The sequence below is a fragment of the Streptomyces sp. NPDC025833 genome (assembly GCF_055558055.1).
Genome location: NZ_JBVHNF010000006.1, coordinates 1 through 226,963 on the forward strand (window position 1 = coordinate 1; position 226,963 = coordinate 226,963).

207 protein-coding genes, 1 tRNA gene, 1 rRNA gene and 6 pseudogenes (1 of these 215 cut by a window edge) are annotated in these 226,963 nt (G+C 73.8%); 138 read left to right on the forward strand and 77 right to left on the reverse strand.

Features of this window, described 5'->3' with window-relative positions:
- The first annotated feature begins 99 nt into the window (after positions 1-99).
- The 3 genes and pseudogenes from rrf to ACZ4K2_RS11460 all read left to right on the forward strand — a co-directional run bounded on the left by rrf (position 100) and on the right by ACZ4K2_RS11460 (position 2,342).
- Positions 100-216 (forward strand): 5S ribosomal RNA (gene rrf, locus ACZ4K2_RS11450).
- A 113-nt stretch (positions 217-329) separates the two neighbouring features.
- Positions 330-1,139 (forward strand): annotated as a pseudogene (locus ACZ4K2_RS11455) (hypothetical protein); the annotation flags it as partial.
- Between the two features lie 396 nt (positions 1,140-1,535).
- On the forward strand, positions 1,536-2,342 hold the full coding sequence (locus ACZ4K2_RS11460) for a tetratricopeptide repeat protein (protein ID WP_467473458.1): 807 nt from the start codon (positions 1,536-1,538) through the stop codon (positions 2,340-2,342).
- A gap of 85 nt (positions 2,343-2,427) precedes the next feature.
- Here the strand turns inward: ACZ4K2_RS11460 and ACZ4K2_RS11465 are convergent, their stop codons facing one another.
- Entirely contained in the window at positions 2,428-3,711 is a 1,284-nt protein-coding gene (locus ACZ4K2_RS11465) for a DUF1015 domain-containing protein (protein ID WP_467472845.1), read from the reverse strand.
- A gap of 74 nt (positions 3,712-3,785) precedes the next feature.
- Here ACZ4K2_RS11465 and ACZ4K2_RS11470 point away from each other — a divergent pair, with 74 nt between their 5' ends.
- From ACZ4K2_RS11470 to ACZ4K2_RS11485, 4 genes are all read left to right on the forward strand, one after another.
- Positions 3,786-4,814 carry an HAD-IIA family hydrolase gene (locus tag ACZ4K2_RS11470; RefSeq protein WP_467472847.1) on the forward strand — a complete coding sequence of 343 codons (1,029 nt, stop codon included), beginning with the start codon at positions 3,786-3,788 and terminating at the stop codon, positions 4,812-4,814.
- A gap of 101 nt (positions 4,815-4,915) precedes the next feature.
- Positions 4,916-5,959, forward strand: a complete 1,044-nt coding sequence (locus ACZ4K2_RS11475; protein ID WP_467472848.1) for a FecCD family ABC transporter permease — start codon at positions 4,916-4,918, stop codon at positions 5,957-5,959.
- Positions 5,956-7,002: a FecCD family ABC transporter permease gene (locus ACZ4K2_RS11480; RefSeq protein WP_467472850.1), complete on the forward strand. Its 1,047-nt coding sequence runs from the start codon at positions 5,956-5,958 to the stop codon at positions 7,000-7,002. The genes ACZ4K2_RS11475 and ACZ4K2_RS11480 overlap by 4 nt, the downstream gene beginning before the upstream one ends.
- A gap of 35 nt (positions 7,003-7,037) precedes the next feature.
- Positions 7,038-7,850: an ABC transporter ATP-binding protein gene (locus ACZ4K2_RS11485; RefSeq protein WP_467472852.1), complete on the forward strand. Its 813-nt coding sequence runs from the start codon at positions 7,038-7,040 to the stop codon at positions 7,848-7,850.
- A gap of 162 nt (positions 7,851-8,012) precedes the next feature.
- Here the strand turns inward: ACZ4K2_RS11485 and ACZ4K2_RS11490 are convergent, their stop codons facing one another.
- The gene (locus ACZ4K2_RS11490; RefSeq protein ID WP_467472854.1) at positions 8,013-8,360 is read right to left on the reverse strand and encodes a sterol-binding protein; all 348 of its coding nucleotides are present in this window, start codon (positions 8,358-8,360) and stop codon (positions 8,013-8,015) included.
- A gap of 42 nt (positions 8,361-8,402) precedes the next feature.
- On the opposite strand from ACZ4K2_RS11490, the gene ACZ4K2_RS11495 reads away from it, so the two are divergent.
- From ACZ4K2_RS11495 to ACZ4K2_RS11515, 5 genes are all read left to right on the forward strand, one after another.
- A complete protein-coding gene (locus ACZ4K2_RS11495; protein WP_467472856.1) occupies positions 8,403-8,678 on the forward strand; it encodes a hypothetical protein in 276 nt (91 codons plus the stop codon).
- Between the two features lie 18 nt (positions 8,679-8,696).
- The gene (locus ACZ4K2_RS11500) at positions 8,697-9,512 is read left to right on the forward strand and encodes a TlyA family RNA methyltransferase (protein ID WP_467472859.1); all 816 of its coding nucleotides are present in this window, start codon (positions 8,697-8,699) and stop codon (positions 9,510-9,512) included.
- Positions 9,509-10,429 carry an NAD kinase gene (locus ACZ4K2_RS11505; RefSeq protein ID WP_467472861.1) on the forward strand — a complete coding sequence of 307 codons (921 nt, stop codon included), beginning with the start codon at positions 9,509-9,511 and terminating at the stop codon, positions 10,427-10,429. The genes ACZ4K2_RS11500 and ACZ4K2_RS11505 overlap by 4 nt, the downstream gene beginning before the upstream one ends.
- 39 nt (positions 10,430-10,468) lie before the next feature.
- The gene (gene recN / locus ACZ4K2_RS11510; RefSeq protein ID WP_467472863.1) at positions 10,469-12,223 is read left to right on the forward strand and encodes a DNA repair protein RecN; all 1,755 of its coding nucleotides are present in this window, start codon (positions 10,469-10,471) and stop codon (positions 12,221-12,223) included.
- A gap of 404 nt (positions 12,224-12,627) precedes the next feature.
- Positions 12,628-13,764 carry a glycosyltransferase family 4 protein gene (locus ACZ4K2_RS11515; RefSeq protein ID WP_467472866.1) on the forward strand — a complete coding sequence of 379 codons (1,137 nt, stop codon included), beginning with the start codon at positions 12,628-12,630 and terminating at the stop codon, positions 13,762-13,764.
- Positions 13,765-13,782: 18 nt separating this feature from the next.
- Here ACZ4K2_RS11515 and ACZ4K2_RS11520 read toward each other — a convergent pair whose 3' ends face one another.
- From ACZ4K2_RS11520 to ACZ4K2_RS11530, 3 genes are all read right to left on the reverse strand, one after another.
- Positions 13,783-15,429 carry a PucR family transcriptional regulator gene (locus tag ACZ4K2_RS11520; RefSeq protein ID WP_467472869.1) on the reverse strand — a complete coding sequence of 549 codons (1,647 nt, stop codon included), beginning with the start codon at positions 15,427-15,429 and terminating at the stop codon, positions 13,783-13,785.
- 44 nt (positions 15,430-15,473) lie between these two features.
- Positions 15,474-16,856, reverse strand: coding sequence for an FAD-binding oxidoreductase (locus tag ACZ4K2_RS11525; RefSeq protein WP_467472870.1), 1,383 nt, complete (start codon positions 16,854-16,856; stop codon positions 15,474-15,476).
- A gap of 69 nt (positions 16,857-16,925) precedes the next feature.
- Complete coding sequence (locus ACZ4K2_RS11530) at positions 16,926-18,728, reverse strand: glycoside hydrolase family 15 protein (RefSeq protein ID WP_467473460.1); 1,803 nt, start codon at positions 18,726-18,728, stop codon at positions 16,926-16,928.
- A gap of 536 nt (positions 18,729-19,264) precedes the next feature.
- Between ACZ4K2_RS11530 and ACZ4K2_RS11535 the strand changes: the two genes are divergently transcribed.
- From ACZ4K2_RS11535 to ACZ4K2_RS11585, 11 genes are all read left to right on the forward strand, one after another.
- Entirely contained in the window at positions 19,265-20,914 is a 1,650-nt protein-coding gene (locus tag ACZ4K2_RS11535) for a CTP synthase (RefSeq protein WP_467472873.1), read from the forward strand.
- 100 nt (positions 20,915-21,014) lie between these two features.
- A complete protein-coding gene (locus tag ACZ4K2_RS11540; protein WP_467472874.1) occupies positions 21,015-21,641 on the forward strand; it encodes an NUDIX domain-containing protein in 627 nt (208 codons plus the stop codon).
- A gap of 163 nt (positions 21,642-21,804) precedes the next feature.
- Positions 21,805-23,880, forward strand: a complete 2,076-nt coding sequence (locus tag ACZ4K2_RS11545; protein WP_467472876.1) for a tetratricopeptide repeat protein — start codon at positions 21,805-21,807, stop codon at positions 23,878-23,880.
- A gap of 136 nt (positions 23,881-24,016) precedes the next feature.
- Positions 24,017-25,141, forward strand: a complete 1,125-nt coding sequence (gene ald, locus ACZ4K2_RS11550; protein ID WP_467472878.1) for an alanine dehydrogenase — start codon at positions 24,017-24,019, stop codon at positions 25,139-25,141.
- Positions 25,142-25,565: 424 nt separating this feature from the next.
- Complete coding sequence (locus tag ACZ4K2_RS11555; RefSeq protein WP_467472881.1) at positions 25,566-26,699, forward strand: ParA family protein; 1,134 nt, start codon at positions 25,566-25,568, stop codon at positions 26,697-26,699.
- Positions 26,684-27,229, forward strand: coding sequence for a hypothetical protein (locus ACZ4K2_RS11560; RefSeq protein WP_467472883.1), 546 nt, complete (start codon positions 26,684-26,686; stop codon positions 27,227-27,229). Before ACZ4K2_RS11555 ends, ACZ4K2_RS11560 begins: the two co-directional genes overlap by 16 nt.
- Positions 27,230-27,691: 462 nt before the next feature.
- The gene (locus tag ACZ4K2_RS11565) at positions 27,692-29,029 is read left to right on the forward strand and encodes a segregation and condensation protein A (RefSeq protein ID WP_467472885.1); all 1,338 of its coding nucleotides are present in this window, start codon (positions 27,692-27,694) and stop codon (positions 29,027-29,029) included.
- Entirely contained in the window at positions 29,026-29,676 is a 651-nt protein-coding gene (scpB, locus tag ACZ4K2_RS11570; protein ID WP_467472887.1) for an SMC-Scp complex subunit ScpB, read from the forward strand. The genes ACZ4K2_RS11565 and scpB overlap by 4 nt, the downstream gene beginning before the upstream one ends.
- Positions 29,677-29,689: 13 nt before the next feature.
- A complete protein-coding gene (locus ACZ4K2_RS11575; RefSeq protein WP_467472890.1) occupies positions 29,690-30,751 on the forward strand; it encodes a pseudouridine synthase in 1,062 nt (353 codons plus the stop codon).
- 55 nt (positions 30,752-30,806) lie between these two features.
- A complete protein-coding gene (locus ACZ4K2_RS11580) occupies positions 30,807-31,823 on the forward strand; it encodes an ADP-ribosylglycohydrolase family protein (RefSeq protein WP_467472893.1) in 1,017 nt (338 codons plus the stop codon).
- A gap of 4 nt (positions 31,824-31,827) precedes the next feature.
- A complete protein-coding gene (locus ACZ4K2_RS11585) occupies positions 31,828-32,577 on the forward strand; it encodes a nucleotidyltransferase domain-containing protein (RefSeq protein ID WP_467472894.1) in 750 nt (249 codons plus the stop codon).
- Here the strand turns inward: ACZ4K2_RS11585 and ACZ4K2_RS11590 are convergent.
- Positions 32,560-33,246 carry a nucleotidyltransferase domain-containing protein gene (locus ACZ4K2_RS11590; protein ID WP_467472895.1) on the reverse strand — a complete coding sequence of 229 codons (687 nt, stop codon included), beginning with the start codon at positions 33,244-33,246 and terminating at the stop codon, positions 32,560-32,562. The genes ACZ4K2_RS11585 and ACZ4K2_RS11590 overlap by 18 nt on opposite strands.
- Before the next feature lie 22 nt (positions 33,247-33,268).
- Positions 33,269-33,757 carry a Rieske (2Fe-2S) protein gene (locus ACZ4K2_RS11595; RefSeq protein ID WP_467472896.1) on the reverse strand — a complete coding sequence of 163 codons (489 nt, stop codon included), beginning with the start codon at positions 33,755-33,757 and terminating at the stop codon, positions 33,269-33,271.
- Between the two features lie 146 nt (positions 33,758-33,903).
- On the opposite strand from ACZ4K2_RS11595, the pseudogene ACZ4K2_RS11600 reads away from it, so the two are divergent.
- The 5 genes and pseudogenes from ACZ4K2_RS11600 to der form a co-directional block, all read left to right on the forward strand.
- A pseudogene (locus tag ACZ4K2_RS11600) lies at positions 33,904-34,011 on the forward strand (chorismate mutase); the annotation flags it as partial.
- Between the two features lie 71 nt (positions 34,012-34,082).
- A complete protein-coding gene (locus tag ACZ4K2_RS11605; RefSeq protein WP_467472899.1) occupies positions 34,083-35,168 on the forward strand; it encodes a prephenate dehydrogenase in 1,086 nt (361 codons plus the stop codon).
- Positions 35,169-35,269: 101 nt separating this feature from the next.
- Complete coding sequence (gene cmk / locus ACZ4K2_RS11610; RefSeq protein WP_467472901.1) at positions 35,270-35,962, forward strand: (d)CMP kinase; 693 nt, start codon at positions 35,270-35,272, stop codon at positions 35,960-35,962.
- Positions 35,963-36,024: 62 nt separating this feature from the next.
- A complete protein-coding gene (locus tag ACZ4K2_RS11615) occupies positions 36,025-36,627 on the forward strand; it encodes a lysophospholipid acyltransferase family protein (RefSeq protein ID WP_467473463.1) in 603 nt (200 codons plus the stop codon).
- 61 nt (positions 36,628-36,688) lie between these two features.
- On the forward strand, positions 36,689-38,179 hold the full coding sequence (gene der / locus ACZ4K2_RS11620; RefSeq protein ID WP_467472902.1) for a ribosome biogenesis GTPase Der: 1,491 nt from the start codon (positions 36,689-36,691) through the stop codon (positions 38,177-38,179).
- Between the two features lie 86 nt (positions 38,180-38,265).
- On the opposite strand, the gene ACZ4K2_RS11625 is transcribed toward der, so the two are convergent.
- Together ACZ4K2_RS11625 and ACZ4K2_RS11630 are read right to left on the reverse strand one after the other, a co-directional pair.
- Positions 38,266-38,670, reverse strand: coding sequence for a hypothetical protein (locus tag ACZ4K2_RS11625; protein WP_467472904.1), 405 nt, complete (start codon positions 38,668-38,670; stop codon positions 38,266-38,268).
- Positions 38,671-38,726: 56 nt separating this feature from the next.
- A complete protein-coding gene (locus ACZ4K2_RS11630) occupies positions 38,727-39,518 on the reverse strand; it encodes a hypothetical protein (RefSeq protein WP_467472905.1) in 792 nt (263 codons plus the stop codon).
- 546 nt (positions 39,519-40,064) lie between these two features.
- Here ACZ4K2_RS11630 and ACZ4K2_RS11635 point away from each other — a divergent pair.
- Both ACZ4K2_RS11635 and ACZ4K2_RS11640 read left to right on the forward strand, forming a co-directional pair.
- Entirely contained in the window at positions 40,065-40,748 is a 684-nt protein-coding gene (locus ACZ4K2_RS11635; protein ID WP_467472907.1) for a transglycosylase family protein, read from the forward strand.
- Positions 40,749-41,207: 459 nt separating this feature from the next.
- Positions 41,208-41,423 carry an I78 family peptidase inhibitor gene (locus tag ACZ4K2_RS11640; protein ID WP_467472908.1) on the forward strand — a complete coding sequence of 72 codons (216 nt, stop codon included), beginning with the start codon at positions 41,208-41,210 and terminating at the stop codon, positions 41,421-41,423.
- A gap of 129 nt (positions 41,424-41,552) precedes the next feature.
- On the opposite strand, the gene ACZ4K2_RS11645 is transcribed toward ACZ4K2_RS11640, so the two are convergent.
- Together ACZ4K2_RS11645 and ACZ4K2_RS11650 are read right to left on the reverse strand one after the other, a co-directional pair.
- A complete protein-coding gene (locus tag ACZ4K2_RS11645) occupies positions 41,553-42,584 on the reverse strand; it encodes a phosphatase PAP2 family protein (protein WP_467472910.1) in 1,032 nt (343 codons plus the stop codon).
- 237 nt (positions 42,585-42,821) lie between these two features.
- Positions 42,822-44,006 (reverse strand): hypothetical protein, encoded by a 1,185-nt coding sequence (locus ACZ4K2_RS11650; protein ID WP_467472912.1) that lies wholly within the window; start codon positions 44,004-44,006, stop codon positions 42,822-42,824.
- 258 nt (positions 44,007-44,264) lie between these two features.
- Here ACZ4K2_RS11650 and ACZ4K2_RS11655 point away from each other — a divergent pair, with 258 nt between their 5' ends.
- Together ACZ4K2_RS11655 and ACZ4K2_RS11660 are read left to right on the forward strand one after the other, a co-directional pair.
- Positions 44,265-45,896, forward strand: coding sequence for an MFS transporter (locus tag ACZ4K2_RS11655; RefSeq protein ID WP_467472914.1), 1,632 nt, complete (start codon positions 44,265-44,267; stop codon positions 45,894-45,896).
- A 101-nt stretch (positions 45,897-45,997) separates the two neighbouring features.
- Positions 45,998-47,188, forward strand: coding sequence for an acyl-CoA dehydrogenase family protein (locus ACZ4K2_RS11660; protein ID WP_467472917.1), 1,191 nt, complete (start codon positions 45,998-46,000; stop codon positions 47,186-47,188).
- A 35-nt stretch (positions 47,189-47,223) separates the two neighbouring features.
- On the opposite strand, the gene ACZ4K2_RS11665 is transcribed toward ACZ4K2_RS11660, so the two are convergent.
- Entirely contained in the window at positions 47,224-47,661 is a 438-nt protein-coding gene (locus ACZ4K2_RS11665) for a cell division protein SepF (protein ID WP_467472918.1), read from the reverse strand.
- Between the two features lie 266 nt (positions 47,662-47,927).
- Between ACZ4K2_RS11665 and ACZ4K2_RS11670 the strand changes: the two genes are divergently transcribed.
- Positions 47,928-49,205, forward strand: a complete 1,278-nt coding sequence (locus ACZ4K2_RS11670; protein WP_467472920.1) for a DUF5685 family protein — start codon at positions 47,928-47,930, stop codon at positions 49,203-49,205.
- A 6-nt stretch (positions 49,206-49,211) separates the two neighbouring features.
- Here the strand turns inward: ACZ4K2_RS11670 and ACZ4K2_RS11675 are convergent, their stop codons facing one another.
- Positions 49,212-50,156 carry an ABC transporter substrate-binding protein gene (locus ACZ4K2_RS11675; RefSeq protein ID WP_467472922.1) on the reverse strand — a complete coding sequence of 315 codons (945 nt, stop codon included), beginning with the start codon at positions 50,154-50,156 and terminating at the stop codon, positions 49,212-49,214.
- Positions 50,157-50,605: 449 nt separating this feature from the next.
- Here ACZ4K2_RS11675 and ACZ4K2_RS11680 point away from each other — a divergent pair, with 449 nt between their 5' ends.
- From ACZ4K2_RS11680 to ACZ4K2_RS11720, 9 genes and pseudogenes are all read left to right on the forward strand, one after another.
- Positions 50,606-51,463: an amino acid ABC transporter permease gene (locus ACZ4K2_RS11680; RefSeq protein ID WP_467472924.1), complete on the forward strand. Its 858-nt coding sequence runs from the start codon at positions 50,606-50,608 to the stop codon at positions 51,461-51,463.
- Complete coding sequence (locus ACZ4K2_RS11685; RefSeq protein WP_467472926.1) at positions 51,460-53,220, forward strand: FAD/NAD(P)-binding protein; 1,761 nt, start codon at positions 51,460-51,462, stop codon at positions 53,218-53,220. The genes ACZ4K2_RS11680 and ACZ4K2_RS11685 overlap by 4 nt, the downstream gene beginning before the upstream one ends.
- Positions 53,217-53,978, forward strand: coding sequence for an amino acid ABC transporter ATP-binding protein (locus ACZ4K2_RS11690; RefSeq protein WP_467472927.1), 762 nt, complete (start codon positions 53,217-53,219; stop codon positions 53,976-53,978). Before ACZ4K2_RS11685 ends, ACZ4K2_RS11690 begins: the two co-directional genes overlap by 4 nt.
- A 160-nt stretch (positions 53,979-54,138) precedes the next feature.
- Positions 54,139-54,882 (forward strand): annotated as a pseudogene (locus tag ACZ4K2_RS11695) (LLM class flavin-dependent oxidoreductase); the annotation flags it as partial.
- A gap of 378 nt (positions 54,883-55,260) precedes the next feature.
- Positions 55,261-56,055: a DUF1684 domain-containing protein gene (locus ACZ4K2_RS11700; protein ID WP_467473465.1), complete on the forward strand. Its 795-nt coding sequence runs from the start codon at positions 55,261-55,263 to the stop codon at positions 56,053-56,055.
- 255 nt (positions 56,056-56,310) lie between these two features.
- Positions 56,311-57,210 carry a S1 family peptidase gene (locus tag ACZ4K2_RS11705; RefSeq protein ID WP_467472929.1) on the forward strand — a complete coding sequence of 300 codons (900 nt, stop codon included), beginning with the start codon at positions 56,311-56,313 and terminating at the stop codon, positions 57,208-57,210.
- Positions 57,211-57,574: 364 nt separating this feature from the next.
- Entirely contained in the window at positions 57,575-61,024 is a 3,450-nt protein-coding gene (locus ACZ4K2_RS11710; protein WP_467472931.1) for a DNA polymerase III subunit alpha, read from the forward strand.
- Positions 61,021-62,040: a DNA polymerase Y family protein gene (locus ACZ4K2_RS11715; protein WP_467472933.1), complete on the forward strand. Its 1,020-nt coding sequence runs from the start codon at positions 61,021-61,023 to the stop codon at positions 62,038-62,040. Before ACZ4K2_RS11710 ends, ACZ4K2_RS11715 begins: the two co-directional genes overlap by 4 nt.
- 494 nt (positions 62,041-62,534) lie before the next feature.
- Positions 62,535-63,011 carry a GNAT family N-acetyltransferase gene (locus ACZ4K2_RS11720; RefSeq protein ID WP_467472935.1) on the forward strand — a complete coding sequence of 159 codons (477 nt, stop codon included), beginning with the start codon at positions 62,535-62,537 and terminating at the stop codon, positions 63,009-63,011.
- An 11-nt stretch (positions 63,012-63,022) separates the two neighbouring features.
- Here ACZ4K2_RS11720 and ACZ4K2_RS11725 read toward each other — a convergent pair whose 3' ends face one another.
- Positions 63,023-63,157, reverse strand: coding sequence for a hypothetical protein (locus ACZ4K2_RS11725; RefSeq protein WP_467472937.1), 135 nt, complete (start codon positions 63,155-63,157; stop codon positions 63,023-63,025).
- 138 nt (positions 63,158-63,295) lie between these two features.
- On the opposite strand from ACZ4K2_RS11725, the pseudogene ACZ4K2_RS11730 reads away from it, so the two are divergent.
- Positions 63,296-63,902, forward strand: a pseudogene (locus ACZ4K2_RS11730) (class I SAM-dependent methyltransferase).
- Positions 63,903-63,922: 20 nt separating this feature from the next.
- Here ACZ4K2_RS11730 and ACZ4K2_RS11735 read toward each other — a convergent pair.
- The gene (locus ACZ4K2_RS11735; protein ID WP_467472938.1) at positions 63,923-64,459 is read right to left on the reverse strand and encodes a ribonuclease FAU-1 family protein; all 537 of its coding nucleotides are present in this window, start codon (positions 64,457-64,459) and stop codon (positions 63,923-63,925) included.
- Positions 64,440-65,369, reverse strand: a complete 930-nt coding sequence (locus ACZ4K2_RS11740; protein WP_467472940.1) for a GNAT family N-acetyltransferase — start codon at positions 65,367-65,369, stop codon at positions 64,440-64,442. The genes ACZ4K2_RS11735 and ACZ4K2_RS11740 overlap by 20 nt, the downstream gene beginning before the upstream one ends.
- Before the next feature lie 72 nt (positions 65,370-65,441).
- Here ACZ4K2_RS11740 and ACZ4K2_RS11745 point away from each other — a divergent pair, with 72 nt between their 5' ends.
- On the forward strand, positions 65,442-65,810 hold the full coding sequence (locus tag ACZ4K2_RS11745; protein ID WP_467472943.1) for a GntR family transcriptional regulator: 369 nt from the start codon (positions 65,442-65,444) through the stop codon (positions 65,808-65,810).
- 3 nt (positions 65,811-65,813) lie between these two features.
- Here the strand turns inward: ACZ4K2_RS11745 and ACZ4K2_RS11750 are convergent, their stop codons facing one another.
- Positions 65,814-66,590 (reverse strand): DUF72 domain-containing protein, encoded by a 777-nt coding sequence (locus ACZ4K2_RS11750; protein ID WP_467472944.1) that lies wholly within the window; start codon positions 66,588-66,590, stop codon positions 65,814-65,816.
- Between the two features lie 15 nt (positions 66,591-66,605).
- On the reverse strand, positions 66,606-67,700 hold the full coding sequence (locus ACZ4K2_RS11755; RefSeq protein WP_467472946.1) for a DUF5925 domain-containing protein: 1,095 nt from the start codon (positions 67,698-67,700) through the stop codon (positions 66,606-66,608).
- A 287-nt stretch (positions 67,701-67,987) separates the two neighbouring features.
- On the opposite strand from ACZ4K2_RS11755, the gene ACZ4K2_RS11760 reads away from it, so the two are divergent.
- Both ACZ4K2_RS11760 and ACZ4K2_RS11765 read left to right on the forward strand, forming a co-directional pair.
- Positions 67,988-68,794 carry an SGNH/GDSL hydrolase family protein gene (locus ACZ4K2_RS11760; RefSeq protein WP_467472948.1) on the forward strand — a complete coding sequence of 269 codons (807 nt, stop codon included), beginning with the start codon at positions 67,988-67,990 and terminating at the stop codon, positions 68,792-68,794.
- A 612-nt stretch (positions 68,795-69,406) separates the two neighbouring features.
- On the forward strand, positions 69,407-69,676 hold the full coding sequence (locus tag ACZ4K2_RS11765) for a hypothetical protein (RefSeq protein ID WP_467472950.1): 270 nt from the start codon (positions 69,407-69,409) through the stop codon (positions 69,674-69,676).
- Positions 69,677-69,739: 63 nt separating this feature from the next.
- On the opposite strand, the gene ACZ4K2_RS11770 is transcribed toward ACZ4K2_RS11765, so the two are convergent.
- The 4 genes from ACZ4K2_RS11770 to hmgA form a co-directional block, all read right to left on the reverse strand.
- Positions 69,740-70,936, reverse strand: coding sequence for a CaiB/BaiF CoA transferase family protein (locus ACZ4K2_RS11770; protein WP_467472951.1), 1,197 nt, complete (start codon positions 70,934-70,936; stop codon positions 69,740-69,742).
- A 107-nt stretch (positions 70,937-71,043) separates the two neighbouring features.
- Entirely contained in the window at positions 71,044-72,198 is a 1,155-nt protein-coding gene (locus ACZ4K2_RS11775) for a type ISP restriction/modification enzyme (protein WP_467472952.1), read from the reverse strand.
- Between the two features lie 77 nt (positions 72,199-72,275).
- Entirely contained in the window at positions 72,276-73,022 is a 747-nt protein-coding gene (locus ACZ4K2_RS11780; RefSeq protein ID WP_467472954.1) for a GntR family transcriptional regulator, read from the reverse strand.
- 46 nt (positions 73,023-73,068) lie between these two features.
- Entirely contained in the window at positions 73,069-74,379 is a 1,311-nt protein-coding gene (hmgA, locus tag ACZ4K2_RS11785) for a homogentisate 1,2-dioxygenase (protein ID WP_467472955.1), read from the reverse strand.
- 152 nt (positions 74,380-74,531) lie between these two features.
- Here hmgA and ACZ4K2_RS11790 point away from each other — a divergent pair, with 152 nt between their 5' ends.
- The 6 genes from ACZ4K2_RS11790 (at position 74,532) to ACZ4K2_RS11815 (ending at position 79,942) form a co-directional block, all read left to right on the forward strand.
- Positions 74,532-75,041, forward strand: coding sequence for a hypothetical protein (locus tag ACZ4K2_RS11790; protein WP_467472957.1), 510 nt, complete (start codon positions 74,532-74,534; stop codon positions 75,039-75,041).
- 141 nt (positions 75,042-75,182) lie between these two features.
- Entirely contained in the window at positions 75,183-75,800 is a 618-nt protein-coding gene (locus ACZ4K2_RS11795; RefSeq protein WP_467472959.1) for a TetR/AcrR family transcriptional regulator, read from the forward strand.
- Positions 75,801-75,944: 144 nt separating this feature from the next.
- The gene (locus tag ACZ4K2_RS11800) at positions 75,945-76,640 is read left to right on the forward strand and encodes a hypothetical protein (RefSeq protein WP_467472961.1); all 696 of its coding nucleotides are present in this window, start codon (positions 75,945-75,947) and stop codon (positions 76,638-76,640) included.
- Positions 76,627-77,301 carry a class F sortase gene (locus ACZ4K2_RS11805; protein WP_467472963.1) on the forward strand — a complete coding sequence of 225 codons (675 nt, stop codon included), beginning with the start codon at positions 76,627-76,629 and terminating at the stop codon, positions 77,299-77,301. The genes ACZ4K2_RS11800 and ACZ4K2_RS11805 overlap by 14 nt, the downstream gene beginning before the upstream one ends.
- 156 nt (positions 77,302-77,457) lie before the next feature.
- Positions 77,458-78,846, forward strand: coding sequence for an aldehyde dehydrogenase family protein (locus ACZ4K2_RS11810; RefSeq protein ID WP_467472965.1), 1,389 nt, complete (start codon positions 77,458-77,460; stop codon positions 78,844-78,846).
- A gap of 13 nt (positions 78,847-78,859) precedes the next feature.
- Complete coding sequence (locus ACZ4K2_RS11815) at positions 78,860-79,942, forward strand: Zn-dependent alcohol dehydrogenase (protein WP_467472967.1); 1,083 nt, start codon at positions 78,860-78,862, stop codon at positions 79,940-79,942.
- A gap of 46 nt (positions 79,943-79,988) precedes the next feature.
- Here the strand turns inward: ACZ4K2_RS11815 and ACZ4K2_RS11820 are convergent, their stop codons facing one another.
- Entirely contained in the window at positions 79,989-80,624 is a 636-nt protein-coding gene (locus ACZ4K2_RS11820; RefSeq protein ID WP_467472969.1) for a TetR/AcrR family transcriptional regulator, read from the reverse strand.
- Between the two features lie 102 nt (positions 80,625-80,726).
- On the opposite strand from ACZ4K2_RS11820, the gene ACZ4K2_RS11825 reads away from it, so the two are divergent.
- From ACZ4K2_RS11825 to ACZ4K2_RS11835, 3 genes are all read left to right on the forward strand, one after another.
- Positions 80,727-81,878 carry an acyl-CoA dehydrogenase family protein gene (locus ACZ4K2_RS11825; RefSeq protein WP_467473466.1) on the forward strand — a complete coding sequence of 384 codons (1,152 nt, stop codon included), beginning with the start codon at positions 80,727-80,729 and terminating at the stop codon, positions 81,876-81,878.
- 60 nt (positions 81,879-81,938) lie between these two features.
- Positions 81,939-82,226 (forward strand): YiaA/YiaB family inner membrane protein, encoded by a 288-nt coding sequence (locus tag ACZ4K2_RS11830; RefSeq protein WP_467472970.1) that lies wholly within the window; start codon positions 81,939-81,941, stop codon positions 82,224-82,226.
- 71 nt (positions 82,227-82,297) lie between these two features.
- A complete protein-coding gene (locus ACZ4K2_RS11835; protein ID WP_467473468.1) occupies positions 82,298-82,921 on the forward strand; it encodes a TetR/AcrR family transcriptional regulator in 624 nt (207 codons plus the stop codon).
- 16 nt (positions 82,922-82,937) lie between these two features.
- On the opposite strand, the gene ACZ4K2_RS11840 is transcribed toward ACZ4K2_RS11835, so the two are convergent.
- The gene (locus tag ACZ4K2_RS11840) at positions 82,938-83,399 is read right to left on the reverse strand and encodes a MaoC family dehydratase (protein ID WP_467472971.1); all 462 of its coding nucleotides are present in this window, start codon (positions 83,397-83,399) and stop codon (positions 82,938-82,940) included.
- A gap of 114 nt (positions 83,400-83,513) precedes the next feature.
- Here ACZ4K2_RS11840 and soxR point away from each other — a divergent pair, with 114 nt between their 5' ends.
- A complete protein-coding gene (gene soxR, locus ACZ4K2_RS11845; protein WP_467472973.1) occupies positions 83,514-83,972 on the forward strand; it encodes a redox-sensitive transcriptional activator SoxR in 459 nt (152 codons plus the stop codon).
- Between the two features lie 49 nt (positions 83,973-84,021).
- Here the strand turns inward: soxR and ACZ4K2_RS11850 are convergent, their stop codons facing one another.
- The 3 genes from ACZ4K2_RS11850 to ACZ4K2_RS11860 form a co-directional block, all read right to left on the reverse strand.
- Entirely contained in the window at positions 84,022-85,089 is a 1,068-nt protein-coding gene (locus ACZ4K2_RS11850; RefSeq protein ID WP_467472975.1) for an RNA ligase (ATP), read from the reverse strand.
- A gap of 120 nt (positions 85,090-85,209) precedes the next feature.
- A complete protein-coding gene (locus tag ACZ4K2_RS11855) occupies positions 85,210-85,926 on the reverse strand; it encodes a 3-keto-5-aminohexanoate cleavage protein (RefSeq protein WP_467472977.1) in 717 nt (238 codons plus the stop codon).
- A 128-nt stretch (positions 85,927-86,054) separates the two neighbouring features.
- Entirely contained in the window at positions 86,055-86,657 is a 603-nt protein-coding gene (locus ACZ4K2_RS11860) for a hypothetical protein (RefSeq protein ID WP_467472979.1), read from the reverse strand.
- A 208-nt stretch (positions 86,658-86,865) separates the two neighbouring features.
- Here ACZ4K2_RS11860 and ACZ4K2_RS11865 point away from each other — a divergent pair, with 208 nt between their 5' ends.
- Positions 86,866-89,655: a penicillin acylase family protein gene (locus tag ACZ4K2_RS11865; RefSeq protein WP_467472980.1), complete on the forward strand. Its 2,790-nt coding sequence runs from the start codon at positions 86,866-86,868 to the stop codon at positions 89,653-89,655.
- A gap of 19 nt (positions 89,656-89,674) precedes the next feature.
- Here the strand turns inward: ACZ4K2_RS11865 and ACZ4K2_RS11870 are convergent, their stop codons facing one another.
- On the reverse strand, positions 89,675-90,970 hold the full coding sequence (locus tag ACZ4K2_RS11870) for a serine-threonine protein kinase (RefSeq protein ID WP_467472982.1): 1,296 nt from the start codon (positions 90,968-90,970) through the stop codon (positions 89,675-89,677).
- Positions 90,971-91,053: 83 nt separating this feature from the next.
- A complete protein-coding gene (locus ACZ4K2_RS11875; protein ID WP_467472984.1) occupies positions 91,054-92,277 on the reverse strand; it encodes an exo-beta-N-acetylmuramidase NamZ family protein in 1,224 nt (407 codons plus the stop codon).
- Between the two features lie 181 nt (positions 92,278-92,458).
- Here ACZ4K2_RS11875 and ACZ4K2_RS11880 point away from each other — a divergent pair, with 181 nt between their 5' ends.
- The 3 genes from ACZ4K2_RS11880 to ACZ4K2_RS11890 are packed head-to-tail and all read left to right on the forward strand — an operon-like array spanning position 92,459 to position 95,529.
- Positions 92,459-93,232 (forward strand): SDR family oxidoreductase, encoded by a 774-nt coding sequence (locus ACZ4K2_RS11880; protein ID WP_467472987.1) that lies wholly within the window; start codon positions 92,459-92,461, stop codon positions 93,230-93,232.
- The gene (locus ACZ4K2_RS11885) at positions 93,229-94,893 is read left to right on the forward strand and encodes a class I adenylate-forming enzyme family protein (protein ID WP_467472989.1); all 1,665 of its coding nucleotides are present in this window, start codon (positions 93,229-93,231) and stop codon (positions 94,891-94,893) included. Before ACZ4K2_RS11880 ends, ACZ4K2_RS11885 begins: the two co-directional genes overlap by 4 nt.
- Positions 94,894-94,935: 42 nt before the next feature.
- On the forward strand, positions 94,936-95,529 hold the full coding sequence (locus ACZ4K2_RS11890; protein ID WP_467472990.1) for a TetR/AcrR family transcriptional regulator: 594 nt from the start codon (positions 94,936-94,938) through the stop codon (positions 95,527-95,529).
- 19 nt (positions 95,530-95,548) lie between these two features.
- On the opposite strand, the gene ACZ4K2_RS11895 is transcribed toward ACZ4K2_RS11890, so the two are convergent.
- The 10 genes from ACZ4K2_RS11895 to ACZ4K2_RS11940 all read right to left on the reverse strand — a co-directional run bounded on the left by ACZ4K2_RS11895 (position 95,549) and on the right by ACZ4K2_RS11940 (position 104,936).
- Entirely contained in the window at positions 95,549-95,755 is a 207-nt protein-coding gene (locus ACZ4K2_RS11895) for a hypothetical protein (protein ID WP_467472992.1), read from the reverse strand.
- Between the two features lie 11 nt (positions 95,756-95,766).
- The gene (locus tag ACZ4K2_RS11900) at positions 95,767-97,128 is read right to left on the reverse strand and encodes a type III PLP-dependent enzyme domain-containing protein (protein ID WP_467472994.1); all 1,362 of its coding nucleotides are present in this window, start codon (positions 97,126-97,128) and stop codon (positions 95,767-95,769) included.
- Positions 97,129-98,025: 897 nt separating this feature from the next.
- A complete protein-coding gene (locus tag ACZ4K2_RS11905; RefSeq protein WP_467472997.1) occupies positions 98,026-99,699 on the reverse strand; it encodes a PucR family transcriptional regulator in 1,674 nt (557 codons plus the stop codon).
- A 118-nt stretch (positions 99,700-99,817) separates the two neighbouring features.
- On the reverse strand, positions 99,818-101,032 hold the full coding sequence (locus tag ACZ4K2_RS11910) for an acyl-CoA dehydrogenase family protein (RefSeq protein WP_467472999.1): 1,215 nt from the start codon (positions 101,030-101,032) through the stop codon (positions 99,818-99,820).
- Between the two features lie 6 nt (positions 101,033-101,038).
- Entirely contained in the window at positions 101,039-102,061 is a 1,023-nt protein-coding gene (locus ACZ4K2_RS11915) for a phosphotransferase family protein (protein WP_467473002.1), read from the reverse strand.
- 122 nt (positions 102,062-102,183) lie between these two features.
- A complete protein-coding gene (locus ACZ4K2_RS11920) occupies positions 102,184-102,474 on the reverse strand; it encodes a hypothetical protein (RefSeq protein WP_467473004.1) in 291 nt (96 codons plus the stop codon).
- A 262-nt stretch (positions 102,475-102,736) separates the two neighbouring features.
- Positions 102,737-103,072, reverse strand: coding sequence for a DUF202 domain-containing protein (locus ACZ4K2_RS11925; protein ID WP_467473006.1), 336 nt, complete (start codon positions 103,070-103,072; stop codon positions 102,737-102,739).
- Entirely contained in the window at positions 103,060-103,452 is a 393-nt protein-coding gene (locus ACZ4K2_RS11930) for a YidH family protein (RefSeq protein ID WP_467473008.1), read from the reverse strand. The genes ACZ4K2_RS11925 and ACZ4K2_RS11930 overlap by 13 nt, the downstream gene beginning before the upstream one ends.
- Positions 103,453-103,473: 21 nt before the next feature.
- Positions 103,474-103,989, reverse strand: a complete 516-nt coding sequence (locus ACZ4K2_RS11935) for an NUDIX hydrolase (protein WP_467473010.1) — start codon at positions 103,987-103,989, stop codon at positions 103,474-103,476.
- A gap of 32 nt (positions 103,990-104,021) precedes the next feature.
- Positions 104,022-104,936 carry a DMT family transporter gene (locus ACZ4K2_RS11940; RefSeq protein WP_467473011.1) on the reverse strand — a complete coding sequence of 305 codons (915 nt, stop codon included), beginning with the start codon at positions 104,934-104,936 and terminating at the stop codon, positions 104,022-104,024.
- Between the two features lie 357 nt (positions 104,937-105,293).
- On the opposite strand from ACZ4K2_RS11940, the gene ACZ4K2_RS11945 reads away from it, so the two are divergent.
- The 3 genes from ACZ4K2_RS11945 (at position 105,294) to ACZ4K2_RS11955 (ending at position 107,833) form a co-directional block, all read left to right on the forward strand.
- Positions 105,294-106,265 (forward strand): hypothetical protein, encoded by a 972-nt coding sequence (locus ACZ4K2_RS11945; RefSeq protein WP_467473013.1) that lies wholly within the window; start codon positions 105,294-105,296, stop codon positions 106,263-106,265.
- A 136-nt stretch (positions 106,266-106,401) separates the two neighbouring features.
- Positions 106,402-107,130: a molybdopterin-dependent oxidoreductase gene (locus ACZ4K2_RS11950; RefSeq protein ID WP_467473015.1), complete on the forward strand. Its 729-nt coding sequence runs from the start codon at positions 106,402-106,404 to the stop codon at positions 107,128-107,130.
- Positions 107,114-107,833: a cytochrome b/b6 domain-containing protein gene (locus ACZ4K2_RS11955; RefSeq protein ID WP_467473016.1), complete on the forward strand. Its 720-nt coding sequence runs from the start codon at positions 107,114-107,116 to the stop codon at positions 107,831-107,833. Before ACZ4K2_RS11950 ends, ACZ4K2_RS11955 begins: the two co-directional genes overlap by 17 nt.
- Here the strand turns inward: ACZ4K2_RS11955 and ACZ4K2_RS11960 are convergent.
- Both ACZ4K2_RS11960 and ACZ4K2_RS11965 read right to left on the reverse strand, forming a co-directional pair.
- Positions 107,769-109,166, reverse strand: coding sequence for a GntP family permease (locus tag ACZ4K2_RS11960; protein WP_467473018.1), 1,398 nt, complete (start codon positions 109,164-109,166; stop codon positions 107,769-107,771). The genes ACZ4K2_RS11955 and ACZ4K2_RS11960 overlap by 65 nt on opposite strands.
- Before the next feature lie 37 nt (positions 109,167-109,203).
- A complete protein-coding gene (locus ACZ4K2_RS11965; protein WP_467473020.1) occupies positions 109,204-109,731 on the reverse strand; it encodes a gluconokinase in 528 nt (175 codons plus the stop codon).
- A gap of 140 nt (positions 109,732-109,871) precedes the next feature.
- Between ACZ4K2_RS11965 and ACZ4K2_RS11970 the strand changes: the two genes are divergently transcribed.
- Positions 109,872-110,573, forward strand: a complete 702-nt coding sequence (locus ACZ4K2_RS11970; RefSeq protein ID WP_467473022.1) for a FadR/GntR family transcriptional regulator — start codon at positions 109,872-109,874, stop codon at positions 110,571-110,573.
- A 31-nt stretch (positions 110,574-110,604) separates the two neighbouring features.
- On the opposite strand, the gene ACZ4K2_RS11975 is transcribed toward ACZ4K2_RS11970, so the two are convergent.
- The gene (locus tag ACZ4K2_RS11975) at positions 110,605-110,982 is read right to left on the reverse strand and encodes a YchJ family protein (RefSeq protein WP_467473023.1); all 378 of its coding nucleotides are present in this window, start codon (positions 110,980-110,982) and stop codon (positions 110,605-110,607) included.
- Between the two features lie 112 nt (positions 110,983-111,094).
- Between ACZ4K2_RS11975 and ACZ4K2_RS11980 the strand changes: the two genes are divergently transcribed.
- Together ACZ4K2_RS11980 and ACZ4K2_RS11985 are read left to right on the forward strand one after the other, a co-directional pair.
- On the forward strand, positions 111,095-111,409 hold the full coding sequence (locus ACZ4K2_RS11980) for a dsRBD fold-containing protein (RefSeq protein ID WP_467473025.1): 315 nt from the start codon (positions 111,095-111,097) through the stop codon (positions 111,407-111,409).
- Between the two features lie 11 nt (positions 111,410-111,420).
- Complete coding sequence (locus ACZ4K2_RS11985; protein ID WP_467473028.1) at positions 111,421-112,767, forward strand: phosphoribosyltransferase family protein; 1,347 nt, start codon at positions 111,421-111,423, stop codon at positions 112,765-112,767.
- A 13-nt stretch (positions 112,768-112,780) separates the two neighbouring features.
- Here ACZ4K2_RS11985 and ACZ4K2_RS11990 read toward each other — a convergent pair.
- Positions 112,781-112,868, reverse strand: a tRNA-Leu gene (locus ACZ4K2_RS11990).
- A gap of 216 nt (positions 112,869-113,084) precedes the next feature.
- On the opposite strand from ACZ4K2_RS11990, the gene ACZ4K2_RS11995 reads away from it, so the two are divergent.
- The 3 genes from ACZ4K2_RS11995 to ACZ4K2_RS12005 all read left to right on the forward strand — a co-directional run bounded on the left by ACZ4K2_RS11995 (position 113,085) and on the right by ACZ4K2_RS12005 (position 115,757).
- Positions 113,085-114,410 (forward strand): M20/M25/M40 family metallo-hydrolase, encoded by a 1,326-nt coding sequence (locus ACZ4K2_RS11995; RefSeq protein ID WP_467473029.1) that lies wholly within the window; start codon positions 113,085-113,087, stop codon positions 114,408-114,410.
- Positions 114,411-114,569: 159 nt separating this feature from the next.
- The gene (gene chpH, locus ACZ4K2_RS12000) at positions 114,570-114,803 is read left to right on the forward strand and encodes a chaplin ChpH (RefSeq protein WP_467473031.1); all 234 of its coding nucleotides are present in this window, start codon (positions 114,570-114,572) and stop codon (positions 114,801-114,803) included.
- A gap of 120 nt (positions 114,804-114,923) precedes the next feature.
- Complete coding sequence (locus tag ACZ4K2_RS12005; RefSeq protein ID WP_467473034.1) at positions 114,924-115,757, forward strand: chaplin family protein; 834 nt, start codon at positions 114,924-114,926, stop codon at positions 115,755-115,757.
- A gap of 129 nt (positions 115,758-115,886) precedes the next feature.
- Here the strand turns inward: ACZ4K2_RS12005 and ACZ4K2_RS12010 are convergent, their stop codons facing one another.
- Complete coding sequence (locus tag ACZ4K2_RS12010; RefSeq protein WP_014671721.1) at positions 115,887-116,075, reverse strand: DUF5703 family protein; 189 nt, start codon at positions 116,073-116,075, stop codon at positions 115,887-115,889.
- A 47-nt stretch (positions 116,076-116,122) separates the two neighbouring features.
- On the opposite strand from ACZ4K2_RS12010, the gene ACZ4K2_RS12015 reads away from it, so the two are divergent.
- A complete protein-coding gene (locus ACZ4K2_RS12015; protein ID WP_467473039.1) occupies positions 116,123-116,839 on the forward strand; it encodes a hypothetical protein in 717 nt (238 codons plus the stop codon).
- A gap of 82 nt (positions 116,840-116,921) precedes the next feature.
- Here ACZ4K2_RS12015 and ACZ4K2_RS12020 read toward each other — a convergent pair whose 3' ends face one another.
- Together ACZ4K2_RS12020 and ACZ4K2_RS12025 are read right to left on the reverse strand one after the other, a co-directional pair.
- The gene (locus ACZ4K2_RS12020) at positions 116,922-119,360 is read right to left on the reverse strand and encodes a helix-hairpin-helix domain-containing protein (protein WP_467473040.1); all 2,439 of its coding nucleotides are present in this window, start codon (positions 119,358-119,360) and stop codon (positions 116,922-116,924) included.
- Positions 119,357-120,340 carry an aldo/keto reductase gene (locus ACZ4K2_RS12025; RefSeq protein WP_467473043.1) on the reverse strand — a complete coding sequence of 328 codons (984 nt, stop codon included), beginning with the start codon at positions 120,338-120,340 and terminating at the stop codon, positions 119,357-119,359. The genes ACZ4K2_RS12020 and ACZ4K2_RS12025 overlap by 4 nt, the downstream gene beginning before the upstream one ends.
- 218 nt (positions 120,341-120,558) lie before the next feature.
- Here ACZ4K2_RS12025 and ACZ4K2_RS12030 point away from each other — a divergent pair, with 218 nt between their 5' ends.
- Positions 120,559-121,614: an LLM class F420-dependent oxidoreductase gene (locus ACZ4K2_RS12030; RefSeq protein WP_467473045.1), complete on the forward strand. Its 1,056-nt coding sequence runs from the start codon at positions 120,559-120,561 to the stop codon at positions 121,612-121,614.
- Between the two features lie 165 nt (positions 121,615-121,779).
- Here ACZ4K2_RS12030 and corA read toward each other — a convergent pair whose 3' ends face one another.
- A complete protein-coding gene (gene corA, locus ACZ4K2_RS12035) occupies positions 121,780-122,775 on the reverse strand; it encodes a magnesium/cobalt transporter CorA (protein WP_467473469.1) in 996 nt (331 codons plus the stop codon).
- A gap of 61 nt (positions 122,776-122,836) precedes the next feature.
- On the opposite strand from corA, the gene ACZ4K2_RS12040 reads away from it, so the two are divergent.
- The 4 genes from ACZ4K2_RS12040 (at position 122,837) to mshC (ending at position 126,324) form a co-directional block, all read left to right on the forward strand.
- Positions 122,837-123,523, forward strand: a complete 687-nt coding sequence (locus ACZ4K2_RS12040; protein ID WP_467473046.1) for a histidine phosphatase family protein — start codon at positions 122,837-122,839, stop codon at positions 123,521-123,523.
- Positions 123,524-123,622: 99 nt separating this feature from the next.
- On the forward strand, positions 123,623-124,213 hold the full coding sequence (locus ACZ4K2_RS12045) for a DUF3090 domain-containing protein (RefSeq protein ID WP_467473048.1): 591 nt from the start codon (positions 123,623-123,625) through the stop codon (positions 124,211-124,213).
- Complete coding sequence (locus tag ACZ4K2_RS12050) at positions 124,177-125,001, forward strand: SCO1664 family protein (RefSeq protein WP_467473049.1); 825 nt, start codon at positions 124,177-124,179, stop codon at positions 124,999-125,001. Before ACZ4K2_RS12045 ends, ACZ4K2_RS12050 begins: the two co-directional genes overlap by 37 nt.
- Positions 125,002-125,094: 93 nt before the next feature.
- Complete coding sequence (gene mshC / locus ACZ4K2_RS12055) at positions 125,095-126,324, forward strand: cysteine--1-D-myo-inosityl 2-amino-2-deoxy-alpha-D-glucopyranoside ligase (RefSeq protein ID WP_467473051.1); 1,230 nt, start codon at positions 125,095-125,097, stop codon at positions 126,322-126,324.
- Between the two features lie 126 nt (positions 126,325-126,450).
- Here mshC and ACZ4K2_RS12060 read toward each other — a convergent pair whose 3' ends face one another.
- The 5 genes from ACZ4K2_RS12060 to ACZ4K2_RS12080 all read right to left on the reverse strand — a co-directional run bounded on the left by ACZ4K2_RS12060 (position 126,451) and on the right by ACZ4K2_RS12080 (position 132,856).
- Positions 126,451-127,371, reverse strand: a complete 921-nt coding sequence (locus ACZ4K2_RS12060) for a PAC2 family protein (protein WP_467473053.1) — start codon at positions 127,369-127,371, stop codon at positions 126,451-126,453.
- Between the two features lie 287 nt (positions 127,372-127,658).
- Positions 127,659-129,275: a glycerol-3-phosphate dehydrogenase/oxidase gene (locus ACZ4K2_RS12065; RefSeq protein ID WP_467473055.1), complete on the reverse strand. Its 1,617-nt coding sequence runs from the start codon at positions 129,273-129,275 to the stop codon at positions 127,659-127,661.
- Between the two features lie 47 nt (positions 129,276-129,322).
- Positions 129,323-130,861 (reverse strand): glycerol kinase GlpK, encoded by a 1,539-nt coding sequence (gene glpK / locus ACZ4K2_RS12070; protein ID WP_467473056.1) that lies wholly within the window; start codon positions 130,859-130,861, stop codon positions 129,323-129,325.
- A gap of 82 nt (positions 130,862-130,943) precedes the next feature.
- On the reverse strand, positions 130,944-131,738 hold the full coding sequence (locus ACZ4K2_RS12075; protein ID WP_467473057.1) for an MIP/aquaporin family protein: 795 nt from the start codon (positions 131,736-131,738) through the stop codon (positions 130,944-130,946).
- 353 nt (positions 131,739-132,091) lie between these two features.
- Positions 132,092-132,856, reverse strand: coding sequence for an IclR family transcriptional regulator (locus tag ACZ4K2_RS12080; RefSeq protein ID WP_467473059.1), 765 nt, complete (start codon positions 132,854-132,856; stop codon positions 132,092-132,094).
- Between the two features lie 270 nt (positions 132,857-133,126).
- Between ACZ4K2_RS12080 and metH the strand changes: the two genes are divergently transcribed.
- The 3 genes from metH to ACZ4K2_RS12095 all read left to right on the forward strand — a co-directional run bounded on the left by metH (position 133,127) and on the right by ACZ4K2_RS12095 (position 139,495).
- Positions 133,127-136,642, forward strand: a complete 3,516-nt coding sequence (metH, locus tag ACZ4K2_RS12085; protein WP_467473061.1) for a methionine synthase — start codon at positions 133,127-133,129, stop codon at positions 136,640-136,642.
- A 112-nt stretch (positions 136,643-136,754) separates the two neighbouring features.
- Positions 136,755-137,456, forward strand: coding sequence for an HAD family hydrolase (locus ACZ4K2_RS12090; RefSeq protein ID WP_467473063.1), 702 nt, complete (start codon positions 136,755-136,757; stop codon positions 137,454-137,456).
- A gap of 434 nt (positions 137,457-137,890) precedes the next feature.
- Positions 137,891-139,495: an ABC transporter substrate-binding protein gene (locus ACZ4K2_RS12095; RefSeq protein WP_467473065.1), complete on the forward strand. Its 1,605-nt coding sequence runs from the start codon at positions 137,891-137,893 to the stop codon at positions 139,493-139,495.
- A gap of 216 nt (positions 139,496-139,711) precedes the next feature.
- Here ACZ4K2_RS12095 and ACZ4K2_RS12100 read toward each other — a convergent pair whose 3' ends face one another.
- Positions 139,712-140,383, reverse strand: coding sequence for a response regulator (locus tag ACZ4K2_RS12100; protein WP_010045368.1), 672 nt, complete (start codon positions 140,381-140,383; stop codon positions 139,712-139,714).
- A 14-nt stretch (positions 140,384-140,397) separates the two neighbouring features.
- On the reverse strand, positions 140,398-141,204 hold the full coding sequence (locus ACZ4K2_RS12105; protein ID WP_467473472.1) for a RecB family exonuclease: 807 nt from the start codon (positions 141,202-141,204) through the stop codon (positions 140,398-140,400).
- A gap of 402 nt (positions 141,205-141,606) precedes the next feature.
- On the opposite strand from ACZ4K2_RS12105, the gene ACZ4K2_RS12110 reads away from it, so the two are divergent.
- The 3 genes from ACZ4K2_RS12110 (at position 141,607) to ACZ4K2_RS12120 (ending at position 145,052) form a co-directional block, all read left to right on the forward strand.
- Positions 141,607-143,223, forward strand: coding sequence for a site-2 protease family protein (locus tag ACZ4K2_RS12110; RefSeq protein WP_467473067.1), 1,617 nt, complete (start codon positions 141,607-141,609; stop codon positions 143,221-143,223).
- 118 nt (positions 143,224-143,341) lie between these two features.
- Complete coding sequence (locus tag ACZ4K2_RS12115; protein WP_467473069.1) at positions 143,342-144,244, forward strand: tRNA (adenine-N1)-methyltransferase; 903 nt, start codon at positions 143,342-143,344, stop codon at positions 144,242-144,244.
- A 238-nt stretch (positions 144,245-144,482) separates the two neighbouring features.
- The gene (locus ACZ4K2_RS12120) at positions 144,483-145,052 is read left to right on the forward strand and encodes a hypothetical protein (RefSeq protein ID WP_467473071.1); all 570 of its coding nucleotides are present in this window, start codon (positions 144,483-144,485) and stop codon (positions 145,050-145,052) included.
- Between the two features lie 7 nt (positions 145,053-145,059).
- On the opposite strand, the gene ACZ4K2_RS12125 is transcribed toward ACZ4K2_RS12120, so the two are convergent.
- Entirely contained in the window at positions 145,060-145,362 is a 303-nt protein-coding gene (locus ACZ4K2_RS12125; RefSeq protein ID WP_467473073.1) for a ferredoxin, read from the reverse strand.
- A gap of 535 nt (positions 145,363-145,897) precedes the next feature.
- Here ACZ4K2_RS12125 and arc point away from each other — a divergent pair.
- The 6 genes from arc to prcA all read left to right on the forward strand — a co-directional run bounded on the left by arc (position 145,898) and on the right by prcA (position 152,040).
- On the forward strand, positions 145,898-147,664 hold the full coding sequence (arc, locus tag ACZ4K2_RS12130; protein ID WP_467473075.1) for a proteasome ATPase: 1,767 nt from the start codon (positions 145,898-145,900) through the stop codon (positions 147,662-147,664).
- A 232-nt stretch (positions 147,665-147,896) separates the two neighbouring features.
- The gene (gene dop, locus ACZ4K2_RS12135) at positions 147,897-149,408 is read left to right on the forward strand and encodes a depupylase/deamidase Dop (protein WP_467473078.1); all 1,512 of its coding nucleotides are present in this window, start codon (positions 147,897-147,899) and stop codon (positions 149,406-149,408) included.
- 182 nt (positions 149,409-149,590) lie between these two features.
- A complete protein-coding gene (locus ACZ4K2_RS12140; protein WP_251092695.1) occupies positions 149,591-149,809 on the forward strand; it encodes a ubiquitin-like protein Pup in 219 nt (72 codons plus the stop codon).
- 41 nt (positions 149,810-149,850) lie between these two features.
- Complete coding sequence (locus tag ACZ4K2_RS12145; protein WP_467473080.1) at positions 149,851-150,444, forward strand: endonuclease VII domain-containing protein; 594 nt, start codon at positions 149,851-149,853, stop codon at positions 150,442-150,444.
- Positions 150,396-151,241, forward strand: coding sequence for a proteasome subunit beta (gene prcB, locus ACZ4K2_RS12150; protein WP_467473082.1), 846 nt, complete (start codon positions 150,396-150,398; stop codon positions 151,239-151,241). Before ACZ4K2_RS12145 ends, prcB begins: the two co-directional genes overlap by 49 nt.
- 61 nt (positions 151,242-151,302) lie before the next feature.
- Positions 151,303-152,040 carry a proteasome subunit alpha gene (prcA, locus tag ACZ4K2_RS12155; protein ID WP_467473083.1) on the forward strand — a complete coding sequence of 246 codons (738 nt, stop codon included), beginning with the start codon at positions 151,303-151,305 and terminating at the stop codon, positions 152,038-152,040.
- Between the two features lie 55 nt (positions 152,041-152,095).
- On the opposite strand, the gene ACZ4K2_RS12160 is transcribed toward prcA, so the two are convergent.
- Positions 152,096-153,115: a LacI family DNA-binding transcriptional regulator gene (locus ACZ4K2_RS12160; protein WP_467473085.1), complete on the reverse strand. Its 1,020-nt coding sequence runs from the start codon at positions 153,113-153,115 to the stop codon at positions 152,096-152,098.
- A 136-nt stretch (positions 153,116-153,251) separates the two neighbouring features.
- Between ACZ4K2_RS12160 and ACZ4K2_RS12165 the strand changes: the two genes are divergently transcribed.
- From ACZ4K2_RS12165 to ACZ4K2_RS12215, 11 genes are all read left to right on the forward strand, one after another.
- Entirely contained in the window at positions 153,252-154,511 is a 1,260-nt protein-coding gene (locus ACZ4K2_RS12165; protein ID WP_467473087.1) for an MFS transporter, read from the forward strand.
- Positions 154,512-154,520: 9 nt separating this feature from the next.
- Positions 154,521-155,882 carry a Pup--protein ligase gene (pafA, locus tag ACZ4K2_RS12170; protein WP_225822079.1) on the forward strand — a complete coding sequence of 454 codons (1,362 nt, stop codon included), beginning with the start codon at positions 154,521-154,523 and terminating at the stop codon, positions 155,880-155,882.
- A gap of 142 nt (positions 155,883-156,024) precedes the next feature.
- Positions 156,025-157,026 carry an FKBP-type peptidyl-prolyl cis-trans isomerase gene (locus ACZ4K2_RS12175; RefSeq protein ID WP_467473090.1) on the forward strand — a complete coding sequence of 334 codons (1,002 nt, stop codon included), beginning with the start codon at positions 156,025-156,027 and terminating at the stop codon, positions 157,024-157,026.
- 81 nt (positions 157,027-157,107) lie between these two features.
- Positions 157,108-157,479 carry an FKBP-type peptidyl-prolyl cis-trans isomerase gene (locus ACZ4K2_RS12180; protein WP_467473092.1) on the forward strand — a complete coding sequence of 124 codons (372 nt, stop codon included), beginning with the start codon at positions 157,108-157,110 and terminating at the stop codon, positions 157,477-157,479.
- A gap of 136 nt (positions 157,480-157,615) precedes the next feature.
- Positions 157,616-158,593, forward strand: coding sequence for a helix-turn-helix transcriptional regulator (locus ACZ4K2_RS12185; protein ID WP_467473094.1), 978 nt, complete (start codon positions 157,616-157,618; stop codon positions 158,591-158,593).
- A 14-nt stretch (positions 158,594-158,607) separates the two neighbouring features.
- Entirely contained in the window at positions 158,608-159,630 is a 1,023-nt protein-coding gene (locus ACZ4K2_RS12190; protein WP_467473096.1) for a helix-turn-helix transcriptional regulator, read from the forward strand.
- Positions 159,631-159,727: 97 nt separating this feature from the next.
- Entirely contained in the window at positions 159,728-159,988 is a 261-nt protein-coding gene (locus ACZ4K2_RS12195; RefSeq protein WP_467473474.1) for a hypothetical protein, read from the forward strand.
- Positions 159,989-160,069: 81 nt separating this feature from the next.
- Positions 160,070-160,264, forward strand: a complete 195-nt coding sequence (locus tag ACZ4K2_RS12200) for a hypothetical protein (protein ID WP_467473097.1) — start codon at positions 160,070-160,072, stop codon at positions 160,262-160,264.
- Between the two features lie 249 nt (positions 160,265-160,513).
- Complete coding sequence (gene tatA / locus ACZ4K2_RS12205) at positions 160,514-160,792, forward strand: Sec-independent protein translocase subunit TatA (RefSeq protein WP_467473100.1); 279 nt, start codon at positions 160,514-160,516, stop codon at positions 160,790-160,792.
- 47 nt (positions 160,793-160,839) lie between these two features.
- Positions 160,840-161,784 (forward strand): twin-arginine translocase subunit TatC, encoded by a 945-nt coding sequence (gene tatC / locus ACZ4K2_RS12210; RefSeq protein ID WP_467473103.1) that lies wholly within the window; start codon positions 160,840-160,842, stop codon positions 161,782-161,784.
- 94 nt (positions 161,785-161,878) lie between these two features.
- Positions 161,879-164,731, forward strand: coding sequence for a DEAD/DEAH box helicase (locus tag ACZ4K2_RS12215; RefSeq protein WP_467473476.1), 2,853 nt, complete (start codon positions 161,879-161,881; stop codon positions 164,729-164,731).
- A gap of 157 nt (positions 164,732-164,888) precedes the next feature.
- Here the strand turns inward: ACZ4K2_RS12215 and ACZ4K2_RS12220 are convergent, their stop codons facing one another.
- The 3 genes from ACZ4K2_RS12220 to ACZ4K2_RS12230 form a co-directional block, all read right to left on the reverse strand.
- Positions 164,889-165,851, reverse strand: a complete 963-nt coding sequence (locus ACZ4K2_RS12220; RefSeq protein WP_467473105.1) for a pseudouridine synthase — start codon at positions 165,849-165,851, stop codon at positions 164,889-164,891.
- Between the two features lie 87 nt (positions 165,852-165,938).
- Entirely contained in the window at positions 165,939-166,787 is an 849-nt protein-coding gene (locus tag ACZ4K2_RS12225; RefSeq protein ID WP_467473106.1) for a siderophore-interacting protein, read from the reverse strand.
- Positions 166,788-166,911: 124 nt separating this feature from the next.
- Positions 166,912-167,832, reverse strand: a complete 921-nt coding sequence (locus tag ACZ4K2_RS12230) for a 5'-3' exonuclease (RefSeq protein WP_467473108.1) — start codon at positions 167,830-167,832, stop codon at positions 166,912-166,914.
- Between the two features lie 208 nt (positions 167,833-168,040).
- Between ACZ4K2_RS12230 and ACZ4K2_RS12235 the strand changes: the two genes are divergently transcribed.
- The 4 genes and pseudogenes from ACZ4K2_RS12235 (at position 168,041) to ACZ4K2_RS12250 (ending at position 172,615) form a co-directional block, all read left to right on the forward strand.
- Positions 168,041-169,117 (forward strand): quaternary amine ABC transporter ATP-binding protein, encoded by a 1,077-nt coding sequence (locus ACZ4K2_RS12235; RefSeq protein ID WP_467473110.1) that lies wholly within the window; start codon positions 168,041-168,043, stop codon positions 169,115-169,117.
- Positions 169,110-170,924, forward strand: a pseudogene (locus ACZ4K2_RS12240) (ABC transporter permease/substrate binding protein); the annotation flags it as partial. The gene ACZ4K2_RS12235 and the pseudogene ACZ4K2_RS12240, both read left to right, overlap by 8 nt.
- A gap of 382 nt (positions 170,925-171,306) precedes the next feature.
- Positions 171,307-171,879, forward strand: a complete 573-nt coding sequence (locus ACZ4K2_RS12245) for a helix-turn-helix domain-containing protein (RefSeq protein WP_467473111.1) — start codon at positions 171,307-171,309, stop codon at positions 171,877-171,879.
- A gap of 16 nt (positions 171,880-171,895) precedes the next feature.
- Complete coding sequence (locus ACZ4K2_RS12250) at positions 171,896-172,615, forward strand: helical backbone metal receptor (protein WP_467473113.1); 720 nt, start codon at positions 171,896-171,898, stop codon at positions 172,613-172,615.
- Here the strand turns inward: ACZ4K2_RS12250 and ACZ4K2_RS12255 are convergent.
- Positions 172,527-173,687: a TDT family transporter gene (locus tag ACZ4K2_RS12255; RefSeq protein WP_467473114.1), complete on the reverse strand. Its 1,161-nt coding sequence runs from the start codon at positions 173,685-173,687 to the stop codon at positions 172,527-172,529. The two genes, ACZ4K2_RS12250 and ACZ4K2_RS12255, sit on opposite strands and share 89 nt — an antisense overlap.
- Positions 173,688-173,757: 70 nt before the next feature.
- Here ACZ4K2_RS12255 and ACZ4K2_RS12260 point away from each other — a divergent pair, with 70 nt between their 5' ends.
- Positions 173,758-174,681: a LysR family transcriptional regulator gene (locus tag ACZ4K2_RS12260; protein ID WP_467473116.1), complete on the forward strand. Its 924-nt coding sequence runs from the start codon at positions 173,758-173,760 to the stop codon at positions 174,679-174,681.
- 212 nt (positions 174,682-174,893) lie between these two features.
- Here the strand turns inward: ACZ4K2_RS12260 and ACZ4K2_RS12265 are convergent, their stop codons facing one another.
- Together ACZ4K2_RS12265 and ACZ4K2_RS12270 are read right to left on the reverse strand one after the other, a co-directional pair.
- Entirely contained in the window at positions 174,894-175,580 is a 687-nt protein-coding gene (locus ACZ4K2_RS12265; protein WP_467473118.1) for a gamma-glutamyl-gamma-aminobutyrate hydrolase family protein, read from the reverse strand.
- Positions 175,581-175,632: 52 nt separating this feature from the next.
- Positions 175,633-176,370: a FadR/GntR family transcriptional regulator gene (locus ACZ4K2_RS12270; protein ID WP_467473120.1), complete on the reverse strand. Its 738-nt coding sequence runs from the start codon at positions 176,368-176,370 to the stop codon at positions 175,633-175,635.
- 94 nt (positions 176,371-176,464) lie between these two features.
- On the opposite strand from ACZ4K2_RS12270, the gene ACZ4K2_RS12275 reads away from it, so the two are divergent.
- Genes ACZ4K2_RS12275 through ACZ4K2_RS12285 form a run of 3 tightly spaced genes read left to right on the forward strand, consistent with a single transcriptional unit; the run spans position 176,465 to position 179,993 of the window.
- On the forward strand, positions 176,465-177,829 hold the full coding sequence (locus ACZ4K2_RS12275) for a glutamine synthetase family protein (protein WP_467473122.1): 1,365 nt from the start codon (positions 176,465-176,467) through the stop codon (positions 177,827-177,829).
- 11 nt (positions 177,830-177,840) lie between these two features.
- Positions 177,841-179,214 (forward strand): aldehyde dehydrogenase family protein, encoded by a 1,374-nt coding sequence (locus tag ACZ4K2_RS12280; protein WP_467473124.1) that lies wholly within the window; start codon positions 177,841-177,843, stop codon positions 179,212-179,214.
- Positions 179,211-179,993 carry a 3-oxoacyl-ACP reductase gene (locus ACZ4K2_RS12285; RefSeq protein WP_467473127.1) on the forward strand — a complete coding sequence of 261 codons (783 nt, stop codon included), beginning with the start codon at positions 179,211-179,213 and terminating at the stop codon, positions 179,991-179,993. Before ACZ4K2_RS12280 ends, ACZ4K2_RS12285 begins: the two co-directional genes overlap by 4 nt.
- Positions 179,994-180,009: 16 nt before the next feature.
- Here ACZ4K2_RS12285 and ACZ4K2_RS12290 read toward each other — a convergent pair whose 3' ends face one another.
- Positions 180,010-181,212: an amino acid deaminase/aldolase gene (locus ACZ4K2_RS12290; RefSeq protein WP_467473128.1), complete on the reverse strand. Its 1,203-nt coding sequence runs from the start codon at positions 181,210-181,212 to the stop codon at positions 180,010-180,012.
- 1,251 nt (positions 181,213-182,463) lie between these two features.
- Between ACZ4K2_RS12290 and ACZ4K2_RS12295 the strand changes: the two genes are divergently transcribed.
- Together ACZ4K2_RS12295 and mycP are read left to right on the forward strand one after the other, a co-directional pair.
- Positions 182,464-183,261, forward strand: coding sequence for a hypothetical protein (locus ACZ4K2_RS12295; RefSeq protein ID WP_467473130.1), 798 nt, complete (start codon positions 182,464-182,466; stop codon positions 183,259-183,261).
- Complete coding sequence (mycP, locus tag ACZ4K2_RS12300; protein WP_467473478.1) at positions 183,255-184,448, forward strand: type VII secretion-associated serine protease mycosin; 1,194 nt, start codon at positions 183,255-183,257, stop codon at positions 184,446-184,448. The genes ACZ4K2_RS12295 and mycP overlap by 7 nt, the downstream gene beginning before the upstream one ends.
- Before the next feature lie 105 nt (positions 184,449-184,553).
- On the opposite strand, the gene ACZ4K2_RS12305 is transcribed toward mycP, so the two are convergent.
- Both ACZ4K2_RS12305 and ACZ4K2_RS12310 read right to left on the reverse strand, forming a co-directional pair.
- Entirely contained in the window at positions 184,554-184,910 is a 357-nt protein-coding gene (locus ACZ4K2_RS12305) for a hypothetical protein (protein WP_467473131.1), read from the reverse strand.
- Between the two features lie 154 nt (positions 184,911-185,064).
- The gene (locus tag ACZ4K2_RS12310) at positions 185,065-185,265 is read right to left on the reverse strand and encodes a hypothetical protein (RefSeq protein ID WP_467473133.1); all 201 of its coding nucleotides are present in this window, start codon (positions 185,263-185,265) and stop codon (positions 185,065-185,067) included.
- Between the two features lie 141 nt (positions 185,266-185,406).
- Here ACZ4K2_RS12310 and ACZ4K2_RS12315 point away from each other — a divergent pair, with 141 nt between their 5' ends.
- A complete protein-coding gene (locus tag ACZ4K2_RS12315; protein ID WP_467473134.1) occupies positions 185,407-186,138 on the forward strand; it encodes an SseB family protein in 732 nt (243 codons plus the stop codon).
- Position 186,139: 1 nt separating this feature from the next.
- Here ACZ4K2_RS12315 and ACZ4K2_RS12320 read toward each other — a convergent pair whose 3' ends face one another.
- Positions 186,140-186,496 carry a DUF1844 domain-containing protein gene (locus ACZ4K2_RS12320; RefSeq protein ID WP_467473137.1) on the reverse strand — a complete coding sequence of 119 codons (357 nt, stop codon included), beginning with the start codon at positions 186,494-186,496 and terminating at the stop codon, positions 186,140-186,142.
- A 362-nt stretch (positions 186,497-186,858) separates the two neighbouring features.
- On the opposite strand from ACZ4K2_RS12320, the gene infC reads away from it, so the two are divergent.
- The 10 genes from infC to ACZ4K2_RS12370 all read left to right on the forward strand — a co-directional run bounded on the left by infC (position 186,859) and on the right by ACZ4K2_RS12370 (position 197,924).
- On the forward strand, positions 186,859-187,545 hold the full coding sequence (infC, locus tag ACZ4K2_RS12325) for a translation initiation factor IF-3 (protein WP_467473139.1): 687 nt from the start codon (positions 186,859-186,861) through the stop codon (positions 187,543-187,545).
- Between the two features lie 113 nt (positions 187,546-187,658).
- On the forward strand, positions 187,659-187,853 hold the full coding sequence (gene rpmI / locus ACZ4K2_RS12330; RefSeq protein ID WP_004933563.1) for a 50S ribosomal protein L35: 195 nt from the start codon (positions 187,659-187,661) through the stop codon (positions 187,851-187,853).
- Between the two features lie 106 nt (positions 187,854-187,959).
- Positions 187,960-188,343: a 50S ribosomal protein L20 gene (gene rplT / locus ACZ4K2_RS12335; RefSeq protein WP_006141703.1), complete on the forward strand. Its 384-nt coding sequence runs from the start codon at positions 187,960-187,962 to the stop codon at positions 188,341-188,343.
- Positions 188,344-188,548: 205 nt separating this feature from the next.
- Positions 188,549-189,409 (forward strand): TrmH family RNA methyltransferase, encoded by an 861-nt coding sequence (locus tag ACZ4K2_RS12340; protein WP_467473143.1) that lies wholly within the window; start codon positions 188,549-188,551, stop codon positions 189,407-189,409.
- Between the two features lie 50 nt (positions 189,410-189,459).
- Positions 189,460-190,593 carry a sensor histidine kinase gene (locus tag ACZ4K2_RS12345; RefSeq protein ID WP_467473144.1) on the forward strand — a complete coding sequence of 378 codons (1,134 nt, stop codon included), beginning with the start codon at positions 189,460-189,462 and terminating at the stop codon, positions 190,591-190,593.
- A 157-nt stretch (positions 190,594-190,750) separates the two neighbouring features.
- Positions 190,751-191,872, forward strand: a complete 1,122-nt coding sequence (pheS, locus tag ACZ4K2_RS12350) for a phenylalanine--tRNA ligase subunit alpha (protein ID WP_467473146.1) — start codon at positions 190,751-190,753, stop codon at positions 191,870-191,872.
- Positions 191,872-194,385: a phenylalanine--tRNA ligase subunit beta gene (gene pheT / locus ACZ4K2_RS12355; protein WP_467473147.1), complete on the forward strand. Its 2,514-nt coding sequence runs from the start codon at positions 191,872-191,874 to the stop codon at positions 194,383-194,385. The genes pheS and pheT overlap by 1 nt, the downstream gene beginning before the upstream one ends.
- A 276-nt stretch (positions 194,386-194,661) precedes the next feature.
- Entirely contained in the window at positions 194,662-195,747 is a 1,086-nt protein-coding gene (locus ACZ4K2_RS12360; RefSeq protein WP_467473149.1) for a PP2C family protein-serine/threonine phosphatase, read from the forward strand.
- Positions 195,748-195,981: 234 nt separating this feature from the next.
- Complete coding sequence (locus tag ACZ4K2_RS12365) at positions 195,982-197,322, forward strand: transcriptional regulator (RefSeq protein WP_467473151.1); 1,341 nt, start codon at positions 195,982-195,984, stop codon at positions 197,320-197,322.
- 65 nt (positions 197,323-197,387) lie between these two features.
- Positions 197,388-197,924 carry an NUDIX hydrolase gene (locus ACZ4K2_RS12370; protein WP_467473153.1) on the forward strand — a complete coding sequence of 179 codons (537 nt, stop codon included), beginning with the start codon at positions 197,388-197,390 and terminating at the stop codon, positions 197,922-197,924.
- A gap of 12 nt (positions 197,925-197,936) precedes the next feature.
- Here ACZ4K2_RS12370 and ACZ4K2_RS12375 read toward each other — a convergent pair whose 3' ends face one another.
- Positions 197,937-198,197, reverse strand: a complete 261-nt coding sequence (locus tag ACZ4K2_RS12375) for a hypothetical protein (protein WP_467473156.1) — start codon at positions 198,195-198,197, stop codon at positions 197,937-197,939.
- 192 nt (positions 198,198-198,389) lie between these two features.
- Positions 198,390-199,250 (reverse strand): 3-hydroxybutyryl-CoA dehydrogenase, encoded by an 861-nt coding sequence (locus ACZ4K2_RS12380; protein WP_467473159.1) that lies wholly within the window; start codon positions 199,248-199,250, stop codon positions 198,390-198,392.
- Between the two features lie 172 nt (positions 199,251-199,422).
- Here ACZ4K2_RS12380 and ACZ4K2_RS12385 point away from each other — a divergent pair.
- A pseudogene (locus tag ACZ4K2_RS12385) lies at positions 199,423-200,256 on the forward strand (family 10 glycosylhydrolase).
- A 3-nt stretch (positions 200,257-200,259) separates the two neighbouring features.
- Here ACZ4K2_RS12385 and ACZ4K2_RS12390 read toward each other — a convergent pair.
- Both ACZ4K2_RS12390 and ACZ4K2_RS12395 read right to left on the reverse strand, forming a co-directional pair.
- Positions 200,260-200,457 (reverse strand): DUF1918 domain-containing protein, encoded by a 198-nt coding sequence (locus ACZ4K2_RS12390; RefSeq protein WP_467473161.1) that lies wholly within the window; start codon positions 200,455-200,457, stop codon positions 200,260-200,262.
- 20 nt (positions 200,458-200,477) lie between these two features.
- Positions 200,478-201,389: a DMT family transporter gene (locus ACZ4K2_RS12395; RefSeq protein WP_467473163.1), complete on the reverse strand. Its 912-nt coding sequence runs from the start codon at positions 201,387-201,389 to the stop codon at positions 200,478-200,480.
- Between ACZ4K2_RS12395 and ACZ4K2_RS12400 the strand changes: the two genes are divergently transcribed.
- The gene (locus ACZ4K2_RS12400) at positions 201,388-202,854 is read left to right on the forward strand and encodes an aminotransferase-like domain-containing protein (protein WP_467473164.1); all 1,467 of its coding nucleotides are present in this window, start codon (positions 201,388-201,390) and stop codon (positions 202,852-202,854) included. The genes ACZ4K2_RS12395 and ACZ4K2_RS12400 overlap by 2 nt on opposite strands.
- Before the next feature lie 10 nt (positions 202,855-202,864).
- Positions 202,865-203,371: a GNAT family N-acetyltransferase gene (locus ACZ4K2_RS12405; protein WP_467473166.1), complete on the forward strand. Its 507-nt coding sequence runs from the start codon at positions 202,865-202,867 to the stop codon at positions 203,369-203,371.
- 82 nt (positions 203,372-203,453) lie between these two features.
- Here ACZ4K2_RS12405 and ACZ4K2_RS12410 read toward each other — a convergent pair whose 3' ends face one another.
- Positions 203,454-203,897, reverse strand: coding sequence for a DUF6314 family protein (locus ACZ4K2_RS12410; protein WP_467473168.1), 444 nt, complete (start codon positions 203,895-203,897; stop codon positions 203,454-203,456).
- Between the two features lie 536 nt (positions 203,898-204,433).
- Here ACZ4K2_RS12410 and ACZ4K2_RS12415 point away from each other — a divergent pair.
- Genes ACZ4K2_RS12415 through ACZ4K2_RS12450 form a run of 8 tightly spaced genes read left to right on the forward strand, consistent with a single transcriptional unit; the run spans position 204,434 to position 213,210 of the window.
- Positions 204,434-206,983: a YfhO family protein gene (locus tag ACZ4K2_RS12415; RefSeq protein ID WP_467473171.1), complete on the forward strand. Its 2,550-nt coding sequence runs from the start codon at positions 204,434-204,436 to the stop codon at positions 206,981-206,983.
- A 20-nt stretch (positions 206,984-207,003) separates the two neighbouring features.
- On the forward strand, positions 207,004-207,954 hold the full coding sequence (locus ACZ4K2_RS12420) for a glycosyltransferase family 2 protein (protein ID WP_467473173.1): 951 nt from the start codon (positions 207,004-207,006) through the stop codon (positions 207,952-207,954).
- Positions 207,954-208,334, forward strand: a complete 381-nt coding sequence (locus ACZ4K2_RS12425) for a GtrA family protein (RefSeq protein WP_467473175.1) — start codon at positions 207,954-207,956, stop codon at positions 208,332-208,334. Before ACZ4K2_RS12420 ends, ACZ4K2_RS12425 begins: the two co-directional genes overlap by 1 nt.
- A gap of 45 nt (positions 208,335-208,379) precedes the next feature.
- A complete protein-coding gene (gene argC / locus ACZ4K2_RS12430) occupies positions 208,380-209,408 on the forward strand; it encodes an N-acetyl-gamma-glutamyl-phosphate reductase (RefSeq protein ID WP_467473177.1) in 1,029 nt (342 codons plus the stop codon).
- Positions 209,405-210,556, forward strand: a complete 1,152-nt coding sequence (gene argJ / locus ACZ4K2_RS12435) for a bifunctional glutamate N-acetyltransferase/amino-acid acetyltransferase ArgJ (RefSeq protein ID WP_467473179.1) — start codon at positions 209,405-209,407, stop codon at positions 210,554-210,556. The genes argC and argJ overlap by 4 nt, the downstream gene beginning before the upstream one ends.
- Entirely contained in the window at positions 210,553-211,461 is a 909-nt protein-coding gene (gene argB / locus ACZ4K2_RS12440; RefSeq protein ID WP_467473181.1) for an acetylglutamate kinase, read from the forward strand. Before argJ ends, argB begins: the two co-directional genes overlap by 4 nt.
- Positions 211,458-212,657, forward strand: coding sequence for an acetylornithine transaminase (locus tag ACZ4K2_RS12445; protein WP_467473182.1), 1,200 nt, complete (start codon positions 211,458-211,460; stop codon positions 212,655-212,657). The genes argB and ACZ4K2_RS12445 overlap by 4 nt, the downstream gene beginning before the upstream one ends.
- A gap of 7 nt (positions 212,658-212,664) precedes the next feature.
- The gene (locus ACZ4K2_RS12450; protein ID WP_467473184.1) at positions 212,665-213,210 is read left to right on the forward strand and encodes an arginine repressor; all 546 of its coding nucleotides are present in this window, start codon (positions 212,665-212,667) and stop codon (positions 213,208-213,210) included.
- Positions 213,211-213,613: 403 nt separating this feature from the next.
- Here the strand turns inward: ACZ4K2_RS12450 and ACZ4K2_RS12455 are convergent, their stop codons facing one another.
- Both ACZ4K2_RS12455 and ACZ4K2_RS12460 read right to left on the reverse strand, forming a co-directional pair.
- A complete protein-coding gene (locus ACZ4K2_RS12455; RefSeq protein ID WP_467473185.1) occupies positions 213,614-214,321 on the reverse strand; it encodes a L,D-transpeptidase family protein in 708 nt (235 codons plus the stop codon).
- Positions 214,322-214,324: 3 nt separating this feature from the next.
- Positions 214,325-214,912: a pyridoxamine 5'-phosphate oxidase family protein gene (locus ACZ4K2_RS12460; protein WP_467473187.1), complete on the reverse strand. Its 588-nt coding sequence runs from the start codon at positions 214,910-214,912 to the stop codon at positions 214,325-214,327.
- A 152-nt stretch (positions 214,913-215,064) separates the two neighbouring features.
- Between ACZ4K2_RS12460 and ACZ4K2_RS12465 the strand changes: the two genes are divergently transcribed.
- The 5 genes from ACZ4K2_RS12465 to ACZ4K2_RS12485 all read left to right on the forward strand — a co-directional run bounded on the left by ACZ4K2_RS12465 (position 215,065) and on the right by ACZ4K2_RS12485 (position 221,131).
- Positions 215,065-216,258, forward strand: coding sequence for an argininosuccinate synthase (locus ACZ4K2_RS12465; RefSeq protein ID WP_467473189.1), 1,194 nt, complete (start codon positions 215,065-215,067; stop codon positions 216,256-216,258).
- A gap of 117 nt (positions 216,259-216,375) precedes the next feature.
- The gene (gene argH / locus ACZ4K2_RS12470; protein WP_467473190.1) at positions 216,376-217,809 is read left to right on the forward strand and encodes an argininosuccinate lyase; all 1,434 of its coding nucleotides are present in this window, start codon (positions 216,376-216,378) and stop codon (positions 217,807-217,809) included.
- A 151-nt stretch (positions 217,810-217,960) separates the two neighbouring features.
- On the forward strand, positions 217,961-218,932 hold the full coding sequence (locus ACZ4K2_RS12475; protein ID WP_467473192.1) for an aldo/keto reductase: 972 nt from the start codon (positions 217,961-217,963) through the stop codon (positions 218,930-218,932).
- Between the two features lie 83 nt (positions 218,933-219,015).
- Complete coding sequence (locus ACZ4K2_RS12480) at positions 219,016-219,564, forward strand: TetR/AcrR family transcriptional regulator (RefSeq protein WP_467473194.1); 549 nt, start codon at positions 219,016-219,018, stop codon at positions 219,562-219,564.
- 43 nt (positions 219,565-219,607) lie between these two features.
- Complete coding sequence (locus ACZ4K2_RS12485) at positions 219,608-221,131, forward strand: MFS transporter (RefSeq protein ID WP_467473196.1); 1,524 nt, start codon at positions 219,608-219,610, stop codon at positions 221,129-221,131.
- Between the two features lie 112 nt (positions 221,132-221,243).
- Here the strand turns inward: ACZ4K2_RS12485 and ACZ4K2_RS12490 are convergent, their stop codons facing one another.
- Both ACZ4K2_RS12490 and ACZ4K2_RS12495 read right to left on the reverse strand, forming a co-directional pair.
- Entirely contained in the window at positions 221,244-222,857 is a 1,614-nt protein-coding gene (locus ACZ4K2_RS12490; RefSeq protein ID WP_467473199.1) for a multicopper oxidase family protein, read from the reverse strand.
- Between the two features lie 123 nt (positions 222,858-222,980).
- Complete coding sequence (locus ACZ4K2_RS12495; protein ID WP_467473479.1) at positions 222,981-223,652, reverse strand: lysophospholipid acyltransferase family protein; 672 nt, start codon at positions 223,650-223,652, stop codon at positions 222,981-222,983.
- A gap of 343 nt (positions 223,653-223,995) precedes the next feature.
- Here ACZ4K2_RS12495 and ACZ4K2_RS12500 point away from each other — a divergent pair, with 343 nt between their 5' ends.
- The 3 genes from ACZ4K2_RS12500 to ACZ4K2_RS12510 all read left to right on the forward strand — a co-directional run bounded on the left by ACZ4K2_RS12500 (position 223,996) and on the right by ACZ4K2_RS12510 (position 226,304).
- Positions 223,996-225,162: a glycerophosphodiester phosphodiesterase gene (locus ACZ4K2_RS12500; protein WP_467473201.1), complete on the forward strand. Its 1,167-nt coding sequence runs from the start codon at positions 223,996-223,998 to the stop codon at positions 225,160-225,162.
- 92 nt (positions 225,163-225,254) lie between these two features.
- Positions 225,255-225,761 carry a sigma-70 family RNA polymerase sigma factor gene (locus ACZ4K2_RS12505; protein ID WP_467473202.1) on the forward strand — a complete coding sequence of 169 codons (507 nt, stop codon included), beginning with the start codon at positions 225,255-225,257 and terminating at the stop codon, positions 225,759-225,761.
- A 45-nt stretch (positions 225,762-225,806) separates the two neighbouring features.
- On the forward strand, positions 225,807-226,304 hold the full coding sequence (locus ACZ4K2_RS12510) for a GNAT family N-acetyltransferase (RefSeq protein ID WP_467473481.1): 498 nt from the start codon (positions 225,807-225,809) through the stop codon (positions 226,302-226,304).
- Between the two features lie 43 nt (positions 226,305-226,347).
- Here the strand turns inward: ACZ4K2_RS12510 and ACZ4K2_RS12515 are convergent, their stop codons facing one another.
- Positions 226,348-226,767, reverse strand: a complete 420-nt coding sequence (locus ACZ4K2_RS12515) for a hypothetical protein (RefSeq protein ID WP_467473204.1) — start codon at positions 226,765-226,767, stop codon at positions 226,348-226,350.
- A 1-nt stretch (position 226,768) separates the two neighbouring features.
- On the reverse strand, positions 226,769-226,963 hold the 3' portion of the coding sequence (locus ACZ4K2_RS12520; protein ID WP_467473205.1) for a hypothetical protein. The gene runs 165 nt beyond the window's last position; only the last 195 of its 360 coding nucleotides appear in the window; the start codon falls outside the window, past its right edge; its stop codon occupies positions 226,769-226,771.

Consider the following 226,963-nt stretch of genomic DNA (forward strand, 5'->3'; position numbering starts at 1 on the left):
GGGCTTGTCCTCAGTTGCTCGCGTCCACTGTGTTGGTTCTGAAACCACGAACAGCCCCACCCGTGTGCGGGTGGTGTGGCGTTCACAGTTTCATACTGTTTCGGTGGTCATAGCGTGAGGGAAACGCCCGGTTACATTTCGAACCCGGAAGCTAAGCCTCACAGCGCCGATGGTACTGCAGGGGGGACCCTGTGGGAGAGTAGGACGCCGCCGAACAATCTTTGGAGGACCCCTGGTCCCAGCGTTCAGCTGGGACCAGGGGTCCTTTCGTTTTTACAATGCTTGTAGTACCGAAGACAGGAGTCACCATGTCCACCAACTCTCCCGGAGACCGACCGGAGCGCGACCAGCGGCGACGGGACAGTGGTGACCGTGGCGACCGCGGCGGCTACCGCAGCGACCGCGGTGACCGCGGTGGTTTCCGCCGCGATGACCGTGGTGGGGACCGTCCCGCCTACCGCCGCGACGACGACCGTGGTGGTCACGGCCGGCGTGACGACCGCGGTGGCGACCGTCCGACGTACCGACGCGATGACCGTCGGGACGACCGCCGTGACGATCGGGGCGGTGACCGAGGCGGCTTCCGCCGCGACGACAGCCGTGGTGACAGCCGTGGTGGTGGCTACCGTCGTGAGGGCGACCGGGGCCCGCGTCCGTCGTACCAGCGCGACGACCGTGACCGCGGTGGCGAGCGGGGCGGTTTCCGCCGGGACGACCGGGGCGGCGACCGTCCGACGTACCGACGCGACGACCGTGACCGCGGTGGCGAGCGGGGCGGTTTCCGCCGCGACGACCGGGGCGGCGACCGCGGTGGCTTCCGCCGCGACGACCGCCGCGATGACCGTGGTGGGGACCGTCCCGCCTACCGCCGCGACGACGACCGTGGTGGTCACGGCCGGCGCGACGACCGCGGTGGCGAGCGCCCGCCGTACCGCCGTGACGACCGACGCGATGACCGTGGGGACGACCGCCGTGACGATCGGGGCGGTGACCGAGGCGGCTTCCGCCGTGACGACAGCCGTGGTGACAGCCGTGGTGGTGGCTACCGTCGTGAGGGCGACCGGGGTCCGCGTCCGTCGTACCAGCGCGACGACCGTGACCGCGGCGGCGAGCGGGGCGGTTTCCGCCGGGACGACCGGGGCGGCGACCGCCCGACGTACCGACGCGACGACCGTGACCGCGGTGGCGAGCGGGGCGGTTTCCGCCGGGACGACCGGGGCGGCGACCGTCCGACGTACCGCCGTGACGACCGACGCGATGACCGTCGGGACGACCGTGGCGGTGACCGTGGCGGTGACCGGGGCGGCTTCCGCCGGGATGACCGTCCCTCGTACCGTCGCGACGACGAGCGGGGGGACCGCGGCGAGCGCGGGGGCTTCCGCGGGCGGGACGACCGAGGGGCCCGTGGGCCCCGCCGGGACGACCGCGGCGGCCGCCCCGGTGGTTTCCGGGGCCGTGACGGACGCGACGACCGCCGGGACGGCGGTGGCCGGTTCCGTGACGAGCGGGACCGGGACCGCGAGCCGATCAAGCGGCTGCCGATCCCGGAGGACGTCACCGGCGACGAGATCGACAAGGACGTCCGGCAGGAGCTGCTGAGCCTGCCCAAGACCCTCGCCGAGGACGTCGCGAAGAACCTGGTGATGGTCGCCCGGCTCATCGACGAGGACCCCGAGGGCGCCTACGGCTACTCCAGGGTGGCCCTGCGGCTGGCGTCGCGCGTGGCGGCCGTACGCGAGGCGGCCGGCTTCGCCGCGTACGCGAACCAGAAGTACAGCGAGGCGCTCGCCGAGTTCCGGGCCGCCCGGCGGATGACCGGCAGCGTGGAGCTGTGGCCGGTGATGGCCGACTGCGAGCGCGGGCTCGGACGGCCGGAGAAGGCGCTGGACATGGCCGGCGCCCCCGAGGTGCACAAGCTGGACAAGGCCGGCCAGGTCGAGATGCGGCTCGTCGCCGCCGGCGCCCGGCGTGACATGGGCCAGCTGGACGCCGCCATCGTGACCCTCCAGAGCCCGGAGCTGGCCTCCAACTCGGTGCAGCCGTGGACCGCGCGCCTGCGCTACGCCTACGCCGACGCCCTGCTGGCCGCCGGCCGGGAGCGCGAGGCGCGGGACTGGTTCGCGAAGGCCGTGGAGGCCGACCGCGACGGCAGCACGGACGCCTCCGACCGGCTCGCCGAGCTGGACGGCGTGGAGTTCGTCGACGCCCTGTCCGAGGACGGCTCCGAAGAGACCGACGACGCCGACGAGGCCGGCAAGGGCGAAGAGACGAGCCCGGTTGCCGGGGCCGACCGCTCGGCCGAGGCCGAAGGCGCCCCCGCCGAGGACGGCGACGAGGACTGACGCCCGTCGCCCACGGCCCACGGAAGAGGGCAGGCTCCTGCGGGGCCTGCCCTTTTTCCGTGTCCGCCGTCCGGTCCCCGCCGGCTCAGATCTCCAGTGCCCGCAGCACCAGCCCGGAAGCGGGTTTCGGGCCGAACGAGGTCGACTTCCGGGGCATGGTCACGCCCTGCCGGGCGAGGTCGCGTACGACCTCCTCGCGGACGGGGTGCATCAGCACCGCCGTGGAGCCGTCGCGTTCCGCCTTCTCGACCGTCGCCGCCGTGTCGTGGATGTAGGCGATGTGGGCCGGGGAGTCCTCGGGGATGTGCCAGACGTGCTCCAGCAGCACGGCGTGCAGGACCGTGGCGTCCAGGGAGCGCCAGGCGGCCGGCCGGTCCGCCGGGACGGTCCGGGCCAGGAGGCCCGGATCGGGGCGGTCGATGAGGTGGAAGGCCCCGTCGCCGGCCAGCAGGAAGGCGTTGCCCGCAGCGGACGCGTCCGCCAGGACCGCCAGGGCGTCCGCCAGGCCCGCGTCGAGACGCCGTACCCGGAACAGGCCGGTCACCGCCGCCAGGGCGTCGGCGACCGGCAGGCCGTGCAGCAGGCGGTGGATGGCGCGCACGCGCAGCGGGTAGCGCACGGTGTCGACCAGCAGGACCAGGCCGTAGTCCCAGGGGCTGGGCGAGGGCTGTTCCGCGCGCAGCCGCCGGTAGGTGGCCCAGCGGTGGTGACCGTCGGCGATCAGGGCCTGGCGGCCGGCCAGGTCGCTCTGGACGCCGGCGACGTCGTCCGCGCCGGTGATGGACCACAGGCGGTGCCGGAAGCCGTCCTCCGTGGTCGTGGTCAGCAGGGGCGGTTTCGCCACCGTGCGTTCGACGACCTCGGCGGCGGTGCCGTCGCCCCGGTACGTCAGCAGCAGCGGCTCCAGGTTCGCGTTGGTGGCGCGCATCAGGGCGGCGCGCTCGGCGACCACGGGCGGCATGACGTCCTCGTGCGGCAGCACCACGCCCTCCGCGGGCTCCGAGACCCGCAGCGTGCCGATGATGCCGCGCTGGAGCATGTCGTCGCCGTCCTGCTGCTCGTACACGTACAGGCCGGGCTCCGGGTCGGCGGCGAGGACGCCCTCGTCCAGCCAGTGTCTGAGGGTGTCGGCGGCCTGTTCGTTGCGGGCGCTCGGGGTACCGGCCTGGGGGAGGATCAGCCGGACGATGTTGTAGGGGTCGGCCGACTCGAGGTGGTGCAGGCCGTCGGGCCGTACGACGACGTCGTAGGGAGGGGAAGTGACGGAGGCGAGGCTGCCGACCCGGTCCGGGTCGTATCGGAGGCCTCGGAACGGGATGAGTTCCAGGCCGCGGCTCTGCGTCGCCTCCGGGTGACCTGCTGTGTTCATCCCGGCATCGTACGTGTGCCGACGGCGTGCGGGATGATCGAGGGAAAGGCGAGTGAACGAGGAGCGATGTGGACATGAGCCAGGGCGTCAGGACGAGTCCCGAGGGCAGCGGGCAGCCCCTGAACGAGGCGTACGACACGGCGCTGCTCGACCTGGACGGGGTGGTGTACGCGGGCGGGAACGCGATCGCGCACGCGGTCGACTCGCTCGCGGCGGCCCGGACGGGCGGCATGCGCCTCGCGTACGTCACCAACAACGCGCTGCGGACCCCGGACGCGGTGGCGGCCCACCTGTCGGAGCTGGGCATACCGGCGGAGGCGGACGACGTCATCACCTCGGCGCAGGCCGTCGCGCGACTGGTCGCCGAACAGGTGCCGGCCGGGGCGCGGGTGCTGGTGATCGGCGGGGAGGGGCTGCGGGTGGCGCTGCGCGAGCGCGGCCTCACCCCCGTGGAGTCGGCCGACGACGACCCGGCGGCGGTCGTGCAGGGCTACGGCGGGCCCGAGCTGCCCTGGGGGCGGTTCGCCGAGGCATCGTACGCCGTGAGGCGCGGGGTGCCGTGGTTCGCGTCCAACACCGACCTGACGATCCCGAGCGGGCGGGGCATCGCGCCGGGCAACGGGGCGGCCGTCGAGGTCGTACGGATCGCGACCGGCGCCGAGCCGCAGGTCGCGGGCAAGCCGCAGCCCCCGATGCACCGGGAGACGATCATCCGGACGGGTGCGGAACGGCCCCTGGTGGTGGGGGACCGGCTGGACACGGACATCGAGGGCGCGGTCGGCGGCGGGGTCGCCTCGCTGCTGGTGCTGACCGGGGTGACCGACGGGGCGCAACTGCTGGCCGCGGCACCGCGGCACCGGCCGACGTACGTGGACGCGGACCTGCGCGGGCTGCTCACCGGGCAGCCGGACGTCACCCCCGAGGGTGACGGCTTCCGCTGCGGCGGCTGGACGGCGACCGCCGGGACCGGCCGGCTGGAGCTGGCGGGCGACGGCGAGGCGCTGGACGGCCTGCGGGCGCTGTGCGCGGCGGCCTGGACGGCGGCGGGGGAGGAGTCCTGCGCGCTGGACGGGGACAAGGCGCTGGCGCGGCTCGGGTTCTGACGCACCGGCGGACACCCCGGCGGGAAGCGCGGACCGGCGAACGCACCGGCGGACGCGGACCGGGGATCGAGAACCAGAGCAGGGTAGGCTAACCTAACCTCGTGTTGGTCGACAGTCCTCCGGAACCACGCGCGGAGACCGCTCCCGCGCCCCCAACCCGCCGGGCGGCGAGGGCCCTTGGGCTCCTGCTCTCGGTCGTGCTCCTGGCGCTCGTCGCCCTGGCGAGCATCGCGATCGGCGCGAAGGGGCTCTCGCCGGACCAGGTCTGGCACGGCCTGTTCCACGACACGGGCACCTACGGCGACGTGGTCGTGGGCGAGCGGCTCTCGCGCACGATCCTCGGTCTGCTCGTCGGCGCCGCGCTCGGCCTCTCGGGCGCGGTGCTCCAGGCCCTGACCCGCAACCCGCTGGCCGATCCCGGGCTGCTCGGCATCAACGCGGGCGCCTCCGCGGCCGTGGTGACGGCCATCACCTACTTCGGCGTCACCAGCCTCACCGGCTATGTGTGGTTCGCGTTCCTGGGCGCCTCGGCGGTCGGCGCGCTCGTGTGGTTCCTCGGCGGCAGCCGGGGCGCCACCCCGGTGCGGCTGGCGCTCGCCGGGACGGCGATCAGCGCGGCCCTGTACGGCTACCTCCAGGCCGTGATGATCACCGACGGCGCCGCCCTCGGCAAGATGCGCTTCTGGACGGTGGGTTCGCTGGTCTCGGCCGGCCACTCCACCATCATGCAGGTGCTGCCGTTCCTCGCGGTCGGCACGGTCCTCGCGCTCGCGCTGGCCCGGCCGCTGAACGCCGTGGAGATGGGCGACGACACCGCCCGCGCCCTCGGCGCGAACCTCGCCCGCACCCGGGCGCTGGCGATGCTGGCCGCCGTGGTGCTCAGCGGTGCCGCGACCGCCGCCTGCGGCCCGATCGTCTTCGTCGGCCTGATGGTCCCGCACGCCGTGCGCTCCTTCACCGGACCCGACCTGCGCTGGATCCTGCCCTACGCCACGGTCCTGGCACCCGTGCTGCTGCTCGGCGCCGACGTCATCGGCCGGGTCGTGGCCCGCCCCGCCGAACTCCAGGTCGGCATCGTCACCGCGGTCATCGGCGGGCCGGTCTTCATCTTTCTCGTACGACGGCGGAGGACGGCCCAGCTGTGAAGACCCACTCCAGGAGCCGTGCCGTACGCACCCCCGGCGGGCTCTCCGTGCGCCTGGACGTACGCGCCCTGACCGTCGTCGTCGTGCTGCTGGCCGGGACCTGCGCCGTCGGGGTGGCCCTGATCGGCACCGGCGACGCGCGGATACCGGCGGCCGACGTGCTGCGCACGCTCGCCGGGAACGGCACCGCCTACCAGGACTTCATCGTCAACGAGCTGCGGCTGCCCCGGGTCCTCGTCGGCCTGCTCGTCGGCGCCTCGCTCGGTCTCGGGGGCGCGCTGTTCCAGTCGGTCTCCCGCAACCCCCTCGGCAGCCCGGACGTGCTCGGCCTGTCGCAGGGGTCCACGGCCGGCGCCCTGGTCGTGATCGTGCTCATGTCCGGCAGCGCCACCCAGGTGACCGTGGGCGCGCTGGCCGGCGGACTGGCGACCGGACTCGCCATCTACCTCCTCGCCTGGAAGCAGGGCGTGCACGGGTACCGGCTCGTGCTGGTCGGCATCGGCGTCAACGCGGTCATGACCGCGGTCAACGGCTACCTGCTCACCAAGGCCGACCTTGTCGACGCGACCCGCGCGGTGGTGTGGATGACGGGCTCGCTGGGCGGCCGGGACTGGGAGCAGGTCTGGCCGCTGCTCGGGCTGTGCACCGTCCTGCTGCCGCTGGTCCTCGGCAACGCCCGGGGACTGCGGATGCTGGAGATGGGCGACGACGTCGCGAACGCGCTCGGCGTCCGGGTGCAGCGGGTCCGGCTGCTGCTGATGGTCTCCGCCGTCCTGCTCACCGCCGCCGCCACGGCCGCGGCGGGCCCCGTCAGCTTCGTCGCGCTCACCGCGCCCCAGCTCGCCCGCCGCCTGACCCGCTCGCCGGGCCCCAACCTGGTGCCCTCCCTGTGCATGGGCGCGGCCCTCCTGGTCACCGCCGACTGGGCCTCCCAGCGCGCCTTCGGCGCCGACCAGCTGCCCGTCGGCGTGGTCACCGGCGTCCTCGGCGGCGCCTACCTGCTGTGGCTCCTGGTCGCCGAGCGCCGGGCGGGCCGGATATGAGCGGCACGAACACGACCCCCCCTAGGAGCACCCCTGTGAACCGCCTCTCCGCCGAGGACGTCACCCTCGCCTACGACCAGCGCGTCATCGCCGAGCAGCTGTCGGTGGAGATCCCCGACAACTCCTTCACGGTGATCGTCGGGCCGAACGCCTGCGGCAAGTCGACGCTGCTGCGGGCCCTGTCGCGGATGCTGAAGCCCAGCCGGGGCCGGGTGCTGCTGGACGGGCAGGCCATCCAGTCGATGCCCGCGAAGAAGGTGGCGCGGACCCTGGGCCTGCTGCCGCAGTCGTCCGTGGCGCCCGACGGCATCACGGTCGCCGACCTCGTCGGCCGGGGCCGCTACCCGCACCAGGGCCTGCTGCGCCAGTGGTCCGCCGAGGACGAGCGGGTCGTACGGGAGTCGATGGGGCGGACCGGGGTCGCGGAGCTGGCCGAGCGCCAGGTGGACGAGCTGTCCGGCGGCCAGCGGCAGCGGGTGTGGATCGCCATGGCGCTCGCCCAGCAGACCCCGCTGCTGCTCCTGGACGAGCCGACCACCTACCTGGACATCCAGCACCAGATCGACGTCCTCGACCTGTGCGCCGAGCTGCACGAGACGCAGGGCCGCACCCTGGTCGCCGTCCTGCACGACCTCAACCACGCGGCCCGCTACGCCACCCACCTCATCGCCCTGCGCGGTGGCCGGGTGATCGCCGAGGGCGCCCCGAACGACATCGTCACGGCCGGGCTGGTCGAGGAGGTGTTCGGGCTGCGCTGCCAGGTCATCGACGACCCGGAGACGGGAACGCCGCTGGTGGTGCCGGCGGCGCGCAAGGCCCGGGCGGCGCGGGCCGCGGCGGTGTCCTGACGCGGAGGAGTACGGCGAGGGGAGTACGGCGAGGGGAGTACGGCGAGGGCGGCGGCCGTCCGGGGCGGTGACGGCGGGCACGGCCGGCCGGGCCGGTCTCGGCGCCTCAGCGGCCGGGCGCCCCGGCCGGGGCCGTGCCGGGCGCTCCCGGTCCCGGCGTGCTCACAGCAGCTTCCTGAGCCGGAACAGGTCCAGCAGGCCCGCCTCCAGCCGCACCCGGCCCGAGCCCCAGGCGGTCGCGAAGTTCAGCCCGCCGCCCACCAGGGCCAGCAGGTCGTCCCCGGCCATGGCGAGCCGGATCTGCGCCTTGGCCCGGGGCGGCCCGGAACGGGTCTCGTCGATCTCCAGCCGGCCACCGGCCATCCGGCCGGCGAAGGTGACGTCCAGGTCCGTGATGTGGCAGCTCACCGAGCGGTCCAGGGCGGCCGCCGCGCCGACGTCGCCCTCGGCGCCCCGCATGTTGTCCGAGAGCCTCCCCAGCGCGGTGCGGCACTCCTCGATCGTGGCCATCGCCGACGACGGTACCGCAGCCGTTCGGTATAGCGTCTGGGCATGAGCGAGTCCGTGTCCGGGCCCCCCGCACCAGCCGTGGCCGGCCCCCACCCCGAGCCCGACCCCGCCGCCCCGGCCCCCCTGGACGTGCCGCGCACCCCCACCGGGAACGCCGACGTCGACGCCGGGCTGGACCGGCTGGCCGATGCCGACCACCTCGCCACCGACGGGCACGTCGAGGTGTACGAGGATGTACACAGGGGGCTGCGCGACGCGCTCACCGCGCTCGACGCCCGCCCGGAACCTCCGGCGCCCCCTTCCCCGCACACCACCTGAGCAGGAGCTGAACCGAACGTGGCAGGAGTCGCACGCCGCCGTCTCGACGCGGAGCTGGTCCGCCGGAACCTCGCCCGCTCGCGCGAGCACGCCAGCCAGCTGATCGCGGCCGGCCGGGTCACCGTCGGCAAGACCGTGGCGACCAAACCGGCCACCCAGGTCGAGTCCGCGGCGGCGATCGTCGTCCAGACCGACGACAGCGATCCCGACTACGTCTCCCGGGGCGGGCACAAGCTGGCCGGCGCGCTCGCGGCGTTCGTGCCGCAGGGGCTCGTGGTCGAGGGCCGGCGGGCGCTGGACGCCGGCGCGTCCACCGGCGGCTTCACCGACGTCCTGCTGCGCGCGGGCGCCGCCCACGTCGTCGCGGTGGACGTCGGCTACGGGCAGCTCGCCTGGTCCCTCCAGAAGGACGAACGCGTCACCGTCAAGGACCGTACGAACGTACGCGAGCTGACGCTGGAGGCGATCGACGGGGAACCGGTGGACCTCGTCGTGGGCGACCTGTCCTTCATCGCGCTCGGTCTGGTGCTGCCCGCCCTGAAACGGTGCGTGACGCCGGACGCCGATCTGGTGATGATGGTCAAGCCGCAGTTCGAGGTGGGCAGGGAACGGCTCGGCAGCGGGGGAGTCGTACGGAGTCCGCAGCTGCGGGCGGAGACCGTGCGGACGGTGGCCGAGAAGGCCTGGGAGCTGGGGCTCGGAGTGCGCGGGGTCACCGCCAGTCCGCTGCCCGGGCCCTCGGGGAACGTGGAGTACTTTCTCTGGTTGCGGGCGGGGGCACCCCGGGTGGACCCGGCCGACGTCGAACGTGCAGTGGCGGAGGGGCCGCGTTGACACAGAACCAGGCACGTACGGTTTTCCTGCTCGCCCACACCGGGCGGCCGGCGGCGATCCGGAGCGCGGAACTCGTCGTCAAGGGCCTGCTGCGGCACGGCATCGGGGTGCGGGTGCTGGAGGAGGAGGCGCGCGACCTGCCCCTCCCCGACGAGGGGGTGGCCCTCGCCAAGGAGGCGACCCCGCAGTGCCTGGACGGGTGCGAGCTGCTGATCGTGCTGGGCGGTGACGGCACGCTGCTGCGCGGTGCCGAGTTCGCCCGGGCCTCCGGGGTGCCGATGCTCGGGGTCAACCTCGGGCGCGTGGGGTTCCTCGCGGAGGCCGAGCGGGACGACCTCGACCGGGTGGTGGACCGGGTGGTGGCGCGGTCCTACGAGGTCGAGGAGCGGATGACCGTCGACGTCGTCGTGCACCGCAACGGTGACGTGGTGCACACCGACTGGGCGCTGAACGAGGCGGCCGTGCAGAAGGCCGGCGCCGAGAAGCTGCTGGAAGTCGTGCTGGAGATCGACGGGCGGCCGGTGACGGGGTTCGGCTGCGACGGGGTCGTCCTGTCCACGCCCACCGGGTCCACGGCGTACGCCTTCTCCGCCGGGGGACCGGTGGTCTGGCCCGAGGTGGAGGCCCTGCTGATGGTGCCGATCAGCGCGCACGCGCTGTTCGCCAAGCCGCTGGTGACCTCGCCGGACTCGGTGCTCGCGGTGGAGGTGCTGCCGCACATCCCGCCGGGCGTGCTCTGGTGCGACGGGCGGCGGACGGTCGAGCTGCCGCCCGGCGCCCGGGTGGAGGTGCGGCGGGGCGCCGTGCCGGTGCGGCTGGCCCGATTGCACCATTCGTCGTTCACCGACCGTTTGGTGGCGAAGTTCGCGCTGCCCACCACCGGGTGGCGGGGTGCGCCGCCCCACTCCCCGGAGTGACGCGGGCGGGCCATGTGCGTTCCGCGCCCCCGACCTCGTATGGTCTGTTCCGTGTTGGAGGAGATGCGGATACGGTCACTCGGGGTCATCGACGACGCCGTCGTCGAGCTGTCGCCCGGTTTCACCGCCGTCACCGGTGAGACGGGCGCGGGCAAGACCATGGTGGTCACGAGCCTGGGGCTGCTGCTCGGTGGCCGGGCGGACCCGGCGCTCGTGCGGATCGGCGCCGAGAAGGCGGTCGTGGAGGGGCGGATCGCCGTACCCTCCGGCACCGCGGCCGTCGTGCGCGCCGAGGAGGCCGGGGCCGAGCTGGACGACGGGGCCCTCCTGATCAGCCGGACCGTCTCCGCCGAGGGCCGCTCCCGGGCGCACCTGGGTGGGCGCAGCGTGCCCGTCGGGCTGCTCGCCGAGCTGGCGGACGACCTGGTGGCCGTGCACGGGCAGACCGACCAGCAGGGGCTGCTGAAGCTGTCCCGGCAGCGGCAGGCGCTCGACCGGTACGCGGGCGACGGCGTCGCCGTGCCGCTCACCAAGTACACGGAGGCCTACCGGCGGCTGCGGGCCGTCTCCGCCGAGCTGGAGGAGATCACCACGCGCGCGCGTGAGCGGGCGCAGGAAGCCGACATGCTGCGGTACGGGCTCGACGAGATCGCCGCGGTGGAGCCCCGGGCCGGCGAGGACGCGGAGCTGTCCGAGGAGGCCGAGCGGCTGGGCCACGCCGAGGCGCTGTCGTCGGCCGCGACGGCCGCGCACGCCGCCCTCGCGGGCAACCCGGAGGACCCCGAGGGCATCGACGCGGGCACGCTCGTCGCGGGCGCCCACCGGGCGCTGGAGGCCGTGCGGGCGTACGACCCGGCGCTGTCCGCGCTGGCCGACCGGATCGGGGAGATCGGCATCCTGCTCGCCGACGTGGCCGGTGAGCTGGCCGGGTACGCCGACGACCTCGACGCCGATCCGCTGCGGCTGGCCGCCGTGGAGGAGCGCCGGGCCGCGCTGACCGCGCTGACCCGCAAGTACGGCGAGGACGTGAGCGCCGTCCTCGCCTGGGCCGAGCGGGGCGCCGCCCGCCTCACCGAGCTGGACGGCGACGACGGGCGGATCGACGAGCTGACCGCCGAGCGGGACGCGCTCCGCGCCGAGCTGGGCGGACTCGCGCAGGCGCTGACGGACGCGCGGACCGGGGCCGCCGCACGGTTCGCCGCCGCGGTGACCGCCGAGCTGGCCTCGCTGGCGATGCCCCACGCGCGCGTCTCCTTCGAGCTGCGGCAGACCGAGGACCCGGAGGGCGTCGAGGTCGGCGGGCGGACGGTCGCCTACGGCCCGTCCGGCGTGGACGAGGTCGAACTGCTGCTCGCCCCGCACCCGGGTGCCCCGCCGCGGCCCATCGCCAAGGGCGCGTCCGGCGGTGAGCTGTCCCGGGTGATGCTCGCCGTCGAGGTCGTGTTCGCGGGCACGGACCCGGTGCCGACCTACCTCTTCGACGAGGTCGACGCCGGCGTCGGCGGCAAGGCCGCGGTGGAGATCGGCCGGCGCCTGGCGAAGCTCGCCAGGACCGCGCAGGTCGTCGTGGTCACCCACCTGCCCCAGGTCGCCGCGTTCGCCGATCGCCAGCTCCTGGTGGAGAAGACCAACGACGGGTCGGTCACCCGGTCCGGCGTGAAGGTGCTGGAGGGCGAGGACCGCATCCGCGAGCTGTCCCGCATGCTGGCGGGCCAGGAGGACTCCGAGACGGCCCGCGCACACGCGGAGGAACTGCTCGCGACGGCACGGGCGGACCTCCGGCACCCCGGGTGATTCCGCCCGGAAGGGCACCCTGCGGGGGCGGCCGGACGAGCGGCCCCCGGGCGCCCTCCCGGCCCCAGGACTCGGAACTGGTCGGCCGGCTGCCCGGGCACATGGTGCGGCGGTAGGGCGCTGTCGCGCGTACGTCGCCGGCCCGGCCGGTGCGTGCCCGGGAAGGGCGTTCGGGCGTTCCCCGGCTTCTCTCACCCTTGTGGGTGACATACCTCCGCGCATCGCCGCGGCCTGCCGCACCGTGCGCCCTCCGGATTTCCCTTAACGGCCGTTCACCCTGGCATGCTTGAGGGAACACGGACCGAGCGGGAGGCGCGCGGGGCGCATCCTCCCGCCCCTGTGAGCCCGCTACCTTCTGTACGTTCCCTCGTGTCCGCCCCCGCCGAACCAGGAGCGCCGGCCCCGTGAGCCCCCTGAGCAGCAATGCACCGCTCGGCCGGCCGCCGCTGCGCACCGTGCAGGTGCTGGGCGGAGGCAACGCCGTCAGCAGTGCGCACGTGCGCTCGCTGAGCGAGGGGCTGGTGGCCCGGGGCGTAAGGGTCACGGTGTGCGCCCCCGCCGAGGCCGAACACGCCTACGACTTCACCGGGACCGGCGCCGACCACGTGCACGTGCCCCGCAGCAGCGACCCCGTCTCGGTGGCCGCGCTCCGCACCGCCTGCGCCAACGCCGACCTGGTGCACGCCCACGGGCTGCACGCCTCCTTCCGGACCGTGCTCGCGCTCGGCGGGCGCGACACCCCGCTGGTGGTCACCTGGCACGACCGGGCGCGGGCGGAGGGCCCCCGGGGGCAACTGCTGCGGCTGCTGGAACGGCGGGTGGTGCGGACGGCGGCCGTGGTCCTCGGCACCAGCCCCGACCTGGTGGACCTGGCCCGGCGCACCGGGGCGCGGGACGCCCGGCTCGCGGCCGTCGGCCTGCCGGGGCGGCGCCGGCCCGCCGGCCCGGCCGACCCCGACCGGCTGCGCGCCAAGGTCCGCGCCGAACTCGGCACCACAGGGCGCCCGTTGCTCCTCGCGGTCGGCTCCCTGGACCGGCACCGCGGCTACGACGTCCTGCTCGACGCGGCCCGCGTCTGGCGGGACCTGGACCCGGTGCCGCTGGTGGTGATCGCCGGGGAGGGACCGCTGCGGCCGTCACTGCGCCGGCGGATCGCGGACGAGGGCCTCCCGGTACGGCTGCTCGGGCGCCGCGAGGACGTGCCCGAACTGCTGGCCGCCGCCGACCTCGCCCTCCTGACGGGCGGCCGGGAATCACGGTCCGTGTTCGCCCAGGAGGCGCTGCACGCGGGCGTACCGCTGGTCGCGACCCGGGCCGGCGGCATCCCGGACCTCGTCGGCGACGCGGCCGAACTGGTGCCGTACGGCGATCCGGCGGCCCTCGCGGACACGGTCCTGCGGCTGCTCGCCGACCCGGAGCGGTGCGCGGCGCTGCGGGAGCGCGGGCCGCGGCAGGCCGCGACTTGGCCCACGGAGGACGAGACCGTCGCCCAGGTGCTCAGCGTGTACGACGAGCTGACCCGGCCCCGCCCGCTCGCCTGAGACGCCCGGACGGAACGGCTACGACACGTGCCGGCGGGCGCGCAGGGCCAGGCTCAGGGCCAGCACCGTCTGCGGGTCGTCGAGGTCGGTGCCCAGCAACTCACCGATCCGGGCGAGGCGGTTGTACAGCGTCTGGCGGTTGAGGTGCAGCTCGCGGGCGGTCTCCGCCTTGCGGCCGGCGTGCGCGAGATAGGTCTCCAGGGTCGGCAGCAGCGGCGGTTTGGAGCGCCGGTCGTGGTCGCGCAGCGGGCCGATCGCGCGGTCCACGAAGGCCGCCAGGTCCGGGTGGTCGCGCAGCCGCCACAGCAGCAGGTCGATGTCGAGGCGCCGGGCGTCGTACCAGGGCCGGTCGGTCAGGCCCTGGGCCGCCGTCGCCGTCTCCGCCGCGTGCCGCAGGCCCGCCGAGGCCGCCGCCCAGCCGCCGGCCACCCCGACCACCACCACCGGCGGCGGCGATCCCGGCCGGCGCATCCCGGCCCGGTCCACCCCCGCCCGCAGCGCCGCCGCGACCCGGTCCGCGACCGCCGCCCGCTCCGACTCCGAGCGCAGCCCCAGCAGCACCAGCACGCGGCCCTCCACCGGCCGCACCCCCAGCAGCACCGGCACGCCCACCGCGGCCAGCTCCTCGGAGACCGCCCGGGCCAGCACCGCCCAGCCCCCGCCGGGGGAGAGGGTGTCCCCGATCCGCATCACCACCGGCAGCAGCGGGCTGTCGCCGGGCTTGAAACCGAGCACCCGGGCCTGCGCCGGGGCGTCCTGCGCGGAGATGCGGCCCTCGGCGAGATCGGTGAGGAAGTCGCCGCGCCCGCGCGCCGCCAGCTCCTCCTCCTGCCGGGCCTGCATCAGCACCACGGCCAGGATGCCCGCGGCCCGCTCGGCGGCGATCCGGTGGACCGGGGCCAGCGGCGAGCGGACGGGCAGCAGCACCAGGCGGGCGCGGACCGAGCCCGCCGTGCCCGGCCCGCCGCCGGGCACGTCCACCAGCACCGAGCCGGCGGGCGGCGGCGCCTCCTTGTGCGGGCCGCGCAGCCCCTCCCACACCTGGAGCGGGTCGGCGCCCTCGGGGCCCTCCCCGGCCGCGTACAGCAGCCGGCCGCCGGCGGTCTCCAGGAACACCGGGTTGCCGCTGAAACCGGCGAGGATGCCCAGCACCTGCGGGATCCCGCCGCCGCCCAGCAGGGCCTCGGTGCAGCGCCGGTGCACCTCCTCCGCCCGTTGCAGCAGGGCGTAGTGGCCGTTGACGATCTCGGTGTGGATCTCCTCGGTCACCGTCACGAACGGCACCTCGCGGTGGAGCTGGACCAGCGGCAGCCCCGCCGTCCGGGCCGTGTCCACCAGCGCCGCGGGCAGCCGGGCGAAGCGCGGGCCCAGCTCCACCACCAGGGCCGCGATCCCGCGCTCGGCCAGGGTCCGCACGAACGCCCGCTGCTCGGCCGGGCGGGTGCCGAGGCCGTAGCCGGTGGTGAGGAGCAGCTCGCCGCCCTTGAGCAGCGAGGCGATGTTCGGGACCTCGCCCGCGTGCACCCAGCGGACGGTCCGGCCCAGCCGGTCGCCGCCGGCCAGGATCTCCGGCAGCCCGCTGCGCAGGCCGGGCAGTTCCAGCGCCCGCCGCACCGTGATGCCGGCGCCCTGGGTGTCGAGTCGGTGGTCCGTACTGCTGTCCATGCAGCGGACGCTACCTGCGCAAACGCCCGCGGGACAGCTCCGGGCTACACCGGCCGGATGTTGTGGTTGAAGCGGAACACGTTGTCGGGGTCGAAGGCGCGCTTCACCTTCTCCAGCCGCAGCAGGTTCCCCGCGCCCAGACCCGCCCGCACCCGCTCCGGGCCCTCGTCGCCGACGAGGCCGAGCTGTACGGCGCCCGTGCTCCACGGCCGGACGCCGGCGCACACCCCGCGCACCCAGGCGACCGCCCGCTCGTCGTCGGCCGGGTCCCGCCAGAGGGCGAACGGGTGCACCGCCCACGGCGCGTCCCGGAACGGCACCGGGTACCCCCGCGGGCCGGCGGCGACCGCGCCGCCCTGCGGGAGCAGCAGGCACCGGGAGCCGGCCGGCCCGGGCAGGTCCGCCGCGCCGGCGCAGAGGATTGCCACCAGCTCGTCGGGCAGACCGCGCACGTGCTCCGCCGACCCGTGGGCGCGCCGGCCGGGCGGCACGTCCAGCAGGCACTGGGCGTCGGCGTACGGCACCGGGCCGACGCGCGCCGCCTCGTGCGGCAGCGCCAGCAGCGGCCGGGCGAGGCGGCGCAGCGCGTCCTCGCCGCCCGCGTGGGTCAGCAGGGCCGCGCACACCGGCCGGCCCGCCAGGTCCGGCGGTACGAACCCCGGGGGCGGGCCGGTGAGGTGCAGCACGGCGCCGCCCAGCCGGCCGGGGGCGCCCGGGAACAGCTCGCGGAAGACCCGGACCACGTCCGGGCCGTGCCGCGCCGGGTACAGCAGCAGGGCGAGGGAGAACTCCGGCAGCGGGTGCAGCCGCAGGGTGAGCGCGGTGACCACGCCGAAGTTGCCGCCGCCGCCGTGCAGCGCCCAGAACAGCCCGGGGTCGTCGTCGGCGCTCGCGCGCACCCGCTCGGCGTCCGCGGTCACCAGCTCCGCGCCGAGGAGGTTGTCGGCGGCCAGGCCGAAGGCCCGGTCCAGCCAGCCGGTGCCGCCGCCCAGGACGACGCCGGCGACGCCTGCCGCGGACGCGCGCGCACCGGTGGTCGCGAGCCCGTACGGCCGGACGGCCCGGTCCAGGTGGCCCGTCGTGGCGCCGCCGCCGACCCGGGCCGTCCGGGCGGCCGGGTCGACCGAGACGGCGTGCATCCGGCGCAGGTCCACCACGAGCGCGCCGTCCACGAGCGCCGCGCCGGCCGCGCCGTGGCCGCCGCCGCGCACCGCGATGTGCAGGTCCAGTTCGCGGCCGAAGCGCACGGCGCGCACTACGTCGGCCGTGTGCGCGCACCGGGCGATCACCGCCGGCCGCCGGTCGATCCTCGCGTCGAAGACCGCACGGGCCTCGTCGTAGCCGGGGTCACCGGGGGCGAACACCGCGCCCGCCAGTTCCCCGCGCAGCGCGGCGAGGGCGGCGCCCGCCTTCGAGAGGGCAGCCACGGCCGGCCCCCTTCCGGGAGAAGGCGCTGTCGCCGTCCAGCCTAGGCGGGCGCGGTGGCCCGGGCGCGGTCAGCCGCCGTAGGCCCCCGAGGCGGTCAGCCGCAGCGCGGTGTCGATCAGCGGCACGTGGCTGAAGGCCTGCGGGAAGTTGCCCACCTGGCGCTGGGCGACCGGGTCCCACTCCTCGGCGAGCAGACCGAGGTCGTTGCGCAGCGCGAGGAGCTTCTCGAACAGCTTGCGGGCCTCGTCCACCCGGCCGATCATCGCCAGGTCGTCCGCCATCCAGAACGAGCAGGCCAGGAAGGCGCCCTCGTCGCCCGGCAGGCCGTCGACGCCCGCGTGGGCGCCCTCGGTGGGGTAGCGCAGGATGAACCCGTCCGAGGTGGACAGCTCGCGCTGGATCGCCTCGATGGTGCCGATCACCCGCTTGTCGTCCGGCGGGAGGAAGCCCATCTGGGGGATGAGCAGCAGCGACGCGTCCAGTTCCCGGGAGCCGTAGGACTGGGTGAAGGTGTTGCGCTCCTTGTCGTAGCCCCTCTCGCAGACGTCCCGGTGGATGTCGTCGCGCAGCTCGCGCCAGCGCTCAAGCGGGCCGTCCGCGTCCCCGGACTCGATCAGCTTGATCGTGCGGTCCACCGCGACCCAGGCCATCACCTTGGAGTGCACGAAGTGCCGGCGCGGGCCGCGCACCTCCCAGATGCCCTCGTCCGGCTCCTGCCAGTGGTCCTCCAGGTAGCGGATCAGCTTGAGCTGGAGCAGGGAGGCGTAGTCGTTGCGCGCGAGGCCCGTCATGTGGCCCAGGTGCAGGGCCTCGGTGACCTCGCCGTACACGTCCAGCTGGAGCTGGTGGGCGGCGCCGTTGCCGACGCGGACCGGGGCGGAGCCCTCGTAGCCCGGCAGCCAGTCCAGCTCGGCCTCGCCGAGTTCGCGCTCGCCCGCGATGCCGTACATGATCTGCAGGTTCTCCGGGTCGCCGGCGACCGCCCGCAGCAGCCACTCGCGCCAGGCGCGGGCCTCCTCGCGGTAGCCGGTGCGCAGCAGCGAGGACAGGGTGATCGCCGCGTCCCGCAGCCAGGTGTACCGGTAGTCCCAGTTGCGCACGCCGCCGATGTCCTCCGGCAGGGAGGTGGTGGGGGCCGCGACGATGCCGCCGGTCGGGGCGTAGGTCAGCGCCTTCAGGGTGATCAGCGAACGGACCACCGCCTCCCGGTACGGGCCGTGGTACGTACAGTGCTCGACCCACTCGCGCCAGAACTCCTCCGTGGCCTCCAGGGAGGTCTCCGGCTCCGGCAGCGGCGGCGGCTCCTTGTGCGAGGGCTGCCACGAGATGGTGAACGCGATCCGGTCACCCGGGGCGACCGTGAAGTCCGCGTAGGTGGTCAGGGACTTCCCGTAGGTCTCGGCCTCCGTGTCGAACCACACGGAGTCCGGTCCGGCGACGGCCACCGTGCGGCCCTCGTGCCGGTGCACCCACGGCACCACGCGGCCGTAGGAGAACCGCATCCGCAGGGCCGAGCGCATCGGCACCCGGCCGGTGACGCCCTCCACGATCCGGATCAGCTGCGGGGCGCCGTCACGCGGGGGCATGAAATCGGTCACGCGCACGGTGCCGCGCGGGGTGTCCCACTCCGACTCCAGGATCAGCGAGTCGCCGCGGTAGCCGCGCCGGGCGGCCGTGGGCGGCGCGGCGTCGGCGGCGTGCGCCGGGCCGAGCCGCCAGAAACCGTGTTCCTCGGTGCCCAGCAGGCCGGCGAAGACGGCATGGGAGTCGAAGCGCGGCAGGCACAGCCAGTCCACCGTGCCGTCCCGGCAGACCAGCGCCGCGGTCTGCATGTCTCCGATGAGTGCGTAGTCTTCGATGCGCCCGGCCACGTGCAACTCCAGTCGAACGGCCACGTCACCCCCACGCAGGGGGCTGTCGCTGATGCGGTCAAGGGGTTTGTTGTGCGTCGTTGAGCGGTGAAGCAAAGCAGCCCGCCGAGCCCTGAGGCAAAACGACAGTCCTTGCTCAACGAACTGCCGCGCTCTCGTTGTTCCGGGTGGTGCAGGCGGGGGTGTGCCGTCGTTCCGGCCGGGCTCGGCAGCCAACGTCCGAGCAGGATACGACGCATGTAGATGATCTGCGTCCCGCTCCGGGCAACCCATGTGGGCCGAACGAGTGAGCGTCGGGTGAGAAGCGTGTGTCCGGGTGGTGACGGAGCGGTACGAGTGGCCCGGCCGGGACCGCACGGTGCCCGGCCGGACGCGGAGCGTGCTCGGAAGCCGTCCCTCCCGAGCGCTGATACGCTGGTAGCCCGTGGACCGGTGGGCGACGAACCCCCGAACCGCAGCGACGGCACCTCCGGAAACCGCCGGACGGCCGGCCGCCCCGCATCACAGACAGCGACCACGGGAGCCCCCTCTTGGCCATGACGCCCAAATCCACGACGACCAAGCACATCTTCGTCACCGGGGGTGTCGCCTCCTCGCTCGGCAAGGGTCTGACCGCCTCCAGCCTGGGCATGCTGCTCAAGGCTCGCGGCCTGCGCGTCGTGATGCAGAAGCTGGACCCGTACCTGAACGTCGACCCCGGCACGATGAACCCCTTCCAGCACGGTGAGGTGTTCGTCACCAACGACGGCGCCGAGACCGACCTGGACATCGGCCACTACGAGCGCTTCCTCGACCGCGACCTGGACGGCACCGCCAACGTCACCACCGGCCAGGTGTACTCCACGGTGATCGCCAAGGAGCGCCGCGGCGAGTACCTGGGCGACACCGTGCAGGTCATCCCGCACATCACCAACGAGATCAAGCACCGCATCCGCCGCATGGCGACGGACGAGGTCGACGTCGTGATCACCGAGGTCGGCGGCACCGTCGGCGACATCGAGTCGCTGCCCTTCCTGGAGACCGTCCGCCAGGTCCGGCACGAGGTCGGCCGGGACAACGTCTTCGTGGTGCACATCTCGCTGCTGCCCTACATCGGCCCCTCCGGCGAGCTGAAGACCAAGCCCACCCAGCACTCGGTGGCCGCCCTGCGCAACATCGGCATCCAGCCGGACGCGATCGTGCTGCGCTGCGACCGGGAGGTCCCCACCGCGATCAAGCGGAAGATCTCCCTGATGTGCGACGTCGACGAGGCGGCCGTGGTGGCCTGCCCCGACGCCCGCTCGATCTACGACATCCCCAAGGTCGTGCACGCCGAGGGCCTCGACGCCTACGTCGTGCGCAAGCTGGACCTGCCCTTCCGGGACGTGGACTGGACGACCTGGGACGACCTGCTGGACCGCGTGCACAACCCCGACCACGAGGTCACCCTGGCCCTGGTCGGCAAGTACATCGACCTGCCCGACGCCTACCTGTCGGTCACCGAGGCGCTGCGGGCCGGCGGCTTCGCCAACAAGGCCCGGGTCAAGATCAAGTGGGTCACCTCGGACGACTGCAAGACCCCGGCCGGGGCCAAGGCGCAGCTCTCCGACGTCGACGGCATCTGCATCCCCGGCGGGTTCGGCGACCGCGGGGTGCTGGGCAAGGTCGGCGCCATCCGCTACGCCCGCGAGAACCGGATCCCGCTGCTCGGCCTGTGCCTGGGCCTGCAGTGCATCGTGATCGAGGCCGCGCGCAACCTGGCGGACATCCCCGACGCCAACTCCACCGAGTTCGACCCGGCCACGGGCCACCCGGTCATCTCCACCATGGCCGAGCAGCTGGACATCGTGGCCGGCGAGGGCGACATGGGCGGCACCATGCGCCTGGGCATGTACCCGGCCAAGCTCGCCGAGGGCTCCATCGTCCGCGAGGTCTACGACGGCAAGGAGTACGTCGAGGAGCGCCACCGGCACCGCTACGAGGTGAACAACGCCTACCGCGCGGAGCTGGAGAAGAAGGCCGGCATCGTCTTCTCGGGCACCTCGCCGGACGGCAAGCTCGTGGAGTACGTGGAGTACCCGCGCGACGTCCACCCCTACCTGGTCGCCACGCAGGCGCACCCCGAGCTGCGCTCGCGCCCGACCCGCGCCAACCCGCTCTTCGCCGGTCTGGTGAAGGCCTCCGTCGAGCGGAAGATCGCCGGCTGACCCACCGGTTGTACGGTGGCCGGGGTGCGTGCCCGCGAGGGCGGGCACCCCGGCCGCGTTTCCGGCCGGTCTCGTGTGCAGGCGCGTGGAGGGACAGGGCATGACCATCAGGGACACTCCGCAGGAGTGGGAGATCCGGGCGACGGAGACCCCCTTCACGGGCAAGAAGACCTCCGTCCGGACGGACGAGGTGGTCATGCCCGACGGTTCGGTGGTCAGCCGCGACTACCAGGTCCACCCCGGCTCGGTGGCCGTCGTCGCCCTCGACGAGGAGGACCGGGTCCTGCTGATCAACCAGTACCGCCACCCCGTGCGGCACAAGCTGTGGGAGATCCCGGCCGGGCTGCTCGACGTGCCCGGTGAGAACCCGCTGCACGCCGCCCAGCGGGAGCTGTACGAGGAGGCGCACGTCGAGGCCGAGGACTGGCGGGTGCTGACCGACGTGTACACCACCCCCGGCGGCTGCGACGAGGCCGTCCGGATCTTCCTGGCCCGGGGCCTGTCCGAGGCCGCGGGCGAGCGGTTCGCGGCGGAGGACGAGGAGTCCGACATGCAGCACGCGCGCGTGCCAGCCGAGGAACTGGTGCGCGGCGTCCTGGCCGGGGAGCTGCACAACACGTGCCTGGCCGTCGGGGTCCTCTCCCTGGTGGCGGCGCGGAGCGGGGACGGCCTGGACGCGCTGCGCCCCGCCGACGCGCCGTGGCCCGCGCGCCCCTTCCGGTCCTGATCCGGAGCCGCCCGGCCGCCGGTGTGACGATCGCCTGATCCGATCGGGCGACTTGTCCGCCGCGCTCCTCCGGAACCGTCGCGGAGCGTGAACTAGGCTCTTGATCGCCCGTACCGGAAGACACCGGCGGGCTTGCGCGTGCGGTGGGACGGGAGTGTGGCCCGTGACGGATCAGGCGGTGGACCCAGACGGCGCGGCGGCGTCCGCGCACCCGGCCGCGGAAGGCCGTTTCCTGGGCCGCACACGGGAGTTGAAGGAGCTGCGCGCCGACATCGAGCGCGCGGGCCTGGACACCCTCGCCGGCCGCAAGGCGCCCCGCGCGCGCGTGCTCCTCATCGCCGGCCGCCCCGGCTCCGGCCGGACCCGGCTCGCCGGGGAACTCGTCCGGCGGATCGCCGGCCGCTACCCGGACGGGGTGCTGCGGGCCCGGCTCAGCGAGCCCGGCGGCACCCCGGTGCCCGTGGAGCAGGTGGCCCGCGACCTGCTCGCCGCGCTGGACCTGCCCGCCCCCGCCGGCGCCGCCGAGGACGACCTCACGGCGGCCCTGCGGACGGCCCTCGCCGGCCGGCGGATGCTGCTCCTGCTGGACGACGCGGCCGGCGCCGAGCAGGTCGACGCGCTGCTCCCGGACGCCCCGGACTGCCTGGTGGTGGCCGTCTCCGGAGGGCCGCTCACCGGGATTTCGGACGTCCGCCCCTGCACGCTCGGCGGCCTCGACACCAAGTCGGCGGTGGAACTGCTCACCGGCCACACCGGTGCCGTCCGGGTCACCGTCGACCCGCGCTCCGCGGAGAGCCTGGTGGAGGCGTGCCAGGGCCATCCGGCCGCGCTGGTACTGGCCGGCGGCTGGCTCGCCGCCCGCCCCCAGACCGCAGTCTCCGACCTCGCCAAGCGCATGCACGCGCCCGCCGAGGAGGCCGCCGACGGCGCCGACTGCACCCCGCTGGTCCGGATCTTCCGGCTCGTCCACGACCAGCTGCCGGGCCCGGCCGCCCGGCTGCTGCGCCTGCTCCACCTCGCCCCGGCCGGTCTGGCCGACCCGCACACCGCCTCCGCGCTGGCCGGCTGCTCGGTCGACGCCGCCCGCACCGTCCTGGACGACCTCGTCGCCCTCGGCCTGCTGCGCGCGCTGGACTCCCCGCTGCCGCAGTACGAGGTGCCCGGCTGGCTGCACCCGCTGCTGCGCGCCGAGGCCGAGAGCCAGGAGCGTCCCGCGGAGCTCCAGCTCGCCCGGGCCCGGATGCTGGAGCGGACGGTGCGGCTGCTCCAGTCCTGCCGGGCGATCACCGAGACGGACAGCCCGCAGGCCCGGGAGAAGCTGAACGGCATGCCCCGGGCGCTGCGCTTCCCGACCCCGCGGGCGGCCGCCGACTGGCTGCGCATCCGGCGGCCGGCCCTGCTGGCCTCCGTGCGCCTCGCGGTGGCCGACGGGGAGCTGGACACCCTGGCCCGCCGGCTGATGTCGCAGCTGGTCAGGGCGCTGGCCGCGCACGTCGGCACCCAGGCCGCCGCGCCCGACCTGTACCGCGTGCACGGCCTCGTCCTCGACGTCGCCGAGCGGCGCGGGCTGCCCCGGGAGAAGGCCGCGGCCCTGCTGAACCTGGGCGATCTGGACGCGCAGACCGGCCGCACCCGGGAGGCGCTGGCCCGTTACCGGGCCGCGCTGGACGCCGGACGCCTGGCGAACGACCCGTACGCGACCGGCCGCGCGATGGAATCCGTAGGCGGTGCCCACCAGGAGCTCGGGGACCACGACCGGGCCGCCGACTGGTTCGGCCGCGCCCTGGCCGAGCGGCTGGCCCGGGGGGAGGGCCCGGAGGCCGCCCGGCTGTACGGGCGGATCGCCACCGCACACACCTACGCGGGCCGCTACGGCGAGGCGCTGCGGAACTGGCGGGCGGCCCTCGCCGGCTACCGCAGGCAGGGCGATGTGGCCGCGAGCGCGCGGTCGTTGAGTGAGATCGCACGGGTGCAGGAGTACGCGGGACGGCCCGACGAGTCGCTGCGCACCTGCCAGGAGGCCGTGGAGTGGGCGCGGCGCGCGGAGGACGCCCGGCTCCAGGCGGCGCTCCAGCTCCGGCTCGCGGACACGCTGGACCGGCTCGGGGACCCGGCGGCGGCCCGGCTGCACCGCGCCGCGGCCGAGCGCATGCTGGGTCAGGAGGCCCCGGAGGGCGAGGAATCCTCGGAGCAGGGCGTTAGCGCCTGCGAAATCCGTACTGCATCTAGCAAAGATTGATGCTTTGAAAGGCTAGACAGTCGGAACGCCTTCATTAGACTGGCTCTGCCGCACCTTCCCCGCGGTGTTTCCCGGTATGCCACCGCATGTCTGGGTACGTCTGTAATGCACCCCCATACCCTCTGAGCCAAGGACCGTGATCGACGTGAAGGTCGGCATCCCCCGCGAGGTCAAGAACAACGAGTTCCGGGTGGCCATCACCCCCGCCGGCGTGCACGAGCTGGTGCGCAACGGCCACCAGGTCGTCGTGGAGCGCGGCGCCGGCATCGGCTCCTCGATCCTGGACGCCGAGTACGTGGCCGCCGGTGCCGAGATCCTCGGCACCGCCGACGAGGTGTGGGCCGCCGCCGACCTGCTGCTGAAGGTCAAGGAGCCCGTCGCGGAGGAGTACCACCGCCTCCGCAAGGACCAGATCCTCTTCACCTACCTGCACCTGGCCGCCTCCAAGGAGTGCACCGACGCCCTCGTCGAGTCCGGCACCACGGCCATCGCCTACGAGACCGTCGAGCTGCCGAACCGCGCGCTGCCGCTGCTCGCCCCGATGTCCGAGGTCGCGGGCCGGCTGGCCCCGCAGGTCGGCGCCTACCACCTGATGCGCGCGGCCGGCGGCCGCGGCGTGCTGCCGGGCGGCGTCCCGGGCGTGACCCCGGCCAAGGCCGTGGTCATCGGCGGCGGCGTCTCCGGCTGGAACGCCACCCAGGTCGCCGTCGGCATGGGCTTCGACGTGACCCTGCTCGACCGCGACATCAACAAGCTGCGCGAGGCCGACAAGATCTTCGGCACGAAGGTCAAGGCGGTCATGTCCAACGCCTTCGAGCTGGAGAAGGCCGTCCTGGACGCCGACCTCGTCATCGGCGCCGTGCTCATCCCGGGTGCCAAGGCCCCGAAGCTGGTCACCAACGAGCTGGTCTCCCGCATGAAGCCCGGAAGTGTCCTTGTCGACATCGCGATCGACCAGGGCGGCTGCTTCGAGGACTCCCGTCCCACCACGCACGCCGAGCCGACCTTCGAGGTGCACAACTCGGTCTTCTACTGCGTCGCCAACATGCCCGGCGGCGTGCCGAACACCTCCACCAACGCCCTCACCAACGCCACGCTGCCGTACATCGTCTCCCTGGCGAACAACGGCTGGGTCGAGGCGCTGCGCCGCGACGCCGCGCTCGCCAAGGGTCTCAACACCCATGACGGCAAGGTCGTTTACAAGGAGGTCGCCGAGGCCCACGGCCTGACCCACGTCGAGCTGGACACCCTGCTCGGCTGACGTCCGGCCGACCCCTGCGACCTGGTGAACCGCTGAGTCACCGCAGGCAAAAGGCGATTCGTCAACACACGTCGTCAACAGCGCGCACCCGGCCGGACCTTGCCCGACAAGGTCCGGCCGGATGTGTGTATGGTCACTTCGCGGCTCTCGGTCAACTCGCCTCGAACGTAAGCCTTCGACCGATTCGCACACCGGTGAGACCTGCTGTGCACCGGACTTACGCCCTTGACAGCGACATGTTTCATTGCCGACACATCCTGCCGGGTCCGGCGGATTGTGTTGCTGCGGACCGCCGACACGCCATAGAGTCGCCAACCGTCGGCATGGTGCCACGCTGACCTTGTCTAGAAGTTTCCTGGTCACCAAGGAGGTAAGACGACTTGTGAATGAGTCGACATTTTCTCCCGGGGGTGGTCAACCAGGAATGCCGATCCGGGGCCAGGGTCCCGCGGGATTCGAGGCTGTCGGCTCCGTCGCTGTGCGCACCTTCGCAGCCCACCAGAGTTCCGGTCCGCACGCGGCCGGGACAGCACACCAGAGCATGGATGGCCATCACGTGAACGCCATGGCCGGCGACGGAAGTGGCGCGCCCCACAACCACTTCGCCGACTACGACGAACTGCCCGAGGGGCACTTCTACGACCCCGACGCCGAGTACGAGCCCGATCCGGAGTACGCGGCCACGCTCGCGCCCGACGCGGCCCGCCAGCGCCGTGAGCGCATCGGTCCGACCGGACGCCCGCTGCCGTACTTCCCGATCCCGGGCCCGCTGACCGACCACGGCCCCGCGAAGATCATCGCGATGTGCAACCAGAAGGGCGGCGTCGGCAAGACGACGTCGACCATCAATCTGGGTGCCGCGCTCGCGGAGTACGGCCGGCGCGTGCTGCTCGTGGACTTCGACCCGCAGGGCGCGCTGTCGGTGGGTCTCGGCGTCAACCCGATGGAGCTGGACCTCACGGTCTACAACCTGCTCATGGAGCGGGGGATGTCCGCGGACGAGGTCCTGCTGAAGACAGCGGTCCCCAACATGGACCTGCTGCCCTCCAACATCGACCTGTCGGCCGCCGAGGTCCAGCTGGTCTCGGAGGTCGCCCGCGAGTCGACGCTCCAGCGCGCGCTGAAGCCGCTGATGGACGACTACGACTACATCGTGATCGACTGCCAGCCCTCGCTCGGCCTGCTCACCGTGAACGCGCTGACCGCGGCCCACAAGGTGATCGTGCCGCTGGAGTGCGAGTTCTTCGCGCTGCGCGGTGTGGCCCTGCTGACCGAGACCATCGAGAAGGTCCAGGAGCGGCTCAACCCCGAGCTGGAACTGGACGGCATCCTCGCCACGATGTACGACTCGCGCACCGTGCACAGCCGTGAGGTGCTCGCGCGGGTCGTCGAGGCGTTCGACGACCACGTCTACCACACGGTCATCGGGCGCACGGTCCGCTTCCCGGAGACCACGGTCGCCGGCGAGCCGATCACCACGTACGCCTCCAACTCCGTCGGTGCCGCCGCCTACCGCCAGCTCGCCAGGGAGGTGCTCGCCCGGTGTCACGCCGAGTGAGTCTGCCGGGGGCCGACGAACTCTTCCGTACGACAGGGGGTATGGCGCTCCAGCCGTCGACTCCGCGGCGCGCGGCCAACGGTGAGGCCCGGGTGCCGGCTCCCGCAGGGGAGAGCGACGAGGCCGCCGCCGAGGACGCGCCGCAGTCGGTGCCCGTGCAGAGCGGTGACGGCGAGGGCGCGGAGCACGTGGCGGCGGAGGCCGACCCGGCCGACGAGGCCGAGTCCCGCAGCCGCCCGGCGCGCCGGCAGCAGGCGCAGGAGGGCCCAGCCGCCGCGCAGCCGCGCAAGCGCGGACGGGCGGCGGCCCGGCGGCCCAGCGGGCGCGAACGGCACGACGAGAAGATCACCGTGTACGTCTCGGCCGAGGAACTGATGGACCTGGAGCACGCGCGTCTCGTGCTCCGCGGCGAGCACGGGCTCGCGGTGGACCGCGGACGGATCGTCCGCGAGGCGGTGGCCGTGGTCCTGGCCGACCTGGAGTCCCGCGGGGACGCGAGCATCCTCGTACGACGGCTGCGCGGGCGGTAACGGTAGCCTGCGGGGGCCATGACCTCGAACGACGTTCCCACCCCCGGCCCAGCGCCCGGCCGCCGGCGCGCACTGGGCCGGGGCCCGGGGGAACCCGGCCCCGGCCCGCGAGAGTCGCCCGCGGCCGCCCGGGAAGCCGACCGCCCCGCCCCCGCCCCCGGGGCCGCCCCTCCGGCCCCTGCCGGGCCGGGGGCTGCCGTTACCGGGCCTGCCGACTCCGGCTCGGGCCCCGCCGCCCCTGGCTCCGCCGTCTCCGACCCCGCCGAGCCGCACCCCGCCGAGCCGCACCCCGCCGGACCCCGGCTCACCGGGCCGCGCCCCGCCGCCGCAGAGGCGTCCGAGCGGGGCCCGGGCCCGTTCGGCCCAGGGCCCGGGTCCGTCGAGCCAGTCCCCGCCCGCGCCGGGGGCCCCGGTCCCGAGCCCGCCGGGCCGGGCTTCGCCGAGCCTGAAGCCGCCGCTTCCGTGGCCGACGTGCCGGTGGAGCCCGTCGGGCCGGGCGCCTCCGCGTCCGGGCCGCACTCTGTCGGTTCCGCAACCGGCGGATCTCGGCTCGCCGGGCCGTGCCCCGCCGCCCCGGAGGCGGCCGAGCGGGGCCCGGGCCCGGTCCGCTCAGGGCCTGAGCCCGTCGAGCCGGTCCCCGTCCGCGCCGGGGCCCCCGACCCCGAAGGGCCAGGCTTTGCCGAGCCTGGGCCGCGCCCCGCCCCAGGGGCGGTCGAGGGGTCCCCGAGCCCGGTCGGCCCCGAGTCGTGGCTCCACGAGCCAGGCCCCACCCGCCTCGGCACCCCCGGACCCGAGCCCACCGCCCAGAGCCCCGCCGGGCCTGGAGCCGCGGACCTCGCCCCCGCAGCCGCAGCCCCCGGGCCCGGCGACCCCGCTCCCGCGGCCCCAGCCGTGGCCCCCGGGCCCGGCGACCCCGCCCCCGGAACGGCACCCCCCGAACCCGGCGAAGCCCCCGGTGATCCCGCCCCCCGTGGTTCCGGGGCTGCTACCGGTGGGGTTTTCAAGGTGCGGTTGGCCAACTTCGAGGGGCCCTTCGACCTGCTCCTCCAGTTGATCTCCCGGCACCGGCTGGACGTCACCGAGGTCGCGCTGTCGAAGGTGACCGACGAGTTCATGGCGTACATCCGGGCCATGGGGCCGGACTGGGACCTGGATCAGACGACCGAGTTCCTGGTGGTCGCCGCCACCCTGCTCGACCTGAAGGCGGCCCGGCTGCTGCCCGCCGCCGAGGTCGAGGACGAGGCCGACCTGGCGCTGCTGGAGGCGCGTGACCTGCTGTTCGCCCGGCTGCTCCAGTACCGCGCGTACAAGCGGATCGCGGACATCTTCAACGAGCGCCTCGACGAGGAGGCCCGCCGGTGGCCCCGTACCGTCGGCCTGGAGCCCGGCCACGCCGAGCTGCTGCCCGAGGTCGTCATCAGCATCGGCCCCGAGGGGTTCGCCCGGCTCGCGGTCAAGGCGATGCAGCCCAAACCGAAGCCGCAGGTCTACGTCGACCACATCCACGCCCCCCTGGTCAGCGTCCAGGAGCAGGCCGGCATCGTGGTGGCGCGGCTGCGGGAGCTGGGCGAGGCGAGCTTCCGGGTGCTCGTCGAGGACACCGGCGACACGCTCACCGTCGTGGCCCGCTTCCTCGCCCTGCTGGAGCTGTATCGGGAGAAGGCCGTCGCGCTGGACCAGGAGGCCGCGCTCGGCGAGCTGACCGTCCGCTGGACCGGCGCCGACGCGGGCCCGGCGCCGACGGTCACGGACGAGTTCGACCGGCCGCCGAAGGCGCCCGGGGAGGAGGAGAAGGCATGAGCGAGGACACCCCCGGGACCCCGGCCGGAGCGCCGACCGTGGCCGGCCTCGACCTCAAGCCCGCCCTGGAGGCGATGCTCATGGTCGTGGACGAGCCGGCGACCGCGGCGCACCTGGCGAGGCTGCTGGAGCGGCCGGAGCGGCAGGTCGGGGACGCGCTGCGCGAGCTGGCCGACGAGTACACCGTGCAGGGCCGCGGCTTCGAGCTGCGCTTCGTGGCCGGCGGCTGGCGCTTCTACACCCGGGGCGCCTACGCTCCGGCCGTCGAACGGCTGGTGCTGGACGGCCAGACCGCCCGGCTGACCCAGGCCGCGCTGGAGACCCTCGCGGTGGTCGCGTACCGCCAGCCGGTCAGCCGCAGCCGCGTCTCCGCCGTCCGCGGGGTCAACTGCGACGGTGTCATGCGCACCCTCCTGCAACGGGGTCTGGTGGAGGAGGCGGGCGCGGAACCCGAAACAGGTGCGATCCTGTACAGGACGACGAACTACTTCCTGGAGCGGATGGGCCTGCGCGGCCTGGACGAGCTTCCGGAACTCGCGCCCTTCCTCCCCGAGGCGGAGGCGATCGAGGCCGAGACCCAGGAGGGGGTCCCGTCGTTCGACCCGGACGCGCCCGACGCGCCCGGCGGTCAGGACGCAGACGACTAAGACGGAAACCTTGATGCGAAGCAGCGGCAGCGGCAAGAGCGGCGGGCGCGGTAACTACCGCGGTGCCGGCAACGACAGGGACCAGAAGGAGGGGCAGGGCCGGCCCCGCAAGCCCCGCCCCGAGGAGCGCCGCTACGACGTGGGCCCCGGGGCCACCCAGGACGGCCCCAAGTCCGGACGCGGCGGCGCGGCCCGCGGCGGTGCCAAGGGCGGCCCGAAGAAGCCCCGGCAGGACGGCCGTACGGCCCCCGCGCGTTCACGCGAGTACGAGACCAGGGTCGAGGAGCGCAACCGGGAGCGGTACGCGGGCAAGAAGGACGTCAAGCTCCCCAAGACCTTCCCGGGCGCCGAGCAGGAGGGCGAGCGGCTCCAGAAGGTGCTCGCGCGCGCCGGCTACGGCTCCCGCCGCGCCTGCGAGGAGCTGATCGAGCAGGCCCGGGTCGAGATCAACGGCGAGATCGTGCTGGAGCAGGGCCGCCGCGTGGACCCGGAGAAGGACGAGGTCAGGGTCGACGGCCTGACGGTCGCGACGCAGTCGTACCAGTTCTTCTCGCTCAACAAGCCCGCCGGTGTCGTCTCCACCATGGAGGACCCGGAGGGGCGGCAGTGCCTCGGTGACTACGTCACCAACCGCGAGACCCGCCTCTTCCACGTCGGCCGCCTGGACACCGAGACCGAGGGCGTCATCCTGCTCACCAACCACGGTGAGCTGGCGCACCGCCTGACGCACCCGAAGTACGGCGTGAAGAAGACGTACCTCGCGGCCATCGTGGGCCCGATCCCGCGCGACCTCGGCAAGCGCCTGAAGGACGGCATCCAGCTCGAGGACGGCTATGCGCGCGCGGACCACTTCCGCGTCGTCGAGCAGACCGGCAAGAACTACCTGGTCGAGGTGACCCTGCACGAGGGCCGCAAGCACATCGTGCGCCGCATGCTGGCCGAGGCCGGGTTCCCGGTCGAGAAGCTGGTGCGCACCGCCTTCGGCCCGATCACCCTGGGCGACCAGAAGTCGGGCTGGCTGCGCCGCCTGTCGAACACCGAGGTCGGCATGCTGATGCAGGAAGTCGACCTCTAGAACGCCTTGCCGTGATCATCGTCCCCCTTTATTGTCAGCGTGACGATAAAAGGGGATGGTGAATCGCGTGCCCATACGAGCCGCAACCGGAGCACTCCTCGGCCTCGCCCTCGGGGACGCCCTCGGCTTCCCGACGGAGTTCGACGACGTGCCGTCGATCCTCGCCAAGTGCGGGCCCTGGCGGCGGATGGAGCTGCCGGCGCCGGCCTTCGTCACCGACGACACCCAGATGACCCTCGCCCTCGGCCGCGCACTGCGCACGGCCGCCGGGCACGGCGACCTCACCCCCGGGCTGCTGGAACCGCCGCTGCGCGAGGAGTTCGTGCGCTGGTACCGGTCGCCGGAGAACAACCGCGCCCCGGGCCGCACCTGCCTGACGGCGTGCGGCCTGCTGGAGGACGGCCGCACCTGGCAGGACGCCGCCCAGGTCGGCTCCAAGGGCTGCGGCGCCAACATGCGGGTCGCCCCCCTCGGCCTCGTACCCGGACTCACCGGTGAACAGCGCTCCGGCGCCGCTCAGTTGCAGTCCGCCCTCACCCACGGCCACCCCACCGCGCTGGCCGCCTCCGACCTCACCGCGCACGCCGTCCACCTGCTCGCCCGGGGCGCCGACCCGGCCGGACTCGTCGGGCGGCTGCGCTCCTACGCGCTGGAGCGCCGCACGCACTACGACCACACCTGGCTCGGCGACCTGTGGACCCGCTCCCAGGACCCCGGCCCCGAGCACTTCATCGCACGCGGCTGGGACGAGTGCCTCGCGGTACTCGGCCGGCTCCAGGACGCCGTGCGGACCGTCTCCCCGGAGACCGACCCCTGCCTGGCCACCGGCGAGGGCTGGATCGCCGAGGAGGCCCTCGCCACCGGCCTGCTGTGCTTCCTGCTCTTCCCGGACGAGCCCGTCACCGCGCTGCGCCGGGCCGCCTGCACCGCCGGGGACTCCGACTCCATCGCCTGCCTCACCGGCGCCTTCGCCGGCGCCCGGCTGGGCGCGGACGCCTGGCCCGCCGACTGGGTGGAGCGGATCGAGCACCGAGGCGACCTGTTGGCCCTGGGAGAGCTCTGGGACGCTTGATCCCATGATCGACGACCTCGACACCGACCTCGCCCCGGTGGTCGCGGAACAGCCCGACCCCCTGCTGTTCGCCACCGTCTCGGGAGCCCACCTGTACGGCTTCCCCTCGCAGGACTCCGACGTGGACCTGCGGGGCGTCCACCTGCTCCCCGCCGCCGACCTCCTCGGGCTGCGCGAGCCGGAGGAGACCCGCTCGCGGACCTGGGTCCGGCACGGCGTCGAGCTGGACCTCGTCACCCACGACCTGCGCAAGTTCGTACGGCTGATGCTCCGCCGCAACGGCTACGTACTGGAACAGCTCCTGTCGCCCCTGGTCGTGCACACCTCCGACGCCCACCGGGAACTGGCCGCGCTGGTCCCGGGTGTCCTCACCGGCCACCACGCCCACCACTACCGCGGGTTCGCGGTGACCCAGTGGCGCATGTTCGAGAAGACCGGCGAGCTGAAGCCGCTGCTCTACACCTTCCGGGTGCTGCTCACCGGCATCCACCTCATGCGCACCGGCGAGGTCCAGGCCCACCTGCCCACCCTCCTGGAGCGGGTCGGCGGCCCCGGCTACCTGCCGGAGCTGATGGCCGCCAAGCGGGAGAAGGAGCACGGCACGGCCGTCGTCGACCACGCGCGCGTGGCGGACGACGTGGAGCGGCTGCACGTCCGGCTCGACGAGGCGCAGGCCGGCACCGCCCTGCCCGACACGGCCGGTGCCCACGAGGCCCTGCACGATCTGGTGGTCCGGCTACGACTGGAGGGCTGACTCCCGGCGCACCCGGTACAGGAAGGCGGCCACGCGCGCGTGGTCCGGCTCCGCGGGCAGCGGGCTGACCCGCAGGGCCTCCTCGGTCTCGGCCGCCAGCCGGACCATCCACGCCCGCGCCCGCGCCCACGGCACCTCGCCGCGCCGCACGGCGAGCAGGGGCTCGCGCTGCTCGCCGACGTCGATCCGCAGCTCGCCGGTGCGCAGCAGGTCCCGCGCGGACATCAGCAGCCGCAGCAGGTGCATCACGTGCTTCCAGCGCGGGGCGCCCGTGGCGCGGAGGTCGGCCTCGATCCTCCTGCGCTGGCCGAGGGCGTAACGGGTGAAGGTGGTGTGGGCGCCCCGGGACAGGAAGGCGCCGCGCAGCGACAGCAGTTCGCGGCCGGTGTCGTCCACCTGCTCCACCAGCGGTGAGTGCAGGCACTCCAGGATGTTCGGGTTGCCGCGCAGCGCCAGCTCGCAGAACCGTTCCAGCTCCCAGGAGAACCGCTCCTCGCCCGGCCCCTCCACATGCGTGGGCGGTTTCTCGAACCGCCAGTACAGCGGGGTCGGGGCGAGGAAGACCCCGCGCCGGTCGGTGTCGCTGGCGCCGGTCGCCAGGCCGAAGGCGCGGGAGCCCATGACACAGGAGTAGACGGTGTGGTCGCGCACGAGGTCCTGCGGCTGCATCCCCGGAGCGTACGCGGCCCGCTCAGTCCAGGCTGATCGAATTCCCCGTCACGGTGATCCGCTTCTCCGGGAGCGGCTTGGTGGCGGGTCCCCGGACCACCGAGCCGTCGGAGACGCGGTACTTGCTGCCGTGGCAGGGGCAGTCGATGGTGCCGTCGGCCACCCGGTTCACCAGGCAGCCCTGGTGCGTGCAGACCGCCGAGAACGCCTTGTACTCGCCCTTCGCGGGCTGGGTGACGACGACCTTCTCCGCGTCGAAGACCTTGCCGCCGCCCTCCGGGATGGCGCTGGTCGCCGCCAGCCGCCTGCCCGCCGGGGACGTCTCCGGCGCGGACCCGGAGGCCTCCGTCCCGGCGGGGGACGCCTCCATCGTGTGCGGGGACGCGTCCATCTCCTCGGGGGACGCCGCCGCCGCGCCGCCCCCCGTCTTGTCGCCGCATCCCACGCATCCCAGGGCGAGCGCGCCGGTGCCCGTGGCGAGGACGGCACGCCGTGTCGCGGGCTGGGTCATGTCAGACCTCCGTACACCATCTTGAGAAAGGGTCAAAACCGGATCTTCCGTATCGTCTCAGCGAGCGGGCGCCGTGCGCCGGTCCCGCGCGGGCTGACTACGCTGGACGGACCAAGAACAGACGCATGTCAGCGAGGAGCAGTGCCGTGGCGGTACGAGCGGTCCGGGGGGCCGGCCAACTGGAGCGGGACGGGGCCGGACACCCGGGGGAGCGGGTCGGGGCGCTGCCCACCGCCGTCCCGGAACACGGCGGACCGGCCCGGCCCGGCGCCGGGAGCGCCCCCGTCCACCCCGCCGCCGCGGCCCCGTGCAAGGACACCGCCCGGTGAGGACCGCACTCGTCATCGGAACCGGCCTGATCGGCACCTCCGCCGCGCTCGCGCTCGCCCAGCGCGGCGTCACCGTCCACCTCGACGACCACGACCCCGGGCAGGCCCGCACCGCCGCCGCACTGGGCGCGGGCACCGACACGGCGCCCGAGGGCCCGGTCGACCTGGCGATCGTGGCGGCGCCGCCCGCCCATGTGGCCCGGGTGCTCGCCGACGCGATGCGCCGGGGCGTGGCCCGCGGCTACCTGGACGTCGCCAGCGTCAAGGGCGGCCCGCGCCGCGAGCTGGAGGCGCTCGGCCTGGACCTGTCGGCCTACCTCGGCACCCACCCCATGTCCGGCCGGGAGAAGTCCGGCCCGCTGGCCGCCACCGGCGACCTCTTCGAGGGCCGCCCCTGGGTGCTCACCCCGACCCGGGACACCGACACCGAGGTGCTGAACCTCGCCCTGGAGCTGGTCTCGCACTGCCGGGCCGTCCCGGTCGTCATGGACGCCGACGCCCACGACCGCGCCGTCGCCCTGGTCTCCCACATGCCCCACCTGGTGTCCAGCATGGTCGCCGCGCGCCTGGAGCACGCCGACGAGGCCGCCGTGCGGCTGTGCGGGCAGGGCGTGCGGGACGTGACCCGGATCGCCGGCTCCGACCCGCGCATGTGGATCGACATCCTGTCCGCGAACCCGGGCCCGGTCGCCGACCTGCTCGCCGACGTCGCCACCGACCTGGAGGAGGCGGTGCGGGCCCTGCGCGCCCTGCAGTCCGCCGACGAGACCGAGCGCGACCGGGGCACCGCGGGCGTCGAGGACGTGCTGCGCCGTGGGAACGCCGGCCGGGTGCGGGTACCCGGCAAGCACGGCAGCGCCCCGCGCGCGTACGAGACCGTCGTCGTCCTCATCGACGACCAGCCCGGCCAGCTCGCCCGCATCTTCGCCGACGCCGGCCGGGCCGGGGTCAACATCGAGGACGTCCGGATCGAGCACGCCACCGGACAGCAGGCCGGTCTGGTGCAGCTCATGGTCGAGCCGCAGGCGGCCGCGGCCCTGAGGGAGGCACTGCGCGAGCGGGGCTGGGCACTGCGCCAGTGACGACGCCGGTGAGGGCGCGTCCCGGGAGCCAGTAACCTTGTCCGGGGCGCCCTCGCGTCCCGGACCCCCGCTCACCACCCTTCACCAGGAAGGTGTCCTCAGTGGAAAACGGCGCCCCGACCGCCAAGCCCGTGATCGTCGCGATCGACGGTCCCTCCGGCACGGGCAAGTCGAGCACGTCGAAGGCCGTGGCCGCGCAGCTCGGCCTGAGCTACCTGGACACCGGTGCCCAGTACCGGGCGATCACCTGGTGGATGGTGAACAACGGCATCGACCTGGACGACCCGACCGCGGTCGCCGCCGTCGCGGGCAAGCCGGAGATCATCTCCGGCACCGACCCGGCCGACCCGACGATCACCGTCGACGGCGTGGACGTGGCCGGCCCGATCCGCACCCAGGAGGTCACCTCCGCGGTCAGCGCGGTCAGCGCGGTGCCCGAGGTCCGCTCCCGGATCACCGAGCTGCAGCGCTCGCTGGCCGCCGGTGCCGACCGGGGCATCGTCGTCGAGGGCCGGGACATCGGTACGACCGTCCTGCCGGACGCCGACCTGAAGATCTTCCTCACCGCCTCGCCGGAGGCCCGCGCGGCCCGCCGCAGCGGCGAGCTGAAGGGCGCCGACGTCAACGCCACCCGCGAGGCCCTGATCAAGCGGGACGCGGCCGACTCCAGCCGGAAGACCTCGCCGCTCGCCAAGGCCGGCGACGCGGTCGAGGTGGACACCACGGAACTCACCCTCGTCCAGGTCGTCGAGTGCGTCGTCACCCTGGTCGAGGAGAAGCGGGCCGGGAAGTGACCCGTGCGCCGGTTCCCTCCGAGCGGGGTGCCGAGGTCGGCCGGCGCATCGGCGTCGGCCTGATGTTCGGGCTGTGGCGGCCGCGCGTGCTCGGCGCCTGGCGGGTGCCGGCCACCGGCCCGGTGATACTCGCCGTGAACCACTCCCACAACATCGACGGCCCGATGGTCATGGGCGTGGCGCCCCGGCCCACGCACTTCCTGATCAAGAAGGAAGCCTTCGTCGGGCCGCTGGACCCCTTCCTGACCGGCATCGGCCAGCTGAAGGTGGACCGCACCGCCGCCGACCGCACCGCGATCACCCAGGCCCTCGGCGTGCTGTCGGCCGGGGGAGTGCTGGGCATCTTCCCGGAGGGCACCCGGGGCGAGGGCGACTTCGCCTCGCTGCGCGCCGGGCTGGCCTACTTCGCGGTCCGCAGCGGGGCGCCGATCGTCCCCGTGGCCGTGCTGGGAAGCTCCGACCGGCCCGGACGGTTGATAAAGGCGCTGCCCCCGCTGCGCTCCCGCGTCGACGTGGTCTTCGGCGACCCCTTCGAGGCGGGCGACGGGAGCGGACGGCGTACGCGCGCGGCGCTGGACGAGGCGACCGAGCGCATACGCAAGCGGCTCGGCAGCCACCTGGAAAACGCCAGGCGCCTCACCGGGCACCGGGCGACACTCGAGTAGTGGACCGGCCCATGAGGGCGCTCCACCGATCACCACGAATGAACGACGAGGTACGGACTTCATGAACGACCAGACCCAGCCCGACGGCTCGGACGCGCACGAGGCGCACGGGTACGACCACGGGGCTCTCGGCGACGCCGAGTACGCGGAGTTCATGGAGCTCGCCGCGGAAGAGGGCTTCGACATCGAGGACGTCGAGGGCGCCATCGAGGCGGCGGGCCACGGCCCGCTGCCCGTGCTCGCCGTCGTCGGCCGCCCCAATGTCGGCAAGTCGACCCTGGTGAACCGGATGATCGGCCGCCGCGAGGCGGTCGTCGAGGACCGGCCCGGCGTCACCCGCGACCGCGTGACCTACGAGGCCGAGTGGGCCGGCCGCCGCTTCAAGGTCGTCGACACCGGCGGCTGGGAGCAGGACGTCCTCGGCATCGACGCCTCCGTGGCCGCGCAGGCCGAGTACGCGATCGAGGCGGCCGACGCGGTCGTCTTCGTGGTCGACGCCAAGGTCGGCGCGACCGACACCGACGAGGCGGTCGTCCGGCTGCTGCGCAAGGCCGGCAAGCCGGTCGTGCTGTGCGCCAACAAGGTCGACGGCCCGAACGGCGAGGCCGACGCGGCCTACCTGTGGAACCTCGGCCTCGGCGAGCCGCACCCGGTCTCGGCCCTGCACGGCCGCGGCACGGGCGACATGCTCGACGCCGTCCTGGAGGTCCTCCCGGACGCCCCCGAGCAGTCCTTCGGCACCGCGACCGGCGGCCCGCGCCGCATCGCCCTGATCGGCCGCCCGAACGTCGGCAAGTCCTCGCTGCTGAACAAGGTGGCCGGCGAGGAGCGCGTCGTCGTCAACGAGCTGGCGGGCACCACCCGCGACCCGGTCGACGAGATGATCGAACTCGGCGGCAAGACGTGGAAGTTCGTCGACACCGCCGGCATCCGCAAGCGCGTCCACCTCCAGCAGGGCGCCGACTACTACGCCTCCCTGCGCACGGCCGCCGCCGTGGAGAAGGCGGAGGTCGCGGTCGTCCTGATCGACTCCTCCGAGAACATCTCCGTGCAGGACCAGCGGATCATCACCATGGCGGTCGACGCGGGCCGCGCGCTGGTGATCGCCTACAACAAGTGGGACAACCTCGACGAGGAGCGCCGCTACTACCTGGAGCGGGAGATCGAGACCGAGCTGGGCCAGGTCACCTGGGCCCCGCGGGTGAACGTCTCGGCGCGCACCGGGCGGCACATGGAGAAGCTCGTCCCCGCCATCGAGACCGCCCTCGCCGGCTGGGAGACCCGCGTCCCCACCGGCCGGCTGAACGCCTTCCTCGGCGAGCTGGTCTCGGCCCACCCGCACCCGGTCCGGGGCGGCAAGCAGCCGCGCATCCTGTTCGGCACCCAGGCGGGCACCAAGCCCCCGCGGTTCGTACTGTTCGCCTCGGGCTTCATCGAGGCGGGCTACCGGCGCTTCATCGAGCGCCGGCTGCGCGAGGAGTTCGGCTTCGAGGGCACCCCGATCCACATCTCGGTGCGGGTGCGCGAGAAGCGCGGCGCGAAGAAGAAGTAACGCCGAAAGGCGCCGGGGACGGCGCCACGGATCGGAGGGCGGCTCCCGGTTTCCCGGGAGCCGCCCTCGTCCGTGCGTGCGCCCCGTCAGGCGCCGCGGCGCGGGCCCGGCGGAAGGGCGGCGGCGGGGACGTACTGCATCCCGGTGTCCGGCCCCCGGCCGAGCGTGCCGACCCGCTGCCACTGCGACTGCGACTGCTGCCGGGCGCTGTAGGCCCCCGCGCTGTAGGCGCTGTACGAGCTGCTGAACGACCCCGCGCGGTGGCCGCCGTACGTGCCGGTGCCGTCGGGGAAGTCCCCGAAGGCGCTGAACCGCAGCTCCTCCTCACCGCTGCGGTCCCCCGGCAGTGTGCGGAAGCTCTTGACCCACTCCGTGTAGAGCGCGTCGTAGATCGGTGTGGCCGACGGTCCGCCGGAGGGCTCCTGCGCCGACCTCGCGGAGGGTACGGCGGAGAAGGACGACCGGCGGGGAGGGGTGTCGTATGCGTGCACGTATGTCCAAACGACGGGGCTCGCAAAGGGATGCGGCCGACAGGGCCGCCCGGGGGTCAGGTACCGGCGAGCGGCAGGGCCGCGGCGACCAGCCGCCCGCCCGCCGCGGCCCGGTCCAGCGCGTCCCGCAGCAGGTCCTCCCGCGGCTGCCGGCCGATGGACCCGACCGGCGCCGCGAACATCAGCACCTGCTGGTGCTTGTTCGCCGCCGCCCGCCAGCCGTCCGTCACCTGGAGCGGCTGGTGCGCCTGCCACCAGGCCACCGGCTGGCCCCCGTGGCCGCCGGGCTGGAGCACCGCGTGCAACTGGCCCATGGCCAGCAGGACGGACCAGCCGTGCAGCACCGGGGGGACGGTGGTCAGCTCGGTCAGCGGCAGGAAGCCCTGTTCGACGAGGAGCGGGAGGAAGTCGTCGCCGGTCCCGAAGGTGCCCGGGCGGACGATCGGCGAGGTCGGTTCGACGACGAGCGCGGGGTGCAACTCGCCGTCGACCAGCACGAGTCCGCTGGTCACGCCCAGCACCGCCTGCTCGGGCGCGGCCCGGTGCGGTTCGCCGCCGGCCAGGTGGCCGCCGGCGGTGCCGATGGACCGGACGGCGCCCTGCAACTGCTCCTCCGTGACCTGGACGACCTGCGAGGGCAGGCAGCCGGCGTGGGCGAAGGCGAGGACCGCGGTCTCGTCGCCGACGAACAGGACGGTGCTGGTGCGTTCCTGCTCGGAGTCGCCCGGGGTGCGGCAGGAGGTGCAGTCGTAACTGCCCGGGGCGTTCTCTCCGGCGAGCAGCCGGTCGGCTTCTTCGTCGCCGATCTCGGCGCGTACGGCGTCGCTGACGTCGAGCATGCGCGGCACGGGTGGCTCCCTCGGGATGCGGTGCTGGGTCCGGCCGGGTGGCTCCCGGCCGATGAGCCCCCGGGGTCGCGGGCTCATGAAGAAGACAACGGGCGTCCTGTGGTGGTGGTCACGCCCCGGGGTGGACCGGTTCGAACCGCCCACCGCGCAGGGTCACCACGGGTGCGGTTTCCGCGACGCACCGTCAACTCGGCAGGAGCTACGGGAACTTGGGCGGGTGAGGTGGGTCACAGATCTCGCGGACGACCGGGGGAAAAATCGGTGAATGAGCCGATGTAGTGGGTGGCCTGAATTCGCCGCTACCAGCGGTAACAGGCAACTGGCCTGGAATGACACCGAGTTGGTTGATTCCGGCCGCCCGTCCTCCCTAGATTCCTCCGCCGTGTGCAACGAGCACCGCTCGGGTACGTCCGCCGGCCGGCACCAGGCAGAGCACGATCGCCGGAACCGGCCACGGTGGACGGGGGCGGGCGCGAGGAACCGCGGCCCTGCGCGGTGAGACGCGCTCCGCCCTGGGGGAGCCCGGGTTCGTGGAGAGGGAACTACATGTCCGAGTGTGCCGATACCACCCGCAAGACCGCCCGTCCCGACAGTGCCCGCAAGGGCCGCACCACGGCAGCGCTCGCCGGAGCCGCCCTGCTGGCCCCGCTGGGACTGCTGGCCGCGACCGGCAACGCCGCCGCGGCGGACAACGGAGTGTGGGACCGCATCGCCCAGTGCGAGAGCGGCGGCAACTGGCACATCAACACCGGCAACGGCTACTACGGCGGGCTCCAGTTCTCCGCCTCGACCTGGCGGGCGTACGGCGGCGCGTCCTACGCCCCGACGGCCGACCAGGCCTCCAGGAGCGCGCAGATCGCCGTCGCCACCAAGGTTCAGCAGTCCCAGGGCTGGGGCGCCTGGCCGGTCTGCTCCGGCCGGGCCGGAGCCTCGGGCGCCGCTCCGGCGGCGGACCACACCGGCTCCTCCAGTTCCTCCGGCTCCTCCGGTGCGTCGGCCCCGAGGAGCGGCGTGACGACGGAGTCCGCCCCGGAGAGGGCGCCGGAGCGCCCGGCGGCCGGCACCGGCCGCAGCGCCTCCCGCGGTGACTACACCGTCCGCGAGGGCGACACCCTGGGCACCATCGCCGCCGGCCACGGAACGAGCTGGCAGCGGATCTACACCGCCAACCGGGCCGTCATCGGCGACGACCCCGATCTGATCGTCCCGGGCCAGCGCCTCGCGCTCTGACGCGCCGGACCCGACGCGCGCCGGCAGCCGCCGTCCCCCACGGGGGGCGGCGGCTGCCCGCGTCCCCCGGCCGCCCGCGCGCCGCCCCCTGCCGGCACCCCCGTGCCACCGCGTTCGGCGGTCATGTGATGGAATTGTGAATTTCCCATGCGCCGTCAGTTGCCCGCACTGCGCGGGGGATTGCGGGGATTCGTGGGCCACGGCCGGTTCCGGTCCGGGCCGCGGCGCTTTCCGGCCCGAATTCGAAGGGGGCCGCCGGCACGCATTAATTTCGTTCGATTACCCCGGAAAGCCGCACGGAAACCCTCGTTCGTGTGACGGGTCCCGCGGCTCTCGGCCGAAGTCGTACCGGCCGAATCGGATCGGGAAGCCGTGGCGGAAGTGCGACGGGGCCCGATACGGTGCGTGCCCGGGGACGCCCGGCTTCCGTCGCGGCCGGATGCGGCCTAGCGTGGCCGCATGGCACCGATCCCCACTCCGCCCGCGGAGCCCCAGGACAGCCCGGACGGGTACGTCGGTCTCGACGCGGCGCACGCCGAGCGGCGCGCCCGCGAGCGCGGCTGGTCGACGGTACGGTCCTTGCCGCCGGGCGCGGTCATCACCATGGAGTACCGGGCCGGACGGCTGAACTTCGAGGTGCGGGACGGGCGGGTGGCCCGCTGCTGGAAGGGCTGACACCCGCTCGGACGGACCCCGCACGGCGCCCCGTACGGCGGAAGGCCCCGCTCCCCTCGTGGGGGAGCGGGGCCTCGTGCCGTGGCGCGGGGTGGGGGTGCGTACCGGCCCCCGCCGCCTCGGCTTCCGTCAGCCGCCGGTCAGGGGGCGGGCCGGCTGGGCCGTGCCGCCGCGCGGCACACGGTCGGCGTGCGGCGGGCGGCGGCTGCCCGCCGGGGTGACCGGGCGCTCCGAGCGGGCCGTGTGCGGTGCGGGCGCCAGGTGCACCAGGCCGCGCGAAGCCCGGGTCGAGGCGACGGGTTCGCGGACCGGGGCCGGGGCCGGCTGGTCCGCGGCGGTGGCGCGCCGTGTGAGCACGACCGGGGCGACCGGGACGGCGGGCCCGGGGGCGGGCCGGTCGCGACGGGCGCGCCAGCGGTCGCGCAGACCGAAGATCCATTCCTCCGTCCGGGCGATCAGCGGCTCGCACCAGGGCATGGCCAGCAGGATCAGCAGGCCCGCGGCCCAGCCCAGCAGCACGTCGCTCAGCCAGTGCGTACCGAGGTAGACGGTGGTGAGACCGACGCCGAGCGCGGTGACGGCCGAACCGGCGGAGAGCCAGCGGCGGGCCCGCGGGCCCGAGGCCAGGTAGGCCAGGATCCCCCACATGAGCACCGCGTTGGCGGTGTGGCCGCTGGGAAATATATCGCCGCCCCGGCCCATCTCGTTCGAGCCGATCACGGTGGCGTAGTGCGGGCCGAGCCGTCCCATCCCGTATTTGGCGGCCCCGACCGTGATGTTGAGCAGCAGCATCGCGGCGCCCAGGGTGAGCAGCGGCCGGATCGTGTGCTGCCGCCAGGAACGCCAGCCGAGCCAGGACGCGATCATCACCGAGGTGGGGCCGCGCTGACCCAGCACCACGTAGTAGTCGAGGAAGGCGTGGATCTGCGGCCACTGCTGGTAGGGCCGGAAGAACATGACCTGCCAGTCGAGCCGGACCAGCCAGGAGGTGGTGACCACGGCCCAGACGATCGCCACGTAGAAGGCCAGCGTCGCCGAGAACAGCACCACCCGGTGCCGGCTCATCGTCGGCACGTCGAGGTGGGCCGGCCGCTCCGGCTCACGGTCCAGTCTGGCGAACACCCGGTCCAGACGCCGGGTGAGGTTTCGTTCGGTACGCACCCAATCGACGTTACAGCGAGTGAGCTCTGTTCCCGGTCGGAACTGCTGCTTTGTGATGACGATGTGATGTGGGAAAGGTCTCAAGGGTGGCCCGAATTCCACGGATTCCGCAATCCGGTGAGAGTGTTCAGGTCAATTCCTTTGATCATGCCGGGTGTTGTTTATATCGCGCTTATGAATGCGTTAACCCGGGCCTGGCGTGGAATTCTCCGGGGCGTCATCGGCCGGACGGGTCGCTCACGGAGGACCGGAGCCGTTCAGCCAGAACGCCCCGTAGACCGCCGCCGCCCCCGCCAGACCGGCCGTGACCAGCACCGATCGGGAGGTGCGCGCCCCGGCGAGGGACCGGGCCAGGGGCAGCAGCACCGGGAAGGCCGGCAGCAGCAGCCGGGGCTTGGAGCCGAAGTAGCCCGACGCGCCCAGGGCGAGGGCGAGCACGACGCCCGTGTACACCAGCACTTCGACCGGCTGACGCTGCTGCACACAGGTGACGTACAGCCGGACGAGCAGCGCGACGCCGACGAGCAGCCCCAGTCCGGCCAGGGCGGCCGGGAACGACGTGAACCTGCCGGCCACGAAGCGGGCGAAGGCGTAGCCGCCGTCGAAGCCGTTGCGCCAGCCGGCCTGGACGTCCAGGTAGCCGAGCGGGCCCCGGCCGGTGTGCCGGCCGACCCACAGGACGTACCCGGCGGCGCCGAGCGGGGCCAGCAGCATGCCGAGCGCACGGCGGCTGCGGGGGGCGTACGGAGAGGGAAGCGCGCCCGGCGTGCGCTGAGCGCGCCGCTCTCGCCCGAACGAGACCACGCCCGCCGTCCACACCGCGGCGACCACCGCCGCCCCCACCGGCCGGGTCAGCCCCGCCAGCGCCGCCAGCGCCCCCGCGCTCACCCACCGTCCGGTCAGCACGGCGTACAGCGACCAGGCCGCCAGCGCCGTGAACAGCGACTCGCTGTACGCCATCGACTGCACGATCCCGACCGGCAGCACCGCCCACAGCAGCACGGCGCACACCCCGGCCCGGGCCCCGTGGAGCAGCTCCGCGACCGCGAAGATGCCCGCCGCCGCGGCGAGCGAGGCGGCCAGGCCGACCGCGAACCCGGCGTCCGCGTACGACAGCGGGGCGACCGCGTGCAGCAGCCGCTCCAGCCACGGCAGCAGCGGGAAGAACGCGAGGTCGGAGTGGACGTCCCCGTTCGGCAGCCGCACCTCGTGGCCGTAGCCCAGGTCGGCGACCCGGGCGTACCAGAGCGCGTCCCAGCGCGCGGTGAGCAGGGTGTGGGCGCTCTTTCCGCGCGCGGCGCTCCACCCGGCCAGCACCACCAGCCCCAGCGCGCGGACCGCCGCGTAGCCCAGGAGGGCCGGCACGGCTCGGCGCAGGAGCGGGGCGCGAGCCGGGACCACGCGCGTTTCAAGATCGGTCACGGGCTCGATTATCGGCCGGGCGGTGGAGCGGACCGGCCGCGGGGTCGCGGTCAAGGGGGGCGGACGTGGGGTACGCCACATGGGTTCCATCCTGCGTGTGAGAGGTCCGCCACGTGACCGTGCGGTGAACTCGCGTACGCTGACGAGTCACCCGCGAGGGTCCGCGCGGGCCGGGGAAACCGCTTGCCCCGGCCGTACGACGGGAGTCCCCACCCCGTCGGTCCGCCCCACGCGAGGGATCATCTGGGAGGTACGCACATGTCCGGGACGACCTCGGCCGCCCTGCGGCCGCGCCGACGGGCGGCCGGAGCCGGTGCGAACCGCTGGGTCGTCCTCGTCGTCCTCTGCGCCAGCCTGCTGCTCGTCGCCCTCGACGCGACCGTGCTCCACGTGGCGGTCCCCGCCGTCACCGAGGACCTCAGGCCCGGCGCCGTGGAACTGCTCTGGATCGTCGACGTCTACCCGCTGGTCTGCGCCTCGCTGCTCATCCTCTTCGGCACCCTCGGCGACCGGATCGGCCGCAGACGCGTCCTGCTGCTCGGCTACGGCCTGTTCGGGGTCGCCTCCGCCGTGGCGGCCTGCGCCCAGAGCGCCGGGACACTGATCCTCGCCCGCGCGCTGCTCGGCGTCGGCGGCGCGATGATCATGCCGGCCACCCTGTCGATCCTCCGCCAGGTCTTCCCCGACCGGCGCGAGCGCGCCCTCGCCATCGGCGTGTGGAGCGCGGTGGCGGCGGTCGGCGCCGCCGTCGGGCCGCTGCTCGGCGGCTTCCTGCTGGAGCACTTCTGGTGGGGTTCGGTCTTCCTGGTCAACATCCCGCTGATGCTGATCAGCCTTCCGGTGGGCCGGCTGCTGCTGCCCGAGTCGAAGGGCGACGGCAGCGGCCCCTGGGACCTGACCGGAGCGCTCATGGCGGCGGCCGGTCTCTTCGGCGTCGTCCTCGGCGTGCAGCGGATCGGCGGCGGGCAGAGCCCGGCCGGCCCCCTCACCCTGCTGCCGCTGGTGGCCGGCGCGGCCCTCCTCCACCTCTTCGTACGGCGCCAGCGGCTGCGCCGGCACCCGCTGGTGGACCTGCGGATGTTCCGCCGGCCCGCGTTCAGCACCTCGGTGGGCTGCATCGTGCTGGCCATGCTCGCGCTGGTCGGCCTGGAGCTGATCGCCGCCCAGTACCTGCAACTGGTGCTCGGTCTGTCCCCGCTGCAGACCGGCCTCAGGCTGCTGCCGCTGACGCTCGCGGCCATGGGGGCCGGACTGGCGGGCGCCCGCCTGCTGCGCCGCTTCGGGCCGCGCCGGATGGTGTGCGCCGGCTTCTGCCTGACGGCGGTGGCGGTGCTGGCCCTGACGGCGATGGGCGGCGACGACGACGCGCCACTGCTCCTGGCCGGCTTCGTGCTGCTGGGCTTCGGACTGGAGACGACGCTCTTCGGGGCGTACGAGTCGATGCTCAGCGAGGCCCCGGCCGACCGGGCCGGCGGCGCGGCGGCGATCGGCGAGACCTCCTACCAGCTCGGCGCGGGCATCGGCATCGCCCTGCTGGGCAGCGTGATGAACGCGGCCTACGCGCCGGGCCTGCGCTCGGTGCCCGGCGTCCCGCGGTCCGCGTCCCGGGCGGCGGGCCACTCGCTCGGCGAGGCGTACGAGGTCGCCGGCCGGCTCGGCGGAACCGCCGGGGCCGCGCTGCGCACGGCGGCGCGCGACTCCTTCGTGCACGGACTGCACGTGACGCTGCTGGTGAGCGCGGGCCTGCTGCTGCTGGGCGCGGTGCTGGCGCTGCGGCTGCCGGGGGTCATGCAGTGCGGCGCGGAGCCGGACGGCGGCGGGGTGGCGCTGCCGGCGCCCCGGGAGCCGGAGGCGAAGGCCGCGGCCGGGAAGCCGCGGGTCACCGCCTGATCACCTCTGGACGTGCGGGACACCGCACCGTAACGTCGCCCGGAGAGCCCTGACTAGCGCTGCTAGTTTCGCCGATGTCCCGTGTTCCGGAAGGGTGCCCCATGTCCGCGTCCGCGAAGCCGCCCCCGTTCGACGCCGCCGACCCGCTCGGCATCGACGACCTGCTGGAGCCGGAGGACCTGGCCGTCCGCGACACCGTCCGGAGCTGGGCCGCCGACCGGGTGCTGCCGTACGTCGCCGACTGGTACGAGAAGGGCGAGCTGCCCGGCATCCGCGACCTCGCGCGCGAACTGGGCTCGCTCGGCGCCCTCGGGATGTCCCTCACCGGGTACGGCTGCGCGGGCGCCACGGCCGTGCAGTACGGCCTGGCCTGCCTCGAACTGGAGGCGGCCGACTCCGGCATCCGGTCGCTGGTCTCCGTACAGGGCTCCCTCGCGATGTACGCCGTCCACCGCTTCGGCAGCGAGGAGCAGAAGCGGGAGTGGCTGCCGCGGATGGCCGCCGGCGAGGTGATCGGCTGCTTCGGGCTGACCGAGCCCGACCACGGCTCCGACCCCGCCTCCATGCGCACCCACGCCAGGCGGGACGGCGGCGACTGGGTGCTCGACGGGCGCAAGATGTGGATCACCAACGGCTCGGTCGCCGGGATGGCCGTCGTCTGGGCGCAGACCGAGGAGGGCGTCCGCGGCTTCGTGGTGCCCGCCGGCACCCCCGGCTTCTCGGCCCCGGAGATCAAGCACAAGTGGTCCCTGCGCGCCTCCGTCACCAGCGAACTCGTCATGGACGACGTACGGCTGCCCGGCACGGCCGTCCTCCCCGGGGTCACCGGGCTGCGCGGCCCGCTGGGCTGCCTGTCGCACGCCCGCTACGGCATCGTCTGGGGCGCGATGGGCGCCGCGCGCAGCAGCTTCGAGGCGGCCCTCGGCTACGCGAGGTCACGGGAGCAGTTCGGGCGGCCCATCGGCGGCTTCCAGCTCACCCAGGCCAAGCTCGCCGACATGGCCGTGGAACTGCACAAGGGCATCCTGCTCGCCCACCATCTGGGGCGGCGGATGGACGCCGGCCGGCTGCGCCCGGAGCAGATCAGCTTCGGCAAGCTCAACAACGTCCGCGAGGCCATCGAGATCTGCCGTACGGCGCGGACGATCCTCGGTGCCAACGGGATCTCCCTCGAATACCCCGTGATGCGGCACGCGACGAACCTGGAGTCGGTGCTCACCTACGAGGGCACCGTCGAGATGCACCAGCTCGTGCTGGGCAAGGCGCTCACCGGGCTCGACGCCTTCCGGTGAGCCCCGTCGGGGCAGGGCCGGTGAGCGGCCCTGCCTCAGCTCTGGTTGAAGAACCCGTCCGAGCGGTGCGCGGACGCCTCGCCGCTGATGATCTCGGTGTCGGCGGGGGTGAGCAGGAACACCCGGTTCGAGACGCGGTCGATCGAACCGCGCAGGCCGAAGATGAGCCCCGCCGCGAAGTCCACGACCCGCTTGGCGTCGCCGGGTTCCATGTTGGTGAGGTTCATGATGACCGGGACACCGTCCCGGAACAGCTCGCCGATGGCGCGGGCGTCCCGGAAGCTGTCCGGGGTGACCGTGCCGATCCGGCGGTCCTTCTCCTCGGCCGTGTCCGTGGCCACTCTGACCCGCGGGTCGGTGACCCAGGCGGTCCCGGACTCGGTCCCCTCGGAGTAGTCGTCGTCGTAGTAGCGCTCGTCATCGTTGTCGTCGACGAGGCCGAGCCATGCACTCGCCTTGCGTACCGATCCCATGGACGCCTCCTCTCACAGCTGTCCTTCTTGCTTTCCGCATCCCTATGGTCATCCATGATGCGGACGGCGCGCCAAGTGGATAGACGCCGCGCGGGGGGTTTGTGACGGTACTGGTGCACAGCGGATCCGTCGAGAGTCCTTGTGCCCCAAGGGTCGTGACTCATACGGCTGCTGACTGAGAGTGAAATATGATTGTACGCGGCGGACGGGTGACGCACGGTGCGTCCGGGTGAACGCCAACGTCGTATCACAGTACGGGGGATGCCGTGTTCGGAATCGTCAGGCCATGCTCGCACCGGCTCGGTGGGAGGCTGCGGGCCGACTGGATGGCTCACTTGTGCGGGCTCTGCCTGGCATTGCGCCGGGACCACGGTCAGCTCGCCCGGGTCGTGACGAACTACGACGGGCTGCTCGTCTCGGTCCTGACAGAGGCTCAGACCGGGGCGGTGAGCGGGGCGCGCCGCACGGCGGGGCCGTGCGCGCTGCGCGGCATGCGGACCGCGTCCGTCGCACAGGGTGAGGGCGCGCGCCTCGCCGCCGCCGTCTCGCTGGTGCTCGCCTCGGCCAAGGTCCGCGACCACGTCGCCGACCGGGACGGGCTGCTGGCCCGCAGGCCGGCCGCCGCGGCGGCGCGCCGGGTCGCCGCGAGCTGGGGCAGGGCGGGCGAGCGCGGCGGGGCGGCGGTCGGGTTCGACACCGCCGTCCTGGTCGACGCCGTCGACCGGCAGCTCGCCGTGGAGACCCTGGCCGGGCCCGGCACACCGCTCCTGACGGTCACCGAGCCGACCGAGACCGCGACCGCCGCGGCCTTCGCGCACACCGCCGTGCTGGCCGACCGGCCGGGCAACGCCGAGCCGCTCGCGGAGGCCGGGCGGCTCTTCGGGCGGCTCGCCCACCTGCTGGACGCCGTGGAGGACCGGCGAAGCGACGCCCTGTCCGGGGCCTGGAACCCGCTCACCGCCACCGGCACCCCCCTCACCGAGGCGCGCCGGCTCGCCGACGACGCCCTGCACGGCATCCGGCTCGCCCTGCGGGAGGCCGAGTTCCGCGACGGCGGGCTCGTCCACCTCCTGCTCGTGCACGAACTGCGGCGCTCGGTGGACCGGGCGTTCGGCACCGCGCCGGCGTGCTCGGCGCACCAGCCGGGCGCGCCGCAGGGGCCGTACGGCGCCGGGGTCCCGCAGGGGCCGTACGCCGGCGGCACCCCGTACGGCACCGGCGCCCCGCACGCGGGCGGCAACCCCTACGCGGGGGGCGGCCACCCCGGCGGGGACGGCGGTTTCGGCGGGGGCGGGGGCGGCTTCGGGGGACAGTTCGGACCCCCCGAGCCCGCCAAGGGCAGACGCGGTTTCTGGGCGGGCTGCGGCGTGTTCCTCACGCTGTTCTGCTCCTGCAGGATGTGCTGCGCGGAGGAGTACGAGGGCCCCTGGTCCCGGAAGAAGCGCAACGGCTGCTGCCAGTGGTGCGACTGCTGCTCCTGCCCCGGCGGCGGCTGCGGCGGCTGCGAGGGCTGTGAGTGCTGCTGCCCCTGCGACGGCTGCTGACGGTCCCTAATTCCTCAGCTCCGGCGGGCTGATACGGGACTCCTTGATCGCCGATCCGGTCGTGCCCCACTTCTGGAGAATGCGTTCGTAGGTGCCGTCGGAGAGCAGCTTGTTGACCGCCGCCCGGAACGCCGGTGCCAGATCCGTGCCCTTCTTGAACGCGAAACCGACGTCCAGGCGGTGGTATTCGTTGAGGAACTTCAGGCCCTTCTGGTGTGCCACGGCGTAGCGCAGTCCGTTGATCGTGGACATCACCACGTCACTGCGGCCCTGCTGGAGCGAGGACCACAGCGCGCTCTCCTCGCCGTACGTCTGCACCTGGTACGCCTTCTCGCCCGCGTCGGCGCAGACGTGCGTGTTCTGCTCCAGGGTGGCCTCGAACGTCGTGCCGGCGGTGGTCGCGACGTTCAGGCCGCACAGCTGCCGCAGGTCGGTGATCTTCGACAACTCACTGTCCCGGCGGGTGGCGAAGCCCTGCCCGTCGTTGACGTAGGTGACGAAGTCGATCGTCCTGCGCCGCTCGTCCGTGACCCCGAAGTTGCTCGCGCCGACGTCGTACTTGCCGCTGTCCAGGGCGGGCAGGATCGCCTCGAAGCTCGCCTTCTCCATCTTCAGGCGGACGCCGAGCACCCGGGCGACCGCCTTGGTGAAGTCCACGTCCTGGCCGGTCAGCGTGGTGCCGTCGGCGAGGTAGGTGGTGCCGGGCGGAGTACCGCCCACGCTGACCGCGACGGTGAGGCTCGTGGTGCCGGCGGGCAGCAGCCCCGCCGCGGCGGGGTCCTCGCGCACGGCCGAGACGACGTCCGCGGTGGGCACGTCGGCGTTCTTCGCCGCCGCGTTCACGGCGTCCCCGCCGCCCCCGCCGGAGCCGGATCCGCAGGAGGTCAGCAGGAGTGTGGCCGCCGTGACGGCGGTGAAGGGCAGGAGTGATCGGTAAAAGGGCGTACGCATCGTACGGAGGTCTCCAGAGGCGGAAGAAAGTGCGAAGGCGCGAGGGGAGGGGAGAGGCGCGTGTGAAGGCTGCGGAGAACAGCGGGGAACGCGAGAAGGCCCGCCGCTGGGGCGGGCACGCAGGGGGGTCAGCTCAACAGGAGGAGGACCACACGCGACCGAAGTCGATGTGGGAGCGGGTGACCAGCCACGGCTGCGGATGCATGGGGCAAGTGGAACAGGCATACGGTTCCACGTCAACCGACTTGAGACGTACGGCTCACAGTACGGACAGCCTTGACAGCGTGGGGAAACGCCCCCGTACTCTCTGTGCACGGCCCTGCTGAGGGGCTCGGCCGTGCCCGCGCCGCCAGGCGCGCCCCGTGTGAAGGCACCACCCCGTATCGACGACCGTCCCCGGCCCCGGCTCCGTCCGAACCAGGGGACCCCCACCGTCACGGAGCCCTCGCATGTCATCCGACACCCTCGCCAAGAGCCCCGCCGCGGCCGGGACCTCCGGCCCCGCGGACGTCTCGCGGATCGTCCCGCAGCGCCGCTATGGCCAGTGGGCGGCGGCCGTCGCCGTCCTCGTGCTGCTCGGCCTCGCCGTCAACTCCGTCCTGCGCAACGAGGCGTTCCAATGGGACGTCGTCGCCGACTACTTCACCTCGGACTCGGTCCTGCGCGGACTGTGGCTCACCCTGTGGCTGACCGCAGTGGTGATGGTCCTCGGCTTCGCCCTCGGCACCCTGCTCGCCGCCTTCCGGCTCTCCGCCAACCCCGTGCTGCGCGCGGTCGGCTGGGGGTACGTGTGGCTGTTCCGTTCCATACCGATCCTGGTCCAGCTCCTGCTCTGGTTCAACATCGGGGCGCTGTACCCGCAGGTGCTCGGCGTGCGGACCGTCGACCTGCTCAGCCCGGTCGCCGTCGCCGTCATCGGCCTCACCCTGCACGAGGCCGCCTACGCCGCCGAGGTCGTCCGGGGCGGCATCCTCTCCGTCGACCGGGGACAGATCGAGGCCGCCCAGGCGCTCGGCCTGAGCCGGTGGCGGCGCTGGTGGCGGATCGTGCTGCCGCAGGCCATGCGCGCCATCGTGCCGCCCGCCGGCAACATGCTGATCGGCACCCTCAAGGGCACCTCGATCGTCAGCATCATCGCCGTGAACGACCTGCTGTTCTCCACCCAGTTGGTCTACCACCGCACGTACCAGGTGATCCCGCTGCTGATGGTCGCCACCCTCTGGTACGCCGTCGTCACCTCCCTGCTCGGCGTCGGCCAGGTCTTCGTCGAGAAGCACTACGCGCGCGGCACGGGGAACGCCCGATGAGGGCGCAACTGGTGATCGTGGGAGCCGGGCCGCGGGGGACCGGTGTCCTGGAACGCCTCGCCGCCAACGCGCCCGGGCTGTACGCCGGTCCGGGCCTCGACATCCACCTGGTCGACCCCCATCCGCCGGGCGGCGGACGCATCTGGCGGCAGGAGCAGTCGCCGCTGCTGTGGATGAACTCGCACGCCGAGGACGTCACCATGTTCACCGACGAGACGGTGACCATGGCCGGCCCGGTGCGCGAGGGCCCCACCCTGCACCAGTGGGCCGGGCTGGACGGCCGCACCTTCGCGGACCGGCAGGTGCAGGGCCGCTACCTGCGCTGGGTGTACGAGCGGGCGCTGGCCGAGCTGCCCCCGAACGTCACCGTCCACCACCACCCGCGGCGCGCCCTGCGGGTCGGCGGCCCGCGCGAGGGCCGCCAGCAGGTGTGGCTGGAGGGCCGCCCGCGCCCGCTCCTCGCCGACCTGGTGATCCTCACCGTGGGCCACCTGGACGCCGAACCGGACGCCGAGCAGGCCGGGTTGGCCGCCCACGCCCGCGAGCACGGCCTGGTGCACCTGCCGCCCGACTTCACCGCCGACAGCGACCTCTCCGCGCTGGAGGCCGGCGAACCCGTCCTCGTCCGCGGCTTCGGACTGGCCTTCGTCGACCTGATGGTGCTGCTCACCGAGGGCCGCGGCGGGCGCTACGAGGACGGCCGGTACCTCCCCTCGGGGCGGGAGCCGGTGCTGTACGTCGGCTCGCGGCGCGGAGTGCCGTACCACTCGAAGATCGGCTACGACTGGACCGGCGAGCGACCGCCGCTGCCCCGCTTCCTCGGCCCCGCCGAGATCGACGGCCTGCTGGCCCGGCCCGGGGGCTTCGACTTCCGGCGCGACGTGTGGCCGCTGGCCGAGAAGGAGCTGGGCTTCGCCCACTACCACCGGCTCTTCACCGCCCACCCCGGCCGGACGGCGATGGCCTGGGCCGACTTCGAGGAGAAGTACGCGGCGGCCGACGGCCCGGCCGAGCTGCGGGCACTGGTCGCCGCGGCCGTGCCCGACCCGGCCGACCGGCTCGACCTGGCCGCGCTCGACCGCCCGCTGGACGGGGTGCGCTACGCCGGGCACGACGAACTCCAGCACGGGCTCCGGTCGTACATCGAGGCCGACCTCAGACGCCGTCACGATCCCGCGCACAGCCCCGACCTGGCCGTCTTCCTCGCGCTGCTCTCCGTCTACGGGCAGTTGACGCGGCTCGCGGAGACCGGGACCCGGTGGCACGGGTTCTTCAGCTACCTGGCGTCCGGCCCGCCCGGGCCCCGGCTGCGGCAGATGCTCGCGCTGTCCCGGGCCGGCGTCCTGCGGTTCGTCGGCGCCGACATGGCCGTCACCGCCGGGGACGGGGTGTTCCGGGCCACCAGCCCCACCGTGCCGGGCCACGCCGTCGAGGCCCGCGCGCTGGTGGAGGCCCGGCTGCCCGAGCCGACCCTCGGCCGGACCCGCGACGACCTGCTGCGCGAACTGCACGCCGACGGCGCCACCGAGACCCCCGACGGGCTGCTCCGGGTCGACCCCGGCGACGGCCGGATCCTCGACCGCGCCGGGCGGCCGCACCCGCGGCGCTTCGCCCTCGGCCCGTTCACCGACGCCCGCACCCCCGGCGCGTTCACCCGCCCGCGCACCGGCGGCCTCGCGTTCCGGCAGAACGACGCGGCCGCCCGGGCGGTGCTGTCCTTCCTGAGCGCCTCACATGTAAAGGAACCCGCGCGATGAGCGTCATGGTCGACATCCGGTCCGTGCACAAGAGCTTCGGCCCGCTCGACGTCCTCAGGGGCGTCGACCTCCAGGTGCGCGCCGGTGAGGTCACCGTCGTGCTCGGCCCCTCCGGCTCCGGCAAGTCCACGCTGCTGCGCACCGTCAACCACCTGGAGAAGGTGGACCGGGGCGAGATCAGCGTGGACGGCGCGCTGATGGGGTACCGGCGGTCCGGCGACAAGCTGTACGAGCTGCCCGAGCGCCAGGTGCTGCGGCAGCGCACCCGCATCGGCTTCGTCTTCCAGAACTTCCACCTCTTCCCGCACCTCACCGTCCTCGACAACATCGTCGAGGCGCCGGTGTCCGCGCTGAAGCGGCCCCGGGCCGAGGCCGTGGAACACGCGCACCGGCTGCTCGCCCGGGTGGGGCTCGCCGACCGGGCCGGCGCCTACCCCCGGCAACTGTCCGGCGGCCAGCAGCAGCGGGTCGCGATCGCCCGGGCGCTCGCGCTGGAACCGAAGCTGCTGCTGTTCGATGAGCCGACGTCCGCGCTCGACCCCGAGCTGGTGGGGGAGGTGCTGGACGTCATCCGGGACCTGGCCGCGCAGGGCACGACGATGATCGTCGTCACGCACGAGATCGCGTTCGCCCGGGAGATCGCCGACACCGTGGTGTTCATGGCCGACGGGCGGATCGTGGAGCAGGGGCCGCCGGAGGAGGTGCTGGGCGCGCCGCGCGAGGAGCGGACCCGGGCCTTCCTGGCGAAGGTGCTGTGAGGGGCGCGGCGGCCGCGGCCCCGGTGCGCGGCGGGTCCGGCGGCCGGGGCGCGTGGCGGTGCGGTGGGTCCGGCGGCCGGGGTGCGTGGCGGTGCGGTGGCGGCCCGCCGTGGCGGGGGAGCGGGCCGTTACGGGACACGGGAGCACGGGGGCGGCGGACATGAGCGGGCTGCTGCACCTGGCCGCCTGCCTCGACGGGCCCGGGCCCCCCGACGGCGGGGCGTACGTCGACTTGGCGCGCCTCGCCGAACGGGGAGGGCTGGACTTCGTGACGCTGGACGGCTCGTTCGCCCGGCCCGGCCCCGACGCGCTCGGTGCGCTGAGCCGGGTGGTGTCCGCCACCCGGCGGATCGGGCTGGTGCCGACGGTCGCCCCGCACATCGAGCCGGTCCGGGCGCGGGCCGCCGTGGCCGCCCTGGACCGGATCAGCCGGGGCCGGGCCGGCTGGCGCGCCGACGGGCAGGCCGGCGAGGAGGAGGAGACCGGGCCGTCCGGCCGCCGGCCGGAGGCGGGCGCGGGCGCGGCCGTGCCGTCGGCGGACGGCGCCGGGGACCGGGACGCGGACGCCGGAATCCGGGAGGCGGACGCCGGGATCCGGGAGGCGGCTGCCGGGGACCTCCCGGGCCGGGGCCGGGCGCACCGAACCGCCGCCACCGGCACCGCCCTTACCGGCGGCGGACCCGCCGGCACCGCCCTCCCGGTCCTGGACCCGCCGCCCGCGTCCCGGCCGCCGCAGGGCCGTCCGGTGCGCGTGGTCGACGCCACCGGCGCCCGCGCTCGCACGGTCGCCGCCCGGTACGCGGACGTGGCCCTGGTGCGCGCCGCCGCTCCGGCGCAGGCCGCCGACGCGCGGGACCGGCTGCGGCGGGAGGCCGGTGCGTACGGGCGGGATCCGGACGCGCTGCGGGTCCTGGTGAGCCTGCTGGTGGACCTCGGCGACGGCGAGTGCGCGGCCGAGCGCGGGCACGGCGGCGGCCCCCGCCCCACCCCGCGGGGCCCGCTGTACCGGGGCGGCCCGGTCGACCTCGCGGAGCTGGTGGCCGCCTGGCACGCCGACGGTGTCACCGACGGCTTCCACCTCGTTCCCGTCCGGCCGCGCCGCGATCTGGAACGGCTGGTCAACGGCACGGTGGCGGTGCTCCAGCACCGCGGCCGCTTCCGCACCTTCTACCCCGGCAGCACCCTGCGCGAGCACCTGGGACTCCGCCCGGCCCGCGCCCCGCTGCACCGTGACCGGGGGGACCGCACGGAACCCCGGACCTCTGGGAAAGGAACCGATGTCATGACGACGGACGCACTCGACGCGCCGGACACCTGGAAGCAGTGGCACGAGGAGCGCGTGGAGTCGGTCGCGGCGCCCTACGGCCCGCTCGCGCTGATCGGCACGCACTGGATCGAGGACCACCCGGACGGCCGGCTGCCCGGTCTTCCCGGGGTCTGGGCGGTCCGGGAGGACGGGGTGGTGCTCACCGCCGCCGCGGCCGACGGGCTGACCGTCGACGGCCGGCCCCTCTCGGGTGCGGCCGAACTCACCGCCGACACCGGCCCGGAGGCCGGGGCCCGGGTCGCGCTGGGCGCGAAGCGGCTGGTCGTCCTGGTGCGCGAGGGCGTCTGGGGGGTGCGCGTGTACGACCCCGCTTCCGCCGCCCGGCGCGCCTTCCGGGGCATCGAGGCCACCCCCCACGACCCCCGCTGGTCGGTGCCGGGGCGGTTCACCCCGTACGACGACGGCACGCGCACGGTGCGGGTCGGCAACGCGGACGGCCGTGAACGCGGGCTCGCGCTCGCCGGCGCACTCGCCTTCACCTTCGACGGGCGGGAGCTGACGCTGCGGGTCGCGCAGCAGGCCGACGGGCGGCTGTGGGCGGTGTTCGCCGACGCCACGAGCGGCGGCTCCAGCTTCCGGTTCCGCTTCCTGCACACCGCGGCGCCGGACGCCGACGGCCGCACCACGGTCGACTTCAACCGCGCCCAGCTCCCGCCGTGCGCCTTCGCCGACCACTTCCTCTGTCCCTTCCCGCCGCCCGGCAACACGCTGGACGTCCCGGTGGCGGCGGGGGAGCGCGCGCTGGCCTGAGGCGGCGTGCCCCCGGCGCCGGGAGGTCACCGGCGCCGGGAGCCGGGGCGGGCAGCCGCCCGCCCCGGCGGCACGACCGGAACGACACGACGGGCAACGGCCGAAAGTCACCCTTGTGCCGACCGGCCGGTCGCTCGAACATTCCCCCCAGTGTTTGTCAGGGGCATGCAATTTCGATTCCGGTCGGCCCCCTGGCTGCGCCTCACGGGCCCCGACCCCACGCGGGCCCCCGACTCCCCTTGGAGGGAACGACACGTGAGGATCAAGCGCACCACTCCCCGCAGCACCGCCACCAGACGGACCCGGCTGACGGCCGTGGCCACCGGCTTCCTGGCGGCAGCCGCGTTCGCCGCCCCCACCGCGCACGCCGGCGCCGCCCCCACCTTCAGCGCCTCCCAGCTCACCAGGGTGAGCGACTCCGTCCTCAAGGCCGACATCCCCGGCACGGCCTGGGCGGTGGACGGCGCGCACAGCCGCGTCGTGGTCACGGTCGACAGCACGGTGTCCCCGGCCCAGATCGCCGAGATCAGGAAGCAGGCGGGCACCGACGCGGGCGCCCTCACCGTCAAGCACACCCCCGGCAGGTTCAGCAAGCTGGTCACCGGCGGCGACGCGATCTACGGCGGCTCCTACCGCTGCTCGCTCGGCTTCAACGTGCACAGCGGCAGCACGTACTACTTCCTGACCGCCGGCCACTGCGGCGAGGTCGTCTCGACCTGGTACGGCAACTCCGCCAAGACCACGGTGCTCGGCACCAACGTCGGCTACAGCTTCCCGGGCAACGACTTCGCGCTGGTCCGCTACACCAACACCTCGGTGGCCCACCCGAGCGCGGTCGGCAGCCAGACCATCAGCAGCGCGGCCACCCCGTCCGTGGGGACGACCGTCTACCGGCGCGGGTCCACCACCGGAACGCACAGCGGCCGGGTCACCGCGCTCAACGCCACCGTCAACTACGGCAGCGGCGACGTGGTCTCCGGCCTGATCCAGACCACGGTCTGCGCCGAGGGCGGCGACAGCGGCGGCCCGCTCTACGCCGGGTCCACCGCCTACGGCCTGACCTCCGGCGGCAGCGGCGACTGCAGCTCCGGCGGCACGACCTTCTTCCAGCCGGTGACCGAGGCGCTGAGCTACTACGGCGTCACCCTGCCCTGACCGGGACGCACGACCGGTACCGCCGAGCCCCCGCACGCGCCGCCGCGTGCGGGGGCTCCGCCGTGCCGCGACCCCGCACGGAGAGTGCCGCTCGGATCGCGCGGGGTGTTCGAGCGCCCGGCCGCGAACCGCCGGACGGCCGAGGCGCGGCGCACGCCACGGGGGCGATCCCCCCAACTGCTCCGCGGGGCAAGGGCGAACCGGGCCGTGGCTGGTTTCAGGACACCGCTTCCCCTTCGAAAATCGCTGACGTGTTCGAACAGGAGTCGCTGACCGGCGCGGATGGAGTTAGAGTAATCGAACGAGCGTACGATGAACGTATCGGGAGTATGTCCTAAAAGGGGTGGAGTGGTGGAGGTGTGGCATGTCGGGTTTCGGCCATCTGCATGTCGCGTCCGGCTACTCCGCCCGCTACGGCGCCGCCCATCCCGAGCACCTCGTCCGGCGGGCGGCCGAGCGGGCCGTGACGGCGCTCGCGCTCACCGACCGTGACACGGTCACCGGGACCGTCCGGTTCGCGCGGGCCTGTGCGGGGGCCGGGGTGCGGCCGGTCTTCGGTGTCGACCTGGCGGTGGAAGCCCTCGTCCCGCCGCCGCCCGCCCAGCGCCGCCGTACGCCGGCGCGCGGCGGCGCGCACGTGAGCGAGCCGCCGCTGCGGTTCGTGCTGCTCGCGCAGGACCGGGCGGGATGGGCGCGGCTGTGCCGCATCACCTCGGCCGCCCACGCCGGGGCCGTGTCCGGCGCGGCGCCGGTGGTGCCGTGGGAGGCCCTGCGCGAACACGGCGGGCCCGGCCTGACCGTGCTGCTCGGCCCGGTCTCGGAGCCGGTGTGGGCGCTGGCGGCCGGCCGCGAGGACGTCGCGGAGCGACTGCTGGCGCCGTGGCAGGAGATCTTCGGTGGGGGAGTCCGGCTGGAGGCCGTCGCGCATAAACGTTTCGGCACCGGGCCCGGGTCCCTCCGGCTGGCCGCCCGGACGCTGGCGCTGGCCGACCGCACCGGTACGACCGCCGTCCTCTCCAACGCGGTCCGCTACGCCGACCCCGACCAGCACCGGCTCGCCGACGTCCTGGACGCCGCGCGGCTGCTGCGGCCGGTCGACCGGCGCCACCTCGACAGCGGGCAGCGCTGGCTCAAGGACGAGGGGGCGATGACGGTCCTCGCACGGATGATCGCCGAATGCGCCGGAGCGGACGCCGGGCGCGCACGCCGTCTGATGGCGGACACCGCCGCCACGGCCGCCGCATGCGCCGTCGACCCTGCGGACCTCGGGCTGGGCCGGCCGCACTTCCCGGAACCGGCGCTCTTCGGCGCCGGCCCCGGACCGCGGGGAGCCGCGCAGCTGCTGCGCCGGCGGAGCGAGGCGGGCCTGGCCCGGCGCGGCCTCGACCGCGACCGGGCGGCGGTCGACCGGCTGGACGCGGAGCTCGACGTGATCTCACGGCTGTCCTACGACTCGTACTTCCTCGCCGTCGGCCAGGTCGTGGCCGACATCCGGGCCAAGGGCATCCGGGTCGCGGCCCGCGGCTCCGGTGCCGGCTCGATGGTCTGCCACGCGCTGGACATCGCCACCGCCAACCCGCTCGACCACCGCCTGCTGTTCGAACGCTTCCTGAGCGTGCGCCGGGCCTCGCTGCCCGACATCGACATCGACGTGGAGTCCGCCCGGCGCCTGGAGTGCTACGACGCGATCTTCGAACGGTTCGGCAAGGAGCGGGTGGCGGTCACCGCGATGCCCGAGACCTACCGGGCCCGCCGGGCACTGCGCGACACCGGCCTGGCCCTCGGCATCGCGCCCGCGGACGTCGACCGGATCGCCAAGAGCTTCCCGCACCTGCGCGCCGCCGACATCACCGGCGCACTCGCCGAACTGCCCGAACTGCGCGGGCTGGCGGCCGAGGCGCACCGCTACGGCCCGCTGTGGGAACTCGCGGAAGGCCTCGACTCCCTGGTCCACGGCATGGCCATGCACCCCTGCGGCGTGGTCATCAGCGACGCCACCCTCCTGGACCGGCTGCCGGTGCAGCCCACCCCGCAGGGCGACTACCCCATGGCCATGGCCGCGAAGGAGGAGATCGAGGCGCTGGGCAACATCAAACTGGACGTCCTGGGCGTCCGGATGCAGTCCGCGATGGCCCACGCCGTCGCCGAGATCGAACGCACCACCGGTGACCGCGTCGACCTGGACGACCCGGAGCAGGTGCCGCTCGACGACGTCTTCGCGTTCAAGCTCATCCAGGACAGCCGGACCCTGGGCCTGTTCCAGCTCGAGTCGCCCGGCCAGCAGGACCTGCTGTCCCGGCTCCAGCCGCGCGACCCGCAGGACGTCATCGCCGACATCAGTCTCTTCCGCCCCGGCCCGGTCGCCGGCGGCATGCCCGAGCGGTACATCGCCGCCCGGCACGGGGGCACACCGTCCTACGCCCACCCGGACCTGGAGCCGGTGCTCGCCGACACCTACGGCGTGACCATCTGGCACGAGCAGATCATCGAGACCCTCTCGGTGCTGACCGGCTGCGACCGCGCGCTCGCCGAGATCGCCCGGCGGGCGCTCGGCGACAAGAAGCGGCTGCCCGCGATCAGGGACTGGTTCCACCGGCAGGCACGGGCCCGCGGCTACGGCGCGGCCGTCCGGGAGGAGGTCTGGAGGACCGTCGAGGCCTTCGGCGCCTACGGCTTCTGCCGTGCCCACGCGGTCGCCTTCGCCGTACCCGCCCTGCAGAGCGCCTGGCTCAAGGCGCACCACCCGGCGTTCCTGCTGGCGGGCCTCCTCGAACACGATCCCGGCATGTGGCCCAAGCGGGTCCTGGTCGCCGACGCCCGCCGGAGCGGTGTGCCGGTGCTGCCCGTCGACGTCAACCGCTCCCGGGTGAAGCACACCGTGGAGAAGACCGACGGAGACCGGTGGGGGGTGCGGCTCGCGTTGTCCGCGGTGCACGGCATCGGCGAGGAGGAATGCGCCCGGATCGAGGCGGGGCAACCGTACGGATCGCTGTCGGACCTCTGGCAGCGGGCCCGCCCCGGCCGGCCGGCCGCCGAACGCCTCGCCGGGATCGGCGCCCTGGACGGCCTGCACGACGGCCGGCTCACCCGGCGTGACCTGCTGCTCCAGATCGCCGAGCTGCACCGGCAGTCCCGCAGCCGGACCGCGGGCGCGGGCCAACTGCCCCTCGACGCGGGCGCCGTGGGCGGGACCACGCCGAGCGGCCTGCCGGAGATGACCGGGCGCGAGGCGCTGAGCGCCGAACTGGGCACCCTCGGCATCGACGTCTCCAAGCACCTGATGGAGCACCACCACCGGCTGCTGCGCGAGATCGGCGCGACCGACGCGGCCCACCTGGCCGGTGTGCGCCCGGGCCGGCAGGTGCTCGTCGCCGGTGTACGGGCCTCGACCCAGACACCGCCGATCGCCAGCGGCAAGCGGATCATCTTCGTCACCCTGGAGGACGGCTCCGGCCTGGTCGACCTGGCCTTCTTCGAGGACTCCCACCCGGCCTGCGCGCACACCGTCTTCCACAGCGGCCTGCTGCTGGTGCGCGGCACGGTCCAGGTGCGCGGCAGCCGCCGTACCGTCGTCGGCACCATGGCCTGGGACCTGGACGAGATCGCCGCCGCCCGCCGCGACAACGGCCCCGAGGCCGCCCTCGCCCTCCTCGGCGAGTCCCGCCCGCACCCGACCCCGGCCCAGCCGCGGCGCACCCTGGCCAACGGCACCACCGGCGCGCGCCTCCACCCCTACGCCGATCTCCAGCCCGCCGGCACCCGCTCGGCCGACCTGAAGAAGTTCGGCTACACCAGCCCCGGGAGCGCGGGATGACCACACGCCGGCGCTACATCGCCCACCTCCACCTGCACGCCTCGCTCACCGAGGACCAGTACGGCGACATAATCGAACTGATGTCCGGTATCACGCCGCACGTCCAGGCGGTGCCGCCCGACGCCGTCCAGCTCGACCTGACCTCGGCGCTCAGGTACTTCGGCCTCTCCCCCTACGACGTCGTGCAGCTGGCGAAGCTCAGGCTGAAGGCCCTCTACGGCGTCGACAGCAGCGCCGGGCTGGCGGGCAACCGCATGGTGGCGGCCATGGCGGCCGACGCGTCCGCGCCGGGGGAGACCACCTGCGTCCCCGCCGAACGGGCCGCCGCCTGGCTGCACCCGCGGCCGGTCACCGCCCTGCCCGGGATCGGCCGCGTCACGGCGACCACCCTCGGCCGGTACGGCCTGCACACCATCGGCCACATCGCCGACCTGCCCCCGGCGACCCTGCAACGCCTCCTCGGCGCCGGCCAGGCACGGCTGCTGTCCGAACGCGCCCACGGCCGCGACCCGCGCCCGGTCACCCCGTCCGAACCGGTGGCGCACCTCGCCGCCGACGTGGTGTTCGACCGGGACTGTCTCGACCCGGCACGACAGCACCAGGCGGTCCTGGGGCTCGCCGACCAGATCGGCGGACGCCTGCGCGGCGAGGCCCGGACCGCCGGCCGGCTCACCCTGACGGCCCGGTACGCCGACCGCAGCTCCACCACGCGCACCCGCACGCTCCCGGAACCCACCGATCACTCACCCGCCCTCGCCGCGGCGGCCCTCGGACTGCTGGCCGGCCTCGGGCTCCAGCGGGCGCGCGTCCGCTCCTTCGCGGTCCGCGCCGACGACCTGCTGCCGGCCGGCACCGCCCACCGCCAGCTCTCCCTGGACCCCGGCGACGACCGCGCCCGCGCCGCCGAAGCCGCCGCGGACCGGGCCCGCCGCCGCTTCGGCCCCGGGGCCGTGCGCCCCGCCACCCTGGCCGGTCCACCGGGCCCGGCCGTACCCGGGAGCCCGGGGCGGCCATGACGTGGCACACGGTCCCCTTCGAGCCGGCCACGAACCGCCGGAACGCCTGACTGCGGGGACCCCGGGGTCCGGACTTGCACCCGAAAGGGTTCCGCCGACCGCTTGCCGACCGGGCCGAGGCCATGGAAGAGCGGTACGCCGGGGAGCCGGCTGCGGTCGAGGGAGCAGACGCGGTATCCGTGGCTCGTCGGGCAGGGGGCGCCGTCGCCGGGGCCCGTCCGGCCTGAGCCGCCGGACGGGCCCCGCAACCCTGCACCGGCGGTGGCCGACGACCGCCGCGCACGAGGTGCCGGGGACGCCCGCGTCCGCGCGGGGTCCGCCGAACTCCCCGCGGCCTGCGCCGGGTCGGCCGCCGGCACCGCCGGATCCCGTGGGGGGTGATCCCAAACTAGCCTCGCGGAACCGGGAATTCCCCTCCCGGCGGCGGGTGGAGGAGATCCTTAGGGTTCCCTTAAGGAGGTGCTCAGACTGCCCTCAGGTACTAACGTGCGCGCATGACCGAGGACACCGACCGGACCGGAGCCCGCGCGGAGCGGATCCGGCCCGCCGGCGCGGCGGACGTGCCGGCCGTCCGCGCGGTGACGGAGGCGGCCTACCGCCCCTACGTCGCGCGCATCGGCGTCGTGCCGCAGCCCATGGAGGCCGACCACGCGGCCGACGTGGCCGCGGGGAAGGTGTACGTCACCGGGGACCCCGTCACGGGACTCGTGGTCGTCGAGGAGTTCCCCGGCCACCTCTTCCTGGACAGCATCGCCGTGCTACCCGCGGCCCACGGCACGGGCGTCGGCCGGCGGCTGCTGCGCTTCCTCGACGCACACGCCCGTGCCCGCGGCCTCGGCGAGATCAGGCTCTACACGAACGCGATGATGTGGGAGAACCGGCGGATCTACCCGAGGTACGGGTACGAGGCCGTGGAACGACGGGTGGACGGGCCGTACGACCGCGTCCACTACCGCAAGCGCCTCACCTGAGGCACCCGGCGTCAGACGTCGGGCCACCACGTCCGTGCGATGTCCTTGCGCACCTCGGGCCGTCCCGGCGGGCGTTCCTCGGCCTCCTCGCGGATCCGGCGGCTGTCCGTCCTCTTCAGGGCCTTCTGCACGGTCGTCCGGCGCATGGCTGCCTCCTTCGGTGCCTACCGGGTTCCGCGTTGCCACGGAGGTAGACGTTGTCCGGGAGAGTTCCTCATCGAGGGCGGGATGTCAGTGGCGGCGGTCACGTCCGCGCTGTCAGTGGCGTGTGTCACGCTCCGGGGATGACGAGCGGGAACACGCACGGCCTTCCGGTCGCCCCGGAAGAGGACCGGGACGCGCGGGCCGCCCGCTTCGACGACGAACCGGACCACGGCCTGCGCGACCCCGCGGTCCGCGCGGCCTGGGCGGACCGCCTCCGGGCCTGGCTGCCCGGGCCACCCGCCGACGTCCTCGACCTCGGCTGCGGAACCGGCAGCCTGTCACTCCTCGCCGCCGAGCAGGGACATCGGGTGACCGGCGTCGACCGCTCACCGGCGATGGCCGAGCGGGCCCGGGCGAAGCTCGCCGGGCACACCGCGACCGTCCTGTGCGGGGACGCCGCCGCCCCGCCGGTGGACGGCCGGCGCTTCGACGCGGTCCTGATGCGGCACGTCCTGTGGGCCCTGCCGGACCCGGCACTGGCGGGACCTGCTGCGTCCCACCGGCCGGTACGTGCTCGTCGAGGGGGTCTGGGGGACCCTCCACCCGGTCGGCGTGCCCGCCGGCCGGCTCACCGCGCTGCTGGAGCCGATGGCCCGCGACGTGCGCGTGGAGCGACTGCCGGGACACTCCCCGCTGTGGGGCGGGGAGGTCGACGACGAGCGGTACGCCGTGGTGGCCACCCTGTGACGGGCGCCGCCGGGGCGGGGTCAGGCCAGCAGCTCCGAGAAACCGCCCGCGCCGGCGGCCAGCTCCTCCAGGGCGTCGAGGGCGGCCACCGCGGCGGCCGCCGCCCCGGGGTCCGTCCGGGCGAGCCCGCTGCCGGCGAACTCGTCCTCGTCCAGCCGCCGGACGTCCCGCCCGTCCGCGGAGCGCCACAGGTCCAGGTCGAGGTCCTCCACGACCACTTCCGCGCCGGGGAGGGTCCCCCCGTCCGGGTCCGTCCGGGAGCGGACCACCGCGGGCCGCGTGACGTCGCAGTACCAGCCCTTGACGGAGCCGTCCGCGGCGCGCACCTCCTTCACCGCGTACCACCGGTCCCGCCAGAAGTACTCGGTGAACACGTCACCCGGCTCGAAGCGAACGAAGCCGAAGTCGCGCACCCCCGAGCCCGCCCACGGGGCGCGCACGGTGATCCTCGTGCCGTCGTCGTGGAGCAGCTCCGCCGGGTAACGGATCTTCGTACGGCCCGCCTTGACCTGGACGACCTCCACCCGGCCCGCCGGCTCAGCCGAGTTCGCGGACATAGCGCACCTCCGTCGCGCAGACCTCGTACCCGAGCCACTTGTTGACGGCGATCATCGGGTCGTTGCCGGTGTCGTTGCCGGTGAAAGCCTCGGCGACACCGGCCGCCCGGGCCCGGTGCAGCGAGTGTGCCTTGACGAGCTTGGCCAGTCCGCGGCCGCGGTGGGCCCGCACGGTACCGGTCATCGCGGTGGAGTAACGGCCGTCACCGTCGGTGTAGGCCATGGTGAAGGCCACCGGACGGCCGTCGACGCAGGCGGCCGTGGTCAGCTCCCGGTCCAGCAGCGGGTGCTGCCAGGTCTCCGTGAGCCAGGCGTCGTAGTCGTCGGGCGCGAACGGCACGTCCCCCGGTTCGTCCAGCATGGTCTCCGCGTCCAGTTCGAACAGCGGCCCGGGGTCGTCCGCGAAGTCCGCGGCCGTCCGCAGTTCGACGCCGGCCGGGGTGCCCGGCAGCGGCGGGAGGCCGGCGTGCGCCAGGTCGAGCCGGAGGAAGTCGGCGGAACGGCGCGGACGGTAGCCGCGCCGCTCCGCGAAGGCCCGGTTGCCCGGCGCCTCCAGGACCCACGTCAGCAGTCTGGTCGCGCCCACGGCCGCCAGGTGCTCCTCGGCGGCCTCGACCAGCAGCCGGCCCGCGCCGCGCCCGGTCCGGTCCGGGCGGACGTAGACGTTCAGGCAGCCCTGGCCCGGCTCCTTGCCGTCGGGCACCAGGTGGACCTGCGCCGTGCCGATCACCTCGCCGTCCTCCTCCGCGACGAGCGGCCGGTACCGGGCGCCGGGCCGCATGCGCGTGACGGCGCTCCGGACCGACTCCGGGGTGAACAGGATGTACGGCAGGGCGAGCCTGCGGACACGGGCGAAACCCTCGGCGTCCGCGGGGACATCGAGGCGCAGATCGCGCACGAGGACTGTCATGGAGACGCACCGTACGGGGTGGGAACGCCCCGCTGCCCCTCCTTTTCCGGCGGGTGCGGGACAATCGGCGCCGTGAGCCTGAAGATCCGCATCGACGACAGCGCGCCCCCGTACGAGCAGGTGCGGGCGCAGATCTCCGAGCAGGCGCGGTCCGGGGTGCTCCCGGCGGGGTACCGGCTGCCGACCGTGCGCGGCCTGGCCGAGTCCCTGGGGCTGGCCGTGAACACGGTGGCCAAGGCGTACCGGGCGCTGGAGGGCGACGGGGTGATCGAGACGCGCGGGCGCAACGGCACGTTCGTGGCCGCCGCCGGCCCGGCCGCGGTGCGCGAGGCGTCACTGGCCGCGCAGGCGTACGTGGAGCGGGTGCGGCGGCTGGGGCTGGGGGAGGCGGACGCGCTGGCCGCGGTGCGGGACGCCCTGCGGGCGGCCTACGGGGAGTGAGACCTACCCGCGAGCGCGTCCGGCGGGCTCCGGGGTCCGGGTCACCGTCAGGCCCGCCCGCCGCGCCGTCCGCGCGAACTCCACCGCGTCCGCCACGGCCGCGCCCCCAGGGTCGTTGTTGAAGTACGCGTACACGTCCTCGGTGCCGGACCACGTCGTGGCGACGCGGTCCGCCCAGGTCTCCAGCGAACGCCGGCCGTAGCGCGGCCACGGCCGGGCGCGGCCCTGGTGGAAGCGGACGTAACCCCAGCCCGCGGTGCGCCACAACGGCGCCACCGGGCGGGCCAGCACGTCCGCCCAGCACAGGGCCGCGCCCCGGGACTCCAGCACCCGCCGCAGCCGCGGGGTCCACCAGGAGTCGTGCCGCGGCTCCACGGCGACCCGGGTGCCGGGCGGGAAGCAGGCCAGGCAGGCGTCCAGCAGGGGCGGGTCGGCGCGCAGCGTGGGCGGCAGTTGGAGCAGGACCGGGCCGAGGCGGTCACCGAGGCCGGCCGCGTGGGTCATCAGGCGGTCCACCGGTTCCCCGGGGTCCTTCAGGCGCTTGATGTGCGTGAGGTACCGGCTGGCCTTGACCGCGACCACGAAGTCCGGCGGGACGCGCTCGCGCCAGGAGGCGAAGGTGTCGTAGGACGGCAGCCGGTAGAACGCGTTGTTGAGCTCCACCGTCGCGAACAGCCCGGTGTACTCCTCCAGCCACAGCCGCGCCGGCACCCCGGCCGGGTAGACGGGTCCCCGCCAGTCCTTGTACTGCCACCCCGACGTGCCGACATGCAGGGTCATACCCCCATGGAAGCACTACAGGTACAGTCCCGCGTCCGCTCCCTCCCGGGCCCCCGGCACCGACGTCGGCGCCGTGCCGCGGCGCAGCGCGTACAGCTCGGCCAGGGTCGCGCCCTCCCGGCCGACGCCCTCCTCGGTGCCGAGCCAGCCCACCGCCTCCTCGCGGGTCAGCGGGCCCACCTCGATGCGGGCCAGACAGCGGCCGGGGCGGACCACGGCCGGGTGCAGCCGCTCCAGGTCCTCGTTGGTGGTGACGCCCACCAGGACGTTGCGGCCCTGGCCGAGCAGGCCGTCGGTGAGGTTCAGCAGCCGGGACAGGGACTGGCCCGCCATGTGCCGGGCCTCGCCGCGGATCAGCTCGTCGCAGTCCTCCAGCAGCAGCAGGCGCCAGCGGCCCTTGCCCGCGCCGTCGTCCTCGCCGATCGCGATGTCCATCAGGTAGCCGACGTCGGAGAAGAGGCGCTCGGGGTCCAGCACGCAGTCCACCTGGCACCAGTCCCGCCAGGAGCGGGCCAGGGTGCGCAGGGCCGACGTCTTGCCGGTGCCCGGCGGGCCGTGCAGCAGGAGCAGCCGGCCCGCGATGTCGTCCGGCGTCGTCCCCATCAGGCGGTCCATGGCTTCGGCCACCGGGGCCGTGTAGTTGGGCCGGACCTCGTCCCAGGTGCCCGCCGAGATCTGCCGGGTGGTGCGGTGCGGGCCGCGCCGCGGGGAGACGTACCAGAACCCCATCGCCACGTTCTCCGGCTGCGGGTCCGGCTCGTCGGCCGCGCCGTCCGTGGCCTGGCCGAGGATCCGCTCGGCCAGTTCGGCCGTGGTCGCGGTGACCGTCACGTCCGCGCCCCGGTTCCAGCGGGAGACCAGCAGCGTCCAGCCGTCCCCCTCGGCGAGGGTCGCGCTGCGGTCGTCGTCGCGGGCGACCCGCAGCACCCGCGCGCCGTCCGGCAGCAGCGTCGCGCCCGAACGCACGCGGTCGATGTTCGCGGCGTGCGAGTACGGCTGCTCGCCCGTCGCGAACCGGCCGAGGAACAGCGCGTCGACGACGTCGGACGGCGAGTCGGAGTCGTCGACGTGGAGCCGGATCGGCAGGGCGTCGTGCGGGTTCGCGGACATGCCGCCATGATCCGGCACGGATGCCCTCCGCGCACGGTATTTCCGCCGCCTGTCCCGGGTGTTCCCCCGGCCCGCCCGCGACCGCGCCGGCCGGGGCCCGCCCCTGTCCGGCCGCGGGGGCGGGCCGACGGCCGGTCAACCGACGCGGTACGCACGCGCCCCGGCCGGACCGTGAACGTTTTGGGCTGATGTTGTCGAGAGGACGAATACTTTGGCATGGACACTTCCTGTCAACACGCGTAGCTGATACCACAGTTGCTGCAGCGATCCTGCTAAAGGGAGGCTCCATGAGACGTTCCCGACTCACCGGACTCGTCACCTCGCTCCTCCTCGCCGCCGGCCTCGGTCTCACCGGGGCCGCTTCGGCGCAGGCGTCCCCGACGGCCGCGGCCGGCGGCTACGTGGCGCTCGGTGACTCCTACTCCTCCGGTGTCGGCACCGGCAGCTACATCAGCTCCAGCGGTGACTGCAAGCGCAGCGCCAAGGCGTACCCCTACCTGTGGAACGCCGCCCACAGCCCCTCCTCCTTCGCCTTCAACGCCTGCTCGGGCGCGAAGACGGACGACGTCCTCTCGGGCCAGCTCGGCTCGCTCAACTCCGCCACCTCGCTGGTGTCCATCAGCATCGGCGGCAACGACGCCGGCTTCTCCGACGTCATGACGACCTGTGTGCTCCAGTCCGACAGCTCCTGCCTCTCGCGGATCAACACCGCGAAGGCGTACGTCTCGGGCACGCTCCCCGGCAAACTGGACGCCGTCTACAACGCGATCAGCGCCAAAGCCCCGTCCGCCCGGGTGGTCGTCATCGGCTACCCCCGCTTCTACCTGCTCGGCCAGGCGTGCCTCGGGCTCTCGGAGACCAAGCGGTCCGCCATCAACGCCGCCGCCGACCTCATGGACGCCACCATCAAGACCCGCGCCACCGCCCACAACTTCGTCTTCGGCGACGTCCGCACCACGTTCTCCGGTCACGAGATCTGCTCGTCCAACTCCTGGCTGAACAGCGTGAACTGGCTCGACATCGGCGAGTCGTACCACCCGACGGCGTCCGGCCAGTCGGGCGGCTACCTCCCGGTCTTCACCAACGCCGCCTGACCCGCGCGGGCCCGCTCCGCCGCCCCGGCCCCGGAGCGGGCCCGAGAACCCCGGGAACGACGGGGAGGCCCCGCCCGCCGAGGCCTCGGCGAGCCGGGCGCGCCCGGGAACCCGCATCGGCTCGGTCCCGGCACGTGAGATGGGCCACGTTCCGTCCGCTCCCGGCACCCGTGCGGCCGGCGGCGACGGGCGAAAGCGGCCGACGGACCGGAGTGACCGCTTCCGCCCCCGGACGGCCGCCGCCGTCACCCTCGGCGGTCCCGGCGCGCCCTCCGCCGGGCGCCCGCACCGGCCCCGGCCGGCGCGCCCCCGTGCGGGGCGGCGCTTCCGGAGCCTCCTCGCGGGCGACACGCCCTTGATCGCGGAGGGGACCGGCGGCCGGCCGGCGTCACTCCCCGTGATCGCCGGCCCGATCGGCGTGCCGGCACGTCCCGCCGGTCAGCCGATTGTCCAACTCACCCTGAAAACGGTTCGATTCGGAGAGTAGTCGAACGGGGATGGTCAACCCCCTTGCGGGGAAGGTGAATCCTGAGGCCGAGATACACGGGCGCCCCACTGGGGCGATAGGGTTACCCTGCCCGGGCCGGGTGACTCGTACGGGTGGGGAGTGACATGGAGCAGATAACAGTGCGCAGTAGGGCCAGGGTCCCTGCGATCACCTGCGGAAGCAGCGCGACCAGTTCGCGTCTCGACCGCCATCTGTCGGTACTGGCGGGTCCCGCCATACCGCAGCGGGAGACGGTCGAGGCGACCTCGCTGATGCGTGAGCTGACCGCGCGTGCCGCCGTGCACGAGCGCAGCGACCGGGGCGCGCGGGTCAGCCGCGTCTCCCTCTTCGCGCCGCTGCGGCGGCTGCGCCGCTCACTGTTCGGCGGTCACTGACCGGCTGCCGGAGCCGGGTCACCGACCGGCCACCGGCACGGCCGAGGCGCGGGACACCCGCGCTCAGGCCGCCACACCGTCCCGGCGCAGCGCTGCGATCTCGTCGTCCGTCATCCCCACGGCACGGAGCAGCGCTCCGGTGTGCTGCCCGAGCGCGGGCACGTCACCCATCCGTGCCCCGTCCCCGCCCGGCAGCGTGATGGGAGGCAGCAGCGCCCGCAGCGGCCCGGCCGGCGATCCCACCCGGCGCCACCGCTCCCGGGCCGCGAGCTGCGGATGCTCCGCCAGCTCGTGGAGGTCCCGCAGCCGGGCACAGGCGATGCCCGCCCGCTCCAGCCGGGCCAGCGCCTCCCCGGTGCCCAGCCCCCGCAGCACCCCGCCGACCAGGGCGTCGGTCCGCTCCCGGTGCGCCACCCGCGCCGCGTTGGTCGCGTACGCCGGGTCCGCGGCCAGGTCGGGGCGGCCCAGCACCTGCTCCGCCAGCCGGCGCCACTCCCGGTCGTTCTGCACCGACAGCAGCACCCGCCCGCCGTCCGCCGTCGGATAGGCGTCGTACGGCGCGATCACGGCGTGCGCCAGCCCGGTCCGGACGGGCGGCTCGCCCCCGTGCATAGTGTGGTGCAGCGGATGCCCCAGCCACTCGGCGAGCGCCTCCAGCATGGACACCTCCACCGGCCCGCCCCGCCCGGTCGTCCCGCGCCGCACGAGCGCGGCCAGCACCCCGGAGAACGCGTACATGGCCGCCGCGATGTCCGCCGCCGGGATGCCCGCCTTCACCGGCCGCTCCGGGGTCCCGGTCACGGACACCAGCCCCGCCTCGCACTGCACCAGCATGTCGTACGCCCGCTTGTCCGCGTACGGCCCCGAGCCGCCGTAGCCCGAGATGTCCACGGCGATCAGCCGCGGGTGCGCGGCGCACAGGGTGGCCGCGTCCAGGCCGAGCCGGGCCGCCGCCCCGTGCGCGAGGTTCTGCACGAACACGTCCGCGTCCGCGACCAGCCGCCGTACGACGTCCAGGCCCCGCGGGTCCTTCAGGTCCAGCGCGAGGGACTCCTTGCCGCGGTTGCACCACACGAAGTGCGAGGCGAGACCGCGGGCCGCGGTGTCGTAGCCGCGCGCGAAGTCGCCGCCGTCGATCCGCTCCACCTTGATGACCCGGGCGCCCAGGTCGGCGAGCTGCCGGGTGGCGAAGGGCGCGGACACGGCCTGCTCGACGGCGACGACGGTGATGCCCTCCAGGGGCAGGGGCTGTGCGTCCATGCCCCGGATCATGGCCCGCGGCCGGCGGGTTTGTCAGCAGCCCGGCACCGCCCGCCGGCCCGCGGACGTCCTCGCCGGCCGGCGGGGGCACTCACCGGCGAGCGGGCCTAGAGCAGGGCGAACTGCCCCTCGGGGCCCTCCTCGTGGTGGTCCAGGACCGAGGCGGGGCGGCGGGCCGGTCCGGGGACCGGCAGCACGCCCGCCGCGCGCAGGTCGGCCGCCGTGACCGCCGACGCCACCGGCAGGGCCGCCCGGGCCGGCCGCAGCTCCGCCAGCAGCGCGAGCACGGTGATCAGCTCCAGCAGTTCCGACGTCCGGGTCTGCGGCCAGCCGGCCGGCCGGATCGCGGCCAGCGTGCCCGGCTCCGCCGGGGCGGTGCGGGCCGCGAACCACGCCTCCAGCACCCGGACCCCGGCCACCTCGAAGTCCCAGGCCCCGGGGGGCACGGGGGAGATGCGGCCCTCCGCCACGTGCAGGGTCTGCGCGTCGCGGTCGTAGGCCAGGCCGGGCGGACGGCTCGGCAGGGGCGCGCGGACGTACGGCCGGCGCCCGCCCGGCAGCCTGGGGCGCTCGCCGTCGCGGCGCATCAGCCACAGGACCCGGCGGCCGAGCTCCACCCCGGACTCCCACAGCACGGGGTCGTCGGTGAGCGGCACGGTGAGGTCCGCGCGGACCGCCGCCAGGAACCAGGCCAGCACGTCGGGGGCCGCGGGACGGTGGCCCAGCCGGGCCGCCAGGTGGTCCAGCAGACCGGGGGCCAGATTGGGTTCGGTGCCGCCGGGCCGGCGGTAGAGCGGGCGGACCCGGCCGGTGCGCAGGACGGGCAGGAGCGCCGTGGCCAGCAGCGGGGTGCCGGCGTCGCCCGTCTCGACCGTGAAGACCTGGCGGGCGTCCGCCACCCGCCACAGCTCCGGGCGGGCCGTGTCGATCAGCCGGTGGTCCGGGATCAGCCACTGCTCGTCGAACGGGGCGGCCAGGACCCGCACCGGCTCGGCACAGGGGTCCTCGGCGTGCGCGAGCCGCCGGGTGCCGGTGGACTGGCCGGGCAACTGGCCGACCGCCGAGCGCAGCCCGCGGGCGCGGGTCGGCTCGAACAACGCCTCCCGGTCCGGGCCTTCGGCCGCCAGCAGGGCGTCCCAGCGGGCCCGGGGCGAGGCCGGATCGGGGGCCAGCGGCCAGGCGCGGCCCAGCCGCAGGGGGGCGACGGACCACGGCATGAGGTCCGCCAGCAGCGGAGCGTCGTCGCGCGTCACGCTGGGCATGGTACGGCAGCGCCCGCCGCCGGACGGCCCGGGGACGACCGGTGCCGGGCGCCCCGCGCGGCCGTGCCGGGGAGCCGTCAGGCGTCCAGCGTGACGGTGAACGAGAAGCGGTCCCCCCGGTAGTGGATGACCGCCACGTCCAGCACCCGGCCCGCGGAGTCGTACGTCACGCCCGTGTAGTGCAGGATCGGGCTGAGCAGCGGCACTTCGAGCAGCCGGGCCGTCTCCGGGTCGGCGAGCCGCGCCTCCACGGTGTCCGTGATCCGGCTGATGTCCGCCTTCACCACGTCCCGCAGCACCTTCGTCATCGGCCAGCGGACCAGGTCCTCCGGGTCGATGCGCTCGGCCAGGGCGGGACGCACGTGGTTGACGGCGTGGTTGGTCGGCTCGCCGGTCTTCTCGTCGCTGCGCAGGCGGTGGTACGCGGCCACCTCCGCGAGGTCCGGGAAGTGCTCGGCGAGCGCGGACGGCACCGGCACCCGGCCGTGGTCCAGCAGTTCGGTCGTCATCCCGGACTGCTGGGCCACGATCGCGTCCACCGAGCCCAGCAGCCGCACCGGGGCACCGCGCCGGGCCGCGGGCTCGATGAAGGTGCCCCGCCGCCGGTGCCGGCTGATCAGCCCCTCGTCCTCCAGCTCCTTCAGCGCCTGCCGCATGGTCAGCACGCTCACGCCGTAGTGCTCCGCCAGCCGCTCCTCGGTGGGCAGGCGCAGCGGGTCCTCGGCGGAGCGGCCCAGTATCGAGGCGCGCAGCGACTGCGACACCTGGTACCACAGCGGCAGCTTGCGGTTCAGGACGATCGAATCCGGAGCGAAGGAGGTCACGCGGCTATCCGTACCCGGCGGACGACGTCCGGCGCAACGGCTGCGGTCATCCCCGGTAGTGGCGCTCCAGCCCCTGCCACACGTCGTCGTAGCCCTGCTGGAGGTGATCGGCCCGGGCCGCCTGCGGGGTGAGGGTCACCGGCCAGCGGGTCTCGAACATGAAGGCCAGGCCGTCGTCGATCCGGTGCGGCTTCAGCTCGGCCGCGCTCGCCCGGTCGAAGGTCTCCCGGTCCGGGCCGTGCGCCGACATCATGTTGTGCAGCGAGCCGCCGCCGGGGACGAACCCTTCCGCCTTCGCGTCGTACGCGCCCTCGATCAGGCCCATGTACTCGCTCATCACGTTCCGGTGGAAGTACGGCGGGCGGAAGGTGTCCTCGCCCACCAGCCAGCGCGGCGCGAAGACCACGAAGTCCACGCCGGCCAGGCCTGGGGTGTCCGACGGGGAGGTCAGGACCGTGAAGATGGACGGGTCCGGGTGGTCGTACGAGATGGTGCCGATCACATTGAAGCGGCGCAGGTCATAGACGTACGGCACATAGTTGCCGTGCCAGGCCACCACGTCCAGGGGGCTGTGGTCGTAGGTCGCCGCCCAGAGGTTGCCGCAGAACTTGTTGACCACCTCCACTGGGCCCTCGACGTCCTCGTACGCGGCGACCGGTGCCTGGAAGTCCCGGGCGTTGGCGAGCCCGTTGGCGCCGATCGGCCCGAGGTCGGGCAGCCGGAACGGCGCCCCGTAGTTCTCGCACACATAACCCCGGGCGGACCCGTCCAGCAGCTCCACACGGAAGCGCACCCCACGCGGGATCAACGCCACCTGTGCCGGCTCCACATGCAGCCGGCCGAACTCGGTGTGCAGCAGCAGCCCGCCGCGCTCGGGCACGATCAGCAGCTCGCCGTCCGCGTCGGAGAAGACCCGCTCCATCGAGGCGTCGGCGTGGTACAGGTGCACGGCCATACCGGTGCGCTGCGTCACGTCGCCGTTGCCGCCCAGCGTCCACAGGCCGCCGAGGAAGTCGGTGCCGGCCGCCGGCTCGGGCAGCGGGTTCCAGCGCAGCCGGTTGGGGTCGGGTGCCGTCTGCGTGAACGGCCCCGTCCGCAGCGCGCCGTTGCCGGTGCGGGCGAAGGTCGGGTGCGCCGCCGAGGGGCGGATGCGGTACAGCCACGAACGCCGGTTGTGCGCCCGCGGTTCGGTGAACGCCGTACCGCTCAACTGCTCGGCGTACAGGCCGAGCGGCGCGCGCTGCGGTGAGTTGCGGCCCTCGGGCAGCGCGCCCGGCACCGCCTCCGAGGCGTGTTCGTTGCCGAAGCCGGTCAGGTACGACAGCCCCTCGGCGGTCTTCCGTGCGTCCCCGCTCATGTTCGCTCCTCGCGCTCCCGATTCCTATGCGACACCGTAGGAATGAGTGCCGGTCCGCGCAAGGGGGTTGCGGGGTCCTCCCGCGGAGGTAGGGCGGGAACCGGACTCCAGGTGGATCCGGGCCGCCGGGAAGCTGTTCTACGCTCCCGCCCATGTCATGGAGGAAGTGGATGCGGGGGCCGCTCGCCGCACTCGCGGCATGTGCCCTGCTGCCGTTCGGCGCGGTGGCCTGCACGACCGGTGAGGCGCACGGGGACACGGTCGCCCCCTCGCCCGTGGGGAAGGTCCTGGACAGCACCGACGAGGCCGGCCGCAAGCTGCGCGAGGTGTCCGGGAAGAACGCCCCCGGGGTCGCGGTCGAGGTGACCCCGGACGCGACGGCCGACGGCTGGGACGTCCGGCTGACCCTGCGCCGTTTCCGCTGCTCCGCGTCCGGCACCCGGCCGGCGGCGGCCATCGGCCGCGGGCTCGTCCACCTCTTCGTGGACGGCCGCCGGGTGGCCCGGCTGCGCACCCCCGCGTACCACCTGGCCGCGGACCGCGTACCGCGCGGCACCCACCAGGTGACCGCCCGGCTGTACGCCGACGACGGCACGGTGTGGGCCGTCCGCGGCGAACCGGTCCAGTCCACCGTCGACATCACGGTGTCCGGCACGCGCTGACGGCCGCCGTCCCGTGTCCGGAGGGGACCCCGTCCCGTGTCCGGAGGGGACCGGATACGGCCGAGGCCGCCGGGTACGTGCAGGGGGCACCCCGCTCCTTACTGCGGGGCGTGGTTCACCCGGCCCCGGCGGAAAGGCATCATGAAGCCCGTGCCCCACGCGACATCGCTCCGTCGCGCGCCCGTCCAGCGGCGCAGCGCCGAACGGCTGACCAGGATCCTGGACGCCTGCGCCGACCTCCTAGACGAGGCCGGCTACGAGGGCCTGAGCACCCGTGCGGTCGCCCAGCGCGCCGGGGTCCCGATCGGCTCCGTCTACCGGTTCTTCGGCAACAAGCGGGAGATGGCCGACGCCCTCGCCCAGCGCAACCTGGAGCGGTACGCCGAGCGGGTCACCGAGCGGCTGGCCGGAGCCCGCGAGGGGGACTGGCGGGCCGCCATGGACGCCGTCCTGGACGAGTACCTCGCCATGAAGCGCACCGCGCCCGGCTTCTCCCTCGTCGACTTCGGCAACCAGATCCCGGTGGGCTCGCGCCAGGCCCGGCCCAACACCCTGGTCGCCGACCGGCTCACCGACCTGCTCGCCGGGTACCTCGCCCGCACCCCCGACGCGGACCTGAGGCGGGCCTTCCTGGTCGCCGTGGAGAGCGCCGACACCCTCGTCCAACTGGCCTTCCGGGTCGACCCGGAGGGCGACGAGGCGATCATCGCCGAGACCCGGCTACTGCTGCGCTCCTACCTGGGGCGCCTGCTGGACTGACCGGCCCCGCGTCCCGCACTGCGCCGCACGGGTGAAATCCGGCGGCGTGCCGGGCGTCGTTGCCGGGTGTCGCGCGACCCGTGAAGCAGAGTCCAGGCGAAAGAGCGATTTGTATGAAAATCGTCTGAACCCGGAGGATTGCGCATGCCCACTCTGACACTTCCACGTGCAGTCGGCTCCCGCGCAGGCGCCACGGTCGTCCTCACCGCCCTCGCCGCGGCGGGCGCGTCATGGGTCGCGGCGCCGGGCGCGATGGCGCAGGGGGAGAACGGCGACATCAGGATCCACAACGCGCGTTCGGCCGGTGCGACGTCGCTCGTCGGCTCGGCCAAGGACGACCCGGTCGTCTGCAAGTTCTTCCTGGAGGCCGTCAACTTCGACGACCTGGGCAGCATCGCCTACACCATCACCCCCCAGCCCCCGCTGCCCACCCAGGCCACCGTGGCGGGGATCATCCAGCTCGCGGGCGGCGCCGGGCACACCGACCCGCTGGGCCTGGCGGACGGGCAGTACAAGATCAGCTGGACCGTGGGGACGCCGACCGCGGTCAAGGAGAAGGTCTTCCGCGTCAACTGCCGGGAGGGGCAGCACGAAGGCGCGCAGGGGCCGGGCGGAAAGGGCCCGGGCGGCCAGATCGAGGACCACCAGCAGGAGGGCGGCGGCTGGGGCCAGGGCGACCAACAGCCCCCCAAGGGCAGTGTGCACGCGGGCGGCGGCGGTCTCGTCGACACCGCGGCCGCGTACTCGCCGGTGGCCGCCGCGGCGGCCGTGGGCCTGGTCGCCGTCTGCGGTGCCGTGTACGTCCGGCTGATCCGCCGGCGGCCCCATGGCGCAGCGTAGGCGCCGACGCAGGCCCTGGTACCGGACCCGCGCCTACCGCCTGGCCAGGACGGCCGTGCTGGTCGTCGTCCTGACGACCACGTGGTCGAAGTGCGGGCCCGGCGGACCCGGCGGCCGGCACGCCGTGGCGGCCGCCGGGACGCACGCGGGGGAGGGGGCCGGCGCGGGCGGTACCGCGTCCGCCGGCCCGCCGCCCCGGCCGCTGCCCCGGTCCCGGCCCACCTCCTTCCGGGTGCCCTCCCTCGGGATCGCCGCCCCGGTCACCCCCCTCCGGCTGGAGGGCGACGGGCGGTTGGGGACGCCGCCCGTCGACCGGCCCCGGCTGGTCGGCTGGTACGAGGGCGGCCCCACGCCGGGCGAGGCCGGCACCGCGATCGCCGTCGGCCACCGCGACACCCGGACCGGGTCCGCCGTGTTCGCCGGGCTCGCCCAGGTCAAGCCCGGCAAGGCCGTCGAGGTCGGGCGCGCCGACGGGCGCACCGCCGTCTACTCCGTGGACCGGGTGCGGGTCTTCGACAAGGCCGGCTTCCCCGACCGGGAGGTGTACGGCCCGACCGGACGCCCGGAGCTGAGGATCATCACCTGCGGTGGCCTCTTCAGCCGGCGGACCGGTTACACCAGCAACGTGGTGGTCTTCGCCCATCTGACCGCCGCGAAATGACCGGTGGACCGGCCGGTGCGGACTCCGCGCGCGCATCGGCCGGTCCACCCGGGACGGCGTCCCGGCGCGTCCGGGGCCCGCGCACGTCTGGCGCACGAAAACTATCATCGCTAGTTTGTGTGCCGGACGACGCGGACCCGCCGGGAGGACACCAGCATGAAGGCGCACGACGGCCTGTACATCGACGGCGCCTGGCGCCCCGCCGGAAGCCGGGACGTGATCGAGGTCGTCAACCCGGCCGACGAGCGGGTCATCGGCCGGGTCCCGGCGGGCGGGGCGGCGGACGTCGACACCGCCGTCCGGGCCGCGCGCGCCGCCCTGCCCGCCTGGGCCGCCACGCCCCCGGCCGGGCGGGCCGGCCGGCTCGCCGCGCTCCGGGACGCCCTCACGGCCCGCAAGGACGAGCTCGCCGAGACGGTCACCGCCGAACTCGGCTCGCCGCCGCCGTTCTCCCAGGCCGTGCACGTGGGCATGCCGATCGCCGTCGCGGACTCCTACGCCCGCCTCGCCGCCGCCCACTCCTTCGAGGAGAAGGTCGGCAACTCCACCGTCCTGCACGAGCCGATCGGTGTGGTCGGCGCCATCACCCCCTGGAACTACCCCCTCCACCAGATCGTCGCCAAGGTCGCCCCGGCCCTCGCCGCCGGCTGCGCCGTCGTCCTCAAACCCGCCGAGGACACGCCGCTCACCGCCCGGCTCTTCGCCGAGGCGGTCCACGACGCGGGCGTCCCCGCCGGCGTGTTCAACCTGGTCACCGGCCTGGGCCCGGTCGCCGGGCAGGCACTCGCCGAGCACCCGGACGTGGACCTGGTCTCCTTCACCGGGTCCACCGCGGTCGGCCGGCGGATCGGCGCCGCGGCCGGCGCCGCCGTCAAGAAGGCGGCCCTGGAACTGGGCGGCAAGTCCGCCAACGTCATCCTGCCGAGCGCCGACCTCGCCCGGGCGGTCGGCGTCGGCGTGGCCAACGTGATGGCCAACTCCGGCCAGACGTGCAGCGCCTGGACCCGCATGCTGGTCCACCGCGACCGGTACGACGAGGCCGTCGGACTGGCCCGGACCGCCGCCGCCAGGTACGGCGACCGCATCGGACCGGTGGTCAGTGCCGCGCAGCGGGACCGGGTGCGGGGGTACATCGAGAAGGGCGTCGCCGAGGGCGCCCGGCTGGTCACCGGCGGCCCCGAAGCCCCGCGCGAACAGGGCTTCTACGTCAGCCCCACCGTCTTCGCCGACGTGACCCCCGAGATGACGATCGCCCAGGAGGAGATCTTCGGCCCGGTGCTGTCGATCCTGCGGTACGAGGACGAGGAGGACGCCCTGCGCATCGCCAACGGCACGGTGTACGGCCTCGCGGGCGCCGTCTGGGCCGCCGAGGAGGCCGAGGCGGTGGCCTTCGCGCGCCGCATGGACACCGGCCAGGTCGACATCAACGGCGGCCGGTTCAACCCCCTCGCCCCGTTCGGCGGCTACAAGCAGTCCGGCGTGGGCCGGGAACTCGGCGCGCACGGACTCGCCGAGTACCTCCAGACCAAGTCCCTCCAGTTCTGAGGAAGGCGAACCCATGGCCGTACGAGCCGCCGTCCTGCCCGCCGTCGGCGCACCCCTGGAGATCACCGGCATCGACCTCCCGGACCCGGGCCCCGGCCAGGTCCGGGTCCGCCTCGCCGCCGCCGGTGTCTGCCACTCCGACCTGTCCCTGGCCGACGGCACCATGCGGGTGCCGGTCCCGGCCGTGCTCGGCCACGAGGGGGCGGGGACCGTCGTCTCCGTCGGCGAGGGCGTCACCCACGTCTCGCCCGGCGCCCCCGTCGTCCTCAACTGGGCGCCCTCCTGCGGCACCTGCCGCGCCTGCGCGCTGGGCGAGGTGTGGCTGTGCGCCAACGCCCTGAACGGCGCCGCCGGCGTCCACGCCCGCTCGTCGGACGGCACCGACCTCCATCCCGGCCTGAACGTCGCCGCGTTCGCCGAGGAGACCGTGGTCCCCGCGTCCTGCGCGCTGCCGCTGCCCGACGGGGTGCCGCTGGTGGACGCCGCGCTGCTGGGCTGCGCGGTGCTCACCGGTTACGGCGCGGTCCACCACGCGGCGCGCGTGCGGCCCGGTGAGACGGTCGCCGTGTTCGGTGTCGGCGGGGTCGGCCTGGCCGCGCTCCAGGCGGCCCGGATCGCGGGCGCCTCCCGGATCGTCGCGGTCGACGTCACCCCCGGCAAGGAGGAGCTGGCCCGCGCGGCCGGCGCCACCGACTACGTCCTCGCCGACGGGAACACCCCCCGCGCGATCCGGGCCCTCACCGGCCGGCAGGGCGTCGACGTCTCCGTGGAGTGCGCGGGCCGCGCGGTCTCGATCCGCGCGGCCTGGGAGTCCACCCGCCGGGGGGGCCGCACGACGGTCGTCGGCATCGGCGGCAAGGACCAGCAGGTCACCTTCAACGCCCTGGAGATCTTCCACTGGGGCCGCACGCTGTCCGGCTGCGTCTACGGCAACAGCGACCCCGCCCGCGACGTGCCCGTGCTCGCCGAGCACGTCCGTGCGGGCCGCCTGGACCTGCCGGGCCTGGTCACCGAGCGCATCGGCCTGGAGGGGATCCCGGCGGCCTTCGGGAACATGCTGGCCGGCAAGGGCGGCCGGGCACTGGTGGTGTTCTGAGGACCCGGCACGCCCCGGCGGCGCTCCGGCGCCCGCCGGGGCGTGCTCACGTCCGCACCCGCTCGTACTGCTGCGCCAGCCCGTCCAGCAGCGCGCCGAGCCCCGCCTCGAAGGCACGCTCGTCGATCTTCTCCTGCTGCTCGGCGAGCAGGTGGGCCTGGCCGAGGTGCGGGTAGTCGGCCGGGTCGTAGGCGCTCGCGTCGTCCACGAAGCCGCCGGCGAACGAGCCGAGCGCCGAGCCCATGATGAAGTACCGCATCAGCGCGCCGATGGAGGTGGCCTGCGCCGGCGGCCAGCCCGCGTCGACCATGGCGCCGTAGACCGCGTCGGCCAGCCGGAGCGCGGCGGGGCGGCGGCCGGGGCCGCGGGCCAGGACCGGCACGATGTTCGGGTGCTCGCGCAGGGCGGCCCGGTAGGAGACGGCCCAGTCGTGCAGCGCGGTCCGCCAGTCCCGGCCGTCCTCGAACATCGACAGGTCGACCAGCGCGCTCACCGAGTCCGCGACCGCCTCCAGGATCTCGTCCTTGGTGCGGAAGTGGTTGTAGAGCGAGGGCCCGCTCACCCCCAGCTCGGCCGCGAGCCGGCGTGTGGAGAGGGTCGCGAGGCCCTCCCGGTCCACGAGGTCCCGGGCCGCCGCGACGATCCGGTCGGTGCTGAGGAGGGGCTTGCGCGGTCGGGCCATGGCGCACATAGTAGGGCTGCGGCTGGAAACTAGCAGTGCTAATTTAAATGTACGGTTTTCAAGATCCGTCGGCGGACCCGTTCGGTGTGAGGTGATCTCGTGGTGTACCTGGGGCTCAGCGAGGAGCAGGCGGCCGTGCGGCGGCTCGCCCGGGACTTCGTGGCACGCGAGGTCACCCCGCACGCGGTCGCCTGGGACCGCGCCGAGGAGGTCGACCGGGGGATCGTGCGCAAGCTCGGCGAGGTCGGGTTCCTCGGGCTGACCGTCGGCGAGGAGTACGGCGGTTCCGGCGGCGACCACCTCGCCTACTGCCTGGTCACCGAGGAGCTGGGGCGCGGGGACTCCTCGGTCCGCGGAATCGTCTCCGTCTCCCTCGGGCTCGTCGCCAAGACGATCGCCGCCTGGGGGAGCGAGGAGCAGAAGCGGCGCTGGCTGCCCGGCCTCACCGCCGGCGACCTCGTCGGCTGCTTCGGGCTCACCGAGCCCGGCACCGGCTCCGACGCGGGCAGCCTCACCACCCGGGCCGTGCGCGACGGCGACGACTACGTGGTCAACGGCACCAAGATGTTCATCACCAACGGGACCTGGGCGGACGTCGTCCTGCTCTTCGCCCGCTCCACCGGCGCCCCCGGCCACAAGGGCGTCTCCGCCTTCCTGGTCCCGGCGGACACCCCGGGCCTCACCCGCCGCGCCGTCCACGGCAAGCTCGGCCTGCGCGGCCAGGCCACCGCCGAGCTGGTGCTGGAGGACGTGCGCGTACCCGCCTCCGCGCTGCTCGGCGAGGAGGGCAAGGGCTTCTCCGTCGCCATGTCCGCCCTGGCCAAGGGGCGGATGTCGGTGGCCGCGGGCTGCGTCGGGATAGCCCAGGCCGCGCTGGACGCGGCCGTGCGGTACGCCGGCGAGCGCGAGCAGTTCGGCGGGCCCATCGCCCGCCACCAGCTCGTCCAGGAACTGATCAGCGACATCGCCGTCGACGTGGACGCGGCCCGGCTGCTGACCTGGCGGGTCGCCGACCTGATCGACCGCGGCGAGCCCTTCGCCGTCGAGTCCTCCAAGGCCAAGCTGTTCGCCTCCGAGGCCGCGGTCCGCGCCGCGAACAACGCCCTCCAGGTCTTCGGCGGCTACGGCTACATCGACGAGTACCCGGCCGGCAAACTCCTGCGCGACGCCCGCGTGATGACCCTCTACGAAGGCACCAGCCAGATCCAGAAGCTGCTCATCGGCCGAGCCCTGACCGGGGTCTCGGCGTTCTGAGTACGTGCCTGAGTACTCCGGCGGATGCCGTGCGGGCCGCACCCGCCGATGCTGGGGGACATGAGTGAGACACCGGTCAGACAGCAGAGCACGGCCGCCTTCTACGGCCAGTCCGTGGCCTCCTTCGCGCTGGCCCTGACGGCCACCGCCATCGGCATCCTCCGGCTGGACGCGAACGCCTGGGTCCGCGGCTTCCTGGGGATCGCCGTCCTCTACCTCGTCACCTCCGCCTTCACCCTCGCCAAGGTGATCCGCGACCGGCAGGAGGCCGGGCAGCTCGTCAGCCGGGTCGACCAGGCCCGGCTGGAGAAGCTGCTCGCCGACCACGACCCCTTCGAAAAGCTCTGAGCTGCTGCGCTAAGCGCTCGCTCACCACTCGCGGTATGGTGGTCGTCCTGACCGAGAGGGGTGAGCCGGCGATGGGTACGGCGGAGGAGACGACCGGCGGCGAACTGGAGCCGTGGGAAGAGGTCACCCCTGACGCGGCCCGGCGGCTGCTGGTCGCCGCGGTGGAGGCGTTCGCCGAGCGCGGCTACCACGCGACGACGACCCGGGACATCGCGGGCCGCGCCGGCATGAGCCCGGCGGCGCTCTACATCCACTACAAGACCAAGGAAGAACTGCTCCACCGGATCAGCCGGATCGGTCACGACAAGGCCCTGGACATCCTGCGCACCGCGGCCCGCGGCGAGGGCGGGGCGGCGCAGCGGCTGGCCGACGCGGTCAGCTCCTTCGTCCGCTGGCACGCCGGCCGGCGCACCACGGCGCGGATCGTGCAGTACGAACTCGACGCCCTCGGACCCGAGGCCCGCGCGGAGATCGTCGCGCTGCGCCGCCAGGTGGACGCCGAGGTGCGCGGGATCATCGAGGACGGCGTGGCCGCGGGCGAGTTCGACGTCCTGGACGTGCAGGGCACCACGCTCGCCGTGCTGTCGCTGTGCATCGACGTGGCCCGCTGGTTCACCATCGACGGGCCGCGCACCCCCGAGGAGGTCGGCGCCCTCTACGCCGACCTCGTGCTGCGTATGGTCGGGGCCTCGTAGGCGGCCGGGCCCGGCGCTACAGGTAGTACCGGGACACCGACTCCGCGACGCACACCGGCTTGTCGCCGCCCTCCCGCTCCACGGTGAAGACGACCGCCACCTGCACGCCGCCGGTGACATCCTCGACGCCGGAGACGCGCGCGGTGGCGCGCAGCCGGGAGCCGACGGGGACGGGAGCCGGGAAGCGGACCTTGTTCGTCCCGTAATTGACGCCCATCGTCACGCCCGCCACCCGGATGAGCTGCGGCCCGAAGAGCGGGAGCAGGGACAGGGTGAGGTAGCCGTGGGCGATGGTGGTCCCGAACGGCCCGGCGGCGGCCTTCTCCGGGTCCACGTGGATCCACTGGTGGTCCCCGGTCGCCTCGGCGAACAGGTCGATCCGCTTCTGGTCGATCTCCAGCCAGTCGGTGGGGCCCAGTTCCTCGCCCACGGCCGCCCGCAGCTCGTCGGGGGAGGTGAAGGTCCTCGGTTCTGCCATGTTCCCGGCCTCTCGCTCGCATCTCTAAGCAACTGCTTAGCATGGTCCGGTGGTGGGACGATGTCAACGGACGGCGGGCCGGACGGGCGCGGCGGTCTCTGTAGGCTCTGCGAGGTGCCCAAGATTCCCGAGACAATCCACGAGCTGACCGTCGGTCAGCTGGCCGCCCGCAGCGGGGCCGCGGTCTCCGCCCTGCACTTCTACGAGTCCAAGGGGCTGATCTCCAGTCGGCGCACCCCCGGCAACCAGCGGCGCTACACCCGCGACACCCTGCGCCGGGTCGCCTTCGTCCGCGCCGCCCAGCGAGTCGGCATACCGCTGGCCACGATCCGGGACGCCCTGGCCGAACTGCCCGAGGAGCGGACGCCGACCAGGGAGGACTGGGCCCGGCTGTCACAGAAGTGGCGCACGGAACTGGACGAGCGGATCAAGCAGCTCAACCGGTTGCGCGACCACCTGACCGACTGCATCCGGTGCGGGTGCCTGTCCCTGGAGACGTGCGTGCTGTCCAACCCGGACGACGTCGCCGGCGAACGGGCCGTCGGGTCGCGCCTGATGGTCGGGCGCTCCTGACGGCCGCCGGGGCCGGGTGCTCCCGGCGGCCGCCGGGAGCGGGCGCCGCCTACTCGAACTCCGTGCCGCCCTTGCGCGTCAGGTACGCCGGGCTCACGGCCTTGGCGATGGCCCGGCCCCCCGTCACCGGGCTGTACCGCTCCACCACGGGCCGGATCACCACACCCTCCCGCAGGTGCAGCCCGCGCCCCGACACCGTCTCCCGGCCGTCGGCGAGCCCCAGCACCCGTGCGATGTCGTACGGCCCGCGGAACAGCCGCGGTACCAGGGGCAGTTCGCCGTCCAGCACGTCGGCCGGATCCAGCCACCGGACGACCCCGTCCACCTCGGCGCAGACGTCGAACACCGCGTACCCCAGCGTGTCCCGCCGTCCGTCGGCGCCGTACGTCAGGTCCTGCACCCCCGCGCCGTACACCTCCCCGAAGACGCCGACCCGCGTGGCGCCCAGCCGCGCGCACAGCCGGGCCGCGGCCTCGGCCACCCCGTGCCCGCGCACCGCCCGCCAGTACAGGTTCCGCGGGTCCTCCCTCAGCGCGAGGGACCTGGCGCCGAAGCCCTTGGAGGAGACGAACACCCGCCCCCGGCCCGCGACGTACGTCAGCAGGCACGCCGAACCGTGCAGCTTCTCGGTCAGGACGACCGGCTCGCCCGGCGTGAAGACGTCCGGCAGGCGCCGCACGTTCTCGATGTCCACCCAGGGCAGCAGCGCGGGCGCCGCCTCCACGTCGCCGTCCATCATGGGCGGGACGGGCGGCACCCACTTGGTGATGCCCAGCCGCTCCGCGAAGTCGGTGCCCTCGGCCGCCGCCCGCGCCAGGTCGACGCCGGCGAGCGCCTTCGGCCGGCACACGATGCCCTGGGACAGCTCGCCGCGCAGCCGCACCGCCTTGACCCGGTCGGCCCCGCCGCCCGCCAGCCGCCCGGTCAGCCCCAGCTCCTCGATCAGCCCGGCCGGCAGGACGGCCTGCTCCGGGATGTAGACGGCGGCCTCACCGGTGCGGTAGGCGCCCTTGGCGACGACGGCCCGGTACAGGCCCACCTGGGCCAGCTCCAGCGCGTCGGCGTTCGGATGCGCGTGGACGGTGAGCACTTCGGCGGTGACGCGCAGCGTGGACATGGGAGTCCCCCGTTCGACGGTCCGGTCTCATCGCCCCCCACTGTCCGGACCGCAAAGCCGTGGAGCGACCGGATTACGCTCTGCTATGGGCCCCGGCGTCACCGTTGCGGGGGCCCGGCGTCACCGTGCTCCGTACCGGGCCAGGGCCTCCGTCACCAGGCGGGCGTTGGACCGGGCCGGCCGGCCGTCCGGGAGCAGCAGTGTGTCCTCCAGGCCGATCCGGGTGGCCAGGCCCAGCCGGCCCGCCAGCCGCAGCACCGGCCAGGCGCCGCCCTCCTCGCCGTGCAGCAGCACCGGACGGCCGTGCGCCGCGCCCAGGTCGGCCAGCAGCGCCCGCGCCGTCGCCCCGGCGGTCGCCGGGTCCACGTCGGTGACCTCGGCCAGCACCCGCAGCACCCGCGGTCCGAGCGGCGAGGCCGTGAACCGCCCGGCGGCCCCGGTGCCCGAGAAGACGCCCGCCTCCACGCCCACGCCCCGGGCGATCAGCTCGCCGGCGACCTCCTCGGCGCCCGGCTCGTGCCAGTTGACCGAGGCGAAGTCGGGCAGCACCGACCAGGAGCGGACCCGGGCGAGCCGGGCCGCGGGGTCGGGCTCCGCCCAGGCGCCCGTGGTCACCCCGACCGGCACCCGCACCCGGGCGCGGATCGCCTCCAGCACCGGCGCGAGCACGCGCGCGGACAGGCTGTCGTGACCGCACGGCGTCTTCGGATGGACGTGGACCGAGGTGGCGCCGGCCGCCACCGCCTCCGCCGCGCAGCGCGCCAGCTCCCCGGGGGACAGCGGCACCGCGGCGCCGTCGGCGGCCGTACGGGACCCGTTGAGACATACCTGCACCATGCCCCGATGGTGCCGGACGCCGCCGGCCGCGCCCAGGGTGCCCGCCGCTGCAGGGGCGCGGCATCCCCTGCGCAACGCGCACCGGCTCCGGCCGCCGTACGCGCCGTACCGGGCCGGTGCCGCGCCGGTCAGGCCGACATCAGCACGCGCTCGCGCCGGGCGTACTGCAGGACCCGCGGGCTGAGGACCGGCCGCGGCACCAGGATCCCGCAGTCCGCGCAGACCGGGCCGGACGAGGGCTCGTGGTCCAGGCCGTACCTCCACACCAGCCGCTCACCGTGGCACACCGGGCACGACGAACCCGGTTCCCGCTCCAGGGCGGCGATCAGCCGGCGCAGCACCACCGCGAGCGGCTCCCCTGGGTGGACCCGCGGGTCGTCGCACCAGGCGACGCCGAACCCGCCCCAGGTCAGCCGGTGCCAGTCGTCCACGCTGCCCGGCCGGCGCAGCCCGTCGTGCTTCTCCTTGCGCCGCCGCTTCGTGAAGCCGGTCTCGTAGGCGAGCCAGACGTCGCGCGCCTCCTCCAGCTCCTCCAGCGCGGCCACGAGCCGCGCCGGGTCGGGGGAGCGGTCCTCCGGGCCGAAGCCCGCCCGGGAGCACAGATGGTCCCAGGTCGCCCGGTGCCCGTAAGGGGCGAACTTCTCCAGGCACTTGCGCAGCGAGTACCGCCGTAGTGCCAGATCACATTCCGGGTCGCGGACCTGTCTCGCCAGACTCCGGAAACCTGCCATCAGCCTGCACCTCCGTCACACCTGCACCTGCACTCCGGTCACTTCGGCGTCGTCGCACGGCCGTCGCCGGATAGACGTATCGACAGGCGATTCGGCTCCATCTCTTCTCCGGTCTCCCCTTGCGGACTCCAGAAAGTGACGCATGTTCATCTTTTAACCGGGGGATACCGGCGGTAACGTTCGGCCACCCCAGTCGCTAGGAGCCGCCATGCCACGGCGAACCCCACGTACCGTCCTCGACAGACTGAGAACGTCTCGCTCTCCCTTCGGGTTCCTGAAGACAGCGTCCGTATGCATACTCGTCGCCGGTCTTCTCGCCCCCCTCACCCAGACAGCGACGGCGGCGGCCGGCGCGACGGCCGCCAACGACCACTGCGGCGGCCGGTGTTCGGACATCCTGCCGCCAGGTGAGAACGGCAACGCGACCCTCGCCCAGATCCTGCTCAACCAGGCCTTCGGCACCCAGCCGTCGCACGCCGAGGACCAGCTCGGCCCGTACGCCGGCCTGGCCACCGGCTACTCGGGCCTCACCGACGCGAAGATAAACACCTTCTTCAACGACGCGTCGTTCGGCGTCCCCGCCGACCAGGTCGCCTCCACCGAGAAACCGGCCGGCCGCGGCGACGTGAGCATCGTGCGCGACAAGAAGACCGGCGTACCGCACATCACGGGCACCACCCGGTACGGCACCGAGTTCGGCGCCGGGTACGCGGCGGCCGAGGACCGGCTCTGGCTGATGGACGTCTTCCGGCACGTGGGCCGCGGCCGGCTGACCGGCTTCGCGGGCGGCGCGCCCGCCAACCAGGGCCTGGAGCAGCAGTTCTACCGCAACGCGCCCTACACCGAGGCCGACCTCCAGGCGCAGATCGACAGCGCCGTGGCGAACAACGGCGCCCGCGGCCAGCAGGCGCTCGGCGACGTCAAGGCCTACCTCGACGGCATCAACGCCTACATCGACGCCTCCGACAGCGGCCGCTACTTCCCCGGCGAGTACGTCCTCACCGGCCACAAGGACTCCATCACCAACGCCGGCACCATCGAGCACTTCAAGGTCACCGACCTCGTGGCGCTGGCCTCCGTGATCGGCTCGCTGTTCGGCTCCGGCGGCGGCGGCGAGGTCGACAACGCCATGTCCCTGCTCGCCGCCCAGCAGAAGTACGGCGTCGAGGAGGGCACCCGGGTCTGGGAGTCGTTCCGCGAACGCAACGACCCCGAGGCCGTCCTCACCCTCCACGACGGCCGGAGCTTCCCCTACGGCGCCAAGCCCGCCGCCGCCCGCGGCGGGGCCCTGCCCGACGCCGGCTCGGTCACCGCGGAACCCCTCGTCTACGACCGCACGGGCAGCGCGGCCACCGCCGCCGCCCGCGACGGCTCCGCCGCGGCCGCCCGGGCGGTGACGGGTTCCGCCCGGCGCGGCATGTCCAACGCCCTCGTGGTCGGCGGCAAGTACACCGCCGGCGGCCATCCGATCGCCGTCTTCGGACCGCAGACCGGCTACTTCGCCCCGCAGCTCCTGCTGCTCCAGGAGATCCAGGGCCCGGGCATCAGCGCCCGCGGCGCCTCCTTCGCGGGCCTGAGCATGTACGTCGAACTCGGCCGCGGCCAGGACTACTCCTGGAGCGCCACCACCTCCGGCCAGGACATCATCGACACCTACGCGGTCGAGCTGTGCCAGGACGACTACCACTACCTGTACCGCGGCACCTGCACCGCCATGGAGAAGCTGGAGCAGAAGAACGCCTGGAAGCCGACCGTGGCCGACGGCACGGCCGCGGGCTCGTACACCATGCGCGTGTGGCGCACCGCGTACGGGCCGGTGGCCTACCGGGCGACCGTCGGCGGCAAGAAGGTCGCCTACGCCACCCTCCGCTCCTCCTACCTGCACGAGGCCGACTCGATCATCGGCTTCCAGATGCTCAACGACCCGGACTACGTCAAGGGCCCGCAGGACTTCCAGAACGCGGCCCAGCACATCAACTTCACCTTCAACTGGTTCTACGCCGACTCCGAGCACACCGCGTACTACAACAGCGGCGACAACCCGGTCCGGGCGAGCGGCGTCGACAGCGACTTCCCGGTGTGGGCGCAGCCCGCCTACGAGTGGCGGAACTGGGACCCCGCCACCAACACGGCCGACTACACCCCGGCGTCCGCCCACCCCAACTCGCTCGACCAGGACTACTACGTCTCCTGGAACAACAAGCAGGCCGAAGGGTACGCGGCCGCCTCCTGGGCGGACGGCTCCGTGCACCGCGGGAACCTGCTGGACGACCGGGTCAGGAAGCTCGTCGCGGCCGGCGGCGTGACCAGGGCGAAGCTGGTGCAGGCCATGGCCGAAGCCGGCGTCACCGACCTGCGCGCCGAGGACGTCCTGCCCAGACTGCTCAAGGTGGTCGGCTCCGCCGCGGTCACGGACCCCGCGGTCGCCGACGCGGTGAACAGGCTCCAGGCGTGGGCGACCGCGGGCGGCAGGCGCGCCGAGACCTCGGCGGGCTCGAAGACGTACGCCCACGCCGACGCGATCCGCATCCTGGACGCCTGGTGGCCGCTGCTGGTGAAGGCGGAGTTCGAACCCGGCCTGGGCAGCGACCTCTACCGGGCCTTCACCGCCAACGTGCCGATCGACGAGTCCCCGTCCGCCGGACACGGCCCGACCGGCTCGCACGCCGGCAGCGCCTTCCAGTACGGCTGGTGGAGCTATGTCGACAAGGACATCCGGGCGGTGCTCGGCGAGCCCGTGCGCGGCGGCCTGGCGCGCACCTACTGCGGCGGCGGCAGCCTCGGCTCCTGCCGCGACATCCTGGTCGCCACGCTCAAGCAGGCGGCCGGCCTGACCGCCGCCCAGGTCTACCCGGGCGACGACCAGTGCTCCGCCGGCGACCAGTGGTGCGCCGACTCCATCGCCCAGCGCGCCCTGGGCGGCATCAAGCACGGCCGGATCGGCTGGCAGAACCGGCCGACCTACCAGCAGGTCGTGGAGTTCACCTCACACCGCTGACGCCCAACCCGGCGGCGGGTCAGGCGATGCGGCCCGCCGCCAGCACCAGCCGCGCCAGTTCGGGGTGCACGATGTCGCTGTGCGCCCCGGACGGCGCGCCCCCCTGCCGGACCACGGCCGCGGCGTCCACGTTCACGCAGCCCGCCGCGGGCAGCGGACGGCTCAGGGCCGCGGCCAGGTCCAGGCGCACGGTGCCCGGCACCGCCTGCACCCCGTCGTGCCCCAGGGCGCCCCAGCGCGGACCCAGTACGGCCGCGATCTCGGCGCCCGCGCACGTCCGGTCGTCCCCGGCGAGCCGCGAGGCCAGCGGGTAGAACGTGCCGAGCGCCGCGTCGAACCGCGAATGGCAGCACACCAGGGGGCCGTCGACCCGCCCGGGCACGTCCTTGAGCACCCCGGTCCGGTCCGGGGCGTGCGGCAGCCGGTCCGCGAACGCGTGGTGCGAGAAGGCGCCCTGGAACAGGGTCACGGACTTCACCGCGCGCACCGGCCCGGGCAGCCCGCGCACCGCGAACGCCACCAGCCGGCCGCCGAAGCTGTGCCCGACCAGGTGCACCCGCACCCCGGGCGCCGCACCGGCCAGCCGTCCGAGCAGCGGCCCGAGCCCGTGCTCGCCGACCGTGCCGGCCCGCCGCTTCATCCGGTGGTACGTCACCTGCCGCAGCAGTTCCTTCGCGCCGTCCCACGGGTCCGGCAGGCTGAACCCGGCCCCGCCGCCCGCCGCGCCGAGCACGGTCAGCGCGTCGGCGAACCGCTCGCACACCGGCACCGGGTCCGCGGCCAGCAGGGCCGGATCACCGGGCTCGTCCGTGTCGCCCGGCCCCCGGTCGCCGTCCGCCAGCACCCGGGCCAGCCGGCCGAACTCGGCCGGCCCCGCGGCGCCCGCCGGCCGTTCGTCCAGCAGCCGGGCCAGCCGGTCCAGCACGTCCGCCCGGTCCGGGAAGGCCCGCAGCAGCGCGCGCCGGGTGTCCGCGTCCAGCGCCGGTCGCGGCGCCGCGGCCGCCCGCACGGCCGCGGCCCGCGCCGGGAAGTCCGGGATCGGCTCGTCGCTGAACCGCATGGACGGCCAGATCACCCCGGCGTACCCGAGCCGGGCGCCGGGGGCCAGCGCCGGGACGGGGGCGAGGAAGCGCCGGTACAGCGCGGTCGCGGTCGAGCGGTCGTTGTTCCAGCCGTGCGCGAAGACGATCAGGTCGCGGACGCCGCGCTCCGCGACCTGGGTCAGCAGCCGGTCGCGCGCGGCGCCGTCCACGTCCCCGTCCGCGTCGAAGACCAGCTCCCAGTAAGGGGCCACACCCGTTCCCGGATCCGCCATGCCGGCTCCCTCGATTCCCCGCGGCACGCTGCGCCGCGCCCGTATCGTCCTGCGGGGAGGGGGAGTTGGCCAGCCACCGCGGGCTACTTGTACAGCAGGTGCTCCCTGCGGATCCGCCGGAACGCGGCCAGCTCCTCCTGCCAGGCCCCCGTCACCTCGTCGGTGCCGGCGCCCGCGTCGATCATCGTGCGCACCCGGGTGGAACCGGTGAGCTTGTCGATCCAGCCGTCCGACCGCCAGGCGAAGCCGTCCCACGCCTTCCTCGCCGTCACCAGCAGCGCGATCCCGGTGCGCACGGGGTCGAAGGCGGCCCGGTCGGTCACGTGGATCTGCACCCCGCCGACGGTCCGGCCCTGGAACTTGGAGAACGTCGGCGCGAAGTACGCCTCCCGGAACCGCACGCCCGGCAGCCCGAGCCCGTTCACCGCGGCGGCCCAGCGGCCGTCGACGCCCTCGGCGCCGAGGAGTTCGAAGGGCCGGGTGGTACCGCGCCCCTCGGACAGGTTGGTGCCCTCGAACATGCAGGTGCCCGCGTACACCAGCGCCGTGTCCACGGTCGGCATGTTGGGGCTCGGCGGCACCCAGGGCAGCCCGGACTCCTCGTAGAACGCGTCGCGCCGCCAGCCCGACATCCGCACCGTCTCCAGCGGCACGGGCGTGTCCAGGAACTCGGCGTTGAACAGGCGGGCCAGCTCGGCGACGGTCATCCCGTGCGCCTGCGCGATGGGCTGCCTGCCGACGAAGGTGGCGAACTCCCGATGCAGCACCGGGCCCCGGGCCGCCCGGCCGGTGACCGGGTTCGGGCGGTCCAGGACGACGAAGCGCTTGCCGGCGAGCCCGGCCGCCTCCATGCAGTCGTACAGGGTCCAGATGTACGTGTAGAAGCGGGCGCCCACGTCCTGGATGTCGAAGACGACCGTGTCGACGCCGGAGGCGGTGAAGACGTCCGCGAGCGGCCGACCGCTCTTGAGGTACGTGTCGTACACCGGCAGCCCGGTCGCCGGGTCGTCGTAGCGGCCCTCGGAGCCGCCCGCCTGCGCGGTGCCGCGGAAGCCGTGCTCCGGGCCGAAGACCGCGGTCAGCCGCACCCGCGGGTCCTCGTGCATCACGTCGACGATGTGCCGGGCGTCCCTGGTGACGCCGGTGGGGTTGGTGACGATGCCGACGCGCCGGCCCGCCAGCGGCGCGTAGCCGCCGGCCACGAGTCTCTCGAAGCCGGTGCGCAGGCGCTCGGCGTGCCGGGGCGCCGCCGCCGGCAGGGCCGCGCCGCTCGCCGAGGCGAGAAGGGTCCGTCGGGACAGGTCCATGGGGTCCTCCGGTGAGTGGGCGCATGCGGACCGTTCGTGTCTCTCGCGCACGCGGGGCCGAGCCGTGCGGCGGCACCGTCCCACGCCCCTTGAGGTTGGCGCAGTCACCCTTCCTTTTACACATACCGACCGGTTAGTCTGACGCTCGCTGAGCCGAGTCGCGTCGTGGCGAAGGAGACCGGTGGTGGGAGCCGTACAGGATGCCGGAGTGGTCGTGACGGGGGCGGGCGGTGGGATCGGTGCCGCGCTCGCCCGGCGGTTCGCCGCCGAGGGCGCCCGGGTCGTGGTGAACGACCTGGACGCCGCGAAGGCCGAGGCGGTGGCCGGGGAGATCGGCGGGACCGCCGTGCCCGGCGACGCCTCCACCGTCGTCGCCGACGCCCGGGACGCGCTCGGCGGCACCGTGGACGTCTACTGCGCCAACGCGGGCGTCGCCTTCGAGGACGGCGACCTCGGCACCACCCTGGACGAGACCACCTGGGCGAGGTCCTGGGACGTCAACCTGATGGCCCACGTCCGCGCGGCCCACGCGCTGCTGCCCGGCTGGCTGGAGCGCGGCCACGGCCGGTTCGTCTCCACCGTCTCCGCCGCCGGCCTGCTCTCCATGATCGGCGCCCCCTCCTACAGCGTCACCAAGCACGGCGCCCTCGCCTTCGCCGAATGGCTGTCGCTGACCTACCGCCACCGGGGCGTCGAGGTCCACGCCATCTGCCCGCAGGGCGTCCGCACCGACATGCTGGCCGCCACCGGCACCGCGGGCGACCTGGTGCTCAGGCCGACCGCGATCGCACCGGAGGCGGTGGCCGACGCGCTGCTGAAGGGCATCGCGGAGGACCGCTTCCTGATCCTGCCGCACCCCGAGGTCGCCGGCTTCCACCAGGCACGCGCCGCCGAACCCGACCAGTGGCTCGCCCGCATGAACCACGTCCAGCAGAAGTGGGAGGCCGCCCGGTGACCGCCTCCCCCTACGCCGCCCGGCCCTGGCTCGCGCTGCTCGACGAGGCCCAGCGCGCCCCGGTCGACCCCGCCGACTCCCTCGTGCACGCCCTGCGCGACGCCGTCGCCGAGGCCCCCGACCGCACCTTCCTCGCCTACTTCGACGGCCGCCTGAGCTACCGCGAGGCCGACGAGCTGAGCGACTCCGTCGCCGCCCACCTCGCCGCGCGCGGCCTGGAGCCCGGCGACCGGGTGGCCGTCCTGCTCCAGAACTCCCCGCACTTCGTGCTGGCCGTCCTCGGCGCCTGGAAGGCGGGCGCGACCGTCGTCCCCGCCAACCCCATGTACAAGTCGGGCGAGATGACGCACGTCCTGCGGGACTCCGGCGCCGCCGCGCTGATCTGCTCCGACCGCGCCTGGGAGACGTACCTGCGGGACACGGCCGACGGCACCCCGGTGCGGATCGTCCTCACCGCCTGCGAGCGGGACTTCCAGACCCGCGACGACCCGCGCGTGCTCGCCTTCGAACGGCTGCCCGAGGCCCCGGACGCCGACGACCTGACGGCCGTCGCCCGGCAGGGCGGCCGGGCCCCCGCGGACCGGGCGCCGCGCCCGGACGGCATCGCGCTGATCAGCTACACCTCCGGCACGAGCGGCACCCCCAAGGGCGCCACCAACACGCACGCCAACATCATGCACAACGCCGTGCGCCAGGCCACCGGACTCGGCCTGCCCGAGGCGCCCGTCTACCACGCCCTCGCGCCCCTCTTCCACATCACCGGCATGGTCTGCCAGTTCGGCGCCTGCCTGACCGGCGCGGGCACCCTGGTGCTCACCTACCGCTTCGACCCCGGCGTCGTCCTCGCGGCCTTCGCCGAGCACCGCCCGCACTACACCGTCGGCCCCTCCACCGCCTACATGGCGCTCGCCGCCCACCCGGACGCCGGCCGCGAGCACTTCACCTCCTTCGTCCACATGTCCTCGGGCGGCGCCCCCGTGCCGCCCGCCCTGGTGGAGGGGTTCCGGGAGCGCTTCGGTCCGTACCTCCGCGTCGGCTACGGCCTCACCGAGTGCACCGCCCCCTGCGCCTCCGTCCCGCCCCACCTGGAGGCGCCCGTCGACCCGGCCTCCGGGACGCTGTCCGTCGGCCTGCCCGGCGCGGACACCGTCGTGCGCATCGTCGACGACCGCGGCGCGGAGGTGCCCCTCGGCCGGCAGGGCGAGATCGTCGTGCGCGGGCCGCAGGTGGTGCCCGGCTACTGGCGGCGCCCGGACGCCACCGCCGAGACCTTCCCGGACGGCGAGCTGCGCACCGGAGACATCGGCTTCATGGACGAGCAGGGCTGGCTGTACGTCGTGGACCGCAAGAAGGACATGATCAACGCGTCCGGCTTCAAGGTGTGGCCGCGCGAGGTCGAGGACGTGCTGTACACCCACCCGGCGGTCCGCGAGGCGGCCGTCGTCGGGGTGCCCGACGGGTACCGCGGCGAGACCGTCAAGGCGTACATCAGCCTGCGGCCGGGCGCCGAGGCGGACCCGGACGAACTCGCCGGGTACTGCAAGGAGAGACTGGCCGCCTACAAGTACCCGCGGCGGGTGGAGATCCTGCCCGACCTGCCCAAGACGGCGAGTGGGAAGATCCTCCGTCGGGAACTTCGTTCCCGGAGCGACGAGGGCTGACCGGCGGCGACCGGCGGCGACACGGAAAGGCAGGTGGCGGCAGTGCCCAGGACGACGGACGCGGACGGCACCCCCGTCCCGCAGCGGCTGCTGGCCGCCGCCACCCGGCTCTTCGCCGAGCGGGGCTACGACCGCACCTCCGTGCAGGAGATCGTGGAGGCGGCCGGCGTGACCAAGGGGGCGCTGTACCACTACTTCGGCTCCAAGGACGACCTGCTGCACGAGGTCTACGCGCGCGTGCTGCGCCTCCAGCAGGAGCGGCTGGACACCTTCGCCGACGCCGACGAGCCCGTGGAGCAGCGGCTGCGGGGCGCCGCCGCGGACGTCGTCGTCACGACGATCGAGAACCTCGACGACGCGATGATCTTCTTCCGCTCCATGCACCACCTGAGCCCGGAGAAGAACAAGCAGGTCCGCGCCGAGCGCCGGCGCTACCACGAACGCTTCCGCGCGCTCGTCGAGGAGGGCCAGCGCGAGGGGGTCTTCTCCACCGCGACCCCGGCCGACCTGGTCGTGGACTACCACTTCGGCTCCGTCCACCACCTGTCGACGTGGTACCGGCCCGACGGCCCCCTCACCCCCCAGCAGGTCGCCGACCACCTCGCCGACCTGCTGCTGCGTGCGCTGCGGCCGTAGGGCCCGCACCCGCGCCCCGCTAGCCGATGATCTGCTTGAAGAACAGGACGGCGGAGGCGGTGGTGCCGCCGCCCACGCTGACCGCCACCGGCCACGCACTGCCGGACAGGGTCGCGAGGACGCCGGCCCCGGCACCCGCCAGCACGGCCAGCAGGAAGACGATCGCGGCGCGCTGGGTCAGCAGCGGCCCGTCCGGTCCGGGCCGCTCCCGGTCCGTCCGGGACACCCCGGCGCTCCTCACCGCACGTCGCCGGCCCCGGCGGTCACCGGGTCCTCGGGGAGCACGCCCACGCCGTCCCGCTCCGTGAGGTGCCACGGGTCCTGCGCGGGCCGGATCAGGCTGAACCCGATCCGGCCGTCCGCGCCCGTCCGGACGCCGTACACGGCGGGCTCGGGCAGGGAGTTGTAGTGGAACGGCGTCGAGAAGTAGTAGGCACCGGTGTCCGGGACCACGATCAGATCGCCCGGCCGCAGCGGGGGCAGCGCCCGGTCCCGGGCCAGCAGGTCGCCCGCGAAGCACGCCGGGCCCGCGACGTCCTGGCGCACGGTCCCGCCCCGCCTGGCCGTGCCCTGCCCGTCGTGCGCCTCGATCCGCAGCGGCCAGGCGTCGGGACCGAACACCGTCCGGGTGGCGACCTGCACCCCCGCGTGGGTCACCGCGATCGGCCGGCCCCCCGCGCTCTTCGTGCACTCCACGTAGGCCGCCATGAAGCCGTTCTTCGCCAGGAGCGAGCGGCCGAACTCGGTGACGACCTCGTACCGCCCCTCGAAGAGCTTCGGCGCGTGCGTCCTCAACTGCTCGACGTACGTCGCGAACGTGGGCGTGACCTCGTCGTCGGCGAAGTTGACGGGCAGCCCGCCGCCGATGTCGATGCCCGGGACCCGGCCCTCGCCGAAGGCCGCCGTCACCTGGTCGGCGAAGTCCACCGCCTGGGCCACCCCGCGCGCCATCAGGTCCAGCGGGCAGCCCTGGGACCCGGTGTGCGTGTGCACCCAGGTCAGCCACGGGTGTTCGCCGAACGCCCGCAGCAGCCGCTCGCGGTTGCCGGGATCGGTCAGCGGGACACCGAACTTCGAGGTGCTGGTGGCGGTGCTCATCGCGGCGATGGCACCGCTGCCGACCTGGCAGTTCAGCCGCACCCCGATCCGCGACGCCGGGGTGCGGCCGCCGACCAGCCGGGCGATCCGCTCCAGTTCCTGGAAGTTGTCCGCGTTGACGGTCACCCCCAAGGACAGGGCCCGCTCCAGCTCCGTCCGGGTCTTGGCCGGGGCGTCGTAGACGATCCGGTCGGCCGGGAACCCGGCCGCCAGCGCCCGGGCCAGCTCGCCCGCGGTGGCGACCTCGCAGCCGAGGTCCAGCCGGCGCAGCTCCGCCAGGACGGGCACCAGGCAGTTGGCCTTCGCGGCGAACGAGTGGAGCACGCCGGGCAGTTCGGGCGCGCCGGGGAAGGCGTCGTGCAGGGACCGGGCCGTCGCCTCGACGCCGTCGAGGTCGACGAAGCCGGCCAGCAGCGACTGCTCCGGCTCCAGCAGCCGCCGGCGCACGGCCTCCTGCAGAATGCGTTCGCGCCGCGCGGCGGCGGGGGTCACAGCGGTCATGGGGCACCCTCCGGTGGGGAGACCAGGTGTTCGGGGTGGCTTCCCCGAGCACGTTCCCAGGCTGCCGGGCGCGCCCGGGCCGGTCATCGTCGGTTCGGCAAAGCCGCACGCGCCCCTACGGCGCCCAGGCCGGGCGACGGCGCACGCCGGCCGCGCCGTTGTGCCCGGCGCCGAAGACGGCACCGCGCTTTCGTGGGCGCGGACGAATCCGGGAGTCCGGGCGCGCCGGCGGAGGGGGCGCGTTCGTACGGGAAGACGAACGCGACGGGAAGCGCGGAGCGCCCCGGCGGCAGAGGCGCGCTCACCGCGCACCGGGCTCGGCCGCCCGGTTCCTGGCCCGGCCGGTCCGTCCGGGTGCCGCCAGACCGTCCCGGGTGGCGCAGGCCCGTCCTGGGCGGTGCCGGTTCCGTCCCGGGTGCTGCCGGCTGGTCCCGGGTTCTACCGCGCGGCCTCTGGTCCTACCGGCCCGTGTCGGGTCTTGCGGGTCCGTCTCGGGTTCTGCCGCACGGTCCCCGGTTCGGCTGCCCGGTTCCTGGTCCTGCCGGTCCGCCCCCGGGTGTTGTGGGCCCGGCCCGGATCCTGCCGGTCCGCCCTCGGGCTTCGCCGACCCGTCCCGGGGCACGCTGGCCGGCTCCGGGTCCTACCGACCCGCCTGTGGTCCTACCGGCCGGCCCTCCCAGGTCTCGCGGGTCCGTCGGGTCCCACCGCCCGGTCTCCGGCCGTGCCGGCCCGTCCGGGTTACGCCGGCCCACTCCCGGTCTTGCCGGTCCGTCGGGGTCTTGCCGGCCCGCCCTGTGCCTCACCGGCCTGCCCCGGGCTTCGTCGGCGCGCCCGCGGTCCCACCGCCCCGCCCCCGATCTCGTCGGCGCGCCCCGGGTCACCGCCCCGCCCCCACCCCTACCGCCCCGCCCCCGGATCGCCGCTCGCGTCGCGGAGTCGTAATTGCAGGTGGGCCAGGAGCCGGGCGTCCGGGCTGTCGAGGTCCAGTCCGGAGACGGCGGTGATCCGGCCCAGCCGGTACCGCAGGCTGTTGGGGTGCACCGACAGGCTGCGCGCGGCGGCGGAGACGTCGCCGAAGTGGTCGAGGTAGGCCCGCAGGGACTCCACGAGGCGGTTGCCGCCGTGCCCGGCGTCGAACGCGTCGAGCCGCGCGACCGAGGTCGCCGACGGCAGCTCCAGGTCGCGCAGCGCGTCGAGCACCTGGAGGACACCGATCGTGTCGGCCACGTCCGCCACCCGTGCGACCGTGCGCCCGTCCCCGGCCCGGGTGAGCGCGGTGAGCGCCTGCTCGGCGGTCCGGCGCGACTCGGCGGCCCGCGCCAGCGCCGGCACCACCTCGCCCAGCCCCGCCCGCACCGGCGTGCCCGCCGTGGCCGACAACTGCGCCGTCAGCGACGTGGCGAGCCGCGTCACCTGCTCCCGGGCCCGGTCCGGATCCCGGTCCAGCGCGGCGACCAGGACCAGCGCCCGGCCGCCCGCCGGCACCACCACGATCCGGTGGCCGAGCGCCGCGCAGTGCAGCGCCAGCAGCCCGTACAGACGCGCCGGGTCCCCGGGCGCGGCCGCGCCGGGCGAGCCGGGGCCGACGGCCACCGCGAGGACGGCGCACGGCTCCCGGGCCGGCAGGGACGCACGCTCGGCGAGCACCTCCGCGGACCCGCGGTCCGCCAGCAGCGCACGGGCCGCGTCCTCCGCGAGCCGGCCGTCCGCACCGCGCGTGCGGTGGTGCAGCAGGTGCCCGGCGGCCTCCCGGGACGCCGCGCGCAGGGCCTCCGCCGCGGCCGGGGCCAGCGGCCGGCCCCCGATCGCGGCCACCCACACCGACCCCAGCACCTCGCCGCCCGCGCGGACGGCGCACACCAGGCGCTCCGGGTTCTCGCCCTGCGCGCGCCGGTGCAGCACGTCGTCCGTGGTCCACAGGGCGTGGAAGAACCCCGCCTCCCGCATGGCGGCCACCCGCCACGGGGGGACCCGGCGCCCGAGGATGGTCAGCCGGCGCATCTCGTCGACGTTCTCCTCGGTCGAGGAGTACGCCAGCACCCGGGACTCGGTGTCCTCGATGGTCACCGAGCCGCCGACCAGCGCGGCCACCGCGTCCGCGAGCTGGTCGAGGTCGCCCAGGGCCGGGCCCCGGGTCGCGGGCGACGGCACCGCTCCCGCCGCCGTCAGCCCGGCCCGGAGCACCGCCACCAGTTCGTCCCACCGGTGCCAGGTGCGGAACAGGATCGCCGTACCGGTCTCCCGGGCGACCTCCCGCAGGGCACCGGTGGGCCCCTGCGGCCGGTCCGGCCCGAACACCACGCCGGCGGCCCCGGCCGCGCCGGCCCGCCGTACGACATCGGCGGCCTGCGCCGATCCGGCGCCGACCCCGACGGCGAGCACCAGCTCCCGCGGCCGGATCTCCGGGTCCAGCACGTCCAAGACCGTGATCCCGCCGACGGCCACCCCCAGCCCGCCGGGAGCCGTGTCCAGCTCCAGGGCCCCCGCCCCCACCACCGACAGCAGCCGCTCCAGAGTCACCCACGACTCCGCGGCCGTACCCCACCCCGCGTGCTCCAGCGCGTCGGCCACGCTTCCCCCTCGACACCCGCCGGCCGCGCCCGGCCGGTCCCCGGAGGGGTACGACACCACAATCGGGGCGCGACCTCAACGGCCGTTCCGGCGGACTTCTCCGCCAAGTGCCGCCGCCCTACAGGTACTTCTTCAGCTCCCGCCGGGCCAGCGACCGCTGGTGCACCTCGTCCGGGCCGTCGGCGAGCATCAGGGTGCGGGCACTCGCGTACAGCTCGGCCAGCGGGAAGTCCTGGCTCACCCCGCCCGCGCCGTGGAGCTGGATGGCGCGGTCCAGGATGCCGGCCACCGCGCGCGGAGTGGCGATCTTGATGGCCTGGATCTCCGTGTGCGCGCCCTTGTTGCCGACCGTGTCCATCAGCCAGGCCGTCTTCAGCACCAGCAGCCGGAGCTGCTCGACGGTGACCCGGGCGTCCGCGATCCAGTTCCGGACCACGCCCTGCCGGGCCAGCTCCTGGCCGAAGGCCGTACGGGACACCGCCCGCCGGCACATCAGCTCGATCGCCCGCTCGGCCATGCCGATCAGCCGCATGCAGTGGTGGATCCGGCCGGGCCCGAGCCGGGCCTGCGCGATGGCGAAGCCGCCGCCCTCCGCGCCGATCAGGTTCGCCGCCGGCACGCGCGCGTGGTCGAAGACGACCTCGGCGTGGCCGCCGTGGGCGTGGTCCTCGTAGCCGAAGACCCGCATGGCCCGGCTGACGGTGACGCCGGGGGTGTCCCGCGGGACCAGGACCATGGACTGCTGGCGGCGGATGTCCGTCCCGCCGGGGTCGGTCTTGCCCATCACGATGAAGATCCGGCAGTCGGGGTTCATCGCCCCGGAGATGTACCACTTGCGGCCGGTGACGACGTACTCGTCGCCGTCCCGCTCGATGTGCGTGGTGATGTTGGTGGCGTCCGAGGAGGCCACCTCCGGCTCGGTCATCGCGAACGCCGAGCGGATCTCGCCGGCCAGCAGCGGCTCCAGCCACCGCTTGCGCTGCTCCTCGGTGCCGAACTGCGCCAGCACCTCCATGTTCCCGGTGTCCGGTGCCGCGCAGTTGGTCGCGGTGGGCGCGAGGTGCGGGGAGCGGCCGGTGATCTCGGCGAGCGGCGCGTACTGGAGGTTCGTCAGCCCGGCCCCGAGCCCTTCGTCGGGGAGGAACAGGTTCCACAGCCCCTGCCTGCGGGCCTCGGCCTTCAGCTCCCCGACCACGGCCGGGGTGTCCCATGGCGAGGCGAGCGCGGCCCGCTGCTCCTCGGCGACCGTCTCGGCCGGGTACACGTACTCGTCCATGAAGGCGAGGAGCCTGGCGCGCAGTTCCTCGGTGCGTGCGTCGAACGCGAAGTCCATGTCCGGTCAGCCTTCCTGGAGCGTGGTCAGTCCGTGGTCGATGAAGACGGGCACGAGGTCGCCGATCCGGTCGAAGCCGCGGCCGACGGTCTGGCCGAGCGTGTACCGGTAGTGGATGCCCTCCAGGATCACGGCGAGCTTGAACCAGGCGAACGCCGTGTACCAGGGGACGGCCGTGACGTCCCGGCCGGAGCGGGCCGCGTACCGCTCGATCAGCTCCCGCGGGTCGGGGTGGCCCGGGGCCTCGGCGGTGGTGGAGACGGGCGAGTCGGCCATGCCGAGCGGCCGGCTGTACATCACCAGCAGGCCGAGGTCGGTCAGTGGGTCGCCGAGCGTGGACATCTCCCAGTCCAGGACCGCCTTGATCTCGTCGTCGTCACCGATCAGGACGTTGTCCAGCCGGTAGTCGCCGTGCACGACCGCCGGGGCGGGGGAGACGGGCAGGGCCCGGCCGAGCGCCGTGTGCAGCTCGTCGATGCCAGGCAGTTCGCGGTCGCGGGAGGCGTCGAGCTGCTTGCCCCAGCGGCGCAGCTGCCGCTCCAGGAAGCCCTCCGGGCGCCCGAAGTCGGCGAGGCCGGCCTCGGCGGGGTCCACGGAGTGCAGTTCGACCAGGGTGTCCACCAGGCCGAGCACCGCGTCGCGGGTGCGCCCGGCGCCGAGCGGGGCCAGCTCCGCGGCGGTGCGGTACGGCGTGCCCTCGACGAACTCCATGACGTAGAACGGCGCTCCGAGCACCTCCTCGTCCTCGCACAGCAGCACCGGGCGGGGGACCGGCACCCGGGTCGGGTGCAGGGCGCTGATGACGCGGTGTTCGCGCCTCATGTCGTGCGCGGTGGCCAGCACATGACCGAGCGGGGGCCGGCGGACGACCCACTTCGAGGTGCCGTCGGTGAGCGCGTAGGTGAGGTTCGACCGTCCGCCCTCGATCAGCCGTCCGGTGAGCGGGCCGTCGACCAGGCCGGGGCGCTCGCGGTCGAGCACGGCGCGCAGCCGGTGCGGGTCGAGACCGGGCGGGTGGTCGGCGCTCATGCATCACTCCCAGGGACGGGTGAACCGGACCCGACTCATGATGCCGACCGGTCGGTATGCCGTCCAGGGGGTGACGCGAAGATCGGCGCGAACGTGACGGGGGCCACGAGGGTCCCGCCGGGTCAGTGGTCGTCCCGGTGGTCCCCGTGCTCGGCGTGCAGGTGCCCGTCGTGCAGGTGGCCGACGCGGCCGCCGTGCGCCACCTGCGCGTGCCCGCACGCGTCGTGGTGCACGGGCTCGTGGCCCTCGTGCACGAGCCAGCCGGACGGCTCGCACCCGTCCCAGCGGCCCGGGTGCTCGCGGTGCAGACGGCCGTCGCGGGCGTGGTCGCCGTGGGGCGCGGCGCTGTGCCCGCGGCCCGGCCCGTGGCCGTGCGTCCCGTGCCCGGCGTGTTCCTGGTGGACGGTGGTCATGGCGCGCACCTTCGAAGGGTTCCGGCGTACATACAGGTGCCGCGCGCGGGGCCGGGCACACCGGCGTACCACTCGCGCGGCGTACGAGGACCCCGGGCACACCGCCTGCTCGGCGCACGAGTACGCCGGGCGAATCTGAAGGGCACCGGCCCGCGCCGCCCCACCGCTCGCCGGGGCGCCGGACGCCGTCGCCGCCCCCGCACGCGGATACCGGGGCCCCCCAGGGCGACGGCGCAGGGCGCGACACACCGCGGGACGCCCCCTAGACCACGAGCGCGACCGCGCACACCGCCACCGCCACCGCGCACAGCGCCGCCGCCGTCGCCTGCCGGGGCGCGAGCGCGGGCGGGCGGGCGGCCGAGGCCAGGGCGCGGATCCGGCGGTGGGCCACGCACAGGAAGCCCAGCCACAGGGCGCAGCACACCGCGCACGCGACGATCCCGCGCGCCGTCGCGCCCCCGTGCAGCGTCGCCCGCACGGCCAGCACGGCGGCCACGGCGGCCGACAGCGTCGTACGCCGCCAGGCCAGCCGGGTGCGCTCCGGCTGGAGCCCGGGGTCCCGGGCCACCGCGGACGCCCCGGCCGTCACCTCTCCCACCCGACCAGCACCACCACGACCATCGCGACGGCCACGACCGCCACGACCAGGCTCAGCAGCACCGGGAACCGCGACGCCGGCAGGTCCTCGCCGCGCCTGATCGCCCGCTCGCAGCGCACCCAGTGGTTCACCGCGCGCAGCGAGCACAGCACACCGGCCCCGAGCAGCGCGAGCGCGAGCCCCACCCGCCAGGTCCAGCCCAGGTCCGGCAGGAACTGGTCCACCGCGAACCCGCCGCCGATCAGCGCCAGCGCCGTGCGCAGCCAGGCCAGGAAGGTGCGCTCGTTGGCCAGCGAGAACCGGTAGTCGGGCGTGTCTCCCTCGTCCCGCACCCGCTCCGGCGCGAACCACAGCCGGATGTTCCGTTCGAACTCACTCACCCGGCCGACCCTACCCGCCGGTCACCGGGCCGCCCGGAACGCCCGCAGCCGCTCGTACGCCGCCAGCCCGTCCGGCACCCACTCCCACGTGCCGAGCCGCCGCCCGACCTCCTCCTCGGGCAGGAAGGCGTGCCACTGCACCTCCTCCGGCTGCGGGCGCACGGGCAGCTCGCAGCGCACCTCGTACACCGCGGACCACCAGCTGTTCCCGGCGCCGTCCTCGTACAGGAACTTGAACAGGTACGCCGGACGGGGGAGCCCGGTCACGCCCAGCTCCTCCTCGGCCTCCCGCAGCGCCGCCTCGTCGTAGGACTCGCCCGCGCCGACGACCCCGCCGACGAACATGTCGTACAGCGCGGGGAACACCAGCTTCGTCGCCGTGCGCCGGTGCACGAAGAGGCGCCCGGCCGCGTCCCGGGCCTGGACGAACACGCAGCGGTGGCGCAGTCCGCGGGCGTACGCCTCGCCGCGCGGGCACTGGTCGACGACCCGGTCGTGCTCGTCGACGATGTCGAGGATCTCGTCAGCAGGGTTCATGGCCTCATCCAAGCAAAGCCGCGGCCCGGGGCTCAGCGCCGCTGGAGGTCCGGGGCCGACGCCCGCGCCTCACCCGTGCCGCACGGCATGGCCGGGTGCAGCCCGAGCAGGACGATGCCGCCCATCACGGCCGCGAGCCCGGCCGCCTCCCAGGCCAGCGCCCCGGTGTCGGTGCGCAGCCGGTCGCCGAGGAAGCCCACCCCGCACAGGATCCCGGCGAGCGGCTCGGCGGCGGTGAGCGCGGGCAGCGACATCCGCAGCGGTGCCGTCTCGAACGCGCTCTGCACCAGGACGAGCCCCGTCACCCCGCAGGCCACCACGCCGTAGGGCTGCCAGCCGGTGAACAGCTCGGCGAAGCCCCCGTCGGCGAACAGCGTCCCGCTCACCCGGGTCAGCGCGTCCTGCACGCCGTACAGCAGCCCGGCCGCCAGGGCCAGCAGCACCGGACCCCAGTTCATCCGGGACCGCTTGGCGTACGCCGTCAGGGCGACGGCCACGCCCACCACGGTCCCCATGATCAGCCAGTGCCGCAGCGGATCGGCGACGGCCGTGCCGCCGCGCGGCTCGCCCGCGGTGATGAACGCGCTCACCCCGCCCGCGAGCAGCAGCAGCCCCGCCCAGCCCTGGCGGCCCAGGGGCTGCCCGGTCTGGTACCGGGAGAGGGCGAGGGCGAACAGCAGGTTGGTCGCGAGCAGCGGCTCCACCAGCGAGATCTCACCCCTGCCGAGGGCGATCGCGCCCAGCACCATGCCGGCCACCATCAGCCCCAGGCCGCCGAGCCAGCGCGGCATCCGCATCAGGTCCAGCAGCAGCCGGAAGGAGAGGAAGTCGCCGAGCGGCGCCTTCTGCGCCGCGTCCTGCTGGAGCACGAACCCGAAGCCCAGACAGCAGGCCGCGCTCACGGCGAGGAGGAGAACCAGAACGGACACGCTGCGTACCTCGATCATCCGGCCGGACCACGGGCGCGTAGTGGCCGACTGTAGCGCTCCGGGGGCGGGATTGCCCCGGAAGGACCCGGAAGCGGGCGGTTGACTCGCCATGCTCCGCAAGCGGACCGCGGGACGCCATGGCGTACGCCACAGAAAGCCCGGGTGTACCGCCGGTGACGCCATGGCGTACGCCACAGGCGAAATCCCGGCGCCGGACCCCCGCGAGGCGGCCCACCTGCACCGGAGCACTCAAGTGCCGCCCCGCACGCGGTGGTTGGCGCCGCCGACGGCGCCGCCCGGCTTGACGCGGTCCCTGGCTGCGGGTTTGCTGTGCGTGATCGGTCGATGGCAGCCCGAGAAACAGGAAGCTCCGCGGTGCCCTCTTACCCGCCTCTGCTCGGCACGGCCCGGGCCGCGACGAAACCTCCCGGCGACACCCCCCGCGACGGCCACGGCGCCTTCGACGCCGCGCTGGACGACGCCGAACTGCGCACCGCCCGCGCCGCGCCGGCCCGGGGCCGGCGGCAGGCCGTCCGCGCCCTGCTGGTGCACACCGGCGACGACTGGGACCGCCGCGGCCACCGCGTCACCGTGCTCGCCCGCGACCCCGGCGCCGTCTCCTGGGCGGGCGACTGGCTGGCCGCCGAACCCGGCTCCGCCGACGCCGCCACACTGCTCGCCCTGGCCCGGGTACGGCGGGCCCTGCGCGGGAGGGAAAAGCCCGGCGGGGCCCGGGATGCCTGCCACGCGGCCGCCGGCCTCGCCCCGGCCGACCCCACCCCCTGGCTCGGCCTGCTGCTGCTCGCCCGCACCTTCGGCTCGGACGGCGCGCTCCACGGCGCGTTCGCCGAGCTGCGCCGCCGCCACCCCGAGCACCACCACGCCCACCACCTGCTGATCGCGGCCCTCGCCGAACGCGCCGGCGGCCGGGCCGAGCAGCACGAGGCCTACGACACCGCCGAACTGGCCGCGGCCGAGGCCCCCGCGGACTCCCCGCTGGCCGTCCTGCCGGTCGTCGCCTACGCCGAGCGGTACCGGGTCCTCGCCGCCACCGGGCTCGCCCCCGCCGACCCGGCGGCCTCCCGGCACTGGTCCGGACCGCGGGCCCGGCGCATCCTGCGCGCCACCTTCGACTGGTGGCTGGAGTGGGAGCACGACGAGCACCCGCGCCGTCTCATCGACCTCAACCACCTCGCGTTCGCCCTGTCCTGCGCGGGCCGCCCGGCCGAGGCGGCGGCCCTGTTCCAGCGCATCGGCGACCACCCCACCCCGGTCCCCTGGGCCTACGCCCACCCCGATCCCCGCGCGGCCTTCCACGCGGCCCGCACCCGCGCGCTCCGCCGCTGAAGCCACCCCCGGCGGCCGGCGCAGGCCTCCTCCACGCCGTATCTCCCGGGAGGGAAGGCGTGCGAGCCGACGCGGGAACCGGGTTGAGCGCCCCGACTCCCTGGCCGTCCGCGGCCCCGGGTGTTCGAATGGGAACGTGCACCCCGGACAACCCGACGAGTCGGACGGCCGGCCCATCGGCCGGCGCGTGTTCCTCGGCACCCTCGGCCTCGGCGCGCTCGGCGTCCTCGCCGCGCCGACGCTGCAACGCGGTGTCGAAGACGTCCTCGGCGGCATCGCCGGCAAGGACCCCACCGGCCTGACCGGCCTGCTGCCCAACGGCGGCGGCTTCCGCTACTACTCCGTCGCCGCCTCCGTCCCGCACCGCACGGCCGCCGACTACCGCCTCACCGTCGACGGCCTGGTGGACCGCCCCCGCGCCTACGACCTCGCCGGGCTGCGCGCCCTGCCGCGGACCCGACTGGTCCGGGACGTCCAGTGCGTCACCGGCTGGCGGGTCCCGCGCACCTCCTTCGAGGGCGTGCGCCTGTCCCGGCTGCTGGACGCGGCAGGCGTGCGGCCCACCGCGCGGGCCGTCCGCTTCACCTGCTTCGACGGCACCTACACCGAGAGCCTCACCCTCGACCAGGCCCGCCGCCCCGACGTCCTGGTCGCCCTGCGCATGCAGGACGCGGACATCGGCCACGACCACGGCGGCCCGGTCCGCCTCTACGTCGCCCCCATGTACTTCTACAAGTCAGCGAAATGGCTCTCCGGCATCACGGTCACCGACCGGGTCGAGCCCGGCTACTGGGAGCACCTCGGCTACGACGTCGACGCCTGGGTCGGCCGCTCGAACGGACGGACGGATGAGCCCACGAGCTGAGGCCCCGGCCCCGCCGCGCGCCCGCGTCCACCGCTTCACCCGGGCCGAGCGGTGGGTGCACCGCGGCACCGCGGCGCTGATGGGGGTGTGCGTGGTGACCGCCGCGTGCCTGTACATCCCCCAGCTCGCGGTCATGGTGGGCCGACGGGAACTGGTCGTCCGGATCCACGAGTGCGCGGGCGCCGCCCTGCCGGTGCCGGTGCTGCTGGGACTGGCCTCCCGCGCCTTCCGCCGCGACCTGCGCTTCCTCAACCGCTACGGCACCCACGACCGGGTCTGGCTGGGCGCCGCCCTGCGCCGCGACAGACGGCGGGCCGCCCGCCCGGCCGGCAAGTTCAACGCCGGCCAGAAGCTCTACGCCGCCTGGATCGCCGGCGCGACCCTGGTCATGCTCGGCACCGGGCTGATGATGTGGTTCACCCACCTCACCCCGCTGATGTGGCGGACCTCGGCGACCTTCGTGCACGACTGGCTGGCCCTGACCGTCGGTGTGGTGCTGGCCGGCCACATCGGCATGGCGCTCGGGGACCCGGAGGCGAGGCGGGGGCTGCGCACGGGCACGGTGGCGCGGGAGTGGGCCGAACGCGAACACCCGCTGTGGCGCCACACCCCGGCCCGCCGCCCGGCCCCCGCCCCCGCTAGACGACCAGGGACAGCAGCAGCACCAGGCCGCCGCCGACCACCGAGAGGATCGTCTCCATGATCGACCAGGTCTTGACGGTCTGCCCGACGCTCAGCCCGAAGTACTCCTTCACCAGCCAGAAGCCGGCGTCGTTGACGAAGCTGAAGAAGAGCGAACCGGCGCCGATCGCCAGGACGAGCAGCGACGTGTGGGTGGTGGACATGTCGGCCGCGAGGGGCGCGACCAGACCGGCCGCCGAGACCGTCGCCACCGTCGCCGAACCGGTCGCCAGCCGGATCACCACCGCGATCAGCCAGGCCAGCAGCAGCGCCGGTATCGACCAGTCCTTGGAGACGTCCAGGATCATCTGACCCACACCGGAGTCGATCAGCGTCTGCTTGAAGCCGCCGCCCGCGCCGACGATCAGCAGGATGCCCGCGATGGGCGTCAGGCCCTTCTCGACCGTCCCCCGGAGCCGTTCCCTGCTGAAGCCGGCGGGCCGGCCCAGGGTGAAGAAGCCGACGATCACGGCGGCGAGCAGGGCGATCAGCGGCGAGCCGACGACGTCGAAGACCCGCTGCGTCCGGTTGGCGGGGTCGTCGACGACGATGTCCACCAGCGCCTTGGCCAGCATCAGCACCACCGGCAGCAGCACGGTGGCGAGCGTGGCGCCGAAGCCCGGACGGCGCTCCAGCTCCTCGGAGGGCCGCTGCGGGATCATGCGGTCCGGGGCCGGGACGTCCACCCAGCGGGCGGCGACCTTCGAGAACAGCGGACCGCCGATGATCACGGTCGGCACGGCGACGAGGATGCCGAACGCCAGCGTCACGCCCAGGTTGGCGTGCAGCGCGTCGATCGCGACCAGCGGGCCGGGGTGCGGCGGGATCAGCCCGTGCATCACCGACAGGCCTGCCAGCGCCGGGATGCCGATGCGCATCAGGGAGTAGTTGCCGCGCTTGGCGACCATCAGCACGACCGGGATCAGCAGCACGATGCCGACCTCGAAGAAGAGCGGCAGGCCGATCACCGAGGCGATGAGCACCATCGCCCACGGCATGGCCCGCCCGCCCGCCTTGGCCAGGATCGTGTCGACGATCTGGTCGGCGCCGCCGGAGTCGGCGAGCAGCTTGCCCAGGATCGCCCCGAGCGCGATCAGGACCCCCACGCCGGCCACGGTGCTGCCGAGCCCGGTGGTGAAGCTGGTGATGGCCTTGTCGAGCGGCGCTCCCGCGGCCGCCCCGAGCGCCAGCGACCCGATGGTCAGCGCCAGGAAGGCGTGGAGTTTGAACTTGGTGATGAGCAGGACGATGACGGCGATGCCCACCAGGACGGCGATGCCCAGCTGGGCGTGTCCGGCGGAGGTGATCGGCGGAGGCGCGTCCGCTGCCAGCATCTCGACGCTGAGTCTGGTCACGGGGGTTCCTTGCGGTTACGAGGTGGTCTGACGGGTGCTACTGCGAGCTGCCCGCGGGGTCGGGAAGCGCCGCGAGGGCCTGCACGGCACGCTCGGTGATCTCCTGGGGGCCGCCGCTGACGTCCACGGCGACGCCCGCCTCGTCCGGCTGGAGCGGCTGGAGGGTGGCGAACTGGGAGTCCAGCAGCGCGGTCGGCATGAAGTGCCCCTGCCGCTGCGTCATCCGCTCCTCGATCAGCCGCCGGTCACCCGTGAGGTGCAGGAACACGACCCCCGGGGCCACGGCCCGCAGGCGGTCGCGGTACACCCGCTTCAGGGCGGAGCTGCTGACCACCCCGCCCAGTCCGGCCCGGCCGTGCGCCCAGTGCCCGATGGCCTCCAGCCACGGCCACCGGTCGGCGTCGTCGAGCGGGACGCCGGCCGACATCTTGTCGATGTTGGCCTGCGGGTGGAAGTCGTCGCCCTCGGCGTACGGGACGCCCAGCCGCGCGGCGAGCAAGGGACCGATCGTCGTCTTGCCCGTCCCCGCGACGCCCATCACGACGACGACCTGGGGGGTTCGCATTGCTGCCTCGCTGTCTTCCTCGACATCCGACGCCACTGCGGCGTCGCCACACTGAAACCTATTAGGTACGACTAATTCAAGAGTGTGTGACATATAAGTCTGACTTTTTGGCTCTGTGACACAGGCCGTACGCTGAGTGCATGAGCACACCGGGCCGAGGGCTGCACGGCCGCGTACTGGACACCCTCGGGCCCGCGATCACCGCCGGCGAGTACCCGCCCGGCAGCGTTCTGCGCACGGACGAACTCGCCCAGCACTTCGAGGTGTCACGCTCCGTCATGCGCGAGGCGGTACGGGTGCTCGAATCCATGCACCTGGTCGAGTCCCGCCGCCGGGTCGGCGTCACCGTCCGCCCCAAGGCCGAGTGGAACGTCTACGACCCGCAGGTCATCCGCTGGCGCCTGGCCGGCGCCGACCGCCCGCACCAGTTGCGCTCGCTCACCGTGCTGCGCTCCGCGATCGAACCCGTCGCCGCCGGCCTCGCCGCCCGGCACGCCACGGCCGAGCAGTGCGCGGAACTCACCGAGTGCGCCCTCGGCATGGTCGCCAACTCCCGCGGCCACAGGCTGGAGCAGTACCTGTTCCACGACGTCGCCTTCCACCGGGTCGTCCTCGACGCGTCGGGCAACGAGATGTTCGCCCGCCTCGGCGACGTCGTCGCGGAGGTCCTGACCGGCCGCACCCAGCACGAGGTCATGTTCGAGGACCCCGACCCGGCGGCCGTGACCCTGCACGTGCGGGTGGCCGAGGCGGTCCGCGCCCGCGACGCCGCCCGCGCCGAGCAGCTCACCCGCCGCATCACCGAGGGCGCCCTGCGCGAACTGGACATCCTGGCCCCCTGAACCACCCGCCCGCCCGGACGGGAGGCGCCGGCTAGTCGTCGAGGAACTCCCCGTCCACGTACACCCACGCCCCGGCCACCCGCTCGAACCGGCTCCGCTCGTGCAGCGAACCGCCCCGGTAGGAGGCGCGGAAGGTGACCGTCCCCGTCGTGTGGAAGGCGGACCCCTCCGCGGTGTCCAGGATCTCCAGCCCCGTCCACCGCATCCGCGGGTCGAGATCCAGCCGCCCGGGCCGGGTCCGCGGATGCCAGGTGCGCAGCAGGTAACCCGCGTCCCCCCGCACGAACGCGCTGTACCGCGACCGCATCAGCAGCTCGGCGGTCGGCGCGCTCGCGGAGCCCGTGAGGAAACGGCCGCAGCAGGCGTCGTAGGGCCGGGGGGTCCCACAGGGACAGGTGCGCGAGGTCATGGCCCACATTCTGCCCGCACCAGCGGAGGCGACCGACCCGGCCCGGGTGCACAGTGGAAGGGCCCGAACGGGTGAGCCCGCCGGGCCCAGACGCTGGGAGGCGAGACGGACGATGACCCGACCCGTGAGCAGCCGTCCTCCGGCGGCCGTCAAGGAGTGGCGGCTCAACCTGTACCTGTGCGAGCACGACCCCGACACCACGGCCCGGATCGTCCTGGACACCGGGGACAACGTTCTGGAGAGCCACGCGGAGGCCCGCAGGAACCCCTACGACCGGGCCATGCCGGAGATCGGCGACGAACTCGCCGCCGGCCGCGCCCTCATCGCCATGGGCCGCGTCCTGCTGCGCGCCGCCGACGGCGACATGAAGGCGACGGGCGCCACCGGCACGGACGGACCGGCGCCGCTCTGGCTGCCGCGCGAGTGAGGGGGCCCGCCGTGCACTTCAGCAACCGCCTCGAAGCGGGCCGGCGGCTCGGCGACCGCCTCGGGTACCTCCGGGACCGGGACGTGGTGGTCCTCGCCCTGCCCAGGGGAGGGGTGCCGGTCGGCGCCGAGGTCGCCGAGGCCCTCGACGCGCCGCTCGACGTCTGCCTGGTACGGAAGCTGGGCGTGCCGTACCAGCCCGAACTGGGGATGGGCGCGATCGGCGAGGACGGCGTACGCGTCATCAACCAGGAGGTGCTGCGCGGCACCGGCGTCGGCGACGAGGAACTCGCCCGCGTCGAGGAGCGCGAGCGCCGCGTCCTGTTGGAGCGCGCCGCGCGCTACCGCGGCGAGACGCCCCCCGTCCCCCTGGCCGGCCGGACCGCCCTGGTGGTCGACGACGGCGTGGCCACCGGCTCCACCGCCCGGGTCGCCTGCCGCATCGCCCGCGCCCGCGGCGCGGCCCGCATCGTGCTCGCGGTCCCCGTCGCCCCGCGGGACTTCGCCCGGCGGCTGGGCGGGGACGCCGACGAACTGGTCTGCCTGGAAACCCCCCGGGACTTCGCCGCGGTCGGCCAGTTCTACGCCGACTTCACCCAGGTCGAGGACGACGAGGTCACCGCCTGCCTGCGCCGCGCCGGGCGCCGTCACCCGCGCGCGGCCGGCGCCGGAGCCGTCGACCGGGAGGTGACGGTGGCGGCGGGCGCCGTACGGCTCGGCGGCCGGCTCACCCTGCCCGCCGGCGCCACCGGCGTCATCGTCTTCGCGCACGGCAGCGGCAGCAGCCGGCACAGCCCGCGCAACCGGTTCGTCGCCCGGGGACTGCACCGGGCCGGCCTCGGCACCCTGCTGTTCGACCTGCTCACCGACGAGGAGGAGGCCGACCGCGGCAACGTGTTCGACATCGCGCTGCTGGCCGGCCGGCTCCTGGACGCCACCCGCCGGCTGCGCGAGGAACCCGGCGCGCGGGACCTCCCCGTCGGCTGGTTCGGCGCCAGCACCGGGGCGGCCGCCGCCCTGTGGGCCGCCGCCGACCCCGCCGCACGGCCCGCCGCGATCGTCTCCCGCGGCGGCCGGCCCGACCTCGCGGGACCCCGGCTGCCCGAGGTGACGGCGCCCACCCTGCTCGTCGTCGGCGGCGCCGACCCGCTGGTGCTCGACCTCAACCGGGAGGCGCAGGCACGGCTCCGGTGCGAGAACCGGCTGACGGTGGTCCCCGGCGCCACCCACCTCTTCGAGGAGCCCGGCACCCTGGAGAAGGTGACCGAGCTGGCCGGCGACTGGTTCACGGACCACATGGCCCCCGCGCACGCGCGGCACGGGCGGACCGCGCCCGGACACGTGAAAGGCCCCTGCTGAGCAGGGGCCTCACTGGTGTCCGAGGGGGGACTTGAACCCCCACGCCCGATAAAGGGCACTAGCACCTCAAGCTAGCGCGTCTGCCATTCCGCCACCCGGACAAGGTGTCTGTCGTGCGGGGCCCTCCCTCTCGGTGAGGTCTTCCTCGCGGCGACGAAGGAAACATTACCAGGCTTTCCGGGGTGCCTGATCACCCCCCCCGGCGCCGGTCCGGAGGGCGTGAACGGTGTGTGACGGGCCGGGACCGGTCTTGGGCCCCGGACCGGACCGGGGAGAGGATGGGGGGACCACCAGCAGTGACAGCGGGAGGAAGCACCGTGAGCGAGACGGACACGGCCAGGGGCGTGACCGGCGAGGACGAGGTCGTGGACCTCTGCCGCGAGCTGATCCGGTTCGACACCAGCAACTACGGCGACCACTCCGGGCCGGGCGAGCGCAAGGCCGCCGAGTGGACCGCCGAGAAGCTCGCCGAGGTCGGGCTGGAACCGAAGATCTACGAGTCGCATCCCGGCCGCGCCTCCACCGTGGCCCGCATCGAGGGCGAGGACCCGTCCCGGCCCGCCCTGCTGATCCACGGCCACCTGGACGTCGTACCGGCCAACGCCGCCGACTGGACCCACGACCCGTTCTCCGGCGAGGTCGCCGACGGGTGCGTGTGGGGGCGCGGGGCCGTCGACATGAAGGACATGGACGCGATGACCCTCGCGGTCGTCCGCGACCGGCTGCGCAGCGGGCGCCGGCCCCCGCGGGACATCGTGGTCGCCTTCCTCGCCGACGAGGAGGCAGGCGGCACGTACGGCGCCCGGCACCTCGTAGACAACCACCCCGAGCTGTTCGAGGGCGTCACCGAGGCGATCAGCGAGGTCGGCGGCTTCTCCTTCACCGTGAACGACCAGCGGCGGCTCTACCTGATCCAGACGGCCGAGAAAGGCATGCACTGGATGAAGCTCACCGTGGCCGGCACCGCCGGGCACGGCTCGATGATCCACCGCGACAACGCCATCACCGAGCTGTCGGAGGCCGTCGCCCGGGTCGGCCGGCACACCTTCCCGGTACGGGTGACCAAGACCACCCGGGCCTTCCTCGACGAACTGGGCGACGCGCTCGGCACCGAGCTGGACCCGGAGGACATGCAGGCCACCATCGCCAAGCTCGGCGGCATCGCCAAGCTGATCGGCGCGACCCTGAGCAACACCGCCAACCCCACCCAGCTGAACGCCGGCTACAAGGTCAACGTCATCCCCGGCGAGGCCACCGCCCACCTCGACGGACGGTTCCTGCCGGGGCACGAGGAGGAGTTCCTCACCGACCTCGACCGGCTGCTCGGCCCGCACGTCCGCCGCGAGGACGTGCACACCGACAAGGCGCTGGAGACCAGCTTCGACGGCGCCCTGGTGGAGGCCATGCAGTCCGCGCTGCTCGCCGAGGACCCCACCGCCAAGGCGATCCCGTACATGCTCTCCGGCGGCACCGACGCCAAGTCCTTCGACGACCTCGGCATCCGCGGCTTCGGCTTCGCCCCGCTGAAGCTGCCGCCGGATCTGGACTTCGCCGGCATGTTCCACGGCGTGGACGAGCGGGTGCCGGTGGACGGGCTCCGGTTCGGGGTGCGGGTGCTCGACCGCTTCATCGACGCCTCGTGAGACCGCGCCCCACCCGGGGCGCGCCACCTAATCGGCCAGCCGTGCGAGACCGACTGGGAAGGGTGAATACGACGATAGGTTCGTAGCCTCATTGGTTCCTCCTCGTTGCAGCTGATGTGATCCCGCGCCTTGGGGTCGCATTGCCAACTAGGAGGAAGAATGATCAAGAAGGTCGTCGCTGCTGCGGCCGCCACCGGCGGTCTGGTTCTCGCGGGCGCGGGCCTCGCCGTCGCCGACTCCGGTGCCCAGGGTGCCGCCGTGCACTCCCCGGGTGTCGTCTCCGGCAACGTGGTCCAGGTGCCCGTGCACGTCCCGGTGAACGTGTGCGGCAACACGATCAACGTGATCGGGCTCCTGAACCCCGCCTTCGGCAACGCCTGCGTCAACAGGTGACGCCGGCTCCCTGAGGGGCGTCCTCTTACGAGCCGCCGGCCCCGGAGCGCGCGCCGCGCGCTCCGGGGCCGGCCGGTCTTCCGAGAACCGAAGGCAGTGAAGGCAGGGGGGAATTCCACCATGCGACAGGGCACGCGCAAGGGCCTGATGACCATGGCCGCCGCGACCGGCGTGATCGCCGCCGCGAGCGGCTACGCACACGCCGGCTCCGCGGCGGCGGGCGCCGCCGGGGGCTCACCCGGCGTACTGTCCGGCAACACGGTGCAGGTACCGGTGCACGCGCCGGTGAACGTCTGCGGCAACACCGTGAACGTCGTCGGACTGCTCAACCCGTCGGCGGGCAACGCGTGCGCCGGCCTCGGCGGCACGCCGGGGGGCCGTCACCACGGCTCCGGCGGCTCGCACGCGGACGGCGGCACGGGCGGTTCGCCGGGTGTCGGATCCGGCAACACCGTGCAGGTGCCGATCGACGTCCCGGTGAACGTGTGCGGCAACAGCGTCGACGTGATCGGCCTGGGCAACGCCACCACGGGCAACCGCTGCGCCGACGACGGCGGGTACGGCAACCAGCCGGGCAAGCCGGGTCACCCGGGCAAGCCTGGCAAGCCGGGACAACCGGGCAAGCCAGGGCACCCGGGCAACCCCGGTCAGCCGGGAGAGCCGAACAGCCCCGGCCGGCCGGGCAACCCGGGGCACCCCGGTCACCCCGGCAACCCGGGCAACCCCGGCACCCCGCACCGGCCGGGTGGCGGCGGCCACGGCACGGGCGGTTCCCCGTCCGACCACGGGGCGACCCAGGCCGCGGCGCACACGGGCCGCTCCGACCGGCCGCTCGCCACGGGCGAACTCGCCCACACCGGCGGCGGGACGCCGCTCGGCATCGCCCTCCCGGCCGCCGCGGGCGCGCTGCTCGCGGGCGCGGTGCTGTACCGCAAGGCCCGGGCCGCGGCGTAGCGGCAGCGCGGACCCGGCGGCGGTACGGCCCGGCGACGGGGCCGGAAGGCCACCGGACGGAAACGGGCCGCCGGACGGAAGCGGGCCCCGCCATCCCGGCGGGGCCCGCTTCCGTTCACAAGTCCGGACTCACCACGTGGCACGCACCTGGCGGATGATCCGCCGGCGCAACCGCACCCTGCGGCTGCCGTCGCGCAGCAGGCTCAGTCGGTCCAACTCCCAGTGTCCGTACTCGGCATGGTCCGTCAGCAGACGCGTCGCCTCCTTGCGGGAGACCCCGCGAGGCACGTACACGTCGACAAATTCGTATTCCGGCATCGCATCTATTGTGCGGGCTGGTGCCCGGTACGGATAGCGTCTGCACTATGTCTGATGCTGCGCAGCCCACCGCTGCCGAGGTACGCGCCGCCGCCGAGGCGGTCAAGACCGCGCTCGACCGTCATCTGGCTGCGATCGAACGCAGGTCCGGGGAGGACGATCCGGCCGTCTCCGAGGCGTTCAACCAGCTGGCCGCTGCCGCCGAGGCGTACGACGAACTGCTCTACGACCGCTTCGACGAGGTCACCCCCTTCGAGATCCCGGGCGCGGAGGACGCGCTGCCGCCGTACGCGGGACCAGAGGAACCGCACGCGATCAGTGTGCTCATCCGCCGCGACTACACGGTGGCGGAACCCCAGCGGCTGCTGGCGCAGGCACAGCGGGTCGAGGCGGCGGAGTACGAGGACGGCGTGGCGAACGACGACGTCTCCGGGACCGTCCCGGGGGCGCTGGGCGTGCTCTTCGGCGAGTTCGAGCCGGACGAGATCGCCTCCCGCCACAAGGAGTTCGGTCTGGAGGAGGGCGACTCCACACTCTGGGTCACGGCGGCGGAGGAGCCGCCCGAGGCCGGCGAGTGGCTGGAGGCGCCCTTCGAGCACGCCGACCCGCAGGCGGTGGTGTGCCGGTTCGACGTGAGCGCGGTGTTCGACGACGAGGACTCCGACGACGACGAGGACCCCGCCGACGAGGACGACTCCGACGACGAGATCGACTTCGTCGACGAGGACGACGAGGAGCTGGAACCGCTCGACGCCGAGAGGTGAACCGCGCCCGGCGGTGCCGCGGGCCCGGCGGCCCGTACGGCACCGCCCCCGCCCGGCAGGGGCGGGAGCGGCCCCGCCGGGATCAGGTCGCCTGCGGGCGCAACAGGGTCTGCAGGCGGGTCGTACGGTCCTTGGCCGGGACCTCCGCGACCGCCCTCGGCAGCGCCTGCTCCACACCGTGGACCACGGACAGGTGCCGTTCCGCCCGGCCGAACGCCGTGTACACCCAGGGGCGGCTGAGCACCTGGGCGGCGTCGCCCGGCAGCACCACGACCGCCGCCGGCCAGCGGGCGCCCACCGCCTGGTGCGCGGTGACCGCCCAGCCGTGCCGGACGGCGCCCTCCACCCGCTCCCGGGGCACGACGACGGGGACACCGGCGCACGACAGGTGCAGCCCCTCGCCGTCGGCCTTCACCACCACGCCCGGCACCGTACGACCCGGCGCGGGGGCGTAGGCGATCCGGTCACCGGGGTCGAAGCCGCCGAACCGGCCCGGACCCGGGTTGAGACGCTCCTTCAGGGCGGAGTTGAGGGCACGGGTGCCCGCGGCGCCGCCGTGGCCCGGGGTGATCACCACGGTCTCGTCGGCCGGCACGCCGATCGCGCGCGGCACCGAGTCCGCGACCAGCTGCACCGTGCGGTGCACGGCCTCGCCGGCGTCCCGCACCGGCACGATGACGATCTCCTTGCCGGGGGCCGCCACCTGGTTCAGCTCGCCGATGCCGACGCCCGAGACCAGCTCGCCCAGCGGACCGGGATCCGGCACGCGGGAGGCGGTCTGCGGACAGACCCGGGCCGCGAGCAGGTCGGCGAAGACCCGGCCCGGACCGGCCGACCACAGCACCCCGGGGTCGCCGCTGAGCACCAGCCGCGCCCCGTCGGGCAGCGACTCCACCAGCATCGCGGCGGCCTCCACGTCGAGCTGGGGCGCGTCCAGCACGATCAGCAGGTCGAGCTCCAGCGCGCCGTCCGCGTCCCGGCCCGGCCCCTCCGCGCCGGACAGCAGCCCGGCGACCGTGACCGCGACCGCGTCCCGCTCCGCGACCTCGTCACCGAGGCGCGCGGCCAGCCGGCGGCGCCCGTCCGGTGTGTGGCAGGCGCCGAAGGCCCGCAGCCCCGCGGCCCGGGCGGCGGCGAGCAGCGCGGCCGGTTCGGCACGGGCCGCCTCCCCGCCCGTGTGCAGCACCAGGCCGCGCCCGGCGACCGCCCGGGCCAGCTCCGCCGCGCCGCCGGACACCCCGGCTGCGGCCGTCGCCCACGCCTCCTCGGCCTCCTCGGCCGGGGAGGCGGCCAGCCGGGCCAGGCCGTCGGCGAGGCTCTCCTCGGCCAGCGCGTACCGCTCCAGGCCGACGAGGACCCGGACCGGCCGCTCCCGCTCCCCGTCCTCCTCCTCGCCGTCGGCGTCCCCGGCCGCGGGGGCGCCGCCCGGCTCCTCCAGTGCGTCCTGGAACACCAGCGCCTCGCCCTCGGCCAGGGTGTCCTGCACCGCCGCGTCCGGGTCGGGCACGCCCTGCCGGCCCAGCGCCGCGGTGAGCGCGGTCAGCTCCAGGACGGTGTGCCCGGCCACGGCGGCCTGCTCCAGCAGCCAGACGGTCAGTCCGCGGCCCCGCCGCTCGTCGCCCGGGCCGCAGTCGGCGCCGAGCAGCGCCCGCGCGAAGCCGTCGGCCTGCTCCGGCCGCACCCCGCCGACCCGGAGCAGCCGCCAGGGGTCCTCGCGCAGCGCGGCGCCGACGCCCTCGCCGAGGGCCGCGGCGACCTGCGGGGCGAGGGTGTCGGGGGCGCCGCCCTCGGTCAGCACGCGGCGCGCGGCCTCCACGGCCTCCGGCGCGGGACCACCGGGCGCCGCGGGAGCCGCGGGCCGGGGCGTGCGCGCCGGTTCCGGTGCGGGGCGGCGCGGTGCGGGCGCGGGCTCCGGTTCGGGCGCGGCGAAGACCGTGGTGGCCGGTTTCCCGCCGCTCTCCACCGCCCGGACCGCGGCGAGCAGGTCCGCGGCCGTGCCGCTCAGCCTGGCGCCGCTGTCGATCGGGCCGTGCCGCTCGGCCTTGCGCCGCTCGATCCGCTCCCGCTCGATCCGCTGCGCGGCCAGCTCGGCCTCCGCCTCGGACTTCCCGGCCCCCCCGGCCTCCTCCGGTTTCCCGGCCGCCCCGGCACTCTCCGCCTCCTCGGCCGCCGCTTCGACGTCCTCCGGATCCCCGGCCCCCTCGGCACCCACAGGCTCCCCGGCCGCCGCTTCGGCCTCCTCCGGTTTCCCGGCCTCCTCGGCGTCTTCAGGGCTTACCGGCTCCCCGGCCGTCCCGGGCCCGTCCCCGTCCTGTCCGGTGCCGGCGTCTGCCGCCCGCCCGGGTTCCGCCGCCGTGGTCTCGCCCGGTCCGCCCGCCGCCGTTCCCCCGGAGCCCTCCGCCGGGCCGCCGGCGTCCGCGGGGGCCGCCCCGCCGCCCGCTCCCGGTTCTTCCGCCGTGGTCCGAGGTGTGTCCGGCGTCCCCGGCCCGGCTTCCTCCGTGGTCTCCGGCTCCGTGCTCACAGCGTGCTCCAGTCGTGATCGGGATAGCGGTGCACGGGCGCCGACACATCGTCCAGCGCCCGGCAGATCTCGTCAGGAAGACTAAGCGCCTCCACTGACAACGCCGCCGTGAGCTGCTGCGCGGTGCGCGCGCCGACGATCGGCGCGACCACCCCGGGCCGGTCCCGCACCCAGGCGAGCGCGACCTGGAGCGGGGTGACCGCGAGTCCGTCGGCCGCCGTCGTCACCGCGTCCACGATGCGGGTCGCCGTGTCGTCCAGGTACGGCTCGACGAACGGCGCGAGGTGGCCGGAGGCGCCGCGCGAGTCCGGGGGAGTGGTGTGCCGGTACTTCCCGGTCAGCACGCCCCGGCCGAGCGGGGAGGAGGGCAGCAGGCCCACCCCGAGGTCGAGCGCGGCCGGCAGCACCTCACGCTCCACGCCCCGCTGGAGCAGCGAGTACTCCATCTGGGTGCTGGCCAGCCGGGTGCGGGCGCCGGGGGCGGCGAGCTGCCAGGTGGCGGCCTTGGCCAGCTGCCAGCCGCAGAAGTTCGAGACGCCGGCGTACCGGGCGCGGCCGCTGCTCACCGCGAGGTCGAGCGCCTGGAGCGTCTCCTCCAGCGGTGTGCCGGGGTCGTAGGCGTGGACGTGCCACAGGTCGACGTGGTCGGTACCGAGGCGGGCCAGGGAGGCGTCGAGCGCGGCGAGCAGATGGCCGCGGGAACCGTCGAAGCGGCGGTCGGGGTCGGGCACGCTGCCCGCCTTGGTGGCGACGACCAGGTCCCGGCGCGGCACCAGGCCGTCCATGAGCTGTCCGAGCAGGTACTCCGCCTCCCCGTCGCCGTACACGTCCGCCGTGTCGACGAGGGTGCCGCCGGCCTCCCAGAACGCCTTCAGCATGCCAGCGGCGTCGTGCTCGTCGGTGTCCCGGCCCCAGGTGAGGGTGCCGAGCCCGATCCGGGACACACGCAGGCCGGTACGGCCGAGATGCCTCTGCTCCATGCGGGCGAGATTACTGGCCGGAACCGGTGCGGTGGGTGGCCTGTGGACAACCGGGACGATCACCGGGCGCCAGGGGTCGCCGGGCCGTCGCGGGGCGGGGCGAGTGACCGCCCGCGTCCGGTCCCGTGCGCCGGCCTCCCCGGCGGCCTGCCGTCCGCCCGCGCCCCGCGCTAAGGTCGGCCCGACAAGACGTTACTGATCGGTAAGGGGATGCGGCCATGCAGCTCGGGATCAACCTCGGCTACTGGGGTGCCGGAATGGACGGCGACAACCTGGCCGTGGCGCAGGAGGCCGACCGGCTGGGCTACGCGGTGTGCTGGGCCGCCGAGGCCTACGGCTCGGACGCCGCCACCGTGCTCAGCTGGGTCGCCGCGCAGACCGAGCGCATCGACGTCGGCTCGGCCATCTTCCAGATCCCGGCCCGCCAGCCCGCGATGACCGCGATGACCGCGGCCACGCTCGACTCGCTGTCCGGCGGCCGGTTCCGGCTCGGCCTCGGCGTCTCCGGCCCGCAGGTCTCCGAGGGCTGGTACGGCGTCCGGTTCGACAAGCCGCTGGCCCGCACCCGCGAGTACGTGGAGATCGTCCGCAGGGCGATGACCCGGGAGCGGCTGACCTACGAGGGCGAGCACTGGACGCTGCCGCTGCCCGGCGGCCCGGGCAAGCCGCTCAAGCTGACCGTGCACCCCCAGCGCGAGCACATCCCGCTCTACATCGCCGCGATCGGCCCGAAGAACCTGGAGCAGACCGGCGAGATCGCCGACGGCGCGCTGCTCATCTTCCCCTCCGCCGAGCACCTGGAGGAGACCACGGTCAGGCACCTGCGGGCGGGCCGGGAGAAGGCGGGCCTGACGCTCGACGGGTTCGACGTGTGCCCGACCCTGCCGCTCGCCGTCGGCGACGACCGGGACGTGGCCCGCCTCGCCGACACCTTCCGCCCGTACACCGCGCTGTACGTCGGCGGCATGGGCAGCGCCAAGCAGAACTTCTACAACCGGCTCGCCCAGCGCATGGGGTACGAGAAGGAGGCCGCCGAGATCCAGCGGAAGTACCTGTCCGGGGACAAGCAGGGCGCCGCCGCCGCGATCCCGCAGGACCTCATCGACAAGACCGCGCTGCTCGGCTCGGTCGACCGGATCGCCGACCGGATGAAGGCGTACGCCGCCGCCGGTGTCACCACGCTCAGCCTGGCCCCGGCCGGCTTCACGCTGGAGGAGCGGCTCGCCTCGCTGCGGGCCGGCGCCGACGCCCTGGAGCGGGCCGGCCTCGCCTGAGGAAGTCAGCGGCCGTGGTGGGGGCTCGGGGGTCTTCCCCGCCACGGCCGTCACCGAGGACAACGCGCCCGGCCCCGCCCGGTTACGACTCGCGCGGCCTTTCTTTCCCGGTCCGCTCCCGGCCCGGAAAGGTCCGCGCCGCCCGCACGGCCGTCCGGGCCGCCCTCACAGCCACCCGCGCCGTTTGAACAGCCGGTGCAGCAGGATCTCCAGCACGATCATCAGCGTGATCACCACCGGGTACGACCACAGCCAGTGCAGCTCGGGCATGTGGTCGAAGTTCATGCCGTAGATCCCGGCGATCATCGTCGGCACCGCCGCCATCGCCGCCCACGCGGAGATCTTCCGCATGTCGTCGTTCTGCCGGACGCTCATCTGGGCCAGGTAGGCCGACAGGATGTCCGAGACCAGCCGGTCCAGGGACTCCACGGACTCGTTCACGCGCGCGAGGTGGTCGCCCACGTCCCGGAAGAAGGGCCGCGCCTTGTCGTGCACGAACGGCACCGCGTTCCCGAGCGGACCGCCGCCGGCCAGCCGGGTCAGCGGCAGCGCCAGCGGCCCGGTGGCCCGGCGGAACTCCAGGACCTGCCGTTTGAAGGTGTAGATCCGCGACGCGGTGTTGCGCGAACCGCCGATGTCCGGCTGGAAGACTTCCGCCTCCAGTTCGTCCAGGTCGGTCTGCAGCTCGGTCGCCACCTCCAGGTAGTGGTCCACGGTGGCGTCCGCGATCGCGTACAGCACGGCGGTGGGGCCCTTGTCGAGCAGCTCCGGCTCCTCCTCCAGCCGGTGCCGCACCGCCGCCAGCGGCGCACCCTCGCCGTGCCGGACGGTCACCACGAAGCTCTCCCCGACGAAGACCATCACCTCGCCGGCCGAGACGGCATCGCTCGCGGGCTCGTACACGACCGGTTTCAGCACCACGAACAGCGAGTCGTCGTACACCTCCAGCTTGGGCCGCTGGTGCGCCTTCAGCGCGTCCTCCACAGCGAGCGGGTGCAGCCCGAACTCCTGCGTGACCAGGTCGAACTCCTGCTCGGACGGCTCGTGCAGCCCGATCCACACGAAACCGCCGGCCGCCCGGGCCCCGGCGAGCGCGTCCGACAGATCCTCCGGCCCCTCGGCACGGTGCCCGTGCCGGTAGATGGCGCAGTCCACGATCACTCCGCGCATTCTCCCTTCGCCCGCCCACCACCTCCCGGCGGTGTATGCCTACCCTTGCCGCATGCCCACGCTGATCCTCGTAAGGCACGGACGCTCCACCGCCAACACCTCGGGCCTGCTCGCCGGGCGGACACCCGGGGTCGCCCTCGACGAGCGCGGCGCCGCGCAGGCCGCCGCGCTGCCCGGCAGACTCGCCGGCCTGCCGATCTCGGAGGTCGTCACCAGCCCGCTCCAGCGCTGCCGGGAAACCGTACGCCCGCTGCTGGAGTCCCGCCCCGGTCTGCGCGTCCACACCGAGGAGCGGATCGAGGAGTGCGACTACGGCGACTGGTCCGGCCGCAAGCTCGCCGAGCTGACGGACGAGCCGCTCATGGAGGTCGTCCAGGCCCACCCGTCCGCCGCCGCCTTCCCCGGCGGCGAGTCGATGCGGGCCATGCAGACCCGTGCCGCCGAGGCGGTACGCGAGTGGAACGCGCGCGTGGAGCGCGACCACGGCGCCGACGCGCTCTACCTGATGTGCTCCCACGGCGACATCATCAAGTCCCTCGTCGCCGACGCCCTCGGGCTGCACCTCGACCTCTTCCAGCGGATCTCCGTGGAGCCGTGTTCCGTCACCGCGATCCGCTACACCCGGCTCAGGCCGTTCCTCGTACGCCTCGGCGAGACCGGGGACCTCGCTTCGCTCGCGCCGCGCGAGGAACCCGGCGAGGGCGACGCACCGGTCGGGGGCGGTGCGGGCGCACCGTGATCGCCGCCCGCAGTAGGGTGAACCGATCCACCCGGTCGGCCTCCCCCACGGCACGCACCGCTGAACCGCTCGAAACCACGAACTCAATGGAGACAGGACGTGTCCCGTCAGGTGTTCCTCTACGACCAGCCGGACCGCTTCGTGGCCGGCACGGTCGGACTGCCCGGGCGCCGTACGTTCTTCCTCCAGGCCACCGCGGGCCCCCGGGTGACCAGCGTGATCCTGGAGAAGACGCAGGTCGCCGCGCTCGCCGAGCGCATGGACGAGCTGCTCGACGAGGTCGTACGGCGTAGCGGCGGAAGCGCCGCCGTCCCCGCCGTGGCACCCAGCGAGGTCGGCGACACCGCCCCCCTCGACACCCCCGTCGACGAGGAGTTCCGCGTCGGCACCATGGCCCTGGCCTGGGACGGCGAGGACCAGCGCATGATCGTCGAGGCGCAGGCGCTGGTCGAACTGGACGCCGACACCGAGGAGGACCTCGCCGAGGCCGAGGAGCGACTGCTCCAGGACGAGGAGAACGGACCCCCGATGCTGCGGGTCCGGCTGACCGGCGCGCAGGCCCGGGCCTTCGCCAAGCGCGCCCTCGACGTCGTCAACGCCGGGCGGCCGCCGTGCCCGCTGTGCAGCCTCCCGCTCGATCCGGAAGGACACGTATGTCCGCGCCAGAACGGATACCGCCGCGGAGCGTGACGGCGGACCCCGACCCCGCCGAACTGCTCGCGCGGGGTGAGCTGACCGTACGCGGCCGGATCCGCGAGGCGTCCAACGCGGCCCTGTTCTGCACGGTCGCCCTCGACGGCCGGAAAGCCTCCTGCATATACAAGCCGGTGGCCGGCGAACGCCCCCTGTGGGACTTCCCCGACGGCACGCTCGCGGGCCGCGAGGTGGCCGCCTACGAGGTCTCCGAGGCCACCGGCTGGGAGCTGGTGCCGCCGACCGTGCTGCGCGACGGCCCCTACGGCGAGGGCATGTGCCAGCTCTGGATCGACGTGCACGCCGAGGCCGAGCTGCTCGCCCTGGTCGACGCCGAGGAGCCCGGGCCCGGCTGGAAGGCCGTCGGGCTCGCCGACGTCGGCGAGGGCCGCACCGCCCTGCTGGTGCACGCCGACGACGAGCGCCTGCGCCGGCTCGCCGTCCTGGACGCCGTGATCAACAACGCCGACCGCAAGGGCGGCCACCTGCTGCCCACCGCCGACGGCCGCCTCTACGGCATCGACCACGGCGTCACCTTCAACGCCGAGAACAAGCTGCGCACCCTCCTGTGGGGCTGGGCCGGGGAACCCCTCACCGCCGAGGCCGTCGACGTCCTGAAACGGCTGCGCGACGCCCTGGACGGCCGGCTGGGCGAACGGCTGGCCCCCCTGATCACCGCGGCCGAGACCGACGCCACGCGCGCGCGTGTCGACGCGCTGCTCGCCGCCGGGGCGCACCCGGAACCGACCGGGGAGTGGCCGGCCATCCCCTGGCCACCCGTGTGAGCACAGTCGGCGCCGAGTTTCAAGAGTGCGGATCCGGTCATCCGGCCCGATCCCGTTCGTATCCGCCGCTCGGCGCCGGTTAGGCTCATGTACATGCATGCCTGGCCCGCTTCCGAGGTCCCCGCCCTGCCTGGTCAGGGCCGCGACCTGAGGATCCACGACACCGCGACCGGCGGCCTCGTCACCCTCGACCCCGGTCCCGTCGCCCGTATCTACGTCTGCGGCATCACCCCGTACGACGCGACCCACATGGGTCACGCGGCGACCTACAACGCGTTCGACCTCGTGCAGCGCGTGTGGCTCGACACCAAGCGGCAGGTCCACTACGTCCAGAACGTCACCGACGTCGACGATCCGCTGCTGGAGCGCGCGGACCGGGACGGCGTCGACTGGGTCGCCCTCGCCGAGAAGGAGACGGCCCTCTTCCGTGAGGACATGACCGCCCTGCGGATGCTGCCCCCGCGGCACTACATAGGAGCCGTCGAGGCCATACCCGGCATCGTCCCGCTCGTGGAGCGGCTGCGCGAACTCGGCGCGGCCTACGAGCTGGAGGGTGACGTCTACTTCTCCGTCGAGTCGGACCCGCACTTCGGCCAGGTGTCCCGCCTCGACGCCGCCGCCATGCGGCTGCTGTCCGCCGAGCGCGGCGGCGACCCGGACCGCCAGGGCAAGAAGAACCCGCTGGACCCGATGCTGTGGATGGCGGCCCGCGAGGGCGAGCCGAGCTGGGACGGCGGCTCGCTCGGCCGGGGCCGCCCGGGCTGGCACATCGAGTGCGTAGCCATCGCCCTCGACCACCTCGGCATGGGCTTCGACGTCCAGGGCGGCGGCTCCGACCTCGCCTTCCCGCACCACGAGATGGGCGCCTCGCACGCCCAGGTGCTCACCGGCGAGTTCCCCATGGCCAAGGCGTACGTGCACGCCGGCATGGTCGCCCTCGACGGCGAGAAGATGTCCAAGTCCAAGGGCAACCTCGTCTTCGTCTCGCGGCTGCGCCGCGACGGCGTCGACCCCGCCGCCGTCCGCCTGACCCTGCTGGCCCACCACTACCGGGCCGACTGGGAGTGGACCGACCAGGTCCTCGCGGACGCCGTGGCCCGCCTCGACCGCTGGCGCGCGGCCGTCTCCCGGCCGGACGGCCCGTCCGCCGACGCCCTCGTGGAGGAGATCCGCGAGGCCCTGGCGAACGACCTGGACGCCCCCGCGGCCCTCGCGGCCGTGGACCGCTGGGCGGCCGCGCAGGAGCGGGAGGGCGGCACGGACACGGGCGCCCCCGGCGTGGTCAGCCGGGCCGTGGACGCGCTGCTGGGCGTGGCGCTCTAGGCACCGCCGGGACCGCCCCGGAGCCCCGGGGCGGTCCCGCCGCACAGCCGGTGCGTACGCGCGAGAGGGGGCGCTTCCGCACGCGGGAAGCGCCCCCTCTCCGTACGTCGGCCGGGCCCGGAACGCTCAGTCGTCCGGGCTCTCCTCGCCCTCCTCCTTGGCACCCCCGCCGCCGGCCGGGGGCCTCGGCTTCCCGCCCGGCGGGCCCACGTCCCGGCGCCGCAGGTACCGCTCGAACTCGCGGGCGATCGCCTCACCGGACGCCTCCGGCAGCTCGGCGGTGTCGCGGGCCTCCTCCAGCGTCTGCACGTACTCGGCGACCTCGCTGTCCTCCGCGGCCAGCTGGTCCACGCCCACCTGCCAGGCACGCGCGTCCTCGGGCAGCTCGCCCTGCGGGACCCGCAGGTCCAGCAGGTCCTCCAAGCGGTTGAGCAGCGCCAGGGTGGCCTTCGGGTTCGGCGGCTGGGAGACGTAGTGCGGCACGGCCGCCCACAGCGACACCGCCGGGACCCCGGCGTGCGTGCACGCCTCCTGGAGGACGCCGACGATGCCCGTCGGACCCTCGTACTTGGTCTCCTCCAGATCCATCCGGCGGGCCAGGTCCGCGTCGGACGTGACCCCGCTGACCGGCACCGGACGCGTGTGCGGGGTGTCCCCGAGCAGGGCGCCCAGGATGACCACCAGCTCCACGCCCAGCTCGTGGGCGAAGCCCAGCAGCTCGTTGCAGAAGGAGCGCCAGCGCATGGACGGCTCGATCCCGCGGACCAGCACCAGGTCGCGCGGTTTGTCCCCGCCGACCCGGACCACCGACAGTCTCGTCGTCGGCCAGGTGATCTTGCGGACCCCGTCCTCCATGAACACCGTGGGGCGGTTCACCTGGAAGTCGTAGTAGTCCTCGGCGTCCAGCGCCGCGAACACCTCGCCCTTCCATTCGCGCTCCAGATGCGCGACCGCCGTGGAGGCGGCGTCGCCGGCATCGTTCCAGCCCTCGAACGCGGCCACCATGACTGGGTCGATCAGCTCGGGAACCCCCTCCAGCTCGATCACCCAGTTCCTCCTTCCGACGTGCCCTCGCCTGACCCACCAACCTTACGGCGTCCGGCGGGGGCTCCCGCAGCCCCCTTGCGTGGGGGAGTGAACGGATCACTGCCCCGATCACCGTCGTGGAACACCAGGCGCTCCCCGACGGCACCGCGCCCGGCACCCGGCGCACGCGAACGGGGCGGCTCCACCGGCGTGGAGCCGCCCCGCCCGCGTCCCGCGGCCCTCCGCGCGAAGGACGCCGCACCGCGTCCGTTCCGGCCCGGCCCGGCCGGGGGAGGGGCCGGCCGAACCTACTTCTTGTCGAGCAGCTCCTGGACCTTGCCGCGGACCTCGTCCGTGGCCAGGCCCCGGATGGTCAGCGTGGTCCGGCGTCGCAGCACGTCGTCCGCCGTCTCGGCCCACTCGTGGTCACGGGCCCAGACCACCTGTGCCCAGATCTCGGGGGCGTCGGGGTGGACGCGCCCGCCCAGCTCCGGGTGCTCGTTCGCCAGGCGGGCGATGTCGAACGCCAGGGAGCCGTAGTGGGTGGCCAGGTGCCGGGCGGTGTCGGCGGCCATGCGGGATCCGGGCACCGGGTTGTCCACCAGCAGCCGGTGGGCGACCGCGCGCGGGTTGGCGACACCGGGCAGCGGCAGCTTCTTCGGCAGCGCGGAGATCGGCTCGAAGTCGTCGCCGAGCGGGTGGCCCGGCAGCGCCTCCAGCTTCTTCATGACCGTCCGGCCGATGTGGCGGAACGTCGTCCACTTGCCGCCCGCGACGGACAGCATGCCGCCCTTGCCCTCGGTCACCACCGTCTCGCGCTTGGCCTTGGCGGTGTCGCCCGGGCCGCCGGGCAGCACCCGCAGGCCGGCGAACGCGTAGGTGATGAGGTCACGCCGGAGCTGCTGGTCCCGGACGGAGAACGCGGCCTCGTCCAGGATCTGGGCTATGTCGCCGTCGTTGACGGACACGTCCGCCGGGTCGCCCTCGTACTGCTCGTCGGTGGTGCCGAGCAGCAGCATGTCCTCCCAGGGGAGGGCGAAGGTGATGCGGTACTTGTCGATCGGGGTCGCGAGCGCCGCCTTCCACGGCGAGGTGCGCTTCAGCACCAGGTGCGCGCCCTTGGACAGGCGGATCGACGGCGCCGCCTGCGGGTCCTCCATGCGGCGCAGGTGGTCGACCCAGGGGCCGGTCGCGTTCAGCACCAGGCGGGCGTCGACCCCGAACTCGGTGCCGGACATCCGGTCCCGCAGCTCGGCGCCGGTGACCCGGCCCCGGGTGAAGCGCAGCCCGGTGACCTCGGCGTGGTTGAGCACGACCGCGCCCGCCTCGACGGCCGCGCGGACCGTCATCAGCGCCATGCGCGCGTCGTTCATCTGGTCGTCGCCGTACACGGCCACGGCCTTGAGGTTGTCGGTGCGCAGCTCGGGCACGTCCTGCGCCGCCTTGGCGGGGGAGAGCAGGTGGCCGACGCCGTCGCCGAACGCGGAGAGCGCGGAGTAGGCGAAGACGCCCGCGCCCAGCTTCGCCGCGCCGTGCGGGCCGCCCTTGTACACGGGGAGGTAGAAGGTGAGCGGGTTCGCCAGGTGGGGGGCCACCTGGCGGGAGACCGCGCGGCGTTCGAAGTGGTTCTCCGCCACCAGCTTCACCGCGCCGGTCTGCAGGTAGCGCAGACCGCCGTGGAGCAGCTTGGAGGAGGCCGAGGAGGTGGCCCCGGCGAAGTCGCCGGCGTCGACCAGCGCCACCCTGAGCCCGGACTGGGCGGCGTGCCAGGCGGTGGAGATGCCCAGGATGCCGCCGCCGATCACAAGAAGGTCGTACGACGCCTTGGCGAGCTGCTCCCTGGTCTCGGCGCGGCTCGGGTTGGAGCCGGAGGCCGGGTGCGTCCCCAGGGCAGGCACGGACTGCAGGGTGGATGGACTGGTCATGTCGGGTACTTACTCCTCGTCAGAGCTGAACCGGGCCGGGGGACGGCTCAGTTCTCGTCTTCGAGCCAGCCCATGGTCCGGTCGACGGCCTTGAGCCAGTTCTTGTACTCACGGTCGCGGGTCTCCGCGTCCATGCGGGGGGTCCACTCGGCGGCCCGGCGCCAGTTGGCGCGCAGCTCGTCGGTGCTGGACCAGAAGCCGACGGCGAGACCGGCGGCGTAGGCGGCGCCGAGGCAGGTGGTCTCGGCGACCATCGGGCGCACCACCGGCGCGTCCAGGACGTCGGCCAGGGTCTGCATCAGCAGGTTGTTGGCGGTCATGCCGCCGTCCACCTTGAGGGTCACCAGCTCGTCGCCGGAGTCCTTGACCATGGCGTCGGCGATCTCCCGCGTCTGCCAGGCGGTGGCCTCCAGGACGGCGCGCGCGAGGTGCGCCTTGGTGACGTACCGGGTCAGGCCGGCGATCACACCGCGGGCGTCGGAGCGCCAGTGCGGGGCGAACAGGCCGGAGAAGGCCGGCACGAAGTAGGCGCCGCCGTTGTCCTCGACCGAGAGCGCGAGCGTCTCGATCTCGGCGGCGGTGGAGATCAGGCCCATCTGGTCGCGCATCCACTGCACCAGCGAGCCGGTGACGGCGATCGAGCCCTCCAGGGCGTACACGGTCGGCTGGTCGCCGATCTTGTAGCCGACGGTGGTGAGCAGACCGGCGTAGGAGTTGATGATCTTGGAGCCGGTGTTCATCACCATGAAGGTGCCGGTGCCGTAGGTCGACTTCGTCTCGCCCTCGGAGAAGCAGGTCTGGCCGAACAGGGCCGCCTGCTGGTCGCCGAGCGCGGAGGCGACCGGGATGCCGCCGAGCAGGTCGCCGAGCTTGCCGCCGGTGACCTCGCCGTAGACCTCGGCGGAGGACCGGATCTCGGGCAGGATCCGCAGCGGCACGCCGATGGACTCGGCGATCTTCTCGTCCCACCGCATCGTGTGCAGGTTCATGAGCATGGTGCGGGAGGCGTTGGTGACGTCGGTGACGTGCTTGCCGCCGTTGACACCGCCGGTCAGGTTCCAGATGACCCAGGTGTCCATGGTGCCGAAGAGGAGGTCGCCCGCCTCGGCGCGCTCCTTCAGGCCGTCGACGTTGTCGAGCAGCCAGCGGGCCTTGGGGCCGGCGAAGTAGGAGGCGAGCGGTAGACCCGTCTCGCGGCGGAAGCGGTCCTGGCCCACGTTGCGGGCGAGCTCCCGGCAGAGGGCGTCGGTGCGGGTGTCCTGCCAGACGATGGCGTTGTGGACCGGCTCACCGGTGTTCTTGTCCCACAGCACGGTGGTCTCGCGCTGGTTGGTGATGCCGATGGCCTTGATGTCGTCCCGGGTGATGCCGGCCTTCTCGACGGCTCCGGCGACGACCTCCTGGACGTTGGCCCAGATCTCGTTGGCGTCGTGTTCGACCCAGCCCGGCTTGGGGAAGATCTGCTCGTGCTCCTTCTGGTCGACGGAGACGATCCGGCCGTCACGGTCGAAGACGATGCAGCGCGACGAGGTGGTGCCCTGGTCGATCGCCGCGATGAAGGGGCCTGCGGTGTGGGCGTCGGTCACTGTGTGCTCCTGAGAGGTCCGTGGTGATGGGGGCTGCGCGGTACGGCACGTGCCCGAAGGCTCGGTGCTCGTCCCGCGCGCTCTAGGCGAAGGCGACGTTGTAGATGCCTGCCGCGATCGCGCCGCCGATCAGCGGACCGACCACCGGGATCCAGGCGTAGCTCCAGTCGGAACCGCCCTTGTTGGGCAGCGGCAGCAGGGCGTGCACGATGCGCGGGCCCAGGTCGCGGGCCGGGTTGATCGCGTAGCCCGTCGGGCCGCCGAGGGAGAGGCCGACCGCCACCACCACGAGCGCGGTGATCAGGCCGCCGAGGACGCCGAGGCCGTTGCCCTGGTCGTTCAGCCCCTGGGTGAGGACGGCGAGGATGAGCACGATGGTGCCGACGATCTCCGTGGCGAGGTTCTGCGCCACGTTCCGGATCTCCGGACCGGTGGAGAAGACGCCGAGGACCGGTCCGGCGCCCGTCTCCTGGGCCTCGACCGCCTTGGCGGTGGTGGCCTGCGCGCCCGGACCGCCGACGATCTCCTTGTCGGTCAGGTGGGCCTTGAACTGGCCCAGGTAGGCGACCCACACCAGGGTCGCGCCGATCATCGCGCCGAGCAGCTGGCCGGCGAGGTAGGTCGGGACGTTGGCCCACCCGCCGTCCTTGATGGCGAGGGCCACGGTGACGGCCGGGTTGAGATGCGCCCCGGACAGCGGCCCGGAGATGTACACGGCCGTCATGACGGCGAAGCCCCACCCGAAGGCGATGGCGAGCCAGCCGGCGTTGCGGGCCTTGGAGGCCTTCAGCGTGACGGCGGCACAGACGCCGCCGCCGAGCAGGATGAGTACGGCGGTACCGATGGTCTCGCCGATGAAGATGTCGGAGCTGGACACCCGCGACTCCTTTGTCCTTCGTCCAGGGAAGCCGAACCCCGGTTCCCGCCGGGGGTTCTGGCGCCCTCAGGGGTGAGAGCGATGCCGGCCCTTGGCGTTGTCACACTCTAGCGCTTATTGCCGGTAGGTGTTCGACAATGCCGACCGATGGACGGGAGTCTTGCTCCGGCCTCACGCGCCAGTCAAGAGTTCTGTTATCGGAAACAGGATCGTTATTGATCGCTGTGGGTTATCGGCTTTCGAGGGTGGACGTCCGATCGGTCCCTTTTTCCCTTTTTTCCATCAAGGGTAGATCGACAACCGGGACGCCGCCTGGCGTCCCGGTCGTCGATGCGCGCCGCGGCCCCGGCCGCTCAGAAGCGCGCGGCGCCCAGGTCCCGTGACACCGCGCGGGCGCAGTCCCGCACCGCCGCGATCAGCTCGGGCCGCGGCTCGCCCTCCCGGCACAGCCGCTCCACGGCCCCGGTGATGCCGACGGCGCCCACCGGCATCCGGCGCCGGTCGTGGATGGGCGCCGCGATCGACGCCACGCCCTCCCAGGTCTCCTCCATGTCGGCGGCGTACCCCCGCGCGCGCGTGACGTCGAGGAGGTGCTCGAAGTCGCCGGGCTCGCACACCGTGCGCTCCGTGAACGGCTTGCGCTCCGCCTCCAGCGCCTCGCTGTGCGCCACCGGGTCGTACGCCGAGAGCACCTTGCCCAGGGCCGTGGAGTGCAGCGGCTGCATGGCGCCGATCTCCAGCACCTGCCGGCTGTCGTCGGGCCGGAAGACGTGGTGCACGATCAGCACGCCCTGCTGGTGCAGGACGCCCAGGTGCACGCTCTCCCCGCTGGAGCGGGCCAGGTCGTCGGTCCACACCAGGGCCCGCGCGCGCAGTTCGTGCACGTCCAGGTAGGTCGTGCCCAGGCGCAGCAGCTCGGCGCCCAGCTGGTAGCGGCCCGAGGCGTCGTCCTGCTCCACGAACCCCTCCTGCTGGAGGGTGCGCAGGATGCCGTGCGCGGTGCCCTTGGCGAGGCCCAGCGACGAGGCGATGTCCGAGAGGCCGAGCCGCCGCTCGCCGCCCGCGAGCAGCCGCAGCATCGCCGCCGCCCGTTCGAGCGACTGGATGTTCCGTGCCATCGCCGTTCTGCCTCCGTCCCTTCGACCGCCTACGGCGACACCGCCGTTCGGCAATGTCGAACACTACCGGTCCATGTCGACCTCCCGCTAATGGTCGGTCGCCACCTGTTACATCACACGCGACCGGAGCAGCACACCGGGGCCACCGTCCGGACCGTGGACGCGGGTGCCCATCCAAGCCGACTCCCGGCTACTCTGACGCCGTGCGGCAACCCTGCCCGGCAGGGAAACCGCATAGCCGACAGCCGTCGCATCCCAGGGAGCCCTTACATGGCCGCGTCGCCGACGTCCCCTTCCGCCGACAGCCGGACCCGTGTGTCCGCGCTCCGTGAGGCACTCGCCACCCGCGTGGTGGTCGCCGACGGAGCCATGGGCACGATGCTCCAGGCGCAGGACCCGACCCTCGAGGACTTCCAGCAGCTGGAGGGCTGCAACGAGATCCTCAACCTCACCCGCCCCGACATCGTGCGCTCCGTCCACGAGGCGTACTTCGCCGTGGGCGTCGACTGCGTCGAGACCAACACCTTCGGGGCCAACCACTCCGCCCTCGGCGAGTACGACATCCCCGAGCGCGTCCACGAACTGTCCGAGGCCGGCGCCCGCGTCGCCCGCGAGACCGCCGACGAGTTCACCGCGCGCGACGGCCGGCCCCGCTGGGTCCTCGGCTCCATCGGCCCCGGCACCAAGCTGCCCACCCTCGGCCACGCGCCCTACACCACCCTCCGCGACGCCTACCAGCGCAACGCCGAGGGCCTCGCCGCCGGCGGCGCCGACGCGCTGCTGATCGAGACCACCCAGGATCTCCTGCAGACCAAGGCCGCCGTGCTCGGCGCCCGGCGCGCCCTGACCGCCCTCGGCCTCGACCTGCCGGTCATCGTGTCCGTGACCGTCGAGACCACCGGCACCATGCTCCTCGGCTCCGAGATCGGCGCGGCCCTGACCGCCCTGGAGCCGCTCGGCATCGACATGATCGGCCTGAACTGCGCCACCGGCCCCGCCGAGATGAGCGAGCACCTGCGCCACCTCGCCCGCAACGCCCGCGTCCCGCTGTCCTGCATGCCCAACGCCGGCCTGCCGGTGCTGGGCAAGGACGGCGCCCACTACCCGCTGTCCCCGCCGGAGCTGGCCGACGCCCAGGAGACCTTCGTCCGCGAGTACGGCCTGTCCCTCGTCGGCGGCTGCTGCGGCACCACACCCGAACACCTGCGCCGCGTGGTGGAACGCGTCCAGGGCCTGACCCCGCCCGCCCGCGACCCGCGCCCCGAGCCCGGCGCCGCCTCCCTCTACCAGGCGGTCCCCTTCCGGCAGGACACCTCCTACCTGGCCATCGGCGAGCGCACCAACGCCAACGGCTCCAAGAAGTTCCGCGAGGCCATGCTGGCGGGCCGCTGGGACGACTGCGTCGAGATGGCCCGGGACCAGATCCGCGAGGGCGCGCACATGCTCGACCTGTGCGTGGACTACGTCGGCCGCGACGGCGTCGCCGACATGGAGGAACTCGCCGGCCGCTTCGCCACCGCCTCCACGCTGCCCATCGTGCTGGACTCCACCGAGGTCGACGTCCTGCGCGCGGGCCTGGAGAAGCTCGGCGGGCGCGCCGTCATCAACTCGGTGAACTACGAGGACGGCGCCGGCCCCGACTCCCGCTTCGCCAAGGTCAGCGAGCTGGCCCGGGAGCACGGCGCCGCGCTGATCGCGCTCACCATCGACGAGGAGGGCCAGGCCCGCACCCCCGAGAAGAAGGTCGAGATCGCCGAACGGCTCATCGGCGACCTGACGGGGAACTGGGGCATCCGCGAGGAGGACATCCTCATCGACACCCTGACCTTCACCATCTGCACCGGCCAGGAGGAGTCCCGCAAGGACGGCATCGCCACCATCGAGGCGATCCGCGAACTCAAGCGCCGCCACCCGGCCGTCCAGACCACCCTCGGCCTGTCCAACATCTCCTTCGGCCTCAACCCGGCCGCCCGCATCCTGCTGAACTCCGTCTTCCTCGACGAGTGCGTCAAGGCGGGCCTGGACTCGGCCATCGTGCACGCCTCCAAGATCCTGCCGATCGCCCGCTTCGACGAGGAGCAGGTCCGCACCGCCCTCGACCTCATCCACGACCGCCGCGCCGAGGGGTACGACCCCCTCCAGAAGCTCATGCAGCTCTTCGAGGGCGCCACCGCCAAGTCCCTCAAGGCCGGCAAGGCCGAGGAACTGGCCGCGCTGCCGCTGGAGGAGCGGCTCAAGCGGCGCATCATCGACGGCGAGCGCAACGGCCTGGAGGCCGACCTCGACGAGGCACTCACCGAGCGCCCCGCCCTGGACATCGTCAACGACACCCTCCTCGACGGCATGAAGGTCGTCGGCGAACTGTTCGGCTCCGGCCAGATGCAGCTTCCGTTCGTGCTGCAGTCCGCCGAGGTCATGAAGACGGCGGTGGCCCACCTCGAACCGCACATGGAGAAGTCGGACGCCGAGGGCAAGGGCACGATCGTGCTGGCTACCGTGCGCGGCGACGTGCACGACATCGGCAAGAACCTCGTCGACATCATCCTGTCCAACAACGGCTACAACGTCGTCAACCTCGGCATCAAGCAGCCGGTCTCGGCGATCCTGGAAGCCGCCGAGGAACACCGGGCCGACGTGATCGGCATGTCCGGCCTGCTGGTCAAGTCCACGGTGATCATGAAGGAGAACCTGGAGGAGCTGAACCAGCGCGGCCTGGCCGCCCGCTTCCCGGTCATCCTCGGCGGCGCCGCCCTGACCCGCGCCTACGTCGAACAGGACCTCCACGAGGTCTACGACGGCGAGGTCCGCTACGCCCGCGACGCCTTCGAGGGCCTGCGCCTGATGGACGCCCTGATCGGCGTCAAGCGGGGCGTGCCCGGCGCACAGCTCCCCGAGCTGCGCCGGCGCCGGGTCCGCGCCACGGCCACCGCGGAGGTCGAGGAACGCCCCCAGGAAGGACACGTCCGCTCCGACGTGGCCACCGACAACCCCGTCCCCGCCCCGCCGTTCTGGGACACCCGCGTCGTCAAGGGCATCCAGCTCAAGGAGTACGCGAGCTGGCTCGACGAGGGCGCGCTGTTCAAGGGCCAGTGGGGACTCAAGCAGGCCCGCACCGGCGAAGGACCCTCCTACGAGGACCTGGTGGAGAGCGAGGGCCGGCCCCGGCTGCGCGGCCTGCTCGACCGGCTCCAGACCGAGAACCTGCTGGAGGCGGCCGTGGTCTACGGCTACTTCCCCTGCGTCTCCAAGGACGACGACCTCATCGTCCTGGACGAGAGCGGCAACGAGCGCACCCGCTTCACCTTCCCCCGCCAGCGCCGCGGCCGCCGACTGTGCCTGGCCGACTTCTTCCGCCCCGAGGAAGCGGGGGAGACGGACGTCGTCGGCTTCCAGGTCGTCACCGTCGGCTCCCGCATCGGCGAGGAGACCGCGAAGCTGTTCGAGGCCAACGCCTACCGCGACTACCTCGAACTGCACGGCCTGTCGGTGCAGCTCGCCGAGGCCCTGGCCGAGTACTGGCACGCCCGCGTCCGCTCCGAACTCGGCTTCGCCGGCGAGGACCCCGCCGCCATGGAGGACATGTTCGCCCTGAAGTACCGGGGCGCCCGCTTCTCCCTCGGCTACGGTGCCTGCCCCGACCTGGAGGACCGCGCCAAGATCGCCGACCTGCTCCGGCCCGAGCGGATCGGCGTCCACCTCTCCGAGGAGTTCCAGCTCCACCCCGAGCAGTCCACGGACGCGATCGTCATCCACCACCCCGAGGCGAAGTACTTCAACGCACGGTGATGCGGTTTTCACCCGGCACACTGATCGGACGAGTCGTACACTGGTCGGTCCACTGCAGGCCGGTTCCCAGCCCGGGAACCGGCCTGGTCGTCCCATGAGGAGGTGCGCCCGGATGACCAGTACGGTCCCCGCGCCAGAGACCCGTACGGCCGAAGGCTCCGCCCTGCAGGCGGTCCTGCTGGACATGGACGGCACCCTGGTGGACACCGAAGGCTTCTGGTGGGACGTCGAGGTGGAGGTCTTCGCCTCCCTCGGGCACGTCCTCGACGAGACCTGGCGCCACGTCGTGGTCGGCGGGCCCATGACCCGCAGCGCCGGCTTCCTCATCGAGGCGACCGGCGCCGACATCGCCCTCGCCGAACTCAGCGTGCTGCTCAACGAGGGCTTCGAGAGCCGTATCGGCCAGGCCCTGCCGCTGATGCCGGGCGCCGCCAGGCTCCTCGCCGAGCTGTCCGAGCACGAGATCCCCACCGCCCTGGTCTCCGCCTCCCACCGGCGCATCATCGACCGCGTCCTCACCGTGCTGGGCCCGCACCACTTCACGCTCTCCATCGCCGGCGACGAGGTCTCCCGCACCAAGCCCTTCCCGGACCCCTACCTGCTCGCCGCCGCGGGCCTCGGCGCCGACCCCGCCAGATGCGCCGTGATCGAGGACACCGCGACCGGGATCGCCGCCGCCGAGGCCGCCGGCTGCCGGGTGGTCGCCGTCCCCTCCGTCGCCCCCATCGGCCCGTCCGCCGGGCGCACCGTCGTCTCCTCCCTGGAAGAGGTCGACCTGCCCTTCCTGCGGGGTCTGATGACGCGGACGCACTAGCCGCACCGGCCGGTCGGCCGCACCGGCCGGCCGCCCCGGGGAAAGCGCGTTTCCAAGCGGAATGGCGGGGCACCCCGATGGCATGGCGGCCCGGATCGCGCCGGCCGGCCCCACAGCCGTAAGTGTGACGTTCCCCACCACCCTGGGCCTCGACAACGTTGCCAAACTGTGCAGACCGGCCCAGGGTGAGCGCTTTCCGCAGAACCTTGTGTCCCGATTGGGGGGACGCTGCACTAATCCTGCCGCTGTCGGGTTTTCGGTGCGTCCTCGCCCGGTTCCCCTCCGTGATGGGGGGTCAACTCAGGCGGCTGTTAACCCCCGTGCGGGCGCGGACTAATCTCATCGCGAGAACATCGCCGAGAACCCTCACGATCCGCCGCACCACCCATGCATGCCGGATACAGGGACCCGAACAGCTCTGGAGAAACTCCCGCATGAACCGCAAGACTCTGGTGCTGCCGGCGGTGGCCGGCCTGCTCACCCCGGTTCTCGCCGCGTGCGGCGGATCCGGCAGCGGGAGCAAGAGCGGTGACGCCATCGTCGTCGGTACGACGGACCAGTTCACGGCCACCAAGGAGGCCCCGGCGCCCCTCGACCCGGCCTACGCCTACGACGTCGGCACCTGGAACATCCTGCGCCAGTCCGTGCAGACCCTGATGGCACAGCCCAAGGGCGAGGGCGACCCCGTCCCGGACGCCGCCGAGAGCTGCTCCTTCACCGACAGCGGCAGCGAGCGCTACGCCTGCAAGCTGCGCGAGGGCCTGAAGTTCGCCAGCGGCGCCCCGGTGACCGCCGCGGACGTCAAGTACTCCATCGAGCGCGCCCTGCGCATCAACGCCAGCAGCGGCGTCTCCTCCCTGCTGAACACCGTCGACACCATCGAGACGCAGGGCGACCGCGAGGTCGTCTTCCACCTCAAGACGGCCGACGCCACCTTCCCGTACAAGCTGTCCACCCCGGTCGCGGGCATCATCAACCCCGACGACTACGCGAAGGACAAGCTGCGCGACGGCTTCGACCTCGACGGCTCCGGCCCCTACACCTTCCACGCCGACGTCAAGAACGACGCCATCGTCAGCGCCACCTTCACCAAGAACCCGTCCTACAAGGGCATCGCGGCGGTCAAGAACGAGAAGGTCGAACTGCGCGCCTTCGCCGACGCCGACAGCATGGGCAAGGCCATCGACAAGGGCGACGTCGACGTCATGACCCGCACCATGTCCCCGGCCCAGATCCAGAAGCTGGACTCCGGCGCCGACGCCGACGTCGACCTGGTCGACATGCCCGGCCTGGAGATCCGCTACCTGGCCTTCAACACCAACGCGCCCAGCGTCAAGACCAAGGCCGTGCGCCAGGCCATGGCCCAGATCATCAACCGCGGCGAGCTGGTCTCCAAGGTCTACGGCACCCAGGCCGAGCCGCTGTACTCGCTGGTCCCGGCCACCATCACGGGCCACTCCAACTCGTTCTTCAACAAGTACGGCAACCCCAGCGTCGACAAGGCCGAGAACCTGCTGTCCAAGGCCGGCATCACCACCCCGGTGAAGCTGACCCTGCACTACACGATCGACCACTACGGCTCGGCCACCAAGCAGGAGTTCGAGATCCTGCAGAAGCAGCTCAACGACAGCGGCCTGTTCGACGCCTCCATCGAGGGCCACCCCTGGAAGGCGTTCCGCCCCGCCGAGCAGAAGGGCGACTACGACGTCTACGGCATGGGCTGGTTCCCCGACTTCCCCGACGCCGACAGCTTCCTCGCGCCCTTCCTCGACAAGAACAACTTCCTCGGCTCGCCGTACAACAACACCACCATCCAGCGCACGCTGATCCCGCAGTCCCGCCGCGAGGCCGACCGGCTCGGCGCGACCAAGAGCCTGACCGAGATCCAGGACACCGTCGCCGAGGACGTCCCGATCCTGCCGCTGTGGCAGGGCAAGCAGTACGTCGCCGCACGGGACGACATCACGGGCGTCGCCTACGCCCTCAACTCCTCCTCGGTGCTCCAGCTCTGGGAGCTCGGCCGCGGTGTGAGCGGCTGACCTCCCGCCGCACCCCGGGGCCCGGTACGACACGGCCCCGGGACCACCACGGCACCACCGCACCTGAACACGCGCGACCAGTGGCCGGCCCCGTCCCCGCGGCGGAGCCGGCCACCGGCACGCCGGGCCGGACCCGGACGCGCATACGGACGGGGCGCCCCTCCCGCGCGGGCAGGGCGCCCCGTCCTCCCGCGGCCCGGGCCGCGGCACCGCCGCCTACTGCGCGCCGGGACGCACCAGACCGCTCTCGTACGCGTACACGGCCGCCTGCACCCGGTCCCGGAGACCCAACTTGGTCAGGACGTGCCCCACATGCGTCTTCACCGTCGTCTCGCTGACGAACAGATCGGCCGCGATCTCGGCGTTCGACAGCCCGCGCGCCACCAGCTTCAGCACCTCCACCTCACGGTCGGTGAGGGTGTGCAGCGTGTCCGGCACCGGCTCCTCGCCCGACGGCAGATGCGTGGCGTACTTGTCCAGCAGCCGCCGCGTGATGCTCGGCGCCAGCATGGCCTCCCCGGCCGCCACCACCCGGATCGCCTGCACCAGCTCGTTGGCGGGCGCGTCCTTGAGCAGGAAGCCGCTGGCCCCCGCCCGCAGCGCCTCCACCACGTACTCGTCCAGGTCGAACGTGGTCAGCACCAGCACCTTGGCCGGACCGTCCCGGCCCGGCCCGGTGATCTGCCGCGTGGCCTCCACACCGTCCATCCGCGGCATCCGGATGTCCATCAGCACGACATCCGGCTGGAGTGCTCGCACCTGATCGAGGGCCTGCAGGCCGTCACCGGCCTCGCCGACGACCGCGAGATCCTGCTCGGCCTCCAGGATCATCCGGAAACCCGTACGCAGCAGCGGCTGGTCGTCGACCAGTAGGACGCGGATGGCCACGTGACACTCCTTCGCTAGTCCGGCCCCATTCTGCCCTGCTCCGCCGGCAGCGGTCCGGGCGCCCTCACGGGCAGCGGATAGGGCGGGGGAGTGCCGCCGAACTCGGGGCAGTGCGCCCGGTGGTCGCACCAGCCGCACAGCTTGGTCGGCCGGGGCCGCCACTCACCGGTCTCCGTCGCCTGCCGGATCGCCTCCCACAGGGCGAGCAGCTTGCGCTCCACCCGTTCGAGGTCGGCGAGGACCGGGTCGTAGGTCAGCACGTCCCCGCTGCCGAGGTAGACGAGCTGGAGCCGGCGCGGCACCACGTTCTTCAGCCGCCACACCACCAGCGCGTAGAACTTCATCTGGAACAGCGCGCCCTCCGCGTACTCCGGCCGCGGCGCCTTGCCCGTCTTGTAGTCGACGATCCGCACCTCACCCGTCGGCGCCACGTCGACCCGGTCGATGATCCCGCGCAGCCGCAGCCCCGAGTCCAGCTCGGCCTCCACGAACAGCTCCCGCTCGGCCGGCTCCAGCCGCGTCGGGTCCTCCAGCGTGAACCAGCGCTCCACGAGCCGCTCCGCCTCGGCCAGCCACCCGGCCAGCCGCTCCCCGTCCGGGTCGTCGGCGAACAGCTCCACCACCTCCGGACGGCTCTCCCGCAGCCGCTCCCACTGCCCCGGCACCAGCGACTTGGCCCGCGGCGCGGTCCGCTCCCCGGCGGGCGCGTCGAACAGCCGCTCCAGCACCGCGTGCACCAGCGTGCCCCGCGTCGCCGCGGCGCTCGGCTTCTCCGGCAGCCGGTCGATCACCCGGAACCGGTACAGCAGCGGACACTGCATGAAGTCACCGGCCCGGGACGGCGACAGCGAACTCGGCGCGACAGCGCTCCGCGCACCGCCACCCGACGCGGCACCCCCGGCGGGCCCCTCGCGGCCGGCGGGGCCGCTGACCACCGGGCCCGCGTCCCCTGTCGCGCCGTCGCCCGCCGGGCCGTCGCCCCCGGCCGGGGCCCCGCCCGGGAGAGGGCCCGGCACGGCCACCGCCTCGTCGATGCTGCTGTCCATGCCCACAGACCTTACGGCCCACCACCGACAGCGCCCCACACACGGCCCGCCCGGCAGTGGGTACTCGGGGCGAACACAAGGGGTGCCGGGGCGGAACGTGCCACCACGGCCGCATACCATCGACCAGAGACCCTTCCGCCCGGCAGGCGCGGAAGACGCTTCGAGCGAGGGGACACCGTGGACGTGAGCGGCGGGAGCGGGCAGCCGCGGTCCGGCAACGACGAGCCGGCCGAGCACCCCGCGGACCCTACGGCCCCGGCGGCCGGACGCACCGACCGCCCCGTACCCGAGCCCGGAACCACGGCACCCCGGCAGCACGCCCCTTCCTCGGACCGGACGGGGCAGCACGCGCGGCCGGACGCGGCGGAGCGGACCGCGCCGCCCGGACCGCCCGCCGACCAGGCCGCCGGCACACCGGCCCGCCCGGCCGCCGCACCCGGCACCCCCGACGCCGACGGCCCGCCCGCGAAGGCCGGCCCGGACCGGCCGACCGGCCCCGACGACCGCGGGGCCGCCGACCACCCCGCCGAAGCCCCCCGCACGGACCGCCCCGCCCCCGCCGAACCGGGCCACCACGCCCACGACCACCGCACCCTCGCCCACTCCGGCATCGCCAGAGGACGGCCCCCCGAGCCGCGGCCCAAGGAACCCGGCGGCGGCATCCTCATGGGCCGCCCCTTCGGCGTGCCCGTCTACGTCGCACCGAGCTGGTTCCTCGTCGCCGCCCTGATCACCTGGGTCTTCGGCGGACAGCTCGACCGCGTCCTGCCCGAGCTGGGCGCCGCCCGCTACCTCGTCTCCCTCTTCTTCGCGGTCGCCTTCTACGCCTCCGTCCTCGTCCACGAACTGGCCCACACCGTCGCCGCGATCCGCTTCAAGCTCCCGGTCCGCCGCATCCAGCTCCAGTTCTTCGGCGGCGTCTCCGAGATCGAGAAGGAGGCCGAGACCCCGGGCCGCGAATTCGTCCTGGCCTTCGTCGGCCCCCTGCTCTCCCTCGCCCTGGCCGGCCTCTTCTACCTCGCCATGAAACCCGTCGAGCCCGGCACCGTCCCCGGCGTGCTGCTCGCCGGGCTCATGATCTCCAACCTCATCGTCGCGTTCTTCAACCTCCTGCCCGGCCTCCCCCTCGACGGCGGCCGCATGCTCCGCGCCGTCGTCTGGAAGATCAGCGGCAAACCGATGACCGGCACCGTCGCCGCCGCCTGGGTCGGCCGCGCCCTCGCCATCTCCGTCCTCGTCGGCCTCCCCCTGCTCAACTCCTCCGGCGTCCTCGGCGGCGGCGAGGACGTCGGCGGCATGGACACCGTCACCGACGCCCTGCTCGCCGCCATCCTCGCCGCGATCATCTGGACCGGCGCGGGCAACAGCCTGCGCATGGCCCGGCTGCGCGAACACCTCCCCGACCTGCGTGCCCGCACCCTCACCCGGCGAGCCGTCCCCGTCGAGAGCGACACCCCCCTCTCCGAGGGACTCCGCCGCGCCAACGCCGCCGGCGCCCGCGCCCTGGTCGTGGTCGACCCCGACGGCAACCCGCTCTCCCTCGTCCGCGAGGCCGCCATCGTCGGCGTACCCGAACACCGCCGCCCCTGGGTCGCCGTCAGCGGCCTCGCCCAGGACCTCACCGACGGCATGCGCGTCTCCGCCGAGCTCGCCGGGGAGGAACTGCTCGACGTCCTGCGCGCCACCCCCGCCACCGAGTACCTCGTCGTCGAGGAGACCGGCGAGATCTACGGCGTCCTGTCGGCCGCCGACGTCGAACGCGCCTTCGTCCGGGCGATGGCCAGGCCCGCCTGAGACCGGCCCCGGCGGCACGGCCGGCCGCCACCGGCCCCCACCACCGATCACCCCCCCCGCCACCGTCCCGCCCCTGCGGTGGTCCGGGACGCCCACCCGGACCCGGTAGTCTGTTCACATGTCCGAACCGACCGGTGCCGCCCGCAGGCGCGGGCCCTTCAAGGTCGGGGACCAGGTACAGCTGACCGACCCCAAGGGCCGCCACTACACGTTCACGCTCGAAGCCGGGAAGAACTTCCACACCCACAAGGGCTCCTTCCCGCACGACGAACTGATCGGCGCTCCCGAGGGCAGCGTTGTCCGCACCACCGGCAACGTCGCCTACCTCGCGCTGCGCCCCCTGCTCCCCGACTACGTCCTGTCCATGCCCCGCGGGGCAGCCGTCGTCTACCCGAAGGACGCGGGGCAGATCCTCGCCTTCGCCGACATCTTCCCCGGCGCCCGCGTCGTCGAGGCCGGCGTCGGCTCCGGCTCGCTCAGCAGCTTCCTGCTGCGCGCCATCGGCGACCAGGGCATGCTGCACTCCTACGAGCGCCGCGAGGACTTCGCCGACATCGCCCGGCAGAACGTGGAACGCTACTTCGGCGGCCCGCACCCCGCCTGGCAGCTCACCGTCGGCGACCTCCAGGACAACCTGTCCGACGCCGACGTCGACCGCGTCATCCTCGACATGCTCGCCCCCTGGGAGTGCCTGGAGGCCGTCTCCAAGGCGCTCGTCCCCGGCGGCATCCTGTGCTGCTACGTGGCGACCACCACCCAGCTCGCCCGGACCGTCGAGTCCATCCGGGAGATCGGCTGCTTCAACGAGCCGACCGCCTGGGAGACCATGATCCGCAACTGGCACATCGAGGGCCTGGCCGTCCGCCCCGACCACCGCATGATCGGCCACACCGGCTTCCTGCTCACCGCCCGCCGCCTCGCCGACGGCGTCGAGCCGCCCATGCGCCGCCGCCGCCCCGCCAAGGGCGCCTACGGCGAGGACTACGCCGGACCCAACGCCGACGGCGGCGCCGGCCGCTGACCGGCCGCCCGCACCCAACACGACGGCGCCGTGCCCGAGTTCCCCCTCACCGACGGGAACCCGGCCACGGCGCCCCCGCGTTGACAGGGCACCAGGCCCCCCACGCACCCCGCCCGCACGGCGACGCACGCGAGCGGACCGCCCGCGGGAATCCCGGCCCCCGCCGTTCCACCGCACCGTGACGTGTGGCAGCATGCAGGCCACCCCACCGGCACAGCCCTCACAGGAGACACTCCTCGTGCAGCAATCCGCCGTTCCGGAGCTCGCCCACACGCAGACCCGGCCCATCCACTGGGTCGCCACCGCCGCGGCCGTCGCCGCCGTCGTGGCCCTCTCCGCCGTCGCCCGCCCCGGATCGGCCACGGCCGCCCCGACCACCCCGGCCGGCACCCGGCCCGTCACCGCGGCGGCCCCCGGCACGGCCGGCGTCGCCTTCCCTCTGGAATGCGGACCCGTGAAACCCGTCGTCGTCAAGAAGGCCACCGGCGACCTCGACGGCGACGGCAGGCCGGAAACCGTCGCCGTGGTCCACTGCGACGCCCCCATGGGCACCCCGCCCGACGGCGTGTACGTCCTCACCCACGGCACCGGCGGCACCGCCCGCGTGGTCGCCACCCTCGTACGGCCCGCGGAACGCCTCACGGTCACCGGCCTCACCGTCCGGGCCCGCGCCGTCTCCGCCACGCTCCTCGGCTACTCCACGGATGCCGTGCCCAGTTGCTGCCCCGACACCAGGACCCCGGCCGGCTGGCGGTGGGACGGCAAAGCCTTCCTCCGCTCCACCCCGGCCGGGGCCCACAGCGTCTGAACCGGGCTCACTGCGCCCCGGGGCCGTACACCTCGATCCCGTCCGCGACCCGGCGCACGTGGATGCACTCGCCGGGACACTCCTTCGCCGAGTCCACCACGTCCGTCAGCAACGGCAGCGGCACCGGCACCGTCGCGCCGGGAGCCTGCAACAGCTCGTCGTCCGCACCCTTCACATAGGCCAGCCCGTCGATGTCCAGCTCGAACACCTCCGGGGCGTACTGGGCACAGATCCCGTCGCCGGTACACAGGTCCTGGTCGATCCAGACCTCCAGCGACTCCCCGCCCGGGGCCTCCTGCTGCACGGTCACCTCTCCTGCCGTCGGTTCGCCGGACGCACCCGGACCACGTGGGCCGGCCCGGTCAGCTCCGGCGGCTGTTCCACACCGACCCTACCTCCGCCCCCGGCACGGCCGACCGCGACCGCCCGGGGTTTCCCGCCCCGCCCCCTCGGGTAACAGCGCCGGACCGGGAGAACCGGGGAAACCCGGAGAAGGGGACGCCCCAGGGGCGGGGCCGGACACTTCAGGCCACCACGGCGGTCACACCGCCCACCTGTTCCGTCGCTCAGCGTGAGAACCGCGCGGGCGCTCACAGTGCTGCCCGCGAACGGGCCGAACGGACCGCAACGGACAACTCCGGCCCGTGACGAAGGGTTTCGACCACGCCAAGCATGGAACAAGCTGCTTTCCCCTCACGTTCAGTGGGTATCCCCTCCGTGCGAGGGAGTGTGCAGCGGGTGACCGACGACACACCTTGACAGTCTTTGTGATCTAGGGGTTTCAATCGACACCCACCCAGGTAGGGTCTGGAAGCGTCCAGCTCCCCTTGGAGGAGGTGAGGACCGTGGCAGCCCACGACGACGACATGAACCGCGGCATCCGCCCGGGACGCGGGTCCGACGACCCGGCCGGGCAGATCGCCTACCTTGAGCAGGAGATCGCCGTCCTGCGCCGCAAGCTCGCCGACTCTCCGCGCCACACGAGGATTCTCGAAGAGCGGATCGTCGAGTTGCAGACCAATCTGGCCGGCGTGTCCGCCCAGAACGAGAGACTGGCCAACACGCTCCGCGAGGCCCGCGACCAGATCGTGGCCCTCAAGGAGGAAGTCGACCGGCTCGCCCAGCCGCCGGCCGGCTTCGGCGTCTTCCTGCAAGCCAACGAGGACGGCACCGCCGACATCTTCACCGGAGGGCGCAAGCTCCGCGTGAACGTCAGCCCCGGCGTCGAACTCGACGACATGCGGCGCGGCCAGGAAGTCATGCTCAACGAAGCGCTCAACGTGGTCGAGGCCATGGAGTTCGAGCGCGTCGGCGACATCGTCACCCTCAAGGAGATCCTCGAGGACGGCGAGCGCGCCCTCGTGCTGGGGCACACCGACGAGGAACGGGTGGTGCGGCTCGCCGAGCCGCTGCTGGACGTCACCATCCGCCCCGGCGACGCCCTGCTCCTCGAACCCCGCTCCGGCTACGTCTACGAGGTCGTGCCCAAGAGCGAGGTCGAGGAACTCGTCCTCGAAGAGGTCCCCGACATCGGCTACGAGCAGATCGGCGGCCTCGGCAACCAGATCGAGGCCATCCGCGACGCGGTCGAGCTGCCCTACCTCTACCCCGACCTCTTCAAGGAGCACGAGCTGCGCCCGCCCAAGGGCGTCCTGCTCTACGGCCCGCCCGGCTGCGGCAAGACACTCATCGCCAAGGCCGTCGCCAACTCGCTCGCCAAGAAGGTCGCCGAGGTCACCGGCCAGGCCGCCGGCAAGAGCTTCTTCCTCAACATCAAGGGACCCGAGCTCCTCAACAAGTACGTCGGCGAGACCGAGCGCCAGATCCGCCTGGTCTTCCAGCGAGCCCGCGAGAAGGCCAGCGAAGGCACCCCCGTCATCGTCTTCTTCGACGAGATGGAGTCCCTCTTCCGCACCCGCGGCTCCGGCGTCAGCTCCGACGTGGAGAACACCATCGTCCCCCAGCTCCTCGCCGAGATCGACGGCGTGGAGGGCCTGCAGAACGTGGTCGTGATCGGCGCCTCCAACCGCGAGGACATGATCGACCCCGCCATCCTGCGCCCCGGCCGCCTCGACGTGAAGATCAAGATCGAGCGTCCGGACGCCGAAGCGGCCAAGGACATCTTCGGCAAGTACCTCACCGAACGCCTCCCGCTGCACACCGACGACCTCGACGAGCACGGCGGCGACCGGACCACCACCGTCCAGAGCATGATCCAGACGGCCGTGGAGCAGATGTACGCCGAATCCGAGGAGAACCGCTTCCTGGAAGTCACCTACGCCAACGGCGACAAGGAAGTCCTCTACTTCAAGGACTTCAATTCCGGCGCAATGATCGAGAACATCGTCGGCCGCGCCAAGAAAATGGCGATCAAGGACTTCCTCGAAAAGACCCAGAAGGGCCTCCGCGTCTCCCACCTGCTCCAGGCATGCGTGGACGAGTTCAAGGAGAACGAGGACCTGCCCAACACCACCAACCCGGACGACTGGGCCCGGATCTCCGGAAAGAAGGGCGAGCGGATCGTCTACATCCGCACCCTCATCACCGGAAAGCAGGGCGCCGACACCGGACGCTCCATCGACACGGTGGCGAACACCGGTCAATACCTGTAAAAGCAGGGCGGCTGCGGGTGCCCTCACCGGGTACCCGCAGCCGACTGTTTTTCCGGCCACGACCGGAGCAGCCAATGACGCAAATGATCTCCCCACCAGCGCAAAGCCGTTCTAGGCTCGTTCCTACCGCCGAGTCGCGCAGTGTGGGGACGGGCACCGCACACGCACCGGAGCGCCAGCGGTACGTGAGCGGCACCCACGACCGAGGGCGCCGCCGGGCAAGGAGGGCCGCATGACTGTACGGCGAGTAATGGGCATCGAGACGGAATACGGGATCTCCGTCCCCGGCCACCCCAACGCCAATGCCATGCTCACCTCGTCCCAGATCGTCAACGCCTACGCGGCGGCGATGCACCGGGCCCGCCGGGCCCGCTGGGACTTCGAGGAGGAGAACCCGCTCCGGGACGCGCGAGGCTTCGACCTCGCCCGGGAGGCCGCCGACGCCAGCCAGCTCACCGACGAGGACATCGGCCTCGCCAACGTGATCCTGACCAACGGCGCCCGCCTCTACGTCGACCACGCCCACCCCGAATACAGCGCCCCCGAGGTCACCAACCCCCGCGACGCCGTCCTCTGGGACAAGGCCGGCGAACGCATCATGGCCGAGGCCGCCGAACGGGCCGCCCAGCTGCCCGGCGCCCAGCCCATCCACCTCTACAAGAACAACACCGACAACAAGGGCGCCAGCTACGGCACGCACGAGAACTACCTGATGAAGCGGGAGACCCCCTTCTCGGACATCGTGCGCCACCTCACGCCCTTCTTCGTCTCCCGCCAGGTCTTCGCCGGCGCCGGCCGCGTCGGCATCGGCCAGGACGGCCACGAACACGGCTTCCAGCTCAGCCAGCGCGCGGACTACTTCGAGGTCGAGGTCGGCCTGGAGACCACCCTCAAGCGCCCCATCATCAACACCCGCGACGAGCCCCACGCCGACGCCGAGAAGTACCGCCGCCTGCACGTGATCATCGGCGACGCCAACCTCTCCGAGATCTCGACCTACCTCAAGCTGGGCACCACCGCGCTGGTCCTCTCCATGATCGAGGACGGCTTCATCGCCGTCGACCTCGCCGTCGACCAGCCCGTCCGCACCCTCCACCAGGTCTCCCACGACCCCGGCCTCAAGCGGCTCGTCACCCTGCGCAGCGGACGCACGCTCACCGCGGTCCAGCTCCAGATGGAGTACTACGAACTGGCCCGCAAGTACGTCGAGGAACGTCACGGCACCGACGCCGACGACCAGACCAGGGACGTCCTCAGCCGCTGGGAGGACACCCTCACCCGGCTGGAGAACGACCCCATGAGCCTGGCCGGCGAGCTGGACTGGGTCGCCAAGCGGGAACTCATGGAGGGCTACCGACGCCGCGACGGCCTCGACTGGGACGCGGCCAAGCTCCACCTCCTCGACCTCCAGTACGCCGACGTGCGCGCCGAGAAGGGCCTGTACAACCGGCTGGCGGCCCGCGGACGCATCAAGCGCCTCCTGGACGAGTCCGAGGTCGACAAGGCCCGCAGGAAGCCCCCGGAGGACACCCGCGCCTACTTCCGCGGCCGCTGCCTGGAGCAGTACGCCGACGACGTCGCCGCGGCCAGCTGGGACTCGGTCATCTTCGACCTCCCCGGCCGGGACAGCCTCCAGCGGGTCCCAACCCTGGAACCGCTACGCGGAACGCGAAATCACGTCAAGGAGCTGCTGGACCGCTGCCGCACCGCGGAAGACCTGGTCAGGGTCCTGTCCGGCGGCTGAGCGGGATCGGCGCGGAGATCAGCGGGTACTCGTACCGTCCCGGGCGGCGGGTGGAAGACCCCCCGCCCGGGAATCATCGAGATGGCCCCCGCACGTTGTGGAAACTGCGGGGCTGATGTCGGACCCGGCCTATAGGGTCTGATCATCACCGATCGGCAGGCGAACTGAGCGGGGTGAGGGACATGGCGACCAAGGACACCGGCGGCGGCCAGCAGAAGGCGACGCACTCGACCGAGGAGGTCGAGGAGCAGACCCAGGACGCGCAGGCCTCGGAGGACCTGAAGGAACGGCACGAGAAGCTGTCCGACGACGTGGACTCCGTACTCGACGAAATCGACGACGTACTCGAAGAGAACGCCGAGGATTTCGTGAGGTCCTTTGTTCAAAAGGGTGGAGAGTAATTTCACCTTTGATTCAAAGGTGAAGGCGGGGGAATCTCGGGGTGAGCGAAGAGTCGGCTTCGAGGCGCTGCTCGCGGTGCAAGCAACAGCTGCCGCGTGCGGCCTTCGCGAACAACAAGTCCATGTCCAGTGGCCTCCAGGCGTACTGCCGGGATTGTTCTGCCAGGTACTACCGGCAGCGTCAGGAGGCCAAGGGCAGGAAGGTGCGGGAGAAGGCGCCGGTCCCGCAGGGGCACAAGCGCTGTCCACGGTGCGAAGTGGTGAAGCCGCACTCCGACTGGGAGCGCAACAAGTCCTCGTCGGACGGCTGGGCGAGCTACTGCCGCGCGTGCCGGGCGGAGCGGAACAGGGCCAGCTACTTCAAGCGCGAGTACGGCCTCACCGAGGCCGAGCGTGACGCGATGGTCGCCTCTCAGCGGGGGCTGTGTGTGATCTGCCTGGACGCCCCGCCCGCGCATGTGGATCACTGCCATGAGACGGGTAGGGTCCGTGGCGTACTGTGCTTCAGCTGCAACGCCGCGCTGGGGCAGTTCAAGGATCAGCCCGAAGCCATCAGGCGGGCTGCTGCATACGTGGAAGGAAACGCGTGGAAGCCAACACTCGTAGCACCGGGCGTCTACCAGCTGCCTTCCTGACGCCAGGGTCCTCCTCGTTCATGGACTTCCTCTCCGAGCACCAGCCCGAGCTGCTGCCCGGCAAGCGGCAGCTGCCGCCCACGCAGGGTGTGATCGAGGCGCCGCACGGGACCACGATCGTCGCGGTCACGTTCCCGGGGGGCGTCGTGCTCGCCGGTGACCGCCGGGCGACGATGGGCAACGTCATCGCCCAGCGGGACATCGAGAAGGTCTTCCCGGCCGACGAGTACTCGGCGGTGGGCATCGCCGGCACCGCCGGTCTGGCCGTGGAGATGGTCAAGCTCTTCCAGCTGGAGCTGGAGCACTTCGAGAAGGTCGAGGGCGCCCAGCTGTCGCTGGAGGGCAAGGCGAACCGGCTGTCGACCATGATCCGGTCCAACCTCGGCATGGCCATGCAGGGCCTGGCGGTGGTGCCGCTGTTCGCCGGGTACGACGTGGACCGGGAGAAGGGCCGCATCTTCTCGTACGACGTCACGGGCGGTCGTTCGGAGGAGCACAACTTCGCGGCGACGGGGTCGGGCTCGGTCTTCGCGCGGGGCGCGATGAAGAAGCTGTTCCGTGCCGGCCTGACCGAGGAGCAGGCGACCACACTGGTGGTGCAGGCCCTCTACGACGCGGCTGACGACGACTCGGCGACCGGTGGTCCCGATGTCGCCCGCCGGATCTACCCGATCATCACCGTGATCACCGAGGACGGCTTCCGGCGGCTCACCGAGGAGGAGTCGTCGCAGCTCGCCCGCGCGGTGCTGCAGAAGCGCCTGGAGGAGCCGGACGGCCCGAAGGCCGCCCTGCTCTGAGCGCGGGCCCGGATCTTGTCAAGGTGATCCAGTGACCATCACAGAAAGGGACGGATAACCGGTGTCGACGCCGTTCTATGTCTCACCCCAGCAGGCGATGGCCGACCGGGCGGAGTACGCCCGCAAGGGCATCGCCCGCGGTCGCAGCCTGGTCGTGCTGCAGTACGCCGACGGCATCGTGTTCGTCGGTGAGAACCCGTCCCGCGCGCTGCACAAGTTCAGCGAGATCTACGACCGGATCGGCTTCGCGGCCGCCGGCAAGTACAACGAGTACGAGAACCTGCGGATCGGCGGTGTGCGCTACGCCGACCTGCGGGGTTACACCTACGACCGTGACGATGTGACGGCGCGCGGGCTGGCGAACGTGTACGCCCAGACGCTGGGCACGATCTTCTCGTCGGCGGCGGAGAAGCCGTACGAGGTGGAGCTGGTGGTGGCCGAGGTGGGGGAGACCCCCGAGGGCGACCAGATCTACCGGCTGCCGCACGACGGCTCGATCGTGGACGAGCACGGTTCGGTGGCGGTGGGCGGCAACGCGGAGCAGATCAGCGGGTTCCTGGACCAGCGGCACCGGGACGGCATGTCGCTGGCGGAGGCGCTGAAGCTGGCGGTGCAGGCGTTGTCGCGGGACACCAACGGCAGTGAGCGGGAGATCCCCGCGGAGCGGCTGGAGGTGGCGGTGCTGGACCGTACGCGGCCGCAGAAGCGCAAGTTCAAGCGGATCGTCGGCCGGCAGCTCGTGCGGCTGCTGGAGGCGGAGGGCGCGGGGACGGAGGCGGAGACCTCCGAGGAGGAGTGATCCGTCGTCGTCCCGTGGTGCCCCGGCCGGTTCTCCGGCCGGGGCACCGGTGTTTTCAGGCGGGGGCGGGCGGCGGGGCCGTGGAGCCGCGGACGACGAGGCGGACGGGGATGTCGCCGCCTTCCGGTTCGCGGCCGTCGAGGACGGCGAGGAGGGCGAGCATGCCGCGTTCCCCGAAGAGTTCGGCGTCGAGGCGCACGGTGGTCAGTTCGGGGTCGAGGGCGGTGGCCAGGGCGAGGTCGTCGAGGCCGGTGACGGAGATGTCGTCGGGGACGCGCAGGCCGAGGCGGCGGACGGCCTTGTAGGCGCCGGCGGCGAGTTTGTCGTCGTCGCAGACGACGGCCGTGGGGCGGGGGCCGGGTGCGGTGAGCGCGGTCTCGGTGGCGGCGCGTGCTCCGTCGATGGAGATGGGGGCGCGGGCGGTGCGGAGGCGGGTGCCGGGTGCGGCGGCGAGGCGGGCGGCGAGTTCCCTGGCGCGGACCTCGAAGGTCCAGGAGGGGACGTCGGCGGCGAGGTGGAGGACGTGGCGGTGGCCGAGGCCGAGGAGGTGGGCGGCGACCTGGCGGACGCCGTCGGCGATGTCGAGGTTGACGGTGGCGGCGCCGAGGCTGCCTGCGGGGTCGCTGTCGAGCATGACGAGGGGGAGCTGGTCGCCGCGGATGGCGGTGAGGGCGTCGGCGGCCATGGAGGAGGCGAGGACGCCGTCGAGCGCGGCCTGTGCGGAGGCGAAGGGGTCGCGGGCGGGGCCGATGCCCTCGGGGGAGGGGTAGAGGACGACGCCGAAGCCGTGTGCGGCGGCGACGCGGGCGGCGCCGGTGTAGACGCCGGCGAAGAACTCGGTGGTGAGGGCGGGGACGACGAGCAGGACGGTGCGGGTGCGGCCGAGGCGGAGGTTGCGGGCGGCGAGGTTGGGGCGGTAGCCGAGGTCGCGGGCGGCGGCGCGGACGCGTTCGGCGGTGGCCTGGGAGACGCGGCCGCGCCATTTGTCGCCGAGTACGAGGGAGACGGCCGCCTGGGAGACCCCGGCGGCCTGGGCGACGTCCCGGCTGGTCGGGCGCGTGCTGCTGCGTGGCACCGTGGGCCTGCTCCTGTTCGTCTGGGGGTCGCCGGTGGCTCGGGGGCCGGTGGCGGGGTGTCGGTCGTCTGGACGTGCGAACAGCGCACATGGTACGTATGGGCGCGGACGTTATACGTAACACTTGGAGGCGGTCATGGCGACGGGGTACCTGGAGATCCTCCGGGCGAGACACGCGCTCCGGCTGCTCACGGGCACGCTGGTGGGCCGGCTGCCCAACGCGACCGCCGCCATCGCCCTGGTGCTCTTCGTGCGCGCGGAGGGCGGCACGTACAGCCTGGCCGGCGGCCTCGCGGCGGTGTACGGCGTGGCCAACGCGGTCGGCCAGCCGGTGCTGGGCCGGCTGGTGGACCTGCACGGGCAGCCGCGGGTCCAGCTCCCGGCGGCCGTGCTGGCGGCCCTGGCCATGACGGTGTTCGCGTTCACCGGCACCGGCACGCCGGCGGCGGCCTACGCGTCCGTGGCGGCGGCCGGCCTGTTCGCGCCGCCCCTGGAGGGCGGTCTGCGGGCCCTGTGGCCGTCGGTGCTGCGCCGGGAGGAGCAGGTGCACACCGCGTACGCGATGGACGCGATCGCTCAGGAGGTCATGTTCACCGTCGGGCCGCTGCTGGTGACCGTGTGCGTGTCCGTATGGGACGAGCGGGCCGCACTGCTGGTGCTGAACGCGCTGGGGGTGCTCGGCGCGCTCTCGGTGGTGGTGTCGCCGCCCTCGCGGGCGTGGCGGTCGGCCCCGCGCGAGGCGCACTGGCTGGGCGCGCTGCGTTCGCCGGGGCTGCTCGCCCTGCTCGCCGCGTTCCTGTTCGTCGGCATCGCCCTGGGCTCCATCACGGTCGCCGCGCTGTCGTACGCCGACGGCCACGGCGGGGACGCGGTGTACGGCTGGCTGATGGCCGGGCTGGGCCTGGGGGCCCTGGCGGGCGGCGCGGTGTACGGGGCCCGCCGGTGGGCGGGGTCCCCGGAGGGGCGACTGCGGGTGCTCGTGCTGCTTCTGGCGGTGTGTTACCTGCCGCTGACGCTGACGCCGGGCGTGGTCGCCATGGTGCTGCTGAGCGTGGTCTCCGGGGTGTTCCTCGCGCCGTGCATCGCGTGTGCGTTCATCATCGTCGACCGGCACGCGCCGGGCGGGACCGTCACCGAGGCGTTCTCCTGGCTCGTGACCACGTTCACCGTGGGCGCGTCGGTGGGAACGGGCCTGGCCGGGCCGGTGGTCCAGGCCGGTGGCACGGTGTGGGGGTTCGCGCTGCCGGGTGCGGCGGGGGCCGTGTCGCTGCTGGTCCTGCTCGCCACTCAGGGGGTCCTCGCAGCTCCCGCGCGGGGTGGGGTCGTTGCGGCTTCATCGGAAAATGATCCAAATCGTGCCGTCGAACCTCGTTTCAGTTCGGGGGATCGGGCGTAATGTTCCCTCATGGACCGCCGCATTTTCGGGCTGGAGAACGAGTACGGCGTCACGTGCACGTTCAGGGGACAGCGGCGCCTGTCTCCTGACGAGGTGGCGCGGTACCTCTTCCGCCGTGTCGTGTCATGGGGCCGCAGCAGCAATGTCTTTCTGCGAAACGGCGCCCGGCTCTATCTCGACGTGGGCTCACATCCGGAATACGCGACACCCGAATGTGACAACGTGACCGAACTGGTCACCCACGACAAGGCCGGCGAGCGCATTCTCGAGGGACTCCTGGTGGACGCGGAACGACGCCTGCACGAGGAGGGGATCGCGGGCGACGTCTACCTTTTCAAGAACAACACCGACTCGGCGGGCAACTCCTACGGTTGCCACGAGAACTACCTGGTGGCGCGGCACGGGGAGTTCTCCCGGCTCGCGGACATCCTCATCCCCTTCCTGGTCACCCGGCAGCTGCTGTGCGGCGCGGGCAAGGTGCTGCAGACTCCGCGCGGAGCCGTGTACTGCGTGAGCCAGCGGGCCGAGCACATCTGGGAGGGCGTCTCCTCGGCGACGACGCGTTCCCGGCCGATCATCAACACCCGCGACGAGCCGCACGCGGACGCCGAGCGCTACCGCAGGCTGCACGTCATCGTCGGCGACTCGAACATGTCCGAGACGACGATGCTGCTCAAGGTGGGCGCCACGGACCTGGTGCTGCGCATGATCGAGGCGGGCACCGTGATGCGCGACCTGACCCTGGAGAACCCGATCCGGGCGATCCGGGAGGTCAGCCACGACATCACCGGCCGGCGCAAGGTGCGCCTGGCCAGCGGCCGGGAGGCGTCGGCGCTGGAGGTGCAGCGCGAGTACTTCGACAAGGCCGTGGACTTCTGCGACCGGCGGGGCATCCGCACGGGTACGGTCGCGCAGGTCCTGGAGCTGTGGGGGCGCACGCTCGAGGCGATCGAGAACGAGGAACTGGACCGCATCGAGACCGAGATCGACTGGGTCATGAAGTACAAGCTCATCGAGCGGTACCGGGCGAAGCACAACATGACGATGTCGCACCCGCGGGTCGCGCAGATAGACCTCGCGTACCACGACATCCACCGGCGTCGTGGTCTGTACTACCTGCTGGAGAGGAAGGGCCAAGCAGCCCGGGTCTGCAACGACTTGAAGATCTTCGAGGGCAAGTCGGTGCCGCCGCAGACCACTCGGGCGCGGCTGCGCGGCGACTTCATCCGGCGGGCGCAGGAGCAGCGCAGGGACTTCACGGTCGACTGGGTGCACCTCAAGCTCAACGACCAGGCGCAGCGCACGGTGCTGTGCAAGGACCCATTCCGTTCGGTGGACGACCGGGTGGAGAAGCTGATCGCCGGCATGTAGGGGAGGACGCTCGCACCGGGCGTCTCGCCGCCGCGATGCCGGAACGCCACACGGGCGCCGTACGTTTCCGTACGGCGCCCTTGTCGCGTCGTAGAGTTGCGCGCACGCCATCCGCCAGACCGACCGATTACGAGGCTCTTCCGTGCGCCGACGCTCACTCCTCCTCGCCGCCGTTCCCGCTGGACTGGTCACGCTCGCCGGGTGCGGTGACGGCACGTCCGACTCCGGCGGGAGTGCCTCGCCGTCGCCGTCCGCGTCCTCCTCGCCGCCGCCGAAGATCGTGTCGGGGCCGCTGCCGGGGATCACGGCGGGCACGAAGTTCGGCGAGAAGCCGACGATCGCGAAGGGGACGGGCACCCCGTCGAAGGACCTGGCGGTCCGGACGGTGATCGCGGGCAGTGGCCGGGCGGTCGCGGAGAACGACTTCATCCGGGCCGACTACCTCGGGCAGATCTGGGACACCGGCAAGGTGTTCGACAACTCGTACGACCGCAAGCGGCCGCTGGTGATGCAGCTCGCCCAGGGCAGCATCATCGACGGCTGGCGGTACGGCCTCCAGGGCAAGCGGACGGGCAGCCGGGTGGAGATCGCCGTGCCGCCGGACCTGGGGTACGGCAAGGGTGGCAACGCGCAGGCGGGCATCAAGGGCACCGACACGCTGGTGTTCGTGATCGACCTGATCGAGTCGTTCAACTCGAAGAGTTCCGCGAAGGGCACGGCGGTGCCGCAGACCGACGCGGCGCTGCCGAAGGTGGGCACGAACACCGACGGTCAGGTGCCGGCGGTCACCCTTCCCAAGACGGCCCCGCCGAAGAAGCTGGTGTCGGCGTACGTGCTGGAGGGGGACGGTCCGGAGCTGAAGGCCGACCAGACGGTGCTGTGCCAGTTCCAGGGGCTGGTCTGGGACGGCGGGCAGCCGTTCCAGCGGACGTACGGTTCGGGCCGGCTCAGCCAGTTCTCGCTGGAGCAGATGCAGCAGGCGGTCAAGGGGCTGGCGCAGGGCCTGACCGGCAAGAAGGTGGGCAGCAGGGTGCTGGTCGTGATTCCGCCGGAGCTGGGGTACGGGGACACCCCGCCGAGCGGCGGGCCGGTCAAGAAGGGGTCCACGCTGGTGTTCACGGTGGACGTCCTCGCGGCGATGTAGTGCGGGGCGGCGCGGGCGGCGGGGCGGCGGAGATGAAAGACTGTCGGCGTTTCGTGTCGTACACCAGCAGGAGCTTTTGACGTGAGCATCGAGAAGCCCGAGATCGACTTCCCGGGCGGCGAGCCCCCGGCGGACCTTGAGATCAAGGACATCTGGGAGGGTGACGGGCCGGTCGCGGAGGCGGGCCGTACGGTCACGGTCCACTACGTGGGCGTGGCGTTCAGCACCGGTGAGGAGTTCGACGCCAGCTGGAACCGTGGCACTCCGTTCCGCTTCCCGCTGGGCGGCGGCCGGGTCATCGCGGGCTGGGACCAGGGCGTGCAGGGCATGAAGGTCGGTGGCCGCCGCCAGCTGACCATCCCGGCGCACTTGGCCTACGGCAACCAGAGCCCGACTCCGGCGATCAAGCCCGGCGAGACCCTCATCTTCGTGGTGGACCTCCTCGACGTCTGATCCGTGTCCCGGATCCGACCGGATCCGATCACACGGGGCCCATGCCCGCCCGGGCATGGGCCTCGGCTTTTGCCACCGCACGCAGGAGCGGTACGGTCGTCGCTCGTAAGCACCATAGGGAAGGCGAAGGGCGTCGATGGCCATTGCCAAGGCCGAGCGGCTGATGAACCTCGCGCTGTGTCTGCTCGGTACGCGCCGGCCGCTCAGCAAGCGTGAGCTGCGTGATTCCATCGAGGCATACGTCGAGGCCGCCAGGCCGGAGCACGGTGCGGCGGGGAGCGACGACTCCTTCAACCGGATGTTCGAGCGGGACAAGGACGACCTGCGCGAGCTGGGTCTGGTCATCGAGACCGTCGAGAACATCGAGGGCGAGGTGGGCTACCTCGCCCGCCGGGACAGCAACCGCCTGCCGCCGATCACCCTGGACGCGGAGGAGGCCGCCGCGCTGGGTCTGGCCGCCAAGGTCTGGCAGCAGGCGCGGCTGGCCGGGGCGGCGAGCGGGGCCCTGCAGAAGCTGCGTGCGGCCGGTCTGCCCGAGGACGTCGATCCGTACGGGGCGCACGGGGCGCTGGAGCCGCGCATCCCGGTGCACGAGGCCGCCTTCGAGCCGCTGATGCTGGCCTGCCGGGACCGCCGGCCGGTCCTCTTCGAGTACCGCAAGGCCTCGGCCGCCCGTCCCGAGCCCCGGTACGTGGAGCCGTGGGCGCTGGAGTGCTGGCGCGGGCACTGGTACCTGGCCGGGTTCGACCGGGACCGGGGTGCCGAGCGTGTCTTCAGGCTCTCCCGGATCACGGGCCGGGTCCGGGCGCGGGGCACGGGCTTCACGGTTCCCGTGCCGGACGTCGTCACCGTGCGCGAGACCGTCGCGAGCTGGGCCGGTGAGGTGACGGACCGGTCGGCGCTGATCCGGCTGCGCTCCGGTGCCGGGTACCCCCTTCGGGCGAAGGCCGCGGCGGTCCGGGAACTCGGGGACGGCTGGGACGAGTTGGAGATTCCGTACGGGCACGGCCTGGACGCCTGGCTGGTGGAGTTCGGGCCGGACGTGGTGGTCGTGGAGCCGGCCGAGCTGCGGGCCGACGTGGTGGACCGGCTGCGTGCCGTGGCCAAGGGCTGAGGGGGAGCAGGACTGTGGCAGGCAAACCGGCCAGGACGGTCAACGCCATCGACCAGACCCGGCGGATGCTCTCCCTGGTGACGTATCTGCGGGAGCGCCCCGGCGCCCGGATCGCGGATGTCGCGCGGGCCTTCGGCATCAGCGAGGACGAGCTGGTCGCGGACCTGGACCTGCTGCCGATGTGCGGCACCAGCTTCCGCGGCGGTGATCTGCTGGACATCGACACCGACGGCGAGCGCATCTGGTGGCACAATCCGGCCGCGCTGGGCGAGGACGCGGCCGAGCCGCTGCGGCTGGCCGCGGACGAGGCGACCGCGCTGCTGGTCGCGGCCCGTGCGGTCGCCACGCTGCCCGGGCTGCGGGAGGGGGACCGGCAGGCGCTGCTGCGGGCCACCGCCAAGGTGGAGACCGCGGCCGGTGAGGCGGCCGGTGCCAGTTCCCGGCTGTCGGTGACCTTCGAGTCCGAGGGCGGTGTGTTCGCCGACGTGGACCGGGCGATCTCGGAGCGCCGGCGGCTGTGGATCCGCTACTACTCGCCGGCCCGTGACGAGGTCACCGAGCGGGAGATCGATCCCATCCGGCTGGTCAGTGTCGGGCACACCTACGTGGAGGCGTGGTGCCGCCGCTCCGAGGCGCGGCGCACCTTCCGGCTGGACCGGGTCGCGGAGATCAGGATCCTGGACGAGCCGTCGGCGCCGCCGGAGGTGGAGCTGCGCGACCTGTCCGAGGGGCTGGTGCAGCCGGCGGCGGAGGATCCGGAGGTCGTGGTCGAGGTCGGGCCCGGCGGCCGCTGGGTCGCCGAGTACTACCCGCACGACAGCGCCGACGAGCTTCCCGACGGCGGGCTGCGCATCACGCTGCGCACCCCTGATCCGGCGTCGCTGCGCCGGCTGGCGCTGCGGCTCGGCCGGGACGGTCGGATCGTCTCGCCGCCGGAGCTGGCCGAGAGCGCCCGCCGGGTGGCCGGCGAGGCCTTGGCGGCGTACGACGGTCCGGGTGCGGTGCCCGGTGGCGGCCGGGACGGAGGGGCCGCGTGAGCCGCGGCCCCGGCGCCCGGCGGGAGCATCCGAGGGAAGGGGGGTGAGGGCTGTGGGCGAGTCCGAGTCCGAGTCCGCGGAGTGCGGTGCGGGTGGGATGACGGTGGCGGCCGCCTTCGCCGGGATGCGGCGGGTGGCTCCGGTGGTGTTCCGGGCGGGCTGCCCGGACTGCCGTGGCCGTTTCGAGCTGGCCGCGAGTGCGCTGCGCCTCGCCGTCGGCGCCACCAGCCGGACGACGTTCTACTCCTTCACCTGTCCCGACTGCGGTGTCGTGGTCCGCAAGCCGGCCGGCGAGCGGATCGTGGAGCTGCTGACCGGTGGCGGGGTGCGGACGCTGCGGCTGCACTCCACGGTGTGAGGGCCGGGGCGGCCCGCTCCGGCGGGCGCGGTGGCGCGGCCGGGTGCGGGGGCCGCGGCGGGACGGACTAGTCTCGACGTCATGTTCTGGCCGATGTGCGCGGTAGCCGTGGGTTTCCTGGGTCTCGCCGTCCTGGGGGTGCTCGCCGTCCGGGTGTTCGTGGAGGCGCGGCGCCTGGGGCAGCAGGTCTCGGAGTCCGCGCACCGTATCAACCGGGCCGCCGAGGACCTGGAGCGGGCGGCCGTGAGCGCGGCCCGCGCCGTGGACACGGTGTGAGGGCGGTCATGGGCGGCGTGTTCGCGCCGGGCACGGGTGCGCCGTGGGTCACTTCGCTCTGTCACCCCGGCCACGTGGCCAGGTACGCTGCTGGTCGCGGCCCGGGAACGAGGCGCGGTCCGCGGAGCAGGAGTACGTCCGGGGAATGTTTCGCGTTTACCCTGAGGCGTTACGATCGCAGCCAGGATGACGTTCGGACGAGTGTCCGGCCTGTCGGACATGCCCGCCTCGATGAGAAGGTGAAGATTTATGTTCCGCAACGGACTTGAGCCGTGGCACCTGCTGATCCTCGTTGTGGTGATCCTCCTCGTGTTCGGCTCGAAGAAGCTCCCGGACATGGCGCGCTCGCTCGGCAAGTCCGCCCGCATCCTGAAGAGCGAGGCCAAGGCGATGAAGGAGGAGGGCAAGCAGCCCGAGCCCGCCGCCCAGCCCGCCGAGGACCCCGCGCAGCGTACGATCCAGGCCGCGCCCGGCGATGTGACCAGCTCGCGCCCGGTCAACGAGCCGACGGACACGACCAAGCGCTGACGCGAGGACCGGGCAGTCCGGTCCGCTGCACGAGATGAGGACGTGGGTTGCTCAAGTCTGCCCGCAAAAAGGAGAGGGATCCCGAGGGGCGGATGCCGCTCGCGGATCACTTGCGTGAGCTGCGCAACCGGCTCGCCAAGGGTGTCCTGGCGATCCTCGCCGTCACGATCGTCGCGGCCTTCTTCTACCGGGACATCATCGATGTCATCACCAAGCCGATGCTCGACGAGATCGGCTGCGACCAGTCCTTCGGGGAGCTGGCCAGGGTCGAGAACGCGCACTGCGCGCACATCACCGTCAGCGGCCTGCTGGCGCCGTTCACCCTGGCCCTGAAGGTCGCCCTGATGTCCGGTGTCGTGCTCGCGTCGCCGGTGTGGCTGTACCAGCTCTGGGCGTTCGTCGCGCCGGGTCTGCACCGCACCGAGAAGAAGTACGCCTACGCCTTCGTCGCCTTCGGGTTCCCGCTCTTCCTGGGCGGTGGCTACCTCGCGTTCAACGTGCTGCCCACCACCGCGAAGGTGATGATCGACCTCACGCCCGAGGGCGCCGAGAACCTGTTGCCGCTGGACGACCTGCTGGACCTGGTCACCCGCATGATCGTGGTCTTCGGCCTGGCCTTCGAGATGCCGTTGCTGCTGGTGATGCTCAACCTGACCGGTGTGCTGTCCGGGCGGCGCATGCTGGGCTGGTGGCGCGGCATGGTCGTCGGCATCACCGTCTTCGCGGCCGTGGCCACGCCGAGCCCGGACCCGATGACGATGCTGGCCCTGGCCGCACCGATCTGGGCCCTGTACTTCGTCGCCGTCGCCATCGCCCTGCTCAACGACCGGCGCCGGGCCCGCCGCGCGGCCGAGGGCCCCGGGGACGACGAGGCGTCGGAGCTGGACCTGACGCCCGAGGAGATCGGCGAGGTGGAGCCGGTCCCGGCCGCCCGCGCCCTGCCCGAGCAACAGAGCACCGACCGGGTCAACGGGTACGACGACGTGACCTGATCCGTCGCCGAGACGCCGTGCGATGCCCCTGTCCGCCGCGGACGGGGGCATCCGGCCGTTGCGGGTGCGCTGCCCGCTGCCCGCGATCCGGTTAATGATCGTCCTCTTGTCAGTGGGGCCCGGTACGCTCGAAAGCACGATGACAGAGGACCTCTCACCGGCCGAGCGGTACGCGGCAGCCCGGAGGCGGGCTGCCGAGCAGGCCACCGCGCTCGCGTCCTTCCGCGAGATGTACGACTTCGGCCTCGACCCCTTCCAGATCGAGGCCTGCCAGGCCCTCGAAGCGGGGAAGGGCGTGCTGGTGGCCGCCCCCACCGGCTCCGGCAAGACGATCGTGGGCGAGTTCGCCGTCCACCTCGCCCTCCGGCAGGGCAAGAAGTGCTTCTACACGACACCCATCAAGGCGCTGTCGAACCAGAAGTACGCCGACCTGTGCCGCCGCTACGGCGCGTCGAAGGTCGGCCTGCTCACCGGCGACAACAGTGTGAACTCCGACGCCCCCGTGGTCGTGATGACCACCGAGGTGCTGCGGAACATGCTGTACGCCGGCTCGCAGACCCTCCTCGGCCTCGGGTACGTGGTCATGGACGAGGTGCACTACCTCTCCGACCGCTTCCGCGGCGCCGTCTGGGAGGAGGTGATCATCCACCTGCCCGAGTCGGTGACCCTGGTCTCGCTCTCCGCGACCGTGTCCAACGCGGAGGAGTTCGGTGACTGGCTGGACACCGTCCGCGGTGACACCGAGGTGATCGTCTCCGAGCACCGGCCCGTGCCGCTGTTCCAGCACGTGCTCGCCGGGCGCCGGATGTACGACCTGTTCGAGGAGGGCGAGGGCCACAAGAAGGCCGTCAACCCGGACCTGGCCCGGCTGGCCCGCATGGAGGCCACCCGGCCGTCGTACCAGGACCGCAGGCGCGGCCGGTCGATGCGCGAGGCGGACCGGGAGCGCGAGCGCAGGCAGCGCTCGCGCGTGTGGACGCCGGGCCGGCCAGAGGTCATCGAGCGCCTGGACTCCGAGGGACTGCTGCCCGCGATCACGTTCATCTTCAGCCGCGCGGCCTGCGAGGCCGCGGTCCAGCAGTGCCTGTACGCGGGCCTGCGGCTGAACGACGAGGAGGCGCGGGAGGAGGTCCGTGCCCTGGTCGAGGAGCGCACCTCCGCCATCCCGCGCGAGGACCTGCACGTCCTCGGCTACTACGAGTGGCTGGAGGGTCTGGAGCGGGGCATCGCGGCCCACCACGCGGGCATGCTGCCGACGTTCAAGGAGGTCGTCGAGGAGCTGTTCGTACGGGGCCTGGTCAAGGCCGTGTTCGCGACGGAGACGCTGGCGCTCGGCATCAACATGCCCGCCCGTTCGGTGGTGCTGGAGAAGCTCGTCAAGTGGAACGGCGAGCAGCACGCCGACATCACGCCCGGCGAGTACACCCAGCTCACCGGCCGCGCGGGCCGCCGCGGCATCGACGTCGAGGGCCACGCCGTGGTGCTGTGGCAGCGCGGCATGAGCCCCGAGCACCTGGCCGGTCTCGCCGGCACGCGTACGTACCCGCTGCGCTCCAGCTTCAAGCCGTCGTACAACATGGCGGTCAACCTGGTCGAGCAGTTCGGCCGGCACCGCTCGCGCGAGCTGCTGGAGACCTCCTTCGCCCAGTTCCAGGCCGACAAGTCGGTCGTCGGGATCTCCCGGCAGGTGCAGCGCAACGAGGAGGGGCTGTCCGGTTACCAGGCGTCGATGACCTGCCACCTCGGTGACTTCGACGAGTACGCGCGGCTGCGCCGGGAGCTGAAGGACCGGGAGACGGAGCTGGCCCGGCAGGGCGCGCACGAGAGGCGGGCCGAGGCCGCCGTCGCCCTGGAGAAGCTCAAGCCGGGTGACGTGATCCACGTGCCCACGGGCAAGTACGCCGGTCTGGCCCTGGTGCTGGACCCGGGGCTGCCCGCGGGCCGCTCCAACGGGCACCGCGGCTTCGACCACCAGGACGGTCCGCGTCCGCTGGTGCTGACCGCCGAGCGGCAGGTCAAGCGGCTGGCGTCGATGGACTTCCCGGTGCCGGTCGAGGCGCTGGACCGGATGCGGATCCCGAAGTCGTTCAACCCGCGTTCGCCGCAGTCCCGCCGGGACCTCGCGTCCGCGCTGCGCACCAAGGCCGGCCACATCCCGCCGGAGCGGGCCCGCAAGAAGCGTGCGCAGGCCGCCGACGACCGGGAGATCGCGCGGCTGCGCACGGCGATCCGCGCCCACCCCTGCCACGGGTGCGACGACCGCGAGGACCACGCCCGCTGGGCGGAGCGCTACCACCGGCTGCTGCGCGACACCTCGCAGCTGGAGCGGCGCATCGAGGGCCGTACGAACACGATCGCGCGCACCTTCGACCGGATCGTGGCCCTGCTGACCGAGCTGGACTACCTGCGCGCCGACGAGGTCACCGAGCACGGCAAGCGGCTCGCGCGGCTGTACGGCGAGCTGGACCTGCTGGCCAGCGAGTGCCTGCGGGAAGGGGTCTGGGAGGGGCTCGCCCCCGCGGAACTGGCCGCCTGCGTCTCGGCGCTGGTGTACGAGGCGCGGGTCGGCGACGACGCGATGGCGCCGAAGCTGCCGTCGGGCAAGGCCAAGGCGGCGCTCGGCGAGATGGTCCGGATCTGGGGGCGGCTGGACGCCCTGGAGGAGGAGTTCCGGATCAGCCAGACCGAGGGGGTCGGCCAGCGCGAACCCGACCTGGGCTTCGCCTGGGCCGCCTACATGTGGGCGTCCGGGAAGGGGCTGGACGAGGTGCTGCGCGAGGCGGAGATGCCGGCCGGTGACTTCGTGCGGTGGTGCAAGCAGGTCATCGACGTGCTCGGGCAGATCGCCGCGGCGGCTCCCGGGGACGGCTCGTCGGTCGCCAAGGCGGCACGCAAGGCGGTCGACCAGTTGCTGCGGGGTGTGGTCGCCTACTCGTCGGTGGGCTGAGCCGCCGGGTCGGCGGGGACCGTCCGCGGGGGGACCGGGGCCGCATCCGTTCGGGTGCGGCCCCGGTCCCCTGGCCATGACCCGGGCCGCCCGGCCGCCGGCGGTGCCTGCCGGCCCGGTGGCGGGGTGACCGACGGCACGCGGGGCGGGCGGGCCGTCACCGGTCCGGCAGGGCGGGCCCGGCCCAGTCCTCGTACGACGTCCAGGCCCGCAGCCGGCGCCCGCTGACGAAGGTGCGCTCCGCGCCGGTGACCGGGTCGGTGAACTCCAGCCGGCGGGCGAGCAGTTGCAGGGGGCGCCGGAAGTCGCCGGGCGATACCGCAGCGGTGACCTCCGGGTACAGCGGGTCGCCGAGGATGGGCACGCCCAGCGCGGACAGGTGCACCCGGAGCTGGTGGGTCTGCCCGGTCGCCGGGAGGAGCCGGTACCGGCCGAGCCCGTCCCGGTGCCCGGCGAGCTCCACGCGGGTCTCGGCGTTCGGCTCACCCGCGACCTCCCGGGCGGCGGGCACCCCGCGTTCCTTGAGGATCCTGCTGCGCACGGTCCGGGGCAGGACGAGCGAGGGGTCGTACGGCGCGACCGCCTCGTACTCCTTGCGCACCCGCCGGTCCCGGAACAGGGTCTGGTACGCGCCGCGCTCCGCGGGCCGCACGGTGAACAGCACCAGTCCGGCGGTGAGCCGGTCCAGGCGGTGGGCCGCGGTCAGCGCGGGAATCGCCAGTCCGTGGCGGAGCCGGGCCAGCGCGGTCTCGGCGACGTGGGTGCCGCGCGGGGTCGTGGCCAGGAAGTGCGGCTTGTCGGCCACCACGATGTGCTCGTCCCGGTACACCACCTCGACGGGGAACGGCACCGGCACCTCGGCGGGCAGCTCGCGGTGGAACCAGACGTACATGCCCGGCAGGTAGGGCGCGTCCGGCGGTACGGCCCGTCCGTCGGCGCCGACCACCAGTCCCTCGGCGAACATCGACTCGACCGTCCCGGGACCGGCTCCGGTGAGCCGTTCCACGAGGTGCTCGCGCACGGTGGCCCACGCGCCGCCCACGGGCAGCCGCACCCGCACGGGGTCCACCCCGGCGCGCTGGGGGAGCGGGGCGGGCGGGGGCGGCGTACGGCGTCTCATCGGGGTCAAGGGTACGGTGGCCGGCCGGGACGCCGGGCGCCGCGGTGCGACCGGCCGGGAGCCGCCGGCCGTCGGTCCGGGGCCCGTTCAGGCGGCCGCCGCGGTGTCGCTCTCCTGCTCGGCCTCCATCCGGGCGTTCCACTCCCGCTTGGAGGCCTGCCAGCCGTCCTCGTTGTGGCCGAGGCGCCAGTAGCCGGAGATCGACAGGTCCTCGCGCGGGATCTCCCGCTCCACCCGCAGCATCCGGCGCAGCTCCTTCACGAAGCCGGCCTCGCCGTGCACGAACGCCTGCAGCCGGCCTTCGGGGAAGTCGAGCCCGCGGACGGCCTCCACCAGCGCCTCGCCGACCGGCCGGTCGCCGCGGTGCAGCCAGACGACCTCCAGTTCGGTGTCGATCTTCTGCTCCTCCTCGGGACCGGACACCTCGACGAAGGCGTGCGCGCGGGTCCCGGGGGGCAGTGCCTCCAGGGCGCGGGCGATGGCGGGCAGCGCGCTCTCGTCGCCGGCGAACAGGTGCCAGTCGGCCTCGGGGCCGGGCGCGTACGCACCGCCCGGGCCCAGGAAGCGGACGGTCTCGCCGGGCCGCGCCCGCAGCGCCCAGGGGCCGGCCAGGCCCTCGTCGCCGTGGACGACGAAGTCCAGGGTCAGTTCGCGCTGGTCGGCGTCCCAGTCACGCACGGTGTAGGTCCGGGTGACCGGCCACTGCTCGCGGGGGAACTCGGCGCGGATCCGCTCCATGTCGAAGGGCTCCGGGTAGGTGACGCCGGGGGCGCCGAAGAGCAGCTTGACGTAGTGGTCGGTGCAGGTGTCCGCGGCGAACCCGGCCAGTCCCGCGCCGCCGAGCACCACGCGCTGCATGTGCGGGGTCAGCCGTTCGGTGCGCACCACCTGGGCGGTATGGGGCTTGCGTGGCTTTCGTCCCGGGCGCTCTGCCATCACGGCCTCCTGCGAGGGTTGGTTAGGTAAACCTAAGTTAGCACCCCGGTCCGTCGCAACCCACGTTTCCGGAGCCCCCGGTGGGAGCCCTTTACCGGAATATTCCGCTCGGCGCCGGCCGGAGTCAGTGCGCCAGGGTGGCGAGCAGCCGCTCCAGCGAGCCGCCCAGACCCCAGCGGCGGGCCAGTTCCCCGAGCGCCGCCGGGTCGCGGGGGGTGTGCGGCAGGGCGGTGTCGACGTCCGGCAGCGGCACGTCGCCGGCCACCCGGACCACCTTCGGCGCGACCGCCACGTACGGCCGGGCCTCGGTGAGCCGCTTGCGCTGCGACGGCGTGAGCCTCGACCGCGGGTCGTCGACCGCCGCCATGATCCCGGCCAGGTCGCCGAACTCGGCGAGCAGCTTGGCGGCGGTCTTCTCGCCGATGCCGGGCACGCCCGGCAGGCCGTCGCTCGGGTCGCCGCGCAGCAGTGCCAGATCCGCGTACCCGCGCCCGTCGACGCCATACTTCCCGCGCAGCACCGCCTCGTCGGTGAGCTGGAGCGTGCCGACGCCCTTCAGCGGGTACAGCACGCGGATCCCGCGCCCGTCGTCCACCAGCTGGTACAGGTCGCGGTCGCCGGTGACGATGTCGACCGGTCCGCCGGCCCGCGCGGTGAAGGTGCCGATCACGTCGTCCGCCTCGTACCCGGCGACGCCGACGCGGGCGATCCCGACCGCGTCCAGCACCTCCTCGATGACCGGCACCTGCGGGGCGAGGGTGTCGGGCACCTCCTCCCGGTCCGGCGCGCCCGCGCGCTCCTCGGCGACCCGGTGCGCCTTGTAGGTGGGGATGAGGTCCACCCGCCACCCCGGGCGCCAGTCGGCGTCCATGCAGGCCACCAGGTGCTCCGGCCGGTGGTCCTTGACCAGCCGGTCGATGAAGTCCAGCAGGCCGCGCACCGCGTTGACGGGCGTGCCGTCCGGCGCCTTCACGGAGTCCGGCACGCCGAAGTAGGCGCGGAAGTACAGCGAGGCGGTGTCGAGGAGCATCAGTCGTCCGGTCACGCACGCATCATGCCGCACGGCACCGACAGCGGCCCCGCGGGCCGGAACGCGTTGCGTGCTGCGCATCCCCGTGACCCCCGCCACTTGCGGGTTTGCCTTCGCTTGACCTGGGGAGGCGCCGCCTCGGAGTGAGGTGGTTGCTCTTTTCAACTGACTGTCGGCGCCCCTTCGTCTCCCGTTGTCCCTGTCCCCGAGACGAGAGGTTCGCGTGCACCCCAGACTTGAGGCGGAGCACCTGTACAAGGTGTTCGGCAGACGACCGGACGCAGCAGTGGAACGGCTGAGGCGGGGCGCCGACCGCGCGGAGCTGCGTGCCGACGGCACGACGGCCGCCGTGATCGACGCCTCCTTCCGCGTCGGCGCCGGTGAGATCTTCGTCGTCATGGGACTGTCGGGCTCCGGCAAGTCCACCCTGCTGCGCATGCTCAACGGGCTGCTGGAGCCGACCGCGGGCAGCGTGCGCTTCGACGGCCAGGACCTGACCGGCCTCTCCGACCGGGAGCTGCGCGAACTGCGCTCCCGGAAGATCAGCATGGTCTTCCAGCACTTCGCGCTGTTCCCGCACCGCAGCGTCCGCGACAACGCCGCCTACGGCCTGGAAGTGCAGGGCGTGCCCCGCGCCGAGCGCGAGCGCCGCGCCGACGAGGCGCTCGCCCTGTGTGGCCTGGCCGGCTGGGAGAAGTCCTGGCCCGACGAGCTGTCCGGCGGCATGCAGCAGCGCGTCGGCCTCGCCCGCGCCCTGGCCACCGACGCGGACCTGCTCCTGATGGACGAGTCCTTCAGCGCCCTGGACCCGCTGATCCGCCGCGACATGCAGGACCAGTTGCTGGAACTCCAGAAGACGCTGAAGAAGACCATCGTCTTCATCACCCACGACCTCAACGAGGCCATGCGGCTCGGCGACCGCATCGCCGTCATGCGCGACGGACGCATCGTCCAGACCGGCACCGCCGAGGACATCCTGCTGCGCCCGGAGAACGACTACGTGGCCTCCTTCATCCAGGACGTCGACCGCTCCCGCGTGCTGACCGCGGGCGCCCTGATGGACACCTCGGTCACCGGCGACGTCCCGCTGTGCGCCTGCGAGACCGCGACCCCCCGGACGCCGTTCACCGAACTGTGCGCGATCGGCGCCCGGCTCTCGCACCGCGTCTCGGTGGTGGACGAGGCGAACCGCGTCGTCGGTGTCGTGCCGCGCCGGCGGCTGCTCGGCTTCCTCGGCGAGGAGACATCCGGACCCGTGCCCTGCGACAACCCGAAGGGCGAGGTGGTCGGCCGTGCCTAGGATCCCTCTCGGCGACTGGGTCGACTCCGGCGTCGACTGGCTGGTCGGCCACCTCTCCTGGCTCTTCGACGCCGTCAAGGCGGTCATGGAGGGCATGTACGACGGCATCGACTCCGTGCTCACGGCCCCCCAGCCGCTGCTGATGGCCGGCATCCTCGCCGTCGTCGCCTGGTGGCTGCGCGGACTGTCCGCCGGTGTCCTCGCCTTCGCCGGGTTCGCCCTGGTGGACTCGCTGGACCTGTGGGACCAGGCCATGTCCACCCTCGCCCTGGTCCTCGTGGCCACCGTGATCGCCCTGGTGATCTCGATCCCCCTCGGCATCTGGGCCGCCCGCTCCCAGGCGGTCAGCGCGACCGTGCGGCCCGTCCTGGACCTGCTCCAGACCATGCCGTCGATGGTCCTGCTGATCCCGGCCATGCTGTTCTTCGGTCTCGGCACCGCCCCCGGTGTCGTCGCCACCCTCGTCTTCGCGCTCGCGCCCGGCGTCCGCATGACCGAGCTGGGCATCCGCCAGGTCGACGCCGAACTGGTCGAGGCCGCCGAGGCGTTCGGCACGACCCCGCGCGACACCCTGTGGCGCGTCCAGCTGCCGCTGGCCCTGCCGACCATCATGGCCGGCGTCAACCAGGTGATCATGCTGGGCCTGTCCATGGTCGTCATCGCCGGCATGGTCGGCACCGGCGGCCTCGGCGGCGCCGTGAACCAGGCCATCGGCCAGGTCGACATCGGCTACGGCTTCGAGGCGGGCGTCGGCATCGTCGTCCTCGCCATCTACCTGGACCGCGTCACCGGCGCGCTCGGCACCCAGCTCTCCCCGCTGGCCCGCAGGGCCGCCGCCAAGGACCGCACGCGCGCGTGGTCGTACCGGCCGCGCCCGGCCGTCGCCCTGGCCGGTGTCGTCGTCCTCGCCCTCGTGGCGGGCGGACTCGGTGTCTTCGGCCCCTCGGCCGGCACCTCCGAGGCCTCCGGCACCGACGTCGGCAAGGGCAAGGAGATCAGGATCGGCTACATCCCCTGGGACGAGGGCATCGCCTCCACGTTCCTCTGGCAGGAGATCCTCCGGGAGCGCGGCTTCAAGGTGACCACCAGCCAGTACGCGGCCGGACCGCTGTACACCGGCCTGGCCACGGGGCAGCTCGACTTCGAGACCGACTCCTGGCTGCCCACGACCCACGCCGAGTACTGGGCGAAGTTCGGCGACCGGCTGGAGGACCTCGGCAAGTGGTACGGCCCCACCTCCCTCGAGCTGAGCGTCCCCTCCTACGTGAAGGGCGTCGACTCCCTGGCGGACCTGAAGAACCACGCCTCCGAGTTCGGCGGCAGGATCATCGGCATCGAACCCAGCGCCGGCATGATGAACCAGCTCAAGGACAAGGTGCTCAAGGAGTACGGCCTGGAGGGCACCTACCGGGTGGTCGACGGCTCCACCCCGGCCATGCTCGCCGAGCTCAAGCGTGCCTACGGCCGCAAGCAGCCGGTCGTCGTCACCCTCTGGTCGCCGCACTGGGCGTACAGCGACTACGACCTGAAGAAGCTGAAGGACCCCAAGGGCGCCTGGGGCCAGGGCGACGGTGTGCACACCCTGGCCCGCAAGGGCTTCGCCGCCGACAACCCCCGGGTCGGCCGGTGGCTGCGGGACTTCTCGATGACCGAGGAGCAGCTCACGAGCCTGGAGGCGCAGATCCAGAAGGCCGGCAAGGGCGGGGAGCAGGACGCCGTCCGCACCTGGCTCGGCCGGCACTCGGGGCTGATCGACAAGTGGGCCCCCGTCACCGACCGGAGCGAGGGCGGGAGCCAGGCGGCCGGGGGACCCGGCCGGCCGGACCGCCTTCCGGGGCGGGCGGCACCGTACACGCGTCGGCGTGCGGTGCCGCCCGCCCCGCGGCGCTCCGGTCACCTCACAGATCCGGCCAATCACCGTCCGTGCCGGACGGCCCCCGCGCGGAGGTGCCGGGCCCGGCTGATCGGTATGTTCGTCCTGGCGGGGCGCCCCGCTCGCCGCCCGCTCGCCGCCCGCCGGGACACTGGCGTGAACGGTGGGCTTCGGGAGCACGGGCACACCGGGGATGCGACAGGCACGTGAAACGGTCTGCCATCCATGCGTAGGGTGCAGAAAGTCATCGGATGAGGGCCGCCCGCGGACGGGCACCCGGACAGCGGCACGACGAGCGAGGGAGGGAGCCGGAGCGATGGGCGACCACAAGGACCAGCAGCCCGTGCGGGTGGGCGCGGCCGTCCGGCGGCGCCGCCGCACGCTGGAACTGACCCTGGCCGTGGTGGCCGAGCGCAGCGGCCTCTCCGTGCCCTTCCTCAGCCAGGTGGAGAACGACCGGGCCCGCCCGAGCCGCACCTCCCTGGAGAAGCTCGCCGACGCCCTGCGCACCACGGCCGTCGAACTCCTCGCCGCCGCCGACCCGGCCGCCAGCGTGGACGTCGTACGCGCCGAGCCCGTCGCCGACGGCGACTTCGACCCGCGCACGCGCTCCCTGGTGCGCGGCCACCACCAGCTCCACGCCTCCGAGTACACCGGCGACCACGACGCCGGCCGGGAGTTCCAGCACCGCAACGACGAGCTGATGTACGTCGCCGACGGCGCGGTGGAGATCGAGGCCGAGGGGCGCGCCTACCGCCTCGGCCGCGGCGACACCCTGTACCTGACCGGCGGCGTCCGGCACCGCTGGCGGGCCACGGTGCCCGACACCCGGGTCGTCGTGGTGGCGGTCGCCGAGCACATCGAGGCCGTCCAGGACCGGTCCCGCTGAGCGGCCGGGGCGTGTGATGCGGGTCGTCTCCCTGGTGCCGTCGCTCACCGAGGCCGTCGCGGTGACCCTGCCCGGCGTCCTGGCCGGCGCGACCGACTGGTGCAGTCACCCGGCGGACCTGCGCGTCACCCGGATCGGCGGCACGAAGAACCCGGACGTCGACCGGATCGTCTCCCTGGCGCCCGACCTGGTGCTCGCCAACGAGGAGGAGAACCGCGCCCCCGACCTCGACGCCCTGCGCGCGGCGGGCCTGCGGGTGCTGGTCACCGAGGTGCGGACCGTGCCGCAGGCCGTCGCCGAGCTGGACCGGGTGCTCGCCGCCTGCGGCGCGCCGGGCCGGCCGGCCTGGCTGGCCGGGGCGGCGGCGGCCTGGGCGGCGCTGCCCGAGCCCGCGGAGCGCGTGACGGCCGTCGTACCCGTCTGGCGCCGGCCCTGGATGGTCCTCGGCCGGGACACCTTCGCGGGCGACGTCCTGGCCCGCCTGGGAGTCGACCACCTCTACGGCGGCCACCCCGAGCGCTACCCCCGCGTGCCGGCGGCGGAACTGCGCGCGGCGGCCCCGGACCTGGTCGTCCTGCCCGACGAGCCCTACCGCTTCACCGCCGACGACGGCCCGGAGACCTTTCCCGGCCTGCCCTGCGCCCTGGTCAGCGGGCGGCACCTGACCTGGTACGGCCCGTCCCTGTCGGCGGCGCCACGGGTGCTGGCCGGGGCACTGGCAGCAGCTCGCCGCTGAGCAGGCCGCGCACGGTGCCGCAGGCCGCCGCGACCCAGGCCGCCACGAGGACGCCGTAGAGGCCGACGGTGAGCGCGCCGTACCCGGCCAGCCCGGTGTGCCGGGCGAGGGAGGCCGCGCCGGTGACACACGTGCCCACCGGGAAGGTGAACGCCCACCAGGTCAGCGTGAATCCCATGCCCCGCCGCCGGGCCCGCACCACGTGCGCGGTCGCCAGCGCCAGCCAGAGCAGCGCGAACCCCATGACGGGCACGCCGTAGAGCACGGCGAAGACCGCGAGGCCCCGGTCGTAGGGGGCCGGTACGACGCCCGGGGCGACGTCCGCGATCTTGCCGACGGCCGTGACGGACTGCCCGAGCGGCCCGAGGACCAGGAACAGGGCCGGGGTGAGCGCGAGCGGCAGCGGCCCGGTGATCAGCCGGGCGAAGACCAGCGGCAGCATCAGCAGCGTGGCCAGCAGGCTGAGCCCGAACAACGCGAAGCAGGCCAGCAGCAGGGTCTCCCGGGGCTGGCCCGGCGGCAGGTGCGGCACCAGCAGCGGGCCGAGCGCGGCCGACACCATGGGCGCCACCAGCGGCAGCAGCCACACCGGGGTGGCCTGCGCGGGCTCGACGCGATGGCGTACGGCCATCAGGTACGGCACGGCGACGGCGGCACCGAGCCCCACCGCCGTGCCGGCGCAGAACAGCACGGTGTCCAGGGCGACGGCCGCCCGGACGCCCACGAGGTCCCGGCCGGCCGTCAGGGCGCCGCCGCCCACCGACAGCAGGGCCATCGACAGGCAGCCGTAGAAGGGGGCCATGGCCGGGTCGAGGAGGTGGGCGCGGGCCCGGTCGCGGTGGCGGGCCCAGTGCACGGTCCGGGCGGCCAGCAGGACGAGCAGCCAGACCAGGGACAGCGCCCAGACGGCGGCGAAGACACCGCGCGGCCCGTGCACGCGCCCCGGCAGCGCGACGCCGGCCGCACCGACGACGGCGGTGCCCATGACGGAGGCGTACCAGTTCGGGCCCAGGTCGTGGAGCCGGGCGGCGCGGCACGGGGGCGGGGGGAGGGGCTGGGCTGCGGTGACCATTCCCCCACGGTCCCGCCGTCGATCACGCCTGACCAGGGAGTTCCTCCCTATGAGGGCATAAGCTGGTCTTATGAGCGAGGTGGAGGGGCAGCGGGACGGCGGCGCGTCACTGGCACACCGGGTACCGGACCTCGGCGCGCTGGAGCTGCTGCTGGCGGTCGCGCGGCTGGGCAGTCTCGGCGCGGCGGCACGGGAGGTCGGCATCACCCAGCCGGCCGCCAGCAGCCGGCTCCGCTCCATGGAACGGCAGCTCGGCGTGGCCCTCGTCGACCGCTCGCCGCGCGGTTCCCGGCTCACCGACGCGGGGGCCCTGGTCACGGACTGGGCCCGGCGGATCGTGGAGGCGGCGGCCGCCTTCGACGTGGGGGCGCGGGCGCTGCGCGACCGGCGGGATTCGCGGCTCCGGGTCGCGGCGAGCATGACCATCGCCGAGTACCTGCTCCCCGGCTGGCTGCTCGCGCTGCACGCCGAGCGCCCGGACACGGCGGTGTCCCTGCTCGCGGGCAACTCGGCGAAGGTCGCGGAACTGCTGCTGGCCGGTGAGGCGGACCTCGGCTTCGTGGAGGGCCTGACCGTGCCGACGGGCCTGGACTCCGCGGTCATCGCCCACGACCGGCTGATCGTCGTCACCGCGCCCGGGCACCCGTGGGCCCGCCGCCGGCGCGCCCTGACCGCGGCGGAACTCGCGGCGACCCCGCTGATCCTGCGCGAACGCGGCTCGGGCACCCGGCAGGTGCTGGACGCGGCACTGGGCGGTCTGGCCCGGCCGCTGATCGAGCTGTCCTCGACGACGGCGGTGAAGGCGTCCGCGGTGAGCGGCGCGGGCCCCTCGGTCCTCAGCGAGCTGGTGGTGGGGGAGGAGCTGGCGATGCGGCGCCTGGTGAGCATCCCGGTGGAGAACGTCTCGCTCCGCCGCGACCTGCGAGCGGTCTGGCCCACAGGCCACCGCCCCACAGGCCCGGCCCGAGAACTGCTCACCCTGACCCGAGACTGACCTCCGAGCCCGACACGTACGGCGGCGCGACCTGCCTGGGGGGCGGGGAACCGCGCGCTCAGCCACGACGCACCGGCACCCGCAGGCGGCCCGCAAGTCCCCTGTGCTCGGCACGTACGGGGGCGCAACCTACCTGGGGGCGCGGGGAACTGCGCGCTCAGCCACCACGCACCCGCACCCGGCAGCGCCCCGGCCCGCGCAGCCCCCCGCAGTCACACCGCCGCCGTGATCAGCGCCCGCATCACCCGCTCGTCCTCGCCCATCTCCGGATGCCACTGCACGCCCAGCGCCCAGCCCCGCTCCGGTGGCAGCTCCACCGCCTCCACGGTGCCGTCCGCCGCGTACGCCGACGGGACCAGCCCCTCGCCGAGCCGCCGTACCGCCTGGTGGTGGTAGGTCGGCACCATCACCTCCTCCGGGACGATGCCGCCGTACAGCGTGCCCGGTACGGGCTTCACCGGGTGCCCGCCGAACACGCCGACCGTCTCCGCGTGCCCGTCCAGGTGCTGCACGAGCGTCCCGCCGAGGGCGACGTTCAGCAGCTGCATGCCCCGGCAGATGCCCAGCAGGGGCACGCCCGCCGCGAGCGCCGCCTCGATCAGCGCCAGCTCCCACGCGTCCCGCTCCGGCGCGGGCGGCCCCGTGCGCGGGGAGCGCTCGGCGCCGTACCGGGCCGGGTCGACGTCCGGGCCGCCGGCCACGACCACCCCGTCCAGCCGGGACACCGCCCCCGCGGCCCGCTCCGGGTCGTCCGGCGGCAGCAGGCACGCCAGCCCGCCCGCCCGCTGCACCAGCCGCGGGTAGCCGGCCGGCAGCAGCACCGCCTCCAGCTCCCACACGCCCCAGCGCGCGCCGGACTCCAGGTACGTGCTCACACCGATCAGCGGACGCACGGTCATGCTGCCCTCCCGAAAGCCCAAAGGTCCACCCGGTCACCTTTACAGGTCCGGCTCAGGTCAGGAAACCCCGCAGCAGGGCCGCCGTACCCGCGCAGTGCTCGCGCGCGATCTCCCGCGCCCCGTCCGCGTCCCCGTCCAGCACCGCCTCCACCAGCGCGGTGTGCTGCCGCTGGGAGTGCTCCAGGTTGCGCACCAGCAGCGGGATGCAGTCCAGCAGCTCGTTGACCGTCGCCCGGACCGCCGCGTACTGCGCGGTCAGCGACGGCGAGCCGCACAGCCCGGCCAGGGTCAGGTGCAGCAGCGTGTCGGCCCGCCGGTACTCCGCCAGCGGGGCCTCGTGGGTGCGGTGCAGCGCCTCCCGCAGCCGCGCCGCCCGCTCCCCGGCCAGCCCGTGGACCGCGCACAGCCCGGCCGCGCCCACCTCCAGCACCTCGCGGAACCGGAGCACGTCCTCGACGTCGACCTCGGCGATCCGGCGCCGCAGCTCCTCCTCGCCGCGCACGTCCGGCCGCGGCAGCACGAACGTGCCGCCGTACCGGCCGCGCCGCGCCTCCACCAGCCCCTGGTCCTGGAGCACCTTCAGCACCTCGCGCAGCGTCACCCGGCTGATCCCGAGCCGCTCCGCCAGCTCCCGTTCGGCCGGCAGCCGCTCGCCGGCCGGCACCAGACCGAGCCGTACGACCTGCAGTATCTGCTCCAGCGCCTCCTCGAAGCCGTTGCCCGCCCGCACCGGCCGCAGCACCGGAGCGAGCCGGTCGCCCGGCCCGCGGACACCGGTGTCCCGCGTCATCCGCCGCACCCCCTTCCCAAGCAATGGTTCTCCGCAATACCTTATGGCTCCCGGCCCGGCCGAAAAGCGCGATGACGCCCAAGGAGGCTCTCCCGTGGCAGACCGCACACCCCCGCTCGGCGTCGAGGAACTGCGCGCCCTGGTCGCGAGCGGTGAGATCGACACCGTCGTCCTGGCCTTTCCCGACATGCAAGGACGGCTCCAGGGCAAGCGGTTCGCCGCCCCCTTCTTCCTCGACGAGGTCCTGCACCACGGCACCGAGGGCTGCAACTACCTCCTCGCCGTGGACACCGAGATGAACACGGTCGACGGCTACGCGATGTCCTCCTGGGACCGCGGCTACGGCGACTTCGCCATGCGGCCCGACCCGGCCACCCTGCGCCGCGTCCCCTGGCACCCCGGCACCGCCCTGCTCGTCGCCGACCTCGCCTGGGCCGACGGCTCCCCGGTGGACGCCGCTCCCCGGCAGATCCTGCGCCGCCAGCTGGAGCGCCTGGCCGCCCTCGGCTACCGCGCCCAGGTCGGCACCGAGCTGGAGTTCATCGTCTTCAAGGACAGCTACGAACAGGCGTGGGACGCGGACTACCGCGGTCTGACCCCCGCCAACCGGTACAACGTCGACTACTCCATCCTCGGCACCGGCCGCGTCGAGCCCCTGCTGCGCCGCCTGCGCAACGACATGGCCGGCGCCGGCCTCACCGTCGAGTCCGCCAAGGGCGAGTGCAACCCGGGCCAGCACGAGATCGCCTTCCGCTACGACGAGGCCCTCGTCACCTGCGACCAGCACGCCCTGTACAAGACGGGCGCCAAGGAGATCGCCGCCCAGGAGGGCGTCTCGATCACCTTCATGGCCAAGTACAACGAGCGCGAGGGCAACTCCTGCCACATCCACCTCTCGCTCGCCGACGCCGACGGCACCAACGCCATGGCGGGCGGCCCGGGCGACGGCATGTCCGAGGTCATGCGGCACTTCCTCGCCGGACAGCTCGCCGCGCTCCGCGACTTCACCCTGCTCTACGCCCCCAACATCAACTCCTACAAGCGGTTCCAGCCCGGCTCCTTCGCGCCCACCGCCGTCGCCTGGGGGCACGACAACCGCACCTGCGCCCTGCGCGTGGTCGGCCACGGCCGCTCCCTGCGCTTCGAGAACCGTCTCCCCGGCGGTGACGTCAACCCGTACCTCGCCGTCGCCGGTCTGGTCGCGGCCGGTCTGCACGGTGTCGAGCAGCGGCTCGAACTGCCCGACCCCTGCCCGGGCAACGCCTACACCGCCGGTTTCGCGCACGTCCCGGCCACCCTGCGCGAGGCCGCCGAGCTGTGGGAGAACAGCCCGATCGCGAAGGCCGCCTTCGGGGACGAGGTCGTCGCGCACTACCGCAACATGGCGCGCGTCGAGCTGGCGGCCTTCGACGCCGCGGTCACCGACTGGGAGCTGCGCCGCTCCTTCGAACGCCTGTGAAAGGGCACACCTTGACCGACCAGCACGAGCTCCGCGTACTCAACCCCGCCACGGAAGAGGTCGTCGCCACCGTCCCCGCCGCGGGCGAGGAGGAGGTGGCCGCCGCCGTCGCACGGTCCGCGCGGGCCCAGCGCGCCTGGGCCGCCGTCGCCCCCGCCGACCGGGCCCGCCTGCTCCGCCGCTTCGCGGACGTCGTCGACGCCCACACCGAGGAACTCGCCCGGCTGGAGGTCACCGAGGCCGGCCACACCCTCGGCAACGCCCGCTGGGAGGCCGGCAACGCCCGCGACCTGCTCCTGTACGCGGCCGGCGGCGCCGAACGCCTGCTCGGCAGGCAGATCCCGGCACCCGGCGGCTGGGACGTCACCTTCCACGAGCCCCTCGGGGTGGTCGGCGTGATCGCCCCCTGGAACTTCCCGATGCCCATCGCCGCCTGGGGCTCCTTCCCGGCGCTCGCCGCGGGCAACGCGGTCGTCCTCAAACCCGCCGAGACCACCCCGCTCACCGCGCTCCGCCTCGCCGCACTCGCCCTGGAGGCGGGGCTGCCCGAGCACCTCTTCCAGGTGCTGCCCGGCCGCGGCGACACCGCCGGGCGCGCCCTGGTGGACCACCCGGACGTCGCCAAGATCGTGTTCACCGGCTCCACCCGCACCGGCCGCGAGGTCATGGAGCGCTGCGCCCGCCTGGTCAAACCGGTCACCCTCGAACTCGGCGGGAAGAGCCCCAACATCGTCTTCCCCGACGCCGACCTCCGGGCCGCCCTCGACCCCTTCTCCTTCCTGGACAACGCCGGCCAGGACTGCTGCGCCCGCACCCGCGTCCTGGTCCACGAGACGGTGTTCGAGGAGGCCCGGGACCTCCTCGCCGGCGCGCTGGCCGCCGTCGTCGTGGGCGACCCCGCCGACGAGAAGACCGGGATGGGCCCGCTGATCTCCGCGCACCAGCGGGACCGCGTACGCGCCCACGTCCCCGCGGACGCCCCCGCCCTGCGCGGCACCGCCCCCGACGGGCCCGGCTTCTGGTTCCCGCCGACCGTCCTCACCGGCGAACGGCCGGACAGCCCCGCCGCCACCGAGGAGATCTTCGGCCCGGTCGCCGTCCTGCTGCCGTTCACCGACGAACAGGACGCCGTGCGCCTCGCCAACGCCACCCCCTACGGGCTGTCCGGCTCCGTCTGGACCCGGGACGTCGGCCGCGCCCTGCGCGTCTCGCAGGCCGTCCGCGCGGGCAACCTGTCCGTCAACTCCCACTCCAGCGTCCGCTACTGGACCCCGTTCGGCGGCTTCAAGCAGTCCGGCCTCGGCCGCGAACTCGGCCCCGACGCCCTGACCGCCTTCACCGAGACCAAGAACGTCTTCATCAGTACGGAGGGCCCCGCACAGTGACCCCAGAATCAGTTTGCCGCCGCCTGGCCGGCCGTACCGCCGTCGTCACCGGAGCCGGCAGCGGCATCGGGCTGGCCACCGCCCGCAGGCTCGCCGCCGAGGGGGCCCACGTCGTCTGCGCGGACGTCGACGAGGTCAGCGGCAAGGCCGCCGCCGACGCGACCGGCGGACTCTTCGTCAAGACCGACGTGACCGACCCCGAGCAGGTCGAGGCGCTGTTCAAGGCGGCGTACGACACCTACGGCAGCGTCGACATCGCGTTCAACAACGCCGGCATCTCCCCGCCCGACGACGACTCCATCCTGGAGACCGGCCTGGAGGCGTGGAAGCGGGTCCAGGAGGTCAACCTCACCTCCGTCTACCTGTGCTGCAAGGCCGCCATCCCCTACATGCGCCGCCAGGGCAAGGGCTCCGTCATCAACACGGCCTCCTTCGTGGCCCGGATGGGCGCGGCCACCTCCCAGATCTCGTACACCGCGTCCAAGGGCGGCGTCCTCGCCATGTCCCGCGAACTGGGCGTCCAGTTCGCCCGCGAGGGCATCCGGGTCAACGCCCTGTGCCCCGGCCCGGTGAACACGCCCCTGCTGCGGGAGCTGTTCGCCAAGGACCCCGAGCGGGCCGCCCGCCGCCTGGTGCACATCCCGGCCGGCCGGTTCGCGGAGGCCGAGGAGATCGCCGCCGCCGTCGCGTTCCTGGCCAGCGACGACTCCTCCTTCGTCAACGCCACCGACTTCCTGGTGGACGGCGGCATCGCGGGCGCCTACGTCACGCCCCTGTAGCCCGCGCCCGGGCGGCTCAGAGGAAGGTCCGCCCCTCGCCCCGGTAGGTGGGCACGGTCGCCGTCACCGTGTCCCCCTCGACCAGGTGCAGCGCCTCGAACCGCTCGCACAGCTCGCCCGCCTTGGCGTGCCGGAACCACACCTTGTCGCCGACGAGCAGGTCGTCGGCGGGCGAGCCGAGCAGCGGCGTCTGCACCTCGCCGGGCCCCTCCTGCGGGTCGTACGCCAGCCCTTGCGGCAGGTACGGCACCGGCAGCCGGTCGCGTCCCGCGACACCGGAGGCCGGGTAGCCGCCGCCGAGCACGGTGACGACACCCACCCCGGGGCGCCGGACCACCGGCTGGGCGAACAGGGCGGCCGGGCGGCCGGTGAAGGAGGTGTAGTTGTCGAACAGGCGCGGCACGAACAGCCCCGACCCCGCCGCTATCTCCGTCACCGCGTCCTCGGCGGCGGTGTGCTGCACGCTGCCGGTGCCGCCCCCGTTCACGAACTCCAGGTCCGGGGCGACGGCCCGCACCGCCCGTACCACCGCGGCGCGCCGTTCGGCCAGTTCCCGCCGGGCGGCGGCCTGCATCAGCCGGATCGCCCGGGAGCGCAGCGGCCGCCCGGCCACCGCGTCCCCGACCCCGGCGACGTGCCCCTCGTACGCCATGACCCCCACCAGGCGGAAGCCCGGACGGCGCGCCACCGACCGTGCCACGTCGGCGAGGTGGGCGGGGGAGTGCAGGGGGGAGCGGCGGGCGCCCACCCGGACTCGGCCGCCCAGCAGCCGCAGCGAGGTGTCCAACTCCAGGCAGACGCGCACGGGTTCGCGCCCGCCGTCGCGGGCGGCGTCGATCAGGTCGAGGTGCGCCGGATCGTCGACCACCACCGTGACCGCCGCGGCGAGCTTGGGATCCGCGGCCAGCTCCGCGAACCCGGCGCGGTCGGCCGACGGATAGGCCAGCAGGACGTCGTCGAAGCCGGACCGCGCGAGCCACAGGGACTCGGCCAGGGTGAACGACATGATGCCCTGGAAACCGTCCCGGGCCAGCACCCGTTCCAGCAGGGCCCGGCAGCGTACGGACTTGCTGGCGACCCGGACCGGCTTGCCGGCGGCGCGGCGCACCAGGTCGGTCGCGTTGGCGTCGAACGCGTCGAGGTCCACGATCGCCAGTGGGGCGTCGAGATGGGCGGTGGCCCGGTCGAAACGGGCCCGGTCGGCGGCAGGCGCAGTCATGGCCGAAGCCTGCCAGACGGGATTACCGCAGGGTAGGGGGACGTTCCGGGCAGATGCCCCGGGCTCGCGGACCGGTTCCGTCCCGGCCCCCGGCAAGCCGTAGAGTGACGCGCACGGACGGCGCCGCGCACCGGCGCACCGGCTGGACCGGGATGACCGTCCGGCCGTACGGGTATGGGTGCCCGGGGACGGCTTCCGCGCCGGGCGCGGCCGAGCGGCAGGCGGCCCGCGTGCGGGGAACGGCCCGGGTTCGCGGACACGGCCCGGGCACGAGGAAACGGGGGGTGCATGAGCACGGAAGCGCGACACGCTCCCGTCCCGCCCCGCCCGCCGGCCCCGCCCGGACAGCCCGCCGGCCCCGCGCCGGCCCCGCGCGCCCCGTCCCCCGGCTCCCCGCCCCAGCGCCCGCCCGCCCGTCCCCCGGCCGGCCGGCCCGCCACCGCTCCGGCACCGCCGGACCACCGCGCCCCGGCACCGCTCGCCGACCCCGACGACGAGCCCTCGGTGTTCACCCCGCGGGACACCCGGCCGCCGCTCGACGGGCCCGCGGGGACCGCGCACGCGGCAGCCGGCGGCCCGGGGGACGAGGGCGGTACCGGCCCGGGACGACCCGCACCGGCGACGCGCCACTCGGCCGTGCCCGAGGTCGCCGAGCCCGTGAGCCCGCCCCCGCCCCCCGCCTCCGCCCGCTTCCCCGACGCGCCCCCGAACCCGGCGGTCGGGGGCCGGGGAGTTCCGGCGGCCACGGACGCCACCGCCTGGGGCACGGCGGCCCCGGCGGGTACGGGGGGTCCGGCGGGTACGACGACGGCTGCCGGGGGGACGAGTCCGGCCGTGGGGGCGGCTGCGGCGGAGCCGGCCGGGGAGACGGCAGCCGGGCTCCGGCCCGGTGAGCCTTGGGGTCAGGGTGCCCCGGCTCAGATCCCGGCGGAGACGACGGCACGGCTGCGCCCGGTCCGCCCGGCAGCACCGCCGCCCACACCACCGCCGCCGCTCCCCGCTCCACCGGCCTTCCCGCCTCCCCCGGCGCGGCACCCCTCCGCGGCAGAGCCCACGGCGGCATCCGACCGGACGGCCGGGGTCCTCCGCGCGGAGGCCGAGCGGGCCCGGGCCGAATCCGCCGGGGCCCGGCGTGCCGAGCCGGAGCCGGACGCGCGCGCCTGGAGCCCGCCGGCGCCCACCCGTGCGGCGGCCCCCGCCGGACCCGGCCCCGCCCACTGCTGGGACACCGCCCCGCCCGGGCGGCCCGTCGTGTCGTTCGGGGAGCCCGAGCTGTCCGGCGTACCCGCGCGCCGCCGCGCGGCACCGCGCACCGTCGCCGCCGCGGCCTGTCTCGTCCTCGGGCTCGGCCTCGTCGGCGGCGCCCTCACCGGGAGCCGGCTCACCGGCGGCGGCCGGGGCGACGCCGCCGCGAGCGCCTTCACCACGGCGGGCACGCTCTGGCACAGCGTGCCCGTGGACGAGCTGTTCCCGCCCACCGTGCGGGGCACGGGCGCCGGGCCCGGCGGTGCCGACCGCGACTGGACCCGGATCGCCGTGGCACCGGACAGCGGCTGCGCCCACGCCTTCGACCCGCTGCTGCGCACCGTGCTCGCCCCGGCCGGCTGCCGGCGGCTGCTGCGCGCCACCTACACCGACGCCACCCAGAGCCACGTCACCACCGTGGGCCTGCTCTTCACCGAGGCCGACCCCGCGGGCATGGCCGCGCTCGCCGCCCGTTTCCGCGACGGGCACCTGGACCGGCGCGCCGACCTGATGCCCCGGCCGTACGCCGCCCCCGGCACGGCCGCCGCGGGGTTCGGCGCGGCGCAGCGGGCGTCCTGGACCGTCTCCGTCCTCACCGACGCCCCCGTCGTCGCCTACGCCGTCTCCGGCTGGGCCGACGGCCGCACCGTCGACTCGCCCCAGCCCGCCGCCGACGCCGTCCGGTCCGGCGCCACCACGGCGCCCGCCCAGGCCGGCCTGGGCAACGACGCCCAGGGCCTGGCCGACCGCGTCGCACGGCGCCTGCGCAAGACCGTCGGCACGGCCACGGAGAAGCCATCGTGAAGCGACCGAGCGACGGCCGTCCCGGGAGGACCGCTCCCGCCGCGGCGGTGAGCCTGCTGCTCGCCGCCTCCCTCGCGCTGCTGCCGTCCACCGCGGCCCACGCCGACGGCCTGCGCGGACAGCAGTGGGGGCTGTCCGCCCTCCACCTGGACGAGGCGTGGCGGACCACCAAGGGCCGGGGCGTCACCGTCGCGGTCCTCGACACCGGCGTGGAGGCCGACCACCCCGACCTCGCCGGGAACGTCCTGCCCGCCAAGGACATGATCGGCTTCGGCGCCGGTCCCGGCGACCGCACCTGGGCCCGGCACGGCACCGCCATGGCCGGCATCATCGCCGGGCACGGCCACGGCCCCGGCGGCGCCGACGGCGTCATGGGCGTGGCCCCCGAGGCCCGCGTCCTGCCCGTCCGGGTGATCCTGGAGGACGGCGACCCCACCCGCGCCAAGGCCCGCACCACCCGGGGCGACGCCCTCGCCGACGGCATCCGCTGGGCCGCCGACCACGGCGCCGACGTCATCAACCTCTCCCTCGGCGACGACTCGGACTCGGCCCACCCGGAGCCCGGCGAGGACGAGGCCGTGCAGTACGCCCTGGGCAAGGGCGTGGTCGTGGTCGCCTCCGCGGGCAACGGCGGCGACAAGGGCGACCACGTCTCCTACCCGGCCGCCTACCCGGGCGTCGTCGCCGCGACCGCCGTCGACAAGTACGGCACCCGCGCCGCGTTCTCCACCCGCCGCTGGTACGCGGCCGTCAGCGCGCCCGGCGTCGACGTCGTCATCGCCGACCCCGACCACAAGTACTACGCGGGCTGGGGCACCAGCGCGGCCGCCGCCTTCGTCTCCGGCGCGGTGGCCCTGATCCGGTCGGCCCACCCCGGCCTGAGCCCGGCCCAGATCAAGAAGCTCCTGGAGGACACCGCCCGGGACGCGCCGGTGGGCGGCCGGGACGACTCCCGGGGCTTCGGCATGATCGATCCGGCGGCGGCGCTGGAGGCGGCCGCCCGCCTCAAGCCCCAGGGCCGCCTGCACGCCGTCGCGTACGCCGGGAAGTACTTCGGCCCCGGCCCGGAGACGGCCGGGGCCGCGACCGGTCCCGCCGACTGGGCGGCCCCGCTCGCCGGCGGCACGGGCTGCGTCCTCCTGCTGGCCGGCGCGGTGCTCTGGCACGGCCGCCGCCGACGCTCCTGACCCCGCCCCGCCGCCCCGCCCCCGCGCCGTCCGCCACCGCGCCGGAGACGAGGGCGGCGGCCCTCTCGTCGTCACGTGCCGGCCCCCGCCGCCAGGCGCCGGTGGTCACGGCCCCGCGATCACCGGCACCGCCGCCGTCTCCACCAGTCGGACATCCTCCGCCAGGCCCGGTGCGCCGTCCGACAGGACCGCCGGCAGCCGGCCGGTGCCGTCCGCGGCCACCCGGCCGACGCCGTCGACGACCCACAGGCCCGTCGCGGTGCGCGGCGGCCACCCGTTCCCGAGCGCGCAGGACCCGCCCGGCGCGGCCGCCGATACCGCCCACCGCTGCCCGGCCGCCACCGACTCCGTCAGCCCCCGCACGCACGCCCGCGAGTGCGCCGTCAGCTCCGACTCCGCGCCGAACACCTGCCGGAGCAGCACCAGCCGGTCCGCCGTGGTGGTGTCCGGGTGAGCCCCCACAGCGCGCCGTCCCCGCCGGCCGTCCGCGCCAGCCCGAAGCGCTCGTTCGCCGCGTACAGTCCGGCCGCGCCCCCGATCGCGTGCCACAGCGCCGTCGCGGAGGAGTTGTCACCGGTCCCGATCATCCTCGCGGCGTGCGCCTCCTCGTCCGCGGTCAGCCGCCGGCCCGCGTCCCGGGCGTGAGCAGCAGGGCGGCCAGGATGTCGACCTTGACGACGCTCGCCGTGACGAAGGCCGCGTCGCCGTGCACGGCACGCCCACCGGAGTCCACGGCCAGGACCGCCACCGGGGCCCGCGCGCCCGCGGGCACCGGGACCCGCGCCATCGCCGCGTCCAGCAGCGCGTCCCGGTCCATTGCGGGCTCCGTGCGGGTTTTACCGAAGCCTCCTCGCCCGCCCCGGCCGAGGAGGTGGCCGGCGCCGCCGACGCTACGGCCGCGCCCCCGGCGAGGACGCCCGTGCGGCGGGCCGGAGGCGTGCCGATAGGGTCGGTGACCGTGGCGAACAAGAACATTCCCGACCCCGGCTTCTCCGACGACGACGGCTCCGCCGACCCCCGGCTGAGCGCGGCGCTCGCCGCCTGGGCCGAGGACCGCGGCGCCCTCGGTCCCGTGCTGGAGGCGCTCAGGGGCGCCCGCCTGCTGGTTCCCGTCGTCGCCGTGCTCGGCGAGGTGGAGGAGGACGAGAACGGGCTGCGCCGCGAGAAGACCAGCGACATGGCCGTGCCCACCCTGAAGGCCGGCGACCGCACCGCGCTGCCCGCCTTCACCTGTACCGACTCCCTCGCCCGCTGGGACCCCGGGGCCCGGCCGGTCGCCGTACCGCTGCACCAGGCGCTCCAGGCCGCCGCGCACGAGAAGGCCGACACGGTCGTGCTCGACCTCGCCGGACCGGTGCCGTTCGAGCTGACCGGACCCGCGCTGCTCGCCCTCGCCGAGGGCCGCACCAGCACCGACCCGCTGGCCGACCCCGCCGTCGTGGCGGCCGTCCGCGCGGCGGTGGCGGCCGAGCCGGCCGTGCTCCGCGCCCACCTCGGGCCCGGGCGGGCCGACGGCACCCTGGCGCTCCTCCTCGACCCGGCCGCGGCGCCCGCCGAGGCCGCCCGCGCGGTGGCCGAGCGGCTGGCCGCCGACGAAACACTGAGGGCCCGCCTGGTGCGCGGCCTCGACCTGGCACTGCTGCCGGCCGGGACCACGCCTCCGGGCGAGCCCCTGTACGTGAAGGGTTAGCTCAGCCGTACACGGGGCCGGTGTACTTCTCGCCCGGCCCCTGGCCCGGCTCGTCCGGGACGACCGACGCCTCGCGGAACGCGAGCTGCAGCGACTTCAGGCCGTCGCGCAGCGGGGCCGCGTGGAAGGAGCTGACCTCGGTCGCGCTGGCGTCCAGCAGACCGGCGAGCGCGGAGATCAGCTTGCGGGCCTCGTCCAGGTCCTTGTACTCCTCACCCTCCTCGCTCAGCCCGAGCTTCACGGCGGCGGCGCTCATCAGGTTGACGGCGACCGTCACGATCACCTCGACGGCGGGGACCTCGGCGATGTCCCGGGTCATCGCGTCGAAGTCGGGGGACTCAAGGGGGGTGTCACTCATGCCCCACACGATAAGCGGTGCGCGGGCGGCGCCCCTCCGGGCGGGCGGGGAGCCCCTCGATTAGCCGTTGTCCACCGTTGCTGGTAACCTCGTGTAACGACCGGCTGGACATGACTGTCCGGCCCACAAGTGGAGGCTCCGATCTCCCACCCGACCGTCCCCCGGACGGCGGGTCATCCGGTCAGGCGGCCACCATCGTTCCGTACGGACGATGGAGTCGCCCGAAAGCGCGCCCCGCGGCATCGCGGCGGTGCTCCGGTAGTGCTTGGAGCCCCGCCTGTGATCGTCCGGGGCATTTTTCATGCTTCGGCGCGGTTAGGTCTAACGAACACAGACGTTACGCGGCCGTCCGCCAGACCGCCGTGTGGTGCTACCGAGGAGGATCCATCAGCGCCGAGCCCCGCATCAACGACCGGATTCGCGTTCCCGAGGTGCGACTTGTCGGTCCCAGTGGCGAGCAGGTGGGCATCGTCCCGCTGGCCAAGGCACTGGAGCTTGCGCAGGAGTACGACCTGGACCTGGTCGAGGTCGCGGCGACCGCCCGTCCGCCCGTGTGCAAGCTCATGGACTACGGGAAGTTCAAATACGAGTCGGCCATGAAGGCCCGTGAGGCGCGCAAGAACCAGGCGCACACGGTCATCAAGGAGATGAAGCTCCGGCCGAAGATCGACCCGCACGACTATGACACCAAGAAGGGTCACGTCGTCCGGTTCCTCAAGCAGGGCGACAAGGTCAAGATCACGATCATGTTCCGTGGTCGCGAGCAGTCCCGCCCCGAGCTGGGCTACCGCCTGCTGCAGCGTCTCGCGGAGGACGTCCAGGACCTCGGCTTCGTCGAGTCGAACCCGAAGCAGGACGGCCGAAACATGATCATGGTCCTCGGTCCGCACAAGAAGAAGACCGAGGCGATGGCCGAGGCCCGTCAGGCGCAGGAGGCCCGCAAGGCCGACGCGAAGGCGAACCCCGGAAAGTCGCAGAACCCTGCCGAGGCTGAGGCACCGTCCGAGGAGCCTGCCGAGGCGCCGTCCGAGGAGCCCGCCGAGGCGTGATCCCGGGGGACGTACGTCCCCGAGGATGTAACCGAAAACAAAGAGCGACGCTCCACCGTGCCCGGTTTCACGACCGGGCACCGGAGCGCCACCGACGAGGAGATAACGGCGCTATGCCGAAGAACAAGTCGCACAGCGGTGCCAGCAAGCGCTTCAAGGTCACCGGCTCCGGCAAGGTGCTCCGTGAGCGCGCCGGCAAGCGCCACCTGCTCGAGCACAAGTCGTCCCGCGTCACGCGTCGCCTCACCGGCAACGCCGAGATGGCCCCGGGCGACGCCGCGAAGATCAAGAAGCTTCTCGGCAAGTGACGTACGGGCGCTCACCCTCGCGCTGAGCGCCGTACGCCAGGACCGGGACCCAGTCGTTTCCGGGTCGTGTGAGCACCACCACGACCCCGCTACAAGGAGTTAACAAGTGGCACGCGTCAAGCGGGCAGTCAACGCCCACAAGAAGCGCCGGGCGATCCTCGAGCAGGCCTCCGGCTACCGCGGTCAGCGTTCGCGCCTGTACCGCAAGGCCAAGGAGCAGGTCACCCACTCGCTGGTCTACAACTACAACGACCGCAAGAAGCGCAAGGGCGACTTCCGTCAGCTGTGGATCCAGCGCATCAACGCCGCTGCCCGCGCCAACGGCATCACCTACAACCGCTTCATCCAGGGTCTGAAGGCCGCGAACGTCGAGGTCGACCGCAAGATCCTGGCCGAGCTGGCCGTGAACGACGCGAACGCCTTCGCGGCGCTCGTCGAGGTCGCGCAGAAGGCGCTGCCGTCGGACGTCAACGCCCCCAAGGCTGCGTGACGCCGCGCCGGCTGTGAGCCGACGTTCACCGCAGGACCCGCAGGCTGTATGGCTTGCGGGTCCTGTTGTTCGGCGGGACCGCCGTCGTCCGGCCGCGGTCCCGCCGCGGTCGCACGCGCCGAGTTCCGCGCCCCGGGGAACCGCGGTGCCGCCGGCTCCGGGGCACCGCCCGACCGTCGACGTTCTCCCGAAGGTGAAGAAGAGCATGCCCCCCGTCAGCCCCGAGCTGATCTCCCCCCGGTCCGCCCGTGTGAGCGCCGCCCGGCGACTGGCCAAGCGGAACTTCCGGGGCAAGGACCGGCTGTTCCTCGCCGAGGGACCGCAGGCCGTCCGGGAGGCGGCCGCGCACCGGGCCGGCGGCGCCCCCACCCTCGTAGAGCTGTTCGCCACGGTCGAGGCCGCGGAGCGGTACGCCGACATCATCGGCGCGGCCCGGGACGCGGACGCCCGCGTGCACCTCGCCTCCGAAGAGGTCATCGCCGACATCTCCACCACCGTCACCCCGCAGGGACTGGTCGGTGTCTGCCGCTTCCTGGACACCTCCTTCGAGGACGTCCTCGCCGCCCGGCCGCGGCTCGTCGCCGTCCTCGCCAACGTGCGCGACCCCGGCAACGCCGGCACCGTGCTGCGCTGCGCCGACGCCGCCGGCGCGGAGGCCGTGGTCCTCACCGACGCCTCCGTCGACCTGTACAACCCCAAGGCCGTCCGGGCCTCCGTCGGCTCGCACTTCCACCTGCCCGTCGCCGTCGGGGTCCCCGTCGAGCGGGCCGTGGCCGGACTGAAGGACGCCGGCGTCCGCATCCTCGCCGCGGACGGCGCGGGCGACCGCGACCTGGACGAGGAACTGGACAAGGGCACCATGGGCGGCCCCACCGCCTGGGTGTTCGGCAACGAGGCCTGGGGGCTGCCCGAGGAGACCCGGGCCCTCGCCGACGCCGTCGTCCGCGTCCCGATCCACGGGAAGGCCGAGAGCCTGAACCTCGCCACGGCCGCCGCCGTGTGCCTCTACGCGTCGGCCCGTGCACAGCGCGCCGCCGGAGGGTGCCGCTCCGTCACCGAGGGCTAGTAGGGTGACCGGTGCGGGGCCCTGCGCCGTCTGAGAGGTGGGGTACGGGGATGAGTGTGGCCGGCACGAGCACCGCGCCGGAGGGCCGGGACGGGCGGCACACGGCCGTGCCCCGGCGGGGCGGCCCCCCGGGCCTCGACCCGGACCAGCTGCCCGACGGCCTCGTCGTCGCCGACGAAAACGGTTGCGTGACCTGTTTCAACGCCGCCGCCGCCCGCATCGCCGCCGTACGGGCCGCCGACGTCCTCGGGCAGAGCCTGGAGAAGGCGCTGCCGCTGGAGGACCTGGAGGGCCGCCGCTGGTGGCAGCTCACCGACCCCTACGGCGGACTCGCCATCCGGGTCGGCCAGCCCGAGCGCAACCTGCTGCTGCCGGGCGGCCGTGAGGTCCTCGTCTCCGCCCGGTACGTGCGCGACCGGCCGCTGGGGCCGGTGCGCCGCGTGGTGGTCTCCCTGCGGGACACCGAGGCCCGGCGCCGCACCGAGCGCAGCCACGCCGAGCTGATCGCCACCGTCGCCCACGAACTGCGCTCCCCGCTGACGTCCGTCAAGGGCTTCACCGCCACCCTGCTCGCCAAGTGGGAGCGGTTCACCGACGACCAGAAGCGGCTCATGCTGGAGACCGTCGACGCCGACGCCGACCGGGTCACCCGGCTCATCGCGGAGCTGCTGGACATCTCGCGGATCGACTCCGGCCGGCTGGAGGTGCGCCGCCAGCCCGTCGACATAGGGGCGGCGGCCTCCCGGCACATCCAGGCGTACGTCGCCGCCGGCCAGAGCGCCGGCCGCTTCCTGCTCCGCATCGAACAGCCGCTGCCCGCCCTGTGGGCCGACCCCGACAAGATCGACCAGGTCCTCGGCAACCTCATCGAAAATGCGGTGCGGCACGGCGAGGGAACCGTCACCATTGACGTCACGCCCTCCGCGTCCCCGCGCGAGGACGAGGAGACCGGCACATCGGTCACGGTGAGCGACGAAGGTCCCGGCATCCCGGAGGAGTCCATGAACCGCGTCTTCACCCGCTTCTGGCGGGGCAGCAAGCGCGGCGGCACGGGCCTCGGGCTGTACATCGTCAAGGGCATCGTCGAGGCCCACGGCGGCACCATCACCGTCGGCCGCGCCCCCGTGGGCGGCGCCGAGTTCCGATTTACCCTGCCCGTGGCGGCCCCGGCGTACCTCGCCTAGCGGCCCACGGGCGCCTTCGCACACCTCCACCCCCGTTAGACTCGGCCTTTGGCAGCTTTGTGTCCTGCACACGGCCCTCGCGAGTCGGTGACGGGGACCATCCGCCAGGGGGCACCCCCCAGCGTCAGCTGGGGGACAAACGGAAGCACGGGAAGAGATGTCGGCACCCAATAAGTCGTACGACCCTGTCGAGGTCGAGGCGTTGAAACCGGAAGAGATCGAGCGCATGCGGGACGAGGCGCTCGCCGCCTTCGCCGCCGCGGACTCCCTCGACGCGCTCCACGAGGCGAAGGTCGCCCACACCGGCCCGGCCTCCCCGCTGTCCCTCGCCAACCGCGAGATCGGCGCCCTGCCCCCGCACGCCAAGGCGGACGCCGGCAAGCGCGTCGGCATGGCCCGCGGCGCCGTGAACAAGGGCCTCGCCGCCCGCCAGGCCGAGCTGGAGGCCGAGCGGGACGCCCGCGTGCTGGTGGAGGAGGACGTCGACGTCACGCTGCCCTACGACCGCGTGCCGGCCGGCGCCCGCCACCCGCTGACCACGCTGTCGGAGCGGATCGAGGACATCTTCGTCGCCATGGGCTACGAGGTCGCCGAGGGCCCGCAGGTCGAGGCGGAGTGGTTCAACTTCGACGCCCTGAACATCGGCCCGGACCACCCGGCCCGCGGCGAGGCCGACACGTTCTTCGTGCAGGACGCCCAGGGCGGCGCCGACTCCGGCGTCGTGCTGCGCACCCACACCTCGCCCGTGCAGATCCGCTCCCTGCTCGACCGCGAGCCGCCGGTCTACGTGATCTGCCCCGGCGTCGTCTACCGCACCGACGAGCTGGACGCCACCCACACCCCGGTCTTCCGCCAGGTCGAGCTGCTGGCCGTGGACGAGGGCCTGACCATGGCCGACCTCAAGGGCACCCTGGACCACATGGTCCAGTCCCTGTTCGGCGAGGGCATGAAGACCCGGCTGCGGCCGAACTTCTTCCCCTTCACCGAGCCGAGCGCCGAGATGGACATGCTCTGCTACGTCTGCAAGGGCGACTCCGTCGGCAACCCCGACCGGCCCTGCCGCACCTGCTCCAGCGAGGGCTGGATCGAGCTCGGCGGCTGCGGCATGGTCAACCCGCGGGTGCTCACCGCCTGCGGCGTCGACCCGGAGAAGTACAGCGGCTTCGCCTTCGGGTTCGGCATCGAGCGGATGCTGATGTTCCGCCACAACGTCGAAGACATGCGAGACATGGTCGAGGGTGACGTCCGGTTCACCCGGCCCTTCGGGATGGAGATCTGATGCGGGTCCCGCTTTCTTGGCTGCGGGAGTACGTCGACCTGCCGGCGACCGAGACCGGCCGTGACGTCCAGGCCAAGCTCATTTCGGCCGGTCTGGAGGTCGAGACCGTCGAGCAGCTCGGCGCCGACCTCAAGGGCCCCCTGGTCGTCGGCCAGGTGCTGACCATCGAGGAGCTGGAGGGCTTCAAGAAGCCGATCCGCTTCTGCACGGTCGACGTCGGCCGGGCCAACGGCACCGGCGAGCCCCAGGAGATCGTCTGCGGCGCCCGCAACTTCGCGGTCGGCGACAAGGTCGTCGTGGTCCTGCCCGGCGCCACCCTGCCCGGCGGCTTCTCCATCGCCGCCCGCAAGACCTACGGCAAGACGTCCCACGGCATGATCTGCTCCGGCGACGAGCTGGGCATGGGCGACGACGGCAGCCACGGCATCATCGTGCTCCCGCCGGAGACCGAGGTCGGCAAGGACGCCATCGAGCTGCTGGAACTGGTCGACGAGGTGCTGGACATCGCCGTCACCGCCAACCGCGGCGACTGCCTGTCCCTGCGCGGCGTCGCCCGCGAGGCCGCCATCGCCTACGGCCTGCCGCTGCGCGACCCCGCCCTGATCGACGTGCCGGCGCCGAACGCCTACGGCTACCCGGTCCAGGTCTCCGAGCCGTTCGGCTGCGACCGCTTCACCACCCGCACGGTCACCGGCCTGCGCCCCGAGGCACGCTCCCCGCTCTGGCTCCAGCGCCGGCTGCAGAAGGTCGGCATGCGCCCGATCTCCCTCGCCGTCGACATCACGAACTACGTGATGATGGAGGTGGGCCAGCCGCTGCACGCCTACGACCGCAACCTGGTCCGGGGCCCGCTCGGCGTGCGCCGGGCCGAGGAGGGCGAGAAGCTCGTCACCCTCGACGGCGTCGAGCGCACCCTGCACGCCGAGGACCTGGTCATCACCGACGAGCGCGGCCCGATCGGCCTCGCCGGCGTGATGGGCGGCGCCGACACCGAGATCGCGGACCACACGGACGTGCAGAACGCGACCACCGGCGTGGTCATCGAGGCCGCGCACTTCGACGCCGTCTCCGTCGCCCGCACCGCCCGCCGCCACAAGCTGCTGTCCGAGGCGTCCCGCCGGTTCGAGCGGGGCGTCGACCCGCAGGCCGCCGCGGCCGCCGCGCAGCGCACCGTGGACCTGCTGGTGCTCCTCGCGGGGGGCACGGCGGAGGCCGGCGTCACCGAGGTCGTCGCGCCCTCGGCGCCGCGCACCATCGCCCTCCCGGCGGACCACCCGGACAAGGTCGCGGGCGTCGGCTACGGCCGCGAGACGGTCGTGCGCCGCCTCCAGGAGGTCGGCTGCGACGTGTACGGGCAGGACGAGCTGATCGTCACCGCCCCGTCCTGGCGGCCGGACCTGACCGACCCCAACGACCTGGCCGAAGAGGTCATCCGGCTGGAGGGCTACGAGAACCTGCCCGCCACGCTGCCCAAGCCCGCCGCGGGCCGCGGCCTGACCCACCGGCAGCGGCTGCACCGCCGGGTCGGCCGGGCACTGGCCGGCGCGGGCTACGTCGAGGCGCCGAACTACCCGTTCGTCGCCGAGCAGGTCTTCGACCAGCTCGGCCTGGAGGCCGGCGACCCGGCCCGCCGCGTCGTGAAGCTGGTCAACCCGCTCAGCGACGAGGAGCCCGCGCTCCGCACGACGCTGCTGCCGGGCCTGCTGGGCGCCCTGCGGCGCAACAACGGCCGCGGCTCGCACGATCTGGCGCTGTTCGAGACAGGCCTGGTCTTCCTGCCGCGCGAGGAGCGGCGCGTCGCCGGGCACCTGCCCGTCGACCGCCGTCCCACCGACGAGGAGATCGCCGCGCTGGACGCCGCGCTGCCCGAGCAGCCGCGGCACGTCGCGGTCGTCCTCGCCGGCGCCCGCGAGCAGGCCGGCTGGTGGGGCAAGGGCCGTCCCGCGGACTGGGCCGACGCCGTCGAGGCGGCGCGCACGGTCGCCCGCGAGGCCGGGGCCGAACTGATCGTCCGCAAGGGCCGGTACGGTCCGTGGCACCCGGGCCGCTGCGCCGAACTCGTGATCGCCGCCGACGGTGCCGAGAAGGTCGTGGGGCACGCGGGGGAGCTGCACCCGCGGGTCGTCAAGGCGCTGGGGCTGCCCGAGCGCACGTGTGCGGCGGAGCTGGACCTGGACGCCGTGGAGGCGGCCGGCGACGGCGTCCCCCAGGCGCCGGGCATCTCCACGTTCCCGGTGGCCACGCAGGACGTCGCCCTCGTCGTCGACAAGCCGGTGCCGGCCGCCGAGGTGGAGGCGGCGCTGCGCGAGGGCGCGGGCGAACTCCTGGAGTCCATCCGGCTGTTCGACGTCTACGAGAACCCCGAGCAGCTCGGCGACGGCCGCAAGTCGCTGGCGTACGCGCTGCGGTTCCGGGCGGCCGACCGGACGCTGACCGTGGACGAGGCGTCCGCCGCGCGGGACGCGGCCGTCGCCCTCGCGGGCGAGCGCACGGGCGCGGTGCTCAGGGGCTGACCGCGGTCGAGGCCCCGCGCACGGCCGGTCACGGGTGATCCGTGACCGGCCGTGCGCATGTGGTGCCGCCGCGCCCCGAAGGTGGTCCCGGCCCCCTCCCGGGGTCGCCGACCCGGCCGCGAGCTGCATAAATGCGGCTCGCAGTGGGGCGTCTCACTCGTTCGGGTGGGAAGTGCGGGTGATCCGGCCCGCCCGGGTCGTGCCGTCGACAGAATCGGACCGGCCTTTCGGGGCCGGTCCGTCTGCTCTGTCAGACCCACATGGGGGACCACAGGCATGATCCGCATCAAGGCACGGGCGCCCACCGGACGGGCAGCCGTCCTGCCCACCGTCTGGGGAGCCGTCGCGGTCGGCTACAAGTTCGGCTGCCCGCTCGCCCAGCAGAACGGGCTCGGGGCGCGCATCGTCACCAGCGCCGTGTTCTTCGCCGTCGGGACCGGCCTGATATTCCACGTCCGCCGCGCCCTGCTCCAGGAACTGCGGCTGGCCCGGCGGGCGGCGAGCGCCGCGCAGAGCGTCGTCCTGCGCCCGCTGCCGCCCCGGCTGGACGGGCTGAACGTCGCCGCCGCCCAGCTCTCCGCCGACCGGGGCGCGTCCGTCGGCGGCGATCTCTACGAGGCCGTCGTCACCGAACACGGGGTCCGGGTGGTGATGGGCGACGTGCGGGGACACGGCCTGGCCGCCCTCGGCACCGTCGCCGCCCTGCTCGGCAGCTTCCGGGAGGCCGCCCACGACGAGCCCGACCTGGGCCGTGTCCTGCGTCGGCTGGACCGCGCACTCGCCCGGCACCTGCGCGAACGCGCCCGGGCCGAGCACCCCGCGCTCGGCAGCGCCGACCCGGACAACCCGGTCGCCGAGGAGTTCGTCACCCTGCTGCTCCTGGAGATCGGCCAGGACGGCGAGCTGCGCGCCCTGAACTGCGGTCATCCCTGGCCCTATCTGCTCAGGGGCGCCCGTGTCGACCCGCTGGCGCACACGGACCCGCTCCCGCCGCTGGGCCCGTTCCCGCTGCCGGCGGAGGCGGCGGCCGCTCCCCGCGGCCGGCTGCTGCCGGGCGAGTCCCTCGTGCTGTTCACCGACGGCGCGGAGGACGCCCGGGACGGCCGGGGCCGGTTCTTCCCGCTGGCCGAGGCGCTGCGCGAGGTGGTGCGCGAGCACCCGGTGTCCCCGCAGACGGTGCTGCGCACGGTCTTCGGCGCCCTCCTGCGCCACACGGCCGGGAGACCCGCGGACGACATCGCGGTGCTGGTCCTGCGCAACGACCGCGGCACGGTCCGCCGCGCCGCCCCGAAGGCACCGGCCGACGGCGCCTCCGCGCGGCCCACCGCCGCCACGCACCCGCAGCCGACGACCCACGGTTAGCCGTGCCGTGCCGTGCCGTTCCGGGCTGTGCTGTGCCGTCCCGGCCGGGCCCGGGCCGCCGGATGTTCGAGGGGGAGCCGACAGCCCGGCCGGCCTCTCGCGAGGCGCCCCAGTCAATCGGGCGGACCCGCCCCGCGACAGCGCGCACCCGTCCCGGATGCGGGCATTCCGTTCACACCCCGTGTGAACCCGAACCCACTACGCTGACCGCACCAGGCCACTCGGGGGGCACTCATGCAGCCCAACACTCTGCTCGACGCCATCCTGGACGAGGCGGGGATCTCGCACGCCGGTCTCGCCGCCCACGTCAACCAGGCGGGACGGGCCCGCGGTCTCGCGCTGCGGTACGAACACACCGCCGTGGCGCGGTGGTTGAAAGGGCAGCGGCCCCGCGGCGAGGTGCCCGACCTGATCTGCGAGGTGCTGGCCGGCAGGCTGCGCCGGCCGGTCACGCTGGACGACATCGGCCTCGGCGTGCCCGGCGGACCCGGCACGCCGCACCCCGGCTCGCTGTCCGGGTTCGTGGAGCGGGCCACCGCCTTGTGGCGGTCGGACGAGCAGCAGCGCCCCCATGTGCTGGGTGCCCAGGCGGTCACCGGGACCCCGGCCGTGATGCCGGTGTGGGAGTGGGAGAACCCGCCCGAGGACGTCGACGTCTCCCGCGGCGGCCGGCACCGGGTCACCGCGGCCGACATCGAGATGCTGCGCGCCTCCCGCACGCACTACGAGCAGATGTACCGGAAGGCCGGCGGGATCGCGACCCGGTCCCGGATCGTCGGCTTCCTCAACGCCGAGGCCGCGCCCCTGCTGCGCGGCGGCTACACCGACGCGGCCGGCCGCCAACTGCACCGCGCGACGGGCGGGCTGGTGGCGATCGCGGGCATCTGCGCCTACGACTCCGACGCGCACGGCCTGGCCCAGCGCTACTTCCACCAGGCGTTGCGGCTCGCGAAGGCCAGCGGGGACCGCGGACTCGGGGCGTACGTGATCGCGCTGCTGGTCAACCAGTCGCTGTTCATGCGCGAGTACCGGCAGGCCGTCGCCTTCGCCGAGGCGGCGCTGCGCGCCGCCGGCCGGCACCTCACCCCGGCGCTCGCCTCCGACCTGTACGCGATGCAGGCCAAGGCGTACGCCCACCTCGGCGACAGCGGCGGCGCGCTGGCCTGCATCCGGCGCGCGGAGACGGCGGCGGACCGGATCCGGCGGGGCCACGAGCCCGACGAGACCGGGTACGTGCAGCCGGGGCTCGTCAACGTGCAGGTGGCCGAGGCGCTGCTCAGCCTCGGTGAGCTGGCCGCGGCCCGGGAGCACGCGGCGGCGGCCGTCGGCATCCCGGCCCACGACCGGGGGAGGGTGCACCGGCTGGCCATGCTCAGCACCATCGAGCTGCGCCAGGGCAACGCCGACAAGGCGGTGGCCACCGCGGTGCAGATGGCGGAGCAGGCCCGCGGAATGGAGTCGCAGCGGCTGCGCGACAGACTCCGGGCGGTGCGCGAGCACCTGGCGCGCTGCGGCTCGGCGGGGACCAACGAGGCCGCCGAGCTGATCGACGGAGCGCTGCGCGTACCGCTCTAGACCCACTGTGGGCAGCTCGTTCCTGCTGCGATATTGCCACTTACCCGGCGGAAGGTGGCAGAACCGTGCAGTGGACGAAACAGAACGAACAAACTGTTTATGAGAACCGGTGGTTCAGCGTCAATCTCGCAGACGTCGAGCTGCCGGACGGCAGGCACCTGGACCACTTCCTCATCCGGCTGCGCCCCGTGGCCGTGGCCACGGTCGTCAACGAGGCGAACGAGGTGCTGCTGCTGTGGCGGCACCGCTTCATCACCGACAGCTGGGGGTGGGAGCTGGCCGCGGGCGTCGTCGAGGACGGAGAGGACATCGAGCGCGCGGCTGCCCGGGAACTGGAGGAGGAGACCGGCTGGCGGCCGGGGCCCCTGCACCACCTCATGAGCGTGGAGCCGTCCAACGGACTCACCGACGCCCGGCACCACGTCTACTGGGCCGACCGGGGCGAGTACATCGGGCACCCGGTGGACGACTTCGAGTCGGACCGGCGGGAGTGGGTGCCCCTCAAGCTGGTCCCCGACCTGATCGCCCGCGGGGAGGTCCCGGCCGCCAACATGGCGGCCGCCTTACTCCTGTTGCACCACCTCAGGCTCAGCGAAGGCTGACGGAAAGGCCGTTCAGTGGCCGGCCAGCGCCTGCCAGACCGTCACCACGAGCGCCCCGAGCGCGGTCAGCGCGGCGAGCGAGGGCAGCGGCCAGCGCGTGTGTTCCAGCGAGGCCATCCGGGAGTTCAGGTCGTCCAGCTCCTTGGCGGTCTCCTCGGTGCGGTGGCGCAGCAGTGCCAGTCCTCCCTCGACACGGGCGTAGGCCACGTCGAGGCGGCGCCGTAACTCTGCGAGTTCTCCATGGACCACGGGATGCTCCGGATCGACGGTCACGGGCCCGCTCCTTTCGGTAGTCGAAGTGGATGGTCCGCATCCCTTGCGTGCGCATGCTGAGTCAACTCGCCTGGTGGGCGCGTGGGGAGCGTGTGTGACGGGCATATGCGTGCCCGGCGCGCACACGGTGTGTGAAACCCATGGGCCCGGCACTCGTCCGAGCGCCGGGCCCATGGGTGTCGCTCTGCGTGATCAGCCGTACGTGTAGAAGCCCGAGCCGGTCTTCCGGCCGAGCCGGCCCGCCTCGACCATGCGCTGGAGCAGCGGGGGAGCGGCGTACAGCGGCTCCTTGTACTCGGTGTACATCGAGTTGGCGATGGACACGATGGTGTCCAGGCCGATGAGGTCGGAGAGCTTCAGCGGGCCCATCGGGTGGGCGCAGCCCAGCTCCATGCCGTTGTCGATGTCCTCGCGGCTCGCGATGCCCGACTCGAACATCCGGATCGCCGACAGCAGGTAGGGCACCAGCAGCGCGTTCACCACGAACCCGGAGCGGTCCTGGGCGCGGATGGCGTGCTTGCCGAGCACCTTCTCGGCGAAGACCTGAGCGCGGCTGAGCGTGCCCTCGGAGGTGGTGAGCGCCGGGATCAGCTCGACCAGCTTCTGCACCGGTGCCGGGTTGAAGAAGTGGACGCCGACGACATGGTCCGGGCGGGAGGTCGAGACCGCCAGCTTCACCAGCGGGATGGAGGAGGTGTTGGAGGCGAGGATCGCGTCCGGCCGGGTCACCACCTGGTCGAGCACCTGGAAGATCTCCGTCTTCACCTGCTCGTTCTCGACGACGGCCTCGATCACGAGGTCGCGGTCCGCGAACTCGCCGAGGTCGGTGGTGAAGCTCAGCCGCGCCAGTGTCGCGTCCCGCTCCTCCTCGCTGATCTTGCCGCGCTCGGCGGCCTTGGCCAGGGAGTTGAACAGCCGGGTACGGCCGATCTCCAGGGCCTCGCCGGTGGTCTCGGCGACCTTCACATCCAGTCCGGCGCGGGCGCACACCTCGGCGATGCCCGCGCCCATCTGGCCGCAGCCCACGACTCCGACGCGCTCGATGTCGGTCACATCGTCCCCTTCGCTGGTCTTCCGGCTGGCTGGCAGGACCCCCGGGTTTCGGCGCCTGCTCCGACCGTGCACGCTACCGCCAAGTATCGATGATCGATCGGCCGGGTGGCGGCATCCCGGCGCGCGTGACGGTCCGTGACCGAGCGGATCAGGACGTATGGGGGAATCCCGGGTGGGGCCCCTGCCGCGGCGGACCTTCGCCCTGGCCGCGCTGCCGGCCCTCGCCGCGCAGGCCCCGGCCGGTGCCGCGGGCGCGACGGCCGGCCCGCGGCGCACGGCGGTCGGGATGCGGGGCGTCCGGATCGCTGCGGTGCGTAACCGGGACCGGCCCTCCGTGCCCGGCCGGACGGCGGCCGAGCAGCGGGCGGAGCCGACCGCCCACCTCGACCGGGCGGTGCGGGACCGGCTCGACACGGTGCTCCTCCAGGCCCGGCCCGCGGCCGACACGCTGTGGCCGTCGCCGTACGAGCCATGGTCCGAACACCCCACCGGGACCCAGGGCGGTGACCCGGGCCGGGACCCGTCCGGCACGGCCGTCACCGAGGCCCACGCCGGGGGCTGCGGCTGCGCGCCTGGTCCCACCCGTACCGCGTCGCCGGCCACACCCGTTCCGGGCGGCCCGCGCGCACCCCGGCCGGGTGGTGCGGTACGGCGGCCGGCTCCACTGCGACCCGGGCCGCCTGGCGGCGGCACAGCGCTGGTGCGCGGCCCGCCGGCATCAGGCGGATCCGTCCCGGCACCAAGGCCGGCATCAGCCCGTTCGGGGTGTGGCGGAACGCGGCGACCGACCCGCGCGGCTCCGACACCCGGGCGGGCGTGCGGACGTACGGGACTTGCACGCGAGCGACCACCGGATCGACCACGTCGTCCCGCGGCTCCACCGGCACCGGACCCGGAGGTGCGCGGGCACGTGCTCCTCGCCGCCGGGGACCTCGCTGCCGATCCGGCCGGGGCGGCGGCGCGGGCGGTCGCCGACCACTACCGGGGGCCGGCGACTCCGCCGTGACGGCTACTGGCGCTGTTCGTCCTGGTGCCTGACCTGGCAGTCGGGCCCGGGGGACATGATCGCCTCGTGCCCGTCCTGGAAGCGGACCCGGTAGGGCGGGTTGCCCTCCTGCCCGAGTACTTCGACGACTTCGGTGACCTGGTCGTGCTGGCCCACCACCCTGCCGTGCTGGACAAGCCGGTCGCCCTTGGATGCGTGCATCTGACAGGCCCTCCTCACGATCACGACCGCTGCGTGACGGCGATGCACACGAGCACCGCGAGGGCGGTCAGTGGAGCGGCCGCCGTGAAGTGCTCGCCCAGCAGAAGCGCCGACCACACCAGTGTGAGTAGGGGCTGGGCCAACTGCAACTGGCTGGCCCGCGGGATGCCGATGGCCGCCATCCCGCGGTACCAGACGACCAGCCCGATGAACTGCGACCCGACCGCCAGCCACAGCAGGCCCGCGATGCCGTGCCCGGTGAGGTGCACCGGCTCGTGGGCCAGCGCCACCACGGAGGCGGGCACGCCGAGCGGCAGGCACAGCACCAGCGCCCAGGCGATGACCTGCCAGCCGGGCATGACCCGGGCCAGCCGGCCGCCCTCGGTGTACCCGGCCGCGCACACCAGGAGGGCCGCGAAGAGGTAGCCGTCGGCGGTGGTGAGCGCGCCGCCGCTCTGGCCGAGCGTGAAGGCGAGCACGGCCACCGCGCCGGCCACGGCCGCCAGCCAGAACCGGCGGGACGGGCGGGCGCCGGTGCGCAGGGCCGAGAACACGGCGGTGGTCAGCGGCAGCAGACCCACCACGACGGCCGCGTGGGCCGTGGTGGACGTCTCCAGGGCGAGCGTGGTCAGCAGCGGGAACCCCAGCACCACGCCGACGGCGACCACGGCCAGGCCCGGCAGGTGGCGCCGCGCCGGGAGCCGTACCCGCAGCAGGAGCAGACAGCCGCCGGCCACCGCGGCAGCGAGCACCCCGCGCACCGCCACCAGGGACCAGGGGCCGAAGCTCTCCAGACCCCAGGCGGTCGCCGGGAAGGTCAGGGAGAAGGCGACCACGCCGAGGGCGGCTTGGACGGCGCCGAGGCTGCGCGGTTCGCGCCGGGCGGTGACTGCTATCGGACGGGTCGCAGTAGCGCTACTCTCTACTCTCATGGAACAGCGTAGCAGTGTGGGCGAACTGGCAGAACAGCTCAGGCGAGAGCTGGACCGCTACTCTCCTGGTGGAAAGCTGCCGTCGAGCCGTGCGCTGGTCGACCGGTTCCGGGTGAGTCCGGTGACCGTCTCGCGGGCCCTGGCGCAGCTCGCCGCCGAGGGCCTGGTCGTGACCCGCCCCGGCGCCGGCGCCTTCCGGGCCCGGCCGCACCGGGCGGAGCCGCCCGCCGGGGACACCTCCTGGCAGGAGGTCGCGCTGAGCGCCGACGGCGCCGCCGACCTCGTACCGCGCACGGTGGACGCCTCGGGCGTCACGGTCTCGCTGGCCGCCCCGCCGCCCGGGGTGCTGGAGTTCAACGGCGGCTACCTGCACCCCTTCCTCCAGCCGGAGCGGGCCATGGCGGCGGCCCTGGCCCGGGCCGGCCGGCGGCCCGGAGCCTGGGGGAGGCCGCCCCTGGAGGGCCTGCCGGAGCTGCGGGAGTGGTTCGCGCGCGGCATCGGCGGCGCCGTCACCGCCGCCGAGGTGCTGATCGCGGCGGGCGGCCAGGCGGCCCTGGCCACCGCCCTGCGCGCGCTCGCCCCGCCCGGCGCCCCGGTGCTCGTGGAGTCCCCCACCTACCCGGGCATGCTCGCCCTCGCCCGCGCTGCCGGTTTGCGGCCCGTCCCGGTGCCGGTGGACCCCGGCGGGGTCCGCCCCGACCTGCTCGCGGACGCCTTCCACGCCACCGGCGCCCGGGTGTTCGTCTGCCAGCCGCTGTTCCAGAACCCGACCGGCGCGGTCCTGGCGCCCGCCCGGCGCGCCGAGGTGCTGCGCATCGCGCGCGAGGCGGGCGCGTTCGTCGTGGAGGACGACTTCGTCCGCCGGCTCGTGCACGCCGACGCCGGTCCGCTGCCCCGCCCCCTGGCCGCCGACGACCCGGACGGCGTGGTGGTCCACGTCGGCTCGCTGACCAAGGCGACCTCGCCCAGTTTCCGGGTGAGCGCCCTGGCCGCGCGCGGGCCGGTGCTGGAACGCCTGCGCGCGATCCAGGTCGTGGACAGCTTCTTCGTCCCGCGCCCGCTCCAGGAGGCCGCCCTGGAACTCGTCGGCTCCCCGGCCTGGCCCCGCCACCTGCGGGCGCTGTCGGCCGAGCTGAAGACCCGCCGTGACGCCCTGACGGGCGCGCTCGCCCGGCTGCTGCCCGAACTCGGCCTGCCCCACGTCCCGTCCGGCGGCTACCACCTGTGGCTGCGCCTGCCCGACGGCACCGACGAGGCCGCGCTGGCCGCGGCGGCCCTGCGCGCGGGCGTCGCCCTCGCCCCCGGCCGCCCCTACTTCAGCGCCGAGCCCCCCGCCGCCCACGTCCGCCTCAGCTTCGCGGCGGTGGCCGGCACGGGCGAGATCGCGGAGGGCGCACGGCGGCTGCGGGCGGCCTGCGACGAGACGATCGGAAAACGGGTCGTCACCCCGCGGCCGGGCCTGTGATGATCCCGGCATGAGTGATGCGCCCGCCTTCCCCGAGGAACCAGCCCGCCCCGCGGAACCCGCCCTCCCCGCGGAACCCGCCCTCCCCGAGGGGTACGAGTTCTCCGCCGACCCCGCCCGCGTCGACGTGGACCGCGTGCACGACTGGCTGTCGGGCGACGCCTACTGGGCGCTCGGCCGTTCCCGGGAGCGGCACGAGCGGGCGATGGCGTCCTCGCTCAACTTCGGGCTCTACGCGACCGCGTCGGGCGGGCAGGTGGCGTACGCGCGCGTGGTCACCGACCACGCCCTGTTCGCCTGGCTCGCCGACGTGTACGTCGACCCGGCCGTGCGGGGCGCGGGCCTCGGCACGGCGTTCGTCGCCCGCATACGCGACCACCTGGCACCCCTCGGCCTGCGGCGGCTGGCGCTGGTGACGGCCGACGCGCACGGGGTGTACGAGAGGCTGGGCTTCGAGCCGCTGGACCGTCCCGACCAGTGGATGGTGCACACCTTCGGGGGCGCGGCCGGCGCGTGACGGCCCGGCGGCAGCGGCACCCCGGCCCCCTCCCCGGCACGGTCCGCCGGCGCCGCGTCCCGGGCCCGGGCGGGGTGCCGGGTCAGCCGTCGCGCTCGTAGTCGGTCGTGAGGAGGAGGTCCTTCGCCGGGCCGCCGACCCGCCACACCGTGCGCCAGTGGTCGGCGTCCCGGACGGTGAACTCGCCCCGGTACAGGTCGGCCGCGCAGGGGTGCTCGGCGATGTGGTGCCCGGTGGTCAGGTCCAGGTCGTGGAAGGGCCGCCCGTCGGCGAACCGCACGTCCGCCCGGCCGGGCGTCCCGCCCGGCAGGAAGCGCAGGGTCCGGGTGGCCGGCCGCGCCACGCCCTGCCAGGTGAAGGTCCCCGACTCCTCGTGCAGCAGCCCGCCGCCGTCCAGCGCTCCGAAGACCGTCACCCCCGAGAAGCGCCCCTCGGCCCCGCCCGCCAGGTCCCGCACGACGCGCTCCACCCGCCAGCGTCCGGCGAGGTGGGCCAGCACGTCGGGCACCGGCCACGACCCGCTCACCGCTCGCCCCGCCCGGACCGGCGCCGCGGGCCCGCGGGCGCCCCGGCCCCCGTACGGGCCCGTACCCCGGCACGGCCGGTGGCCCCGGACGCGCTCCCGCGGGCCGCGGGCGCCCCACCCCGGCCCCCGCCGGCCATCCCGCGGCGGAGGCCCGGAGGGGCGGGGCGGGCGAGCGGCCCCCGTCCGGCGGAGGAACCCGGCACCGCGACGTACGTCGGCGACCCATGCATGGGCCGAGCCTACGGGGCCCGGCCCCGCCCCCACGACGCGCCCGCCCCTCCCCGGGACCGGCCGGGCGCCCGGCCGGTCACCCGGAGAACACCGCACGGAAAAGCGGAGTTTCCCTGCCGGCCATGCAATGCACGCGGTGTTTCCCGAACCCGGAGAAAAACACGTCACTTTCCGGTGCGCACACAACCATCCGGAAACGCCTCCCGTCTAAGTCGGCGAAAAAACCGGGGCACACATCCTGTGAGGAACGCCGAAATGCAGACTGCGCACGGGAACGCGGGGCGACGCCCGGAAAGGAACGGGGTGTGAAAGCGACGCCCCGGCCGGGAACGGCCGCCGCCCTGCTCGCCGGAGCCGTCACGGTCCTCGCGCTCTGCGCCGGCGACGTCCTCGCGCGCTGCCGGCCCTTCGGGCCCCGCACCCGCGCCGTCAACGACCTCGGCAACCAGTTCGTGCCCTTCCACGCCCACCTCTGGGACCTGCTGCACGGCCGGGGCGACGGCGGCCTCTACGTCAACTGGCAGTCCGGATACGGCGCCAGCTTCCTGCCCGACCTCGGCACCTACCTCGCCAGCCCGTTCGCCCCGCTGGTCGTCCTCTTCCCGCGGGACCGGATCGACCTCGCCGTGTACGTGATCACCCTGCTGAAGACCGCGGCCGCCGCCGCGGCCATGGCCTGGCTGCTTCGCACGCTGCGCCCCGGCCCCTGGTGGGCGGCCGGCCTGCTCGGCGCCGCCTACGCGCTGTGCGGCTGGACCCTCGCCGACGCCGACTACAACCCCATGTGGCTCGACGGCCTGATCGCCCTGCCCCTGCTCTGCCTGGCCGGCGAGTGGGCGCTCACCGGACGCCGGGCCCCGGCCGCGGTCCTGGTCGTCGCCCTCGCCTGGACCGCCAACTTCTACACCGCGTACATGGCCACCCTCGGCGCCGCCCTGGTGCTGCTGCTCCGGCTCGCGCTCACCCGGCCGCCGCGCCGGCAGGCCCTCGCGGCGGCCGGCCGCGCCGTGCTCACCACCGCCCTCGGCGTGGGCCTCGCCGCCCCGCTGGTCGCGGTCGTCTACTTCGGCACCCGGCACGCGTACCCGGGCCGGCAGACCACGTTCGGCCCGGTACCGGCCGGGACCCTGCTCGCCCGGCTGCTGCCGACGGCGTACGGCTGGGGCTCACCGGCCCTCTACGTCGGCACCACCGCGCTGCTGCTGGCCCTCGCCCTGCCCTTCCACCGCGCGGTCCCCGGACGGGTCCGCGCGGGCTGGACCGCCCTGGTGCTCCTGGCGGTCCTCTCCCTCCAGTGGGCACCCACCCACCTGGTCTGGCACGCCTTCGCCACCCCGCAGGGCAGCCCCTACCGGCAGACCTTCGTGGTGTGCGGGTTCCTCGTCGTCGCCGCCTGGCAGATCCTGTCGTACGGCCCGCCCGGACCGCGGGCCCTCGGTGCGGCGGGCGCGCTGCTCGCGCTGATCGCCGTCCTCGCCGCCGGCACCGGCCCGGTCCGCTTCTTCACCTGGCCCGTGCTGCTGCTCGCCGTCGCCGGGGCGCTGGGCGGACTCGCCCTGCTGGCCCGCGCCGGGCACCGCCGCCGGCTCGCCGGGCTGGCCGTCGTCCTGCTGCTCGGCACGCAGATCGGGGAGAGCGCCGCCACCTCGGCCGTGGCCACCCGGCTGCGCCTCGCGCACATGGACGACTACGCCCCCTGGGGCGCACGGCAGGAACGGCAGTCGGCCCTGATCGCCCGGGCCGACGACTGGCCCCGCCACCGCACCGACCCCGGCCGCGAGCAGACCGTCGGCAACGACCCGCTGCTGGTGGGCGGCCAGGGCGCCCAGTACTACAGCTCCCTGACCTCCGACGTCCTCAGCCGCACCCTGACCGCGCTCGGCGACGGCTGGACCTCCCGCGGCCGCAGCGTGCAGAGCCTGGACAACGCCGTCACGGACGTGATCTTCTCCGTCGGCGCCCGGGTGCACTCCCCGCCGGACCCGCACCAGCGGCACGCGCCACCGGCCGAACGCCCCGCGCGCGTGACCCGGCGGGACGTACCGCCCCTGGTGACGGTCCGGAGCACCCCGGACCGGCGTCCCTTCGGCACCTCGCCCTACCGCAACCAGGAGATCCTGCTCGGCAGCCGCGTCTACACCGTGGCCCGGCTCCGGGTGTACGACGACGCGGGCCGGCCGCTGCCCGCGCGCCGGGTCGGCTCCCACGACGCCCTGACCCGGCCCGTGATCACCGCCCGCTGCCCGGCCGGGACCCAGGTGAACCTGTGGGCCCCGCACTACTCCGGCAGCGCCCGGCTCGACGGCGGGCCCACCGCCTGGTTCAACTCCCGCGCCGCCCGCAACCGCGCCGGCACGGCACCGCTCGGCACGGCCCCCGCCACCGGGGAGCTGCGGATCCGGCTGAGCCCCACCCGGCCCGGCCGCATCCCGCCCGACGCCGTCGGCTGCCTCGACACCCGCCGGCTGGGCGCCGCCGCCGCGCGCCTGAAGGCCACCGGCGCCACGGAGGTCACCGTCTCCGACGGCACCGTGCACGCCCGGCTGCCCGCCGGCAGCAAGGGGATCGCGGTCGTCGCCGCGCCCCGGATCGCCGGCTGGCGGTGCGCGGCGGGCGACGGACCGGCCCGGCCGGCGGGGGAGTACCACGGCCTCGTCGCCGTTCCCCTGCCCGCCGCCACAACCAGCCTGACCTGCACCTTCCATCCACCCGGACTGCGGCTGGGCACGGCGGTGGGGGCCGGCTCGCTGCTCGTCCTCGCCCTGTGGGCCGTCCTCACCGCCGTCCGCCGCCGGCGGGCTCCGGCACCGCCCACGACCACGTCACCGCGCGAGCGTTTGACCGCCGCTCGCTGACCACGCCCAGGGGGACCACCATGCTGATAACCGTCGTCGTGCCCTGCTACAACGAACAGGACGTCGTCGCCCGCTTCCACGAGGAGGTGCAGAAAGTGGCCGACGAACTGCTGCCCCTCGGCCACGACATGGAGTTCGTGTACGTGGACGACGGAAGCCGGGACCGTACGCTCCGCGTCCTGAGGAGGCTGGCCGACCACGACCCGCGAGTGCGCTACGTGTCCTTCAGCCGCAACTTCGGCAAGGAGGCGGCCCTGCTCGCCGGTCTCCGGCATGCCTCCGGCGACTCGGTGGTCGTCATGGACGCCGACCTCCAGCACCCGCCGCGGTTGATCCGGCGCATGGTCGAGCTGCGCGAACAGGGCCACGACCAGGTCATCGCCCGGCGCACCCGCACCGGCGACCGGCTCACCCGCACCGTCACCGCCCGCCTGTACTACCGGCTGGTCAACCGGCTGGTCGACGTCGAACTCGTCGACGGCGTCGGGGACTTCCGGATGCTGTCGCGCCGGGTGGTGGACGCGGTTCTGGCCCTGACCGAGTACAACCGCTTCTCCAAGGGGCTGTTCGCCTGGGTGGGCTTCCCGAGCACCACCTTCGAGTACGACAACGCCGTCCGCGAGGCCGGCCGCAGCTCCTGGAACCTGCGCGGCCTGCTCAACTACGGCCTCGACGGCCTGCTCTCCTTCAACAACCGCCCGCTGCGCGCCGCGCTCTGGCTCGGCGTGGGCCTGCTGCTCTGCGCGGGCCTCTACACCGCCTGGATCGTGGGCGCCGCGCTCGTGAACGGCGTGCAGACCCCCGGCTACGTGACCATCGTCACCGCCGTCACCGCCCTCGCGGGCGTGCAGATGGTGATGCTGGGGGTCATCGGGGAGTACACCGGCCGCATCTACTACGAGGTGAAGGGGCGCCCGCACTTCCTGGTGAAGGCGACCAACGTGGAACGAACGAAAGATCTCATCCCCTGATGCGGCAGATTCTCACCTTCGCGGCGGTCGGCGTTCTCAACACCGCCGTCTACTACTGTCTCTACCTGCTTTTCCTGACCGTTCTCCCTTATCTGGCGGCGCACGTCCTGGCTTTCGTGCTCGCCATGGTCGGCTCCTTTTTCCTGAATGCGCGCTTCACCTACCGGACACGGCCGACGCTGCGCAAATTCCTGCTGTTCCCGCTGACCAACCTGAGCAACTTCGTGATCACGACGGCGGGCGTGTACCTGATCGTCGACGTCCTGCACGCCGGCAGCCGCTTCGCGCCGCTGCTCGCCTCGGCCGCGGCCATCCCGGTCACCTTCGTCGTGTCCCGGTGGGTGATGCTCCCCGGCCGGAAGACCGAATCGATTGCATAAACGTGCAGCGATACGTATAGTCATGCCATCTAGAGGAGGGTGGACATGGCAGTACGTGTGGCGGTGGCCGGAGCGAGCGGATACGCGGGCGGAGAGCTCCTGCGCCTGCTCCTGGCACACCCCGAGGCCGAGATCGGCGCCCTGACCGGAAACTCCAACGCCGGCCAGCGGCTCGGCGCGCTCCAGCCGCACCTGCCGCCGCTGGCCGACCGCGTGCTGGCCGCGACCACGCCCGAGGCGCTCGCCGGGCACGACGTGGTCTTCCTCGCGCTGCCGCACGGCCAGTCCGCGGCCGTCGCCGAGCGGCTCGGCCCCGACGTCCTCGTGATCGACATGGGCGCCGACTTCCGGCTCGCGGACCCGGCCGACTGGGAGACCTTCTACGGCTCCCCGCACGCCGGCACCTGGCCCTACGGCCTCCCCGAACTTCCGGGTGCCCGCGCCGCGCTGGAGGGGTCCAGGCGCATCGCGGTGCCCGGTTGCTACCCCACCGCCGTCTCCCTCGCCCTGTTCCCGGCCTACGCGGCCGGCCTCGCCGAGCCCGAGGCGGTGATCGTCGCCGCGTCCGGCACCTCCGGCGCGGGCAAGGCGCCCAAGCCGCACCTGCTCGGCAGCGAGGTCATGGGCTCCATGTCGCCGTACGGTGTCGGCGGCGGGCACCGGCACACCCCCGAGATGATCCAGAACCTCAGCGCGGTGGCGGGCCGGCGGGTCTCCGTCTCCTTCACGCCGACCCTCGCGCCGATGCCCCGCGGCATCCTCGCCACGTGCAGTGCCGCCGCCGTCGAGGGGGTGACGGCGGACTCCGTCCGCGCCGCCTACGAGAAGGCCTACGCCGACGAGCCGTTCGTGCACCTCCTGCCCGCGGACCGGTGGCCGGCCACGGCGTCCGTCCACGGTTCCAACGCCGTTCAGGTGCAGGTCGCGTACGACGCCGCCGTGGGCCGCATCATCGCGATCAGCGCCATCGACAACCTGACCAAGGGCACCGCGGGCGGCGCCCTCCAGAGCATGAACATCGCCCTCGGCCTCGACGAGACCACCGGGCTTTCCACGATCGGAGTCGCACCGTGAGCGTCACGGCAGCCAAGGGATTCACGGCGGCGGGCATCGCCGCCGGGATCAAGGAGAACGGCAACCCCGACCTGGCCCTCGTGGTCAACGACGGGCCCCGCCGTGCCGCCGCGGGCGTCTTCACCTCCAACCGCGTGAAGGCCGCGCCCGTGCTCTGGTCCGAGCAGGTCCTCAAGGGCGGCCAGGTCTCCGCCGTCGTCCTCAACTCCGGCGGCGCCAACGCCTGCACCGGCCCCAAGGGCTTCCAGGACACCCACGCCACCGCCGAGAAGGCGGCCGAGGCGCTCGGCCGCGGCGCCGTGGAGATCGCGGTCTGCTCCACCGGGCTCATCGGCGTCCTGCTGCCCATGGACAAGCTGCTCCCGGGCATCGAGACGGCCGCCGCCCAGCTCTCCGAGCACGGCGGTGAGAAGGCCGCCATCGCCATCAAGACCACCGACACCGTCCACAAGACGTCCGTGGCGACCGGGGACGGCTGGACCGTCGGCGGCATGGCCAAGGGCGCCGGCATGCTCGCCCCCGGCCTCGCCACCATGCTGGTCGTCCTCACCACCGACGCCGCGCTGGACGCCGAGGTGCTCGACCGGGCCCTGCGCGCCGCCACCGCGGTCACCTTCGACCGCGTCGACTCCGACGGCTGCATGTCCACCAACGACACCGTCCTGCTGCTCTCCTCCGGCGCCTCCGGCGTCACCCCGGAGTACGACGAGTTCGCCGAGGCCGTCCGGCAGGTCTGCGACGACCTCGGGCAGCAGCTGATCCGGGACGCCGAGGGCGCCAGCAAGGACATCAAGGTCGAGGTGATCAACGCGGCCAGCGAGGAGGACGCCGTCGAGGTGGGCCGCTCCATCGCCCGCAACAACCTCCTCAAGTGCGCCATCCACGGCGAGGACCCCAACTGGGGCCGGGTGCTCTCCGCGATCGGCACCACGCGGGCCGCCTTCGAACCCGACCAGCTCAACGTCGCCATCAACGGCGTCTGGGTCTGCAAGAACGGGTCCGTCGGCGAGGACCGCGAACTGGTCGACATGCGCTACCGCGAGGTGCACATCGTCGCCGACCTCGCCGCCGGCACCGGCACCGCGACGATCTGGACCAACGACCTCACCGCCGACTACGTCCACGAGAACAGCGCGTACTCCTCATGACACCCACGCGGAAGCACACCGCGCTCCCCAAGGCGCAGATCCTCATCGAGGCGCTGCCCTGGCTGACCCGGCACCACGGCAGGACCGTCGTCATCAAGTTCGGCGGCAACGCCATGGTCGACGAGGACCTGAAGGCCGCCTTCGCCAAGGACGTGGTCTTCCTCCGCCACGCCGGACTCAAGCCCGTCGTCGTGCACGGCGGCGGCCCCCAGATCAGCGCCGCCCTCGACCGGCACGGCATCGTCAGCGAGTTCAAGGCGGGCCTGCGCGTCACCACCGAGGACGCCATGGACGTCGTACGGATGGTGCTCGCCGGCCAGGTGCAGCGCGAGCTGGTCGGCCTGCTCAACCAGCACGGCCCGCTCGCCGTCGGTCTGACCGGCGAGGACGCGCACACCATCACCGCGACCAGGCACACCCCGTGGATCGACGGGGAACCGGTCGACATCGGACGGGTCGGCGAGATCACCGCGATCGACACGGGCGCGATCGAGGCCCTGCTCGCCGACGGCCGGATCCCGGTCGTCTCCTCCATCGCCCGCAGTCAGGACGACGGACATGTCTACAACGTCAATGCTGATACGGCGGCTGCGGCACTCGCTGCGGCACTGGGCGCCGAGACCCTCATGGTCCTCACCGACGTCGAGGGCCTCTACGAGGACTGGCCGGACTCCGACGAGGTGATCAGCCGGCTCACCGCCTCCCAGCTGGAGAGGCTGCTGCCGGACCTCAGCTCCGGCATGGTGCCGAAGATGGAGGGCTGCCTGCACGCCGTGCGCAACGGCGTGACGACCGCCCGGGTCATCGACGGCCGGGTCCAGCACTCGATCCTGCTGGAGATCTTCACCGACGAAGGCATCGGCACGATGGTCGTGCCCGACGAGGACGAGGGGGACACACAGTGACCGGCAACCAGGAACTGACCCAGCGGTGGCACGGCGCCCTCATGAACAACTACGCCACCCCGCGCCTGCCCCTCGCCCGAGGCGAGGGCACCAGGGTGTGGGACGCCGAGGGCCGGGAGTACCTCGACTTCGTCGGCGGCGTCGCCACCAACGCGCTCGGCCACGCCCACCCCGCGATCGTCGAGGCCGTGAGCCGCCAGATCGCCTCCCTCGGCCACATCTCCAACTTCTTCATGGCCGAGCCCACCGTCGCGCTCGCCGAGCGGCTCCTCGCGCTCTTCGGCCGCGAGGGCCGGGTGTTCTTCTGCAACTCCGGCGCGGAGGCCAACGAAGCCGCCTTCAAGATCGGCCGGCTGACCGGGCGCACCCACATGGTCGCCACCGACGGCGGCTTCCACGGCCGCACGATGGGCGCCCTCGCGCTCACCGGCCAGCCCGCCAAGCAGGCCCCTTTCCAGCCGCTGCCGGGCGAGGTCACCCACGTCCCCTACGGCGACGCCCAGGCCCTGGCCGCGGCGGTCACGGAGGAGACGGCCATGGTGGTCGTCGAGCCGATCCAGGGCGAGAGCGGCGTGATCGTGCCCCCGGCCGGCTACCTCAAGGCGGCCCGCGCGATCACCGCCGCCACCGGCGCGCTGCTGGTCCTGGACGAGGTGCAGACCGGCATCGGCCGTACCGGGTCCTGGTTCGAGTACCAGGCCCACGAGGGTGTGCTGCCCGACGTCGTCACCCTCGCCAAGCAGTTGGGCGGCGGGCTGCCGCTCGGCGCGACCGTGGCCTTCGGCCGCGCCGCCGAACTGCTCACGCCCGGCCACCACGCGACCACCTTCGGCGGCAACCCGGTCGCCTGCGCCGCCGGTCTCGCCGTGCTCGGCACCATCGAGGACGAGGGCCTGCTGGACAACGCCAAGCGGCAGGGCGAGAGGTTGCGGGACGGTGTCGAGGCGCTGAACCACCCGTTGATCGATCATGTCCGCGGCGCCGGCCTGCTCCTGGGTATCGTGCTCACCGGGCCCCGTGCGCCGCAGGTGCAGCAGGCGGCCCAGGAGGCCGGGTTCCTGGTGAACGCGCCCGCCCCCGACGTCGTACGGCTCATGCCGCCGCTCAATCTCCGCGACGACGAGGCAAGTGCGCTGCTCCGGGCGCTGCCCGGCATCCTCGACGCAGCCCACGGGGACGGACGAGCCGGAGAATGAGACGACGATGAGCGAGGCGCAGGACCAGGAGCAGGCCGGGGGGGCCGGGCCCGCCGTACCGCAGACCCGCACCGCACGGCACCGCCGGATCGTGGACATCCTCAACCGGCAGCCGGTGCGGTCGCAGAGCCAGCTCGCGAAGCTGCTCGCCGACGACGGACTGAGCGTCACCCAGGCGACGCTCAGCCGCGATCTCGACGAGCTGAACGCGGTGAAGATCCGCAACAACGACGGCGACCTGATCTACGCGGTGCCCAGCGAGGGCGGATTCCGCACGCCGCGGGCCCCGCTGGGGGAGTCGGCGAAGGAGGAGCGGATGCGGCGGCTGTCGCAGGAGCTGCTGATCTCCGCCGAGGCGTCGGCGAACCTGGTGGTCCTGCGGACCCCTCCGGGCGCCGCGCAGTTCCTGGCGTCCGCGATCGACCAGGCGGAGCTGCAGGACATCCTCGGCACGATCGCGGGTGACGACACGCTGCTGCTGATCAGCCGGAACCCGACCGGCGGGCAGGCCCTGGCGGACCACCTGCTGCGGCTGGCCCAGAACGGGCACTGACGGGCTCTGAGGAGGCCCGCCCGGCGTCCGGGACGGAGGGCACCCGTCCCGGACGCCGGGCGCGGATACGGCACGGCTCGGACAGCACCCGCTCCGCACCCGGAGAGGACGCGGCACCGGACCCGCCGAGCGGGCGGGGCCGACCGGCCCGTCACCCCGGCCGTGCCGCCGGCCCCCGCGTGCGGCGCACCTCGCCGGCCGCGGTGATCAGCGGGCCCTCCGCGCCCGGCAGCGACTCCCGCCGGCGGCGGAGCGGGCCCGGGCCTGTCGATCGTGGTGGCGGTGGCGGTGGCGGTGGCGCACGGGGCAGCGCTGGCCTCGACGGCGCGCCCGGGACCACGGCCTTCACCGTCCGGCTGCCCCATGACCCGGCTGACCCCGGGACGGAGTCGCAAGAGCGTGCTCAGTAGCGGTGGAGCGCGGTCTTTCCGCTCTGCGTGCCGATCGCGATGTGGGGGCGGGCCCTCGGGTCCGTCCAGGTGAGGATGCGGCGCATCGCGTCCTCCGGCACCGACACGCAACCCGCCGTCGCCGCCCTGCCGTTGACGTGCAGGAAGATCCCGGCCCCGCGGCCCCGCACGGGCCGGTCGTAGTTGAAGCCGACGACGAGGGCGTGGGCGTACTGCGCGGGGTAGGAGGCCAGGTGTTCGGACTCGGTGGCGCGGCAGTCGGCGGGCAGCGGGTCGGCCCACCGGTTGTAGCGGGCCGAGTCGTTGTCCTGGCACCACCAGGAACCGGCCCCGACGGCCCGGTACCCCACCGACGTGCCGGCCGGTGCCGCCTCGGTGCCGAAGGCGAAGGGGAGGCGGTACAGGCCGGTCGGGGTGGTGTTCGTGCCCTGCTTGCGCTTCCCGCCGTCCACCAGCCCCCTGGAGCCGAAGCGGGCCGGTGCGGAGCCGGCCCGGGTCCAGGTCCCGTCCCGCAGGTCCCACCAGCTGACCGTGCCCGTGGTGGAGCCGGTGTCCGGGGCCAGGGCGAGGACGAGCTGGCGGCCGCCGCCCGTGTCCGCCATCGCCGCCGGCAGCGGCTCCCGGCCGCCGGGAGCGGGCGCGGCGCCGGACAGGGCGAGGGCGCAGGCGGGGACCAGGACGAGGACGGCACCGGGGCGCATGGCTCAGACGGTAGAGGGCGGCAGCGGCAACGGCAGTCCGGGCAGTCCGTCCAGGCTCGTCGCGACGTGCTCCTTCCTGGTGAAGTACGCGTCCAGCGAGGCGTCGTCCTCGCGGGCGAACCGCTTGCCATGCAGGTCGCGGTCCTCCTCGTAGGCCATGAAGGGGACGGCGTACCCGCAGGTGTCCCGGACCAGCCCGGCGTGGACCACGATGACCGCCCGCAGGCCGTGCGCCCGCGGGTCGATGTCCGGGAAGCGGGCGAGCAGCTCCGGGAAGCGCGGGTCGTCGCGGAAGACCGGTTCGCCCCGGCCGTGCACGCGCACGATGTTCGGCGGGCCCTGGAAGGCGCACCACATCAGCGTGATCCGCCCGTTCTCCCGCAGGTGGGCGATGGTCTCGGCGTTGGACCCGGCGAAGTCCAGGTAGGCCACGGTGTGCTCGTCGAGCACGGCGAAGGAGCCCCGCAGGCCCTTGGGGGAGAGGTTGACCGTGCCGTCGCCGGCGAGCGGGGCGGTCGCGGTGAAGAAGACCGGCTGCTCCTCGATGAAGGCGCGGAGTCTGCCGTCGATGCGCTCGTAGGTCTTTCCCATGCCTGGCGATTATCGACGGGAGTCGTTCGACTGTCTAAATAGTTCCATCCCCTGGACACCCCGGGCCCGTGTCACCCGTGCGAGCGATTGACGAATCATGCGGAGTTCTGCATACTCATGCATGTCAGCGAATGCACTGTGAGGAGAAACCCGTGACCGAGCGCGTCGTACTCGCCTACTCAGGCGGTCTGGACACCTCCGTCGCCATCGGCTGGATCGCCGAGGAGACGGGCGCCGAGGTCATCGCCGTTGCGGTCGACGTCGGCCAGGGCGGCGAGGACCTGGACGTCATCCGCAAGCGCGCCCTCGCGTGCGGCGCCGTCGAGGCCGAGGTCGCCGACGCCAAGGACGAGTTCGCCGACGAGTACTGTCTCCCGGCGATCAAGGCCAACGCCCTGTACATGGACCGCTACCCGCTGGTCTCCGCCCTCTCCCGGCCGACGATCGTCAAGCACCTCGTCGCCGCCGCCAAGAAGCACGGCGCCACCACGGTCGCCCACGGCTGCACCGGCAAGGGCAACGACCAGGTCCGCTTCGAGGCCGGCATCGTCGCCCTCGCCCCCGACCTGAAGTGCATCGCCCCGGTCCGCGACTACGCGATGACCCGCGACAAGGCGATCGCCTTCTGCGAGGCCAAGCAGCTCCCGATCGCCACCACCAAGAAGTCCCCGTACTCCATCGACCAGAACGTCTTCGGACGCGCGGTCGAGACGGGCTTCCTGGAGGACATCTGGAACGCCCCGATCGAGGACATCTACGAGTACACCTCCAACCCGGCCGTCCCGCGCGAGGCCGACGAGGTCGTCATCACCTTCAAGGAGGGCGTCCCGGTCGCCCTCGACGGCCGGCCCGTCAGCGTCCTGCAGGCCATCCAGCAGCTCAACGAGCGCGCCGGCGCCCAGGGCATCGGCCGGATCGACATGGTCGAGGACCGCCTCGTCGGCATCAAGTCCCGCGAGGTCTACGAGGCCCCGGGCGCGATCGCGCTGATCACCGCCCACCAGGAGCTGGAGAACGTCACCGTCGAGCGCGAGCTGGCCCGCTACAAGCGGCAGGTCGAGCAGCGCTGGGGCGAGCTGGTCTACGACGGCCAGTGGTTCTCCCCGCTCAAGCGCGCCCTGGACGGCTTCATCGACGAGGCCAACCAGCACGTCTCCGGCGACGTCCGGATGACCCTGCACGGCGGCCGCGCGGTCGTCACCGGCCGGCGCTCGGAGTCGTCCCTGTACGACTTCAACCTGGCCACCTACGACACCGGCGACACCTTCGACCAGGCCGCGGCCAAGGGCTTCATCGACATCTACAGCCTGTCGTCGAAGATCGCCGCCAAGCGGGACCTGGCGTGAGCCTCCCGGGTCACCCCACGGCATCAGCCTGACAGCCGCCTCCCCGCCTGCAAGGGTGGGGAGGCGGTCGCACACACGGACCCCGTGACACGACGACATCTCCGAGGAGCAACGCAAGTGAGCAGCAACAGCGGTGACGTACGGCTCTGGGGCGGCCGTTTCGCCGACGGTCCCGCCGAGGCCCTGGCGAAGCTGTCCGCCTCCGTCCACTTCGACTGGCGGCTCGCGCCCTACGACATCGCCGGCTCACGCGCCCACGCGCGCGTGCTGCACAAGGCGGGGCTCCTCACCGAGGACGAGCTGGCGCGGATGACCGCCGGGCTCGACCGGCTGGAGGCGGACGTCGCCGCCGGCACCTTCGTGGGCACCATCGCCGACGAGGACGTGCACACCGCCCTGGAGCGCGGCCTGCTGGAGCGCCTCGGCCCCGAGCTGGGCGGCAAGCTCCGCGCCGGCCGGTCGCGGAACGACCAGGTGGCCACCCTCTTCCGGATGTACCTCCGGGACCACGCCCGGACCATCGGCGGCCTGCTCGCCGACCTCCAGGACGCCCTGGTCGGCCTCGCCGAGGCGCACCCGGACGTCGCGATGCCCGGCCGCACCCACCTCCAGCACGCCCAGCCGGTGCTCTTCGCCCACCACGTCCTGGCGCACGTCCAGGCGCTGTCCCGGGACGCCGAGCGGCTGCGCCAGTGGGACGAGCGGACGGCCGTCTCGCCGTACGGCTCCGGGGCGCTGGCCGGCTCCTCCCTGGGCCTGGACCCGGAGGCGGTCGCCGCGGACCTCGGCTTCGAGCACGGCAGCGCCGCCAACTCCATCGACGGCACCGCCTCCCGCGACTTCGTCGCCGAGTTCGCCTTCATCACCGCGATGACCGGCGTGAACCTCTCCCGGATCGCCGAGGAGATCATCCTGTGGAACACGAAGGAGTTCTCCTTCGTCACCCTCCACGACGCGTTCTCCACCGGCTCGTCGATCATGCCGCAGAAGAAGAACCCGGACATCGCCGAGCTGGCCCGGGGCAAGTCCGGCCGCCTGATCGGCAACCTCACCGGCCTCATGGCCACCCTCAAGGCCCTGCCCCTCGCCTACAACCGCGACCTCCAGGAGGACAAGGAGCCGGTCTTCGACTCCTGCGACCAGCTGGAGATCCTGCTCCCCGCCTTCACCGGCATGATCGCCACCCTCACCGTCCACCGCGAGCGCATGGAGGAGCTGGCCCCGGCCGGCTTCTCGCTCGCCACCGACATCGCCGAGTGGCTGGTCCGCCAGGGCGTGCCCTTCCGCGTGGCCCACGAGGTCGCGGGGGAGTGCGTCAAGGCCGCCGAGGCCGAGGGCAAGGAGCTGGACGACCTGACGGACGAGCAGTTCGCCAAGATCTCCGCGCACCTCACCCCGGAGGTGCGCACGGTCCTCAACGTCCCCGGCGCCCTGGCCTCCCGCAACGGCCGCGGCGGTACCGCCCCGAGCGCGGTGGCCGTGCAGCTCGCCGAGGTGAAGGCGGACGTGGCGGCGCAGCACCGGTGGGCCGGCGCGAAGAAGAAGGGCTGAGCGCGGCGGGGCCCCGGCACGGGGCCCGGGGACGCGGCCGGCCGCCCCGGCCCGTCCCCGCCGCGCCCCTCGCGGCGCCGCCGGGAGCGGGGGCCGGCAGGGGTTAGGTTGGTCGGGAGCCGTACCGGAGCCCGACCGAACGGAGCCCGCGATGCCCTTCGCGCGACTGGCCACAGCGACCACCCCCACCTGCCACATCGGACTGGGTCTCGCCGCCGTCGGCCGCCCCGGCTACATCAACCTCGGCCGGGAGGACGACCTGCCCGGGGAGCGCACGGTCGAGGCCCTGCGCGCGCGGACGCACGAACTCCTCGACGCCGCCTACGCCCAGGGCGTCCGCTACGTCGACGTCGCCCGCTCCTACGGCCGGTCCGAGGAGTTCCTGGCCGGCTGGCTGGACGCCCACCCCGAGGCCGGCGACATCGTGGTCGGCAGCAAGTGGGGCTACACCTACACCGCCGACTGGTCCGCGGACGCCGGGACGCACGAGGTCAAGGACCACGGCCTCGCCACGTACGACCGGCAGCGCGCCGAGACCGCCGCGCTGCTCGGCGACCACCTGGACCTCTACCAGATCCACTCGGTGACCCCGGACAGCCCGGCCCTCACCGACAAGGACCTGCACGCCAGGCTGGCCGAAGCCGCCGCCGGCGGCCTGACCGTCGGCTTCTCCACCAGCGGCCCGGCCCAGGCCGACGCGATCCGCGCCGCCCTCGCCGTCACGGTCGACGGCGCGCCCCTCTTCCGCACCGTCCAGTCGACGTACAACCTCCTGGAGGGCTCGGCCGGACCCGCCCTCGCCGAGGCGCACGACGCCGGGCTCACCGTGATCGTCAAGGAGGGCATGGCGAACGGCCGGCTCGCCGGACCGCACGCCCCGGAGATGCTGCGGGCGGTGGCCGCGGAGACCTCGCTCGACTGCGACGCGGTCGCCCTCGCCTGGATCCTGCACCGGCCGTGGGCCGGGGTGGTCCTCTCCGGCGCCGCGACCGTCCCGCAGCTCCTGTCCAACCTGCACGCCCCCGCCGTCGACCTCGACGTGGACCAGCTGACCCGCCTCGCCACGCTGAAGGAGGAGCCGGGCGCGTACTGGGAGCGGCGCGGGCAGCTCCCCTGGCACTGACCCGACACCGCGCCGACCAGCGCTGATGAGTCATTCATGCCCAGAGTGAGACGCCTCTGTCTCACATGGGCTATCCTTGTCTCATGGCTCTCGATCGCGACCAGGTGCTGCGCAGCGCGGCCGCCCTGCTGACCCGCAAGTCCACCGCGACCATGGACGAGGTCGCCAAGGCCGCCGGGATCAGCCGGGCCACGCTGCACCGCCACTTCGCCGGCCGCGACGCGCTCGTGCGCGCCCTGGAGGCGCTCGGCATCGCCGAGTGCGAGGCGGCGCTGGCCGCGGCCCGGCTGGACGAGGGCCCCGCGGGCGAGGCCGTGCACCGCCTCGTCCAAGCGGTCGAGCCCGCCGCCGGACTGCTCGCCTTCCTCTACACCGAGAACCAGTTGTTCGAGGGCGAGGAGCAGAACCAGGGCTGGGCCCGCATCGACGAACGCCTCACGGACCTGTTCCGGCGCGGCCAGGAGACCGGCGAGTTCCGGATCGACCTCACCCCGGCCTGGCTCACCGAGGCGCTGTTCGGGCTGCTGGCCTCGGGCGCCTGGGCCGTGAGCGAGGGCCGGGTGGCCGCCAACGACTTCACCCACATGATCGTCGGACTGCTGCTCGGCGGCGTCCGGCGCACCACCGCGTGACCCGCACACGTGACCACGCAGACGCGTGCCGAAGAGAGGAACCATGACCAGCACCCTGCAGCCGGCGTCCGCGGCCGGGGCGGTGCAGCGCCCGGGCCGCTGGCTCGCGCTCTCCGTCCTCGTCCTGGCCGTGCTGCTGGTGGCCGTCGACGCCACCGTCCTCGGCCTGGCGACCCCCTACATCAGTGAGGACCTCGACCCCTCCGGCACCCAGTTGCTGTGGATCGGCGACGTCTACTCGTTCGTCATCGCCGGCCTCCTGGTCTCCATGGGCAGCCTCGGCGACCGCATCGGCCGCAAGCGGATCCTGCTGACCGGCGCCACCGCGTTCGGCGCGCTGTCCGTGCTCAACGCCTACGCGACGACACCCGAGCTGATGATCCTCGCCCGGGCGCTGCTCGGCGTCGCGGGCGCGACCCTGATGCCCGCGACCCTGGCGCTGATCCGCAACATCTTCCACGACCCGCGCGAACGCAGCCTGGCCGTCGGCATCTGGGGCGCCACCGCCTCCGCCGGCACGGCCGTCGGCCCGATCGCGGGCGGATTCCTCCTCGAACACTTCTGGTGGGGCTCGGTCTTCCTGATCAACCTGCCCGTGATGGCGGTCCTGGTCCTGGTCGGCATCCGCACCCTGCCCGAGTCCCGCAACCCGCACCCCGGCCCGTGGGACCTGGTGGGCGTCCTGCTGTCGCTGGTCGGCATGATCGCCCTGGTCTACGCCGTCAAGGAGGCGGCCACCCACGGCGTCACGGGGACGGCCCTCGGCACCGGCCTGCTGGGCGCGGCGGCCCTGTACGGCTTCGTCCACCGCCAGCTCACCCTGCCGGTCCCGCTGCTGGACATGCGCCTGTTCCGGCGCCGCGGCTTCAGCGGCGCGGTCCTCGCCGACCTGCTGACCGTCCTCGGCATGTCCGGCCTGGTGTTCTTCCTCTCTCAGTACCTGCAACTCGTCCAGGACCGGCGCCCGTTCGAGGCCGGTCTGGCCGAACTCCCGGCGGCGGTCGGTGCGGTGGCGGCGGGTCTGGTCGCGGGCCGGGCCGCCCGGCGCTTCTCGGTCCGCGCGGTGGTCTGCGGCGGCCTGGCCGCGGTCGGTGTCGCCCTGGCCGTGCTGACGACGCTCGGCCGGTCCACGAGCTACCCCGTCCTCGGCGCGGCCCTGCTGGTCGTGGGCGTCGGCGCGGGCTTCTCCTTCACGGTGACGGCCGACGTCATCCTCTCCAGCGTCCCGAAGGACCAGGCGGGCGCGGCCTCGGCGGTCTCCGAGACGGCGTACGAACTGGGCGCGGCCCTCGGCATCGCCCTGCTGGGCTCGGTCGTGACCGGGGTCTACCGCGGCTTCGCCGGGCCGCCCGGCACCCCGGCCGCGGCCCACGAGTCGCTCGGCGCGGCGGTGGAGAGCGCGGGGCGGATGCCCCCGCACCGGGCGGAGGCGCTGCTCGACGCGGCCCGCGACTCCTTCGTGCACGGCCTGCACCTGGCCTCCGCGGGAGGCGCGGTGGTCCTCCTGGCCGCCGCGGCGGTGGCCTGGGTCCTGCTGAAGGACCAGCGGCTGGAGAGCGCCGGCTGAGGCCGCCGGCGGACGGCCGGGCGGCCCCGGGAGCGCGGCCGTGCGGTCCGCCTCGGGTGCGCGGAGGACCACCGCGCACCCGCGGCCACCACGGGGCGGCCCGCCCCGGAGGTCACCTCTTGTAGCCGAGCACCGTCATCATGCCGCTCTCCGAGTGGTACTGGTTGTGGCAGTGCAGCATCCACAGCCCCGGGTTGTCGGCGTCGAAGTCGAGCACCAGTTTGCGGTGCGGGAGCACGATCGCCGTGTCCTTGCGCGCTCCCACCGAGTCCAGTCCGGTCACCGCGAAGGTGTGCCCGTGCAGGTGCATCGGGTGCCACATGGCGGTGGCGTTGATGAGGGTGAGCCGCACCCGCTCACCGGCGCGGACGGGATGGCGCTCCTGCACGGAGTAGGTCTTGTGGTCGAACCCCCAGTCGAAGTTCTCCATGCCGCCGGTGATCCTGATGCGCAGCTCGCGGTCGGGGTGGCGCTCGCGCAGGGCGACGGAGTCGGCCGGCAGCAGCCGGCGCGCGGGGACGGTCTCCCGGTCGAGTTCGACGGGGTGCACGTCGGGCCGGGGGAGGCTCCCGCCGGTCTTCTTGTCGGTGCGCAGTACGGCGAGCGCCCGGCCCTGCTTGCCCTCGGGCACCGCGACGAGGGGGAAGACGCCGTCCTTGGCGGTGATCAGGACGTCGTAGCGTTCCGCCATGCCGATGAGGAGGGAGTCGGTCTCCTTGTGCTTCACGGGGTAGCCGTCGGTGTGCGTGACGGTCATCTTGTGGCCGCCGAGCGCGATCCGGAAGGCGGTCTCCGACCCGGCGTTGATGAGGCGCAGCCGCACGCGGTCGCCCCGACGGCAGCGGAACACCGAGGGGTGGTCCGGCAGCCGCCCGTTCACCAGGTAGTACGGGTAGGCGACGCTGCCGCCCTCGCTGTGCAGCATGCGGCTGTAGGACTTGTGCAGGACCCGGTCGGGGCCGGACGGCTTCGCGGCGTGGGACGGGTGCGTGCTCCCCGCGGTGGGGCCGGGACCCATGGCCATACCGCCCATGTCCATGGCGCCGCCGGGCTTGAGCTGGTTCAGCACGTCGTCGGGGGTGGAGCCGTCGATGCCGTCCAGCCAGTCGTCCAGCACCACCACCCACTCCTTGTCGTAGGAGAGGGGTTCCTTGGGGTCCTCGACGACGAGCGCGGCGTGCAGGGCGCGGTCGGGCTGCATCCCGACGTGGGAGTGGAGCAGGTACGTCCCGGGGTGCGCGACGGTGAAGCGGTAGCGGAAGTCGTGCCCGGAGGGGATGGCGCGCTGGGTCAGGTCCGGCACGCCGTCCATGTCGCAGCGCAGCCGTACCCCGTGGGAGTGCAGCGTGGTGGTGACGGGCAGCCGGTTGTCGAGCGTGAGGTCGAGCACGTCACCTGCGGTGACCCGCACCAGCGGGCCCGGCACCGCGTCGTTGTAGGCCCAGGTGCGGACCGACCGCCCGCCCAGGTCCAGCTTGGCTTCGTCGGCGGTGAATCTGAAGGTGCGTACGCGGCCGGCTCCGCGCTTCCGCTCGGCGGCGAGGACCTCCGGATCCGACGGGTTGACGTACCCCTTGGGTCCGGCCGGGACGAACTTCTCCCCGTCGCCCAGGTGTTCGGGTCCGGAGCTGGGCCCGGAGTCGAAGCTGGTGCAGGCTGCCAGGAGTCCCGCGCCGGCGGCGGCGATCGGGGTACGGAGCAGAGTACGCCGAGAAGGTTTGTACATGTCTGAATCAGACATGTTGTGGGGTCATATGGCTGTTTCATACGGCCGAATGCCCGATGTGTCGGCGGCAGATTCCACCGGCAGGCGGACGGACGGCCGTGCCGCGCCCGCCGGTCGGCGGCGTCAGGCGACCTTTGCCTTGGTGGCGTACATGTCCACGTACTCCTGCCCCGACAGGCGCATGACCTCCGTCATGACGGAGTCGGTCACCGCCCGCAGCACGTACCGGTCCCGGTCCATGCCGTCGTACCGGGAGAACTCCATGGCCTCGCCGAACCGGACGGTGACCCGGCCGGGCCGCGGGATGCCCCGGCCGCCCGGCTGGAGCTTGTCCGTGCCGATCATGGCGAACGGCACCACCGGCGCGCCGGTCATCAGCGTCAGCCGCGCGATGCCGGTGCGGCCCCGGTAGAGCCGGCCGTCGGGCGACCGGGTGCCCTCGGGGTAGATCCCGAAGACCCGGCCCTCCTCCAGGATCCGGCGCCCGGTCATCAGCGCGGCCACGCCGCCGTTCGCCCCGTCCCGGTCCACCGGGACCATGCCGACGCCGGTGAAGAACCACGCCATGAGCCGGCCCTTGAAGCCCTTGCCGGTGACGTACTCGTCCTTGCCGATGAAGACGACCTGGCGCTTCGTCACCACGGGCAGCACGATCGAGTCGATGAACGTGAGGTGATTACCGGCCAGGATCACCGGGCCGTCTCCCGGGATGCGCTCGGCGCCCTCCACCTGTGGGCGGAACATCAGGCGCATGATCGGCCCGAGCACTGCCTTGATGAGCGCGAAGCGGGACAACGGGTCCTCCGATGTCAAGGGGGCGATATGAGTCTGTGCAGGTGAGGAGATTACTCGCGGCGCCGGTCCGCGCGCACATCGGGGACGCCCGGTTCACCGATGACTTACGAAGTGTTGACGCGGGTTTACCTGCGGTGGTGCGCGCAGGACGGCGCGTAACAGACGTGCGGCGATGTGACGGACATCGCGCGCGACGGGCCGCCGCGTGGCCGGTCCGGCACCGCGCGCCGCCCGCCCGACACCCGACACCACCCGTGTGTTCGAACCGGGGCCTCCCTGCGGACATGTGTGCGCCCCTACGATCGGCGCGCACTGACGGAGTGAAAGCGGCAGGAGGGCGCTCATGAGCAGCGAGCAGGCGGACGGGCGGACGCGGGGTACGGGGCGACGGGCGCTCCTGGGCGCCGCGGTGCTCGGGGCGGGCGGAGCGGTCCTCGGACTGCCCGGCGCCGCCGAGGCCAGGGCGGCCGGGCACGGGGGCCGCGGCCTGAAGGGCCTGCCGGTACCGGCGATCATCGGCCACCGCGGCGCCAGCGGCTACCGTCCCGAGCACACCTTCGGCTCCTACGAGCTGGCGCTGGACCTCGGCGCCGACGTGGTCGAGGCGGGCGACCTGGTGCCCACCAAGGACGGTCACCTGGTCTGCCGGCACGAGCCGGAGATCGGCGGCACCACGGACGTCGCCTCCCACCCGGAGTTCGCCGGCCGCAGGACCACCAAGGTGCTCGACGGCGTCGCGACCACCGGCTGGTTCACCGAGGACTTCACGCTCGCCGAGCTGAAGACGCTGCGCGCGACCGAGCGCATCCCCGCCAACCGGCCGCACAACACCCTCTACAACGGCCGCTGGGAGATCCCGACCTTCGAGGAGGTCCTGCGCTGGCAGGACGAGCAGACCCGCAAGCGCGGCCGGCAGGTCTGGATCTACCCGGAGACCAAGCACCCCACCTACTTCCGCGAGCTGGGCCTCGGCCTGGAGGAGCGGGTCGCGAAGCTGCTGCGCAAGCACCGCAAGGACGGCCGCAACTCACCCGTCATCCTCCAGTCCTTCGAACCCACGTCCATCCAGCGGCTGAACCGGCTGGTCGACAACCCGCTCGTCGTCCTGCTCTCCTCGGCGAACAGCCGCCCCTACGACTTCGTCGCGGCGAACGACCCGCGCACGGTCGCCGACCTGATCACCCCCCAGGGCCTGCGCGAGATCGCCGGCTACGCCCAGGGCATCGGCCCGACCCTGGACCTGGTCATCCCGAGGAAGGCGGACGGCACCCTGGCGAAGCCGACCGCACTGGTCTCCGACGCGCACCGGGTCGGGCTGGTCCTGCACCCGTACACCATGCGCAACGAGAACCCCTTCCTGCCGGCCGAGTACCGCAAGGGCGCTGCCGCCGACGCCTACGGCGACGTCTTCGGCGCCTTCAAGGCGTACTTCGCGACCGGCATCGACGGCGTCTTCACCGACAACGCCGACACCGGCGTGCTCGCCCGCGCCGACTTCCTGGCAGGCTGACGGCGTCAACCGGCCCGCCCGGCCGCACCCCGTTCGGGGTGAGTGTGCGCCGCCCCGGCAACCCGCCGCCGGGGCGGCTCGTCGTTCCGCACGTGACGCACGACCTGGTGACCGCCCTGCGCCCGCTGCTCGCCGCCGAGGCCGCCGCCGAGGCCCCTGCCGCCGGCGGCGAACCGGGCGACCTGGAGCAGGCGGTGTGGCTGCGGCTGCTGGAACGGCTGGCGGCCGGCGAGCCGCCACCGGACCCGCCCGGCTGGCTGCGCGGGGCCGTCCGCGCCGAGGCCCGCCGCGGCCGCCGCACCGCCCGCCGCGAGGGGCCGTACGACGGCGACCCGGCCGACGGCACCCGGCCCGGGCCCGAGCAGCACGTCCTGGCCGCCGCCCGGTACCGCGCCCTGCGGGACGCGGTCCGCCGCCTGCCCGGCCGCTGCCCCCGCCTCCTCCAGGCGCTGCTCTCGCCGCGGGACCTGACATACCGGGAGATCGCGAGGGAGTTGGGTATCTCACAGGGCAGTCTCGGACCGGAACGCTCCAGATGTCTGGGATGTCTGCGTCGATTGCTCACGCCGGAGGTTGCACCGCGCGATCCGCGGGGATAGGTGTGGGGGACGACAGGTGATCAGGTGAGCGGGAGGCATGCGCACATGGGCATGAGCGTGACCATCTCGGTGGCGACCGAGCAGGACGCGGAGCAGATCTTCAAGCTCCAGTACCTGTGCTTCCAGAGTGAGGCGGCGCTGTACGGCAACTACCGCATCGACCCGCTCGTGCAGAGCCTGGACTCGGTCCGTCAGGAGGTCGCCGCCGACTGCGTGTTCGTCGCCCGGCTCGGCGACGAGGTGGTCGGCTCGGTGCGCGGCAAGGTGTCCGAGGACGGCGCGGCGGCCATCGGCGGGCTCTGCGTCCACCCGCGGCTCCAGGGCCACGGCATCGGCGCCCGCCTGCTGCGCGCGGCCGAGGGGGCGCTCGCCGGGGAGCGGGGCGCCACCCGGTTCCGCCTCTTCACCGGCCACCGCAGCGAGGGCAACCTCCGCCTGTACCGCCGCTCCGGCTACGAGACGGTGGGCCGGCAGCAGGGCGCCGACGGCGTGGAGATGATCATCCTGGAGAAGCGGGCGGGGGACTACGCCGCCACGGCCTGAGCCGGACGCGCCCTCCCGGGGGCGCGCCGGGGCCGGCGTCCGCTCAGGCGGCCCGCCCGGCGCGCGCCTTGCGCAGCCAGTACAGCGCGGAGAGGGGCAGCAGCACCGGGATGAAGACGTAGCCCATCCCGTAGCGGGACCACACGGTCGCGTCCGGGAACGCCGACGGTTCCACCAGCGTCCAGGTGCCGACCACCAGCACGCCCGCCAGCTCGGCGGCGCAGCACACCAGCGCCGCCCTGCGGGCCGTCTCGCCGCCCCGGACCAGGGTGTACGTGATGAACGCGTAGACCACGCCGGCCACGGCCGACAACGTGTACGCGAGCGGTGCCCGGTCGAACTCCGTCGCGATCTGGTACACGGACCGCGACACCGCGCCGACCACCATCACGCCGTACAGCCAGACCAGCAGAATGCCCGGCCCGCTGATCAGGCGGGCCGGCTTCTCCCGCACCGTCGTCACCTCAGCCTCCCCAGATGTCGTAGAGCCGTACTTCCAGGACGGCCAGCACCACGCCGCCCGCGGCGACCGTCAGCGAGCCCCAACGGGACCGCTCGGCCAGCGACATGAAGCCGGCCGCCGGCACACAGGCGAACGCGCCCAGCAGATACGACACGAAGATCGTCGTGCCCTGCTCCGGCTTCTCGCCCCGCGCGAG

Coding starts and splice junctions, on each gene's coding strand:
- ACZ4K2_RS11465 (WP_467472845.1), bottom strand. CDS start 3,711: ATGAACACAGCAGGTCACCCGGAGGCGACGCAGAGCCGCGGCCTGGAA.
- ACZ4K2_RS11470 (WP_467472847.1), top strand. CDS start 3,786: ATGAGCCAGGGCGTCAGGACGAGTCCCGAGGGCAGCGGGCAGCCCCTG.
- ACZ4K2_RS11490 (WP_467472854.1), bottom strand. CDS start 8,360: ATGGCCACGATCGAGGAGTGCCGCACCGCGCTGGGGAGGCTCTCGGAC.
- ACZ4K2_RS11495 (WP_467472856.1), top strand. CDS start 8,403: ATGAGCGAGTCCGTGTCCGGGCCCCCCGCACCAGCCGTGGCCGGCCCC.
- recN (WP_467472863.1), top strand. CDS start 10,469: ATGGTCTGTTCCGTGTTGGAGGAGATGCGGATACGGTCACTCGGGGTC.
- ACZ4K2_RS11520 (WP_467472869.1), bottom strand. CDS start 15,429: ATGGACAGCAGTACGGACCACCGACTCGACACCCAGGGCGCCGGCATC.
- ACZ4K2_RS11535 (WP_467472873.1), top strand. CDS start 19,265: ATGACGCCCAAATCCACGACGACCAAGCACATCTTCGTCACCGGGGGT.
- ACZ4K2_RS11540 (WP_467472874.1), top strand. CDS start 21,015: ATGACCATCAGGGACACTCCGCAGGAGTGGGAGATCCGGGCGACGGAG.
- ACZ4K2_RS11555 (WP_467472881.1), top strand. CDS start 25,566: ATGCCGATCCGGGGCCAGGGTCCCGCGGGATTCGAGGCTGTCGGCTCC.
- scpB (WP_467472887.1), top strand. CDS start 29,026: ATGAGCGAGGACACCCCCGGGACCCCGGCCGGAGCGCCGACCGTGGCC.
- ACZ4K2_RS11575 (WP_467472890.1), top strand. CDS start 29,690: ATGCGAAGCAGCGGCAGCGGCAAGAGCGGCGGGCGCGGTAACTACCGC.
- ACZ4K2_RS11580 (WP_467472893.1), top strand. CDS start 30,807: ATGGTGAATCGCGTGCCCATACGAGCCGCAACCGGAGCACTCCTCGGC.
- ACZ4K2_RS11585 (WP_467472894.1), top strand. CDS start 31,828: ATGATCGACGACCTCGACACCGACCTCGCCCCGGTGGTCGCGGAACAG.
- ACZ4K2_RS11590 (WP_467472895.1), bottom strand. CDS start 33,246: ATGCAGCCGCAGGACCTCGTGCGCGACCACACCGTCTACTCCTGTGTC.
- ACZ4K2_RS11595 (WP_467472896.1), bottom strand. CDS start 33,757: ATGACCCAGCCCGCGACACGGCGTGCCGTCCTCGCCACGGGCACCGGC.
- ACZ4K2_RS11615 (WP_467473463.1), top strand. CDS start 36,025: ATGTTCGGGCTGTGGCGGCCGCGCGTGCTCGGCGCCTGGCGGGTGCCG.
- der (WP_467472902.1), top strand. CDS start 36,689: ATGAACGACCAGACCCAGCCCGACGGCTCGGACGCGCACGAGGCGCAC.
- ACZ4K2_RS11635 (WP_467472907.1), top strand. CDS start 40,065: ATGTCCGAGTGTGCCGATACCACCCGCAAGACCGCCCGTCCCGACAGT.
- ACZ4K2_RS11640 (WP_467472908.1), top strand. CDS start 41,208: ATGGCACCGATCCCCACTCCGCCCGCGGAGCCCCAGGACAGCCCGGAC.
- ACZ4K2_RS11655 (WP_467472914.1), top strand. CDS start 44,265: ATGTCCGGGACGACCTCGGCCGCCCTGCGGCCGCGCCGACGGGCGGCC.
- ACZ4K2_RS11660 (WP_467472917.1), top strand. CDS start 45,998: ATGTCCGCGTCCGCGAAGCCGCCCCCGTTCGACGCCGCCGACCCGCTC.
- ACZ4K2_RS11665 (WP_467472918.1), bottom strand. CDS start 47,661: ATGGGATCGGTACGCAAGGCGAGTGCATGGCTCGGCCTCGTCGACGAC.
- ACZ4K2_RS11675 (WP_467472922.1), bottom strand. CDS start 50,156: ATGCGTACGCCCTTTTACCGATCACTCCTGCCCTTCACCGCCGTCACG.
- ACZ4K2_RS11680 (WP_467472924.1), top strand. CDS start 50,606: ATGTCATCCGACACCCTCGCCAAGAGCCCCGCCGCGGCCGGGACCTCC.
- ACZ4K2_RS11685 (WP_467472926.1), top strand. CDS start 51,460: ATGAGGGCGCAACTGGTGATCGTGGGAGCCGGGCCGCGGGGGACCGGT.
- ACZ4K2_RS11690 (WP_467472927.1), top strand. CDS start 53,217: ATGAGCGTCATGGTCGACATCCGGTCCGTGCACAAGAGCTTCGGCCCG.
- ACZ4K2_RS11700 (WP_467473465.1), top strand. CDS start 55,261: ATGACGACGGACGCACTCGACGCGCCGGACACCTGGAAGCAGTGGCAC.
- ACZ4K2_RS11710 (WP_467472931.1), top strand. CDS start 57,575: ATGTCGGGTTTCGGCCATCTGCATGTCGCGTCCGGCTACTCCGCCCGC.
- ACZ4K2_RS11715 (WP_467472933.1), top strand. CDS start 61,021: ATGACCACACGCCGGCGCTACATCGCCCACCTCCACCTGCACGCCTCG.
- ACZ4K2_RS11720 (WP_467472935.1), top strand. CDS start 62,535: ATGACCGAGGACACCGACCGGACCGGAGCCCGCGCGGAGCGGATCCGG.
- ACZ4K2_RS11725 (WP_467472937.1), bottom strand. CDS start 63,157: ATGCGCCGGACGACCGTGCAGAAGGCCCTGAAGAGGACGGACAGCCGC.
- ACZ4K2_RS11735 (WP_467472938.1), bottom strand. CDS start 64,459: ATGTCCGCGAACTCGGCTGAGCCGGCGGGCCGGGTGGAGGTCGTCCAG.
- ACZ4K2_RS11740 (WP_467472940.1), bottom strand. CDS start 65,369: ATGACAGTCCTCGTGCGCGATCTGCGCCTCGATGTCCCCGCGGACGCC.
- ACZ4K2_RS11750 (WP_467472944.1), bottom strand. CDS start 66,590: ATGACCCTGCATGTCGGCACGTCGGGGTGGCAGTACAAGGACTGGCGG.
- ACZ4K2_RS11755 (WP_467472946.1), bottom strand. CDS start 67,700: ATGTCCGCGAACCCGCACGACGCCCTGCCGATCCGGCTCCACGTCGAC.
- ACZ4K2_RS11760 (WP_467472948.1), top strand. CDS start 67,988: ATGAGACGTTCCCGACTCACCGGACTCGTCACCTCGCTCCTCCTCGCC.
- ACZ4K2_RS11765 (WP_467472950.1), top strand. CDS start 69,407: ATGGAGCAGATAACAGTGCGCAGTAGGGCCAGGGTCCCTGCGATCACC.
- ACZ4K2_RS11770 (WP_467472951.1), bottom strand. CDS start 70,936: ATGGACGCACAGCCCCTGCCCCTGGAGGGCATCACCGTCGTCGCCGTC.
- ACZ4K2_RS11775 (WP_467472952.1), bottom strand. CDS start 72,198: ATGCCCAGCGTGACGCGCGACGACGCTCCGCTGCTGGCGGACCTCATG.
- hmgA (WP_467472955.1), bottom strand. CDS start 74,379: ATGAGCGGGGACGCACGGAAGACCGCCGAGGGGCTGTCGTACCTGACC.
- ACZ4K2_RS11790 (WP_467472957.1), top strand. CDS start 74,532: ATGTCATGGAGGAAGTGGATGCGGGGGCCGCTCGCCGCACTCGCGGCA.
- ACZ4K2_RS11795 (WP_467472959.1), top strand. CDS start 75,183: ATGAAGCCCGTGCCCCACGCGACATCGCTCCGTCGCGCGCCCGTCCAG.
- ACZ4K2_RS11800 (WP_467472961.1), top strand. CDS start 75,945: ATGCCCACTCTGACACTTCCACGTGCAGTCGGCTCCCGCGCAGGCGCC.
- ACZ4K2_RS11805 (WP_467472963.1), top strand. CDS start 76,627: ATGGCGCAGCGTAGGCGCCGACGCAGGCCCTGGTACCGGACCCGCGCC.
- ACZ4K2_RS11810 (WP_467472965.1), top strand. CDS start 77,458: ATGAAGGCGCACGACGGCCTGTACATCGACGGCGCCTGGCGCCCCGCC.
- ACZ4K2_RS11815 (WP_467472967.1), top strand. CDS start 78,860: ATGGCCGTACGAGCCGCCGTCCTGCCCGCCGTCGGCGCACCCCTGGAG.
- ACZ4K2_RS11820 (WP_467472969.1), bottom strand. CDS start 80,624: ATGGCCCGACCGCGCAAGCCCCTCCTCAGCACCGACCGGATCGTCGCG.
- ACZ4K2_RS11830 (WP_467472970.1), top strand. CDS start 81,939: ATGAGTGAGACACCGGTCAGACAGCAGAGCACGGCCGCCTTCTACGGC.
- ACZ4K2_RS11835 (WP_467473468.1), top strand. CDS start 82,298: ATGGGTACGGCGGAGGAGACGACCGGCGGCGAACTGGAGCCGTGGGAA.
- ACZ4K2_RS11840 (WP_467472971.1), bottom strand. CDS start 83,399: ATGGCAGAACCGAGGACCTTCACCTCCCCCGACGAGCTGCGGGCGGCC.
- ACZ4K2_RS11850 (WP_467472975.1), bottom strand. CDS start 85,089: ATGTCCACGCTGCGCGTCACCGCCGAAGTGCTCACCGTCCACGCGCAT.
- ACZ4K2_RS11855 (WP_467472977.1), bottom strand. CDS start 85,926: ATGGTGCAGGTATGTCTCAACGGGTCCCGTACGGCCGCCGACGGCGCC.
- ACZ4K2_RS11860 (WP_467472979.1), bottom strand. CDS start 86,657: ATGGCAGGTTTCCGGAGTCTGGCGAGACAGGTCCGCGACCCGGAATGT.
- ACZ4K2_RS11865 (WP_467472980.1), top strand. CDS start 86,866: ATGCCACGGCGAACCCCACGTACCGTCCTCGACAGACTGAGAACGTCT.
- ACZ4K2_RS11870 (WP_467472982.1), bottom strand. CDS start 90,970: ATGGCGGATCCGGGAACGGGTGTGGCCCCTTACTGGGAGCTGGTCTTC.
- ACZ4K2_RS11875 (WP_467472984.1), bottom strand. CDS start 92,277: ATGGACCTGTCCCGACGGACCCTTCTCGCCTCGGCGAGCGGCGCGGCC.
- ACZ4K2_RS11900 (WP_467472994.1), bottom strand. CDS start 97,128: ATGACCGCTGTGACCCCCGCCGCCGCGCGGCGCGAACGCATTCTGCAG.
- ACZ4K2_RS11910 (WP_467472999.1), bottom strand. CDS start 101,032: ATGGACTTCGCGTTCGACGCACGCACCGAGGAACTGCGCGCCAGGCTC.
- ACZ4K2_RS11915 (WP_467473002.1), bottom strand. CDS start 102,061: ATGAGCGCCGACCACCCGCCCGGTCTCGACCCGCACCGGCTGCGCGCC.
- ACZ4K2_RS11920 (WP_467473004.1), bottom strand. CDS start 102,474: ATGACCACCGTCCACCAGGAACACGCCGGGCACGGGACGCACGGCCAC.
- ACZ4K2_RS11935 (WP_467473010.1), bottom strand. CDS start 103,989: ATGAACCCTGCTGACGAGATCCTCGACATCGTCGACGAGCACGACCGG.
- ACZ4K2_RS11940 (WP_467473011.1), bottom strand. CDS start 104,936: ATGATCGAGGTACGCAGCGTGTCCGTTCTGGTTCTCCTCCTCGCCGTG.
- ACZ4K2_RS11955 (WP_467473016.1), top strand. CDS start 107,114: ATGAGCCCACGAGCTGAGGCCCCGGCCCCGCCGCGCGCCCGCGTCCAC.
- ACZ4K2_RS11965 (WP_467473020.1), bottom strand. CDS start 109,731: ATGCGAACCCCCCAGGTCGTCGTCGTGATGGGCGTCGCGGGGACGGGC.
- ACZ4K2_RS11970 (WP_467473022.1), top strand. CDS start 109,872: ATGAGCACACCGGGCCGAGGGCTGCACGGCCGCGTACTGGACACCCTC.
- ACZ4K2_RS11975 (WP_467473023.1), bottom strand. CDS start 110,982: ATGACCTCGCGCACCTGTCCCTGTGGGACCCCCCGGCCCTACGACGCC.
- ACZ4K2_RS11980 (WP_467473025.1), top strand. CDS start 111,095: ATGACCCGACCCGTGAGCAGCCGTCCTCCGGCGGCCGTCAAGGAGTGG.
- chpH (WP_467473031.1), top strand. CDS start 114,570: ATGATCAAGAAGGTCGTCGCTGCTGCGGCCGCCACCGGCGGTCTGGTT.
- ACZ4K2_RS12005 (WP_467473034.1), top strand. CDS start 114,924: ATGCGACAGGGCACGCGCAAGGGCCTGATGACCATGGCCGCCGCGACC.
- ACZ4K2_RS12010 (WP_014671721.1), bottom strand. CDS start 116,075: ATGCCGGAATACGAATTTGTCGACGTGTACGTGCCTCGCGGGGTCTCC.
- ACZ4K2_RS12015 (WP_467473039.1), top strand. CDS start 116,123: ATGTCTGATGCTGCGCAGCCCACCGCTGCCGAGGTACGCGCCGCCGCC.
- ACZ4K2_RS12025 (WP_467473043.1), bottom strand. CDS start 120,340: ATGGAGCAGAGGCATCTCGGCCGTACCGGCCTGCGTGTGTCCCGGATC.
- ACZ4K2_RS12030 (WP_467473045.1), top strand. CDS start 120,559: ATGCAGCTCGGGATCAACCTCGGCTACTGGGGTGCCGGAATGGACGGC.
- ACZ4K2_RS12040 (WP_467473046.1), top strand. CDS start 122,837: ATGCCCACGCTGATCCTCGTAAGGCACGGACGCTCCACCGCCAACACC.
- ACZ4K2_RS12050 (WP_467473049.1), top strand. CDS start 124,177: ATGTCCGCGCCAGAACGGATACCGCCGCGGAGCGTGACGGCGGACCCC.
- mshC (WP_467473051.1), top strand. CDS start 125,095: ATGCATGCCTGGCCCGCTTCCGAGGTCCCCGCCCTGCCTGGTCAGGGC.
- ACZ4K2_RS12065 (WP_467473055.1), bottom strand. CDS start 129,275: ATGACCAGTCCATCCACCCTGCAGTCCGTGCCTGCCCTGGGGACGCAC.
- ACZ4K2_RS12080 (WP_467473059.1), bottom strand. CDS start 132,856: ATGGCACGGAACATCCAGTCGCTCGAACGGGCGGCGGCGATGCTGCGG.
- metH (WP_467473061.1), top strand. CDS start 133,127: ATGGCCGCGTCGCCGACGTCCCCTTCCGCCGACAGCCGGACCCGTGTG.
- ACZ4K2_RS12090 (WP_467473063.1), top strand. CDS start 136,755: ATGACCAGTACGGTCCCCGCGCCAGAGACCCGTACGGCCGAAGGCTCC.
- ACZ4K2_RS12095 (WP_467473065.1), top strand. CDS start 137,891: ATGAACCGCAAGACTCTGGTGCTGCCGGCGGTGGCCGGCCTGCTCACC.
- ACZ4K2_RS12105 (WP_467473472.1), bottom strand. CDS start 141,204: ATGCAGTGTCCGCTGCTGTACCGGTTCCGGGTGATCGACCGGCTGCCG.
- ACZ4K2_RS12115 (WP_467473069.1), top strand. CDS start 143,342: ATGTCCGAACCGACCGGTGCCGCCCGCAGGCGCGGGCCCTTCAAGGTC.
- dop (WP_467473078.1), top strand. CDS start 147,897: ATGACTGTACGGCGAGTAATGGGCATCGAGACGGAATACGGGATCTCC.
- ACZ4K2_RS12140 (WP_251092695.1), top strand. CDS start 149,591: ATGGCGACCAAGGACACCGGCGGCGGCCAGCAGAAGGCGACGCACTCG.
- ACZ4K2_RS12165 (WP_467473087.1), top strand. CDS start 153,252: ATGGCGACGGGGTACCTGGAGATCCTCCGGGCGAGACACGCGCTCCGG.
- pafA (WP_225822079.1), top strand. CDS start 154,521: ATGGACCGCCGCATTTTCGGGCTGGAGAACGAGTACGGCGTCACGTGC.
- ACZ4K2_RS12185 (WP_467473094.1), top strand. CDS start 157,616: ATGGCCATTGCCAAGGCCGAGCGGCTGATGAACCTCGCGCTGTGTCTG.
- ACZ4K2_RS12195 (WP_467473474.1), top strand. CDS start 159,728: ATGACGGTGGCGGCCGCCTTCGCCGGGATGCGGCGGGTGGCTCCGGTG.
- ACZ4K2_RS12200 (WP_467473097.1), top strand. CDS start 160,070: ATGTTCTGGCCGATGTGCGCGGTAGCCGTGGGTTTCCTGGGTCTCGCC.
- tatA (WP_467473100.1), top strand. CDS start 160,514: ATGTTCCGCAACGGACTTGAGCCGTGGCACCTGCTGATCCTCGTTGTG.
- ACZ4K2_RS12215 (WP_467473476.1), top strand. CDS start 161,879: ATGATCGTCCTCTTGTCAGTGGGGCCCGGTACGCTCGAAAGCACGATG.
- ACZ4K2_RS12220 (WP_467473105.1), bottom strand. CDS start 165,851: ATGAGACGCCGTACGCCGCCCCCGCCCGCCCCGCTCCCCCAGCGCGCC.
- ACZ4K2_RS12225 (WP_467473106.1), bottom strand. CDS start 166,787: ATGGCAGAGCGCCCGGGACGAAAGCCACGCAAGCCCCATACCGCCCAG.
- ACZ4K2_RS12245 (WP_467473111.1), top strand. CDS start 171,307: ATGGGCGACCACAAGGACCAGCAGCCCGTGCGGGTGGGCGCGGCCGTC.
- ACZ4K2_RS12250 (WP_467473113.1), top strand. CDS start 171,896: ATGCGGGTCGTCTCCCTGGTGCCGTCGCTCACCGAGGCCGTCGCGGTG.
- ACZ4K2_RS12255 (WP_467473114.1), bottom strand. CDS start 173,687: ATGGTCACCGCAGCCCAGCCCCTCCCCCCGCCCCCGTGCCGCGCCGCC.
- ACZ4K2_RS12260 (WP_467473116.1), top strand. CDS start 173,758: ATGAGCGAGGTGGAGGGGCAGCGGGACGGCGGCGCGTCACTGGCACAC.
- ACZ4K2_RS12265 (WP_467473118.1), bottom strand. CDS start 175,580: ATGACCGTGCGTCCGCTGATCGGTGTGAGCACGTACCTGGAGTCCGGC.
- ACZ4K2_RS12270 (WP_467473120.1), bottom strand. CDS start 176,370: ATGACGCGGGACACCGGTGTCCGCGGGCCGGGCGACCGGCTCGCTCCG.
- ACZ4K2_RS12290 (WP_467473128.1), bottom strand. CDS start 181,212: ATGACTGCGCCTGCCGCCGACCGGGCCCGTTTCGACCGGGCCACCGCC.
- ACZ4K2_RS12310 (WP_467473133.1), bottom strand. CDS start 185,265: ATGGACCGGGACGCGCTGCTGGACGCGGCGATGGCGCGGGTCCCGGTG.
- ACZ4K2_RS12320 (WP_467473137.1), bottom strand. CDS start 186,496: ATGAGTGACACCCCCCTTGAGTCCCCCGACTTCGACGCGATGACCCGG.
- rpmI (WP_004933563.1), top strand. CDS start 187,659: ATGCCGAAGAACAAGTCGCACAGCGGTGCCAGCAAGCGCTTCAAGGTC.
- ACZ4K2_RS12340 (WP_467473143.1), top strand. CDS start 188,549: ATGCCCCCCGTCAGCCCCGAGCTGATCTCCCCCCGGTCCGCCCGTGTG.
- ACZ4K2_RS12345 (WP_467473144.1), top strand. CDS start 189,460: ATGAGTGTGGCCGGCACGAGCACCGCGCCGGAGGGCCGGGACGGGCGG.
- pheS (WP_467473146.1), top strand. CDS start 190,751: ATGTCGGCACCCAATAAGTCGTACGACCCTGTCGAGGTCGAGGCGTTG.
- pheT (WP_467473147.1), top strand. CDS start 191,872: ATGCGGGTCCCGCTTTCTTGGCTGCGGGAGTACGTCGACCTGCCGGCG.
- ACZ4K2_RS12360 (WP_467473149.1), top strand. CDS start 194,662: ATGATCCGCATCAAGGCACGGGCGCCCACCGGACGGGCAGCCGTCCTG.
- ACZ4K2_RS12365 (WP_467473151.1), top strand. CDS start 195,982: ATGCAGCCCAACACTCTGCTCGACGCCATCCTGGACGAGGCGGGGATC.
- ACZ4K2_RS12390 (WP_467473161.1), bottom strand. CDS start 200,457: ATGCACGCATCCAAGGGCGACCGGCTTGTCCAGCACGGCAGGGTGGTG.
- ACZ4K2_RS12400 (WP_467473164.1), top strand. CDS start 201,388: ATGGAACAGCGTAGCAGTGTGGGCGAACTGGCAGAACAGCTCAGGCGA.
- ACZ4K2_RS12395 (WP_467473163.1), bottom strand. CDS start 201,389: ATGAGAGTAGAGAGTAGCGCTACTGCGACCCGTCCGATAGCAGTCACC.
- ACZ4K2_RS12405 (WP_467473166.1), top strand. CDS start 202,865: ATGAGTGATGCGCCCGCCTTCCCCGAGGAACCAGCCCGCCCCGCGGAA.
- ACZ4K2_RS12420 (WP_467473173.1), top strand. CDS start 207,004: ATGCTGATAACCGTCGTCGTGCCCTGCTACAACGAACAGGACGTCGTC.
- ACZ4K2_RS12425 (WP_467473175.1), top strand. CDS start 207,954: ATGCGGCAGATTCTCACCTTCGCGGCGGTCGGCGTTCTCAACACCGCC.
- argC (WP_467473177.1), top strand. CDS start 208,380: ATGGCAGTACGTGTGGCGGTGGCCGGAGCGAGCGGATACGCGGGCGGA.
- argB (WP_467473181.1), top strand. CDS start 210,553: ATGACACCCACGCGGAAGCACACCGCGCTCCCCAAGGCGCAGATCCTC.
- ACZ4K2_RS12450 (WP_467473184.1), top strand. CDS start 212,665: ATGAGCGAGGCGCAGGACCAGGAGCAGGCCGGGGGGGCCGGGCCCGCC.
- ACZ4K2_RS12455 (WP_467473185.1), bottom strand. CDS start 214,321: ATGCGCCCCGGTGCCGTCCTCGTCCTGGTCCCCGCCTGCGCCCTCGCC.
- ACZ4K2_RS12460 (WP_467473187.1), bottom strand. CDS start 214,912: ATGGGAAAGACCTACGAGCGCATCGACGGCAGACTCCGCGCCTTCATC.
- ACZ4K2_RS12475 (WP_467473192.1), top strand. CDS start 217,961: ATGCCCTTCGCGCGACTGGCCACAGCGACCACCCCCACCTGCCACATC.
- ACZ4K2_RS12480 (WP_467473194.1), top strand. CDS start 219,016: ATGGCTCTCGATCGCGACCAGGTGCTGCGCAGCGCGGCCGCCCTGCTG.
- ACZ4K2_RS12485 (WP_467473196.1), top strand. CDS start 219,608: ATGACCAGCACCCTGCAGCCGGCGTCCGCGGCCGGGGCGGTGCAGCGC.
- ACZ4K2_RS12490 (WP_467473199.1), bottom strand. CDS start 222,857: ATGTACAAACCTTCTCGGCGTACTCTGCTCCGTACCCCGATCGCCGCC.
- ACZ4K2_RS12500 (WP_467473201.1), top strand. CDS start 223,996: ATGAGCAGCGAGCAGGCGGACGGGCGGACGCGGGGTACGGGGCGACGG.
- ACZ4K2_RS12510 (WP_467473481.1), top strand. CDS start 225,807: ATGGGCATGAGCGTGACCATCTCGGTGGCGACCGAGCAGGACGCGGAG.